Raw genomic sequence first — 230,686 nt, forward strand, 5'->3', positions numbered from 1 at the left:
CGCCCATCGCCGCTCCGTGCGCATCGCCATCGAGCGGCTGCGGCTGCTGCTCGCCCGCTATGACGGCCCGGCCGAAGCCTCCGTCGCGCCGACCCGGCGACTGCTCAAGGCGGGTGAGGCCACGTTCAACGCCTTGATCGCGCTGGAACATGGCTTCATCACCGGTCATGGCGCGGCCGACGAGCGCATCGCCGTGGCCAAGCTTTTGCGCAACACGCTGATCGCGGCGCAGATGACGGTCGCAGGCGTGCCGGACATGCAGGTGCTGCTCGCCCGGCGTCTCAAGCGGCTCGGCCGCGCGCGCGCGACGATCGACGACCCCATGCTTGCCGGCATTCTGGAGGCGGTGCGCCTGAGCCTCCTGCCGCTGACCGGCCAGGGGCAGGCCCGGCCGCTGTCGACGCTCAGCCCGCCGCCCTTGCCCGGTTTTTCCGTGGCCCTGCGCCAGGGCATCCGCCAGGCCGCCTGCGTGCTGTTCGTCTATTCCATCGCCCGCCTCTTCGGGCTCGGCTATCCCTATTGGGCGGCGATGGCGACCGTGGTCGTGCTCCAGGGCAATGCCCGCATCACCTGGACGCGCAGCATCGAGCGCGTGCTCGGCAGCCTCACCGGCGGCTTCGTGGCGCTGGCGCTCCTGGAACTGATCGATGCGCGCGCCATCCTCGTGCCGATCGCCGTGCTGCTGACCGGCTGGACCATTGCGCTGCGCACGGTCAACTACACCGTCTTCGTCGTCACGCTGACCATGCTGTTCATCTTCGTCACCGAGCTTTTGACCCCCGGCGCCGGCATCGCCTCGGCCCGCATCCTCGACAACACACTGGGCAGCCTCGCCGCCGTGCTGGCCGTGCTGCTGCTCTGGCCGGAGCGCGGCCCCGGCCTGCCCGCCCTGATCGACAAGGGACTGGCCAGCAATGGCGCCTATCTCGAGGCGGTGCGCCAGAATGTCGAACCCGAGAGCCTGGAGGAAACCCGCCGCGCCGCAGGCCTCGCCAGCATCGCGGCGGAGGTGGCGCTGCATGATCTCGGCGGGCTGACGCGCCGCTGGTATCGGCTGGACCAGCGCCATTCCGAGGCCCTGCGGAGCCTGCGCCTTCTCGCCGGCGAGGCCGCCTCCGCCTGGCACAAAAGGCTGGGTGGCGGCGATCTCAGCCGCGATGGTTGACCTCAAGCGCAAGCGCCGGCATTCAGGAGCGCGGGCCGCGGGGCGGCCTGCATCAAGGCCCGCAATAACGCATTGATCTCAATGGGAATAATGCCACTTCAGACGGCCGGCGCCTCGTCCCGGCAGGCAACTTTGCCTTGCGCGGGGGCCAGGCGGAAAAGGCCTTCACAACCCATTTTCCCAAAACCCTGAATTTTGGTCGAGCCTTCCGCGAAAATCTCCATAAATGAAAAAGCCTTCCTCGCGCCCGCCTATTTCTATTGAAACTATAGACAATATAGTTGAACCCGTAGGAGGCACGGATGCGCGAAGCGAACAAGGGCGGCTGGTTTCAGCGCCGGGACATTCTGAAATGGTCGGCGGTCGCCGGCGTGGCGGCGGCCGGCACGACGCTTCTCTCAGGCACCATGGCCTTTGCACAGGAAGGCTCGCTGAAGGGCAAGCGGATCGGCATCAGCACCGCCGGCACCGACCATTTCTTCGACCTGCAGGCCTATAATGCCCAGATCGAAGAGGTGAAGCGGCTCGGCGGCGAGCCGATCGCGGTGGATGCCGGGCGCAATGACGGCAAGCTGGTCTCGCAGCTTCAGACGCTGATCGCGCAGAAGCCGGATGCGATCGTGCAGCTGCTCGGCACGGTCTCGGTCATCGACCCCTGGCTCAAGCGGGCGCGCGATGCCGGCATTCCGGTGCTGACCATCGATGTCGGCTCCAGCCACTCGCTGAACAATTCGACTTCGGACAATTGGGGCATCGGCAAGGACCTCGCTTTGCAGCTGGTCTCCGATATCGGCGGCGAAGGCAATATCGTCGTCTTCAACGGCTTTTATGGCGTGACCCCCTGCGCCATCCGCTATGACCAGCTGGTCAATGTGGTGAAATACTATCCCAAGGTGAAGATCCTGCAGCCGGAGCTGCGCGACGTGATCCCCAACACGGTGCAGGACGCCTTCTCGCAGATCACGGCGATCCTCAACAAATATCCCGAGAAGGGCTCGATCAAGGCGATCTGGTCGGCCTGGGACGTGCCGCAGCTCGGCGCCACCCAGGCGCTGGTCGCCGCCGGCCGCACCGAGATCAAGACCTATGGCGTGGATGGCAGCCCGGAAGTGCTGCAGCTGGTGGCCGATCCCAAGTCTCCGGCCGCCGCCGACGTGGCGCAGCAGCCGGCCGAACTCGGCCGAACCGCCATCCGCAACGTCGCCCGGCTGCTCGCGGGCGAGACGCTGCCGCGCGAGACCTATGTGCCGGCGCTGATCGCCAACAAGGCCAATGTCGGCGAGGTTTCCAAGAAACTCGGCATCGGCTGATCCTCCCCGGCCCGATGTCTAAGGGGTCAGGACCACGCGTTTCTGACCCCGGCGCGCTTCCGCTTCAAAGTCGCGACAATTCCGGCGAGGTTTCTATGACAACTCCCCCATCCGACACCATCATCCGCCTCGATGGCATCGAGAAAAGCTTCGGCGGCGCCAAGGCGCTCTCGGGCGTCTCGCTGGCGATCGAGCGCGGCACGGTACACGGGCTGGTGGGCCAGAACGGCGCCGGCAAATCGACCCTGATCAAGCTGCTCGCCGGGCTGCACCAGCCGGATGCCGGCACCATTGAGATCGACGGCCAGCGGCTGACGCACATCACCCCGCATGCGGTGGAAAGCCTCGGAATTCATTTCATCCATCAGGACCGGCTGCTGGTGCCGACCTTCACCGTCGGCGAGGCGCTGTTTCTCGGGCGCGAGCCGCGCATTGCCGGCACGCCCTTCCTCGACCGGCGGCAGATGCAGCGCCGAGCGCGGGAGGTGCTGCAGCGCTATTTCGGCCTCAGCCTGCCGAATTCGGCGCTGATCGCCGATCTCTCCACCGCCGAGAAGCAGATCGTCCAGATCACCCGGGCGCTGCTCGATCAGCCAAAGGTGCTGGTGTTCGACGAGCCCACGGCCGCGCTGGTCAAGCGCGAGGCCGACCTCCTGTTCCAGCTGATCCGCCGACTGCGCGAGGATGGTATCACCGTCATCTATATCTCGCACTACCTGCAGGAGATCGAGGCGCTGTGCGACCGCGTCACGGTTCTGCGCAATGGCCGCGATGTCGCGACCAAGGCCCTCTCCGAAACCTCGGCCAGCGAGATTGCCGGGCTGATGGTCAACCGCGAGATCGGCGATCTCTTTCCCGTACGCGAAAAGGCGCCGGGCGAGCCGCTTCTGACCGTCGACCGCCTCAGCGCGCCCGGACGCTACCACGATGTCAGCCTGACGCTGCATCGTGGCGAGGTTCTGGGCCTGATCGGCCTGCTCGGCTCGGGCGCCAAGGAATTCCTGCGCACGCTCTTCGGACTGGAGACGGCCGCATCGGGCACGGTGACGGTTCAGGGTCAGGCACCGTGGCAGGCAAGCCCGGTGCAGGCGGCGCGGCGCCGGCTGGCGCTGGTGCCGGAGGATCGCCGCCGCCATGGGGTCGCCCTCGATCTCTCGGTCAAGGAGAACACCACGCTCGCCAGCCTCTCCCGCTTCACCCGGCTCGGCCTGATCGACCGCACGGCCGAAGAGAGCGAAACCGACCGGCTGATCACCCGGCTGCAGGTCAAGACCGAGGGGCGGGAAGCGCTGCTCAGAACGCTTTCGGGCGGCAACCAGCAGAAGGTGGCGATCGCCAAATGGCTCAGCCGGCAGTCCGATATCTACCTGCTCGACGAGCCGACCGTCGGCGTCGACATCGCCGCCAAGGTGGAGATCTACGCGCTGATCGCCGAACTCGCCGAGAAGGGCGCGGGCGTCATCGTGCTCTCCTCCGACCTCAACGAACTGATCGGCCTCACAGATCGCATCCTCATCTTCTTCCGCGGCGAGATCCTGCGCACGGTGACGTCGGAAACGGCGACCGTGGACGCGCTTCTTGCCGATGTCACCGGTTCCTCGGAGTTGACCCGCCATGCTGGCTGAGACCGCCTTCGTCACCCCCGCCACACCCTATCACCCGGGCGAGGAGGCCGCCGTGCCCGCCCGCTCGCAGATCGGCCTGCATGCGGCCAAGCTCGGGCTTCAGGGCGGTGCCTTCGCCGTGTTCGCGCTGGTCCTCCTGATCTTTGCCCTGTCCTCGCCGATCTTTCTCAGCCCCTTCAATCTCGGCAATATCCTGGCGCAGTCGGCGATTTCGGGCGTGCTGGCGATCGGGCTGACCGTCGTCATCATCGCCGGCGGCGGCAATGTCGTCACCGGCGGCATCGACCTGTCGCTGGCCGCCAATATGGGGCTCAGCGCCGCCGTCTATGCCAGCCTGTCGCAGGCCGGACAGCCGGATGCGGTCGCGGCCGGCGCGGCTCTGGCCACGGGGCTTGTCATCGGCGCGGTCAATGCCGTGGCCGTCACCCGCTTCGCCATCGTCCCGCTGCTGGCGACACTGGCGGTGATGAACATCGTCGGCGGGCTGGAGCTGGTGCTGACGCAGAACACGGTGATCCCCGCCGTCACGCCGCTCCTCGAAACCCTCTCCGGCGCCGGCCCGCTGGGCGTGCCCGTGCTTGCCTATGGGCTGATCGGTTTTGCGCTGGTCACAGCGCTCGCGGTGCAGGCCACCCCGCTAGGCCTCAGGATTCAGGCAGTCGGCAGCTTCCCCGAGGCCGCGCGCGCTTCAGGCCTGGCGGTAAACCGCTTCGTTGCGGGCTCCTTCCTGTTCAGCGGCCTGTCCGGCGGCCTCGCCGGCATTTTCTCGGCCGCCTATCTCTCGGGCTCCACCACGGGGGCCGGCGAACTGCTGCTGCCGGTCGTCGTCACCGCCCTGCTCGGCCCGGTCTTCTCCCGCCGGCTGGTGCCCAGCATCACCGGAACGCTGCTCTCGGCGCTGTTTGTCGGCGTGCTGATCAACGGCTTCCAGCTCTTGAACCTGTCGAGCACGCTCGTCAGCGGCATTCAGGGCCTGCTGATCCTCCTCGTCGTTTCCGCCACCACGCTGCTCAAGCGCAAGGAAGGCTGATCCGTGACCGCGCTGTCCCCATCCCTCGCCCCGCAGACGCGCCGCCGTCTGGCCCTCGGCAGCCGTCACGCGCTGCCGGTCGCGCTTGTCGCCGTCTTCCTCCTGTTCTCGGCGCTCGCACCCGGCTTCCTCAGCCTCGCCAATCTGGAGAGCGTGCTGGTCAACAACTTCACCCTGCTCTCGATCGTCGCCATCGCCATGACCTTCGCGATCGCCGCCGGCGGCATCGATCTGTCGATTGGCACGGCGGTGGATTTCGCCAGCTTCAGCTTCGTCACGCTGGTGCTGTCAGGCCAGCCCGTGCCGCTGGCGCTGGCGGCGGGCCTGGGCGGCGGCGCGCTGGTCGGGCTGTTCAATGCGGTGCTGATCGCGGGCATCGGCATTTCGCCTTTCCTCGCCACGCTCGGCACGCTGTTCATCGGCCGCAGCGTGCAGCAGCTTCTCACCAATGGCGGCAACCCCGTCTATCTGCCGCCGGCGGGCGTGCCTGAAAGCTTCCGCTTTCTCGGCCGGGGCACAGTGGCCGGCCTGCCGGTGCCGCTGCTGGTGGCGGGCGCCATCATCCTCATCGCCGGCCTCATCCTTTCGCGCAGCCGCTTCGGCCGCGTGGTGTCGGCCACGGGCACGGAAGCGGAGGTGGTGCGCTATTCCGGCCTGACGCTGAAGGCCCATCTCGCCGGAACCTATGTGCTGGTCGCCCTGATCGCCGCCGTCGCCGGCCTGGTGCTGACCTCGACCGTCACCGTCTACATCCCCTCCTCGGGCAATGCCTTCCTGCTCAATGCCATCGGCGCCGCCTTCATCGGCACGACGCTGCATCCGCATGGCCGGCCCAACATTGCCGGCACCGTGCTGGGCGTGCTGCTGCTCAGCCTGGTGGCCAACGGGCTGTTGATGAGCGGGCTCAATTTCTACTGGCAGCAGGTCGGCACCGGCCTTCTGATCTTCACCGTGTTGGCGCTCAGCTTCGCCAGCCGCAAGGCCTGACACGGATCGCTTCAAACACCATAATCCAGGGAGACCCCTCATGTCCCAATCCTCCTCTCCCCTGCGCCGGGCTCCGGATGCGCCGCATGCCGCTCGGATCACCAGCGAGGCAGAAGCGCTTCAGACCGCGCGCCAGCTGGCGAAGACATTTGCCGAAGGCGCCGCCAAGCGCGACCGCGAGCGCATCCTGCCGCATGCGGAGCTGGACGCGCTCTCGGCCTCCGGCCTGCTGGCCCTCTCCGTGCCCAAGGCCTATGGCGGGCTGGGCGCCTCCAATGCGACGCTGGCCGAGGTGATCGCCATCCTCGCCGAGGCCGACGGCTCGATCGGCCAGATCCCGCAGAACCATTTCTACATTCTCGAGGCGCTGCGCCATGACGGCAGCGAGGAGCAGAAGCGCTTCTATTTCGAGCGCGCGCTGGCGGGCGACCGCTTCGGCAATGCGCTGTCGGAGATCGGCACCAAGACGGTCGGCCAGTACAACACCCGGATCACGGCCGATGGCGAGGGCTTCCGCATCAATGGCCGCAAGGCCTATTCCACCGGCGTGCTGTTTGCCGACTGGATCGTCGTCTTCGCCAAGGACGAGAACGACCAGCTGACCATGTCCTTCCTGCCGCGCGGCACCGAGGGCGTCGAGATCATCGACGACTGGGACGGCTTCGGCCAGCGCACCACCGGCAGCGGCACCACGATCCTGACCAATGTGCCGGTGCCGGCCGGCGCCATCGTCCGCCATCACAAGGGCTTCGAGCGGCCGGGCACGATCGGCGCCGTCGGGCAGATCCTGCATGCCGGCATCGATCTCGGCATTGCCCGCGCCGCCTTCAATGAAACGGTCACCTTCGTGCGCACCCGCTCGCGCCCCTGGACCAATGCCGGCGTCGAGCGCGCCTCGGACGATCCGCTGACGGTCTCGCGCGTCGGCCAGCTGGCGATCAGGCTGGAAGCGGCGACTGCCGTCGTCGAGGTCGCCGGCCGCAAGATCGACCTGGCCCAGGCCGACCCGGCCGAGGCCAACACGGTGGCAGCCTCGCTCAGCGTGGCCGCCGCCAAGGCGCTGACCACCGAAATCGCCATCGAGGCGACCAATGCCCTGTTCGAGCTTGCCGGCACCTCGGCCACCCGCGAGGGGCTGAACCTCGACCGGCACTGGCGCAATGCCCGCACCCACACGGTGCACGACCCCGTGCGCTGGAAATATCATGTGGTCGGCAATTTCCATTTGAACGACACCGCCCCGCCGCGCAGCGGCGCCTTCTAAGAAGAGGAGGCGATCATGAGCAATTCAAAGGGCCAGCGCGAAATCCGCCTCAACGCCTTCGACATGAGCTGCGTCGGGCACCAGTCGCCCGGCCTCTGGCGCCACCCGCGCGACCGCTCGGCCGACTACAAGACGCTCGACTACTGGGTGAACCTCGCCCAGACGCTGGAACGCGGCAAGTTCGACGGTCTGTTCATCGCCGACGTGCTCGGCGTCTATGACGTGCTGAACGGCAATGCCGATGCGGCCCTGCGCCATTCCGCGCAGGTGCCGGTCAACGATCCCTTGCAGCTGATCCCGACCATGGCCTATCTCACCGAGCATCTCGGCTTCGGGCTGACGGCCTCGCTCTCCTTCGAGCATCCCTATCCCTTCGCCCGGCGCATCTCCACGCTCGATCATCTGACCAAGGGCCGCGTCGGCTGGAACATCGTCACCTCCTATCTCAACAGCGGCGCGCTCAACATCGGCCAGGCAGGCCAGCGCCAGCACGACAACCGCTACGACCTGGCCGACGAATATCTCGAGGTCTGCTACAAGCTCTGGGAGGGCAGCTGGGAGGATGGCGCGGTGGTGCGCGACCGCGAGACCGGCATCTTCACCCATCCCGAACGCGTGCATCCGATCGGCCATCACGGCCAGAACTTCACCGTGCCGGGCATTCACCTGAGCGAGCCCTCGCCCCAGCGCACGCCGCTGCTCTACCAGGCCGGCGCCTCCTCGCGCGGCAAGGATTTCGCCGGGCGGCACGCGGAGTGCATCTTCGTCGCCGCCCCCTCCAAGCCGGTGCTCAAGCGCTATGTCGCCAATGTCCGCGAGGCGGCGGAAAAGGCCGGGCGCAACCCGCGCGACATTCTCGCCTTCAACCTGCAGACCGTGATCCTGGGCGAGACCGATGCCGAGGCCAAGCGCAAGTTCGACGAATATCGCCGCTATGTCTCCTATGAGGGCGCGCTAGCCCTGATCTCCGGCTGGACCGGGCTCGATTTCGGCCAGTTCTCCCCCGACGAGGTGCTGCGCCACCGCCAGACCAATGCCGTGCAATCGGCCGTGGAAACCTTCACCACCATCGATCCCGGCCGGGAATGGACGGTGCGCGAGATGGCCGACTGGGTCGGCATCGGCGGCTTCGGCCCCGTCTTCGTCGGCTCGCCCGAGACCGTGGCCGATCTGCTGCAGGAATGGGTGGAGGACACCGATGTCGACGGCTTCAACCTCGCTTATGCCGTCACGCCGGAAACGTTCGAGGATGCGGTGAACCTCTTGGTGCCGGAGCTGCAGAAACGCGGCGTCTACAAGAAGGACTACCGCCCGGGCACGCTGCGCGAAAAGCTCTTCGGCCGCGGCGACCGCTTGGCGGCCCCGCATCCGGGCGCCGGCTACCGTGATCTGGCGCGCTGGGCGGCGCAGGCGGCGGAGTAAGGGCGTAGCAAGACGGTCGGCGGCCTTGTTCGGAATGGGCCGCCGGCATCCTCCGCGAAAAACGGTCGGATGGTAAAGGAACAGACAGAGCCGGGCACGCGTCGGCCCCTGCCGAGCGGACGAAACGAGGCCGGTTCGGCCGCTTGACGAATCGACGGAAGCCGAAGCATGCTGGCTCCGCGTGGCCTGCGCGCAACCTCTTCGGCCTTCCCCAGCATGGCCTTTGTCAGAGGCAAAGGGACTTCAGTCTCAGGTCAATTGTTTTGGTCCGGCCGTTTCGGACGTGTTGCTGGGGAACTGCGTCCGGGACGTGAAAGGCCAGTTCATGACCCGAAATGCCAAGCTCAAGCGTCGCGTTCGCTCCCGTTGCGCCAAAACCGGCGAGTCCTACACAGCAGCATTACGACATTTCCGCCACACGCACGACACGCCTGGGTTCCACTCGTTCCCGATGGCAGTGGCGCAAACACGCTTTTTCGATGATCCCAGCGATCTGCCGGCGCTTCGCGCCAGTGGCGCAGAGATGCGCGATCTCATGAATAAGGCCCGTCTGGAAGGCGCGCGGCTCCTTCATTTTCCCGAGGGCACCCTGTGCTCGCCGAACAAGCGCATCATGTCGTCGCTCGGCCGCAGAGAGATCGGACCATCAGACTGGAGCCGGTGCAACTGGGATGCTTTTCGCACGGAGATCGAGGCGATCCGAGCGCTTGCGGGGCAACTCAAACTGTGGACCGTCTTTGGAGCGGCTCATCGGCTCTCGGAACCGCATCGACCGCATAACAGCCTGTACGTGATCTCTGACCGAGGCGATCTGGTCACGCGCTACGACGAGCGGCTTCTGTCGAACACCAAAATCTCATTCATGTATTCACCGGGAAAGAGGCCCGTGACCTTCGAGGTAGACGGGTTTCGCTTTGGCTGTTCACTTGGGATGGAGTTGCACTACCCCGAGGTCTTCATCGACTATGAACAGCGCGATGTCGATTGTGTGCTCTTCTCAACCACGGGAGAATCGCCTCAGACGGCTTTCGCGGCAGAAGCACTGGGGCATGCCGCGAGCAATTCCTATTGGCTAAGCTTCTCGGCTCATACGCCGCAGAGCATCGTCATGCCCTCGGGGATCGCCGACCCGGCGGGCCAATGGGCGGCACGGTGCCCGCACAGCGAGCATGCCGTCCTGGCTATGGCGCACATTACGATTGATCCAGACTCGCCGGCCAAGCCATGGCGACGCAAGGCGCGATCTGGCCTCTACGCCGCCTTCCAGATTGACGGAGATCCGAGGAGCGACGAAACTAGCCTCTTTTGATGCCCATCGACTAAGGCCGCTCGGCATTTCGCACTGGGCAAAGGCCTCTCCAGCAGGCGGGGCCTAGCCTCGTCTATTCCGGTCGCGACCAACCAGACAGGCAGACGAATGCTGATCATTTTTGGCGGCCTGCCGGCGTCAGGCAAAAGCACGATCGCCGGCGCATTGGCGCGCTCTCTCGGTGCTTGCTATCTGCGGGTGGATACGATCGAGCAGGCCATTCTTGCCCATGCGCCTCTGGCGGAACGGGATGTCGGACCGGCCGGCTATGTCGCGCTTTATCGGCTGGCTGCCGATAATCTCCGGCTGGGCAATATGGTGATCACCGATTCCGTCAATCCCCTGGACGTGACGCGTGACGCCTTCAGGAGCGTCGCGATCGCGGCGGGCAGGCCCTTCATCGAGGTTGAAGTCGTCTGCTCGAATGCCGCGATACATCGGCATCGGGCGGAAACACGGCAAGCCTTGCCAGGCGAGAGCGTCCCAAGCTGGGCAGAGATCGAGGCGCGTCGCTTCGAAGCCTGGAGCGCCGATCTGCGGCTGGACACCTTTCAGCTGTCGGTTGAGGATTGCGTCGCGCAGATCGCGGCGCTGACCAGATCGCGGGCAGATCAAGCTTGAGAAAGAGCCGAAGCCTCCGCAGTGCCGATCCCGTCACCAGGCACGATCAACGCCCCTGGAAGATCCTGATAAGCTTCGGCGTCGGCCGGCCCTGCTTCAGGTCTACAAGGTCCGCATAGGTCATGCGGCCGGACCGCAGGGCCTCGATCAGGCGGCTGCAGACAAGGCGTGGTGCAGCCTTTTCGGACGAGTCGGTCACAATCGCCGCCGCCTTGATATCCCCCGGCCGGGCATCCTTCATGCAGCTTTCCAAGGCCAGTTGACGAGCCTTCGCACTGCCACGAACCGTTTCTTGCATGGCGAGAAATTGCTGCTGGGTCGGTGCGCAGCCGGCAACGACGGTCATGGCGCACAGCGTGGCGATGGCTGGAAGCAGCTTCATGGTAATCTCCGGTGGCTTTCCGGAGGTTGTATTTGGTTGTGTTATTTAAGGCAACAACGAGAAAGGCTGGTTTTTCAAGGCAGGTGATCTTTCCGCAGCCTATGGTAAACGACGCCGGCATGCCGGGCGCCATCCCTACGCAATATCAGATGTCGATGATGGAACCCTGTAGGGCGTACCGAAAGCGAGCGCTTCGGACCGAAATTGATCCGCTGCGCGTTTTTCGTGGTCTTCCTTCGGGGGCGGGGGGGCGCTCCGGCGGCAGGGTGGGGCAACCGGAGCATATATGGCCGTCAACGATGCCGGATCAGCTATACAGGCTCACGGGCGGAATCCGGTCGTTCAGCGCGAAGTCGCCGACCTCGCGGGCCTTGTAGAACACCGGATCGTGCAGGGTGTGGGTGCGGACATTGCGCCAGTAGCGGTCGAAGCGGTGGCGGCCGGCTGTGGCGCGGGCGCCCATCAGCTCGAAGATGCGCGAGGTGATCTCCAGCGAGACATGGGTGGCGTTGACCTTGGATTCGTAAGCCGCGATCGCCGCCTCGCCGCGTTCGCGCGCGGTCACACCGGGGCGGGCGAGCGCCGTCTCGGCCGCTTCGGCCGCGACATCGGCCAGGGCTGCGGCGGCCCTGAGGCTGGCGCGGAATTCGCCCACGCGTTCGAGGATGTGAGGATCGTCGGCCGCACGCTCGACGCCCGAGGTGATCCAGGGCCGGGTGGTGGTGCGGACATAGTCGAGCGCGGTGTCCAGAGCGCCTTCCGCCGTGCCGATGTAGAAATTGGCGAAGACCAGCTGGATCAGCGGCGTGTTGAAGCTCGCCCTGACATCAGCAGGCGCATCCGGCGCCGTGGGGGCGAAGAGGAAATCGCTCTCATAGACGGGGAAATCGCGGAACTCGACGCTGCCGGAGTCCGACAGGCGCTGGCCGATATTGTCCCAGTCATCATGGGCGATATAGCCCGCGCGATCGGTCGGCACGGCGAACTGGGCGATCCTGTCATCGAGCGTGGCGCCGACATTGATCCAGTCGGAAATCCGCGCGCCGGTTGAAAAGCTCTTGCGGCCATTGAGGCGGAAATGGTCGCCCTCTCGCGTCAGCGTCAGGCCTGGGTCCCGCGGATTGACGGCCGCGCCCCAATAGAGGCTCTTTTCCACCGTTTCCTGCGCGATGCGGCGGGCCTTGTCGGCATCGGCAACCGCCCAGAGCACATATTGGCTGTTGACATAGTGATAGCCGAGCAATTGCCCGATCGAGCTTTCGCCCCGCGCCAGGATGCGGGTCAGGCGCAGGCCATCGACCCAGCCAAGGCCACCGCCGCCGATTTCGGGATCATGCAGCGCATTGAGCAGGCCGCCAGCCTTCAGCGCGGCGATCTCGGCCGAAGGCGGCTGGCCGTCCCGGTCGAGCTCGGCGCCGCGCGCCGTCAGGTCGGCGGCCAGCGCCTCGGCGCGGGCGAAGAGCTGATCCCGCGAGGGCACGGATGCGGCATCCGATGCCGCGGGCTTGCGCAGGGCGTGAAGAGGCGACATGAGCGGGACTCCCAATAAGAGATGCAAGGAAAAACGCCGGCAAGGCCGGCAGAGACAGGCAGCGCACGCGGCGGCCTCGTGATAGGGACGGCAGCGCACGCGCCCGGCCGCTCAGGCGTCGGATGGCACGTCATCCTCGGGCCGAGCCGCGACAATCCCTGTTTTCAACTGTTCATGGCTGGGCCGACGGATGAGCGGCTCGGGCCCGATCGTCACCATGCCGCAAGTCTCGCTCTGCGTTAGCCACCATGCGTTTGCAGGCGGTGGTCTGCAGACCGATCCGGCGGGCAAGCCTCGCCGGATCATCCCGGCCGCGCGCGCCTGCGACAGATGCGGGCAGCAGGCGCGAGACGCAGACCATCGTCCTTGCCATGCGGCGATCAGTCGGCCATCAGGGCTTGTAGCCGCTATATTGGCCCTGGCGATAGAGCAGCGGCGTGCCGCCTTCACCCGAGACGGCCACGACCCGGCCGATCAGGATGGCGTGGCTATGGCGCTCGATCGCCTCTTCCAGCACGCAGTCGATGGCAAAGAGCGCATCGGCCAGCACCGGCGCGCCACTGGACAGCACGGTCCATTCGGCATCCTGATAACGCTCTGCGCCCTTCAGCCCGCCCTTGCCGGCAAAGCGATCGGCGATTGCCTGCTGGCTTTCCTGGAGAATATTGACACAGAAATGGCCATGGCGGGCGATGACGGGCCAGGAGGAGGAGGTGCGGTTGATGTTGACGATCATCGTGGCCGGCTCCACCGAAAGCGCGGTCGCCGAGGTCACCGTGGCACCGGTACGATCCTGCGTGCCGGCGGTAATCACGGAGACCGTGGCGGCCACATGGCGCATGGCCGCCTTCAGCGCATCGGCGTGATCCTCCACCGGCGGCAGCGGCTGAGCGGGGAAGAAGAGCGGGGTTACAAGCGTCATGGTCTGTCCTTCCGGCTGAAACAAGAGCCCCTGCGGGCGGCGAAGGAGAACTGAGCGATCTTGCAGGCCGCCGCGCGTTTCGGCCGGTCCGCCTGCGACGCCCGCCCTACACATCCGCGGCACCCGCCTTCCGGCCCCGGCCTCTCTGTTACCGGAAAGAATAATATCGATAAAATTTATAGACAAAGAAGATACCGGCCGAAAAATCAGAGTCTGGCGAATGCCCATTCTAAATTCGGCTGGTTCGAGAAAAGATTATTCGCGCGCGGGAAAGGTGCGGCCTGGACCGATCGCGCTCTGCAGGATCCGAAGCGCGCCGCGCCGTTTCAGAGTCGCTGTCCGCGCCTTGCGGCCGTCCTTGCGTCGCATGTCGTGCTCACAGAGTCGGTGAGCATTTTGCGCGACAGGCTCTGTTGAATGACTTTGACATTTGTTTCCGGGGGTGCCGTGAACGGGTGCAAACGTCGAAAGCACACCGCTAGCCGATCGACAGGATTTCCAGCTCCTGCCCGCCGGCGGTGGCGAGATCGCCGACCGTCTTACCCATCAGGGCCCGCGCCACCGGCGAGACATAGGAAATCGATCCGGCCTTCGGGTCAGCCTCGTCCTCGCCGACGATGCGATAGGTCTGGGTGCGCCCATCCTCGCGGCGGAAGGTGACGCGGCTGCCGAAGGCCACGGCGGCGCCGTCTTCGGGCGCGGGCATCACTTGAGCGGTGCGCACCCGCTCGGTCAGGTAGCGCAGGTCGCGCAAGGGACCGGCGGACTGGCGGCGGCGCTCATTGACATCCTCCATGGCATTGGCGACCGCATAGGCCGCGCGCGCCTCAGCCAGCTGGGCCTCCAGCACCGCCAAGCCCGCCTCCGTGACGAGATTGGGATGCGGCGAGATGGGCCGGTCCGGCAGCAGGGTTTCCGCCGCGGCTTCGGCACTCTCTTCCTTCACAAAGGCAACGCTCACAGTCACTCTCCTCGCCGCGCGGCATCGGCCGATGCGCGCTCATCTGTCGTTCTCGCTCCGGCGCCGCGCCGAGGCCTTGTCCCCTGACCGGCATAGAGCCTTTCCGGCGAAAACGGAATCGCCCTGGCCCTCGCACGGATTAAAGAAAGCCGGCGAACCATCGTCATTGTCTCGGATGAGAACCGATAAGCGCGGAAGCTGCCCTGCGGTTCCGTCGTCGCGCAGAGGTTTCTATCCGTGCGCACAGCAACTGGCGTCCGGCCGCACCGTATAACTCTGCAAACCGCGCAGAAAATTGTCGTGACCCTATAGGCTTTACGGCGAAATGCGGGCTGTGGCTTGGCCGAAGCTTAACAGAGGGTAAGCGGGCCAGGCGGCAGTTAAGGATTTGTTAACCATGAAATTCGAAAATTAACCCAATGGAAACTGATTCTCCGATGGGTGAGCCTGGTGCTAACGTCGACCATAGGCCGAATGGCCACTACCGCTTCGCTGCGCCATGCGATGATCGCCATGGTCCTTTTGTGCCTGCCGGCCTGCGGCACGCCCGGCGGCCTGAAGATGAACGCCATGCCGGCCGAGGTCCCGGTCGAGAAGGCCATGGCCTTTCCGCCGCCGGGCGGCCCCGCCATCGTCAGCGTGGTGGAGCGCAACTATTCCAACGCAGTGGCGCAGGATATCCTCCTGGAAACCAACACGCGCACGCCCGGCGAGAACTATATCAAGGTGCAGTTCTACGGCCCCGGCGCCTCGGCTTTTGAGCGTGCCGACCGCCTGTCCCTGTCCGGCTTCACGACTGATACGATGGCGCGCGACATCCGGGCGCAGTTCCCGACGATGCGCATGCGCATGGCCTCCACCTATCAGCAGAACGGCTATGGCGCCTTCGGCTATGCCTATGGATCCAGTGGCGGCGAGAGCTGCCTCTATGCCTGGCAGCAGATCACCTCGTCCGAGCATGGCCGCAACGGCGTCAACGATCTCGGCATGATCCGCACACGCCTTCGGCTGTGCGACCGGGGCTCCATCGAATCCCTGCTGGCCGTCATGTATCACTACACCCTGTCCGGCGGCTTTGAACATCCGCAGTGGAACCCCTATGGGCCGGCACCGAAGCCCGATCCGCGCATCGGGATGGTCGGCAAGCCGATCTACAGTCTCCCGCCCGCCGGCGCGAGGACACGGGCTGCAGCGCCCCGGCCGGCCACCGCGCTTGCCGCCCGCGCGCAGCCCAGCCTCGAGAATGCCGCCGCGATCCCACAGCTGCCTTCGGCCGCAACCGGCAGCGCCGCCTTCGCGCCTTCCGCACAGACGCCGGCCGTGTTCATTCCGGCGCCGAACCTGCCCGCACCGGCCGATGTCAATGCGGAAGCCCGCACGGTCGGCATCCCGCGCGCAACCGCAATGCCTGCTGCAGCTGCCGCCCCCGCCATTCCGGCGGCCCCCGTCATCCCGGCGCCGTAAGGCGCCGGGACGGGAGCAAGAACCAGACGATGCCCAGGATATTCAAGTGCATCGTCTGGCCGGACGGGATCAAAACCGGTCTGATCTTGCAACCTGTCAGCATCCGCTTCGGCAATGTTTCGTCTGCTGGCCAAGGCATCAGGCAAAACTATGCCGCACTGCAATAGATGAACGAATTATCAATGTGTTCACGCTTACATGACGTGGGCATTGCAAACGACTGTCGAGAAGACCTTCATCCGCCGGCGAATAGCGCGGCGGCTTGACATGCTTCATCGCTGCGAACAGGGAACTTCTTCACCATGGCCAAGGCGGTCAATTTTTTGATCTGGATGCTCGTGTCGCTCTTCGTGCTGACGCTTGTCACCCTGCCAATCAGCTTGCAGACGCATTTGGTGGCCGCCTTCCTTTGCATGGCCTTGCTGGCCATTCTGAAGGTCATGAAAGCGGAGGGCAACTGGCGCCTGATCGGGCTGGGCTTCGGCACGGCGATCGTGTTGCGCTATGTCTACTGGCGCACGACCAGCACCCTGCCGCCGCTCAACCAGCTGGAAAACTTCATTCCCGGCTTCCTGCTCTATCTGGTGGAGATGTATTCGGTCGCCATGCTGGCGCTCAGCCTGTTCCTGGTGTCCATGCCGCTGCCGGAAAAGAAGAAGCGCCCCGGCACGACGGCTTACCGGCCGACGGTGGACGTGTTCGTCCCCACCTATAATGAAGACGCCCAGCTTCTGGCCAACACGCTGGCTGCCGCCAAGAACATGGATTATCCCGCCGACAAGCTGACGGTCTGGCTGCTCGACGATGGCGGCACCGTGCAGAAGCGTTCGGCCACCGACATTCCCTCGGCGCGCGCTGCTGAGCGCCGCCATGCCGAGCTCAGCCGGCTGGCGGCCGATCTCGACGTGAAATATCTCACCCGCGAGCGCAACGAACATGCCAAGGCCGGCAATCTCAACAACGGGCTGAAGCAGTCCGAGGGCGAGCTGGTGGTGGTCTTTGACGCCGACCATGCGCCGGCACGCGATTTCCTGCTGGAGACCGTCGGCTATTTCGAGGAAGATCCCAAGCTCTTCCTGGTTCAGACCCCGCACTTCTTCCTCAATCCCGACCCGATCGAGCGCAATCTCAACACCTTCGGCCATATGCCGAGCGAGAACGAGATGTTCTACGGACTGATCCAGCGCGGCCTGGACAAGTGGAACGCCTCCTTCTTCTGCGGCTCCGCCGCCGTGCTGCGCCGTGAGGCGCTGCAGGACACCGATGGCTTCTCCGGCGTCAGCATCACCGAAGATTGCGAAACCGCACTGGCGCTGCACGGCCGCGGCTGGAACAGCGTCTATGTCGACAAGCCGCTGATCGCCGGCCTGCAGCCGGCCACCTTCGCCAGCTTCATCGGCCAGCGTTCGCGCTGGGCCCAGGGCATGATGCAGATCCTGATCTTCCGTCAGCCGCTGTTCAAGGGCGGCCTGACCTTCGCCCAGCGGCTCTGCTACATGTCGTCCACGCTGTTCTGGCTGTTTCCCTTCCCGCGCACGATGTTCCTCATCGCGCCCCTGTTCTACCTGTTCTTCGACCTGGAGATCTTCGTCGGCTCAGGCGGCGAGTTCCTTGCCTATACGATGACCTACATGCTCGTGAATCTGCTGATGCAGAACTACCTCTATGGCCGCTTCCGCTGGCCGTGGATTTCCGAGCTCTATGAATATGTGCAGACCGTTCATCTGCTGCCGGCCGTCATTTCGGTCATGCTCAATCCGAGCAAGCCGACCTTCAAGGTCACCGCCAAGGACGAATCCATCACGCAGAGCCGCCTTTCGGAAATCAGCGCGCCCTTCTTCATCATCTTCGCGATCCTGATCGCAGCGATGGGCATGGTGGTCTACCGCCTCTATGTCGAGCCGACCAAGGCGGACGTGACGCTGGTCGTCGGCGGCTGGAACCTTCTGAACCTGATCTTCGCCGGCTGCGCGCTGGGCGCCGTGACCGAGCGCGGCGACAAGTCCGCCGCCCGCCGCGTGACTGTGAAGCGCCGCTGCGAGTTCAAGGTGGGCGATGCCTGGTACCCTGCCGTCATCGACAACGTCTCCGTCGATGGTCTGCTGGTCCATGTCTACGACCAGAGCCTGGCGCCGCTGAAGGCCGGCAATATCGAGGCCATCCGCGTCAAGCCTTATAGCGAGGGCATTCCGGACACGATGGCGGTCAATGTCGTGCGCAGCAGCAAGGGCGAAGGCGAAGCGATCAGCGTCGGCTGCACCTTCGCGCCGCAGCGGGCGCTGGACCACCGGCTGATCGCCGATCTGATGTTCGCCAATTCCGCGCAGTGGAGCGAATTCCAGATGGGCCGCCGCCGCAATCCGGGCCTGATCCGGGGCACGCTGAGCTTCCTCGGCATCGCCGCCTACCAGACCAATCGCGGCCTCTATTACATGCTGCGCGGCCTCGGCTCGGCCAGGCCCAAGCTGCCGGTGCCGGCACCGGCGAAGGGACGGTGATCGCCATGAAACGCACGCTGCTCGCCTGCCTCCTCGCCACCGCCCTGCCGGCCATCCTGCCCACGGGCCTTGCCGCACAGACGCTGAAGCCTTTCGACATGACGCCGGAGCGCCCTGCCGATGTCCAGCCAGCCCCCGGCATACCGGCCGTGGTGACCGCGCCGGCCGCGCCCGTCATCGACCCGACAACCCTTCGCCGGCCTTTCCTGCCCTTCGAGAAGCTGACGCTCGCAGGCGAGGACGACCGCCGCAGCTTCACCGTCTCGCTGACGGCGGAACAGGCAGCGGCGGCACAGACGATCACGCTCGGCTATCAGAACGCCATCGTGATTGCGCCAGAAAGCTCGCGCCTGTCCGTCACCATCAACAATGTGACGCTGGGCGAAACGCCGATCGCCTCGTCGGACAGGGTGACCGGGCTGGCGCTGGCCATTCCCGCCGGCGTGCTGCAGCCCGGCGCCAATGTGGTCACCATTGCGGCCCATCAGCGCCACCGTACGGACTGCACCATCCAGTCGACCTTCGATCTGTGGACGGACATTCGTCCGCAGGAGAGCTTCATCACCTTCGCCGCCCCGCTCGTCGGCCGGCTGACGCAGCTGAACGATCTGGCCGCCGTGGCGCCGGACGGCAAGGGGCGCACGGCCATCACCATCGTCGCGCCGGCCATGGCCAGCTCGGGCTCCGCCGACATGCTGATGCGCCTGGCGCAGGCGCTGTCGCTGCGCGTTCACGGCGCCAACCAGACGGTGACGGTGCGGGCAGACCTGCCGCCGGTCACCCAGACCAGCGGCCTGACCGTCTTCCTGGGCACGCAGAGCGAACTTGCCGATCTCGTGCCCACTCTGCCCGCCTCGGCGGCCAGCGGCCCGGCGCTCGGCTATGTGCCCCTGCCCATGGCAACGGCCGGGAGCAGCGGCGCCGGCCCGACGGCGCTTGTCGTCAGCGGCCCGACGCCGAGGGCGGTGCAGACGGCGCTCGACCGCCTGCTTCCCCCGGCAGACGCCGCAACCGAGCGGCACAGCCTGGCCACGGCCTCTTTCCATGCCCCCGATGCACCGCTTCTGACCGGCGAAGCCAAGCTCGCCCTGTCGCGCTTCGGCCTGACGACGACCGAAACCACCGGCCGGCGGATGCGCACGGAATTCCTGGTGGGTCTGCCAGACGATTTCTATGCCAGCGCCTATGGCCAGGCGGAACTGCTGCTCGATGCCGCCTATTCGAGCGCGGTGCGGCCCGGCAGCCGCGTCAACATCTACGTCAACGGCGACATCACCACCACGGCGCCGATCGCGGCCGGCAGCGGCGGCCTGATGCAGCATCTGCCGATCCGGCTGAGCCTGCGCCATTTCGCGCCGGGCGTGAACACCGTGGCGATCGAGGCCGTGCTCGTGACCGACGAGGATGCGGTCTGCGCCACCGGAACGCCGGCGCAGACGAAGCCGCGCTTCGCGCTGTTCGACACGACCGAATTCCACATGCCGGACTTCGCCCGCATCGCCACGAGCCCCAATCTGGCGGCAACCGTCGGCATGAGCGCGCCTTATGGCGAGGACCAGCCGCGCCCGACCGCGCTCTATCTCGACCGGCCGACGGCGGAAAGCCTGTCGGCAGCCGCCACGCTGGCGGGCCGGCTGGCGATGAGCGCCGGCAAGCCGATCCCGCTGGAAACCGTGGGCTCGCCGGAAGGGCTTGACAACCGCAATGCGCTGATCGTCGGCACGCTGGCGCAGCTGCCCCCGGCCCTCGTCGCCCAGATGAAGGTGGCGACGGCCGCACAGGCGAACTGGGGCGACCTGCCGACCCATGCGATCGCCACCGCGCCCTCCGCCATCGACAGCTGGCGCGGCCAGGTGTCCGGCACGGGGCTGGTCGAAAGCGCCAGCCGGGTGAACAATTGGCTGAGGCGCAATCTCGACCTCTCGCTCGACCAGCTGCACATCCTGCCGCAAAGCGAGACCGTCTATCAGCCGCCGCGCTCGGCCGATCTGATCATGGCTCAGGCGGAAAGCCCTCAGGCGGGCGGCATCTGGACGCTGGCCACGGCGCCGACACCGAAGGATCTGGAGCGCGGCATGGCCGCACTGACGGCGCAGGCGCTCTGGAACAAGGTTTCCGGCCGCGTCGCCGCGCTCGACAGCCAGACCGCGACGGTGGCGACCCTGGCGCCGCAGGATATCCGGCTGACGCCGACGCAGCCCTTCTCGATCGGCAATTGGCGGCTGATCGCCGCGAACTGGATGTCGACCAACATCCTCTATTTCGCGCTGCTCTTCCTCGCCGCCTTCGCCATCCTCGGCGTCATCACCACGCTTCTCCTGCGCGGTCTTGGGCGGCGGCACGGATGATGCGCGACCCGTCATTGCCCTGCTCCTCACCTGTTCCGGCGGCAGCGGTGGCCATCCGCCGCCCGCTCGCCGCCGTCGGCCGACGCGCCGGCTCCATTCCTTCGGGAGACGCCCATGATTAAGTCCGGTACCCTCGTTCTGTCCTCCGCGCTGTTCGCGGTGCTCGGCTTTCATGCCGGCCAGTATCTCGGCCCGCCCGCAATGGCCACCGGCGATGACGTCCTGGTGACGGGCAGCCTGCCGCAGCTGCAGACCTCCACGGCGCTGCAACAGCCCGTCGCCTGGCGCCCGCCGCGCGAGGACATGCCCGTTCTCCTGGCCCAGGCCATGCCGCCCGCCATGCCACCCGTCTATGAAACGGATGCGCCCGCCGCCCAGCCGGCCGCAGCCGCGATGGCAGCGGCGGCCGGCCGCACCGACGACAAGCCGGCCAATGGGGTTGTCGACCTCGCTCCGGCAGCGCCCGAGGCAACCCCGGTTGTCGCCGCCGCCGCCAGCGCCATGCCGGATGTCGATGAAAGCGCCCTGCGCTTCTTTGCCCAGCGCGGCGACACCGTGCGTCTCCAGGCGGAAATCGCACGCCTGAAGGCGCTTTATCCCGACTGGCAGCCCCCGGCCGATCCGCTGGCCCCGAAGGCGACGGTGGATGCCGAGCTCGACCGCATGTGGAAGCTCTATGGCGCCGGCCAGTATGATGCCCTGCACAAGGCCATTGCCGAACGCCAGCAGAAGCAGGCCGGCTGGCAGCCGCCGTCCGAACTTGCCAGCCTGCTGCAGCTGGCCGATGCGCGCGAACGTCTGGTCGCCGCCTCCGACGGCAAGCGCTATGAGGAGGTGATCGCCGAGGGCGCGGCCCATCCGGGCCTGCTCGTCTGCGACGAGGTCGACATGCTCTGGCGCGTGGCGGAAGCCTTCGCCAAGACCAACCGCGCCCAGCGCGCCGAGGATGCCTATCGCTATGTTCTCGGCCATTGCGACGTGACGGCCGAGCGCAGCGCCACCATGCAGAAGGCCGCCTCGCTGCTGCCGCCCGAAACCGTGCGCGGCCTGCTCGCCCTGGAGCGCAAGACGCCCGCCGGCACCGGCGAGTTCGACGGCGTGCGCGACGATCTCGCGCGCCAGTTCATGGCCGCCGGCGCCAAGGATGCGACGGCCATCGTTTCGCCCGATGACGTGACCCGGATGGAGAAGCTTGCCGAAACCGAACATCGCGCCGGCGATGCCCTGCTGCTCGGCTGGTACAATGAGCGGCGCGGCAAGATGACCCAGGCCGAGGTCTGGTTCCGCAAGGCGCGCGCGGCCGACGACACGGCCGAGGCCGCCCAGGGTCTGGCGCTGGTGCTGATCGCCCGCAAGGCGCCGCAGGAGGCGGAAGACATCCTTTATCGTTGGCGCGCCGCATCCGACGACGCGCACAAGACCTATCTGGCCGCCGCCGCCAATGTGCTGGCGCTGGATCCGCCGATCGTGCTGCAGCCAGACGTGCTGGCGCGCATGGGCCGCGAGGCCAGCGAAGCGCGGGACGGTGCGCTGGCCGAACAATTCGGCTGGTACGCCCGCGCCTTCAACCAGCAGCCGCTGGCGCTGCAATGGTTCGCCACCTCGCTGACCTGGCAGCGCGACAACGAGCCGGCGGCTTACGGCCTGGCGCTGACGGCGCGCGAGCTGAAGATGGCGTCGGTCTTCGCCCGCCTGCAAAGCGACTGGGGCCCGCGCTCCGCGCGCATCGCCAATATCGGCAAGGCCGGCGCGCGCGCCGAAGCGACTGCCCACGCCATGCCGGTGGTGCTGGCCGAGTATCTGGATGGCCCCCGCGCGTCCGCGGGCGATGGTGCTCCGGCCCGCGCCATCGAAACGGTTGCGCCGATCGCCTCCGCCCAGGCGCGGGAAACCGCAGTCGCAGGCGCGCCGCTGGCCAACGCCCCGCTTGCCGGCACCCCGGCTGCCGTTGCGCCCGCTGCGCCGCTGGCTCCCGTGCGCAGTTCGGCGCAACGTGCGCCGGCGGCACAGCAGACCGCCAGCCTGGCTTACGTCTCGGATGCGGAACCCGCGGCGCAGGCCGCGCCCAGGCACCGCAAGGTTGCCGGCGCCCATGCTGCGGCGCGCAAGGGCTGCACGGGCTTTGCCGATGCCCAGACGCTGGCCCCGGCCGCCGCTCTCCAGCGCGGCTGGTGCCTGATGGAGCTGAACCGCCCCGCCGAGGCCAGCCGCTCTTTCGGCGCCGCGCTGAAGAGCAGCGACAGCCGCACCCGCGGCGATGCCGCCTATGGCCAGAGCCTTGCCTATCTGCGCATGGGCCTGACCGAAAACGCCGCCGCCGCCGCCACCAAGGGGCCAATGGACCAGCACAAGGCCAGCGAATTGCAGGTGGCGCTGCTGACGAACAAGGCCCTGGCCGCCTTCAAGGCGCGGCGCTATTCCGAAGCCCTGCTGCTTCTCGACCGCCGGGCCGAACTGACGCCGGAACGCGCTGATCTCATGGTGCTGCGCGGCTATGCCTATATGTCGATGAACCAGTACGGCAACGCCATCCAGATCTTCGAAAGCCTGGCGGCCACCGGCAATCGCGACGCGATCAAGGGCCTGGCCGAAGCCCGCGAGGCCAAGAACCCGATCCCGGGCGGCTGAGCCGGGCCGACACTGCAACAGGTCTTCGCGCGGCGAAATGTCATAATGCCAGATGCGCGGAGACCAGCCTGTCGGAAAGCGTCGAGAAGGCGGGCAAAACCGCGCTCATCGTCCAGCAAAACAGCAAAGCCCGCCGGATATGGCGGGCTTTGCTGTTTCAGCCGATCGGTTCTCGCTCTTAGAGCATCGGACCGAAAAGTGGGAACCGGTTTTCGGAAAAATCCGATGCAAAAACAAAAAATTAGAGCATCGGACTGCGTGCGATTTTCAGTCTGATGCTCTAGTAGCGCGAGATCGCCAGATCCCGCGCATCGATCTCCGGCGCCTTGCCGGAGACGAGGTCGGCGATGACGCGGGCCGAGCCGGTGCTCATGGTCCAGCCGAGTGTGCCATGGCCGGTGTTGAGGAACAGGCCGNTAGCGCGAGATCGCCAGATCCCGCGCATCGATCTCCGGCGCCTTGCCGGAGACGAGGTCGGCGATGACGCGGGCCGAGCCGGTGCTCATGGTCCAGCCGAGTGTGCCATGGCCGGTGTTGAGGAACAGGCCGGCCACCTTGGTCGGCCCGATCACCGGCGTGCCATCGGGCGTCATCGGACGCAGGCCGGACCAGAAGCTGGCCTTGGCGAGATCCCCGCCGGGGAAGAGGTCGCTGACCGAATGTTCCAGCGTGCGCCGGCGCGCGGGCGCGAGATCGTTGGTGTAGCCCGAAATTTCCGCCATGCCGCCGACGCGGATCCGGTCGCCCAGCCGGGTGATGGCGATCTTGTAGGTCTCGTCCATCACGGTGGATTCCGGCGCGCGCTCGGGCCGGGTGATCGGGATGGTCAGCGAATAGCCCTTCACCGGATAGACCGGCAGCGAAATGCCAAGCGGGGCGACAAGGAGCGGCGAATAGCTGCCGAGCGCGACGACGACAGCGTCGGCCGTCATGCGGCCGCGATCGGTGATCACGGCGCGGATCGCCCCGCCCTCGGCCTCCAGCCGCTCGATTTTGGTGTTCCACTGGAAGGTGACGCCCAGCGTCTCGGCGCGGCTCGTCAGCGCCTGGGTGAACTTGAAACAGTCGCCGGTCTCGTCGGCCGGCGTCAGCAGGCCGCCGACGATCTTCTCGCGCACATGGGCAAGCGCCGGCTCGGCGCGCACGCAGCCGGCCGGATCGAGCACCTCGTAAGGCACGCCATCGGCGGCAAGCGCCTTGACGTCCTTGGCGGAAGCCTCCAGTTGCTGCGGCGTGCGGAAGAGCTGCAGCGTGCCCTGCATCCGCTCGTCATAGGCGATGCCGGTCTCCTCGCGCAGCGCGGCCAGCGAGACGCGGCTGTAATCGGCCAGCCGCAGCATGCGGCTCTTGTTCAGCGCATAGCGCGCGCTGGTGCAGTTGGAGAGCATGCGCGCCATCCAGGAGAGCATGGCGCGATCGAGCTTCGGCCGCAGGATCAGCGGCGCGTGCTCCATAAACAGCCATTTCATGGCCTTCGCCGGAATCCCCGGCGCCGCCCAGGGCGAGCAATAGCCGAAGGAGACCTCCCCGGCATTGGCAAAGCTGGTTTCCAGCGCCGCCGCCGGCTGACGGTCGACGACGGTGACCTGATGGCCGGCGCGCGCCAGCTGATAGGCCGTGGTGACGCCGATGACGCCGGCGCCGAGAACGATGACTTTCATGGCGGATCTCGATCTAGAGGAGCCGGGCTTTGCCGCGCCGGCCTTGGGATGGAGGACATCAGGCTGGAATGTTCGATGCGCCCTCCCCCGACTGGGAAGGGACCAAAGGCAAAGATGGGCTGATGTCAGCGATGGATGCGGCGGTAGCGCTGGCCGAGCCGGGTCAGGATCTCATAGGCGATGGTGCCGGCCTGCGCGGCGATCTCTTCCAGCGTCTGGTGCGGGCCGATGAACTCGACCTGGCTGCCGAGCGTCAGCGTACCCTCAGGCAGAGCGGAGATATCGACGGTCATGCTGTCCATCGAGACGCGGCCGAGGATCGGCAGCCTCACGCCCTCGAAGAACACGGCGCCGCGATCCGACAGCGCGCGCGGAATGCCATCGGCATAGCCGGCGGCGAGCGTGGCGAGGCGTCGCGGCGCCGGCGTCACATAGGCGCCGCTATAGCCGATCCTCGCGCCGGCGGGCACGGTGCGGGTCTGCACCACGGCAAGATCGAGCCGCACCACCGGCTCCATCGGATTGGCGCGGCCCGACACCGGCGCGCCGCCATAGGTGGCGATCCCCGGACGCACCAGCGCGCCGTGAAACGCCGCACCGAGAAACACACCGCCGGAATTGGCGAAGGAAATCGGAATGTCAGGAAAGGCGTCGCGCACGCGGGCAAGTGCGGCGCGCTGCTCGCCATTCTGCACATGATCGGGCTCGTCGGCGCTGGCGAGATGCGTCATGACGAAGAGGATGTCGAGCGGCACGGCCGAGACGAGGGCGACGACCTCGCCCAGGCTGTCCAGCGGCAGGCCGAGCCGGCTCATGCCCGTATCGAACTGCAAAAGCGCCGGCAGGCGGCGGCCGGCCTCGCGCGCGGTCTCCGTCCAGCGGTCGAGCTGTTCCAGCGAATTGATAACGGGCACCACGCCCCGCGCGGCGCAGGCCGCTTCCGCTCCGGGCAGAAGACCGTTCAGCACATAGATCCGGCTGCCGGCATCGAGCACCGGCAGCAGCGCGTCCGCCTCGCCAGATTGCGCGACGAAGAAATGGCGGCAGCCCGCCGCCTGCAGCGCGCGGGTGACGGGAACAGCCCCAAGACCATAGGCATCCGCCTTGACCACAGCGGCGCAGGCCGCAGGCGCCACGCGGGCGGCGAGCGCCTGATGGTTGCGCGCCAGCGCCGCAAGATCGATCGTCAGAAGACCGGGCGCGGCCTCGTCCGCCTCAAGCTCACGGTCATGCCGCAAAAATCCGTCCATGCTCGAACCCCTTTTATTTTTACGCGATGATATTGAAAGGATCGGTGCATGTTCGCCGTTTTAGCGATTGATTTTGCGGATCTGTGGCTATTATTCAAAGGATCGTCGACAAATTGGAACAAGCTTCATGAGCGCGCTTGACGCCACGGACCGCCATCTCCTGCGCCTCCTGCGCCTGAATGCGCGCATGAGCAATGCGGCGCTGGCCGCCGAGATCGGCCTCTCGCCCTCGGCCTGTCTCCGGCGCATCCGCATTCTGGAGAATGAGGGCGTTATCAAGGGCTATACGGCGCTGATCGAGGCCGGGCAGTCCGATCAGGCCATCGCCGTGATCGTCAACATCACGCTGGAGCGGCAGACGGAAGACTATCTCAACCGGTTCGAGGCGGCGGTGCGCCGGCATCCCGAGATCCGGGAATGCTATCTGATGACTGGGGGATCGGATTATCTCTTGAAGGTGGAGGTCGAAAGCGCAGGCGCCTTCGAGCGCATCCACAAGGAGATCCTCTCGGCGCTCCCCGGCGTGCTGCGCATCCATTCCAGCTTCTCGATCCGCAACGTGCTGGCCACGCGGACCAAGGGGCGGCGGTGACGAAAGACGGCGCCGGTGCGAGAAGCGCCGGCGCCGGGATGGGTGAGGCAGGACACTCTTGAGTCTGGTCCGAAAGGGCCTGCCTTTATGATGCGCCTCACAGTCTGTTCGAGAATTGCCGCTGGCCTGCCGAAAAGGGTGATGTCGAGAACCGGAGCGCAGTGTAGTTTCTTACGCGAGCACCGGAAGCACAGAAATTGCCATTTGCAGTCGGCCAGCGGCGATTATTGGATAGACTGTCAGAAGGGCGAGTCGGGGAAGTAGTAGTTCTTGGCGTTGTCCTTGGTCACCAGCGTGGCATCCAGCGTGTAGGTGCCATGGGCGGGGATCTGGTCGTAGAGCGCGGCGGCGGTCAGCTCCATCGCGGTGCCGACCATCGACGGCGGATAGAGCACGTCGACCGGGATCATCTTGTCGCCGTCCATGACCTTCTTGATCATGTCCTTGGAGCCGGCGCCGCCCACGACATATTTGATATCCGTGCGCTTGGCCTGTTCGATCGCCTGCAACACGCCAACGGCCATGTCGTCATCCTGGCACCAGACCACGTCGATGGCGGGATATTTCGTCAGGAAGTCCTGCATGACGCGGAAGGCGTCATCGCGGTTCCAGTTGCCGAACTGGCGGTCGAGCACCTGCACCTTGGAGCCGGCAATCGCCTTGTCGAAACCGTCCTGGCGCTGCTGGTCGATCGGGATCGGCAGGCCGCGGATCACGACGACCTTGGCCTCCGGCGAGGTTTCCTTGATGTAATTGCCCGCGACTTCGCCGAGCGCCGGATTGTTGCCGGCGACGTAGAGGTCGCGCACGCTGTTGTCGTTGACCGAGGGCGCGCGGTCAACGATCGAGACGAAGGTGCCCTTGCCCTTGACTTCCTTGATGGCGTTGACGAGCGGATCCGGGTCGGTCGGCAGGATCACCAGCGCGTCGATGCCCTGAGTTTCCAGGTCCTGCACGGCATTGGCCTGGCTTGCCGGATCGGGCGAGGTCTTGACGATGACCTTCAGGCCCTCATGCTCCTTCATCAGGAGATCGGCCACGCGCTGGGCGTGGTAGACGACGCCGGAGGTCCAGCCATGGTCGGCGGCGGGGATCGAGACGCCGATGGTCTTGGCGTCGGCGGCGTAGACGCTGGTGGCGAGGCCGGCCAGCGCCGTCATGGTCGCGGCCAGCATCCTGAATTTCTTGTGCATGTCTTCCTCCCTGATGATTGTCGGATTGGCCGCGCACGGCCGGTCGATGCGCAAGGCTCCCCTCCGAAAGCCCTGCGGCGCGTCACGCCTTGCGGGCCAGCGAGCGCTGGACGAGCATGGCGATGATGATGATCGTGCCCTGGATGGCGCCGATCAGATATTCGCTGATGAAGTTGGAGAGCAGCATGATGTTGCCGACCAGCTCCAGGATGAAGGCGCCGCAGATCGTGCCCCAGACGCGGCCCGCGCCGCCCTTCAGCGCCGTGCCGCCGACGACCACGGCGGTGATCGCCTGCAGCTCCCAGAGAATGCCCGTGGTGGCCGAGGTGGAGCCGAGGCGCGGCACATAGAGCATGACGGCGATCGCCACGCAGACGCCCTGAATGACGAAGGCGGCGATGCGCACCCGATCGACGGAAATGCCGGAATAGCGCGCCACATCGCGGTTGGAGCCGACCGCCGTGACATGGCGGCCATAGCGCGTGCGGTAGAGCACGATGGCAGCAATCGCGGTGACGACGAGGACCACCAGGATCGGCACGGGCATGCCGAGCACCGAGCCGAAATAGGCCGGGCGATAGAGCGCCTGCTGTTCCGGCGAGCGCAGCGTGATGGCCCCGCCCTGGGAAAGCCAGGTGGTAAGCCCGCGATAGATGCCCATGGTGCCGAGCGTGGCGATGAAGGGCTCGATGCGGCCGACCGTGGTGATCAGCCCGTTGGCGAGGCCGCACAGCGCGCCCACCACCAGCGCCAGCAGCATGGCCGCCGCGATCATCATGCCCGGATCGGCGATCGCGCCGGAGTTCATGAACAGGATCATCAGGCTGGCGACGAAGGCGACCATGGAGCCGACCGACAGGTCGAGATCGCCCGAGGAGATGACGAAGGTGGCACCCACCGCGATCAGCGCGATGAAGGCGGCGCGTGTCGCGACATTGGCGAGGTTGGTGATGCCGATGAAGTTCGGATTGACCAGCGCGCCGATCAGGATCAGCAGCGCCAGCGCCACGAAGGGCGCGACCGCCCTGAGATCGACGTCCCGCCAGCTGCGGCGCGCCCGCACCGGGCCCGTGATGTCCGTGTCCACTGCCATGCTCCTGCCTCTCCCCCGGACGCGCGCCGCGTCCCGCCTCGATGGAATCGTTTCCTGTTGGTGCCTTATGTGCACGAAGCGGCGCTCAGGCCGCCGCCCCGCGCCGCTTCAGCCCGGCGGCGTAGCGCATGATCACCTGCTCGTTGACCTCCTCGCCCTCGAGCATGCCCACCAGCTCGCCCTCGCGCATCACCGCCACGCGGGTGCACAGCCCGATCACCTCGGGCATTTCCGAGGAGATGACGATGATCGAGCGGCCCTCGCGGGCGAGCGCGGCGATGAAGTGATAGATCTGCTGCTTGGTGCCGACATCGATGCCGCGCGTCGGCTCGTCGATGATGATGACGTCGGGCTCAGTCTCCATGATCTTGGCCAGAAGCAGCTTCTGCTGGTTGCCGCCGGACATGCGCCCCGCCTTCACCCGCTCGTCGCGCACGCGAATGTCGAAGCGCCGGCGCGCCCGCGCCAGCGCGCGCGCTTCGGAGGCCGGATCGAGATAATGATGGCGCACATGCTGGTCGATCGACTGCAGCGTCAGATTGGGCGTCATCGGCTCGTCCAGAAGCAGGCCCTTGCCCTTGCGATCCTTGGTCATATAGGCGAGCCCGCGCCCATTGGCCTCACGGAAGGCCAGGGGAGCGAGCGGCGCGCCATGCAGCATGACCTCGCCCGCGATGCGCGGCCGCAGACCGGCCACAGCCTCCATCAGCTCGCTGCGGCCGGAGCCGATCAGGCCGGAAAAGCCGAGCACCTCGCCCTTGCGCAGATCGAAGCTGACATTCTTGACATAGCCTGTCGTCAGCCCCTTCACCTGGAGGACGAGCGCCTCGTCCACATCGGGCTCATGCTTGGCGGGATAAAGGCTCGACAGCTCGCGACCGACCATCAGCTGGGCGATGGCCTCACCATCCAGGGCCGATGTCGGCGCTGTCTTCACCCATTGCCCGTCGCGCAGCACGGTCACGCGGTCGGTGATCTCCATCACCTCGTCCAGCTTGTGGGAGACGAAGACGAAGCTGACGCCCTGCGCCTTCAGCCGGCGCACCTGCTTGAACAGAAGCGCCGTTTCCTCGCGCGAGAGCACGGCGGTCGGCTCGTCCATGAAGATGATGCGCGCCTTGCGGCTGATCGCCTTGGCGATTTCCACCATCTGCTTGTCGGCGACGGCGAGCGAGGAGATCAGCGCGTTTTCGTCGATGCGTGCGCCCAGCTCGTCCAGCACGCGGCGGGCCTCAGCGCGCATGACCTTGCGGTTCAACAGGCCGAAGCGCAGCACCTCGCGGCCGAGAAACAGGCTTTCTGCAACGGTCAGGTGATCGGCGAGATTAAATTCCTGGTGGATGAGGACGATGCCCAGCGCCTCGGCCGCGCCATTCTGCGGCAGCGTCACCGGCTCGCCATCGAGCAGGATGCGCCCGGCGCTCGGCCGCTCGAAGCCGGAAAGGATCTTGACCAGCGTCGACTTGCCGGCGCCGTTTTCCCCCATCAGCGCATGGACCTCGCCGGCCCGCACGTCGAAATCGACGCTGAACAGAACCTGGACCTCGCCGAAACTCTTGGAAATACGCTCCGCCGCAAGCACGGGATGCCCCGGCCCGACCGCCCCATCGCTCATTGTCTTCCTCCCGGCGGCCTCCACCGCTTGGAGGATGGTGTAAACCTTTACATCATCCATGTAAAGGTTTACATTGTGCGATATTGCAGGGGATTATCCGGGATGGAGGTCTTTCCCCGCGCGTGACGAAAGGCTAATCTTCGCCCGCGATCGACATTCGGGCGCAGCGTGGGCAGCCCTGTCGGCGCGCCGCTCGGCTCATCGCCGTCTCTCCTTGTCCTGCCACGACCGCAGCGCCTTTTAGCGTGCCGCCGTGGCGCCTACGCGAAAGCGGGTCTCGACCCATGGCCCAGCCGCCTCCCCTGCCCTCCCCCTCCAGCGCGACGATCGAAGATGTCGCGCGGCTGGCCGAGGTGTCGATCGCCACCGTCAGCCGGGCGATCCACACGCCGGAAAAGGTGGCCACCTCGACGCGCCAGCGGGTGAACCAGGCGATCGCCATCACCGGCTACACCACCAATGCCATGGCCCGCTCGCTGCGGATGGGCCGGTCCAACATGATCCTGGTGCTGGCGCCGGATATTGGCGACCCGAATTTCTCCAGCATCCTGGTGGGGCTGGAAAACGAGGCGCGGGCGCATGGCTATGGCGTGCTGATCGGCCATACGCAGAACGATCCCGAGCGCGGGCTCGACTATCTCAAATTCCTCAATTCCAACCAGGCAGCCGGCCTTTTGCTGTTCACCGGCCATGCGCCCTTCGGCCACCAGACCATGACCGAGCGCCTGCCGCCGACGGTGGGCCTGTTCGAGCCGGTTTTCAACGGGCAGATCTCCTATGTCGGCGTGGACGACACGGCCGGCGCGCGCAAGGCGGCCGAGCATCTGCTCTCCTCAGGCCATCGCCGCATCGCCTTCATCGGCGAGTCGCGCACCCGGCTTGGCCATCAGCGCCGCCGCCGGGGCTTCGACCTGGCGCTGGACGCCGCCCGCATTCCCGCGACGGACCGGCTGGTGCTGGAAGGCGACGGCACGATTGAGAGCGGCCGGCTGGCGCTGGAGCAGATCTTCATGCGCGGCGAGGCGCCCACTGCCTTCATGTGCGTCAATGATGCGACCGCCATCGGCGTGGTCAATGGCCTGTCGGCGCGCGGCTATGAGCTGCCGCGCGATATGTCGGTGATCGGCTTCGACGACATTCCCCAGGCCACTTACGTACACCCGCCGCTGACCACCATTCGCCAGCCGCGCTCGGCCATCGGCCGCCAGGCCATGGCCCTGCTGCTGCAATCGCTCGACGGGCCGGCGCGGCCGCCGGAAGACATCCTGATCATGCCGGATCTGGTGGTGCGCGGCTCCGTCACCTTGCCGCCACGCCGATAAAAACAACCCATGATTGCTCACTGCGGCTGGCCGACGGGAACCCAGGCGCAAGGCCGACGAAACCGTACCCTTTCGCCGTTGCCAAGCCTTTTAAGGCTTGTTTCCATCTTCCGAAAACATGCATAGGCTCGGCGCGAAAACAGATCGACGGGGGTTGATGATGGGGATGGCGCAGGGGGTGCGCGGCACGGCGCGGGCGCTGGGGGCGGCGCTTGGGATCTGGTTCATGCTGGCGGCGGCAGCGCCGGCAGCTGACAGCACAATCACCGTGATCGTCAAGCCGGGCGATAGCGATGCGGCGATCGCCGAGGCCATGCGCGCCGCGGCCGCGACCGGTCTGCCCGTGCGCGTGGAACTGTCCGACGCGGATGCGAGCAAGGCCCCGACCGCCTCGCCGGCCGCAGCCGATGCCGATGCCGATGCACCCGCTTCCCAAACAACGTCGGCCACATCCCCCGCAGCAGCGCCCGCGTCCGGCAAAGCTCCGGCCGCAGCGCCTGCGCCGGAAGCAGCGGCGCCTGAGACCGCATCGGCGGCCCTTGGCACCGGTCTGGATGCCGGCGCGGCGCTGGAGTCGCTGAGCGAGAACCTCGGCACCAGTGTCGGCGCGGCCTTTGCCGGCGTCGACCGTCTCGACGATGTGGCGGGTGTCGTGGCGGCGGAGATCGCCGCCAGCGGGCATTCTCCCGGTGGCATCCTTCTGGCCTTTCTGACGACGCTTCTGGCCGCAGGCCTGCCGGCGCTGGCGCTGAAGCATGGCCTGCTCCGGCTCTTCCGGCCCAAGCTGGAGGCGCGCGATGCCCTGCAGAAGCTCCGGCGGGCCGGGGGGCGGGCGCTGATCGCGATCGCCGCGCTGATGCTGTTCACCGCGCTCGCCTATCTCGTTCTGCAGCGCCTGCTGCCGCGCGACACCGTGATGATCGCGCTGGCGCGGGCGCCGCTGGTCACGGTGGCGATCGGCCTCGGCTACGGCATTCTCGCGAGCTTCCTTTTGTCCCCCCGCCATCCGGCGCTGCGGCTGCTGCCGATCGACCGGGCGCGCTGGCATTGGTTCATGCTGGTCAGCTATGGCACCATCAGCGCGTTCCTGACCGAATGCGTGCGCTTTGCCGGCCGCTTCGGGCTGGATCGCACGGCGATCACCGGCGTCATCCTCATCGGCGGCACGGTTCTGACCCTGCATAAGCTCATCTGGTTCATCGGCGGCCGGCGCGAAATCCGCGCCGCCTTTGCCGGGCCGAATCCGGGGCCGCTGCGCCGGGCGATCGCCTTCGGCCTGCCGGAATTCTACGCGCTCAGCGCCGTGGTGCTCTGGCTCGCCGGTGTCTTGATGCTGAACGGCGATCATCGCGGCGCCTTGGGGCAGGCCTTTTCCGCAACCCAGGCCATCCTGGTGATCCTGCCGATCCTGGCTTTAGGCATGCATGCGCTCATCGGCGTGATCGGCAAGCGCCGGGCCGAGGCGCGCGCCGCGCTCGACACGGCCGTCACCACCAATGTCGCGCTTGAAGCCGCGACGATCCGCAGCCTGCAGACGGCGCTGGCGGGCGTCGTCTGGCTGGTCGGGCTGAATTTGGTCGTGGGGCTCTGGCGCCCGATCCTGTCCGGTCACGACAGGCTGGGCATGCTCGCCTTCCTGGAAACGGCGCAGCGCTTCAGCTTCGCGGTGGTGGCCTGCTGGGTCGGCTGCAGCTTCCTGTGGGGCATTTTCGAGGTCTACAGCCCCACGCCGCGCAAGGCCATGCCGGGCAGCGAGGACGAGCTGCCGCCGGTGCAGGCCAGCCGCCTTTCCACCGTGATGCCCGTCATCCGCAATCTCGCCTTCGGCGCCACGCTGGCGATTACCGTTCTGGTGGTGCTCTCCTCGCTCGGCATCGACGTGGCGCCGCTGATCGCTGGCTTCGGCGTGCTCGGCCTCGCCATCTCCTTCGGCTCGCAGACGCTGGTGAAGGATATCGTCTCCGGCATTTTCTTCATCGCCGACGATGCCTTCCGCGTCGGCGAATATGTCGATACCGGCAAGCTCAAGGGCACGGTGGAGCACATTTCGCTGCGCTCGCTGCGCCTGCGCCATCAAAACGGCTTTGTCCACACCATCCCCTTCGGCCAGTTGCAATCGGTCACCAATTTCAGCCGCGACTGGAGCACGATCAAATTCCAGCTGCGCTTCGATAAGGAGGCGGATCTCGAGCTGATCCGCAAGACGGTCAAGAAGGTGGGTCTGGCCATGCTGGAAGACCCGGAACTCGGGCCCGAATTCCTGGTGCCGCTGAAGATGCAGGGCATCCAGGACGTGACCGAGACCTCGCTGATCATCCGGCTGAAATTCACGTGCCGGCCGGGCCAGCCGACGCTGATCCAGCGCGCGGCAATGAAGCGGCTGTTGCCGGCGCTGCGCGAGGCGGGCCTGCAGCTGGCCTCCAATGCCGTTGTTGTGCGCGGCGGCGAGGCGGCAGCCGATCTCAGCGGAGCGGCCGCCGCCAGCCGCTATGGCATGCAGGAGAAGCTGCTGGCGGAAGCGGAGGCCGTGGCGGAGAAGCGGTGAGGCGCGGCGCGATCTGTGCGATTTGTCGCCCGCCCCTCGCCCTATCGCTGGCCGTCGAACTGCCGGATGAAGGACTGCGTGACGCGATCCGCCAGTTCCTTGTGAATGTCGGAGCGCGGGCGCGTCCCGCCGTCGGCGCACAGGGCATCGGGGTCGCCAAGCGACCTCAGGATTTTGGCGCCGTCCGGCTTGCACTCCGGCAGAAAGCTGAAGTGAACGGCCTGCGGGATATGGATCAGCGATCCGTACGGGGTAAGCCTGGCGAGATCGTCCGCCGCGACCGAGACAGGGACCTTGCCAGCTTCGCCCTGATTGACGAAGAGCAGGGGAATGTCGATAGCTTTCAAGCTCTGCGGATCGAAAGCCCGCGCCATGGAGGGATCGACGAGCACGGCAAAGCGCACCCGGGCATCCCGGTTTGACTGCTCGTAACGTGTCCTGTCGACCGTGCGCAGATCAAGCGGTTCAACAGTCACTTCCGCGCCGCTGACAAAGCTGCGGCGTCCGGCAAACCAGACGCAGTCGGCCATGTCGGGAAAAGCCTCGCAATAGCGCGCATAGGCTTCAAGGCTGACGCGTCCACCCACCAGATCGAGCACTGCCGCACCCCCGAGTGAAAAGCCGAGGGCGCCGACCTGATCGGAATTGATGAAGGGATGCCATTGCGGATCAGCGCTCAGCGCGGTGAGAACGCGCGAAAGATCCTCTGTCCGCTCCCATAGTTTGGGCGTATCCGCCGGTGTCGAATCCCCGCTGGTTGTGCCCGGATGATTGGGACCAGCAACGATAAAGCCAGCCTCGACCAGGGGCTTGGCAAGCCAGGCCATGGTTTCCACCCTGGCGCCCGATCCGTGAGAGAGGAGGATCAGCGGATGTCGGCCTGCGGCAGGGCTGGCACCGACAAAGGCCGGCGTTCCGGCAAATATTCTGCTGTTTCCCATCAGCGTTTCGGCGCCCCCGGCTTCGGCAGGATACCAAATGGTGACGGACAAGGCTTTGCCGCGGGCTGGCGACTGGACTTCGATTTGTCGGACACCGACCTGCTCGGCGGCCAGCACCGGCAAGGCCGAGACGAGGAGCAAGAAGGCGGCGAGACTGTGTCTCCAGGTTTTCATCAGGATTTTCCATAGGGTCGAGGGAGGGACGATGGTGAAACGATGACAGGATCATAGCGTTTGATTTGTGCGTCCTGCGTCCTGGATCAGGTTTCGAGACGTCCTCGATCGCGATCTGATCCCTGCCCAGCTCCTGGCCTTGCGCGTCCTGTTGCAATGGCTTTCGGCTGGCCCGAAAGGGCCGCGCGCCGGATCGACGGCTATGGTGGTCCAGCGCGGTGGGGATGATCACCGCGCGGCGGGCGGGGTGGCGTCCGGCGGCCGCGGGCATGCTTTGCTGAACACTGTGTTTCCCGCCCTTCCGCTCCGCCCGGCGCATCCTCATGTTATGGCCAGAGCAAGACAGGACGGCGCGGGTCGCAAGCACCGGACCGGGCGCCCGAAAGGGCGCCACGGCAAGGGCGAAGACCGGGGCGCCCGTATAAGGATATGACGCATCATGAAGAAAATCGGTTTCCTCTCCTTCGGCCACTGGTCGCCCTCGCCCCATTCCGGCACGCGCTCGGCGGGCGATGCCCTGCTGCAGTCGATCGATCTGGCAGTGGCTGCGGAAGAGCTGGGGGCGGATGGGGCCTATTTCCGCGTCCACCATTTTGCCCGGCAGCTCGCCTCGCCCTTCCCGCTGCTGGCCGCCGTGGGCGCGCGCACCCGCAAGATCGAGATCGGCACGGCCGTGATCGACATGCGCTACGAAAACCCGCTCTACATGGCCGAGGATGCCGGCGCGGCCGACCTGATTTCCGGCGGCCGGCTGCAGCTGGGCCTGAGCCGCGGTTCGCCCGAGCAGGTGATCGATGGCTGGCGCTATTTCGGCTATCAGCCCGATGAGGGCAAGAGCGACGCCGATATGGGGCGCGGCCATGCCGAGGTGCTTCTGGAGGTGCTCAAGGGCCAGGGCTTCGCCGAGCCCAATCCGCGGCCGATGTTCCCCAATCCGCCGGGCAAGCTCCGGCTGGAGCCCTATTCCGAGGGCCTGCGCGAGCGCATCTGGTGGGGCGCCGGCTCCAATGCCACCGCTGTCTGGGCCGCGCAGAAGGGCATGAACCTGCAGAGCTCCACCCTGAAGGACGATGAAACCGGCGAGCCCTTCCATGTGCAGCAGGCCGCCCAGATCCGCGCCTATCGCGAGGCCTGGAAGGCGGCGGGCCATGAACGCAGCCCGCGCGTCTCCGTCAGCCGCAGCATCTTCGCGCTGGTGGACGACCGCGACCGCGCCTATTTCGGCCAGAGCGGCAAGGATGCCGACTCGATCGGCTATCTCGATGCCAGCACCCGGGCGATCTTCGGCCGCTCCTACGCCGCCGAGCCCGAAAAGCTCGTGCGCCAGCTGGCCGAGGACGAGGCGATCGCCGAGGCCGATACGCTGCTGCTCACCGTGCCGAACCAGCTCGGCGTGGACTACAATGCTCATGTGATCGAGGCGATCCTCAAGCATGTGGCGCCGGCGCTCGGCTGGCGCTGAGGCAAGTGCATCGGACTGAAACCAGAGGCAGTCCGATGCTCCATTTTTCTCTCTTTTGCACCGGCTTCCTCCGAAAGCCGGTGCCCCTTTTGCGCGCCATGCCGTGGAGCGCTATCCGACCTGATCGAACCAGATCGGCGTGCCTCAAGCCTCTTTTTTTAAAGCACAATCTTATCGATCTTCGTTTCACTCGGATCAGATTTTGCTCTAGAGAGGGGATGAGGGAACAGCGCGGGATCGATCATGGGTAGCGTCTCCATCTGGCATTGGCTGATTGTTTTGGCGGTTATATGCCTGCCGCTGGTTTTCGCCTTCCGCCAGGCCCCGGCCGGACCCAATCGTTTCGGCCCTGCCCCCGGCCGCCCCATGGGGCTCTACGACGCCGTCGAGAGTTTCTTCCGCAACTATGTCACCTTTTCGGGCCGGGCCAGCCGTTCGGAATTCTGGTACGCCTATCTCTTCCTCTTCATCACGACGGTCGCCATCTCGCTCGCCGACCAGAACGGCATCGTCGGTAGCCTCTGGTCTCTGGGCACACTTCTGCCCGCTTTCGCAATCGCCGCACGGCGCCTGCACGACATCAATCGCAGCGGCTGGCTGCAGCTCCTGTCGTGGCTGCCGCCGATCGGCTTTATCGTCCTGCTCGTCTGGTGGTGCACGCCGCCCAGGGACGCTGCGGCGAATGAAAGCGATGCGCAGGGTGTGGCGACGCCGCCGGCCGGCCTTTCGCTGAACCAGCTCGAGCTGATCGAGCGCCTCGCGAGGCTGAAGGACAGCGGGGCGATTTCCGCCGAGGAATTCGAGGCGGAAAAGCGAAAGCTTCTCGGCGGACCTTCGGTTAGAGCATCGGACTGAAAAGCGCACGCATTCCAATGCTCTAATTTTTTGTTTTTGCATCGGATTTTTCCGAAAACCGGTGCCCACTTTTCGGTCCGATGCTCTAAGGGCTGAGCACCCTCATCGCCGGGTGACGGCAAAGAGCTTGCGCAAGGGTTCCTCGCGCAGCGCCCGGCCGATCAGCACCAGCCGGCTGCGGCGGTCCGCGCTCGGCCATCGATCCAGCGGCAGAGCGGGGCAGAGCTTTTGCCCGACCATATGGACGACCTCCGGCCGGTCCGGCGCATCGCTATAGGCGACGATGCCCTTGGCCCGCAGCAGCGCCATCTCGCCGCGCTGGCCGGTGGCGAGCACATGCAGGAAGGCGGAAAAGCCATTGCGGTCGAGCGGGCCGTCATGCGTGAGGCTGAGCGAGACGATCCCGCCATGGCGATCGCCCGGGAGAGACGGCGAAGAAGGCGCGGCGTGTGACGCGGACAGCGCGCCGCCCTCCCCGGTCGCACGTGCTTCCAGCGCCAGCCAGCCGGCGACATCCTCGGGCTTGCTCGCCGCCTGATAGGCCCCGTCGCGCAGAAGCGCCGCCAGGTCGAAATCCGCCTCCGCCGCGACATGCAGCCCTGCGGCCGGATTGAGCGCGGCGAGCTCGGCCAGCCAGGGGTCGGCCGCGGCGCGGCCACCCTTGGTCAGCACGATCTCGTCGGCAAAGGCGAGCTGCTTCCAGCATTCGAAATGGTTCTCCAGCGGCCCCGCGCCATGTTCCAGATCGAAGGCGGCGATGACGCGCGCCAGACGAAAGCGGCGGGCCACCACATGATCACGCAGGCCGAAGGCCGGAAGCGTGCCGGGGATCAGGCCGGCCACCACCGGCGCGGGATCGGCCAGCCCCGTCGTTTCCACGATCACGCGGGAAAAGGCCGCACCACTCCCCTTGGCCCGCTCTTCCTGCAAGGCGAAGAGCGCGCCGCGCAGATCGCCCTGCACGGTGCAGCAGAGGCAGCCGGAGGCGGTGATCGTCACCCGCTGCGCGCCATGGCGCACCAGATCATGATCCACCGGCACCGCGCCGAATTCATTGATGATCACTGCGCTGTCGGCAAAGCGTGGGTCCGCGAGGATCCGGTTGAGCAAAGTGGTCTTGCCGGCGCCGAGAAAGCCGGTCAGCAGGAAGAGGGGCGTGGCATCAGCTCTTTGCACCGGGCCGGAAGTCGCGTCGGCGGCGGGCGCCGCTCGGCTCGCCTGCTTCACCCCGCTCTTGCGCAGCGGCCAGATCATGCGGCGGCCTCGCCATCCAGCATGCGTTCGAGATCCGCCGTGGTGACCTCTGCGATCGGGCGCTCGATCTTGAAGGTGCGGCTGGGGCCCGATGGCGGCAGAAGACCGATCACGGTCTCCACATCGGGGCAGCCCGGCTCGGCGCAGGCCACTTCGTTGACGACGATGAGGACGTCCTCCGGCAGGGCCAGGCGCGCGCGCAGCCAGCTGCGAATGCGGCTTGTCGCTTCGGCCGCGCGCGGGCGGCGCGGCGCCAGAGGATTGACGAAAGCGCTCATGGATCAGGTCTCGTTGCGTGGGATCATCGCAGGCGCCGGCCAAGCGGCGCGCCCTCCCCTCCTGCCGATGCAGACAGGGCCGGGGAGGAAAGAAGGTATAACATTACGTTCCGCATTGACGGATGTGATAACATAACATATCTGAGGGTCAAGCCGGAACGGAAAGCGCCGCCGGCGCGATGCGTCCCCTGCCGTCCGGCAGCGGGAAACGGCCGCCGAAGACCGTGAAGGACCGGCAGCCGGGCATCGAGCCGAAGGTGACGAACAGGCAAGGATGGGCCGATGAGCCAGCACGCCAGACATTGCGACCACGCGGCGCAGACCGAAGCCCGGGACGATGCCGCCCTGCGGTTTCGCGATCTGACGCTGGGCTATGGCGACCATGCGGCCGTGCACCATCTCGACGGCACCATTGCCCGCGGCGCGCTGATGGCGATCGTCGGCGCCAATGGCTCGGGCAAATCGACCCTGCTGAAGGCAGTGGCCGGCGTTCTCAGGCCCATGTCCGGCCGGATCGAGCGCTCCTCCGGCCTTCGCGTGGCCTATCTGGCGCAGCAATCGGAAATCGACCGCAGCTTTCCTGCCCGCGTCCTCGATCTCGTCTCCCTCGGCCTCTGGCCCAAGCGCGGCCTGCTCGGGCGCTTTCGCGGCGAGGACCGCATCGCGATCGCCACGGCGCTGTCCGCCGTGGGGCTGGAAGGCTTTTCCGACCGTCCGATCGACTCGCTCTCGGGCGGGCAGTTGCAGCGCGCGCTCTTTGCCCGCGTGCTGCTGCAGGATGCCGACGTGATCCTGCTCGACGAGCCGTTCAACGCCATCGACGCCAAGACCGTGCGCGATCTCGTGAGCCTGATCCACCGCTGGCACGGCGAGCGGCGCACCGTCGTGGCGGTGATGCACGATCTGGCACTGGTGCGCGAAACCTTCCCTGAAACGCTGCTTCTGGCGCGCCGCGCGGTGGCCTGGGGCGAGACGGCCAAGAGCCTTTCGGCCGAAAACCTCCTGAAGGCCCGCAACTTCGCCGAGGCCTTCGACGACAGCGCGCCCTGGTGCGAGCCGCAGCGCGCCTGAGGTCTCCGCCATGTATGATCTCCTGATCACCCCCTTCGTCGATTACGTGTTTCTGCAGCGGGCGCTGGCGGGCTGTGTGCTTCTGTGCATCAGCTCCGGCCCGGTCGGCGTTTTCCTGATGCTCCGGCGCATGAGCCTGACGGGCGATGCGCTGGCCCATGGCATCCTGCCGGGCGCGGCGGTGGCCTTCCTGTTCTTCGGGCTGGAACTGGCGCCGATGACCATTGGCGGCCTGGCGGCGGGCCTGCTGCTCGCCATGCTGGCCGGCGCGGTCTCCCGCCTGACCCTGCAGAAGGAGGACGCGTCGCTCGCGGCCTTCTATCTGATCTCGCTTTCGGCCGGCGTGCTGATCGTCTCCATGCATGGCTCGAATGTCGATCTCATGCATATTCTCTTTGGCTCGGTGCTGGCGCTGAACGACCAGGCGCTGACGCTGATTGCCGGCATCTTCGTGGTGAGCACGGTGGGGCTGGCGCTGTTCTGGCGCGGGCTGGTGGCCGAATGCCTCGACCCGCTGTTCTTCCGCTCGGTCAGCCGGCTGGGCACGCCGATCCACTTCGCCTTCCTGTTCATGGTGGTGCTCAATCTCGTCGGCGGCTTCCAGGCGCTGGGCACGCTGCTTTCGGTGGGGCTGATGATGCTGCCGGCGGCGAGCGCCCGCTTCTGGGTCAACCGTGTCGGACCGATGTGCGCGCTGGCCATCCTGTTCGGCATCGTCTCCTCGGTGGCCGGCCTGCTTCTGTCCTATCACGCGGCGCTGCCCTCCGGGCCCGCCATCATCCTGTTCTGCGGCGGAATCTATGTCCTGTCGATCCTGGCCTCGCCGCGCGGCTTGGCTGTGACCTACGGCCGACGAACGCGTCCGCATCGCGCCACCTGAGTTTTCACCCGATCGCCCTCCTGATCCGATTGCGCCCGTGATCGGACAAGGAAGACGTGCGTCCTTACTTCCCTCCCAAGCCCTGTCATGAAAGGAGAACCTCATGCACAAACGGCTTCTCACGCTTGCGCTCGCTTCCGCCGCGCTGGCTCTTCCCCTGCATGCTGCCCAGGCCGCCGATGGCCCCTTGAAGGTCGTGGCGACCTTCTCGATCCTCGGCGATTTCGCCAAGCAGGTCGGCGGTGACCGCATCGCGCTGACCACGCTGGTCGGCCCCAATGGCGATACCCATGTCTACGAGCCGAAGCCGACCGACGCGGCCGCCATCGGCAAGGCCGATGTCGTGCTGGTCAACGGCCTGGGCCTGGAAGGCTTCATGAACCGGCTGGTCGAATCCTCCGGCACCAAAGCCGAGATCGTCACCGCCACCAAGGGCGTGAAGCCGCGCGAAATGGAGATCGACGAGGACGAAGGTCACGGCGACGAAGCGCATGCCCATGATGCCAAGGCCCATGACGCGAAGGCCGAGGCGGGCAAGAAGGAAGAGGCCCATTCAAGCCACCACCATCACGAGGGCACCGACCCGCATGCCTGGCAGAATGTCGCCAATGCCGAAATCTATGTGAAAAACATCGTCGATGGCTTCTGCAAGGCCGACAAGGCCGGCTGCGACACCTACAAGAAGAACGGCGCGGCCTATGAGGCCAAGCTGAAGGAGCTCGACGCCGAGGTCAAGAAGACCTTCGCCGCCATTCCGAAGGACCGCAAGACCGTCATCACCACCCATGACGCCTTCGGCTATTTCGCCGCCGCATATGGCCTGAAATTCCTGGCGCCGGAAGGCCTCTCCACCGATTCCGAAGCCTCGGCCAAGGACATTGCCGAGCTGGTCGAGCAGGTGCGCCACGATAAGGCCACCGCGATCTTCCTGGAAAACATCTCCGATCCCCGGCTGATGCAGCAGATCGGCCGCGAGACCGGCATCACCCCCGGCCCGGAACTCTATTCCGACGCGCTGTCCGACCCCTCGGGCCCGGCCGCGACCTATCTCGACATGGTCCGCTACAACACCAAGACCATCGCCGCGCAGATCTCGGGCAGCTGAGGTCTTGCGACAATGGGCTGATCGCTCGGCAGGCGGATGCCTGCCGGCGGTCGACAAAGCTTGACGCGCCGCGCGACGGAACTATGCCTGGCGCGCGACCTTATACCAAGTGTCGATGATAGGGACCTATAGGACCTATCATCGACACTTGGTATTACCCTTTGGCTGAAGGGCCTGTGCCGCCTCGGCAAAGCGGGCAATCGCCAGGCAGACGCCGAAGATCTGGCAGGCGGCGCCTGCCGTTTCCGCCCAGGTCGGCCGCCGCATCTCGTAGATCAGGCCATAGGCCATGCCGAACACGGTTTCCGCCACGATCAGCTGCGCCGCCAGCGCCAGGGGAAGACGGCGCGCGGCCTCCGACCAGAAGACAGTGGTGAGAAAAGACCCGGCCAGCCCCATGAGCAGCGACCAGAGCACGAGGGATCCAACCTCGGCATCGCTGAAATGGTGCCCGCCGGAAAGGCTGGTCCAGGGCAGGAGCACGAGCGCGCCAATGGCGGCACCCAGCCCCTGCAGGCATGTCCAGGCCAAGGGCTCCGGCGGGTCGCCCGCCTGCAGCACCATGGCGTTCAGCTGCGCATAGGCGATCCAGATCGCGAGCGCCAGGACGGAGAAGGCCAGCCCGGCACCCGTCATCGGCTGCATCTGCGTGCCTGTCTGTGCCGCCGTACCCAGTTGAACGAGGATGAGACCGATCAGGATGAGGCCGAGAGGCGCCAGCAGGCTGCGACGGCTGAGGGTCTGTGACCGCCTGTGCGCCAGCCAGGGCAGGATGACGGGCATCAGGCCGGTGATCAGCGGCGGCAGCACGGCACCGGCCGCGTTCACCGCCCGGGCGACCGCGAGGAAATAGCCGATATAGCCGGCGCCTCCGAGCAGCAGACCCAGAAGCCGGCGGGAGGGCGCGATGTCCAAGAGGGCGCGACGGGTTTTGCCCCGCAGCAGGAAGGCGAGCGAGGCCAGTCCGAAAACGCCATAGCGGGCGACAGCCAGATCCAGCGGCGTAAACGGCGCGACGGCGCGCGGGGCGACGAATGTCAGCCCCCAGAGCGCACAGGTGGAAAGGCCGAAGAGAAGGCCTGCGAGCATGACCGGGCTCCTTTGAAGAGAGACGATGCGGAGCAGGAACCGGGCCGGCGCATGTCACCGCCCGTCACCGCGCTCCGATCCTCGCAATCCGCACTGCGCATTTCCATGGAAAGCCAAAGGCGCAATCGCTAGTCTGCCCGCCATGACCAAGGCAAAACCACACCATGACCTTCGATCCGAAAGAGCCCCTATCGATGAGATCGATGCGCAGCTTCTTCGCGCCTTGAACGCGGATGCGCGTCAACCCTTGAGTGCCCTGGCCCGGCAGGTGGGGCTTTCGGCGCCGAGTGTTGCCGAACGCGTCCGCCGGCTTGAATCCAGCGGCATTCTCGCCGGCTTCACGGCCGAGATCGACAATCGCGCGCTCGGCTATTCCCTCTGCGCCCTGGTGCGCATCCGCCCCTTGCCGGGCAAGCTGCACATCGTCGAGCGCCGGATCCAGGACATTCCCGAAATCATCGAATGCGATCGGGTCACAGGGGACGACCCGTTTCTGGCGCGCATGGTGGTTCGCTCCATCGAGGAGATGGACACGATCCTCGACAGCCTCTCCCATGATGCCGTCACCAGCACGAGCGTGATCAAGGCGCAGTCAGTGAAACGCCGTCTGCCACCGCTGCGATAGCCGGCGTCTTCGACCCGGACAGCCAACGCCACGCCGAGGCAGCGGACATAGACAATCGGAGGAGTCCTACCCCGCCAGCATCCGCGCCAGCAGGAAGCCGGAGCCCGCGCCGGTGCCGGCGCCCGGCCAGGTGGCGGCACCGCACAGATGCAGGCCGTCGACCGGCGTCCTGTAGCGCGACCAGCCGGCCACGGGGCGGAACAGGAAGTTCTGGTCGAGCTGGTGCGAGCCGCCGAGGCTATCGCCGCCGATCAGGCAGGGGTTTTCCCGCTCCAGATCGGCGGGCGAGACCACGAGTCGTCCGCGGATCTTGGCGGAAAGGCCCGGCGCATAGGTCTCGATCAGCGCCATCACCCGGTCGGCATAGGCTTCCCTGGCTTCGGCCCAGTCGGTGGCGGCGATGATGCCCGCGGCATCGCCCTTGATGACGGCCGGCAACACCCGCACCTGCACCCAGAGAACATGCTTGCCCTCAGGCGCGCGGGAAGGATCGATCGCGGTCGGCTGCCCCACAACCAGCACCGGCTCGGCCGGCAGCAGCCCGGCGATCGCCTCGGCATAGACGCGGTTCATCATGGCGAGGTCGGGCGCCAGATGGACATAGGCATAGCGTGAAAGCTCCGGCGCGCCGCGCCAGTCAGGCAGGCCGTCGAGCGTCAGATGGATCATCATGGCGCCGGGCCCCGCGCGATAGCGCCTGATGCCTTCGCGGTAGCGCGCCGGAATCGGCGCGGCGGCCGGCAAAAGCCTGTCGAAGACGAGCCTGGGGTGGAGATTGGCGATGACGGCGCGCCGGGCGGTTAGCTGCCTGCCATCGGCCAGCCCAACGCCGGTGGCCCGTCCACCCTCCATCACGATCTCGCTGACCGGCGCGCCCAGATGCAGCATGCCGCCCTTTTCGCGCAGAAGGCCAGTCATGGCGCGGATCATGCTGTCGGCCCCGCCGGCGCCGATCACCATGCCGAAGGCCTGGGTCGCCATGGTCTCCAGATAGGGAAACAGCGCGCCGCCGGCCGTGTCGGGCGCAAAATCGAGATGCAGGCCCCAGGCCGCCATCATGCTCTTCAGCTTTTCGCTCTTAAAATGCCGGTCGAGAAAGCCGCGCGGTGAGGACAACAGCAGCTGGCCGAGATCATAAAGCCGCGCCAGACCGCCGGCACGCAAGGCCTGCCAGAGCGCACGCGCGCCGGCGAAAGAGGGCATGGGCGCGCCTAGAATGCCGAAGAGCGGCGGGGCAAAAGCGCCGAAGCCGTCGCTCATCCGATCCCAGGCCTCGGCATCGTCGGCCGAAAGCGCGGCGATTGCCGCGCGCGTCCTGGCGCGATCCGTTCCGACGCCGAGATGGCTACCGTCACGAAACAGGCTGGCGAAACTGTCGGCCGCGGGCACGAAGCCGAGGCCATGCGCGGCCAGCGCTGGTCCATAGGTCTTGTGAAAAGCGGAACCGGCGAACATCGACAGATTCATGGCGCAGAGATCGTGGCGAAAGCCCGGCTCGATCAGCTCGGCCGTCTTCACCGCGCCGCCGGCCACATCCCGCGCCTCCACGACCGCCACGCTCCAGCCGCGGCTTGCCAGATGGATCGCCGCCGCCAGTCCATTATGTCCCGCGCCGATCACCACGGCATCATAGTTCGACATGGTCTTGCCCCCTCGACCGCTGGTCCGGCCCCGGCCCGGCATTCTCTGGCCGGGTTGCCGGGGCTTTTGCTTTCCAATGCATGGACACGGCCCTTCCAATGGCGGGCGGGGAGCGGGAAACGGCCGCTGGCCCGACGCCCGTCATGGCCTTCCGTCAGCATCAAGCAGCGATGCTAGCAGAAAAAAACCGCTGCTCCAGTAAAATGATTTATGTTTAAACTATTTTCAGAGCGAGGTTTGTCGATGGATGCATTCCCATGTTTCGAGCTGGTACGCGCGCTGCCGCGCAATGCGCCGGGTAAGCCTGTCGCAAACAGAGCATTGTGGATTTGCCGACCGGAACGGCCCGGCATTTTCTGCGACTTGACCGGATTTTGCGCTGGCGCCTGCCTCAAACCGCCACTAGAGCATGATCCGACCGGAGTGAAACGGGGATCAGTACGATGATGCTTCCAAAATAGAGCTTGGGGCGCGCCGATCTCAATCATGCCGGTTGGCATGCGCTCCAGGCACGCGGTGCTGACGGCACGGTCGCAGGCTTCAGGGCACCGGACCGAAAAGACGTGCAGGCTTTTCGGATCGCCATCGGTTTACGCTGCGCCGGCCTGGGCCCTTGAAGAGGGATAGAAACAGCCCCCGTGCCTCGGCACGGTGTGGGGACCAGCAGGCATGCGCAAGGAGGACGGGATGGAAAACGGCTTTTCAGGGGAAGTTCTCGGCGAAGCGGATCGTCCGGGCACGCGCTTGCCGAGCCTTGGGGAGATCGGCCTCAACAATTTCGCCCCCTATATCATGAACCGCGTCGTCGCCCGGTGGAACGCCAATCTGGCCGAAGAGCTGAAGACGCGCGACATCAGCACGGCGAAGATGCGGGCCCTGGCGGTGCTGAGCGTGTCCCCCTCGCTGACGATCAACGAGCTTTCCGTCTTCGCCGTGATGGAGCAATCCACCATGAGTCGCACGGTGGACGCGCTGGAGGAGCAGGGCCTGATCAGCCGCACGCCGCGTGCCGGCGACATGCGCGTGCGTGACGTGGCCATTACCGAAGAGGGCCGCGCCTTGTTCGATGCCCTCTGGCCGACCATGTATGACGGGTTGAAGAAGATGTTCAACGATATCGACGACGATGAATATCGCGCCTTTCTCACAACGCTGCACAAGATCCTGCGCAACATCCGCAAGCATGACGTGTAATTTCGTATCTTGGCACATCGAAACTCTCCGCTGCAACGCAAAAGGTTTGAAAGCAGCGGGTCTATCTCGTATCCTTTTGTTAAGGCCATCTTGAAACACGAAGGACTGAATAAGGCGCTTGGTAAGGGCCTGATGATAGGACTTCGCCTTGATACGCCGGTTCGATCAAAATGAACGGCGTCAGTTTACGGCGGGAGCCGGCAGGATGCGCATTGGAAAAAAGACGCCTGGTCGACAGGCGCGCTCGGTCATCTGGGCCCTGATCATCGTTCTCGCGATCGCGTTTCTCATCGGCGCTCTGGCCACCCGCGTGGTCTCGACCATGGGCGAAGCGGCGGACGAGATCGATTCCGACCGGTCCGTCGATGCGGTCGAGGCCGCCGTGCTTTCGGTTACCGCACGGCTGGCGGAAGCCAACCGGGACAATGCCATCTGGGATACGTCCTATACGGCGCTTTCGCCCGAAGCCGTCTCATCCGGCGCGGCCGCGGACTGGATCGACCGGACATGGGGCACGGCCAGCGCCGACTATCCGCTTTATGACGGGGTGATCGTTCTCGATGGAGAGGGCCGCCAGGTTGCAGCCTTCTTCAAGGGCAAGCCCTTTGCCGCCGAACAGGCTTTAGGCTCGGACCTGCTGACCCAGTCCAGGGAGGCGATGCGGACATCCAAGAGTGCGGTCGCCAGTTTCTATCTCAAGGATGCGCAGGCCGGCTGGCAGGTCGCGCTGATCTCGACCCTGGCGATCCAGCCTGAACGGCCCGAGCGGGACAGGCCGCCGCGCTACACCTTGTCCTTCATCAAGCTGTTCGATGAGGTTTTCCTCCACGAGATCGCGCAGAGTTTCCAGGTCAAGGATCTTTCGCTCGCCGTTCAGCCGCGCCCCGGCTTTCTGTCGGTGGCGCTCAACGACTGGCAGGGCAGGCCGGTGGCCTATCTGCTCTGGCCGCCGCTCCAGCTGGGCGCGGCGCTTTACCACCGGGTCGAGCCGGTGCTTGCGGGCATTTCCGTCCTGTTCGTCCTGTTCGTGATCGTGGTGGTGGCGGCTGCGGGTCTGGAGGTGCGGCGGCTGCGCCAGCTGGCCCAGGCGGCCGACCATGACGCGACCCATGACGAGCTGACCGGCCTGCTGAACCGCAGCGGACTGATCCGCGCGCTTGCGCCGGGGCAGCGAGGCGTTCTGCATCTGATCGATCTCGACGGTTTCAAGGCTGTCAATGACAGCTGGGGCCATGCGGTGGGCGATGCGCTGCTGCGCGAGGTCGGCGCCCGGCTGACAGCGTTCGATCCCGGCAGGATCAGCCCGGCCCGGCTGGGCGGCGATGAATTCGCGCTCGTCCAGAAGGACGGCGCCGACCCGGCCCTCATCGGCAGGGAGATCGTCGCGCTGCTGGCCCGCCCCTTCCGCATCGGCGCGCGGATGATCGAGATCGGCGCCAGCATCGGCTTCGCCACTGCCGACAGCGCGCTCGCACCCCTCGAAATCATCCGCCGCGCCGACATGGCGCTTTACCGGGCCAAGGATGCGGGGCGCGCCCAGGTGGTTGCCTATGATGACGAACTGGACGCCGACCGCCAGCGGCTGGCGGGCGAGGAGGTCGCGCTGAAGCGGGCGATCGAGGGCGGCGAGATTGCCGTGGTCTACCAGTTGCTCTTTTCGGCCCAAAGCGGACGGCCCACGGGCGTGGAGGCGCTGGCGCGCTGGATGACGCCGGCCGGCATGGTCGGTCCGGATCGATTCATTCCGCTCGCCGAGCGCGTCGGCGTGATCGATGCGTTGTTTAAAAGGGTGATGCGCCAGGCGCTGGAAACGCTCGCGCCCTGGCCCGATCTCGACCTGTCCATCAATGTCTCGCCGATCCAGCTGCGCAATCCCGGTTTCAGCGCCGAGGTTCTGGCGTTGATGGCCGCGGCCGACTTCCCCGCGAGCCGTCTGATCCTCGAGATCACCGAGGGCGTGCTGCTCGACCAGCCGGAACGCGCCCGGCGCGCGATCGACAAACTGAAACAGGCCGGCGTGCGCTTCGCCATGGACGACTTCGGCACCGGCCATACCGGCATCGGCATGCTGCGCAGCTTCGGCTTCGACACGCTCAAGGTTGACCGCACACTGATCGCCAGCGGCGACGATGCGGTGTTGACGGCCACCATCAAGCTCGCCGCGGCGCTCAGCCTGCCGGTCACGGCGGAAGGCATCGAAACCGAGGCGCAGGCGCAGACGGCCCGCTCCGCCGGCTGCGAGCAATTGCAGGGCTTTCTGCTGGCCCGGCCGCTCGACCGCGCCAGCCTGGACAAGGTGCTGGCCGAAACACTGGAACCCGGCGCAGCGCCCGCCGCCAGGACCGCAGAGGCAAACCAAAGTGATATGACCGCCGCCTGACAGTCTGTTCAAGACTTGCTGTTGGTCTGACGAAAAGGGTGATTTCGAGAATCGGACCGCAGCGTATGTAAGGCACATGAGCATCGGAAGCGCAGACATTGCCGTTTGCAGGCGGCCAACGGCGATTCTCGGACAGACTGTGAGACTTCGACTGCTCGAAGGCCCGAGGCTCTGGAACATTATCCGGTGTGATTGCGTGAGATCGGCGCTCAAACGGGCGCGCACGTGGCGACGTGGCGGGCTGAACAAGCGATGGAGCATTTCCTGAGATCGTCTCCCGGGAAATGCTCCAGCAGGGTCAGGCAGCCAAGTCATAACTCTTCACGCCATCGCTCTTCAGGACGCTGCCTTTCTGAACAGCGGCCCTTCAGCGTAGGCCGTGGCGAAGGCTACCTTACTTGGTCACGGTCTCGGGCTTGGCCGGCGTGGCGGCGGCGTTCTGGTTGGCGGGCGCGCCGGCCTTGGTCTGGTGGGCGGCGACCGGAACGCCGGTGACATCGACGATATCGAAGCGCATCCGATCTTCGGTGCCCTTCAGCAGGGCGTTGGCCTCATAGAACTTGCCGCTGTCGATCATCGACGTGGCCTGCTGGATATCGCTGACGGTCTTGTCGAGCGGCAGGACGGCCATGGTGAAGTTCACATCGACACCGGCGAGCTTCAGCGTGTCGATGGCGCCCTTGCGATCGCCCTTCTGCACGCTGTCATTGGCCTTCTTGATCGCATCCGCCTTGGCCGGGGTCGAGACGAAGTCCTCGCCGAGCGTCAGCTGACCGTCGATCGGCAGCCAGGCGATCTCCTTGGCCGGATCGTCGGTCACGGTCTTTGGCGCGGGCTTGGTCTTGTCGGCGATCTGGTTCAGCTTGGCATCCAGCTTGGCCTCGGCCTTGAGATAGACCGCATCATCCTTCTGGGCCTTTTCGATGGCCGCATCGGCCTTGTGGATCAGCGTCTTGGCCTGCTGCGGATCGGCATTGAAGATCGCCAGCCGCGCGGCATGCACATCCTGGATCGCCTGCGCCCCGTCCTGCGACAGCTTGCCGACATCCTTGTCGGCCACGCGCTCGGCGGCAACGACAGGCGTGGTTTCCGGCTTGATCGCCTGATCCGCTGCATAGGCGCCGCCAACGGCGGTGGTTGCGAGAAGAACGGCGGCAAAAACATGATGGATCTTCATTGTACTTCTCCTGATCAATTAAAGCATGGAAGCGAAAAACCTGCACAGGCCTTTCTTTAATCCGATGCAAAGCAGAACATAGAGGATCGAAACAATTCCGATTTTTAGTCCGATACTCCAATGCAGCGATGTTTTTGAAATCTATTCGTCATCGTGCACAGCCATATAACACCCGGCTGCGGAAGATGTTGCGTTACAAATACGTTAAATATAAATTACCGGAAGTTCATCTTGGGGCGACGGTGGCGGCCGTTACAAGTCTGAGGGGACAAGCGACCAGAAGCCATATTTGCGGCCATGGACCTTGCGCAGCTGGGCCATGTAGGCGCGATGCGGTGGCATGCCGGTCGCCGCAAGGGCGTCCGCGTCGAGCCTGTCCTTGAGGGCATCCAGCACCGCCAGGAAGATCGCGGCCTGGTCATAGACCTGCGAGCGGCTCCTTGCCAGGATGTCGTCCACCAGCGCGCGATAGAGCACCGTCGCGGCAAGGGGATGCTCCTCGGCCAGTGCATCGGCTGCGGGTGCCAGCAGGTCGAAATTCCGTCCATCCCAGCGCCGGTCCTTGGCCAGCACCAGCTCCGCCGCCTTGTCCAGCCGCGGCCAGACCACAAGGAAGGCAAGGCCCAATTCAGGCGGTTTGACGTTGAAGGCATGGGCAAAGGCTCTGTCCAGCGCCTCGAACTCCTCGAAGTCGCCCAAGGCCGCGATGTAGTCGCGCAGGATCGCCGGATCCAGTTCGGCCTCGAAGCGCGCCCAGCGTAGCGCCTGCGCCGCCGGCTTGTCGCCGAGGGCCGTCAGGATGCGCGCCTCCAGCTGCGCGCGAACGATGCTTTCGGGATGCGGCGGAGCGGGTGCCATATCGGCCAGATCCTGCCGCCGGACGAAGCGGATGCCCGTCTCGCGCGGCTTGCGCAGCCAGTCCAGCGCCTCGGCGAAGCGGCCGGCATCGAAGAGCAGCTGCGCCATGGTGAAGCCATCCTGGCTCGCCGGCGACTTCATCGCCTCCAGCGCCACCAGCGCATCGAGGTCGCCGCGCGCCCGGGCCAGGAGCTGGCGCATCAGCAGCCGACGGTCGGACTCCCAGGCCGCCACGCCCTCACGCTTTGCCGCCGCCGGAGATTTCGGTGCAAAGCGCTGATCCCAATCCAGGAGCGCCTCTGCCGGCAATGTCGGCGCAACGGCTTTGACGATCTGCAGCAGATAGCCATAGCCATCATCCGACAGGCGCGCCATGATCCGCTCCGGCAGGCGCCGCCGGTCTTCGGCCGGCAGCTTGGCCGCAAGCTCCGCCAGCGTCTCGATCGCCTCGAGATAAATGGTGGACACCTTGTCGCTACTGTCGTTCAGGCGATCAAACACGCTTTCATGGCTGGCGATGAAGCGCAGCAGCCGATCCGCCCCTATGGTCGGTGAGAGCGGCGCCAGCTGGTCGACGATCATCACCCGGATCGTATCGAGATCCTGGGCAAAGCTGCGCGCCCGGCGCCAGCTGATGGTGCTCTGCGCCCGCTCGAGCGACGCAAGCCGGGTATCGACAAGCTTGGCCACGGCCTCGGGACCCTTGACGCCGGCGAGCGCCGCCTTGAGCAGCTTGCGGAAGCCTGGATTGCGCTCCGCCTCCCCGGCCACCAGCGCCGCCAGCTTTTCCACGCCCAGCTTGGTGATGGCGTCGATCTTGACCACCGGCTTGCCTGCCATGACATTCCTCCTGCCTTGCACCGGCCAACCTTGCCCGCCTGCATCGCCTTTCTGTTTGCCAGCAGAGGAGCGCCGGCCGCAAGCCTCGCAAGCGCATTGAGAATGGCCTTCGGACAAGCCACCTCAAAAATCCGCGCTCAGGGCAAAAACCTTTTCCCAAACCGCACGTCTCGGGAAACAAATAAACTCTATAATGATAGGTGATTATTCTAGCCTGTGTTCATGATCCCGCGGCAAGGTCGCCGCAGGCATTGGGAGACGAACGCGATGGCATGGACCCGACGAACCCTTGGTGCGGCTCTTTTCAGTTTTGGCCTGCTCATGGGCACCGGCGCGGCCGATCTTAGCCTGCTGGGTGTCAGGGCAGAAGCCGCCAGCATGAAGGAACTGCGCATCGGCTATCAGAAGACCGGCCTGCCTGTGATCGCCCGCCAGCAGCAGGTGATCGAGAAGGCGCTGGCGCCGGAAGGCGTGTCGGTGCGCTGGGTGGAGTTTTCCGCCGGGCCGCCGCTGGTGGAGGCGCTCAATGCCGGATCGATCGATCTTGGCTGGACCGGTGACGCCCCGCCGATCTTCGGCCAGGCGGCCGGTGCAGCCATCACCTATGTCGCGGCCCTGCCCTCCAATGGCGCGGGCGAGGCGGTCTTCGTCAAGCCTGACAGCGCCATCAAGAGTGTCGCCGAGCTGAAGGGCCACAAGATCGGCGTCGGCAAGGGCACCAGCGCGCACAATCTGCTGGTCGCCGCACTTGAGAAGGCCGGCGTGGACTTCAAGGACATCACCCCGGTCTATTTGAGCCCGCCCGACGCGGCAGCCGCCTTCGCCTCCGACAAGATCGAGGCCTGGGCGGTCTGGGATCCCTTCTTCGCCGTGGCCGAGACCCGCTACAAGGTGCGCGTGCTGGCGACCACGGACAAGACCCTGGATGTGAAGACCTATTTCCTCGCCAATCGCGGCTTTGCCGCCGAGCATCCGCAGGAGATCGTCACCACGCTTGGCGCGCTGAAGCAGGCGGCCGGCTGGGCGGATTCCCACCGCGACAAGGTGGCCGAGGCCCTGCATGAGGTGACCGGCGTGCCGCTGGAGGCCCAGACGCTGGCCGCCAACCGCACGCAGTTCGGCATCGAGCCGATCACGCCCGCCATCATCGAAAGCCAGCAGGCCACAGCCGACCGCTTCTTCCGGCTTGGCCTGATCCCGAAGAAGATCACGGTGTCCGAAGCGGTCTGGACACCGCCCGCCGGCAACTGAGCCGTCTGCGCGGCGAAAAGACGAAGCCGGCAGGTGCGGGGCCCCGCCCTGTCGGCCTCGCCCACCGCCCGAGACTGAACGACCCGAAGTCCCAAGCCCAAATTCCCAAGCTTGGAATTCCTCGACCCCGCATTCCTGACGATGACGAAAGGCTTTCCGCCCATGTCCCAAACGGCCACCTCCGCGACGCTGCCCTCCGCCGCGACCAGCACGGGCCCGCAGTCCTCGTCCGCAGCCCGCGCAAGGCCCGCCGCTGGCGGCGGATCGCGCCGTGCCGGCTGGGCGCTGTTCGGCAATGCCACGGGCTGGATCCTGCCGGCGCTCATCCTCATCGGCTGGGAAGCCGCATCCCGCACGGGCCTGATCTCGCCGAATGTTCTGGCCGCGCCCTCCGCCGTGGCGGAAGCCTTCTGGCGGCTGCTGCTGTCGGGCGAACTGGCGCAGAACATCTGGATCAGCAGCCTGCGCGCGCTTTCGGGCTTTGCCATCGGCGGCGCGATCGGCCTGGTGCTCGGCCTTGCCAATGGCCTGTCGGCGCTCTCGCGCAATCTGACCGACACGACCCTGCAGATGATCCGCAATATCCCCCATCTGGCGCTGATCCCGCTGGTTATCCTCTGGTTCGGCATCGACGAGGAGGCCAAGCTGTTCCTCGTGGCGCTCGGCGTGTTCTTCCCCGTCTATGTCAACACGCTGCTCGGCATCCAGAGCGTCGATCCCCAGCTGGTGGAAATGGGCCGGGCCTATGGCATGTCGCGCGCCGCTTTGTTCGTGCGCGTCATCCTGCCCGGCGCCCTGCCTTCGATCTTCGTCGGCCTGCGCTATGCGCTCGGCATCATGTGGCTGACGCTGATCGTGGCCGAAACCATCGCCGCCTCCTCCGGCCTCGGCTACATGGCCATGCAGGCGCGCGAATTCCTGCTGATCGACGTCGTGGTGCTGTCGATTCTGATCTATGCCCTGCTGGGCAAGCTGGCCGACAGCCTGGCCCGGCTCTTGGAACGCCGCTTCCTGCAATGGCACCCCGCCTTCCAGACGGCGTGATCCTTCCTCCCCGCCGCCCGTCTTCCCGGCCCTCACCCAACCGACCGGAGCCCGTCCATGACCGCCATCACCTTTACCGCCGCCCGCACGCAAAGCGGCAAGACCACCGCAAGCCGCCGTTCGGCCGGCGCAGGCCTGGCCAAGCAGGCCGCCCCCGCGCCGCTTGAGGACGCCCCGGCCCTGCGCGAGGCGCTGCCGGCACAGGAGCAGGCCACGGAGCGCAAGACCGCCCTGTCGCTGCGCGGCCTCAAGCGCCGGTTCGGCGACAAGGAGGTGCTCAAGGGCATTGACGTCGATATTCCCGAGGGCCAGTTCGTCGCCATCATCGGCAAGAGCGGCTGCGGCAAGAGCACGCTGCTCCGGCTGATCACCGGTCTAGACCAGCCAAGCGACGGCACGCTGACGGTCGGCGACGGGCAGCAGGACAAGCGCATCCGCATCATGTTCCAGGAGCCACGCCTCTTACCCTGGGCGCGCATCGTCGAAAATGTCGAGGTGGGGCTGACGGGCATTTCCAAGGGCCCGGCCGCGCGCGAAACGGCTTTGGCGCTGCTGGCGGAGGTGGGTCTGGCCGACCGCGCCGGCGAATGGCCGGCCGTTCTCTCGGGCGGGCAGCGCCAGCGCGTGGCGCTGGCCCGTGCGCTGGCCGCCAAGCCCGCGATCCTCGCTCTGGACGAGCCGCTCGGCGCGCTGGACGCGCTGACCCGCATCGACATGCAGCGACTTCTGGAGCGCATCTGGCGTCAGGAAGGCTTTGCCGCCGTGCTCGTCACCCATGACGTGACCGAAGCCGTGGCGCTTGCCGACCGCGTGATCGTCATCGACGAAGGCGCCATCGCCCTCGACCTGCCGATCCCGCTCCCCCGCCCCCGCCGCCATGGCGGCGCGGAAATGGCCGCGCTCGAAGGGCGGATCCTCGCAGCGCTGTTCGATGAGGCGTAAGACCTCATCCACCCTTGCACCCTTGTCCTGCCTCGACGGGCGCTACATTCCTGCCGACACCGTTTGAAGCCAGGAAAGCGCCCGCATGAAGCCGACCCTCATCTGCCTGATGATCACCTCGCCGGATGGCAGCCTGCATCCCAGCCGTTGGACCACCAGCCCCGATGGCACCAAGGCGGACTGGCACCGGCTTTATGAGGCGCTGCATGCCCGCCACCAGGGCAATGCCTGGCTGGTGGGCCGCACCACCATGGCCGAGATGTCCAAGGCCGGCCCGCATCCGGTGGCCGATGCACCGGCGCCTGAGCGGCCCGCGCATTTCGCCGACCGCACGGCAACAAGCTTCGCGCTGGCGATCGACCGTTCGGGAAAGCTGCATTTCAAGGAGGGAACGCTCTATGGCGACCATCTCGTCGTGCTGCTCGGCCCGGATGTGCCGGACAGCCATCTGGCCGAGCTTGCCGCCGACGGCGTCTCCTATCTCGTCTCCGAGACCTCGGATATGGATGTCGGCGCGATGCTGGAGGTGCTGAACCGGGAGCTCGGCATCGCGCGCATCCTGGTCGAAGGCGGCGCGGCCACCAATGGCGCGCTGATGGCGGCCGGGCTGGTGGATGAGCTGAGTCTCGTCGTCGCTCCCGCGCTGGAGGCACGCACCGGCAGCGACCGGGTGGTCGAGCACGGGCCGGAGGGGCTGGCCGGCAAGGCCTCGTTGTCGCTGATCGCCTGCGAAAAGCTCGACCACGGCGCCGTGCACCTGCACTACAAGGTGCTGCCGCCCGTTTAAGCCAGGGCGATTGTCAGCCGAGAGCGCGGCAATGTCGCGTCCGTTACGGGCTGTGACAGGTGTCGACAGGCCGGAATGTTCGGCCCGCTTTTGTCAAAAAATGGCGTGAGGCGAAAACCCTCAGCGGCGTTCGCCTCACGCTTTCTTTTCTGTCGCGCCGCTTATTTGCCGATCGGCGCGTAGGTGCCCTTGCTCCAGCGGTTGATGTCGTAGCTGGCGTTCTTGAGGTCGCCCTTTTCGTCGAAGACGACGCTGCCGACGACGGTCTCGACCGGCTTGCCGTCCTTCAGCGCCTTGGCCACTGCGCTCGGATCGTCCGACCCGGCGCGCTCGATCCCTTGAGCGAAGGCCTGGATGACGGCATAGGAGAAAAGGGTGAAGCCCTCCGGCTTGAAGCCGGCGGCCTTGATCTTCTCCACGGCTTCCTTCGCTTCGGGCTTGGCCTGGGGATCGGCGGGGAAGACGAACAGCGTGCCTTCGCCGGCGGGACCCGCCACCTGCCAGAACTCCGGCGAGGCGATGGAATCGGGCATGATCAGCTGGAACTTGAAGCCCTGCTCGGCCGCCTGGCGCAGGATCAGGCCCGCCTCGGGATGGTAGCCGCCGAAATAGACCACATCGACCTTGGCGTCCTTCAGCTTGGTGACGAGGGCGTTGTAATCCTTCTCGCCGGCATTGATGCCTTCGGCCATGACTTCTTTCAGGCCATTGGCGTTCATCGTCGCGCGCACGGCATTGGCGATACCCTGGCCATAGGCCGTCTTGTCATGGAGAACGGCGACATTCTTGCCGGCATATTCCTTGGCGATCCACGGGCCGATGAAGGCGCCCTGGGCGTCGTCGCGGGTGTAGAGCCGCATGATGTTGGTCCAGCCCTTGGCGGCGGCATCGTCGGTGAGCGCCGGATTGGAGGAGGCCGGCGTCATCATCAGCGTGCCGTTTTCGGCATAGACGGCCGAGGCCGGGATGCTGGACCCCGAGCAGGCATGGCCATCGACAAAGCCGATGCCGGCGGCGGCGATGCGGTTGGCGACCGAGACGGCCTGCTTGGGGTCGCACTGGTCGTCCTCGAGCTGCAGCTTCACCTGCCGGCCCATCACGCCGCCCTTGGCGTTGATGGCATCGGCGGCTGCCTGCGCGCCCTGCTTGAACTGGTCGCCGATCGTGGCCAGCGGCCCGGTGAGCGGCGCGGCCACGGCAAAGGTGATGTCATCGGCGCGTGCGGCCGTTCCCATGAGCAGGCCGAGCGCGGTGCTCAGGATCAGGATCTTCTTCATGTCTCAACTCCCTGAAGCGGCCTCGCTGACGGAGGCCTTGAAAAGGCGGGCGCGCACGCCCCGGAGCAAACCCTATCCCCGTCTTCCGGCACAGGATTCGGTTCCCATCGCGCATATATCCCAGCCATTGCGGCGATGACCAGTGCTTTGCGCGCCTTGTCATGATTGACCTTGCCGTCTTCGCCCATTTCTCATCAACGACCGCGCCGCATTCCCCGGAAACGGGCGATAGGCAGTGACGCGGCAGTCGACATCGCGGGAGCGCGCTCCCGCGCCGCTGGTATGGCGGGCCACAGACCCTATGTCTTTCACCGGACGAAGGGGAGATTCACCATGCTTGGACTGCTGGCGAGACAGGTGATCGGCATTGCCGTGGTTTCCAGCCCCGTCTGGGGCGCGGGTATCGTCTGGCTATGGCTGAGGCGCAATCGCAAGGATCTCGAAGGCAGCAAGACCGATGGCAGTGCCTCCGACCTTCTCGTCACGACGCAATTGCCGCCCTGATCCTGCCCGGTCGACCGTCCAGGAGACAGCATGGCGGCGGGGCGGCGCGCGTTGCCCTCAGCCGCGCGACGGTCCCATCACAGCGATACCGTGATCCCGCCATCGACGTACAGCACATGGCCGTTGACGAAGGAGGAGGCCGGCGAGGCGAGGAAGATGCAGGCGCCGACCAGCTCCTCGACCTGGCCCCAGCGCCCGGCCGGCGTGCGCTTCTCCAGCCAGCCGGTGAAGGCCGGATCGGCAATGAGCGCGGCGTTCAGCGGCGTTTCAAAATAACCGGGCGCGATGGCGTTGCATTGCAGGCCGTGCCTGGCCCAATCGGTCGCCATGCCCTTGGTCAGATTGGCGACCGCCCCCTTCGTCGCGGTATAAGGCGCAATGCCCGGCCGGGCCAGCGCGCTCTGGACGCTGGCAATGTTGATGATCTTGCCGGCGCCACGCTTGATCATGTGCCGCGCCACGGCCTGGCCGACATGGAAGACGCTGGATACGTTGGTGCGCATCATCAGCTCGAAGGCATCGGCCGGAAACGCGTCCAGAGGTGCGCGGTGCTGCATGCCGGCATTGTTGACGAGAATGTCGATGGCGCCCGTTTCCGCCTCGAAGCGATCGATGGCCGCATGCACAGCCGCAGGCTCAGTGGCGTCGAAAGCGAGGCTGTGGGCCGCGCCGCAGTCTTGCACTGCTGCCTCCAGCTTTTCCCTGTTGCGCCCGTTCAGGATGATCTCGGCGCCCGCAGCGGCAAGGCCGCGCGCCAATGCCAGCCCGATGCCCTGCGAAGAACCCGTGATCAGGGCACGCTTGCCGGTCAGGTCGAAGAGGGTGATGCTCATGAAATCGGGCTCTCTGGTTGCGCGGTCGATTGGCCGGGGTTGGCGGCCGGGGCTGGCGGTCGGGCTCCCGTGAACTCTGTCCCTTCCGAAAGCATTTCGGAAGCCTTCAAGGCTGGTTTCCGCGACAGGCTGTGGACGATCGCCGGCGCGCCGCGCGCCCGTTGCGGGTCCGATCCTCTCGAGCCCCTCGCCCGCAGCAAAGAGACCGGCAGCAAAAAGGGCGCGCCACGCAGGTGGCACGCCCTTTGAAAAATTCTCGCCGCGACCTTGCGGCCTCCAGGATCCGGTCAAACCATTCGGTCCCGCCGGCCCGCGCGGCCTCAGATCAGAGCTGGACGGCGGAGCGTGCGACGCTCGGAATGTCCGAACGGTTGATGCCGAGATCGTTCAGCTCGCGGGTGGTCATGCGGCCGAGTTCGGTAACGGTCTTGCGGTAGTTGCGCCAGGCAGCGAAAGAGCGAGCGAAGGTCATGATGGTCTCCTCAAGAATGGAGCCGGACGCGGCTCCCGTGCGCGAGGCCCGTCTCGCCGTTCATGCCGGCCGGCCTCTGTCCAGGCTGCCTTCGTTTTCGGCACCGCCTGTTTGATGAGCTGACTATACGGCCGCACCCCGCCCGCGAACCAGCGCTGGAATGCGGGATCACCCTTGCGAAATCTGCATGGATATTTTTCGGTTACCTTCCGCCTGCCCTGACGCCGCTTGCCATTGCTGCTGCGGACGGAAAACCTCGACTTTGCCCCCTGCCCGGAGCCTGCGGCGCAAGGGATCGAAGAAGCGGCTGCACATCTCATTCAAGGCTGAGAAACTTAGCCAGAGGAATATTGTAAAGCCATGTTTATAAAAAGTTTTCCGGTTGACGGGCACGCCCGCGCTGACTATGGCCTGCCCGCATGAAGCCGGCGCACCGGCCCCGGCCCTCACGGTGCCGGGGGCCGGGCTGAGCTCCTGCCCGATTGTCAGGACATCGGAGCGGAAAGCGAGAGCCGGTTTTCGGAAGACTCCGAGGCTCCAGCCGCCCTGAATTGTTGTTCTCCCCGACGCCCGATCTTTGAAGGCGGCGGTCTCTCACGCGAAGGAAAAGCCATGTCGCCCATCGCCATTCTCGTGCTGGCCTTCAGCATGTCCGTCGATGCCTTCGCCGTTTCGGTCGGGCGGGGGGCGGCGCTCACGCGTCCGCCGCTGAAGGAGAGCCTGCGCACCGGCGCGGTCTTCGGCCTCGTCGAGGCGATCACGCCGCTGATCGGCTGGGCGGCCGGCGTGGCGGCCAGCCAATATGTGCAGGCGGTGGATCACTGGATCGCCTTCGGCCTGCTCGCCGCCGTCGGTGCGCATATGCTGGTCAATGCCTGGAGCCAGCGCGAGGAGGCCGAGCGCGCGGCACCGAAAAGCTCGCTTGCCGTGCTGATCGTCACCGCCATCGGCACCAGCCTGGACGCCATGGCCGTCGGCGTCTCGCTTGCCTTCTTCGACGTGAACATCCTGGTCATGGCGCTCGCCATCGGGCTTGCCACCTTCGTCATGTCCTCGGGCGGCATGCTGCTCGGCCGCGTCATCGGCAAACGCTTCGGCCGCTATGCCGAGGCGCTGGCCGGCATCGCGCTCGTCGGCATCGGCCTGTCGATCCTGATCGAGCATCTGAGCGCCTGATCCCAGGCGCCCTGCAGGAGCGCGCCGCGTCCCTTTCGGATCGCGGCGCGTCAGCCTTGCCGAAATTAGGCGTCGCCGTCGCCGACGATCCCCTTGATCTCGGTGAATTCGTGCAGGCCGAACTTGCCATATTCCCGGCCATTGCCCGATTGCTTGTAGCCGCCGAAGGGCGCAGCGCCGTCCCAGGCCGAGCGGTTGAGGCGGATGGTGCCGGCGCGCAGCTGCCGCGCCACAGCCTTGGCCTCGGCCGGCGCGCCCTGAACATAGGCCGCCAGCCCATAGGGCGTGTCATTGGCGATCTCGATCGCCTGCTCCACGGTCTCATAGCCGAGGATCGACAGGACGGGGCCGAAGATCTCCTCGCGGGCGATGGTCATGTCATTGGTGACGCGGGCGAAGACGGTGGGCCGCACGTAATAGCCGGCATTCAGATGCGGCGGCCGGCCGGGCCCGCCGGCCACGAGTTCCGCGCCCTCCTCGATGCCCTTGCGGATCAATCCTTGCACCTTGTCGAACTGCGCCTGGCTGACCAGCGGCCCGATCTGCGTTTCGGGATCGGCGGGCGGGCCGACGCGGATGGCATCCGCCGCCGCGCGCGCCGCGACGATGGCGTCCTCCATCTGCTCGGCCGGCACCAGCATGCGCGTCGGCGCGTTGCAGGACTGGCCGGAATTGTCCATGATCTTGGACACACCCAGCGAGACGGCATCGGCGAGATCGGCACTGCGCAGCACGATATAGGGCGACTTGCCGCCCAGCTCCTGATGCACCCGCTTGACCGTGGGCGCAGCGGCCTGCGCGACCGCAATGCCGGCGCGGGTCGAGCCGGTGAAGGAGACCATGTCGATATCGGGATGGGCGGCCAGCACCGCGCCCACCGTCGGCCCATCGCCCTGGACGAGGTTGAACACGCCCTTGGGGACGCCCGCTTCCTCCAGGATCTCGGCGAAGAGCACGGCGCTCAGCGGCGCGATTTCGGAAGGCTTCAGCACCATGGTGCAGCCTGTCGCCAGCGCCGGGGCCACCTTGGCGGCGATCTGGTTCATCGGCCAGTTCCACGGGGTGATCATGCCGACCACGCCGACCGGCTCGTGCAGGATGCGCGTGGTGCCCTGCATATAGTCGAAGGCGAAACTTTCCATCGCCCGGATGGTTTCCTGGAAATGATAGAGGCCGATGCCGGCCTGGTCGCTGCGGGCCATGGCGAGCGGCGCGCCCATCTCGCGCGAGATGACGTCGCCCATCTCGTCATTGCGGGCCTCCAGAAGCGCGGCGATGCGCTTCATAACCGCGAGGCGCTCAGCCTTCGCGGTTGCGGCCCAGGCGCGAAAGGCCGCGCGCGCGGCGGCAATGGCGCGCTCCGCATCGGCGACCGTGCCGAGCGCGATGGTCTCGAAAGCCTGTTCGGTCGCGGGATCGATGACATCGAGCGTCGCGGTGCCGAGCGGCTCGACCCAGGCGCCATCGATGAAGAATTTGCGTGCGTTGTCCATGCTTGCGCTCTCCTTGTCGCCGCACCGGCTGATGCGGGCATGATTGTCGTTCCCCGGTGGCGAGGCAAGGGCACAGACAGCCGCATCCCCGGCAATCTCGCGCTCGCCCCGCCGGGCTTGATGCTGGTGCGGCCGGCCTTTCTCAGCCGAGCCGCTGGCGCGCCAGCCATTGCCGCGGCGTCAGGCCCAGCTCCTGGCGAAACGCGGCGCGCAGCGCCTGTGCGTCGACGAAGCCGGCGCGGGCGGCCACATCCTCCAGCCCGCGACCGCCGGCGACCAGGAGGTCCTGCGCCCGCGCCAGCCGCACCCGCTTCAGCCAGTCCCCGAGACTGCCGCCCGTCTGGGCGCGGATATGGCGCGTGAGGCTGCGCCGGCTCATGCAGGCCCGCTGGGCAAGCGTGTCCAGCGAAGGCGCTTCCAGCGGATCGGCGCGCAGGCTTTCCAGAAGCCCGGTCACGCGCCGCTCGGCGGACGTGCCGGGAACGGGCCGTTCGAGCAGTTGCGGCTGCGCGCCGCCGCGCTGCGGCGCGACCACGAGGTGGCGGGCGACGCGATGGGCCTCGCCGATGCCGGAGAGACGGGCGAGCAGATGCAGGCAGCAATCGAGCCCGGCGGCGATTCCCGCCGAGGTCAGCACCGGCCCCTCATCGATGAAGAGCGCGCCCGGATCGACGTCAATTGCGGGATAGCGGGCCGCGAACAGCTCCGCCCTCGCCCAATGCGTGGTGGCGCGGCGCCTGTCGAGCAGCCCCGCCTCCGCGAGCCCGAAGGCGCCCAGGCACAGGCCGACCACAAGCGCGCCCCGCTCGCCCGCCGCGCGAAGGACCGCCACGATGTCGGGAGACACGGGCTCCTGCGCATCGCGCCAGCCCGGCAGGATGACGACATCGGCCAGCAGGCTCGCGTCCAGCGCAGCCGGCGCCTCGATGTGCAGACCGCCTGTGGCGGAAAGGCGTGGCGTGGCCGCGCAAATCTCCAGCTGATGACCACCGGCCAGAAACGGCTCGGCAAACACCGCCAGCGGTGTCGAGAGCATGAAGGGGCTGATCCGGTCATAGGCGAGAACGGCGATGCGCATTGGCCCGATTTACCCGAAAATTGGCGATCAGGCCAGTGATAGGCCGGTCGCTTCTGCCGCAGGATCGCGCTGTTTCAACTGGCAGGCCGACTTGCAGAAAGGAGTGTCGTCATGGCGCGCGCCCTGATTGTCATCGACATTCAGAACAGCTATTTCCCCGGTGGCGAACTGCCACTCTGGCAGACGGAGGCCACGGAGGCCGCCATTATCGCGGCCATCGCCAAAGCCCGCGCGGCCGGTGACCGCGTAATCCTGGTGCGCCACGAAGCACCCGCCGGGGCGGGACTGTTTGCGGCAGGAAGCTTGGGCGCCGCGCTGCGGCCGGCGATCGTGGAGGCGGCCGGTGCCGCCCCGCAGGTGGTCAAGCATGAGGCCGACGCTTTCCAGGACACCGATCTCAGCACGCAGCTCGCCGGCATCGACAGCCTAATCCTCTGCGGCATGATGACCCAGAACTGCGTGGTCTTTACCGCGCTGTCGCGCGCGGCCGACGCCTATGACATCACGGTTGCCGGCGATCTCTGCACCGCACCGAACGAGATCGTCCACCAGATCGCCCTGCGGGCCCTCGGCTCGAAGCGGGACGTACGCCCCTCAGCCGAGCTCTGGTAGGTCGCGCCCGGCGCTGTCCTGGCGCGGGCCGTGCGGGGGGCTGAAGGGGCGGAACGCAGCGACCGGTGACGCGTTGTGCCTTTTCAACACGAAAAGGAGGAGCAGGCATGGTTCCGGCAATCCGCGCAGCCCTGACGGCCTTGATCCTGGCCGGCAGCCTGACATCCACATCGGCCATCACGCAGGCCATGGCTGCCGAGGAAGACTTCCTGCCGGCACTGGGCGGGCGCTGGACGGGCGGCGGCACCGTCATCACCCGCATCGGCAGCGCGCCGATCCGGGTCACCTGCGACTTCGACAGCAAGGCCAGCGCCCGCGCGCTGGCCATGTCCGGGCGCTGCCGCGGCCTGCTCGTGGTGCGCCGGGCAGTGTCCGCCGATATCACCCGCGCCGGCGCGCGCTATGCCGGCAGCTATACCGGCCCCTCGGGCCGGCCCGCAGCACTCTCGGGACGGCGCAGCGGCGACAGCCTGGATTTCAGCGTGCGCTGGAGCCGGGAGATAAATGGCGACCGCGAGGCGCGCATGACCATCCGCCGCATCGGCCAGAACGGGCTGCAGCTGCGCACGCTGGACCGTGACCCGAAGACCGGCAAGACAGTGGTGACCAGCGACCTGACATTGCGGCGGTAGACGCGCCTGCCTTCAGCCAGCCACCTCGATCGAGGTCAAAAGGGTCGAGCGTGCGGTTTCCAGATGCAGGCGGCTTGCGGCGCGGGCCTTGTCGATATCGCGGCTGGCCAGCCCGTCGATATAATCGAGATGTTCGTGCAACGCGACATGGTTGCGCTCGGTCTCGTCCTTCTTGTTCCACTGATAATGATAGTGGAAGATGACCGACATGACGCCATGGATATTGCCGAGAAAGCGGTTGGGCGCGACGCCGTTGACGAGGCGATGGAAGCGGTGGTCCAGCTCGGAAAAATCGCGGTAGCGGCGGGCGAAATCCGACAGTAGTGCCTCATGCTCCTCGCGGATGGCCGCCAGCGCTGCCCAGGCGGCATGATCCGCAGGCAGCGCCACGAAGCGGTCGACGGCGCGAAACTCCATCACCTCGCGCATGTCGAACAGCTCTTCAACGAAGTCGATCGTCAGGCCGAGCGCGCGCCAGCGGCCGTTGCTCTGGCGCTCCAGCAGGCCGAAATGGCTGAACTTGTTCAGACATTCGCGAATGGCCGAAGTAGAGACGCCGAACTGGCGGGCGAGATCGAGCCCGTTGATGACCGCGCCCGGGCGGCAATCCGGCCCCACCATCCAGGCCATGAACTTGCGCTCCAGCATTTCCGGCAACGGTTCCAGCCCGGCCGCGTCGAGATAGTCGCTGCGGCGCGGCGGGCGTATGAGTCGTCGCTGCCGACCCTCCGGCCCGATGATGCCGCCGGCCTCCAGCGCCGCCAGCACGGCGCGCACCGTCGTGCGGCTCACGCCCAGCAGGGCGGCCAGCGCCGGCTCCGATGGCAGCGCCACGCCCGGAGCCTGACCCGCGAGATGGTCCAGGCTGTGATTATAGGCCCTGCGATAGATCACATTGGTCTTCACACCGGTTCTTCCCCCCTAGAGCATCGGACTGAAAACAGTCCTCATTGCGATGCTCTAGATTTCTGTTTTTGCATAGGATTTTTCCGAAAACCGGTTCCCACTTTTCGGTCCGATGCTCTAGCGGCCCTGCCAAAGCCCTGCGCACGGCGTTTTTTGACCTGCGGCCGGCGCTGTTTTTTTCGGCTGCTCATTAAACTTAAAAAACAGATTGCGGCGAAGCAAGATGTCTTTTATCCAAAAAGAACAGAACGCGGGATCGAGGCGTTCGCGGGAGGACAGCATGACCAAGGATCAGGGCCGCGCCGCAGCGCCGCGCGGCTTCACGCCATTGCGCAGCCGTAACGCGCGCCGGGAGAAGGGCCTATGAGCGGCCTTCTGCTGCAATTCGGCACCAGCCGCTTCCTCCAGGCCCATGCCGATCTCTTTCTGCACGAGGCCCGCATGGCTGGACAGGACGTGCCCGATGTCGTGATCGTCCAGACTTCGGGTTCGGCTGCGCGCGCCGGGCGCCTTGCCGCCTTCTCCAAGCCTGAGGGCTTTCCGGTGCGCATTCGCGGACTGGAGGACGGACAGCCGGTCGAGCGCGAAGTCCAGGTGAAAAGCGTGACACGCGGCCTGTCGACCGCCGCCGACTGGCCGGACGTCGTCTCGCTCTTCGCCGAACAGGCCGACACCATCCTCTCCAACACCGGCGACAGCGGCTATAGCGTCGCGCCGGAAGAGGCCGCGCAGGGACTGGATGCTTCGGCCCCGCTGCCCTCCTTCCCGGGCAAGCTGGCGCAGCTTCTGCTGGCGCGCTATCGAGCGGGCGGTCGGGCGCTGACCATCCTGCCCTGCGAGCTGATCAACCGCAACGGCCCGGTTCTCAAAGCGATCGTGACCGATCTCGCGCGCGGGGCCGGCGCGGAGGAGGCCTTCCTGGCCTGGCTCGATACCAAGGTGATCTTCGCCAACACGCTGGTGGACCGGATCGTCTCCGAGCCGCTGGAGCCGGCCGGCGCGGTGGCCGAGCCCTATGCACTCTGGGCGATCGAGGAAGCACCGGGGCTCGTTCCACCCTGCACGCATCCCTCCATCGTGCTTGCGCCCGATATCGAGCCCTATGAGCGGCTGAAGCTGCATATCCTCAATCTCGGCCACACTGTTCTGGCGGACATCTGGCGGAAGGAGGGCCGGCCGACGGAAGAAACGGTGCGCGCGATCCTTTCCGATCCCGCCATCGCTGCCCGGCTCGATGCGCTCTATCGCGACGAGGTGGTGCCCGGCTTTGCCGCGCGGGGCCTTGGCGGGGAGGCGCAAGCCTATGTCGAGACCACGCTGTCGCGCTTCCGCAATCCCTTTCTCGACCACCGCCTGTCCGAGATTGCCGGCAATCACGCCGTGAAGATCGAACGGCGCATCGCCGCCTTCCTCGCCTGGGCCGGCACACCCGCGCCGACGCTTCAAAACATTGTTTCCCGATAAAGCAGGACCCCCGATGAAAGCGCTTCTCTGCGACGAACCCGGCCGCCTCACCCTGGTCGAACGCCCCAAGCCCGCCCGCGCCGCGCATGAGGTTCTGGTGCGCATTCGCCATGTCGGCATCTGCGGCACGGATTTCCACATCTATGCCGGCAAGCACCCCTTCCTCGCCTATCCCCGCGTCATGGGCCACGAGCTGTCCGGCACGGTGGAGGAAGCGCCCGAAGGCAGCGCGCTTTCGGCCGGCGATCCCGTCTATATCGTGCCCTATCTCTCCTGCGGAACCTGCCATGCCTGCCGCAAGGGCCTGACCAATGCCTGTCAGAACATCCAGGTTCTGGGCGTCCACTGCGATGGCGGCATGGCGGAATATCTGAGCGTTCCCGCCCAGAACGTCATCCCCACCGGGGCGATCCCGCTGGCGGATGCGGCGATGATCGAGTTTCTCGCCATCGGCGCCCATGGCGTCAAGCGCGGCGGCATCGGCGCTGAGGATCGCGTTCTGGTTACCGGCGCCGGGCCGATCGGCATGTCTGCCATCATCTTCGCCAAGGCGCGCGGCGCCGATGTCACCGTGATGGACACGCGCGCCGACCGGCTGGCCTTCGCCACGGACCAGCTCGGCGCAGACCGGTCGTTGATGGCCGACGACCAGGCCGAGGCCACCGTGCAGGCGATCACCGACGGCAATGGCTTCGATGTCGTGATCGACGCCACGGGCAATGCCGGGCCGATGCAGCGCGGCTTCGCCTTCCTGGCCCATGGCGCGCGCTATGTGCTGCTCTCCGTCGTGCGCTCGGACATCACCTTCTCCGATCCGGAATTTCACAAGCGCGAGGCGACGCTGTTTGCCAGCCGCAACGCCCAGCCGGACGATTTCGCCGAGGTGGTGCGGCAGATGGAGGCCGGCAAAGTGCCGACCCGCGCGCTCAACAGCCATACCGGCCGCCTCTCCGACGCCGTCTCGCTCTTTACCGAATGGTCGAAGCCGGAAGCCGGCGTGATCAAGGCAATCCTGGAGGTCTGATGATGACGGCATCGCGCACGCTGCGGCTGAGCCCCGAGGACAATGTGGTGGTGGCGCTGGCCGATCTGCCGGCCGGCAGCCCGGTGGACGGGCTTTCGCCCGGCATCCTCGCCACGGCCCGCGTGCCGCGCGGCCACAAGGTGGCGGCCGAGCCCATTTCTCAGGGCATGCCGATCCGCAAATTCGGCCAGATCATCGGCTTTGCCAGCGCCGATATCCGGCCGGGCGACTGGGTGCATGAGAAGAATGTGACCATGGGCGAGGATTTCGCCCGCGACTATGCCTTCGCACAGGAAGCAAAAGCCGCCGAAGGGCTTAAGCCCGGCGAGGTCCCGGCCTTCTTCGAGGGCTTCCGCCGCGCCGACGGGCGGGCGGGCACGCGCAACTATATCGGCATCCTCTCCTCGGTGAACTGTTCCGCCACCGTCGTCGACTACATCGCCGACGAGATCAACCGCTCGGGCATCCTCGCCGATTATCCCGGCATCGACGGCATCGTGCCGCTGCCGCATGGCCAGGGCTGCGGCATGGCCGGGCGCGGCGAGGCCTTCGACGTGCTTTCGCGCACGCAATGGGGCTATGCCAGCCATCCGAATTTCGCCGCCGTTCTGCTTGTGGGCCTCGGCTGCGAGGTGTTCCAGATCCCGCGGATGAAGGAGCGCTACGCCATTGCCGAGGGCGAGCATTTCCAGTCGCTGACGATCCAGGAGATCGGCGGCACGCGCAAGGCGGTGGAGGCCGGGGTCGCGCGGATCAGGGAAATGCTGCCCTTTGCCGGCCGCAGCCGGCGCACGGCGATCCCGGCCTCGGAGCTTACGCTGGCGCTGCAATGCGGCGGCTCGGATGGCTATTCCGGGCTGACGGCCAATCCGGCGCTCGGCGTGGCCGCCGACATGCTGGTGCGCCAGGGCGGCACGGCCATCCTCTCGGAAACCCCGGAGATCTATGGCGCCGAACATCTTCTGACCCGGCGCGCCGAAAGCGTGGAGGTGGGCCAGAAGATCGTCGATCTCATCGCCTGGTGGGACGATTACACCGCCCGTAATGGCGGCGAGATGAACAACAACCCGTCGCCCGGCAACAAGGCCGGCGGCCTGACCACCATCCTCGAAAAATCGCTCGGCGCCGTGGCCAAGGCAGGCAGCTCGACGCTGCGCGGCGTCTATCGCTATGCCGAGAGGATCGACCGCAAGGGCCTCGTCTATATGGACACGCCCGGCTACGACCCGGTGGCCGCGACCGGCCAGGTGGCCGGCGGCGCCAATATCCTCTGCTTCACCACGGGGCGCGGCTCGGCCTATGGCTGCAAGCCGGTGCCCTCGATCAAGCTCGCCACCAACAGCGAACTCTATGCCCGCATGACCGACGACATGGACATCAATTGCGGCGACATCGTCGACGGCGTCAGCCTGGAGGACAAGGGCCGCGAGATCTTCGACACCATCCTCGCCATCGCCTCGGGCAGGCCGTCGAAATCGGAAGAACTCGGCTATGGCCGCAACGAATTCGTGCCCTGGCAAATCGGCGCGGTGATGTGAGAAAGTCGAGATTGCTTGGAGTACGATGATGGCGGGCGCTGCGCAGCCGGGGCGGGAGGATCGGACAGACCTTGAAAGGCGCCGCAACATCGGCGAGATTGACGCGATGACACGTTTTCTCGACAAACTCGCCCTTGGATCGGAAGCCTCGCAATGCGATCGACCATAAATCTCGATGAGGCCCTCGTCGAAAAGGCGAAATCCCTGACGGGGACGCAAGAGACGACGGCGCTCGTTCGCCAGGCACTGGAAACTCTCGTCAGGGTGGAGTCCGGCAAGCGGCTCATCGCACTGGGGGGCACCATGCCTGACGCCGAGGCCGCGCCGCGACGGCGAACCGGCGGCGCGGAATGATCCTGGTCGATACCTCGATCTGGATCGATTTCTTTCGCCACGATCATCCAGCGCTGCGGCAGATCATGGATGAGGATCGTCTCTACTGCCACCCCGTCATCATCGGAGAGCTGGCGCTCGGCAGCCTGCGCGACCGCCAGTCCGTTCTAACGTTTCTGACGGCGCAGCGGCAGGCGCGAGCTGCCTCTCACGAGCAGGTCTTGGCCATGATCGAGCGCCATGCGATCTTCAGCATGGGCATCGGCTATTCCGATGCACAGCTCCTCGCGTCGATGCTGCTCGACACGAGGCTGATCCTATGGACAGGCGACAGACGCCTCAGGCTCGCCGCGGCAAAAACGGGTCTGTTGCTCCATGAGCCCGAGAGGAACGCGAACTGACCGCTCATGCTGCAACGGGCCAGGTGGCCGGCGGCGCCAATATTGTCTGCTTCACCACGTGGCGCGGCTCGACCTATGGCTGCAGGCTCGACCCCTCCATCAAGCTCGCCACCAACAGCAAACTCTATGGCCGCGCCGAATTCGTGCCCTGGCAGATCGGCGCGGGGATGGGAGACCCGATCACGCGGCTTGAAACGACCTGCGTCACCTGTCATATATTTGACGACAGGTGACGCAGGGGCGCGACAGATGGTTGCTGTGATGGAAAAGAAGGCGACGGCGTCAGAGGCCGGCGGCGATCTGCAGAAGGTCGCCCGCCTGCTCGGCGGCTCGCGCGTGCTGGCGCGGCGGCTGAGCAGCCCTCTGGATGCGCATGAACTGCTGCTGGCAGGCCTGCCGGCCTCGGCGCTCGATCATCTCGTCGGCCAGCTCGTCTCGATCGACAAGGCACGCTCGCTGGAGAAGGCCGTGGGCATGAGCCTGCGCACCTGGCAGCGGCGCCGGGACACGCCATCGAAACCGCTCAGCCGGGAGCAGAGCGGACGCACCTGGAAGTTCGCCGAGATCCTGTCGCGGGCGACGGATGTTTTCGGCTCTCTGGCCGAAGCCGAGCAATGGCTGGAACGCCCGGCGACAGGCCTCGACCAGCGCCGCCCGATAGATCTTCTCGCCACACCCGCCGGGGTGGAATTGGTGGAAGATCATCTGACCCGGCTCGAATTCGGCGTCTACGCCTGATGGCGCTGCCTATCGCGCTGGGCGGCACGGAGCTTCTCGCCTGGCGGCTGGACCAGACGATCCATGCGACCACATGGGACAGCGGCGAAGGCGCCTACAGGGTTGGCGGGCGCTGGAACAGCAAGGGCGTGCGCGCGGTCTATTCCTCGCTCGATCCGGCCACGGCCATTCTTGAAGTGGCCGTCCACAAGGGCTTCCGCACGCTCGACACGGTGGCCCACGCGCTAACGGCGCTGGTGATTGAAAACCCTTCCGCCATCCATATCGTCCGGCCTGCCGATGTGCCCAACCCGAACTGGCTGCGCCCCGGCATTCCCAGCAGCAGACAGCAGGCCTTCGGCGATGCGCTTCTGGCCACGCACCGCTTCGTCGCTCTTCCCAGCGCAGTCTCGACCCATAGCTGCAACCTGATCTTCCTTGCGACAGCGCGCCCCGATGGCTATCGCCTCAAATTCCAGGAGCGCTTTGCCATGGATACGCGGCTGAGCCCGCCGGGGTGAGTGTGAAGGAAGTTGCTTCAGCCTTTCCGATCACGGTCCACATCCAGTTCGATGTCCGAGAGACCGGGCATGGAGAGCCTATCGATCAGGCTTCTCGCCTTGGCGCGCAGCCGTTCAAAATGGCTATACGTCATAAAGACATAGGAGGGCTGATCTTCTTCCATGATGATCACGGGCCCCTCTGACGCCGCCTCCTTGGCGCGTTCGAGATCCCGATCGAATTCATCGTGACCTGCCACTGAATTTTCATCCGGCGGCGATTAAGTGTTTAGTCGCGGTCGGCTTTGTGGGCGGGGTCGGCCACTTCCTGCTGGTTCTCGCCCACCGCCACGCCCCGGCCAGCACGCTGGCACCACTGACCTATACCCAGCTGTGCTGGGCGATGAGCGGTGGCCTGCTGATCTTCGGGGAGATCCCGTCCCTCACCACAGCCATCGGCGCCCTCGTCATCCTTGTCGCCGGCCTTCTCGTGCTTCTTTCCAGCAAGGCGTGACGCCAACAAAAAGACGCGCCGACCGTCGGAGCGGCAGCGCGCCTGCGCCGATCAGTCGAAGCGATCAGGAGATGACGGCCGTGGTGGCGATTTCCACGAGAAATTCGGGACGCACCATGTCCAGCTTGACGCAGAAGCGGGCCGGAAGAATTTCCGGGAAGTATTCCACATAGACGGCGTTCATCTTGTGGTAGTCATCGAGGTCATTCAAAAAAATCTGATTGAAGGTCACGTCGGCCATCGTGCCGCCGGCGGTCTCTATGACTTCCTTGATGCTGTCGAGCACCCGTCGCGTCTGCACCTCGATATCGCCGACACCGATGATGCTGCCGTCATAAGGATCCGTCGAGAGGATGCCGGCGACGAAAATCTGGTTTCCCGCCTTGATCCCCCAGTTCAGATGGCGTGTTCCATTGGCCGTCTTGCCCTCGATCCAGCCCTTGGGATGAATGGGAGTGTTCATAATCTACCTCGCTCTCGGAAATGCCGCGCCGGTTGTGTGTCCACCGGCGGTAGCCTGACACTAGGAAGCACCGGGCGCGGGCGCATGGACATATGCGCACGACTTCTTGACTGGCCCTCTTCTGTTGTTCGCCCGCGTGGCGGCGGCTGTTACCAGCAGGGGCAGGAAGCCCGGCCCCAGTTTCAGCAGTCAAGAGGTGATGATGAAGTACATCTATCTCGGAAAGAGCGGCGTCAAAGTTTCCGAACTCTGCCTCGGCGGCATGATGTTCGGGGGCGCCACGGATGAGGCGACATCCCGCCGAATCATCGAGTCCGCCCGCGATGCCGGCGTCAACTTCATCGATACTGCCGACATGTACAATGGCGGCGAATCCGAGCGGGTGATCGGCCGCGGCATTGCTGCCCACCGCGACCACTGGCTTCTAGCCACCAAGATCGGCAATCCCATGGGCACCGGTCCCAATGAACGCGGCATGTCGCGCAAATGGATCCTGCAGGCGGTGGACGCCAGCCTGAAGCGGCTCGGCACGGACCGCATCGACCTGCTCTACATCCACAAGGCCGATTTCGAGGCGCCGCTTTCCGAAATGGTGCATGCCTTCGCGGATCTGATCCGCGCCGGCAAGATCGTCTATTTCGGCGTGTCCAATTTTAAATCCTGGCGTATGGCCGAGACGGTGTATCTGGCGGAAAAGGCAGGTATCCAGGGACCGGTCGCCAGCCAGCCGCTCTATAATCTCGTCAACCGGGAAGCGGAGCTCGAACATCTGCCGGCCGCCGCCCATCTCGGCCTCGGCGTCGTGCCCTATAGCCCGCTTGCCCGCGGCATCCTGACCGGCAAGTACCACCCGAATGTTGCGCCGGATGCCAGCACCCGCGCCGGGCGCGGGGATGTGCGCATGATGGAAGCGGAATGGCGACCGGAGTCGCTGCTGGTCGCCGAAAAGCTGAAGAAATATGCCGCCGACAAGAGTGTCCCGCCCGCGCATCTGGCGCAGCAATGGGTCATGCGCAACCGCCTGGTGACGTCCACCATTGTCGGCCCCCGAACCTTCGAGCAGTGGCAGGATTACCTTGATGCGCTCGACTATGCCTATGACGTTGAGGATGAGCGCTTCATCGACCTGCTCGTCTCTCCCGGAAAAACGTCGACCCTTGCCCCCTTCGATCCGCACCATCCTGTCGAGGGTCGCAGAGTTTTCTGAAAAGGGCAGCGCTATCGATTTCCATCTTCCAGGCAGTTTACATAGTAGCCCCCCTTTTTGCCGGGATCGACGCGCTTTCGAGCGCCGCCAGCAGGTCACGCCGGATCCGCGACCCATCTCTTTGAGCAACATCTCCCAGGGGATGCCCGAGCGAAGGACGAAGAGGATGCCCGTCAGGGCCGCGCGGACAGGCATCCTCGGGCGTCCGCCTTTGGGCTTGGGCCGCTCGGGTGGCAGCATCGGCTCGATGATGCGCCAGAGTTCCTCTGGGATCAAAACCTTGGCCATGACGCTGACATGGCCATCCGATGACACAGTGCCCAGGTTTTGAAAGCTGTTTCTAAAACGCAGCTATACCACGTGGCGAGACATCGTCGAATGCTTTGCGGATTGCAGGCCAACCCTGACGGTTGAGAAGCCTGCTGAGCGAGACATATTTTTTGACGACGCCAGTCTGCGTGCATTGGACTGTCATTTCTCTTTAAGATTGTTTCCACCCCTCATGGACCATTCAGGATCTCCATGAAGCCTCGTTCTGGCCACATCGATAGCACATGCAAAAATTTATGAGAAAACGTTTTCTCATTTGACTATGACACTGAGAAAAGCTTTTCTCCTTTCATCGACACGGGGGAGCAAGCGAGAATTTTGCACGGGAGAAAAGAGCGTCTGACCATTCATGATTTGGCTGCTGCCGCAGGGGTGAGCATTTCCACGGCATCAAAGGCGCTGAACGGTACGGGTCGGATGGGCATGGAAACGCGCGAGCGGGTCAAGCGCGTGGCGCATGAGCTTGGCTTTCGGCCGAATGCCTTGGCGAAAGGTCTTCTGTCGAAGCGGAGTTTTACGATCGGGCTTCTGACAAATGATACCTATGGCCGCTTTACCCTGCCCGTGATGGCTGGCGTTGCGGAAGCCCTTGTCGATCGTGGTGTCTCGGTTTTTCTCTGCGCCATCGAGGACGATCCGGCTTTGGGTCAGATTCATGTCGAGGCGATGCTGGACAAGCAGGTGGATGGCATCATCGCCACAGGCAAGCGTGTCGATCGGTCGCTGCCGATCGACCTGTCGAACCTGCCGGTGCCGGTTGTCTATGCCTTCACCGAGGGGGCGGCCGGCAGCGTGAGCTTCCGCTCGGACGATGCGCAGGGCGCGCGTCTGGCAAGCGAATGGCTGATCAGGCAGGGCCGCCATCGGCTTGCGCACATCACCGGGCCGGAAAGCTTCTTTTCGGTGCGTGAAAGAGCCGAGGCGTTCCGCCTTGTTGCCGGAGGCGAGGCCCCGGTCCTGCATGGCACATGGTCGGAAGGCTGGGGACATGAGGCGGTTGCCCATCTCTGGGACGCGGCGGTGGCGCGGGCCCAAGACGTGCCGGATGCGATTTTTTGCGGCAATGACCAGATCGCGCGCGGTGTCGTGGATGCCTTGCGCGAACGGGGCCTGAAGGTTCCGCAGGACGTTTCCATTATCGGCTTCGACAATTGGGAGATTGTCGCTGCCCAGATGCGTCCGCCGCTGACGACGGTGGACATGGAGCTGAAGGAGCTCGGGCGCCAGGCAGGGCTGACCGTCCTGGCGCTGGCCGAAGGCCAGGTGGTGGAGCCTGGCGTGAGGACGCTGCCGTGCCGGCTGGTGGTGCGGGAGTCATGTGGGGGCGGAGAGCCCCACAGTTAAACATGTCGGCGCCGGAGGAGCGCCGCACAAGGGAGGAAATGACCGTGATCAAGACGCTTCTGGCGGCAACGAGCCTTGCTGCCCTGATGCTGGCGCAGCCTGCCTCAGCAGATACCATCAATATGTGGGTGCGCACCGGCATCGGCGACTCCTTCAAGGAGGTCGTGAAGGCCTACAATGCCGGGCATGACGACAAGGTGCAGCTGACCGAGGTGCCCTACACCGAGCTGGTGCAGAAATATGCGACCGCGATCGCCGGTGGCCAGGCGCCGGATGCGCTGTCCATGGATCTGATCTATACGCCGGCCTTCGCCGCCGCCGGCCAACTGGAAGATCTGACCGACTGGGCCAAAAGCCTGCCCTATTTCAATTCCCTGTCGCCCTCGCATGTCCGTCTCGGCACCTATCAGGACAGGCTGTACGGCCTGCCGCTCTCGGTCGAGACCTCTGTTTTCGCCTGGAACAAGAACCTCTACCGCAAGGCCGGCCTCGACCCCGAGAAGGCGCCCGCGACCTGGGAAGAGATCACCGCCAATGCGCAGAAGATCCGGGCGCTGGGCGATGACACCTATGGCTTCTACTTCTCCGGCGGCGGCTGTGGCGGCTGCATGATCTTCACCTTCACGCCGCTGGTCTGGGGCGCGGGCGCGGACATTCTCTCCGCCGACGGCAAGACGGCAACGCTCGACACGCCGGAGATGCGCAAGGCGGTCGATATCTACCGTACCATGATCAAGAAGGATCTGGTGCCGGCCATTGCCGCCAGCGACAATGGCGCCAATTTCCTCTCCTTCACCAATGGCCGGATCGGCCAGCAGAGCCTGGGCGCCTTCGCCATCGGCACGCTGGTCACCCAGCATCCCGAAATCGACTTCGGCGTGACGCTGATCCCCGGCGTCAACGGCAAGCCGTCATCCTTCGCCGGCGGCGACAATCTGGTGGTCACGAAGGGCACGCCCAGGATCGAAGAGGTCAAGACCTTCATCCAGTACATCTACTCCATGGACGGCCAGAAGATCATGGCCAAATATGGCAGTCTGCCCACCCGCGGCGACATCGCAGACGAGGTGCTGAAGGGTCTGGACCCGCGCATGGCCGTCGGCCTGAAGGCGATCTCGGTCGCAAAGACGCCCTACACGCTGCAGTTCAACGATCTGATCAACTCCAACAACGGCCCCTGGGCCGCGTTCATCACAGCCGCCCTGTTCGGCGACGATGTCGACGGCGCCTTCAAGACCGCCCAGGAAGACATGCAGTCGATCATCGACAGCGGCCAGTAACTCTCCCGATGGCCGCCGGCCGGAGGCGGATCCCCGGGGTCCCCTCCGGCCTCCTCCCGCCGACGATCGCAAGCCGGCACAGGACCCGTGCCGCCGCCGTTTACCCCTGACCATCGGCCGGCTCATCTTCTTTCAACGGGAGTTCGCAATGACCTCTGTCGTTTCGTCCAGTCCGCTTCCGGCCACGCGCGCCCGCGGCCACAGCCGGCGCCGCCGGCGTGCCTCCACGGGCTGGCGCGGGCTTGCCTATATCGCTCCAGCCATGCTGCTGGTGCTCGTCTTCTTCGTCCTGCCCGTGCTGCTGACCGTCTGGATGAGCCTGCACAACTGGCCGCTGATGGGCGCGCAGAAATGGATCGGCCTGAAGAATTATACGCGTCTCTTAAGCGACGCCCGCTTTCTCCAGGCGCTGAATTTCACCGCCTTCTATACGCTCGTCGTCACCATCGCGATCTTCGCCGTGGCCTTCCCGCTGGCGCTGTTCGTGGAAAAGCAGCGCCGTTTCGTCGGCTTCTACCGCACGGTGATCTTCCTGCCCGTGGTCGTGGGGCTCGCCACCGCCTCGCTGCTCTGGGCCTGGCTCGCCAATGTCGACAGCGGCTTCTTCAGCCCTTTGCTGAGGCTGCTGGGTCTGGTGGACCGCAGCCCGAACCTCCTGGCGCGTTTCGATACCGCCTTCCTCACCATCATCGTCATGGTCGTCTGGAAGATCGCCGGCTTCACCATGATCCTGCTGCTCACCGGCCTGCAGGCCATTCCGGCCGAACTGGACGAGGCGGCCCGCATCGATGGCGCGCGGCGCTTCCAGCGCTTCCGCCACCTGACGCTGCCTCTGATGCGGCGCACGATCGCGCTTGCCCTGATCGTGTCGATCACCGGCTCGATCCTCGCCTTCGACCAGTTCTACATCATGACCAGCGGCGGGCCGCAGAACCGGATGATCTCGGTGGTCTACTATATCTTCAACCAGTCCTTCGTCTCCTTCAACCTCGGCTATGGCGCAGCGCTTTCCATCGTGCTGCTCGCAATCCTCGTGGTGATCAGCATCGCCCAGCTGAAGCTGCTGAAGATCGGGGAGGAGCGGCCATGACCATCACCGACACCTTCGCGCAGCATCCTGTGCTTTCGGCGGACCGCCCGGCGCAGATGGCGGCCGCAAAAGCGCTGAGAGCAGCGCGCGCCCGCAAGGGGGCGATCGCCTATCACACGGCCGGAGCCGCCATCGTCCTCTTCTTCGCGGCGCCCTTCGTCATTGCCGGGCTCTCCTCCTTCCGCAACGGGACGGAGGCGCAGACCGCCCCCCTCCCCCCATGGCCAACCGCCGGCTTCAGCGTCGACAGCTACCGCACGCTGGACAGCTTCGGCGCCGGCATCTGGCAGCATACGGTGAATTCGGCACTGGTGTCGCTCGCCACGGTTCTGCTCACGGTTCTGGTCAGCCTGCTCGCGGGCTACGGCTTCTCGCGCTACCGCTTTCCCTTCAAGAATGCGCTGTTCGTGCTGATCATCGCCACGCTGATGATCCCGTTCCAGTCGATCCTGACGCCGCTCTTCATCATTCTGGCCAAGCTCGGGCTCAACAATTCGCTGTTCGGCCTGACGCTCGTCTATGTGACGCTGCAGCTGCCCTTCTCCGTCTTCATGATGCGCAACGCCTTCGACGCGGTGCCTAAGGAGATCGAGGAGGCGGCACGCATCGATGGCGCGCGCGATCTGAGGCTGCTCGCCCGCGTGCTTCTGCCGCTCGTCCTTCCCGGCGTGGCGACGGTGGCGATCTTCGCCTTCCTCAATGCCTGGAACGAGTTCCTGGCCGCGCTCGTGCTGCTGTCCAGCAACGAGCACTACACGCTGCCTGTCCTGATGATGGCCGTGCGCGCCGGGAGGCTTGGCGCCATCAACTGGGGCGCCGTGCAGGCAGGCGTCGTCGTCATGACCATCCCCTGCCTCTTCGTCTTCCTGCTTCTGCAACGCTACTACATGCGCGGCCTGATGGCCGGCGCCGTGAAATGAAAGGATATCCCATGGACACGACCGCCATGCCGACGGGCCAGACACGCACCCGCACCTTCCGGCCGCTTCCGGTTCCCAGCGTCACGCTGTCGGGCCTCTTCGGCGCGCGCCAGGACGCGGTCTGCGCGACCACGGCCGAAACCCTGCTCGACCGCTGCGTCGATGCCGGCATGCTCGACGCCATCGACGTCAGTAAGCCGAGCCCGGGCATCGTCATTCCGCTGCAGCCCTGGTCCGGCTCGACACAGATGTTCTGGGACAGCGACCTCGGCAAGTCGATCGAGACGGTGGCCTATTCGCTCTATCGCAAGGCCAATCCGGCGCTTGAGGCCCGCGTCGATGCGATCATCGATCTCTATGAAAAGCTGCAGGACGCGGACGGCTATGTGAATGCCTGGTTCCAGCGCATCCAGCCGGAGAAGCGCTGGTCGAACCTGCGCGATTTCCATGAGCTTTATTGCGCCGGCCATTTGATGGAAGGCGCGGTGGCCTATTACCAGGCGACCGGCAAGCGCAAGCTGCTCGACATCATGTGCCGCTTCGCCGATTACATGATCACGGTCTTCGGCCATGGCGAGGGACAGATCCCCGGCTATTGCGGCCATGAGGAGATCGAGCTGGCCCTGGTCAAGCTTGCCCGCGTGACCGGCGAGCGCAAATATCTCGATCTCTCCAAGTTCTTCATCGACGAGCGCGGCACCGAGCCGCATTATTTCACGCGGGAAGCGGTTCGCGAGGGCCGCGATCCTGAGAATTTCATCCAGAAAACCTATGAATACAGCCAGTCGCACAAGCCTGTGCGCGAGCAGACGGAGGTGGTGGGCCACGCCGTGCGCGCCATGTATCTCTATTCCGGCATGGCCGATATCGCTGCCGAATATGGCGATGACAGCCTGACGCGGGCGCTGGAAACGCTCTGGAGCGATCTCGTCAGCCGTCAGATGTACATCACCGGCGGCATCGGCCCGGCGGCCTCCAACGAGGGCTTCACCGAGCCTTACGACCTGCCGAACGAAAGCGCCTATGCCGAGACCTGCGCATCGGTCGGCCTTGTCTTCTGGGCCAACCGCATGCTGGGGCGCGGGCCGAACCGCGCTTATGCAGACGTGATGGAGCAGGCGCTCTACAATGGCGCGCTCTCCGGCCTGTCGCTCGACGGCAAGACCTTCTTCTATGAAAATCCGCTCGAAAGCAGCGGCAAGCATCATCGCTGGGTCTGGCATCATTGCCCCTGCTGCCCGCCCAACATCGCCCGGCTCGTCGCCTCGATCGGCTCTTATATGTATGCGGTGGCCGAGGACGAGATCGCCGTGCATCTCTACGGCGAGAGCCAGGCGCGCTTCGAGATCCGGGGCACAGACGTCACGCTCGCGCAGGAAACCCGCTATCCGTGGGACGGCGCCATCGCGCTGACGCTCGGCGGCCTTGCAACGCCGCAGGCCTTCGCCATTTCGCTGCGCATTCCCGGATGGGCCAAGGCGGCACGGCTGACGGTCGGTGGGCAGGCCGTCGATCTCGATCAGGTCATGATCGATGGCTATGCCCGCATCGAGCGCCTGTGGTCCGCGGGCGATCAGATCCGGCTCGACCTGCCGCTCAATCCCCGCTTCCTCCATGCCAATCCCCTGGTGCGCCAGGATGCCGGCCGCGCCGCGCTGATGCGGGGTCCGCTGGTCTATTGTGCCGAGGAGGTCGACAATGGCGCGGGCCTGAACCGCCTGACCGTGACGGGCGACCCGGCCGCGGCGCAGGAGATCGCCGCAGAAGGCCTGGGGGATGCCGTTGCCCTGGAGCTCGATGCCGAGCGCGACCGGGCCGACTGGGGCGACACGCTTTATCGCGAGACGCCGCCGGCGACGCAGAGCACGCGCGCGCGCTTCATTCCCTATGCGCTCTGGGACAATCGCGCCCCCGGTGAAATGCTCGTCTGGATGCGAAGGCCCTCGCACGGCCAGGAGAAGACTGGGGGCGGCGCATGAACATGATCGCACGTGACATGTCCCATCCGGCCGGCAGCGAAGCGACGGCTGCGGCACCCTCGCCCAGTGTCGAACTCGTGGATGTCTGCAAGAGCTTCGGCGCGCTGCAGGTGATCCATGGGATCAACCTCACCATCCCCGAGGGCTCCTTCGCCGTCTTCGTCGGCCCGTCAGGCTGCGGAAAATCGACGCTGCTGCGCATGATCGCGGGGCTGGAAGAGGTGAGCGACGGCCTGATCGCGATCAAGGGACGCGAGGTGACCGATCTCGACCCCTCCGAGCGCGGCATCGCCATGGTCTTCCAGTCCTATGCGCTCTACCCGCATATGACCGTGCGCGACAATCTGGCCTTCGGGCTGAAGATGGCACATACGCCGGCTGAGGAGATTGCCGCGCGCGTCGCCGCGGCGGCCGCGATCCTCAAGATCGAGCCTCTGATGGACCGGCGTCCCGGCCAGCTTTCCGGCGGGCAGCGCCAGCGCGTGGCCATCGGCCGTGCGATCGTGCGCAAGCCCGACGTCTTCCTGTTCGACGAGCCGCTGTCCAATCTTGACGCGGAACTGCGGGTCTCCATGCGCATCGAGATCGCCCGGCTTCATCGCGAGCTCGGCAATACGATGATCTACGTCACCCACGACCAGACCGAGGCGATGACGCTCGCGGACCGGATCGTGGTGCTGCGCGACGGGCGGATCGAGCAGGTGGGCAGCCCGCGCGAGGTCTATCAGGATCCCGACAATCTCTTCGTCGCGGGCTTCATCGGGTCCCCGCGCATGAATATGCTCACCGCCAGCATGCAAGGGGAGGAGCGCCTTCTTCTGGCGAAGACGGTTCTACCATCCCCTGCGCGCGCAGCATCCGGCGATGTCGTCACCCTCGGCATTCGCCCGGAACATCTGCGCCTTGTCCCGGACAACGAAGAGGGCCTGTCGGCACAGGTCGATTTCTGCGAATATCTCGGAGGCACCCAGTACCTCTACTGCAGGCTTCCTGACGGTCAGGCGATCGTGGCCGAACATCGCGATCGCGCCACGGTCTTCGCCGGCGCGCCGGTGCGCCTCGGCTGGAGCACGGGCGATGCCCGGCTGTTCGACAGCCAAGGGCAAAGGCTTCGCTGAAAGCACCCGCAGGGCTCTTCGCTTTGCAAGGCCCGCTGGCGTCCATCGCATCGCAAAGCCGATGCCGATGGACGCTCTTGATGCTTTCTGTGCCTTAAAATCCGGCCGCGCTGGTTACCGGCTGACGATCCGCCCGTGCTGGCGCAAGACCAGCGCCACGGCGCCCATGACCGTGTCGTCATTGCCCAGAAAACGGGCGACGACGATGCGTGGCGGCTTGAGATCGGGAAAATCCGGCTGGGGCAGGATGCTGCGCCGGAAGCTGCGCTCCAGCGGCTCCAGAAAATTCGCGCCGATCGTCGCCATCTTGCCGGCGATGATGAAGAGCGGCGGGTTGATCATCGTGGCCGTCGTGCCCATGGCCCATCCGGCCTTGCTGGCCGCATCCTCAACCAGCCGGCGATAGCCGATCCGCCCTTCCTTCGCATGGGCGACGAATTCCTCGATGGTCTCGGATCTGCCGGTCAGTTGCTGCGCATGGCGCAGCAGATAATAGCCGCCGACATAGGTTTGCAAACAACCGCGATTGCCGCATCGGCAGTAGGATCCCTCGGGATCGAGGACCACATGGCCGAATTCCGCCGCGCTGCCGTTGACCCCGCGCAGGATCACGCCGTTCTGGACGATCGCGCCGCCGACGCCTAGGTCGAACTTGTAGAGCACGAAGTCGCTCTCGCCGACGGCGGCGCCCCAGGTCATCTCCGCCAGCGCGCCGCAATGGCTTTCGTTCTCGGCATGCAGCGGACAGTCGAGCCGGCGGGAGAAGATCCCGGCGAGGTCGACGCCCGCCCAGCCGGGCAGGATATCGCCGTTGAGCACCACGCCGCCATAGCTCAAGGGCGCCGAGATGGCGACGCCGACGCCGAGAAGATCGGCGATGGCGATGCCCAGCGCGGCGCATTGGCCCTGCAGGCTATCACGCACCTGATCGGCCGCCTCCTCCGGCGTGTAGTCCCGCCGGATCGGAATCCAGACATCGGACAGCACCGCATGGGTCATGTCGCAGATCACGATCCGGATTTCGCCGAGGCCGAGAAGAACGCCGGCGCAGCGCCCTGACGCCGGATTGAGCGACAGAAGCTGCGACGGCCGGCCCTGGCCATTGGCCTTCGCCTCGACGTCGAGCACGGCTCCGGCATCGCGCAGCTCGCTCAAGGCCGCCGAAATGGTCGAGCGCCCGAGGCCGGTGGATTTGGATAGCTGGCCCGCGGTCGCCGCGCCGAAGGCGGCCAGGCCGCGCACGACGCGTCCGGCCGGGGATTCCTGGTCAAAAAACAAATCGTTGATGTTCTTCATCGCCGGCCTCCCCCCGCCTTGTCGCGTGCGCTGGGATTTATGTCAACTTCTTTCATTTTGCGCTGCAATGTCACCAATGCAGTGCATTATAATGTCATATCAGAAAATATATCGCGGATTATCCGGCATTAATCGCCAAAATAAATTCTATATCGAAAAAATTCTTGACGCACCTGCCTGCCTTTGATTGATTGCGGCAAGCGGAAGAGGAACCGCGTCAGGGAGGCTTTGATGACAATGACCAAGGGATTGATTTCTGCCGTTTCGGCGCTTGCCGTTTCAGCCTGCCTGACGGCGGGCCCGGCAGCGGCCGGAGAGGTGAAGATCTGGACGCTCACCTTCGACAACAACTCGGCCAATCTTGCCTGGGACAAGACGATCAAGGAGTTCGAGGCGGCCAATCCGGGCATCACCGTGACGCGCGAGGGGCGCTCGGTCGACGAGCACAAGGCGGCCCTGCGCGTGGCCGCGCAGTCGAGCCAGGGGCCGGACATCTATTTCATGTGGGCGGGCCTCGGGCTTGGCGGCGAATTCGTCAAGGCCGGGCTCTCCAAGCCGCTCGATGCCTATTACCAGCAGTATGACTGGGACAAGCGCATCGTCGGCACCGCCGGCAGCTTCTCCAAGCTCTATGAAGGCGGCCGCCACGGCGTTCCCTACACCTTCCATGGCGAGGCCATCTATTACAACAAGTCGCTGTTCCAGAAGGCCGGGATCGCCGAGCTGCCGAAGAGCTATGACGAGCTGAAGGCGGTGGCGGCCAAGCTGAAGGAGGCCGGCATCATGCCGATGACCTTTGGCGGCACGGTCAACTGGCATCTGATGCGGCTGATGGACGTGATCCTGGAAGCCAAGTGCGGGGCCGAGAAGCACGACCAGCTGATGGACATGAAGCTGGACTGGGGCACGGAGGCCTGCGCCACCGCGAGCTTCAACGAGCTTGCGGACTGGTCGCAGAACTACATTCTCAAGCCCTTCATGGGCATCGACAATTCCCAGAGCTTCAATCTCTTTCTCGCCAACCGCGCGGCGATGATGGTGGAAGGCGACTGGCTGGTCGGCCAGCTTTCAGACGCCAAGAAGATCGACAATTTCGACCTCTTCCCCGTACCCACCGGCACCGACCGGCTCTATGGCTTTGCCGAATATCTCTATGTCTCCTCGAAGAGCCGCAATCCGGACGAGGCGGCCAAGTTCCTGGATTACCTGCTCTCCGACAAGGTGCAGCAGGAAAATCTCGGCGCCTTCGGCTCGATCTCCGTCAATTCCAACGTGAAATATTCCAAAATTTCCGCGCTGGATCAGAAGTGGCTGGATATCTTCGGCGAGTACACGAAGATCTATGTCAATGGCGACCAGGCCTTCCCGCTCGACGTGACCACCGAATATTGGCGCGTGATCAACGAGGTCGCCTCCGGCAACATCAAGGCCGGGGATGCGGGCAAGACCCTGCAGACCTTCATCTCCAACCGCGGATAACCGGACCGCTTGGGGGCGCCACGTTCAGGTGGCGCCCCGGCGGATCGGATCGGATCACATCATGCCCCAAGCAAGCCAGTCTGCGCGGCCCGAGCGGCAGGGCTATGTCCTGCTCGCGCCCGCCCTGATCGTCTATCTGCTTTTCGCCGTCTACCCGATGATCGACGTCGTCCGCATGTCGTTCTCCTCCTGGAACGGCCTGAGCCCTGGGGCGAATTTCGTCGGCCTTGCCAATTACCGTGCCATCTTCACCCAGGATCCGGTCTTCTGGGGCGCCTTGCGCAACACCATCTGGTGGACGGCGCTGGCCGTCACCCTGCCCAATCTCGTCAGCTTCGGTCTGGCGCTGGCGCTCAACCAGAACATTCCCGGCAAGTCGGGCCTTAGGGTGGTGTTCTACCTGCCCGTGATCATCGCCTCGATCGCGGTGGCCACGATCTGGAAGTGGATGTACGACCCCTTTTTCGGCCTCTTCAACAATCTCCTGATGCAGTTCGGCCTCGACGGCTGGATCCTCGACTGGCTCGGCGACCGCAAGGTCGCGCTCTGGTCGGTCTTCGTCGCCCATCTCTGGCAGTCGGTCGGCTTTTCCATGGTGCTGTTCCTGGCCGGGCTGCAGGGTGTCTCGGCCACGCTGGTGGAGGCCGCGCGCATCGATGGCGCCGGACGCTGGGGCGTGTTTCGCTATGTCACCCTGCCGGCGCTGAAGCCCACCTTGATGGTGGTCTTCGTCCTGTCGCTGATCAATTCGCTCAAGGCCTTCGACATCGTCTACGGCATGACCGGCGGCGGGCCGGCGCAATCGACGCAGATGCTCGCCATGTGGGCCTATACGCAGTCGATGCAGCTCGGCGTGTTCGGGCGCGGCGCGGCCGTGTCGGTGGTGCTGCTTTTGATCACGCTGGTGATCGTCCTGCCTTACATCCGCTGGATGTTCCGTCGCGAGGAGATGTCCCGATGACGCTGTTTTCCCAGGCTTTTCGCCCGGTTGGCTCGGCGAAGGTCGATCCCGTTCTGATCGCGCTGTGGGTCTCGCTGATCCTGCTTGCGCTGATCTGGATCACCCCTTTCGTCTTCATCGTCTTCACCGCGCTGAAATCCAACGCCACGGTGATGGGCGCCAGCGCCTTCATGCCGCCGACGGAACTCGCCTTCGAGAATTTCGCCGCCGCCTGGTGGCGCGGAAATTTCTCCACCACCGCCTTCAACGGCGTGGTGATCACCGTCATCAAGGTGCCGCTCGGCCTGTTCATCTCCGCCATGGCGGCCTATGCGCTGGCCAAGGTGCCGATGCGCATGAACAAGGCGCTGTTCGCCCTGTTCCTGTTCGGCACCATGCTGCCGTTTCAGGTGATGCTGGCGCCGATCTTCCGCCAGGTGAATGCCTTCGGCCTGATCAACACCTATCCCGGCATCATCCTGCCCTATCTCGCCTTCGGCATTCCCTATCAGGTCTTCATTCTCTACTGCTTCTTCTCGGCCGTGCCGAAGGAGCTGTCGGAGGCCGCGCGCATCGATGGCGCCTCGCATTTCACCATCTTCCGGCGGATCTTCCTGCCCATTTCGCTGCCGGTTCTCTCCGCGCTGCTGATCCTCGATTTCGTCGCCACCTGGAACGAATTCGCCATGGCGCTGGTGATCCTGCAGGACCCGAAGATGTGGACGCTGCCGCTCGGACTGATGAGCTTCCAGAGCCAGTTTTCCAGCGATTATGGCGAGCTTAACGCCGCGACCATCATGACCGTGCTGCCGGCCGCCATCGTCTATCTCATGTTCCAACGTTATTTCGTCGCCGGTTTGACCTCCGGGGCGGTCAAGGAATGACCATGACGCATCTCTACGACATTTTCGAACTCCGCCTGACGGCCGAGGTCCCCGGCAATCCCTATCTCGATGTCCGCCTGCATGCGCAGTTCCGCCAGGGCAACCGCAGCGTCCGCGTCACGGGCTTTCACGATGGCGGCGACAGCTTCGTCCTGCGCTTCATGCCGGACACTGCTGGCGAATGGAGCTACACGACGACCTCCAACATCGAAGCTCTGGACGGCAGGACGGGCGAGCTCACGGTGACGGCGGCGCGCCCGGGGGTCCACGGGCCCGTCCATGTGCGCAACCGCTTTCACTTCGCCCATGCCGACGGCACGCCCTATCATCCCTTCGGCACCACCTGCTACGCCTGGACGCATCAGCCGATCGCCCAGCAGGAACAGACGCTGGAGACGCTGGCAAAGACCGGCTTCAACAAGATCCGCATGGCGGTGTTTCCCAAGGACTATCCCTTCAACACCAACGAGCCGCTGCAGCCGATCTTCCTACCGGATAGCCAAGGCACGATCGATTTCGACCGGCCGAACCCGGAGGCCTTCCGCCATTTGGAGCGGCAGATCGGCCGGCTCGCCGAGCTCGGCATCGAGGCGGATATCATCCTGTTCCACCCCTATGACCGCTGGGGCTATGCCACGATGAGCGAGGCGCAGAACCTGCGCTATGTCGAATATGTCGCGGCCCGCCTGTCTGCCCATCGCAATGTCTGGTGGGCGCTGGCCAATGAATATGACTTCCTGCTCGACACCATTCCGGTCGAGACCTGGGACCGCTTCTGCCATATTCTGGAGGAAAACGATCCGGCCCAGCATCTGCGCTCGATCCACAATGGCGATCAGAACATGAATTTCGATCACCGCAAGCCGTGGATCACCCATGTCTGCATCCAGAACTGGGACGTAAAGCGCACGCCGGAATGGCGCGCGGCCTATGGCAAGCCCGTCGTCAACGACGAGCCGGAATATGAAGGCAACATCATCTACAACTGGGGCAACATAACCGCGCAGGAGCTGGTGCACCGCTTCTGGACCACGGTGATGCGCGGCGGCTATGCCGGCCATGGCGAGACCTATGCCGATCCGCAAGACCTGATCTGGTGGGCCAAGGGCGGCGTTCTCCATGGGGAAAGCTGGAAGCGGATCGGCTTCCTGCGGTCTCTGCTGACGGCAGACAATCTCCACGGGCTGGAGCCCATGGGCATGAACGACGAATGGCCCTGGAGCCGGATTTCCGGCGCGCGCGATCTCGGCGGCCGGGTCTCCTTCATCTATTTCGGCGAACACCAGCCGGACCAGTGGACGACCGGCCTGCCGACCGAGGATGGCGCCTATGCGATCGACCTGATCGACACATGGGCCATGACGATCGAGCCGGCCCGGCGGATCGAGGCCTTCGTTCCGCATCCCCAGCGCCATGGCAGCATCACCCGCGGCGGCAAGGCGGATGCCGCCTTCGGCATCGCGCTGCCCGGCCGCCCCTATCTCGCCCTTCGCATCCGCAAGCTGGATTGAGGTCTTCCCATGGCATCGGTCGATATTTCTGGCGTGAAAAAAGCCTATGGCGCCGTCGCGGTCATGCATGGGGTCGACATCCCCATCCGCGACGGGGAATTCGTGATCCTTGTCGGCCCCTCGGGCTGCGGAAAGTCCACGCTGCTGCGGATGGTGGCGGGGCTGGAGACGGTGACGGGCGGCGAAATCGCCATCGACGGCCGGCGCGTCAACGATCTGGAGCCCAAGGACCGCGACATCGCCATGGTCTTCCAGAACTATGCGCTCTATCCGCAGATGACGGTGGCGCAGAACATGGGCTTCGCCCTGGAACTGGCCGGGCGCAGCAAGGCGGAGATCAAGGCGGAGGTGGAGAAGGCGGCCGAGATCCTGTCGCTGACCGCTCTGCTCGATCGCAAGCCCGCCCAGCTTTCCGGCGGCCAGCGCCAGCGCGTGGCCATGGGCCGCGCCATCGTGCGCCATCCCAAGGTGTTCCTCTTCGACGAGCCGCTGTCCAACCTGGATGCCAAGCTGCGCGTGAAGATGCGCGCGGAGATCAAGGCGCTGCATCAACGGCTCAAATCCACCATCATCTATGTCACCCACGACCAGATCGAGGCCATGACCATGGCCGACAAGATCGTGGTGATGAAGGATGGCCGGGTCGAGCAGATCGGCACGCCGCTGGAGCTTTACGACAACCCGGCCAATCTTTTCGTCGCCACCTTCATGGGCAGCCCGGCCATGAACATCCTGCCGGCCATCGTGCAGGACGCGACTGTTCTGGTGGCGGGCGTCGCGACCCTGCCGATTGTTGCCGAGGCGGCGCCTGGCACCAAGATCGCCTATGGGATCCGTCCGGACGAGATCGCCATCGATCCGGCCAGCCCGGTCAAAGCCGAGGTGATCGTCGTGGAGCCGACGGGTTCGGAAACCCATGTGACGGCCCGTCTCGCAGAGCACGAGATCACGCTCGTCTCCAAGGCGCGCTTGACGCTTGCGCCTGGCGATGCGATCGGTCTTTCCTTCAGCCCCGACAAGCACCAGCTGTTTGACGCGGCGACGGGGAACAGGCTGGCGGCAGCGGGGTGAATCGCCTGGATCAGGCCGCACCTTTACCGCAGCAAGCTGTTCCTAAACCTCCAGACGGTTTCCGTCCGCGTGACCCGCAGGATTCCGGCCCACCTGCTGATCTGCCTTCATAGGTCAGACCAGGCCTTGGGTTGAGGAAAGTTGCGACCAGATTTTATGCCTCCGAAGAAGGCTTCGCCCTGCCGTCACGCGCGACGGCCGGGACGCAGGTCGACAGCCGATGTCTTAAGGGTTCACGTCAGAGACCATGGCGCCGCCGAGAGGCACCTCGGCCGGAATGGTGTCACCCATCCAGCCAGAGCGGGTTCGTCCAGGCATTGCGTCCACGACTGTCGCGCAGCACCAGGCGGCACCACTTGCCCTCGAACTGGTCGAGCGGCAGATCGATGGCCGACATCGAAGGCCCGAGTTTCCGGGCCGCAAGAGAGGCGGGACCGACGAGCACGGCGGCAAAGATGTCCGAGCTCTCGATATGCAGCATGTTGCCGCGTCGTTCGATATGATCGATCACCGGGCCCTGGCTCGCATAATAGTGACCGGCTTTCAGGGCGGCCAGCACGCTGTCGGGCGTGTTTTCCTCCGCCTTGACCATGACCCAGCCGCCACAGCCTTCGTCGAACCAGTCGAACCAGAAATGGCTGTCGTCCGAAGCGACGATGCCGATCCGGTTCCCCCGCGCCAGCAGCTGGTCGATCAGTTCGGAGCCGCCGCCCCGGGCGCTGTCGACGGCGCAGCCGTGATTATAGACCTCGACGGCATGCGCGCCAGCAATCGTCTCGGCATCTTCCACCGTCAGGCCATACCATTCGGGGTGCGGGATCTGGACGAAGGCACCGGCCCGAACAGCGCGGGCTGCCAGCTCGGCGCCGGTCTCGTCGGCGGCCGGCGGGGCGAAATCGAACGGCAGGCCGAGCGCGACAATGTGCCAGAGCTCGCCATTGGCCAAAGCCGGAGCGTGCAATTCCGCGCCGATCAGGGTGGTGAACCCGCCGTTCCGCAAGGGCGTCGTGTCGACAATCGGATAGCCGTATTTCTCCCGAAAATGATCGGTGATGGCGATGAAGTCATAGCCCGCGGACTGGTAGTAGGCCGCCACCTGCTCCGGTGTCTTCAGCCCGTCCGAACGGGTCGAATGGCCGTGAATATTGCCTTTGTAGAACTGTCCGCTGGCGGAAAAAGCGTCCAACATGTCACTTTGCTTTCTGAGATCTTGAAGTCTGTCATGCGCGAAACGCCGGCGCCGGGAAGGCGCCGGGGCTTGTGTCGCATGCTGAAAAGCAGGACCGGAGGCCGGTTATTTGTTGGCGGCCAGCACCTTGGCGACGTGGTCGCGAATTTCAGGCAAAGCAGCCTCGGGGGTCATCTGGTTGCGCTGGAGCTTGTCGAGCGTCAGGGCAACGCCTTTCCAGATGTCGTCGGCCGTGTTGTTCGGGTAGGAGTACCACGGAGCCGCCCAGTCCATCTCGGAGAAGACCGTCTGGAAGTTGGGGTTCTTGGCGTAGAAGTCCTTCAGGATGTCTTCAGACTTCTTGTTGGTGGGCATGTAGCCGGTGGCCTGGCTGACTTCGGCCTGAGCCTTAGGGCCGGTGAGATATTTGATGAACTCCCAGGCGGCCGCCTGCTTTTCCTTGTCCTTCGTCAGGATGACCAGGGCGTTGCCGCCTGCCGGAAGGCCGCCGTCCTTCGGGTTCAGCATCGGGAATTTCATCGTCCGCAGCGTGAAACGATCGCCGACCGACTTGGTGTAGTTGGTGAGGCTGGAGGGCGAACCGACGATCATGCCAACCTTGCCGGCGAAAAACGCCTGCGTGGTCGGCTCAGGCGTGGTGTTGACCGTCATGTTGGTCTTGACGGCCATGTCCTGGGTGGCCTTCAAGGCTGCGAGACCCTGGGCATTGTCGTAGGCGATGCCGGTATTGTCCTTGTTGAGAATGCCGGCGCCGGTGGAGAGCACCATCATCTGCCAATACCAGTCGTCGCTGAGGCCGCCGACGGAGAAGCTGAGACCGCTGGCGCCGGTGTTGAGCGCATTGATCTTCTGCGCAAGGGCAATGACGCCATCCCAGGTGGTCGGGAAATTGTTGATGTCGCCACCCGCCTTGGTCACCAGATCCTGGTTGACATAGAGCATCGGCAGGGAGGCGGTAAACGGCATCGCATACTGCTTGCCGTCGACCTGGCCGAGCTGCAGCAGCTTGGCAGAATAATTGGCGTCGACCCACTCTTTGCCTTCCGACGTCAGCAGGCCCTGGAGTTCGACATCGCGCCCGTTCTGCTTGAGCGTCTCGATCAGCGGCGCGATGGTGGAATAGGACGGCAGATAGACGTCCGGCAGGTTGTCGGTCATGATGCCGCGGATCACGGTCTGGTTGGCGGCGGAATAGCTTTCGGCCGGGACCTGAAGCTTGATTTTGATATTGGGATGGTCTTTCATGAAGTCGGCAACGATCGGCTTCAGAAATTCTGCCGTACTCGCATAGGAGTGGTAGAAGTTCAAAGTGACATCGCTTGCCTGTGCGATGCCGGGTGCGGCCATGCAGCAGGCGAGCGCCGCCGCAGTCAAGGTTCTGGTCAAGCTCATGGATCATCTCCTAAGGATGTGGAATGGGTGGTACTGCGGTTGGGTCTTGCCCATTTGAGCCCGTTCAGTTGCCGCTGGATGGGCTCAAATCACTTGACGCCGCTCATGGTCACTCCCTGAACGAACTTCTTTTGAGCGGCGATAAACACGAGGATGAGAGGTGCTGTGACGACGGTGGCGCAGGCCATCAACGGTCCGAAACTGTCCCCACCCTCCTGGCTGCGGAAAAACAGGATCCCGAGCGTGGGGGGCGCCAGATCGATGGAATGGATGACGATCATCGGCCAGTAGAGATCGTTCCAGTGGAAGGTCACCGAAAAGATCGAGAAAGCCGCGATCGCGGGCAGCATGGACGGCACGACGATGCGCGTGACGATCTCAATCTCCGTCATGCCGTCGAGGCGGGCGGCCAGCAGGATCTCCTCCGGAAATGACCGGATGAACTGGCGAAAGAGAAAGATCGCGAAGGCCGAAGTGAGGTGCGGCACCATCATGGCGAGGTAGGTGTCCAGCAGTTGCAGCTTGGCAAGGCCGAGATAGAGCGGCAGCGCCGGCGCCTGCGCTGGGATGGTGATCGCCAACAGGACCAGCGCCAGCAGGACCCGCTTGCCCCGGAACTCCAGCTTGGCCAGCGCATAGGCGCAGGTCACCGTGGTCGCGACCTGAAAGAGCAGGATGCCCCCCGTCATCAGAGCACCGTTCAGCATGAAACGCAGGACCGGCGTCTGAAACAGCGCTTGTCCATAATTGGCAAGGATCGACTCCAAGGTCGACGGCGCATTCTTCATGGCGCCGAAGACTTCGCCGCTGCTTTGCACCGAGGCCCTCCACATCCACAGGAACGGATAGACCATGATGAAGGCCCCCGACAGCAGGATCGCATGGGCGCCGATCGACGTCACAAGGGGGCGAAGGCCGCGGCGCATCAGCTCTCTCCCTTTCTGTCGGAAAGGGCAACCTGGAGGATTGAAAATCCGCCGATCAGGATGAGGTAGAGAACCGTCAGGGCGCTGCCATAGCCGATTTTCAGGCTGCCGAAGGATTGCGTGTTGATCTCGTAAAGCAGCATGTTGGTCGCGCCGCGCGGGCCGCCATTTGTCAGGACCGCCACCGTATCGAAAACCTGAAAGGCCTGAATGCAATTCAGCACGATCACCAGGACGGTCGTCGGCGCCAGCAGCGGCCAGGTCACATAGCGCAGCCGGTCGAAGAAATTGTCCATGCCATCGAGCGAGGCGGCGTCCTGCACCTCCGCCGGGATCGTCGTCAGGCCGGCCAGGAACAGCACGACATTATAACCGACCAGCCGCCATATGCCGATGATCGCAAGCCCGCTCAGGGCAAGGCTGTCATCGGAGAAAAAGTCGAGACGCGGCAGGCCCATCGACGCCATCAGATCGGCGAGCGGTCCAATCCTGCCGTTGAGAACATAGCTCCACACGATGGACATGGCCGTCAGCGTGCTGGCGACCGGCAGGAAATAGACGATTTCGTAGAAGCGCCGCGATGTCGTGCGCCCATGGATGAGCACCGCCACGAAGAGCGCCAGGAAAACCGAGAGGGGAACGACGATGGCGGTATAGACCGCGCTGTTTCTCAAGGCCTGCCAGACATAGGGCGAGGAGAACATGGTGACGTAATTGCCAAGGCCGATCCACTGAAATGTCGTTCTGCCCAGGCGGTAATCCGTCAGGCTGGCAACCAGCACGAACAGGACGGGCGCAATCACCGTCAGGCCAAGCAGCAGGACCGCCGGGCCGCAAAACCGATACGCCAACGCCTCATGGCGGCGCCTTATGACCTCCCGTGAGGAAAGGCTGGCGGCATTAGACGCTGAGGACATGACGCAGCCCGTTCGTTTCGTACCGGTTGACCAGAACCGCGGGCATTCTCTCGCCCGCAAGCGTAAAGACATGCGCTCCGTGCGCGCGCAGGCGCAGCGACACGGTGTCGCCGAGATGTCCGCCGGCGCGCAACTGCGCGAACTGCTCCACGGGCACCTGAAAGCGGATCCACTCGGTGCCGATATCCCGGCCGCTGCACCGCACGAAGACCTCGGACCCTGAATATTCCACATGCGCGACAGGCAGTTGCAGACATACGGCATCGGAAGACTGCGGGACCGGTTCCAGCGCCTCGGCACGAATGGCCAGCATATATGCGCCATCGGGAGCCCCCGCCGCGCGCAAGCCCAGAGCGAACGGGCCGGCAAACAGATCCTCATTTCGGATCGCGACGGGTATTTCATTGATGGCAACCGACCCTACGAACCGGGCCACGGACACATGGTTGGGTACCCGATAGATTTCATCGGGCGTGCCGCATTGCACCACCTGCCCGCCCTGCATCAGCGCAATCCGGTCCGACAGGGCCATTGCTTCCTTCTGGTCATGCGTGACGAAGACGAAGGTGATGCCGGTGCGGCGCTGCAGATCTGCGAGTTCCTCGCGCAGCTGATTGCGCAGCTTGGCATCGAGATTGGACAGCGGCTCATCCATCAGAAACACGGAGGGCTCGCGCACCAGGGCCCTGCCGACCGCCACACGCTGCCGCTGGCCACCGGACAGCTGGGCGGGCTTACGATCCAGCAGACTTGCCAGTCCCAGCTGCTCGCAGACCCGCTCCACATCGACGGCAATCTCCTTGCGGATCTGCCTGATCTTTCCTGACACCAGAGCGGCACCGGGAAGGCGTTGAGCAAACGAAAGGCGCTGCATTTCGAGCGGAACGGACATGTTGCGTCTCGCCGTCATGTGCGGGTAAAGCGCGTAGGACTGGAAGACCATCGCAATTTCTCGCTCCTTGGGAGCAAGACGGGTTACGTCGCGCCCACCGATCTCGATCGATCCGGATGTGGGAACGTCAAATCCGGCGATCAGGCGCAGCAGGGTCGACTTACCGCATCCCGACGGCCCGAGCAGCGTCAGGAATTCACCCTTGCGGACATGCAGATCGATGCTCTTCAGCACGTTCGTGGCGCCGAAATCTTTCCGGATGCCGGTGATTTTTATGTCCTTGCCATGCATGGCTCACGTCACTCCAGAACGTCCCCGCAAGACCGGCAGGGTCCGTTGACCCGCAGCAAGCGATGGCCTGCCTATAGACCCCCCGCTTGACAGCTTGATGACGGCTCCAATTTTTGATGAAAAAATAAATCATTGATTACAATGTTTTACATGGTATAAGTAACTGATTGGTCACATGACTGGGTTGGAGAGCGGCGATAAATGATTGATGTGAAACGGGAAGCGGCCGCATTGCCGCAACAGGACGAGCCAGACGGATTGCGCTTGGCAATCGCTGCTCCCGCCGCGTTCGGGTGAAGGCAAGGGAGCTTCCGTCATGGCGCCAGATTCCAAACCTGCCACCGGCGTGGACAGTGCAGATCCACGCAGCGCCCGTCACCCGCGTCGGCCGGACCTGTCCCGATCACGCATCCTGGACGCGGCCGTCGCGGAGTTTTCGCAGAAGGGTTTCGCCGGCGCCCGGGTCGATGAAATCGCCGCCCAGGCGCAGATCGGCAAGCGGATGCTCTACCAATATTTCGGCAACAAGGGGCAGCTGTTCCAGGCGGTGATCGAGAAGGTCTACACCGACATCTGGGAGGCGGAGGCCAGCCTGGATCTGCAAAACCTGCCGCCGCGCGACGCACTCGTCGCCCTCGTGACATTCGTCTGGCGCTACTACATCGCGCATCCCGAATTCACCAAGCTTCTGAACGAGGAAAACATGCTCGGCGCGCGGCATTTCCGCTCGTCGAAAGTGCTGCGGGAAGGTTCGGTGAAATCGCAGTTCCTGACCGAGCAAGTCCTTGCCCGCGGTGTGGCCGATGGCACGTTTCGCCCGGACATCGACCCGGTCCAGCTCTGCCTGACGAAGAATGCGATCTGTTACTATTACCTCATGAACCACGCGACCAGTTCACATGTCTACGGCCGCAAGCTGATGACCCGCGAAGCGCTCGAGGCGCGCCTGGCCTTCAATATTGAAACCATTCTCGCCATCGTTTTGGCCAAATAGATGCGCCAGGGACTGCCCCATGAACACCATTTCCATTCGCGCGGCCCGCGATGCCGATATTGCATTCATCATGGCAACGGAACGGTTGCCGGGCTACGCGGAACGCGTCGGCGCCCATGATGCGGCGGTGCATCGGCAGAAGATGGGCCTCCGCGACTATCGCTACGTGATCGGCGAGACCCCGCAGGGCGCATTCGGGTTTGCCGTCATCAAGCAGAATGACGACGGCAAGGGCATCGCCAATCTGAACCGCATTGCAGTCCGCCAGGCTGGCAATGGCATCGGCACCCGCTTCATCCTCGGCGTGACGGATCTGGTGTTTGCGGATCCGCAGATCGAGCGCTTGTGGCTCGACGTTCTGCCCGACAACGCGATCGCCCGTCACGTCTACGCCAAGATCGGTTTTGTCGAGGAAGGCCTGATGCGCAGTGCCTTGCGCTTTCCGGATGGCCGCCGTGCCGACCTGCTGCTGATGTCTCTCCTGCGCCATGAATGGCTGAATGCGCGCGGCGCCGACCGCAAAGCCACGGCTCTTCCCGTTTAACGATACGCCTCTACGGACGGACGATCGTGCCGTTTCCGCCCTCTTCCGGAGATACCGATGCAAGACGCCCTATCCACGCGACAAGACCTTTTTGCAGATTTCAAACACGTCGATTTCTGGATCTTCGACCTTGATAACACGCTCTACCCTCAGGACCTGAACCTGATGGTTCAGATGAGAACCAGGACCTACGATTATATCCGCCAGCTTCTCGACACCGATCACACCGGCGCTGCCGAACTCTACGAGCGGTTTGAGACCGTCTACGGGACGGCGTTCAACGGGCTGATCATCGAACACGGTATCGATCCGCACGTCTTTCTCGACTATGTTCACGACATCGACCATGGCCTGCTGGTGCCCGATCTGCAACTGGCCGACGCCATCCGGTCGTTGCCGGGCAAACGCGTGATCTATACAAACGGAACCGTCGGCCATGCCGAGAACGTCCTGAAACGCCTGGGAATAACCGACGCGTTCGACTGCATTTTCGATATTGTCTGGGCTGATCTCGATCCCAAACCGCACAGAGCGCCCTACGAACGCCTCTTCGCGCAGATGGGGGCGGATCCGAAAAGGGCGGCGATGTTCGAGGACGTCGCCCGCAATCTCGAAATTCCCCATGTGCTCGGCGCAAGGACCGTTCTGGTCAGCCCCGAATTCTTGTGCAGGAGCAGGCATACGGATCGGGCTGCAGCGGATGTGGCGCCTGGCTACATCGATTACATAACCCACGATCTGCGTGGCTTTCTTGCGGGCGTGTTGAACGCCTTGCCGGACAATCGTCACAACGAAGACGATCGGCCCGGGACTTTTTGATCGTTTTCCGGGATGCGGTGTCGCTGACGGCAACGCCACGTCATTGCAGGCCGGCGGCCTCGACCGTGTCCGGACGATCTGCGACCCGCGCCCGAGCGCGGTGCCGGCTGCCAAGCTCGTGCTGCCGCCGCCACTTGGTATTACGCCAGCAGCTGCTCCGCAATCCTTGCGGCTTCCGCCACATGGGCCTGACAGGCGGCTGCGGCGCCGTCGGCGTCGTTGCGGCAGATGGCTTCGTAGATTTCGCGGATGCGGGCCGGGCCGGAGACGGTGCGATTGCTGGTCGACAGCGTCATGACGCGCAGGCGCGAGATGCGGCTGTTGAGGCGGCTGACAATGTCCCAGGCGATGTTGTGGCCGCTCGTGCGAAAAATGATCTCGTAGAAATCATGGGTTGCATCGAGCACGGCCGGCGGCGAGCTGTTCTTCGAGGTGCGATCGAGCTCTTCCAGCACGGTCTTCAGCCGAAGCTTCACCGCCTCGTCGGCGCGCCGCGCGCAATCGGCGACCGCGGTGGATTCCAGCGCGGCGCGGATCTCGTAGATCTGCCGGGCATCGTCCCAGGAAAGCCGCGCGACCGTCGGCCCCTGCTTGGCGACGTTGTCCACCAATCCTTCCGATTCCAGGTGCCGGATGACCTCGCGGATGACGGAACGCGAAACGCCCAGCTGGTCGCAGAGCGTGCGCTCCACCAGCCGCTGCCCCGGCTCGAACAGGCCCGAAATGATGGCGCGGCGCAGGCGGTCGAGCGCGATTTCCCGGAGCGTTGCGGGCGGCGTTTCGATGCGGAGATCGGCGAGTGTGGGATCTTGATTGGACATGCTTCGATGTAGCCGCAATTTTCTCCATCGACAAGGCCTTGACACGTCGTATGATGGTATACCAACATGCTGACAGACGAAAAGACAGGAGGCAGCCTTGGCGCCGGTGATACGCAAAACCCTTCTTCACGTGGAAACAACGCTTATCGAAGGCGACAAGGCGGCGGCGACCCCGCTGAAGCTGATCGCGGCCATTGCCGTGGTGAAGAACCCCTGGGCCGGCCGTGGCTTTGTCGAAGACCTGAAGCCAGAGATCCATGATGCTGCGCCGGTGCTCGGCGCGCTCCTGACGAAGATGATCCTCGATGCCGCCGACTCCGGCGAGGCGGTGGAGGCCTATGGCAAGGCGGCGGTGGTCGGCCTCGACGGCGAGGTGGAGCATGCCTCGGCGCTCATCCACACGCTGCGCTTCGGCAATCACTACCGCACCGCCGTTGGGGCGAAATCCTATCTCGCCTTTTGCAACACGCGCGGTGGGGCGAACGCCCCGATCATGATCCCGCTGATGGACAAGAACGACGAGGGGCGGCGCTCGCATTACCTGACCATCCAGTGCGCCATTCCCGATGCGCCGGCTGCCGACGAGATCGTCGTGGCGCTCGGCGCCTCGATCGGCGGGCGCCCGCATCACCGCATCGGCGACCGCTACCAGGACCTGAAGGAGCTCGGCAACGATGCCAGCAACCCCGCAGCGGTCTGAGACGGCTTCCGGCACCGCCTATGCCGTTGCCGGCAGCGGCGCGCCGCTGGTGCTGATCCACGGGGTCGGCATGCGGCTCGAAGCCTGGGCGCCGCAGATCGCGGCGCTGTCGGAACGCTTCGAGGTGATCGCGCTCGACCTGCCTGGCCATGGCGAAAGCCGGCCTTTGCCGAAGGGCGCGAGGCTCCCCGATTTCGTGGCGCGCATCGCGACGTTTCTGTCGGAAATTGATCGCGGACCGGTCAGCGTCGCCGGTCATTCCATGGGCGCGCTGATTGCGGGTGGCCTTGCCGCCGAGGTGCCCGGACAGGTGGCCCGCGTCGCCTTGCTGAACGGCGTGCATCGCCGCGATCCCGCCGCGCGCCAGGCCGTGGAGGCGCGGGCTGCCGAAATCTCGACCGGTGGCTTCGATCGCGAGGCGCCGCTTGCCCGCTGGTTCGGCGCTGCCGGTGAGTATGATGCCGCACGCGTCCTTTGCCGGCAGCTGCTCGCCGAAGTCGATGCCGATGGTTATGCCACCGCCTATGGCGCCTTCGCCACGGGCGATGCCGTCTATGCCGATCGCTGGCCGGATGTTGCCTGCCCTGCCCTCTTCCTCACCGGTGAGGGTGACCTGAATTCCTCGCCCGCCATGTCGCGGGCCATGGCGGCGGCGGCGCAGAACGGGCGGGCGCTGATCATTCCCGGCCATCGCCACATGGTGAACCTGACGGCGCCCGATCAGGTCAATGCCGCCTTGATCGATTGGATGGGCTGGACGGTCTCGCAACGCAAGGAAGCCTGCCATGACGCATGATCCACGACAGCTGCGCGATGCCTTCGGCGCTTTTCTCACCGGCGTCACCGTCGTCACCACCATCAATGCCGAGGGCCAACCGATTGGCTTCACGGCCAATTCCTTCACCAGCGTCTCGCTCGATCCCCCGCTCCTCCTCTTCTGTCTCGCCAAGACCTCGCGCAATTATGCCGCCGTCACCGAAGCGGCCGGCTTTGCCGTCAACATCCTCTCCGAGGCGCAGAAGGACGTGTCGAACACCTTCGCCCGCCCCGTCGAGGATCGTTTCGCGGCCGTGGCGTGGCAGCGCGGTCCCTTCGGCTCGCCGGTCTTTGACGGCGTGGCCGCCTGGTTCGATTGCGCCACCCATTCCGTCGTCGATGCCGGCGATCATGCGATCCTGATCGGCCGGGTCGAGGCTTTCGAGAATTCCGGCCTGACCGGCCTCGGCTATGCCCGCGGCGGCTATTTCCTCCCCGCCCTCGCCGACAAGGCGCTGATCTCCGGTCAGGATATGCCGCAGGTGCTGGGCGCGGTCGCCGAGCGCGACGGTCAGCTCATGCTCACCCAAACGCCCGATGGCGGACTGGCGCTGCCGGGGCTGGAGCTTGGCTCTGGCGAGGGTGTCGATGCGCTCACCGCCCATCTTGCGGCCCTTTCCGGACTCACCGCCCAGCCGGGCCTCGTCTATTCCATCTATGAGGACACGCGGGTGCGCCGCCAGCATGTCATCTACCGCGTGACCCTTGGCGAGGGCGCGGCCACGGGCGGGGTCTTCTTCCCCGTCGAGGCGCTGCCGCTGGAGCGGATCGCCGATGCCGCGACGCGCGACGTGCTCAAGCGCTATGCGGCGGAGAAGAGCCTCGGCAATTTCGGGGTCTATGTCGGAAATCAGGAAAAAGGCCGGGTGCATGCCCAGCCGGTCAGGAGCTAGTCGATGAAGTTCTCGCTCTTCGTTCACATGGAACGGCTTAATGCCGACCAGAGCCATCAGGAGCTCTATGAGGAGTTCATCGCGCTCTGCGAGATCGCCGATCGCGGCGGCATGCACGCCATCTGGACCGGCGAACACCACGGCATGGATTTCACCATCGCGCCGAACCCATTCATCAACCTTGCCGATCTCGCCCGCCGCACCCAGAATGTGCGCCTGGGCACCGGCACGGTGATCGCGCCCTTCTGGCACCCGATCAAGCTTGCCGGCGAAGCGGCGATGACCGACATCGTCTCCGGCGGCCGGCTCGACATCGGCATTGCTCGCGGCGCCTATGGTTTCGAATATGAGCGTCTGCATCCCGGCCTCGACGCCTGGGGTGCGGGCCAGCGCATGCGTGAGCTGATCCCGGCCGTCAAAGGCCTATGGGCCGGTGACTACGCCCATGACGGCGAGTTCTGGAAATTTCCGGCGACCACCTCGGCGCCGAAGCCGGTGCAGGCGCCGCATCCGCCGATCTGGGTGGCGGCGCGCGATCCCAACAGCCATGAATTCGCGGTGGCGAACGGCTGCAACGTGCAGGTGACGCCGCTGTGGAACGGTGATGGCGAGATCGAGAGCCTGATGGGCCGCTTCAACGCCGCCTGCGAGAAGGCGCCAGAGATCGAGCGACCGAAGATCATGCTGCTGCTGCACACCTATGTCGGCTCGGACGCCGACGACGTGGAGCAGGCGGCCCGCGAGGTCAGCGTCTACTACAATTACTTCTTCGCCTGGTTCAAGAACGAGCGGCCGATCCATCAGGGTCTCATCGCCCGCCTTAGCGAGGAAGAGATTGCGGCCAACGCCAATCTCTCCCCCGCCGTCATGAAGGCGAATATGCCGATCGGCACATCGCAGGAGGTGATCGCACGGCTCAAGGCTTACGAGGCGCTGGGCTATGACGAATATTCCTTCTGGATCGACACCGGCATGACCTTCGAGCGCAAGAAGGCGTCGCTCGAACGCTTCATCGCCGAGGTGATGCCGGCCTTCCGGTAAGGAGAACGACATGCAGCGCTTCCAGCAATATATCGACGGCGCCTTCGACGACGGCAGCGCCCGTTTCGACAGCATCGATCCCGCGACCGGCGCGGTGTGGGCCGAGATGCCCGAGGCGCGCGAGGGTGATGTGGACCGGGCGGTGAAGGCTGCCGAACGCGCTTTATATGATGGCCCCTGGGCGACGATGACGGCAACGCAGCGCGGCAAGCTGCTCTTCCGTCTGGCGGACCTCGTCGCCCAGCGGGCCCCCGTCTTGGCCGAGCTCGAGACCCGCGACACCGGCAAGATCATTCGCGAGACCTCGGCGCAGATCGCCTATGTCGCGGAGTATTATCGCTACTACGCCGGCCTCGCCGACAAGATCGAGGGCAGCCATCTCTCGATCGACAAGCCGGATATGGATGTGTGGCTGCGCCGGGAGCCGGTGGGCGTCGTCGCGGCCATCGTTCCCTGGAACAGCCAGCTGTTCCTCTCCGCCGTCAAGCTCGGCCCGGCGCTTGCCGCCGGCTGTACGCTGGTGGTCAAGGCCTCCGAGGACGGACCGGCACCGCTTCTGGAGTTCGCGCGTCTCGTGCATGAGGCCGGCTTCCCGGCCGGCGTCGTCAATGTCCTCACCGGCTTCGGCCCCTCCTGCGGCGCGGCGCTGACGCGTCATCCGGGCGTCGCCCACATCGCCTTTACCGGCGGTCCGGGCACGGCGGCGGCGGTGGTGCGCAATTCCGCGGAAAACCTCGCCAGCACCTCGTTGGAGCTTGGCGGCAAATCGCCCTTCATCGTCTTTGCCGATGCCGACCTCGAAAGTGCCGCCAATGCGCAGGTCGCCGGCATCTTCGCCGCCACCGGCCAGTCCTGCGTGGCCGGCTCGCGCCTCATCGTCGAGCGCTCCGTCAAGGACCGGTTCCTCGCCATCCTGAAAAGCCGTGCAGAGGCGGTGAAGATCGGCTCGCCGCTCGACATGGCCACGGAAGTCGGCCCGCTCTGCACCGATCGCCAGCGCAAGCTGATCGAAAGCGTCGTGACCGCCTCCGTCGAAGCCGGCGCAAAGCTCGTGGCCGGCGGCAGCCGCCCGAAGGACGATGGCTATTATTACGCCCCGACCATTCTCGACTGTGATGGCGTGTCCTCACCCTCCGTCGAGACCGAGCTCTTCGGTCCCGTTCTTTCCGTCCTCTCCTTCGAGACGGAAGCGGAAGCCGTTCAGCTGGCCAATGCCACGCGTTTCGGGCTCGCGGCCGGTGTCTTCACGCAGAACCTTGCCCGCGCGCACCGCATGATCCGCAAGATCCGCTCCGGCATCGTCTGGGTGAACACCTACCGCGCCGTCTCGCCGATTGCGCCCTTCGGCGGCTTCGGCCAGTCCGGCCATGGCCGAGAGGGCGGTCTGGCGGCGGCGCTCGATTATACCCGCACCAAGACCGTCTGGGTCAGGACATCGGACGATCCGATTCCCGATCCCTTCGTCATGCGGTGATGGCCTGCCCCGACGCCAGGAGAAAAAGGGCGCGGGGCGGGCGCGGCCGACCTCGACCAGCATGCTGACGACAATGCCATGACTAAAAACGCAAAAAAGGGGAATGACATGAAGACACTGCTCATCGCCACCGCGCTCGCCGCCATTCTCGGTGCCGCCGGCTCCGCCGCTGCCGCCGACATGGTGTTCACCAGCTGGGGCGGCACGACGCAGGACGCCCAGAAGGCTGCCTGGGCCGACAGCTTCGCCGCCGCCTCCGGCATCAAGGTGGTGCAGGACGGCCCGACCGACTACGGCAAGATCAAGGCCATGGTCGAGGCCGGCAACGTCACCTGGGATGTCGTCGATGTCGAAGGCGATTATGCCGTGCAGGCCGGCAAGGCGGGCCTGTTGGAAAAGCTCGACTTCTCCACCATCGACAAGAGCAAGCTCGATCCGCGCTTCGTGACGGATTACTCCGTCGGCAGCTTCTATTATTCCTTCGTGATCGGCTGCAACAAGGATGCCGCCGGCACCTGCCCGAAGAGCTGGAAGGACCTGTTCGACACCGCCAAGTTCCCGGGCAAGCGCGCCTTCTACAAATGGTCGGCCCCGGGCGTGATCGAGGCGGCGCTTCTGGCCGACGGCGTGCCCGCCGACAAGCTCTACCCGCTCGACCTTGACCGGGCCTTCAAGAAGCTCGACACGATCAAGGCCGACATCGTCTGGTGGGATGGCGGCGCCGCCTCGCAGCAGCTTCTCGCCTCCGGCGAGGCCCCCTTCGGCTCCTTCTGGAACGGTCGCCTGACGGCACTCGCCGCCACCGGCGTGACGGTCGAGACCTCCTGGGATCAGAACATCACCGCCGCCGACGCGCTCGTCGTTCCCAAGGGCACGAAGAACAAGGAGGCTGCGATGAAGTTCATCGCCAACGCCACCGCCGCCAAGCCGCAGGCCGAATTCGCCGCCGTCACCGGCTATGCGCCGATCAACCTCGGCTCGCCGGACCTGATGGATGCCGCGATCCGCAAGACGCTGCCGGACATGCAGGCCGCAAGCCAGGTCAATGCCGACATGAGCTACTGGGCCGAGCACCGCGATGCGATCGGCAAGCGCTGGTACGCCTGGCAGGCCAAGTAAGCCGGCCGCGTTCCTTCCACCCGCCGGCCATGCGCGCCGGCGGGCTTCCATCCAATGAGAGGTTTTGACGCATGGCCATGACCGCCACGGCCGCGCCGGGAGAGCGCGTCGCGCGCCGCAGAAACGCCGCCTTCGCCTGGACGCTGCCGGCGCTGGTGCTCATTCTGCTGTTCTTCGTCACGCCCGTGCTCGGCCTCATGCTGCGCAGCGTGACGGAGCCGACGCTCGGCCTGCAGAACTATGCCGAGCTGATCGGCACCGGCACCTATGCCCGCATCTTCGCCAACACCTTCCTCGTCGCCGGCGTGGTGACGGCGCTGTCCGTGGTGATCGGCTATCCCGTCGCCTGGGCGCTCGCGGTGCTGCCGCGGCCCTGGGGGCAGCTCGTCTTCGCCATCATCATCCTCTCCATGTGGACGAACCTTCTCGCCCGCACCTATGCGTGGATGGTGCTTCTGCAGCGCACCGGCGTCATCAACAAGACGCTCATCGGTCTCGGCGTCATCGACAAGCCCTTGGCGCTCGTCAACAATCTCGTCGGTGTCACCATCGGCATGACCTATATCATGCTGCCCTTTGTCATCCTGCCGCTGGTCGGCGTCATCCGGGCCATCGATCCCGCCATTTTGCGGGCCGGGGCGCTATGCGGCGCCAACAGCTGGCAGTGCTTCACCCGGATCCTGCTGCCCCTGTCGCTGCCGGGCGTCGCGGCCGGCGCGCTCATGGTCTTCGTCATGGCGCTCGGCTACTACGTGACCCCCGCCCTTCTCGGCGGCACGGCCAATATGATGCTGGCCGAAATGGTCGCGCAATTCGTGCAGTCGCTCGTCAACTGGGGCATGGGTGGGGCCGCCGCCTTCGTGCTGCTCGTGGTCACGCTCGCGCTCTATGCCGCGCAGCTGCGCTTCTTCGGCACGCGCCGGATCGGCTGAGGAGGAACCGCCATGCTTCTCGACTTCGACCGGCTCGGGCCGTGGAAATGGGTGCTGATCACCATCACCACCCTCGTCTGCCTCTTCCTGATGCTGCCGATCGTCTTCATCGCGGCGCTGTCCTTCGGCTCGTCGCAATGGCTGATCTTCCCGCCGCCCGCCTGGACGACGCGCTGGTATGGCGAACTCTTCGCCGATCCGCGCTGGCTGCAATCGGCCTTCACCAGCCTGAAGATCGCGGCCATCGTCACCGTGCTCTCCGTCGGGATCGGCTTTCTGGCAGCGCTCGCGCTCAACCGGGGCACCTTTGCCGGTCGCGAGGTTCTGCGCGCGCTCTTCCTCACGCCGATGATCCTGCCGGTGGTGGTGCTCGCCGTCGCGCTGTACGCCTTCTTCCTGAAGATCGGCCTCAACGGCACCATGCTCGGCTTCATCATCGCCCACCTGCTGATCGCGCTGCCCTTCTCGATCATCTCGATTGGCAGCGCGCTGGACGGTTTCGACAAGTCGATCGAGGATGCGGCGATCCTGTGCGGCGCCAGCCCGTGGGAGGCGCGGATGCGCGTCACCGTGCCCGCCATCAGCCATGGGCTGTTCGGCGCCGCCGTCTTCTCCTTCCTCGCCTCCTGGGATGAGGTGGTGCTGGCGATCTTCATGGCGAGCCCGACGCTGCAGACCCTTCCGGTCAAGATCTGGGCGACGCTGCGCCAGGATCTTACCCCCGTCATCGCCGCGGCCTCCACGCTCCTCATCCTCTTCACCATGCTCCTGATGATCATCGCGGCGCTCGTCCGACGCGGCAGCAAACAAGGGACGAAACCATGACCTCCGCCTTCATCGAGATCCGCGACATCAAGAAGCACTACGGCCCGATCACGGCCGTGAAGGATGTGACGCTCGATATCCGCAAGGGCGAGTTCATGACCTTCCTCGGCCCCTCGGGCTCTGGAAAATCGACGACGCTCTACATGCTGGCCGGTTTTGAGTATCCGACGGCCGGCGACATCAAGCTCAACGGCAGGACGCTGCTCGACACGCCCTCCCACAAGCGCAACATCGGCATGGTGTTCCAGCGTTACACGCTGTTCCCGCATCTCACCGTCGGCGAAAACGTCGCCTTTCCGCTGCGCATCCGCCGCATGCCCAAGGCCGATGTCGAGCGCAAGGTGAAGGAGGCGCTGCGCCTCGTTCGGCTCGAAGGCTTCGAGGACCGCAAACCGGCTCTGATGTCCGGCGGCCAGCAGCAGCGCGTGGCGCTGGCCCGCGCGCTGGTCTACGATCCGCCGGTGCTGCTGATGGACGAGCCACTCTCGGCGCTCGACAAGAAGCTGCGCGAGGAGATCCAGTTCGAGATCCGCCGCATCCACCAGGAAACCGGCGTGACGATCCTCTACGTCACCCATGACCAGGAGGAGGCGCTGCGCCTGTCGGACCGCATCGCCGTCTTCAGCCAGGGCAAGATCGACCAGATCGGCTCCGGCCAGACGCTCTATGCCGAACCCGCCACCCGCTTCGTCGCCGGCTTCATCGGCGATTCCAACTTCATCGACACCGACGTCGTCTCCGTCGAGGGCAGCCACGCGACGCTGGCGCTGCCGGGCGGCAAACTGGTCTCCGGCGTGCCGCTCCACAGCGCCGGCCCCGGAAAGACCGCCGCCCTGCTCCTGCGCCCCGAGCGCATCGACATCAGGGCCGCAGATGGGGGCCCGGACGGCGCGCTTAAGGGCACCATCCGCGACATCACCTTCCTCGGCAACAACACCGACGTGCTCGTGGAGATCCCGGCCGGCAAGCAACTCTCCGTCCGCATCCCCTTCGGCCATCCGATGCTTGGCGGCCTCAAGCCCGCGCTGCCCGTGGCGCTGTCGTTCAACCCGGAAACGGTGCATGCGTTTCAGGGGTAAGCCGGCAAGGGACGAAGCGCAGCATCGACATGCGTTTCTTCGGGCAGGACTGCCTCTCCAACGGGGTCTTCGTGCCTCAGTTGATACGCCACCCGGGGCCGCCGGGTGTCGATTGGACGGTCAGGACGGAATGCCGCGAAAGATCCTGATCCTTCTGGGCGTCGGCGCCGCCAGCGCCAGGGCCAGCCGGTGGGCCGGCCCTTCGCGCAGGGACCAGACCTGCCAGCGCTGCGGATCGTCCTCAAGGCTCCCGCCAAAGCGGATGGAGGGCTGGCCGGATCCGTCGAAGGAGACAGCGATCTCCCTGAGCGGGATCGAAAGGCCCATGCCGCGCGCCTTCACATAGGCCTCCTTGAGGGTCCACAGCGCGGTGAAGCGCTGCGCCCGCAGCGCTTCCGGCAAGGCGGCCAGGTCTCGCTGTTCGTCCGGTGTCAGCACGAGATCGGCGATCCCGGCATAATCCACGCGCCGGTCCAGCCACTCGATATCAACCCCGGGCGAGGGATCGCGGCAGATGGCCAGCGCGATACGTCCGCGCGTGTGGCTGAGATTGAAATCGAGCCCGATCGCGAAACCGCCGTCAATGGCCGGGCGGCCATAGGCGTTGAGCGTGAAGCGCCAGTCCTGGGCGGGTGTGCCGGGGCAATAATGCGTGAGCGTCCTGCGCAGCAGGGCGCGCGTGATCAGGAACTGGTGGCGATGCTCCGGCGCATGGAAAGCGGCAGCGCGCCGGGTTTCGTCATCCGTTAGAAGCCGGGCATAGGTCTGGAGACGGGCCGGGTCGGTCACCTGCGTGTCATCCACCAGATGAAGATGCACCGCGTCCTGCGGCAGGCGATGGGGCAGGAGCCCGCTTGCGCGCCTCCTGTTCAGGCGCGGCTGCGCCCCCTCCCCCGTCTCCGCCGCCGGTTGCCGATCGGTGCGATGGCGCAGGCCCTGCTGGTTCATCGATCGGCCGCCACGGGGTGGCTCCTCAGCTGCCGCCGGTCTGCGAGCCGGTCGCGCCCGGCGCGTTTCGAGCGGCCCCGATCCTCCGTCTTCGCCTCCGCCCGGCCGGTGGCGATGCCGGCGAGATGATCGGCCATGCTTTCCAGCGTCGGAAAGCGGAAGAAGGCGGTGATATCGACCGAAAGATCAAGCCGCGCGCGCACCATCGTCTGCAGGGACATAAGCAGCAGCGAGTGGCCGCCGAGGCTAAAGAAATTATCGCTCGGGGCGACATGATCCACCTTCAGCAGCTGGCGCCAGATCTCCGCCAGGCTTGCCGCCGGCTCGTCCAGCGCCTGCGGCGCAGGCGGTGGCGATTGCGCCGGGCGAAAGGCCGGAAGGGCGCGGCGGTCCACCTTGCCGTTCGGCGTCAGCGGAAAGGCCGCAAGCGCCACATAGGCTGCGGGGATCATATGGGCCGGCAAGGCGGCGGCCAGATGATCGCGCAGCACAAGCGCGGGCTCGGCGTCCATCGCCTGGCGCCAGCGCAGATAGGCGACGAGCTGCGGTCCCGCCCCCTGCTCCTCCACCAGAACCACGGCCTGCGCCACCAGGGGATGGGCCGCCAGCCGCGCCTCGATCTCGCCGGGTTCGATGCGGTATCCGCGCAGCTTGATCTGGTTGTCGATCCGGCCGAGGAAGTCGAACAGGCCGTCGGTGCGCCGGCGCACGCGGTCGCCGGTCCGGTAGAGATGCAGGCCATCCTCGGGGCCTTGCCGGAAGGGATTGGGAACGAAGCTTTCCGCCGTCAGGCCGGGGCGGCGCCAGTAGCCGGGGCTGAGACCCGCGCCGCCGATGTGAAGCTCGCCCTCCGCCCCTTCCGGAACCGGCCGTCCCTCGGGATCGAGCACCTGCAGCACCGTTCGGTCGATCGCCCCGCCGATCGGCACCAGGGCACCGCTCAGCATCGAAGGCTCGACATCGAGCGCGGCGGACCAGATGGTGGTTTCCGTGGGACCGTAGAGGTTCCACAGCGCCCGGCCGCGCGCCATCAGGGCCGCGGCAAGGCGGCTGTCCAGCCCCTCCCCGCCGCAAAGCAGGCGCAGCTGCGGGTCGCCCGCCCAGCCGGCTTCGATCAGCATGCGCCAGCCGGCGGGCGTCGCCTGCATCACCGTGGGCCGCACTGCTACGACCAGTTCTGCCAATCGCCGTCCGTCGCGGTTGATGGCGGCATCGGCCAGGATCACGGTGCCGCCGGCCACCAGCGGCGCATAAAGCTCGAGCCCGGCAATGTCGAAGCCGATGGTGGTGAGCGCCAGCAGCCTGTCTTCGGCGTCAATGCCCGGCCGCTCCAGCATGGCCGCGATGAAATTGGCGAGCGCGGCATGGGTGATCGCCACGCCCTTGGGCCGGCCGGTGCTGCCGCTGGTGTACAGAAGATAGGCGAGATCGTCGCCCCTGAGGGCAACGGGCGAAAAGGCTGCGTCGGTCGCCGCCGCATCCTCGACGCGCAGCAGCGGCGCGTCGCATGAAACCGGGCAGGATTGCCGGTCCGTCAGGACCAGCACGGCGCCCGAATCCGCGATCATCGACCGGATGCGCTCGGCAGGATAATCGGGATCGACCGGCAGATAGACCGCGCCGGAGCGCAGCACCGCCAGCAGGGCGGCCACCAGATCGGGGCCGCGCTCCAGGCAGACCCCGACGACCGCGCCGCGTCCGATCCCGCGCGCCTGCAGGCCGCCGGCCAGGGCATCGACACGGGCGGCGAGCGCGCGATAGCTGAGCTCCTCCGCTCCCTCGCGTCCCTGAAACAGGATGGCGGTTCTATCAGGTCTTTCAGCGCGATGGGCGAAGATCCGTGCAGGGATCGGCTCGGTCGCGCCTCTCTCCGGCCCGCGCCCGGCCGCAATCAGCGCCCGATGCTCGGGCGGCGCGAGCATGTCGATCGCGCCGAGCGGCTGATGCGCATCCTGCGCAAGGCGGGACAGAAGCGTTGCATAATGATCGAGCACGCGGCGCGCGGCCGCCGGCGCGATGCGCGATGGGTCGAGCGTCAGCGCGAAGGTGACCGCCTCACCGGGAAAGACGCGCAGTGACAGCGGATAATGCGTGCGCTCGTAGCTCCCGGTTTCCGTGATCGAGAGGCCCTCGCCCGGATCCCTGACCGCCTCCAGCAGCGAGAGCGGGAGATTTTCGACGATCAGCAAGGTCTCGAACAGCGTAGTGCCGCGCTGGATCTGCGAAAGAGCCGCATGGCCGTGGCGCACGCGCTGCGGATGCTCGGCCTGCAGGGCGCGCAGCCAGTCCGCCGCCTTTTCCGCCGGGCGCAGGCGCAGCCGCACGGGAACGGTCTGCAGGAACAGGCCGACCATCCGCTCGGCATCGGCAAGCTCCGCGGGACGGCCGGAGAGCACGGCGCCGAAGATCACGTCGCGCGTGCCGCCATAGCGCGACAGAAGCAGCGCCCAGGCACCTTGCAGCACGGTGGCGAGCGTCAGCCGCTCGCGCCGCGCCATGGCGCGCAGTCGCCCCGCCACTGCCGGGTCCAGGGAGGTGCGGATCTCGACCGACGCCGGCTCTGCCGAGACCTCCGCGCTCCATGGGAAGGAGGGCGGCGGCGGATCGGCGAGCGCTGCGCGCCAATAGGCCTCGGCCGCGCCCCGGTCCTGACGCGCACGCCAGTCGAGATAGCGGCGATAGGAGGGCGGTGGTGGCGGCAGGGATTGCCCGCGATAGGTCCTCAACACCTCGTCGAGGATCAGCGCGGTGCACCAGCCGTCCATCAGCAGATGGTGGAAGCTCCAGACGAAGCGCCTGCGGGTTTCGCTGAGCCGCATAAGCGCGAAGCGCATGAGCGGCGCCCGGTCGAGGGCAAAGCCCCTGCGGCGGTCGGCCTCCAGAAACCTCTGGAAGCGCCGGGCCTGGCTGTCGCCATCGAGCGCGCGCCAATCGGCCTCCTGCCATTCCGGCTCGGCATGGGCGGGGATGACCAGCAAAGGCTCGTCACTGTCCCGCCAGCGGCAGGCGGCGCGCAGCATCTCGTGGCGCGCCATCACCCTTTGCCACGCCGCGCGGAAGGCGGCCTCGTCCAGCGGGCCATCCAGCACGCACCAGCATTGCTCGAAATAGGTGCCACTTTCGGGCGCCATCAGGCTGTGGAGCAAAAGGCCCGCCTGCATCGGCGTCATCGCCAAGGTATCTGCCGGCGGGAGCGCGTCCTGCGCCAGCGTATCAGCCTCCTCTTCGGGCGATCGCAGCCGCGGCGCGGCCGGAGGGGCCTCGGTGGCAGGCTCCGCGCTGCGCCCATCGCCGGCATTGTGCAGGCTGTCGATGCGCGTGGCGGCGGCGGCCTGGGCCGCCACGGTCTGGAGCTCGAAGATCTGCGTCGGCGCCAGCCTCAGCCCCGCCTGCTCGGCGCGGGCGACGATCTGCACGCCGATGATGGAATCGCCGCCGAGATCGAAGAAATTGTCCTCGACGCCGAAATCGTCGCGCCGGAGCGCGGCCTTCCAGATGGCGAGAAGCTTCGCCTCCCCGGCCGTGCGCGCAGGGACAGCGGCCTCGCTGATGCCGGAAACCTGCGGCACCGGCAGGCGCTTTCGGTCGATCTTGCCATTCGCATTCAGGGGAAAGGCGTCCATCAGCACGATGGCGGTCGGCACCATGTAGCGCGGCAGCTGCGCCGTCAGCGCCTGGCGCAGCCGGCGTTCGCAATCCTGCGCATCCTTGACCAGCACATAGGCGACCAGCCGCTCATGCGCCTCGTCCAGCGTGACGATCGCCTGCTCGACCATGCTCTCGCGCAGCAGCTTGTCCTCGATCTCGCCGATCTCGATGCGATAGCCGCGCAGCTTGACCTGAAAATCGGTGCGCCCGAGAAATTCGATGGCGCCGCCCTCCCCGCGCAGGGCGGCATCGCCGGTCCGGTAGAGGCGCGGCGCGCGATGATCGGGGTCGCAGAACGGATTGGGCAGGAAGCGGCTGGCGGTCAGCGCCGGACGGTTCCAATAGCCGGGGCTGAGGCAGGCGCCGCCAATATAGAGATCGCCCGCGATGCCGCGCGGCAGCGGCTCCAGATAGGCGTCGAGAACGTGAAGATGGGTGTTGTCGATCAGGCCGCCGACAGGCACCCGGCCGCTTTCGGCATCCTTAAGCGTCACGCGTCGGGCGCTGGCCCAGATGGTCGCCTCGGTCGGGCCGTAGACGTTCCACAAGGTTCCGGTGCGCGCCAGCAAGCGGCCGGCCAGCGGCGCATCCAGCGCCTCGCCGCCGCACAGGGCGGTCAGATCCGGCGATCCCTCCCAGCCGCTGTCTATCAGCATGCGCCAATAGGCCGGCGTCGCCTGCATGTGCGAGATGCGCTGCTCAGCGAGAAGGCCGGCGAGCCGCTGCGGCGCGAGCAGCAGATCCTGCCCGTGCAGAACCGTGGTCGCGCCGACGAACAGCGGCAGCAGCATTTCGAGGATGGAAATGTCGAAGGTCGGCGTGGTGATCGCCAGCATGCGGTGTCCGGGCATCAGCGCCAGGCAATCCGCCATCGCGCGCAGATGGTTGTAGAGGCTCAAATGCTCGATCGGCACGCCGTTCGGCCGGCCGGTGCTGCCGCTGGTATAGAGCAGATAGGCGATGCCGGCGGGATTGGAGGACGGAAGCACAGCGTGACCGGCATCCGGCCTGAGGCAGGCGGGATCGAGATGGGCCCGGCCGGGATAGATATGCGGCTGGTCCGTCAGCACCATCGTCACACCGGAATCGGCCAGAACGGCGGCCACGCGCTCGGCCGGGTGATCCGGATCGAGCGGCACATAGACCGCGCCCGCCTTGAGGATCGCGAGAAAGGCGATCACGGATTGTCCGCGCCCGGGCAGCGAGACGGCAACGCGATCGCCCGGCCGCACCGGATCGGGCAGCTGCACCAGGCGCTGCGCCAGCCGGTCGACGGCCTGCATCAGCGCGCCATAGGTCCACACGCCATCGACCGCGACCAGGGCCTCGGCTTCGGGATGACGGGCGGCGACCTCGGCGATCGCCTGATCGACGGTGATCTCCGGAAGCGGCCGATGCGCCGGCGTGCCCTCGGCGATCAGGGCGTCTCGCTCATCGGCCGGCAGATAGGCCAGAGCGGGAAGGAGCGTCTCCGGCGCCTGCAGGATCGAGCCTAGCAGCGTTTCGAAATGCAGTGCCATGCGCTCGATCCGCCAGGCATCGAACAAGGCGGTGCGGTACTCGATGTTGAGGAACAGGCCGGCTTCGCGCTCCATCACCGTCCAGCTGAGATCGACCTTGGCTTCGCGCAGAGGCGCCGGTTCCTGCTGCACGCTGAGGCCCGCCACGCCGAAATCCACGACCTGCGCATTCTGCTCGCGATAGAAGCCAGACTGGTGCTGGAACATGATCTGCGTCAGCGGGCTCTGGCGCGCGTCGCGCTCCATGCCCAGCGCCTCGGCCAGCAGGGGGAAGGGAAAGTCCTGGTGGTCCAGCGCGTCCGAGAAGCGCTCCTGCACCCGCTCGACCCACGCAGCGAAGGTCAGGCGCGGATCGATCTCGGCCCGGAGCACGACCGTGTTGGTAAAGAGGCCGATGAGATCCGCCTCCGACGGGCCGCGCCCCGCCACGGGGACGCAGACCGCAAGGTCGCGCTGGCCGCTATAGCGGTGGAGGAGCAGCAGGAAGCCGGCGGCGAGGATGCCAAAAGCCGTGGTGCCCAAGCGGGCAGCGAGCGCCTCCACCTGGCCCGATCGCGCCAGCGGCAGGGTGCGCGTGACGGTCGCGCCGGTCATGTCCATGCTGAGGCTGCGCGAGCGGTCGCTCGGCAGGTCCATAACCTTCAGGCCGCTCAGCCTGTCCTGCCAGAAGCGCCGCGCGCGGGCGCAGGCCGGGCTTTCGAGCCAGTGCTGTTGGGCGCGCACGTGATCGCCATAGTCGAGCGTCAGCGGCGGCAGATCGGGTGGGATACCCGCCTGCAACGCGCGGTAGCAGCGGGTGAGATCGCGCAGGAACACCCCGCGCGACCAGCCATCGGCAATGATGTGGTGGAAGGTGATCGCCAGCACATGGTCGTGGTCATCGAGGCGGAGGAGATGGGCGCGCATCAGCGGCGCGGACGTGAAGTCGAAGGGGCGGACCGCCACGGCCGCAGCCGCAGCCTCCAACGCCGCTTCCGATCCAGAAACGTCATCTCGAGCGAGCACGAGGGGTGCGGCGTCCTGAACCTGCTGCCAGGGCTCGCCCTCCTTAAGTGGAAAGGCGGTGCGCAGCGCCGCATGCCGGGCCACCACATGGTCGAGGCTCCTGGCGAGCGCCTCCACATCCAGCGGACCCTTCAGGCGCCAGCGATAGGCGACATGATAGGCCGAGCTTTCTGGATAGAGACGCTGCTGCACCCAGAAATGCCGCTGGCCGGGGGTGAGCGGCAGCCGCTTAAGGGATTCGCGCGTGTCGTCCTCCGGCGGCGCGACGCGCTCCCAGGCGATGCCCCGCGCTTCGAGTTGACGGCGGAGCGTTTCGCGCTCCGTCTTCGGGAGGCTTGCCACGCGCGCGCGCAGTCCCGCCATCGGATCGGCTATGGTCACGGGCTCAGTCCTTCTTCACACCGCTTGCGCCAGCGCGGAGGTGCCTGCATGGCGGCGGGCGAGCGCCACCACATGCGGCAGGCCCTCCATGACGAGGTCGTAATCCTGCACGAAGTCGATCAGGCAGGCGATTTCGTCGATCCCGGCCGCCGCCAGCGCCTCCACCGTGCCGCCGACGCTCTCCGGCGTGCCGATCAGCGACCGGCCCTTGATGAAACCGTCGATGCCGAAGCGGATCAGGCTGTCGAGATCGTCCTCGCTGAAATGATCCAGCGTGATGTCGAGGCCCATGCTGCGGGCAAGGCCCTCCAGCAGGTGGTAATGCGTCTTGAGATAGTGGCTGAACGGCCCCTGCACCTTGGCGCGAACCGTCTCCTCATCCTGCCCGAGGAAGGTGTGCACCATGATCGTCACCGTGCCGGAGGCGGGATCGTGCCCATGCTTTTCCAGGGACTGGCGGTAGGCGGCGATCTTCGGCGCCAGGCTCTCCAGCGTCTCGCCCAGAAGCGCGGTGAGCACGTTGATGCCGCGCCGGCCAGCCTCGACAAAAGTCTCCGTCGACTGGCAGGCAACCCAGAAGGGCACGCGCGGCTGCACGGGACGCGGCAGGGTCTTCGCCTCCACGCGGTTGCCGTCGGCATCCTCGAAACCCACGCTCTCGCCCGCCAGAAGCTGGGTCACCTGATCATAGGCGCGCCACATCGCGCTGCGGCGGCTGCCATGCGGCGTCTGCGACAGCACGAATTCGTCGCGCGTCCAGCCGGAGGCGATGGCGACGCCGGCCCTGCCCTGCGAGAGATTGTCGACCACGGCCACCTCCTCCGCCACCCGCACGGGGTGGTGCAGCGGCAGGACGATGCTGCCCGAGCGCAGCTGGATCCGCCTGGTGATCATGGACAGCGCAGCGTGCAGCGTGGACGGATTGGGATAGAGCCCGCCGAACGCATGGAAATGCCGCTCGGGCAGCCAGAGCGCCGTCAGGCCCTTGGCATCGGCGAAGCGGGCGCTGTCCATCAGAAGGCGGTAGCGCTGGCCGCTGGCGCCAAGGCCATCGCCGTCGAAGTAGAAAAGGCTGAATTTCATGATCGTCCCTCATCTGTCGTAAAGTCGGGGTCTGTCGCGAGAGCGGCGCCCGTGACCAGCTGTCGCTTCAGGCCTCTCGGCGCCGGCCACCGGCCTCGATGTCGTCAAGCAGGGCGGCGACCGCCGCCGCCTCGTCTTCCGCCTCGGCGATCCGTTCGCGAAGGATCGCGGCCAGGCCCCGGATCGTCGGGGCGTCGAACAGCAGCGCGCGCATCGGCAGCTCGGTGGAAAACTGCTTGCGCAGCCGTGTCACCACCTGCACGGCCAGCAGCGAATGGCCGCCAAGCTCGAAGAAATTGTCGTCGATGCCGATGGGGGTGATGCCCAGCAGCTCGCCCATCACTTCGGCCACTACCTGTTCCACCGGGTCGCCCGGCGCGACGAAGGCGGCCGTCACCCGCTGACGCCCGGTGCCGTTCGCCGTCGGCAGCACCGTTGCACCACGGGGCGCATCCGTGGCCGCGCGCCCGCGGCGTTCGATCCCTTCCGCCGTCACGGCGAGGCGGGGGAGATCGGGACGGGCAAGCACCGCTTGCGTCACCCGCCATACCTCATCGCTGTCGAATGCATGCGCATGAAGGCCATTGGCGCTGTCGCGGGCCTCGCCATCGGCCAGGCAGGTGTCCCAGTCGATCGCCTGCCAGAGCGGAACGGCCGACCCGCGCTGCCCCTCGGCGAAGGCGGCCAGGAAGCTGTTGGCGCCGGCATAGGCGGCAAGCCCGGCCCCGCCGACCAGCGTGGACAAAGAGGATTGCACCAGCACGAAGGCGGCCGTGCTGTCCGCCAGCACCTGCGCCAGCGCTTCGATCCCGCCGATCTTGGTGGCGAAGAGGCTGGCGGTGCGCGCCGGCTCCAGCTCGGCAAGTGGGCAATGATAGGCGTCGCCCATGCCGGATGTGTGGAACACGCCATGGATCGGCCCGAAGGAGGCCTGCGCCTGTGCGAGATCCCGGCGCAGCCACCCGGCATCGGCAAGGTCGCCCGACAGAAGCAGATAGTCCGTCCCGGGCCTGCCGATGTCGCGCAGCGCCCGGATCATGCGGCTGACGGGATGCTGCGGGCTGTGGGAGGCGAGCCAACGTTCCCAGTCCTGTTCAGGCGGAAGGCCCTTCTGTCCGGCGAAGATCACCCGCGCGCCGAGCCGCGTGACCAGCGCGCGGGCATAGACCAGCGCGAGACCATCGACGAGATCGCCCGTCACGAGATAGGTGGCGCCGGCGCGCAAGGGATGGCCTGGCGACCCCTTCTGCGCGAGCTCTCCCGGCTGAAGGGTGTCGCCCGCCTCCGTCATCGGGGCTGTCGCCTGCGTCTGCGTGAAGACGAAGCCGGCGCGCAGCGCGGAGACGGCATGGGCCGGCTGGAACGGGCGCAGCAGGCTTTCGCGCAAAGCCGGCACAGGCCCTGCCCCTGCCCCTGCCCCTGCCCCTGATGACGTAAGGTCGATGCTGCGGCAGGCCAGTCCGGCAATTTCCTGCGGCAGAACGCGCAGCGTGCCGAGCACCATGGCCGCATGCGGCTGAAGGCGCTCTGTGCCGGTGACACTATGCAGCCCCTCGGCTAGCACGGTCACCAGAGGTGCGGTCATAGGCGGCATGGGGGAAGAGGCCCCGGCCTCCGGCAACAGGGCCAAAGCCTCATTGAGCGCCTGACCGAGCGCGAGCGTGCTGGCATAGGCGACATCCGGTGCGGAACCTGGGATAAGCGCGAAACCATTGACGATCTGGTCCGGCATCAGCCCCCGCCCGGACAGGGCAGCGAAAAGCGCGCGGTAGCTCTCCCTGTCTGCCGGAGCGACCGCGTAGCCCCGCCCGGTCGCGGCAAAGGTCGCCCCGGCCTCGACCTCGATCGTGCGGATCGGCTCCGGCAGCGGACCGATCCGCTCGGCCAGCGTCGCGCCGCCCAGCAGCAGCCAGACCGCCTCCTTGGCCGGAGGTGGCGCTGTTACGGGACCGCGCGTCCAGACCGGCTGGTAGAACCATTTCTCGAACGAAGCGCGCCCCGCTTCCGACTGGCTTCCCGCCTCCCGCGCGGCCGGCGGGATGTCGAAGGCGATGCGCTGGAACGGATAGGTCGGCAGGCCCACCCGGCGATGCGGCCCTTCCGCCCGCCAGGCCGACCAGTCCAGCTCCATGCCGGCAATCCAGAGGTCGGCCGCCGCGAGGCGGAGGTGATCGGCAGGCAGTCGCGGCGATGCCGCATCGGGCAGCGTGGCGATCGCCCGCGCATCCGCGCCGGCCTGCTGGCGGGCGAGCCGGGTCAGCGTCTCCTGCGGCCCGACCTCCAGCAGCAACGCATGCGGCAGCGCCAGAGCCTTGGCGAGAGCAGGGCCGAACAGCACGGTCTGGCGCAGATGCGCGACCCAATAGGCCGGATCGGTCGCCTGTTCCGGGCGCAGCCAGTCGCCCGTGAGGTTGGAGAGAATATCGATCCCGGGCGGATGAAGCGGGACATCCGCGAGAACCTTCGCGAAATCCGCGAGCGCCGGCTCCATCATCGCACTGTGGAAGGCATGGGCTGTGCGCAAACGCTTAGACCCGATGCCGCTGCGGTCGAACCGGGCGGCAAGCGCGTCGATCGCCGCGCTTTTTCCAGAGAGCACGGTGCTGCGCGGGCCGTTCACGGCCGCGAGATCGATGTCCGGCGAGACAAAGGCGCGCGCCTCCGCCTCCGACAGCATGACCGAGAGCATGGCGCCAGGCGCGCAGGCCTGCATCAGCCGCCCGCGTGCGCACACAAGCCGGGCGGCATCCGGCAGCGAGAACACGCCGGCAAGGCAGGCGGCGACATATTCGCCGAGGCTGTGGCCCAGCATGGCCCGTGGGGTCACGCCCTTGGCCTGCCACATCCGCGCCAGCGCGTAATCGACAGCAAACAGCGCCGGCTGGGTCACCTCGGTGCGGTCGAGCCTGTCGCTTTCCTCCCCGAACAGGGCTGCAGCGAGGTCGAGCTCGGGTGGAAAGGCGGCGAGGTAATCCTCGATGGCGGCGCGAAAGGCCGGCTCCGCCTCCAGAAGCCCGCGGGCCATGCGCCGATGCTGCGCGCCCTGGCCGGGAAAGAGGAAGACGAGGCTTGGCTCGCCGCCGAGAACCTGGCCGGAACGGTAATCCGCGCCCGCGCCGGCTGCCCACTGGCGGGCGGCCTCCGCGCGGTCGCGCGCCAGCACAACGGCGCGGTGGGGCATGGGTCGGCGGCCGGCCTGGAGGGTGAAGGCGATGTCACCGAGGCACGGCGCAGGGTCTGCGCCTTTTTCCAGGGCGATGGCCAGTGCTTTGCGGGCGGCTGCCAGCGCGTCTGCAGAGCGGGCGGAAAGCGGAAGCAGCTGTGCGGCATTTGGCGTTGTGACGGTTGCCGGGGAAGCGCTCGGGCCTTCCTCGATGATCAGATGGGCATTCATGCCGCCCATGCCGAAGGCGCTGATGGCGGCACGGCGCGGCCTGTTGGCGGGAGCTGCCCAGTCCTGGGCCTTTGCGACGACGTGGAAGGGCCCGCCGGCAAAGTCGATGGCCGGATTGGCGGCGGTAAAATGGAGGCTCGCCGGCAGGCGGCGATGGCGCAGCGCCAGGATGGTCTTGATCAGGCCGCCCATGCCGGCGGCAACGTCCATATGGCCGAGATTGCCCTTGACGGAGCCGATGGCGCAGCTGCGCCCCGCCTTGGCGAAATCGGGGCCATAGACCTTGTTCAGCGCCGCGATCTCGATCGGATCGCCCATCGCCGTCGCGGTCCCATGCGCCTCGACATAGTCGATCTCGCAAGGGTCGATCCGCGCATCCGCCAGCGCCGCTTCCAGCACCTCCACCTGGCCGGAGACGCTCGGCGCCGTCAGCCCCACCTTGGCCGCGCCATCATTGCCGATGGCCGATCCGCGCAGCACGGCATGGATCGTGTCGCCATCCGCAAGAGCCGCGCTCAGCCTTTTCAGAACCACCACGCCGACGCCATTGGTGAAGACAGTGCCCCTGGCATCGGCATCGAAGGGACGGCAGAGGCCATCGGGCGAGGCGATTCCCTCGCTCCTGTAGACATAGCCTTCCGGCCGCGTCTGCCCGATGGCCACCGCCCCAGCCAGCGCCATGTCCGCCTCGCCGGCGAGAAGCGCGCGGGCGGCGAGATGCACCGCCACGAGCGAGGTGGCGCAGGTGGCCTGCACGCCGAGCGTCGGCCCCTTGAGATCGAGGTGATAGGCCGTGCGGGCGGCGACCATGCCGATGACATTGCCGAGGCCCGCCTGGAGCGGATCGGTCTCCTCCCGCAGCGTCGGATTGGCGCGCAGCTCACTGAAATGGTGGTTCAGCGCCGCGCCAGCATAGACGCCGATCCGCCCGGCCGATCCACCGCGCCCGTCATAGCCGGCATGTTCCAGCGCCGCCCAGGCGCATTCGAGAAAGACGCGCTGCTGCGGATCGAGCAGCGCCGCATCCCTCGGCGAATAGCCGAAGAAGGCGGCATCGAAGGCCGTGGGCTCGGGAAAACTGCCCCAGACCGGCACGTAATCCGCCTGCCCCGCCCGCTCCGGCGCCACCCCTGCCCTTGCCAGCTCGGCGGCATTGACCGGCCTCAAGCCGCTGCGGCCATCCTCCAGCAAGTCCCACAGGGCTTCGGCCGTGTCGGCGCCGGGAAAGCGGCCGGCAAGGCCGATGATGGCCACCCGCTCGTCGCGCTGGCCCTGCAGCGTTTCAAGCCGCGCGCGGGCCTCGCGGAGAACGGCCAGGATGGCCTCCTGATCGATGGCTTCGGGCTTCGGCGTTTCGGCATGGGTCATCAGCGGTCATCCTGCGGCAGGGGCGTCTCGGAGCCCCGCGCGCGGGCTGCGCGCCGGGCCGGATGGAGTGTGGAAATGGGGGCACGCGGCGCCCGGCTTCGGCGTCAGCCGGCCCGGCCGGAGCCGAGCAGCGCCTTCAGCGCCGCAAGCTCCGCGGCGATGGCCGACTGTGCCGGAGGCGGCACGGGGCGCGGCAAGGCCTCCTCGGCCGGCGGATCGACCTCAGCCTCGAGCAGGGCGTGGAGATGGTCCGCCAGCCGCGCGATGGTCGGATATTCAAAGATCAGGGTCGGGCGCAGCGGCAGGCCAAGCTCGCGCTCGATGGTCGCGCCAAGGGTGACGAGGGCGACGGAATCCAGCCCGAGATCGAAAAAGCCGGCCGAGGCATCCGGAAGCCGGCCCGGATCGAGCCGGGCGAGATGGGCCACATCCTCCTGAAGCAGGGTCCGCAGCATCTGCCGCCGGCGCGCGGGCTGCATCTCGGCGAGCCTTTGCTGCCAGCCCGGCCCGACCTCGCTGCGCGCCGGCGCGAACATCTGGCCCGGCTGCGCATCCCACCGCGCGACGATGCGCAGATCGCCATCGATCAGGCCTTGGCGGCAGGCGAAGCGGCGCACCTTGCCGCTGGGCGTGCGCGGCAGGCTGGAGGGGCGCAGCAGCGCAATGACGGCCGCCTTGAGATGATGATGGCGCGACACGGCCGCGCGCACGGCATCGATGACGGCAGGCGCATCGAGATCGCGCAGGCCCTCGCGCGTCAGCTCGCAGACGACGCCCACCTGCTCTTCCTCCTCGATCTCGATCGCAAAGACGCCGGCCCGCCCCTGCGCCAGCGCGGGATGGCTGGAAAAGACGCTCTGCTCGATGTCTTCGGGATGATGATTCTGGCCGCGGATGATGATGAGATCCTTCAGCCGGCCGGTAATGTAGATCTGGCCATCGAGCATGAAGCCGAGATCGCCGGTGCGCCGCCAGCCGCCAGTGCCGTCGAGCGTCTGATCGAAGCTCTCGGCATTCAGCCTTGCGCGGCCCCAATAGCCGGGCGTGACATTCGGGCCGCGGATCCAGATTTCGCCCACCTCACCTTCCGCCACGCGCGCGCCGCGCTCGGGATCGACGAAGGCGAGATCCAGCCCCTCCGCCGGCTGTCCGCAGCCGGCCAGCTCCATCGCCACCCCCTCGGCAATCCCTTCGGCAAGGCGCGCCGCAACGGCGCGGCCCTCGCCCACCAGGGCCTGACGATCGACGGCGAGGATACGCGGCGGCTCCTGCGGCGCGCCGCCGGTCTGGAACAGCGTCGCCTCCGCCTGTCCATAGCAGCAGTAGAAGGCATCCCACGAAAAGCCGTGGGGGGCGAAGGCCGCCGCGAAGCGCTTCAGCGTCTTCGGGCGGATCGGCTCGGCGCCATTATAGGCGATGCGGATCGCGGAAAGGTCGAGGCCGGGCATGGCGTCGGGCGCGGCTTTTTCGGCGCAATGTTCATAGGCGAAATTCGGCCCGCCGATCACCGTTGCGCGAACATGGCTCGCCAGCTCCAGAAAGCGCAGCGGCCGGCGCAGGAAGGCGGCCGGCGCCATCAGCGCGACCGGAAAGCCGTTGAAGACGGGCGAGAGCAGGCCGTCGATCAGCCCCATGTCGTGATAATGCGGCAGCCAGCAGGCGGAGCGATCATTGTCGCTATAGCGGAAGGCGCGGCTGATCTGCGCGAGATTGGCGATCAGATTGCCATGCGTCACCATCACGCCCTTGGGATCGCTGGTGGAGCCGGAGGTATATTGCAGGAAGGCGACCTGCCGGGGGCCGAGGGGAGCAGGGGCGAGCGGCTCCTCGCCGGCGGGGCGCGGCTGCGTCGCATCGGCCGCCGGCGGCGACAGGCAGAAGCCATGGCCGATTGCGCGCATAAGTGGTTCCAGCGGCTCGGCCAGTTCCGGCGCGCAGACAATGCCGGCAATGCCGGCATCGCGGGCGATATGCAACCAGCGGCGGATGCCGTCGGCGCGGCGCGGGGCCGGCACAGGCACCGGAACCGTGCCGGCATAGAGGCAGCCGAAGAAGGCGGCGACGAAGCCGAGACCCGGCGGATAGACGACGAGAATGCGTGCGCCAGCCGTGACGAAACCCTGCCGCCGCAGCGTCATCGCCACCGCCTGGCTGCGGTCCCGCAACTCCGCCCAGCTCCATCCGTCAAAGCGGCCATCGGCGATCGACGCGGCGTCATCGTGGAAAAAGCGCATGGTCGGCGCGCCCTCGCAGAGCGCCGCCCTCTTCTCAAGATATTGAACAATCGAGAGAAAGCCGTCCTCTTTCAGATCAGGCACCGTCGTCGTCAACCTGTTGTGCAAACTACGTCCCTCCATTCCTCAGCCGAGAAACCATGAGGCCGACAAGATATCCGCAGGACACCTGTCGGCTTGCCGCGGATGCGGATTCCCGGCGCTCGGCTGCTGGCCCAAACCAGCTTTTTGCCGTCGAATTCCCTCTTGCATATAATTCTTGAATATCATAGTCAAGATTTCAGACGGAGCGAAAGCACTGACTTTCGCTTGGAGGCAGAAGTTATCCGAGGTTGCAATGACGACCAGAAGCGCACTTTCAGAAGCGGCCGATGCCGCGTCCGATCCGGCGCGTCATGCGTGTTCTTTCGTGCGTAATTCGAGCGTGACAGGAGCGGGCGCATGAGGCCGCAGGCAAGCGTCGCCGCGCTTCTGGAGGATCTGTCGCGGCAGGAGATCCGGGTCTGGGCCGAGGGAGACCGGCTGCGCTGCGCGGGGCCCCAGGCGGCCCTGACACCCGAACTCAGCGAGCGCCTGCGCCGCCTGAAGGCCGACATCCTCACCCATCTGGCGCGGGAGACCGAAGGCACGACGATTCCCGCCCGCAACGACCCCGCCCCGCCGCTGTCCTTCGCCCAGGAGCGCCTGTGGTTCATGGAGCGGATGATGCCGGAGGCGGGCATCCATCACATGGCGCTGGCCGCCGAGGCGCTCGGCCCGCTCGATCTTGACCGTCTGGCGCAGGCGCTCGCAGCCGTGATCCGCCGCCACGCGATCCTGCGCACCCGCATCGGGCTGCAGGATGGCGCGCCGGTTCAGGTCATCGAGGCGGCAGGCCCTGCCGGATGCCTTTCCGTGTTTCAGGTGATCGACCGGCGCGACCGGCCGCTTTCGCTGCAGGAGCGTGAGAGCCTGCTGCACGCCGAGGCGCGGCGCGCCTTCGATCTCGCCCGGCAATCGCCGCTCCGCCTCAGCGTCGTCAGGCTGGCGCCGGAACGGGCGCTGATCCTGCTGACGCTGCATCACATCGCCGGCGACGGCTGGTCGCTGGAGATCCTCCTGCGCGAACTGGCCGATGCCTATCGCCATAAGGGGCAGGAGACGAAGCCGCCGCTGCCGATCCAGTATGGAGATTTCGCCGCCTGGCAGCGCGATCATCTGGCGGGGCCTGCGGCCGAGCCGGCTCTGGCCTTCTGGCAGCAGCACCTCGCCGCGCCTCTGCCTGCCACGCGGCTGGCCGGAGATTTTCCGCGACCGGCGGTGCAGGCGCATCAGGGCGCGCTGGAACCGGTGAAGATCGGCCGCGAGACCGCCGACCGGCTTCGCGCGCTGTCGAGCGCCACGGGCGCCACCCTGTTCGCCACGCTCTTCACCGCCTTTGCCGTGCTGGTCCACCGGCTGACCGGCCAGACGGACCTCGTGATCGGCACGCCGGTTGCCAATCGCCGCCACATCGAGACGGAGGGGTTGATCGGCCTGTTCGTCAATCCGCTGCCGCTGCGGCTGCGCCTGAGGCCGGCGGAGCCCTTCCGCGAAAGCCTGCGCCGCACGCAGGACACGCTCTGGCAGGTGCTGGCGCATCAGGACCTGCCGTTCGAGCGGCTGGTCGAGATCGCCAATCCCGCCCGCGATCCCAGCATGCATCCGCTGTTCCAGCTCAAATTCCAGCTGGATGCGCCCTCCCCCGACACGATCGACCTGCCAGGCGTCACGCTCACCCGGCTGGCGCGCGCGGATGGTATCGCCAAGCTGGATCTCAGCCTCAACCTTCAGGAAACAGGCGCAGGGCTGCACGGGGCGTTCGAGTTCGACACGGCGCTGTTCCGGCCGCAAACGGTCGCAGCGCTGGCGCGCGCCTTTGAAACGCTTGTCGAGGGGCTCGCCGCGCATCCCGAAACCGTTCTTGCCACGCTGCCGCTCCTGTCCGCCGACGATCATGCAAGGCAGATCCGCAGCTGGAACGCCACGCAGACGGCCTATGACCGCGCCGCCTTCTTTCCCGCCCTGTTCGAGGCGCAGGTGGAGCGCGATCCCGATGCCATCGCCCTGGTTCAGGCCGTGGATGGCCAGCGGCGGACCGAGAGCTATGGCGCGCTCAACCGCCGCGCCAACCAGATCGCCCATAGGCTGCGCGCGCAGGGCGTGGGGCCGGAGCAGGTGGTGGCCATTGCGCTGGAGCGGGGCTTCGACATGGTCGCGGCTTGGCTCGGCGTGCTCAAGGCCGGGGGCGCCTATCTGCCGCTCGACCCTGCCTATCCGCCCGGCCGCATCGCCGACATGCTGGAGGATTCCGGCGCCACCCTGGTGCTGACCACGAGCGCCATCCCCTTGCCTGACCCGCTGCCTTCAACCGCGCGGCGCATCGATCTCGACCTAGACTGGCCGCAGGACGCGTCCACCGAGGATCCCGTTTCCGTCAGCCATCAGGGCGATCTCGCCTATCTGATTTACACCTCCGGCTCCACCGGCCGGCCGAAAGGCGTGATGGTGGAGCATCGCGGCCTCGTCAATCTGGTGAAGGACAAGATCCGCGTCTGCGCCGTCGGGCCTGACGATTGCGTCTTGCAGTTCTTCTCCTTCTCCTTCGATGCCTCCATTCCGGAGATGGTGATGGCGCTCAGCGCTGGCGCGCGGCTCGTGCTGCTGGCGCCAGACGAGGTCCTGCCCGGCCCGGCGCTGGCGCGCAGGATCGAGGAAGAGCGTGTCACCCACCTCACCATGACGCCATCGGCGCTGTTCGCCCTGCCCGCCGGGGCCTATCCGGCGCTGCGGCTGGTGCTGACGGGCGGCGAGGCGCCGACGCCGGAGCTGATCGCGCGCTGGGGCGCCGGGCGCCGCTTCATCAATGCCTATGGGCCGACGGAAACGACCGTCAATGCCAGCATGGTGGCCTGCGCTGCCGGGGAGATGGCGGAAGCGGTGCTGCGGCCGGCGGCCAACAAGCAGCTCTATGTGCTGGACGCGCATCTGGAGCCGCTGCCGCCGGGCGTGCCGGGAGAGCTGCACATCGGCGGCCTCGGCATCGCGCGCGGCTATCACAAGCGCGCGGCGCTGACGGCGGAGCGCTTCGTGCCCGATCCCTTCGCCACCAAGGATGCACCCGGCCTGCTCTACCGCACCGGCGACCGCGCCTGCCAGCTTCCCGACGGGCGCATTCGCCTGCTCGGCCGGATGGACGACCAGGTGAAGATCCGCGGTTACAGGATCGAGCCGGGCGAGATCGAGGCCATGCTGCTCGCCCATCCGCAGCTGGCCGCAGCCGCCGTGACGGTGCGCGAACTGGAGGGGGAAAAGCGCGTCCTGGCCTATGCCGTGGCGCGCGACGAGGATGGGCTTGATCCCCTCGCCCTGCGCGCCTGGCTGGCGCAGCGGCTGCCGCGCTATCTCGTTCCCGATGCCGTCATCCCGCTTGAGCGCCTGCCGCTGACCGTCAACGGCAAGGTGGATCTCGCCGCCCTGCCCGTGCCCGCCACGCTCGGCGAGGGCACGGGCCGCCCGCCGCGCGGCGCGATGGAAGAGGCGATCGCCGCCTGCTTTTCCGCCGTGCTGGGCGATCGCCCGGTTGCGGCCACGGATGATTTCTTCGCCATTGGCGGCCATTCCCTGCTGGCAACGCGGCTCTGCGCGCTGGCGAAGGAGCGCTTCGGACTGGAGATCGCCATTCTCGATCTCTTCAACGCGCCGACGGTGGAGGCGCTCGCCCATCATCTGGCGGGCGGACAAGACCGCGCCATCGCCGATGCGCCGGAGCTGGAACAGGACATCCGCCTCGACCCCGCGATCCGCCCCGCCGCCACCGAGGCGGGCCTCTATCCGCCGCGCACCGTGCTGCTGACGGGCGCGACCGGTTTCGTCGGCGCCTATCTGCTGCAGGCGCTCCTGCGCGATCCCGCGCGCGAGGTGACCTGCCTCGTGCGCGGCGCGGATGGGCTGGAGCGGCTTCGCCGCGCCCTGTCGGCCTATGGCCTGTGGCAGCAGGACATGGCGGCGCGGCTGAGGGTGGTGGCAGGCGATCTGGCCTCGCCCGGGCTCGGCCTGTCGCGGCAAGAGACCGCGCGCCTTGCCGAAAGCGTGGACGCCATCCTGCACAATGGCGCCGAGGTGCATCACCTCTACCCCTATCAGCGCCTGCGCGCCGCCAATGTGCTGGGAACGGCGGAGCTTCTGCGGCTTGCCGCCGCCGGGCGCGGCCGTCCGTTTCACCTGATCTCCTCGCTGAGCGCGCTCACGAGAAAGGGGGCTGGCGGGCCGATCCGCGAAAGCGATCCCGTCACGGCCTTCCCGCCGCCTGCGGGCGGCTACAACAGGACCAAATGGGCGAGCGAACATCTGGTCGAGGCCGCGCGGGCGCGCGGTCTCGTCGCCACACTCTACCGGCCGGGCGCGATCTCGGGCGCGAGCGACAGCGGCGCCTTCAACGCGGACGACATTCTCTGCCGGATGATGCAGGGCTATCTGCACTCCGGCGCGGCGCCCGAAGGCGAGACCCTGCTGGCGATGCTGCCGGTGGACTACCTCGCCCGCGCCGTCGTCTGGCTGATGGACCGGCCGGACGCGGCCGGCCAGACCTTCCATCTCCTCCATTCCACCCCCGTCAGCTCCGCGCGCCTGTTCGAGGCGGCGGCGCAGGAGGGGCTGGACCTGAAGCGCCTGTCCCGCCCCGAATGGCGCGCCCTGCTGGCCCAGATCGCCCGCGAGGATGCAACCCATCCTCTGGCGCCGCTGATGGGCCTGCTGGAGCAGGACGTCACAGGTGAAGACGGGCCCGGCGGAAACGGCGCGCGACCGATCGACCACGCCCGAACACGGGCCGCGCTGGCGGAGGCTCCCTTTGCCGAGCCGCCGCTCGATACTGCCCTCCTGCGCCTTTATCTGCGCGCCTTCCTGCGCGCCGGCGCCCTCGACCCATCCCGCAAAGAAGAGCATCGCCATGGCTGACCACGCGAGCAGATACGACCACTGGGCCTGGCTGTATAACCAGACGCTCGGTCCGCGCTACGGCGCGCACAAGATCGGCCCGATCGAGCGGGTGGTGCTGCCGCATGTGCCGGCCGGCGGCGCGATCCTCGATCTGTGCTGCGGCACCGGACAGCTGGCGGCAGCACTTCAGGCGCGCCAGTTCCATGTCACCGGCCTCGACGGTTCGGCTGACATGCTGCGCCACGCCCGCGACAACGCGCCTTCCGCCCGCTTCGTGCTGGGCGATGCCCGGCATTTCGACCTTGGAACGCCCTTCGATGCGGTGCTGTGCACCAGCGCCTCGCTGAACCACATGGAGGGGCCGGAGGATCTGGCGGCGGTGTTTTCCAGCGTCAACCGGGCGCTGAAGGCTGGCGGCATCTTCGTCTTCGACGTCAACCACCCCGCGCAGATGGCCCGCCACTGGCATGGCCGCCCGAGCGAGGGCGAGATGCAGCCCGACTTCGCCTGGGCGATCACGCCGCAATATGACCCCGCCGCCGGACAGGGCGCCTTCACCGTGGATATTTTCCGACGGGCGAACGGGCAAAGACGGTCGCGGCTGAGGGCGCTGGCCGAACGCCTCACCCGCGCCAGGCCGTTGCGCCGCCTGCGGCTGGCGCTTCTCGCCCGACCCGGCCTGCTGCATCGGGGGTGGGAGCACAACCGCGTCGTCAACCGCGTCTGGGGCCATGATCTCGATCAGGTCTCGGCGCTGCTTGCGCAAAACGGCTTCGCGCCCGAGCTGCGCAGCACCACCGGCGGGCCCGTGGACGACGGGCACGCCGCCTATTTCTTCTGCCGCAAGATCGCGGAGACGGGGTCGGAGCCGGGCGCGCAGCCGGGGAACGTTCTGGCGGAGGTCTCCGCATGACCGTGGTGCCTCTCCATCCGTCCGCCAAGGCCGCAGCCGAGATCATTGCCGCCTTCAACCGGAAAACGCCGCGCTCCAAGGCAGCGGCAGAAGAAAGCCGGCGCGTTCTGGCCGACAAGAGCGCCATCGGCGTGCCCTTCTCCCTGCTGGCGAAGGAGGCGCTCTATCCGCTGGTCGTCCGGCGAGCGGAGGGGGCCCACCTCGTCGATCTCGACGGCAACCGCTATGTCGACATCCTCATGGGCATGGGCATCAACCTTTTCGGCCACAACCCGTCCTTCATCCGCCAGGCGATCGACGCGCAACTCGACAAGGGCTTTGCCCTGGGGCCGCAGGCCGAGCTGGCGGGCGAGACGGCGGCGCTCTTCTGCCAGCTGACGGGCCATGAGCGGGTGACCTTCACCAATACCGGCACCGAGGCTGTCATGACCGCGCTGAGGCTCGCCCGCGCCGCGACCGGCCGGGCGAAGGTGGCGATGTTTTCCGGCGCCTATCACGGCCATAGCGATCAGGTGCTTCAGCGCCCTGCCGAGGCCGGGTCGCCCCGCGCGATTCCCGCCTTTTCCGGCATTCCGGCCGCCCTGTCGCAGGACGTGCTGCTGCTGGACTATGCCGATCCGCGCGCGCTCGATCTGATCGCGGCCGAAGGAGACGGGTTGGCGGCCGTGCTGGTGGAGCCGGTGCAGAGCCGCAACATCGACCTTCAGCCCGGGGACTTCCTGCACCGGCTGCGCGCGCTGACGGAGCACACCGGCACCGCCCTGATCATGGACGAGGTGATCAGCGGCTTCCGCGTCGCGCCCGGCGGTGCCCAGGCCCATTTCGGCATCACGGCGGATATCGCCACCTATGGAAAGATCGCCGGCGGCGGCCTGCCTTTGGCGCTGATCGCCGGGCGCAACCGCTTCATGAATTATATCGACGGCGGCCCTTGGTCCTACGGCGACCAGTCCGTGCCGCCGGTGCAGCCGACTTTCTTTGCCGGCACCTATTGCCGCCATCCGCTGGCGCTCGCCACCGCCCGCGCCGCCGCGCGCCACATGCTGGAGGCCGGGCCAACCCTGCAGGCGGGGCTGAACGCCGAGACCGACCGTCTGGTCGCGCGTCTCAATGCTTCGCTGGACGCGGCGCGCCTGCCGGCCGCCTTTACCGCCTTCGGCTCGTTCTTCGCGCTGTCCGCCACGAAAAGCCGTATCCCGCCGCTCGCGCTGGGCCTGTTGTCGCTGACGCTGCTGACCGCGGGCATCCACCTGCGCGCCGGCGACAAGGGCGGCTTCCTGTCCACCGCGCACCGCCGCGAGGACATCGACGCCATTCACGACGCTTTCGTCAACGGCCTGAGCGGCCTCGCGGCGCTTGGCCTTATTCCCCTGATCGATGGAGCCACAGCATGAGCACTCAGGATCAATCCGACGACATCCTCTACCGCGTCGTGATCAGCGACGAAGAGCGCTATTCGATCTGGCCGACCTACAAGGACATTCCCCTGGGATGGCGCGACGGCGGCTTTGAGGGCCCCAAGCAGGCCTGCCTCGACCATATCGCCGAGGTGTGGACCGACATGCGGCCGCTGGCGCTGCGCCGCGCGATGGACCAGGCAGGCGAGGCCGCCCCGCAGGGGGAGACCGGCCGGTGACCCGCCATCAGCGCGCGCTGGAACCGCATGCCCCTGTGACCGCAGCGGAGCGCCGGGAGCTGGGCCAGCTCGGCGCGAGTGCGCAGAATACGGACAGGACAGAGAGCACGGCGGCGGCCGAAGAGGCCTGGCTCGACCTCCTGCTGCCGAATGCGCTGCCGGCGGAGGCGGTGCTGGAGGCCGAGCAGCGTGAGGGCCTGCACACCGTGCTCTGCGGCTTGGTGAAGGCGCTGGCATTGAACCCGCGCGACGGTCTGCCCCTGCTCAGCGAACTCCTGCAACGGCTGGATGCGCTGGGCAGTCAGGACGAGAGCGGGCCCGAACCCGTCGCCGTCGACACCACAGGCCTGCCGCTCACCGCCTTCCAGGCCAGCGATTACGACCGCTATTTCCGCGTCAACCGCGTGGCACCCGCGCTGCCGGCGACCATGATGGTGCGAAGCCTCGTGCAGGCCATCCATGCCGTGACCGACCTCTTCGCGCGCAGCGCGGATCTGCCGGAGCGTCAGGTGCGCGGGCAGATCGAGGGCTTCGTCGCCCAGGCGCATCTCCTGGCGCGCGCGCTCGGCCTGGAGCGGCTGCGATGACAAGGGCCGATCTCTCCCCGCCGCAGCCGCCCTCGCCCTTCGCCATCTGGCGTGAATTTCACTGGGCCTTCTTCCTCAATGTCCAGGGTCTCATCGTCGCGCTGCGCCGCTTCCGGCTGGCCCTGGAGCGGCAGAGGATGGCGGATGCCGAGGAGGAGCTGAACACGGCATCCGTGCTGCTGACGGCATCCGCCGCCGCCATGGAGCTGGCCGCGAGCTTCCCCAAGGAGGTCTACGAGACGACGATCCGCGTTTCCATGACCCGTCCCACGGTGGAATCGGATGATTTCAGCGGCTTGATGTCCTGGGAGCATGCGGTGCTCGTCGATCTCTGGCGGGATCTGCGCCCGGTCTTTTCCGCCCTGCCGGAGGAGCTGGCAGTGGCCCATTCCGGCTTCGTCGCCGCCTATCGCCATCTGGCCGAAAGCCATGTCGGGGTCTGCGCCCGCTTCGTCGATTCCGGCAGCCTGCGCTTCGATGATCGCAATGCGGTCGAAACCCTGCGCCGCTTCGGCCGTGGCCGTCTCGGGCTCATCGACCCCGGCGGCCAGGGATGCCCTTTCCACTCATGACGCTTCCCGGCGCGCCCGCACCGCGCGCTCAAAGCCCGTCCGGAGGATTTCCTTCCATGCACGACCTCTCTGCAGCCCTTCCTGAAGCCGACGACAACCGGCACCGCATCGCCGTGATCGGCATGAGCGCCCGCCTGCCGGGCGCGGCCGATCTCAACCAGTTCTGGCAAAACCTCGTGGACGGACGCGAGAGCGTCCGGCGCTTCACCGAGGAAGACCTGCGCGCAAGCGGTGTGGCGGACAGCCTGCGGAGCAGCGGCGATTTCGTGCCCGCCGGCGCGCCGCTGGACGGGGCAGACCGGTTCGACGCCGCCTTTTTCGGCTATAGCCCGGCGGAGGCGGAAATTCTCGATCCGCAGCAGCGCATCTTCCTCGAATGCGCCTGGGAGGCGCTGGAGACCGCCGGCTATGCGGGCGAGGCCGGCGGCGGCGCGGTCGGCGTCTTTGCCGCAGCCGGCATCAACACCTACCTCTTCAATCTGCGCGACAATGGCCGCATCCGCGAAACGGTCAGCCCCTATGAGATCTTCGTCTCCAACGACAAGGATTTCCTCGCCACCCGCACCGCCTTCAAGCTGAACCTGACGGGACCGGCGATCACGGTGCAGACTGCCTGCTCCTCCTCGCTCGTGGCCGTGCACATGGCAGCGCAGAGCCTGCTTTCCGGCGATTGCGACATGGCGCTGGCCGGCGGCGTCGCCCTTTCCTACGGCACGGGCTATCGGGCCCGCGAAGGTGGAATCCTGTCTCCCGGCGGCCATTGCCGCGCCTTCGATGCCGCCTCCGGCGGCACGGTGCCCGGCAGCGGCGTCGGCATCGTCGTGCTCAAACGGCTGGAGGATGCGCTCATCGATGGCGACACGATCGATGCCGTGCTTCTGGGCTCGGCGATCAACAATGACGGCGCGCGCAAGGCGAGCTTCACGGCGCCGCAGGTCGACAGCCAGGCGGCCGTGATCGCCGATGCGCTGGCCATGGCCGGCGTGGCGGCGGAAAGCATCGGCTATGTCGAGGCCCATGGCACCGGCACCGCGCTGGGCGACCCGATCGAGGTCGCGGCACTGACCAAGGCCTTCCGGCGCGACACGGACCGCAAGGGCTTCTGCGCGCTCGGCTCGGTCAAGACCAATATCGGCCATCTCGACACGGCGGCCGGCATTGCCGGCCTGATCAAGGCCGTGCTGGCGCTGAAACACCGGCAGATCCCGGCGAGCCTGCATTACGAAACGCCCAATCCGCAGATCGACTTTGCCCGCAGCCCCTTTTTCGTCAATGCGGCGCTGAGGCCGTGGCAGGATGCGGCCGGGCCCCGCCGCGCCGGCGTCAGCTCCTTCGGCATCGGCGGCACCAATGCCCATGTGGTGCTGGAAGAAGCGCCGCCCGCCTCGCCGCGCGCGCAAGAGGCCGGCCCGCAGCTTCTCCTCTTCTCGGCGCGAAGCCCGCGCGCGCTGGCGCGCACCGCTGCCAGACTGGCGGACCGCTTGGCCGCAGATAAGGCGCCGGCGCTCGTGGATGTCGCCTTCACGCTCCGGGCCGGCCGGCGCGGCTTCGGGCATCGCCAGTTCGTGGTGGCGGGCGACCGGCAGCAGGCCGTCGCGCGTCTGCGTGCGCTCGCGGATGGGGGCGAGGCCGATCTGGGGCAGACGGCGGCGGATGCGCCGGCAGAAGCCGTCTTCCTCTTCCCCGGCCAGGGCAGCCCCTATCCGGCCATGGGCAAGGCGCTTCATGCCGCGCTCCCTGCCTTCCGCGAGGCTTTCGATGCCTGCGCGCGTCTCCTCGACAGGGAGCTCGGGATCGACTTCAAGGCCTGGCTGTTTTCCGGGGACGAGGAAGTCCACCGCACCGATCTGGCCCAGCCGGCCCTGTTCGCCGTGGAATATGCCCTGGCGCGCCTGATGATGGCGCATGGCGTGCGGCCTGTCGCCCTGCATGGCCACAGCATCGGCGAATATGCGGCGGCCTGCATCGCCGGCATTTTCGATCTGGAAACGGCCATCCGTCTCGTCGTGGCGCGCGGCCGGCTGATGCAGTCTGCCGAGCCCGGCGCCATGCTCGCCATCATCCATCCCGGCGAAGATATCGGGCGCTTGATGTCGCCGGCGCTCTCGCTCGCCGCCGCCAATGCGCCCGGCCTCAGCGTGCTCTCCGGCGCGACGGACGCGATTATCGCACTCGAGCAGCGGCTGACGGCGGAAGGGATCGCCAGCCGCCGGCTCAAGACCAGCCATGCCTTTCACGGGCCGATGATGGCGCCAGCGGCCGCGACCTTCCGCGCGCTCCTGTCCGCCGAGCGGCTCTCGGCGCCGACCGTGCCGCTGATCTCCAACGTCACCGGCACCTGGATGACGCCGGAGCAGGCGACCGATTCGGCCTACTGGACGGGCCACCTGCTTCAGACCGTCCGCTTCGAGGAAGGTACGCGCACGCTGATGGCGCGCCCGAACGCCGTCTTCCTCGAGCTCGGTCCCGGCCGCACGCTCGGCACTTTCACCGCGCAGACCGGCGTGGATGCGCAGCGCATCGGCGCGACCATGCTGGACACCGCGCGGGAGCGCGAGGCGGAGCAGACCCTGGAGGCGATCGGCCGCTACTGGCAGCGCAATGGCAGCCTGCAGCCCGAAGCACGCCAAGGCCGCCGCGTCGCCTTGCCCACCTACCCCTTCGAGAGCACGCGCCACTGGATCGAGCCCGACGATGCGCAACTGGCCGTCGCCGCCCTCCCCGCGCCGAAGACCGGCCCGACGCTGTCGCGCATCGACTGGCGCCGCGCCATGGCAGGCAAGGCCGGGCACGCAGCACCCAGGGGCCGCATCCTTCTGTTCGATGACGGGCACATCGGCCCGGCGCTCGCCGAAGCGCTGGAGCGCGGCGGCGCCGAGCCCTACCGCGCGCAAATGGGATCCGGCTTTGCCGAGCCGGATTACCGCTGCTTCACCCTGCATCCTCAGGCGGCGGACGATTATACTGCCCTGCTCGACAGCCTCGATGCGCGCGGGGCGGCACCCCGGCACGTTGTGTTCGCCTGGCCGCTCGCCGGGCGGCCCGAACCAGAACGAGAACAGCGGCCGCAACAGCAGGACGCACCGGCGCGAGCCCTGCTTTTGCTCGTGCGGGCCTTGGCGCGGGACGGGCGCGCGGTGACTTTGACGGTCGTGACCCGCAATGCGATCGACGCAACCGGGCTGGAGCCGGCGGACACCGCCCAGGCGCTTGTCGCCGGGATGGTCAGGGTCATCGGTCAGGAATATCCGGCCCTCACCTGCCGCCATATCGACATCGACGATGCCCCGCCGGCCCGGCTGGCCCCGCGCCTTCGCGATGCTCTGGGGCAGGACGCGCCGGAAATCACCCTGCGCGGCCCCCATTGCTGGCGGCCTGAAACGCGGGAGATCGACGGGCCCGAGGGCCCCGGGCTCAAGCCCAGCGGCGTTTATGTGCTGGCCGGGACGCTGGCCGAGGGCGTGGGCAAGGCATGGGAGCAAGGCCTTGCGGCGCTCCCGGGGGCAAAGCTTGCGCTGCTTCAACCGGCGGGCGCGTCTGTCATCGACAATCCCGACGGCATGACGCTCCGGCTGGACCCTGCCGACCCCACGGCGGTGCGCGAGGCGCTCGACACGGTCGCAGCCCACTTCGGCCGGATCGACGGGGTCTTTCTCGCCATGCCGCAATCCGGCGAGACATCCGCTGCGCTCATCGCCGATCTGCAGCCTTTGCATTGGCGCGACACGCTCGACCGGCTCGCCCTGGTCGAGAGTTTCGCCGCGGCACTGGCCGGGCGCAAACTCGGCTTCTGCTGCGTGCAGTCTTCGCTGTCCACGCAGGTCGGCGGCCTCGGCCTGTCGGCCTACGCCGCTGGCCACGCCGCCATCGACCGGCTGGTCGCCGAACAGGCCAAGGCGGGAGAGACCGGCTGGCTGGCGATCGGCTATCCGCTGATCGCCGAGGGCCCCGTTCCGTCTTCCTCCGGCGGGCGGAAAAATGCCTTCGCCGTTTCGCCTGAGGCAGCCTGGGATTTCACCGCAGCGGCGATCGCGTCCGGCATCAGCGGCCGCCTCCTGCTCTCGGGCGCGGCGCTCCCGCCGGCGGACACGCCGGCAGCGGTGGAGGAGACCGCGCCGCCCGACGCCGGACGCAGCCGACCGCCGCTTGCCACCGCCTATCGCGCACCGCGCACGCCGACCGAAGCGACGATCACCGGTATTTTCGAGGAGCTTCTGGGCCTTGCCCCTGTCGGTGTGGACGATGGTTTCTACGAGCTTGGCGGCCACTCGCTGCTCGCCATCCGCGCCGTCGCCCGCCTGCGGGAGGCCTTCCCGGTCGATATCGCCATGCGCGACCTGCTGTTCGACAATCCGACGGCCGCAGCCATCGCCGCAACCATCGACACCCGCAGGATGCAACAGGCGGATCTCGCGGGAATGGCCGATCTCCTCGACGAAGTGACGCGCCTGTCCGACGCCGATGTCGACAGGCTGCTGGCTGGAGGCAGCATGCGATGAACGAGCTTTTGACGAAACTGGCCGGCCTCTCGCCGGAACGCCGCGCGCTTCTGGAGCGCAAGCTGCTGGAGCGGGGCATGGCCCTGTCGGATCGGATCCTGCCGCGCGCCGACCTTTCCGCGCCCGTGCCGCTCTCTTCCGCCCAGAAACGGCTTTGGTTCATGCAGCAGCTGGAGCCGGAGACGGTCGCATACAATATGAACCTCGCCCTCAGCCTGGCGGGTCCGCTGGACCGAGCAGCGCTCGAGCGGGCCTTCGCCGCGCTCGTCGCCCGTCACGAGCCGTTGCGCACGCGCTTCACGCAGGGCGCGGACGGACAGCCGCAGCAGATCGTGGAGGAGGCGCCCGCGCTTGCCATCGCCTATCAAGACTGCCGGGGAAAGCTGGACCCCGACGCGGCCGCCAGGCGCCATGTGGCAGCCCTCGTCGCCACGCCCTACGACCTGACGCGCCCGCCCGTGCGCGCTTGCCTCGTCGCGATCCGGCCAGACGAACATGTTCTGGTGCTCGGCCTGCACCACATCATCAGCGACCGCTGGTCGATGGGCCTTCTCGCGCGCGATCTCTCCGCCTTCTACCGCGCCGAAGTCACCGGCGCTGCAGCTTCGCTCGAAGAGCTGCCCGTGCAGTTTGCCGACTGGGCGCTGTGGGAGCGCACGCGCCTCGCCAGCCCCGAAGCCGCCCGCCAGCTGGCCGAGCAGGCGCTGAGGCTGCGGGGCGACCTGCCGGTGCTGGAGCTGCCGCTCGACCGCCCCCGCAGCCCGACCGCGCAATTTGCCGGCGCGCACCATCCCGTGCGCGTCGAGCCGGCGCTGGCGCTGGCGCTGCGGGCGCTGGCGGCGGAGCGCAATGTCAGCCTGTTCACGCTGCTCTTGACGGCCTTCAACGTGTTTCTGCACCTCTTGAGCGACAGCGACGACATCATCGTCGGCAGCGAGGTGGCCAATCGCGACCGGCCGGAGACCCAGGCGATCATGGGACCGCTGGTCAACACGCTGGTGCTGCGCAGCGATCTCTCGGGCGATCCAACCTTCAGCGCGCTTCTCGGCCGCACAGCCGAGGCCGTGCGCCAGGCGCTGGCGCAACAGGACATTCCCTTTGAGCGCTTGGTCGAGACGGTCAATCCCGAGCGCTCGCTCTCGGAGCTGAACCCGCTGTTCCAGGTGAAGTTCGACATCCAGCACTCGGTCACGCCGCCCTCGGAGCTGCATGGCCTGACACTCGCGCCCTATCCGCTGGAGGAGATCGCGACCAAATACGATCTGCGCTTCAATCTGGAGGATCGCCAGCCTGACATTGCCGGCCGGATCGAATATTCGCGTAAGCTCTTCGATCCCGAAACCATCGCGCAGATGTTCGCCGGCTTCGAGCGCGTGCTCGATCTGATCGCGGAGGCGCCAGAGCGGCCGCTGTCGCGCTTTTCCCTTCTCGACGCGGCGCGCGAAAGGGCGATCATCGCCGCCAGCGCCGGCCCGCTGCGCGATTTTCCCGAAGATGCCTGCCTGCACGATCTGATCCGCGTACAGGCGGAGGCGACCCCGGATGCCGTCGCCGTGACCGACGGCACCGTCACCTGGTCCTATGCGACACTGGCCGCGCAGTCCGCCCGCATCGCCGCCGCCCTCATGGCGGAAGGCGTGAAGCCCGGCGACCGCGTCGGGCTCTGCATGCGCCGCTCGCCCCGGATGATCGCCGTCCTCTTCGGCATTCTGGAAGCCGGGGCGGCCTATGTGCCGCTGGATGCAGACTATCCGGCCAGCCGGCTTGCCTTTATCGCCAGCGACAGCGGCATCGACCGGGTGCTCTCGGACCATCGGCCCGCCTTCCTCTCCATGGAGCTGGCAACGAAGCTGCGGCTGATCGACGTCAACGACCTGCCTGATAGCCCCTTGCCCCCGCGCGCGAAAACCCGGCCCGACGATCTCGCCTATATCATCTACACCTCCGGCTCCACCGGCGTGCCCAAGGGCGTGGCGGTCGAACATCGCTCCGTCGTCGCCTTCCTGCGCTGGGCGCAGGAGCGCTTCACCCGTGAGGATGTCGCTTTCACCTTCGTGCCGACCTCGATCAGCTTCGACCTCTCCGTCTTCGAGCTTTACGCACCGCTCGTCCGCGGCGGCGCGCTCGTGGTGGCAGACCATTTCCTGGCGCTGGCAAGCCTTGCCGACAAGGTGGAGCTGACGCTGGTCAACACCGTGCCGAGCCTGCTGCAGGCCTATCTTCAGGAGCATCGCCTGCCCGACAGCCTGCGCGTGGCCACCTTCTGCGGCGAGCCGCTCCCGGCCGCGCTGGTCGATGCGCTGAAGCGCGACTATCCGCGCCTTGCGATCCACAATCTCTATGGCCCCTCGGAGGACACCTGCTTCTCCACCGAGGTGGCATTGCATGGCGATCGCTACACGGGCGGGGTCGTGCCGATCGGCCGGCCGCTGCCCGAGACGCGCGCCTATATCCTCGACCGGTGCGGACGCCTGCGGCCACCGGGCCTTTCGGGCGAGCTCTATCTGGCAGGCGCGGGGCTCGCGCGCGGCTATTTCGGCCGGCCGGCCCAGACAGCCGAGCGCTTCCTGCCGGATCCCTTCTCCGGCCACCCCGGCGCGCGGCTCTACCGCACGGGCGACCGCGTGCGCCGCCGGCGCGATGGCCTCATGGAATTTCAGGGCCGGCTCGACCACCAGGTAAAGCTGCGCGGATTGCGGATCGAAACGGGCGAGATCGAGCACCATCTGGAGCGCCTGCCCGGCATCGAAAAGGCCGTGGTGACGGTGACGCCTGGCGCCGACCGGCAGCTCGCCGCCTTCATCGAGCCGAAGGACGGCGCCACCTTAAGGGAAGAGGATCTTCGCCGTGCGCTGTCGGCCGATCTTCCGTCTCACATGGTGCCGACGCTCTGGTGCCTCGTGGCGCATCTGCCGCAGCAGCCGAACGGCAAGATCGACCGCGCGGCCCTGCCCGCCCTGCTGCCCGCGGCCGAGCAGAGCGCCGCGCCACCCGAGACCGCGATGGAGCGCCGGGTCGCCGAGGCCTGGAGCGCGGTCTTGCCCGGCGAGGCCGAGCGCAGCCTCGGCGATCACTTCTTCCGGCTCGGCGGCCATTCGCTGCTGGCCATGCGGATGATCGCCCGCCTCGCCATCGACCTGCCGACCAGGGACGTGCTGCGCACGCTCTTCGCCTTCCCCCGGCTGAAGGAGTTTGCCGCAGCGCTGGAGGCCGCGGGCGGAACGGCACGGCAGGCGCGGATCGTGGCGCTCGAGGACGGGACGCGGCCGCCGCTATCCTACGCCCAGCAGCGCCTCTGGGCCCTGTCGGAGCTGGAGCCGGACAGCGTCGCCTATAACATTCCCGCCGCTCTGCGCCTGCGCGGCCCGCTGGACCGCGAGGCGCTTGCGCAAGCTTTCGAGGGCCTGAGCCTGCGCCACGCCGCCCTGCGCACCCGCATCCTCACCCGCGACGGCCGGCCCGAGATCGTCGTTTCCGACCGGGCGGAGCTGGACATTGCCACGATCGAGGCCCGCGAAGACGCGCTGCCGGAGCATCTTTCAGCCGAAAGCAATCGCCCCTTCGATCTGGCGCGCGGGCCGCTGTTTCGCGCCCGGATCATCGCGCTCGGTGCCGAAGACCATGTCGTGCTCGTGGTCATCCACCATATCGTTTCGGACGCGCAGTCGATCGCCATCCTGCTGCGCGAGGCGATGGCGCTCTACGAGGCGGGACCGGAAGGGGTGGCGAGGCTGCCGGCCCTGCCGCTCGGCTATGGCGATTTCGCCGCCTGGCAGCGCCGGCAGGATTTCGCGCCGTCGCTCGAAAGCTGGCGCAGACAGCTTGAGGGCGCACCGCCGCTTCTCGATCTTCCGACCGATTTCCCCCGCCCGGCGCGGCAGGATCATCGCGGCGGCAGCGTGCGCTTCGCGCTTGCGCCCGACGTGACGGCAGCGCTGTTGCAATGCGCGCGGCAGGCCGACGCCACGCCGTTCATGGCGATGCTTTCGGCCTTCGCCGGCCTGCTGTCGCGCTATTGCGGATCGCCTGACGTGGTCATCGGCACGCCGATCTCGCAGCGGCCCGACCCCGCGCTGGACAATGTCGTCGGGCTCTTCGTCAACACGCTGGCGCTTCGGCTGGTGCATGCGCCGACCATGAGCTTCCTCGACCAGATCGCCCAGGTTCGCGCCCATGTGATCGAGGCGTTCCGCCATCAGGACGTGCCGTTCGAATGCCTTGTCGATGCTCTGGCGGTGTCGCGCAGCGGCAGCCACAACCCGGTTTTCCAGGCCATGCTGAACTGGCAGAGCGCCGAAACGCCGGCGCGCCTGCCGGCCGGCCTGACAGGGGAAGCCCTGGTGCTGGCACAGGAAACGGCCAAGGTCGATCTCTCGCTCGATGTGAGGCAGGCGGGAGATGGCCTGTCCTGCAATCTGATCTACCGCAGCGACCTGTTCCGCCGCGAGACGATCGTCCATATGGCCGAGGCCTTCGAGACGCTCCTGCGCGGGCTGCTGGCTGCGCCCGCAACGCCGCAGGGCCGCATTCCCTTCCTGCCCGAAGCGCAGCGCCGCCAGATCGCGCGCTGGAACGACACAGCGAGGATCCAGGATCCCGAGATCACGCGTCTGCACAGCTTCTTCGAACGCAGCGCCTGCCGCCTGCCCGAGGCGATCGCGGTGACCGACCGGGCGCGCAGCCTGACCTATGCGGCGCTGGACCATCGCGCCGGAAAGCTTGCCGCAGCGCTCGTCGCGCGTGGCATCGGCCCGGGATCGGCGGTCGGCATCTGCCTGGGGCGCACCGTCGATCTCGTCGCGGCGATCCTGGCCGTGCTGAAGACCGGCGCGGCCTATGTGCCGCTCGATCCGAACTATCCGCGCGAACGCATCGCCTTCGTCGCGGCCGATGCCCGGCTCGCCCTTCTGCTGACGCAGGATGCGCGCGCCGATTTCCGCGCCTATGCCACGCTCGATCCGGCGGCGGTGTGGGAGGATGCCACGGGGGACCATCCGGCACCCGCGCGCGAAAGTGCAGCGTCTTGCCGCGATCTCGCCTATCTCATCTACACCTCCGGCTCGACCGGCAAGCCCAAGGGTGTCGCGATCGAGCATCGCAACGCGGTGGCCTTTGTCCACTGGGCGCTGGAGACCTTTCCGGCGGAGAGCTTCGCCGGCATGCTGGCCTCCACCTCGGTCTGCTTCGACCTGTCGATCTTCGAGATCTTCGCCACGCTGGCGGCGGGCGGCCGGATCTTCATGGTCGAGGATCTGTTCGAGCTGGCGGATGCGGCCTTCGCCGACGAGATCACCCTGATCAACACCGTGCCGACGCCGATGATGGAGCTGATGCGCTTCGGCCCGCTGCCGCCCCGGGCCCGCACGGTGTGCCTGGCGGGCGAGCCGCTGCCGGAAAGCCTGGCGGAAGCGATCCTCGCCGACGGCGCGGTCGAGGCGCTCTACAATCTCTACGGCCCCTCCGAGGATACGACCTATTCGACCGGATGCCGAGTGCAGCCAGGAGAGCCCATTCATATCGGCCGGCCGATCGCCAACACCACGGCCCATGTGCTGGACGAAGCCTTTCACGAAGTGCCGATCGGCGCGCCGGGCGAGCTCTATCTCGCCGGCGCCGGCATCGCCCGCGGCTATCATGACCGCCCAGATCTCACCGCCGAGCGTTTCCTGCCCAACCCCTTTGCGTCGTCGGGAGATCACCCGCTGCTCTACCGCACCGGCGACCGCGTGCGCCGGCGCGCCGATGGCAATCTCGACTATCTCGGCCGGGCCGACCGGCAGATGAAGATCAGCGGCTTCCGCATCGAGCCGGGCGAGGTGGAGGCCGTGCTGATGCGCCATGCCGCCGTCACGGGCGCTGCCGTGGATGCCTGGCGCGACGAAACTGGCCATGCCCGTCTTGCCGCCTGGGTGGAAACCGCCGGAGAGGTGGCGATCTCCGATCTCACGGCCTTCCTGTCGGAGCGGCTGCCGCGCCATCTCGTGCCGGTTCTGATCGCCCGCATCGACGCGCTGCCGCGCCTGCCGAACGGCAAGCTCGACCGCAAGGCCCTGCCCGATCCTTCGCGCCCCGACCCCTCGCACGCTGATCCCTCAAGCAAGGAACCAGCAACGTCCGCGCGGAAAACACCACGCCCCGGCACGGAAAGCCGTCTCGCCGCGATCTGGGAGAAGCTGCTCGGGCGCAGCGGGATCGGCCGGGAGGACAATTTCTTCGCGCTCGGCGGCGATTCCATCCTGGCGATCCAGGTGGTGGCCGAGGCGCGCAAGCAGGACCTCATCCTCTCCCCGCGCGACCTCTTCCTCCATGCGACGCTTGCGGCGCTGGCGGCTGCCACCAGCATCGGCAAAGTGGAGGCGGAGAGCGGGCCGGTCACCGGCGCGGTTGCCATCGGGCCGGCGCAGGCCTGGTTCTTCGGCCAGGCCTTTGCCGAGCCCGATCACTGGAACCAGGCGCTTCTTCTCAAGCCCCGCCAGCCGATCGACGCGAGCGAGCTGCGCCGCGCACTCGACCATCTGCACGGCGCGCATGACGCCTTGCGGGCGCGCTTTGCCCATCAAGATGGCGCATGGCAGCAGAGCTATGGCCTGGTCGAGGCCGCGCCCCGGCTTCACCATGTTCGCTGCGGGCAGGCGGATGCTGCCGAGCGTCTCGCCGAGACGATGCACAGCCTTCAGCGCGGCTTCGATCTCGAAACCGGCCCGGTCTGGGGCGCCTCCCTGATCGAGATCGAAGGTGGGGAACAAAGGCTGGCGCTGGCCGCCCATCACCTCGTCATCGACGGCGTCTCCTGGCGCATCCTGCTCGACGATCTCGCCACCGCCCTGCAGACCGGGCGGAATGCCGGCACCCGCCCGGCACTGCGCCGGACCACCTCTTTCGGCCAGTGGATACAGAGGCTCGCGCAGACGGCGTTGTTCGACGGCGAATTCGACGACTGGTCCGACATCGCCACCGCGCCCGCCGACCGCCTGCCGCGCGCCGCTGACGGCGGCAATCGCGTCGCCGATACTGCCCTAGTCGTGCGCACGCTCGATGAAGAGGCGACCGTCGATCTTCTCCACGCGGCACCCTCGGCCTATCCCATCAGGCCCGAGGAGCTGATGATCGCAGCGCTGTTCAGCGCCGTCAGGGCGTGGACCGGCGCGCGGCGCCTGCGCCTCATCCTGGAAAGCCATGGCCGCAGCGATCTTTTCCCTGAGGTCGATCTCAGCCGCACCATCGGCTGGTTCACCGCGTTCTATCCCGTGCTTCTCCAGGCGGAGACGGAAGCGCAGCCGCGCGCGCTGCTGCTCCGGGTCAAGGAGAGCCTGCGCCGAATTCCCCATGACGGTCTGGGCTATGGCGTGCTGCATCATCTTAAAGGGCGGCGCCTGCCGGTTCTGGAGGAGATCGCCGAGATCCGCTTCAACTATCTCGGCCAGACCGACAGCCTGTTTTCCGGCGATGCGCTTTTCACCCGCGCGGACGAAAGCGTCGGCGAGACGCGCGGCGCAGGCAATGGGCGCGGCGTGCTGCTCGACATCAATGCCATCGTCTCCGGCGGCCGGCTGCGCGTCTCCTTCGCCTATTCCTGCGCGCTGCACGATCGCGAGACGATCGAGGCGCTGGCCGCCCGCTTTGAAGAGGCGCTGGCGGAGCTGACCGCGCTTTGCCTGACTTCGCCGGAGCCAGGCTATACCCCCGCCGATTTTCCGCACATGGCCATCGACCAGGCCGATCTCGAAGCCATCCTCCGCCAGCTCTAGGACGTGACATGCAGGCCAATCCGCTCCAGCGGCACAACATCGCCGACATCTACCCCCTCTCGCCCATGCAGGAGGGGATCCTGTTTCACAGCATCTCGGCGCCGGGAGAAGCGTTCTACATGCCGCAGACGGCACTGCGCCTCCTTGGTGCCGTCGATGGCGCGGCGCTGAAGGCCGCCTGGCAGGCGGCGATCGACCGCCATGCCGTGCTGCGCTCCGGCTTCTACTGGGAGACGCGCGACGCCCCGTTCCAGATCGCCTTCAAGCATCTGTCCGCAAGTTTCGCCATCCGCGACCTTCCGGACGCCGACAGCGCGCAGGGGCTGGAGCGAATCTTTGCCGAAAACCGGGCCGAACCCTTCGATCTGCAGCGCCCGCCGCTCCTGCGCGTGCAATGGATCCGCACGGGGCAGGAACGCTCAATCCTCGTCGTCTGCTATCATCACATCATTCTCGACGGCTGGTCGATCCGCGCGCTGCTGGAGGAGGTGCTGGCGCTCTACCGCCACGAGACCGGCGCGGCAGGCGCGGCGCTGGCGCCGCCTCGCGCCTATGGCGACTATATCGGCTGGCTGAAGGCGCAGGACCGCGCCGCAGGTCTGCGCTTCTGGCAGGATCGGCTCGACGGCGCGCCAAAGCCCTTCCGGCTGCTCGCCCACGAGGGCTCCGGCCCCTTTGCTCGCCTCAGCCGGAACTGCCCCAAGGGTCTGCATCGTGCCATCAGGGAAGCGGGCGCCCGCGCCGGCCACACGCTCAACACCCTGCTGCAGGGGGCGCTGGCGCTGCTGCTCGCCCGCCAGTCCGGCCGCAGCGACGTGATCTTCGGCACCACCACCGCCGGCCGGCCGGCGCAGCTGGCCGAGGCGGCCAGCATGATCGGCCTCTTCATCAACACCCTGCCGGTGCGCGTGCCGATCGAGGGCCAGACCTCCGTGCGCGGCTGGCTGGATCGGCTGCAGGCGCGCCAGGCCGAAACGATCGCGCATGAGCATGTGCCGCTCGCCAGCATCCAGGGCGCGGGCGGCGCCTTGTTCGATACGCTTCTGGTGGTCGAGAATCTCAATGGACCGACCGGCGGACCGACCGGCCGCACTGACGTCCTGCCCTTCGCCGTCGAGCCGGTCGATTTTGACGAGCGCACCCATTTTCCGCTGACGCTCTGGGCGCTGCCGCGCGCCGCCGGGCTGACGCTGATGGCCGGCTACTGCCGCGATGCGCTTGACGGCGACACGGCGGCCGTGCTGCTGGACGCGCTGATGCGCAACCTTGCAAAGATCCTAGCGCAGCCGGACAGCACGCTCGACGCCCTTCTGGAGCGACTAGGGCCACCTCTGTCGGCGCCGGGGCTTTCCACGCCGGCAGACCCGTTGCCGACAGAAGCGGCGGACGCGGCACCGGTCTCGCAGCCCATCTCGCCGGCAGGCGCGCGTGCGCTCACCGCCACGGAGCAGCGGATCGCCAGGATCTGGCAGGAGGTGTTGAAGAGCGGCCCGCTGGGGCCGGACGCGCACTTCTTCGCCCTTGGCGGCCATTCGCTTCTGGGCGCGCGGGTGATCAGCCGCCTGCGACAGGAGATCGCCGTGCCGGTGCCCGTGCGCAGCCTGTTTGAAAGGCCCGTGCTTTCGGATCTCGCCGCCGAGATCGACCGCCGGGCCGCACCGGCCGAGGGCCATATCGAGATCGAGATCTGAGCATGGCCTCTTCCCGCCCGCTTCTCCTCGCCTTTCCGCCGGCCGGTGCCGGGGCCGGGCTGTTTCGCAGCTGGGTCGGCGCAGCACCGCCCGCCATGGCCGTGCATCCCGTTTCGCTGCCGGGGCGGGAGGCGCGCTTCAGCGAGCCCCTGCCCATCAGCATCGAGGCGCTGGCCGATCAGCTGGCCGGCGAGCTGCGGCCGCTGCTGACGGGCCCTTATGCGATCCTCGGCTATTCCATGGGCGCGCTTCTCGGCTATGAGACGGCCCGGCGCTTTCAGGTGCAGGGACTGGGCGCGCCCGAAGCCTTCTTCGCGCTCGGCTGCAATGCGCCGGACCGGATGGTGCTCGACCGCGATCCGTTCCATGATATGGAGCCGGCCGCCTTCCGCCAGGCGCTGATCGATCTCGGCGGCATGCCCCTGGAAATCCTCGACAATCCCGAGGCGATGGCGGTCTTCGAGCCGGTGCTGCGCAATGACTTCCGCATCTGCGAAACCTATCGGCATGATGCGTCGCGCGGCGTGCTGCGCTGTCCGGCGCATCTTCTGCTCTGCCGGGATGACGCCTTCGTGCGGGAGCCGGCCGCAATCGCTTGGTCCGACTTCGTCACCGGCGGCCTGACGCTGGACTGGATCGATGGCGGGCATATGATCGCCGGGCCGGTCTTCGATGCGCTTCCGGAACTGGTGGCCAGGCGCTGGCTGGAGCGGGCGCAGGACGCGCAGGCCGGGGCGAGAAAGGCAAGATGGCGATGACAGGAGATGAGAGCGCCAGGGCACCGGAGAGGCATGCCACGGCATCGGAGGGCGAAGCGCGGCTTCGTCAGGCTCTCGAGGCTCAGGCCGCCTATATGCCGGATGTCACCGCGGCAGTCGCCCCGCTCGAGGAGGGCTGGCGCACGGCCCGCGCCTTCTTTGCCGATGGAGAGGCCATCGAGCAGTTTCTCGCCTTCGAGCGTGCGCTGAACAAGGGCACGGACCTGAAGAGCGCCGGCGCCTTCCTGATGAGCGATTACGGCTATATTCTTGCCGGTGCCGTGGTGCCGCTGCTCGTCGGCTTCGGCCTGCTGCCGGATCTGGCGCCGGGCAAGATCGCGCTCTCCTTCTATACCGCGCAGGACGAGCATGAGGGCACGCTGCATGCGGTGCGGCGCGCCCATGTTCGCTATCTCACGGCGGATTTCGTAGAAGGCGGACTGGAGGATGCCGACCATCTCGAGCGGTTCCGCCGGCAGGCGGAGGCGCATTTCGCGCCTGTCGTGGAGGCGGTTTTCGCGCAGACGGGCCTGTCGCGCGCCGCCTTGTGGCGGCTGGCGGCGGATGCGCTGGCCGGCCGCTTCCTCGATGCCGGCCGCCATTTCGGCTGCGCGGACGCCGCCATGGCTGCGGCGATGCGGATCCTCAAGCAGCCGCGCTCGCCCTTCAACAACCGCCAGCTCCATTATTTCGAGCTGACGGTTCTGGATGCTGACCGGAAGCCCTTTTCCCATGTGTTCCGCGCACGCGGCGGCTGCTGCCGCTATTATCGCGTCGAGGAGGGCAGCCTTTGTCCGACCTGCGTGCTGAAGCCGGCCGAGGCCCGGGACGAAGACCTTCGTCAAAAGATGCGCGCCCATCTCGGACTGTCCTGAGCCAGGACACGGCAGGCCGTGTCCCGCGCCGCGCGGCCGGCGTCTTTTGCATGCGTCCTTCTTTCCCGGCGCAAATTTTTATCGAATTTTTTCCATGCGGGAGTCCTCACGCACGCCTTTCATTCGTCTTCCCCCTGAGCAGCCTTTTTGCCGCTCCCGATGCTGTCGTGGCGCGCCTTGCGGGGACGCGGTCATTTTCCGCCAGGACAGCCGGAAATGAGGTGTTCCACGGCGCCTTGAACGCCGTTTGATTGGGGGTTTTGATGCGTAAGAACATGTGCGTCTCTCGCCGGACATCTGTCTGCCGCGGGGCCGGGGCGGCCCTGCGCGCGGCTTTGATGACCAGCGCTGCCTTTGCGGCGCTGAGCCCGGCGGTGCCGATGATGGTGCGGCCGGCGGCGGCCCAGGCGAAGCAGCTGGCGGTTTCGGTGCCCGCCGGCCCCCTGACGCCGGCGCTGAACAGCCTGGCCGCGCAGACCGGCCTGCAGATCCTGTTCGATGCCAGCCTGGCGCAGGGCAAGACGAGCCGGGGCGCGCGCGGCACGCTGACGCCGGATCAGGCGCTCTCCGCCGTCCTCTCCGGCACGGGGGTGAAGGCCCGCTTTGCCGGCAGCAATCAGGTCTCTCTGTCAGCCGATACGACCACGACGGGCGCGGTCACCGACAATGGCGACACGCTTCTGGATACGATCACCATCTATGGCGCGCGCAATGCCACCACGCTTCAGGGCACCACCAGCAGCGTCGGCGTCGTCAGCGCCGAAGCCATCGAACAGGGCGAGATCCGCACCCTGCAGGACTCCTACCGCCGGCTGGCGAACGTTCTCGACAGCGCGACCGTCAATTCCGGCTTCGTCATTCGCGGCATGAGCTCCGAAGGGCTGGTCCCCTCGGGCGGTCCGGCGGGCTCGGTCTACATCGACGGCATCCTGCAGACACGCTACAATGCCCGCTTCGGCGCCCGCAACCTGTGGGACGTGGAGCAGGTGGAAGTCTATCGCGGTCCGCAATCGACCCTGTCCGGCCGCGCGGCCATGACCGGCGCCGTCTATGTCAAGTCGAAGGACCCGACCTTCGAGAAGGAGGCGGAGGTCTCCACCACCGTCGGCAGCGACCATCTGTTCGGCACGGCCATCATGGTCAACACGCCGCTCGTGGAAGACCAGATCGCGCTGCGCATCGCCGGCGCCTTCGAGCGCTCGGACGCCTATGTTCCATACGATCACTTCCGCAATTATGCCGGCTATGACGACCTGACCACTGATATCAGCCGCTCGATCCGCGCCAAGCTCCTGATTACGCCTGCGGAAATGCCGGATACGCGCGCGCTGATCACCTATCAATATTCCAAGGACCGGCCGAACGACGCGCTGGTCGGCTATGACACGCTCGCCGATGGCAGCCCCAATCCGAATGCCGGGCGGGGCGACTTCAACTTCCCCTCCTTCACGGAGTTCCGCGCGACGGCCACGCACAATCTGGGCGCGGAGATCACCCACGACTTCTCCAACGCGCTGCGCTTCACCTCGATGACCGGCTATCAATACGGCATCAACACGCGCGCCTCCGTCGATTATGGGACGCCCGGCAATGTCAACGGCTCGCATGGCGAGGATGACGACTCGATCTTCACCCAGGAGTTCCGCCTGAACTATGACGAAGGCCCTTGGAAATGGGTCGCAGGTGTCTATGGCAGCCACCAGATCTGGAACGGCACCACCGATTTCGTCGTTCTCGACCAGCTGCAGCAGAGCGACTCCCAGCACCGCAAGACCACGAACCTCGCCGTGTTCGGCGAAGCGACCTATGAATTCGTGCCCACCTGGTTCGCGACCCTCGGCGGCCGGCTCGACTATCTCAAGGACACCAACACCGAGAAGAACTATTTCGGCGCCATCACCAGCTCGCCCGTGCTGACCGGCGATCCGGCGACGTTCAACGAAGTCAACTTCGTGCCGAAGGTCGGGATTTCCAAGGAACTCGACGCCAATCAGACGCTCGGCCTGACCTATAGCCAGGGCTTCCGCTCGGGTGGTTCCTATATCGACCGCCAGGATCCGGCCAACACCAAGCTGGTGACCTACCAGCCGGAATATTCGCAAAACGTCGAGCTGTCCTACAAGGGCACGCTGCTGGACGACCGGCTGACGCTGAACGCCAATCTGTTCTACACGCATTACGAAGACCAGCAGGTGGAAATCCGCCCGTCCTCGCCGATCCCCGGCTATCGGGTGACGCAGAACGCGGCAAAGTCCCGGGCGTGGGGTTTCGAGATCGAGCCGAACTACCGCTTCACCGAGCAGTTCTCCGCCTTCGCCTCGCTCGGCTATCTCAACACAAAGTTCCTGGACTTCAGCCATGGGGCGATCGGCGACCAGTCCGGCAAATCCTTCCCGGAAGCGCCGGAATGGACGCTCGGTCTCGGCGGACGCTACGAGTTCGAGAACGGCTTCTTCCTCGGTGCGGATGCCAAATATACCTCGGACTATAATTCCCGCTTCGGCTCCAAGGGCATGTACAAGATCGACTCGCGTGTGATCGTCAATACACAGGCTGGGTACAAGAAGAACAACTGGGAAATCACCGCCTTTGCCGAGAACCTGACCGACGAGAAATACTACACGCTGATCGACCCGGATTACGCCAATTTCCTCGGCGCCTATCCTTTCGGCCAGGCCGGCAAGCCACGGACCTTCGGGCTGAACGTGCGCGCGAAGTTCTGACAGTCTATCCAACAATCGCCGTTGGCCGCCTGCAAATGGCAATTTCTGCGCTTCCGGTGCTCACGTACGAAAGTACGCTGCGCTCCGGTTCTCGAAATCACCATTTTCGTCAGACCAACAGCAATTCTTGAACAGACTGCGACGCGCTGAAAACAATACGCCGGAGCGTCGTCCCGCTGCAGTCGGGCCGGCGCTCCGGCCATGCCAATGCAAAAGGTAACCCCCATGCGTTTCTGCCTTCTCCTTCTGGCTCTTCTCCTTCCGGTCCCCCTGGCGCAGGCCGCCTGCGAGGGGCGCGAGATAAGCCAGGGGCTGCAGGAAGGTCCTGTGTGCATTCCGCAGGCGCCAAAACGCATCGTCACGCTCGACCCACTGATCACGCTCGGCTTCCTGATCGAAATGGGCGCGCCCGTCGTCGGCACGCCCTATATGGCGATCCAGGACGAGACCGTGCTGAAGACGGTCAAGGAACAGGGCATGGCGGACCTCGGCAATCCCAAGGAGCCGAGCCTGGAACGGGTGGCGGCGCTGAAGCCGGATCTGATCATCGGCTCGGCCGAGGTGCATGGCCAGATCTACGCGCAGGCATCGCGCATCGCGCCCACCCTGCTGTTCAAACATATGGACTGGAAGGCCTATCAGGCTCTGCTGGCCGAGGTGACCAATCGGCAGGAGATCGCCGGGAAACAGCGCGCCGCCTATGAGCAGCGGGCGGCCGCCATCCGCGCGCGCATGGCCGAAAAGCCGCTGACCGTCTCGGCCGTCCGCCTCGCCCCCGGCCGCTTCGTCGTCTTCGTGGACGGGCCGCAGGCCTATGCGCCCTATGCGGTGCTGCACGAGGCCGGCGTGCGGCGCACGCCTTATGAGACAGTGACCGACGACACGATCGTCAAGCGCCCAGACTGGGAGGAACTGGCCAATCTGGAGGGCGACGTTCTCCTTTATGTCGTGGCGAGCGGTTTCGACAGCGGGCCGGATGACGCCCTCGAAAAGGAGGTGACGGCCAACCCGCTCTGGCAGCTGCTGCCGGCCGTGCACAAGGGCCGCGCCCATCGTGTTGACCGCGATGCCTGGCAGAGTTTCCACGGCATCGCCTCGGCCCAGCGCATTCTCGACGATGTCGAGCGCTATGTTCTGGACGCGCGATGAGCGTGCCAATGTCGGGAAAGCCAGCCCCGGGTGGCAGGCCGCGCGCGGGGCTGATGCTCGGCCTTCTCGGCGCCCTGCTTGCCGCCTCCTGCCTGCTCTCCCTCTGTCTGGGCCCGCGCGGCATCGGCTTGGGCACCGTTTTCGACGCGCTGCTGCGGTTCGATGGCTCGCGCGAGCATCTTCTGGTGGTCACCCTCCGGCTTCCCCGCATGCTTGCCGCCGTGCTGGCGGGTAGCGCACTGGCGGTCTCCGGCGCCATCATGCAGGCGGTGACGGGCAATCCGCTGGCCTCCCCGGGCCTGCTCGGCATCAATGCCGGCGCGGCCTTTGCGGTGGTCGCGGTGATGACGCTGACAGGCGGCGCCAGCGGCGTGCCCTTCCTCTGGGCCGCCTTTGCCGGGGCGGGTGCGGCGGCCGTCACCGTCTATCTGCTGGGCGCGGTGTTTTCGAGCGTTCACGCCGCGCTCGGCCTGGTGCTGTCGGGCGCCGCCATCGCCACCTTCCTGACCTCGCTGACCAGCGCCGTGCTGATCTTCGACCAGAGCACGCTCGATGCCGTGCGCCTGTGGACGGCGGGCTCGGTCTCGGGACGAACATTGGCGGAGGCCGTTGGCACCGCGCCCTATATCGGGCTCGGCCTAAGTCTCGCTTTTCTGCTCGGCCGGCATCTGACCGTGCTGAGCTTCGGCGCCGATGCCGCCCGCGCGCTCGGCCAGAGCCCCGTTTTCTGGCGCGGCGCCGCCATTCTGATCGTCATCCTGCTGGCCGGCAGCGCCGTGGCGCTGGCAGGGCCCATCGGCTTCGTCGGCCTCATCGTGCCGCATATCGTCAGGATGCTCATCGGCGTGGATTACCGCTGGATCCTTCCCTTCTGCGCCGTCGGCGGCGCGCTTCTGGTGGTCGCGGCCGATTGCCTCGGCCGCAGCCTTCTGGCCAATCAGGGCTTTCCGGTCGGCGTGACGATCGCGCTGATCGGCGCGCCTTTCTTCATCTGGCTCGCGCATAATCGTCTCAGGAGCACCGCGTGACCCAGCCATCGGCCAGACAAGCGGCGCGAAAGGCGGGGACGCTCTTCCGGAAAAAGCCGCGGCCACGGCCGGGATCGGGCGCAGCGGATCGTTTGCGCTTTTCGATCCTGTGCCTCACCCTCGCGCTGCTGCTCGCCGCCCTTTTCGCGGCCAGTCTGGCGCTCGGCGATGTGCCGGTCTCCTGGCGCGCGCTTGCCGCCATGCTCGGGGGCGGATCGGATGTCAGTCCCGACGCGCGGATGATCGTGGTCGATCTGCGCCTGCCGCGGGTGCTTCTTGGCGCGCTCGTCGGCATGGCGCTGGCGATCGCCGGCACGATCTCGATCGCCATTATGCGCAATCCGCTGGCCGAGCCGGGCGTGCTCGGCATCAATGGCGGCGCGGCGGTCGGGGCCATGGTCGTCATCGTCGTCCTGCGTGATCCGCCGGTCTTCCTGCTGCAGGCCTCGGGCTTCTTTGGCGCGCTCGCGCTGGCCGCCGCCGTCTATCTCCTCTCCTGGCGCGGCGGAACCGCCTCGCTGCGCATCGTGCTGATCGGCGTGGGGCTGAGCGCGCTGACCGGCGCGGTCACCAGCCTGCTGGCCGCCACGGGCGATCTCGCGGCGGTTCAGCGGGCGATGATCTGGCTGGCGGGCAGCGTCTATGATGCGAGCCTGCTCAAGGTGGAGCGGCTCCTCTCCTGGTTGATCCTGCCCGCCGCGCTGACGCTTGCCCTTGCGCGCGAACTCGATCTGATCGCCTTCGGCGACGGCACGGCCAAGAGCCTTGGCCAGCCGGTGGAGCGCGTGCGCGCACTGATGATCCTGCTGTGCACGGTGATCTCGGGTGCGGCCGTGGCGGTGTCGGGGCTCATCGGCTTCGTCGGTCTTCTCGCGCCGCATATCGCGCGGCGGCTGGCTGGGCCCGTGCATCTCCGCATCCTGCCGGTGGCGGCGCTTGTCGGCGCCTGCCTCGTCACCGCCGCCGATCTTCTGGGCCGCCTCGTCATCGCCCCGGCGCAGGTGCCGGCAGGCATCGTCACCGGCCTCCTTGGAGCGCCCTTCTTCATCTATCTCCTGTGGGGGCGCCGGCATGGCAGAGGATGAGCGGAACCTGAACGACCGGCAGAGCGGGGCGACCAAGCTCGCCGGCGTGAATCTGCGTCTGGCCTATGGGCCGCACAGCGTGGTCGAAGGCCTCGACATCGCGCTCCCGGCACGACGCTTCACCGCGCTGATCGGCCCCAATGGCAGCGGGAAGTCGACCATCCTGCGCAGCCTTGCCGGGCTGATGCGCCCCGCGGGCGGCACGGTTCTGCTCGACGGGCGCGGCATCGCCACGCTCTCCACCCGGGCCCTGGCGCGCCAGATCGGCGTGCTGCTGCAGGGCCCGGTCGCGCCGGAAGGGCTGACGGTCGGCGATCTCGTCGCCCAGGGCCGCTATCCGCATCGCGGGCTTCTGTCCGGCTGGTCGGCGCAGGACCAGGCGGCCTGCGACGAGGCGCTGCGACTGACCGGCACCGGCCATCTGGCCGACCGCGCGCTCGACAGCCTCTCCGGCGGCCAGCGCCAGCGCGCCTGGATCGCCATGACGCTCGCCCAGCGCAGCGAGGTGATCCTGCTCGACGAACCCACGACCTATCTCGACCTCGAACACCAGATCGAGCTGATGAACCTCATTCGCACGCTCGTGCGCGACCATGGCAAGACGGTGGTCGCGGTGCTGCATGACATCAACCAGGCGGCGCGCTATGCCGATCACATCGTGCTGCTGAAGGCCGGCCGGCGCGTCGCCTCGGGACCGCCGGCGCAGGTCATCTCCGCCCGCGCCATCGAGGAGGTGTTTCAGGTGCGCAGCATGATCATCGAAGACCCCGTGGCGGGCACACCTCTGTGCATACCGCTCGCCCATGAGTCGGAGCGGGACAGGCGGCCGTCACAGCGAGAGACGTGATGAAAATGCAACAGGCCGCAAGTTTCCCCAACAGCGTGCAAGGGCGCCGCCGGGCCATTGGCGGATCCGCGCGAAGAAGAATCCGGCAACAAAAACAGGCATAAACATGATTGTTTTAATCATGTTTTGTCGGCAGCGCGCTTCCGGAGCGTTCGCCTGCGCTAACCTGTTGCGGTTGAAAGATTTTTTAAGAGCAGCTAGCCCTTGCTGATCGACGGACGGGCGCGGCCCTGTCCTCTCTTTCTTCGCTTGGGAAACACGTGCCGATGTCACGCTCCTCCGCCTCTCCCATCCCCGGGGACAGCCCTGACGGCCTCGATCTCTTGAACCGGGCCATCGAGCTTTATTATGCCGATATCACCCGGGCCGTCCGCCGCCGTGGCCTCGGCCTGGCGATGGCGTCGGACATTGTCCACGATCTCTATGTGAAGCTGGCGGCGCGGCCGGAGACGCTGCGCGACAAGCGCTCGCTCAAGGCCTTTCTCTGCCGGGCGGCGATGAATCTCGGCATCGACCATCTGCGACGGGAGACGATGGAGGCGCGGCTGTTCTCCGGCGACGAACAGGAGGCGCTGGCCGTCGCCAATCCCGGCCCGGCGCCGGACCACGCCCTGGAGGTGGAGGCCCGCATCGCCATTCTGCGGGATGCGATCGCCGAGCTGCCGCAGCGCCGGCGCGCCGTCTTCATCCTGCACCGTCTGCATCATCTCTCGCCTGATGAGATCGCCCTGAAACTCGGCATTTCCCGCAATATGGTCGATCGGCACCTGCGCCGGGCATTCGCCCATTGCCTCGATCGGCTTCTGTGAGAGCGTGATCCCTGCCCGCTTCACCTAACAAACAAAAGGATCTAGATCGGCAGAGTCCTTAGGTGGCGTGGTCAAACGTCTGCATCATGGACGATACGAGCTGGAGACGCCCATGCCAGGCAAGGATGCGACGGATGCGCAGCGCAAACGCAACCGCGAGGCCGCCGACTGGATCCTGCGCAATGGCGACGCTCGACGGACAGAGGCGCAGAAGCGGCGGTTCGAGGCATGGCTCGCCGCCGATCCGGAAAACTGTCGCACCTACGAGGCGGCGGAGCGGCTGATGGGCGATGCCCGGCGCGCGATCGAATCCGACCCCGACCTCAGCACGGCCCCGCTCAACGCGCGCACTCGCACCGGGCCAGTCCTCCTGTCGCTGCTGCTTCTGGCCGGCGCCGGCGCGGGTTTCGTCGCGCTCGATGGCCCCATGCGGCTGCAGGCCGATCTCATCTCGGGAACCGGCGAAATGCCCGTCGTCACGCTCGAGGATGGCTCGGTCGTCCAGCTGAACGCCTCCTCGGCGCTGGCGCTCGATTTCAGCGAAACGCGGCGCGGGGTGCGCCTGCTGCGCGGTCAGGCCTTCTTCCAGGTGGCGCATGATGCCGGCCGCCCCTTTTCCGTGGAGGCCGGGCCGACGCGCGTGACCGCGCTCGGCACCGCCTTCGACGTGCGATACGGGCAGGCCGAAACCGACGTCGCCGTGACCGAGAATGCCGTGATCATCGAGCGGGCCGACGGCCAGGGTGCGCCGCAGCGGGTCACGCAGGGCGAACAGGCGCGCATCGCGGAAGAGACCGGCAAGGCCGAGGTGACGCCGGTCGACCCGCTGGTCGCGCTGGCCTGGCGCCGTGGGCAGATCGCCCTCGACAACGTGCCGCTCTCCTTCGTGGTCGAGGAAATGAACCGCCATCGCGCCGGCCGCATCGTCATCGCCGGCTCGGCGCTCGCTGAACGCCGTGTCAGCGGCACGATCGCGGTGGCCGATACCGACGCCGCGCTCGCCTTTCTGAAGCAGGCGCTCGGCATCCGCTTCACCCGGCTCGGTCCCCTGATCGTCATCCGGTCCTGAGCACGGATAAATGGGGCCGCGGAGAAAGACCCGCTCGGCGAGACGTTGCGCGCCGTCTGCCCGGGCTTTGGCGCGCATGGACACGCGCCGCATCAAAAAGGCGTGCTGGCCCTCACGCATGCCACGCGCACTTGTGCAGCGCTGGACAGGCTTGCTGGCAAGCTCCTATAGTGTTGGGATCGATAGGTGCGATGCAGCAAACATGAACATGGTCAATCCCACTCTTGCGCCAGACAGCCTGCGCGAGGACGCAATTCATTCCAATCCGCAGCGGCTCGGCGCACGGCTCCGGCTGGCCCGGCAGACGCGCGGGCTGACGCTGAAGGCGCTGGCGCAGGCGGCCGACTGTTCGGAAAGCCTCTTGTCCAAGATCGAGAACGGCAAGGCTTCCCCCTCCCTGCCGATGCTGCACCGGCTGGTCAGGGCGCTCGATTCCAACATCGGCTGGATGTTCGAGGAGACCGACACGGATGAGGGCGTGATCTTTCGTGCCGGCCAGCGCCCGCTGATCTCGCTCGATCCCCTGCGCCGTGGCGAGGGCATCTCGCTCGAACGCATCATTCCCTATTCGCCCGGCCATCTGCTCCAGTGCAACATTCACCACATCGATGTGGGTGGAGAGGGCGCGGGGCCGATCCAGCATGTGGGCGAGGAGGTCGGTTATGTCCTGTCCGGCGAGATCGAGCTTATGATCGGCGACAAGACCTTCCGGCTGGCCAGCGGCGACAGCTTCGTCTTCAATTCCGAGCTGCCGCACTGGTACCGCAATGTCGGCAGCGAGCGGGCCTCGATCTTCTGGGTCAACACGCCGCCGACGTTCTGACCAGGCGCCCAGAAAGGCTGCCCGGCCTCCCTCTTCGCAGCGCCATTCAAGGCGCTTGACAAGAATTCAAGTTACTTGAATATTAATCCCCGTCAGATCGGCGCCGCAAAAGGCGTCTTACAAGGGGAACCAAAAAATGGGTCGGACTCGCTCACTTTTCGGCTGCGCCGCAGCTCTCGCCATGACGCTTTCCATGGGCGTCTCGCATGCCTTCGCCGAAACCTTCGCGCTGGTGACGATCAATCAGCAGGCGCTGTTCTTCAACCAGATCAATGACGGCGCCAAGGCGGCGGCAAAGGCGGCCGGCGCGGATCTCGTGATCTTCAACGCCAACAACGTTCCCTCTGCGCAGAACGACGCGATCGAGACCTACATCACGCAGAAGGTCGACGGCATCATTCTCGTCGCCATCGACGTCAACGGCGTGAAGCCGGCGATCACCGCGGCCAAGAAGGCCGGCATCCCTGTCATCGCCATTGACGCGCAGATCCCCGATGGCGACAACATCGCCTTTGTCGGCGTCGACAACACGGCGGCTGGCAAGGACATCGGCACGTTCTTCTCCGATTACGTCAAGAGCGATATGGGCGGCGCGGCCAAGGTCGGCGTCGTCGGCGCGCTGAATTCCTTCATCCAGAACCAGCGTCTCGACGGCTTCAAGGCCGCCGTGTCGGCCGGCGGCCAGAAGGTCACCTTCCTTGACACGGTCGATGGCCAGAACGTGCAGGACGTGGCGCTTTCGGCCGCCGAAAACCTGATGACCGCCAATCCCGACATGAACGCGCTCTATGCCACGGGCGAGCCCGCTCTGCTCGGCGCCGTCTCCGCCGTCCCCAGCCAGGGCCGGACCGACTCCATCAAGGTCTTCGGCTGGGATCTGACCAAGTCCGCCATCGACGGCATTGACCAGGGCTTCGTCACCGCCGTGATCCAGCAGGATCCGGCCGGCGAAGGCAAGGCCGCGGTCGAGGCGCTCATGAAGGTGAAGAAGGGCGAGACAATCGACAAGATCATCAACGTTCCCGTCACCATCGTCACCAAGGCGAATGTCGATCAGTACAAGGCCATGTTCAAGTAAGCCGGACTGCCGCCGTCTCTCCGGCCTTCGCAAGGAGGCCGGAGAGACGCATTCACAGCAAGGGCATCGAACATGACCGACACCTCCGTCAGCCGCGTCCGCATGGCCGGCATTTCCAAGCGCTATGGCGCGCTCAAATCGCTCGACAACGCATCGCTCGACCTGAAGCCCGGAGAGGTTCTCGGACTGGTGGGCGACAATGGCGCGGGCAAATCCACCATCAGCAAGGTTCTGTCTGGCGCCGTCATTCCCGACAGCGGCACCATCGAAATCGATGGCAAGGCCGTGTCCTTCGCCTCGCCGGCCGACGCCCGCGCCGCGCGCATCGAGATGGTCTATCAGGACCTCGCGCTCTGCGACACGATCGACGTTGCCGGCAATCTCTTCCTCGGCCGCGAGCCGAAGCGGCGCATCGCCGGCGTTCCCTTTCTCGACAAGACGCTGATGCATGAGCGCGCGCGCGACATGCTCTCCAATCTCGGCATCGTCATTCCCGATACGCGGATGAAGGTCGAGAACCTCTCGGGCGGCCAGCGCCAGTCGATCGCCATCGGCCGGGCCGCCTCCTTCAATCCTTCTGTTCTGATCATGGACGAGCCGACCGCCGCGCTGGCCGTGGCGGAAGTGGAAGCCGTGCTGGAGCTGATCCGCACCGTGTCGCGGCGCGGCGTCTCGGTCATTCTCATCACGCACCGCCTGCAGGATCTCTTCCTGGTCTGCGACCGCATCCAGGTCATGTATGAGGGCCGCAATGTCGCCGAGCGGCGGATCGCGGAGACCAATATCGAAGAGGTCGTCAACCTGATCGTCGGGCGCAAATTCGCCGCCCGCTCCGCAGGCCACGCCACTGAAAGGAGCGTTTCCGCATGAGCGCCGAACCCAATGCCTATGCCGGCCATGCACCGCGGATGCGCGAGGCGACCCTCCTCGACAAGATCATCGCCCATGGCGGCGTGATGTCGATCGCGCTGTTCTTCATCGTCTGCTGCCTGTTCTTCTCGCTGACGACGGGCGCCTTCCTGACGGCGCCGAACCTGCTGAATATCGTGCGCCAGTCCGCGCCGCTTCTGATCGTGGCTGCGGCCATGACCTTCGTCATCACCACGGGCGGCATCGATCTGTCGGTCGGCTCCGTGCTGGCGCTGACGGCGACGCTGTCGGCCGCAGCCCTCCAGGCCGGCATTCCCTGGCCCGTCACGATCCTCCTCATGCTGGCGCTCGGCGCCGTCGTCGGCATCATCCAGGGCTATTTCATCGCCTATGAGCGCATTCCCGCCTTCATCGTCACGCTGGCGGGGCTGTCGATCATTCGCGGTGTCGCCCTGCTGATCACCGGCGGCTATTCGATCCCGATCGAGCCGACGAGCCCCTTCGTGGCGATCGGCCGCGCCTGGGTCTTCGGCATTCCCGCCCCTGCCCTGATCGCGATTATCGTGCTTGCGGTCGCCTATCTCGCCTTCAACGAGACGCCGTTCGGCCGCTACGTCACGGGCGTGGGCGCCAACAACGAGGCCACGCGCCGCGCCGGCGTCGATACCCGCCGCGTCGTGCTCTGGGTCTATGTGCTCTCGGGCATGGCCGCTGCTAGCGCCGGCATCATCCTTGCCGCCCGTCTCGGCTCCGGCTCCTCCAATGCCGGCCAGGGCTTCGAGCTGGACGTGATCGCGGCCGTGGTGCTCGGCGGCACCAGCCTGTTCGGCGGGCGCGGCTCGCTCGTCGGCACCATTCTGGGCGCCCTTACCGTCGCGGTTCTGGCCAATGGCCTGATCCTGTCGCACCTCTCGCCCTTCTTCACGCCGATCGTCACCGGCTTCATCATCCTCGTGGCCATCTGGCTCAACTTCCGCCTGTTCAAGGGCGGGGCCAGGAGGCGCTGAGATGCTGGATCATCTGTTTGCCGAGGGGCCGCGGGAGCGCCACCCCATCGGCGTGGCGACGGGATGCGCGATGACGGTGACCGGACCGGTGCCGGTCGACGATCTCGGCATCACGCTGATGCATGAGCACATCTTCCTCGATGGCGCGCGCAGCTGGATCTGCCCCTGCCACCCGGACGAGAAGGCGATCGCCGAGCAGAAGGTCTCCATGGAAATCATCGGCGAACTCCGGATGAACCCCTACATGAACCGCGACAACGTCTCGCTGGACGATGGCGATCTCGCGCTCAGCGAGTTGAAGCGGTTCCAGGCGCTCGGCGGCTGCACGGTGGTGGAAACGACCAATTTCGGCATCGGCCGCGATGCGGAGGGGCTGGCGCGCATCGCCCGCATGTCGGGACTCAGGATCGTCATGGGCACCGGCTTCTATCTCGAGCACACCCATCCCGACTGGCTGAAGGCCATGGATGTGGAGGCGGTCACGGACTTCATCGTGCAGGATGTCGGCGGCGGGGAGACCCAGCCGGAGATCATGGCCGGCATCATCGGCGAGGTCGGCGTCAGCCGCAATTTCACCGCAGAAGAGGAAAAGTCGCTCCGGGCCTCGGCGCGCGCCTCGCGCATCACCGGCCTGCCGCTATCAATCCATCTGCCGGGCTGGGAGCGGCTGGCCCATCGCGTGCTCGATGTGATCGAGGAGGAAGGGGCGGATCTGCGCCACACCGTGCTCTGCCACATGAATCCGAGTCATGACGATCTCGATTACCAGATGGCGCTCGCCCGGCGCGGCGCCTTCCTGGAATACGACATGATCGGCATGGACTATTACTATGCCGATCAGGACGCCCAGTCGCCCTCCGACGAGCAGAATGCCCGCGCCATCGCCACGCTGGCCGACCGGGGCTTTGCCGACCGGCTGCTGCTGTCGCAGGACGTGTTCCTGAAGATCATGCTGACCCGCTATGGCGGCTTCGGCTACGGCTACATCCTCAAGCACTTCCTGCCGCGCCTGAAACGCCACGGCGTCGACCAGGCGACCATCGACCGCATGCTGGTCGAAAATCCGAAAACCGTCTTTTCCTCCGGGCGCTAGGCGCCTGATGTCTTTCACGGAGTTTCCATGACCAAGAAGAAAATATTGCTCGCAGGCGAATCCTGGGTGTCCACGGCGACCCATATCAAGGGCTTCGACCAGTTTCCGACCGTCACCTATCACACCGGAGCCGACGAGCTCCTGAAGGCGCTGAAGGACAGCCCCTTCGACGTGACCTTCATGCCGGCCCATGAGGCGCAGCGCGATTTTCCGACGACGCTCGGAGGGCTTGAGGCCTATGATGCGATCGTGCTTTCCGACATCGGCGCCAACACGCTGCTGCTCCATCCCGACACCTGGATTCATTCCAGGCGCACGCCGAACCGGCTGAAGCTTATCAGGGACTACGTCGCCAAGGGCGGCGCGCTGCTGATGTTCGGCGGTTACTACTCCTTCCAGGGCATCAATGGCGGCGCCCGCTTCCGCAACACGGCGGTGGAAGAGGTTCTGCCGGTTTCCTGCCTTGCCTTCGACGACCGCGTCGAGGTTCCCGAGGGCTTCACGCCGGTCGTGTCAGGCGATGCCAGCCATCCGATCCTCAAGGGCATCACGGGGGAGCTCCCCTATCTGCTCGGCTTCAACGAGGTGACGCTGAAGGACGGCGCCGAGCAGCTGATGACGGTGTCTTCCGAATATGGCTCCCTGCCGCTGCTCGTCACCGGCACCTATGGCGAGGGACGCTCGCTCGTCTGGACCTCCGATGTCGGGCCGCACTGGCTGCCGCCGGAATTCATCGCCTGGCCGGACTACAAGACCCTGTTCGAGCAGATGCTCGCCTGGGCGACCGGTTTGGCGACGGACTGAGCCTTTCCCATGGCCATACACGTCGTCGGCAATGTCTGCGTCGATATGAGCTTTCGCCTCAAGCGGCTTCCGCGCGCGGGGGAGACGCTGAACGCGCAGAGCGCCGGCGAAGGGCTCGGCGGCAAGGGCGCCAATCAGGCGGTGGCGGCTGCACGCACCGGCGCGGCCGTGACGCTCTGGGCGCCCGTCGGCAACGACCCAGTCGGCCTCTGGATGGGCGAGCGGCTGGCCGCCGAGATCACAACGCTGCGCCTGTCGCGCCTCGACCTGCCGAGCGACCGGTCCGTGGTGCTGGTGGATGGCAGGGGCGAAAACCTGATCGTCACGGCGGCGGCCTGTGCCGAGGCCTTCGATCCCACGGCCGAGGGCGCGCTGGCCGCCGCATGGCGGTCGGGCGATGTGCTGCTGATGCAGGGCAATCTCCCGATTGCCGCAACCGTCGCCTGTCTGCGACAGGCGCGCGCAAGCGGGCTCTTCACAGTGCTCAATCCCAGCCCCCTGCCGGAGGACGTGCGGGATCTTGCCATGGTCTCGCTTCTGATCGCCAATCGCCCGGAGGCCGAGAGACTGACGGGCGAGGCCGACCCGCAGCTCGCCGCCCGGAGGCTGCGCGCGCTTGGGGCGGAGGCGGTGGTGATCACGCTCGGCGGCGAAGGCGCCCTCGTGCAGGACGGATCTTCCAACCTGCACATTCCGGCCCGCCAGGCCGAGGTGATCGACACGAGCGGCGCCGGCGATTGCTTTGCCGGAACGCTCACCGGGCTTCTCCATCGCGGCATGCCGCTGGCGAAAGCCGCTGAGGTGGCGAGCGCAGCCGCCGCGCTTTGCGTCGGCCGCCCCGGAACCATGGCGGCCTTTCCGACACGGGCGGAGCTTTTCGCCCTCGTCCCTTCCCTGAAAACGGACATTGCGTGATCGCCCGCGCAACCCCCCGCACAACCCAATGTGAGCAAGCCCACTATGAGCAAACCCATCGGACGCCAGGACCAGACGGTGCTGAAAACCCTCTTCGGCCGGGACAAGCCCATCATCGGCGTCGTGCACCTGATGCCCCTTCCCGGCGCCCCGCGCTATGACGACAAAGGCGTCGAGGCGATTTATGAACGCGGGCTTTCGGATGCGCGCGCCTATCTCGCCGGCGGCTGCGATGCCGTCATCGTCGAGAACCATGGCGACGTGCCCTTCTCCAAGCCCGACGACATCGGCCACGAAACCTCGGCCCATATGGCCGTCGTTGCCGACCGCATCCGCCGCGAGCTCGGACGTCCGATCGGCATCAATGTGCTGGCCAACGCCGCCATTCCCGCGCTGGCCATCGCCTCGGCCTCCTCGGCCGCCTTCATCCGCGTCAACCAATGGGCCAATGCCTATGTGGCGAACGAGGGCATCGTGGAGGGCGAAGCCGCCCGCGCCATGCGCTACCGCGCCCAGCTGCGCGCGCGCGGCATCCGCATTTTCGCCGATGCCCATGTCAAGCATGGCGCGCATGCGATCGTCGGCGACCGGCCGGTGGAGGAGCAGGTCAAGGATCTGGTCTTCTTCGATGCCGATGTCATCATCGCGACCGGCCAGCGCACCGGGCACGCCGCCGACCTCTCCTATATCGACATGATCAAACAGGCCGCCGCGCTGCCCACCCTGGTCGGCAGCGGCGTGACCCATGACAATGCCAACGACATCCTCTCCGTCGCCGATGGCGTGATCATCGCCAGCGCGCTGAAATATGACGGCGTCTGGTGGAATGCCGTGGATCCGGACCGCGTCATCCGCTTCATCGCAGGCCTCGATCGATGAGCATTCAGGCAAGGGTGAATGGCGGGCGTCTCATCCAGGCGCTCGCCGATTTCGCCGCCATCGGCGCAACGCCATCAGGCGGCGTCAACCGTCAGGCACTGAGCCCGGAAGATCGGGCCGCCCGGCGCCTTCTGGCCGAGCGGGCGCTGGCGCGGGGATTTTCCGTCCATCAGGACAATGCCGCCAACCTCTTCATCCGCCGCGACGGCACGGACCATGCGCTGCCGGCGCTGATGATCGGCAGCCATCTGGACAGCCAGCCGACCGGCGGGCGTTTCGATGGCGCGCTCGGCACGCTCAGTGCTTTCGAGGTGCTGGAGGCGCTGGCGGACGCCGAAATTCCAACGGCCCGCGCCATCGAAGTGGTCAGCTTCACCAATGAGGAGGGCAGCCGCTTCACGCCGGGCTGCATGGGCTCCATGGCCTTTGCCGGGGTGCAGGCGGTGGGCGACTGGCAGGGCGCGACGGCAACGGATGGGGCACGGTTCGAGGACGAGCTTGCCGCGACGCTGGCCGCGCTGCCGGAGGCGCGGATGCGGCAGCAGCGCGCCGAGATCTTCGCCTTCGTGGAGCTGCATATCGAGCAGGGGCCGGTTCTGGAGCGCGCCGAAGTGCCGATCGGTGTCGTGACGGGTGTCCAAGGCACGCGCTGGATCGAGGTTACCTTCACCGGCGAGGCCGCCCATGCCGGCACCACGCCGCGCGAATTCCGCAAGGACGCGATGGCCGCCGCCGCCCGGGCCATTGCCGAGCTTCAGGCCGAGATCATGCCCTGCGATCCGCAGGCGCGCCTGACCGTGGGGCGCTTTTCCCTTGAGCCCGGCTCGATCAACGTCATCCCGCGCCAGGTCTCCTTCACCGTCGATCTCCGCCACCCCGACGGCGCGGCGCTCACCGAGATCGAGCAGCGGCTTGGCGACACCTGCGCGCGCGCCGGAGCGCAAGCGGGCTGCACGCTGGCGATCGAGCGTCGCCTCGACATGCCGCCCGCCCGCTTCGCGCCGGCGCTCGCCGCGGCCACCGAGGCGGCCTGCCGCAGGCTCGGCATCGCCTCCAGGCCTATGACCTCAGGTGCCTTTCACGACGCGCTCTTTGTCAACCGCGTCGCGCCAAGCGCGATGATCTTCGTTCCCTGCCGCGACGGCGTCAGCCACAACGAAGCGGAATTCGTCGCGGACGACCATATCCTTCATGGCGCGGAGACGCTTCTGGAACTCGCGCTCGATCTCGCCAATCGCCGGGAAGCTCTGTAACACCCGGCCTCACCTGCATGCGGCCGGGGCTCCGTCCCTGAAGGACAATGCGCAGGCGAGGCGCCCGTCCCCCCCGGAGCCGTGGTCGGCGAAGCGGCCTCAGACGATGCCGCCACCGCCGCCCTGCACCTTTGGCCGCTCGGCCGCCATGCGGGCGCGGTAGCCGGAGGCGCGATAGCTGGCGAGCGGGTCGATGGCGCCGCCGGCGCGGCGGCGCGCTTCGGCCAGGATCGGCTCGACATCGGTGCGATAGGCGCGCTTCAACGTTTCCGAGGCCATCAGCGCGTCATTCTCCTCCTGAAAGCCGGAAAGCGCGGCGCGGTCGACCAGAAGCGCCTGGGCATAGGCCCGGCGGATCTCGTTGGCACTTGCCATCAGGCTTTCGATCGGGTCGGTGACATTGTGCGACTGGTCGATCATATGGGCGGGATGGAAGGCCTCGACACCGCGATGCTCGGCATCGACCAGCTCGTTGAAGACCAGGAACAGACGGTAGGGCTCGATGGCGCCGGCATCGAGATCGTCATCGCCATATTTGGAATCGTTGAAGTGGAAGCCGCCGAGCTTGCCGAACTGGATCAGCCGGGCAACGATCATCTCGATATTGGTGTTGGGCGCGTGATGGCCGAGGTCGACGAGGCAGAAGGCCTTTTCGCCCAGCGTGTTGGCGATCAGATAGTTGGTGCCCCAATCCTGAACGACGGTCGAATAGAAGGCCGGCTCATACATCTTGTGTTCGGAGAACAGCCGCCAGTCCTCCGGCAGCGCCTTGTAGATCTCGGCCATGGCGGCGAGATAGCGCTCGAAACTCCTGGTGAAATGGCTCTGGCCGGGAAAGTTGGAGCCATCGCCGATCCAGACCGTCAGCGCCTTCGAGCCGATCGCCTTGCCGAGCGCGATGCATTCGAGATTGTGTTCCACCGCCTGGGCGCGCACGGCGGCCTGGGTATGGCTGAGCGAGCCGAACTTGTAGGAATGCGCCTGGTCCGCCGCATCCGAGAAGGTGTTGGAGTTCATGGCGTCGAAGGTCAGGCCGAGGCTCTCGGCCTTTTCGATGAGGAGCTTCGGATCGGCCTTGTCCCAGGGGATATGCAGCGAGACGGCAGGTGTCGCCCGCGTCAGCTCCTGAATGACCGCGCAATCGTCGAGCTTGTCGAAGATCCCGCGCGGCTCGCCTTCTCCTGGAAACCGGGCAAAGCGCGTGCCGCCAGTGCCCACACCCCAGGAGGGAACGGCCACGAAAAACGCCGCAACCTTTGCCGTGACGCTCTCGATATCGATCCCGGAACGGGCGAGCTTCTCGCCGAGCGCCTGATAATCCGTCTTGAGCGCGGCGCCGCGGCGCTCATGGTCGGCGGCAATGATATCCGCGCCGATGCGTGTACTGGTCATGTCGATCCTCCCGCATGTCTCTTGGCTGGCCCTCCCAGGCCAGCATGGTGTCCTTGACCGTCGGCCAGCAGTCCTCCGCCCATGTCAGACGGATGCGAAGGCCGCTTCTCCAGTCCGCCGGCTTGCGCACAAATGTGACCTGCTGCTTCGATGGCTGGGCGGTCGCCATCGAGCCTCACAGAGTTGCAAAGGCGCAATTGGCCTAGCGCGTGAAGCTCTGCGCGTTGCCGGCGTCGACATTCAGGATGTTGCCGGTGGATTTTGCCGAGGCGTCGCTGGCCAGGAAATAGATGGCTTCGGCGATGTCTTCCGGCAGCACGTTGAGCTTCAGCATCGAGCGCTTGCGGTAATGCTCCTCCAGATCCGTCACCTCGATCTTCGATGAGGCCGCGCGCTGTTCGCGCCATTCGCCGCTCCAGATCTTCGAGCCGCGCAGGACCGCGTCGGGATTGACCGTATTGACGCGGATGCCGGCTTCCGCCCCTTCCAGCGCCAGGCAGCGGGCGAGGTGGATTTCAGCGGCCTTGGCGGTGCAATAGGCAGAGGCGTTCGGCGAGGAAGCAAGACCGTTCTTGGAAGCGACGAAGACGACATTGCCGCCCAGCGCCTGACGGCGGAACAGGCGGAAGGCTTCGCGCGAGACCAGGAAATAGCCGGTCGCCAGGATGTCGATGTTCTTCTGCCACATGGCGAGCGAGGTGTCCTCCACAGGGGCGGAGGAGGCGATGCCGGCATTGGAGACGAGAATATCGACACCACCGAATTCGACGCAGGCGCGGGCGAAGGCGTCGGTCACGGCTTCCTCGCGCGTCACGTCAAGGGTCACGCTGCGCACGGCATCGGCCGAATGGCGCGCGGCGAAGGCCTTGTGGGTCTCGTCGAGCGCTTGCGTATCGATATCGGCCAGCACCACGCAGGCGCCCTCGGCCGCCAGCCGCGCCGCCGTGGCCCGGCCGATGCCGCCGGCGCCGCCGGTGATGAAGGCCACCCGGCCCGCCAGCGATTTCGGCTTGGGCATGCGCTGCAGCTTGGCTTCTTCGAGCAGCCAGTATTCGATGTCGAAGGCCTCCTGCTCCGGCAGGCCCTGATACTGCGAGACGGTGGAGGCGCCGCGCATCACATTGATGGCGTTGACGTAGAATTCGCCGGCGATGCGGGCCGTCGCCTTGTCCTTGGCAAAGGAGAACATGCCGACGCCGGGCATCAGGAAGATCACCGGATTGGGGTCGCGCATGGCGGGCGAATTGTCGTGGCGGCAGGCCTCGTAATAGCGAGCATAGTCGGCGCGATAGGCCTCGAGCGCCGCATCGAGACCGGCGACGATCGCATCGAGATCACCGTTGGCCGGATTAAAATCGAGGATCAGCGGGCGGATCTTGGTGCGCAGGAAATGATCGGGGCAGGAGGTGCCGAGCGCGCCGAGCGGCTGCAGGTCGCGCGAATTGACGAATTCCAGCACGGCCGGCTGGTCGTCAAAATGGCCGAGCTTGCGCTCCTGCCGGCCGATGCGGCCGCGGATTTCCGGCATCAGCCGGGCGGCCATGGCCCGGCGCGTCTCCGCGTCGAGGCTCGTGGCCACCGCGCCGCCGAAGATCGTCTTGCCCTCGGTCTTTGCGGCAAACCAGGCGATCGCCTTGTTGATGATCTCGAGCGTCAGCGCGTAGCAATCCTTCGCATCGTCGGCCCAGGTGAACAGGCCGTGGCTTTCCAGCACCACGCCCTTGGCCTGCGGATGGGCACGGACAAAGGCTTCGAGATCCAGGCCGAGCTGGAAGCCGGGGCGGCGCCAGGGCAGCCAGCCGATCTCCTCGCCGAAGATCTCGCGCGTCAGCTCCTTCGAGTTCTTCGAGGCGGCAATGGCGATGATCGCGTCGGGATGCATGTGATCGACATGGCGGAAGGGCACGAAGCCGTGGAGCGGCGTATCGATCGAGGCGGCGCGGGCATTGAGGTTGAAGGTGCAATGCGGCAGGAAGCCGACCATGCGGTCCTCGTCCTCGACCCCGCGATAAAGACCCTTGAGCGCCTGCAGCTTGTCCATATAGAGCGTGGCGAAGCCGTCGAGCTTGATCGTGCCGACATCGCCGCCCGATCCCTTGACCCAGAGCACTTCGACTGTCTGGCCGCTCAGCGGATCGGTCTCGGCCACCTTGGCCGAGGTGTTGCCTCCGCCATAATTGGTGATGCGCTTGTCGGCACCGAGCAGGTTGGAGCGGTAGAGAAGCTTGCCGGGCTCGTCGAGCGTCGCGGCATAAGCATCGTCCCAGCAATTCTCGAGAAGCCGGACTTCTGCCGTCATGTCATCCTCCCAATCTATGACGTCTTTGACGGTCGCGCCCCTGGGGGATAGCGACGTTGACGTGATATGAACCGGGCCTCGTCAACTTGTCAATCGGTTTCGATCAAATTCGATAATGTTGCAGCGCATCATGAAATTTTATGATCGAAACTGATTGACAGCCGATCATGGTTCCGAAATAGTTGCGGTCAGGAGAAAGCCCATGCACGAACGCGAACGCCATCGCATCATCCTCAGCGCGGTCCAGGAGAAATCCGTGGTGACCATTCAGGATATTTCCGACCTGACGGAGGCGTCCGAGGCGACGATCCGGCGCGACATCGCGTCCCTGCATGTTCAGGGCAAGATCCGGCGCGTGCGCGGCGGGGCCGAGGCCGTGCATCCGCCGCAGCTCGGCAATCTTGCAGGGCGTCCGTTTAAAGTTTCAGAATCGGTCAATATCGACAAGAAGCGCGCAATCGCGCGCGCCGCTGTCGATCTCTGCGATGCGGGCGATGCCATCATCATCAATGGCGGCACCACCACGTTCCAGATGGTGCATTACATGCTCGGCCACCGCATGCAGGTGATGACCAATTCCTTCGCGATCGCCGAACATCTGATCAAGCATTCCAAGAACGCGGTCACCCTGCCGGGCGGCGCGGTCTATCGCGAGCAGAGCCTCATCCTCTCGCCTTTCGAGAATGATGCGATCCGCAATTTCTACGCCCGGCGCTTCTTCATCGGGGCGCAGGGCATCGGTCCGCTCGGCATCATGGAAGCCGATGCGCTGATCATCCAGAGCGAGCAGAAGCTGATGCAGCAGGCCGACGAGCTGGTGGTGCTGGCCGATTCCAGCAAGTTCCGCCGCCGCTCCAGCCTGATCCTGTGCCCGCTGGAGCGGGTGACGACGCTGATCACCGACGACCAGATGCCAGACGACGCGGCCGCTATGGTGGAAGCGCGCGGCGTGAAGCTGATCGTTGCAAGTCCCGCGGCCCAGAGCGCTGCGGGCAATGAAGAGGACAGTTCCGTGGCGTGAAGCGGTTGCGCGACGGAGCGGAGGAGGAACCGCGATGTTGTTTGAAATGGGAGGAAAGACCATGAAACTCAAGACAGCTCTCGCCGCCGGCGTGGCGCTGGCCGTGGCCCTGATGGCGGGCGCCGCCTCGGCGGCCGACATGAAGATCGGCCTCGTCGTCAAGTCGCTCGGCAACGGCTTCTTCGAAGCCGCCAACAAGGGCGCGCAGGAAGCGGCCAAGGAACTCGGCGGCGTCGAGATCATCTATACCGGCCCGACCACCACGACGGCCGAAGGGCAGATCGAGGTGATCAACGCGCTGATCGCGCAGGGCGTCAATGCCATCGCCATTTCCGCCAATGACCCGGATGCCGTGGTTCCGGCGCTGAAGAAGGCGGCCCAGCGCGGCATCAAGGTGATCTCCTGGGATTCCGGCGTGGCGCCGGCCGGCCGCATCCTGCAGCTCAACCCCTCGTCCAACGAGCTGATCGGCAAGATGTGCCTGCAGCTGGCCGCCGACCATCTCGAAGGCGGCAAGGGCGATTTCGCCATTCTTTCGGCCACCACCACCTCGACCAACCAGAATATCTGGATCGGCGAGATGAAGAAACAGCTGAAGGACTTCCCCGGCCTGAAGCTGGTGACGACGGTCTATGGCGACGACCTCTCAGACAAGAGCTATCGCGAGGCCCAGGGCCTGCTGACCGCGCATCCCGACGTCAAGGTCATCGTGGCGCCCACCACGGTCGGCGTGCTCGCGGCCTCCCAGGCGGTGAAGGATGCCGGCAAGATCGGCCAGGTCTATGTCACCGGCCTCGGCCTTCCCTCGGAAATGGCGGGCGCGATCAAGTCCGGCGCGACCAAGGAATTCGCCATCTGGAACCCGATCGACCTCGGCTACACCGCCACCCAGATCAGCTATCATCTGGTCAAGGGCGATACGGACGGCAAGCCGGGCTCGGAAATCGAAGCCGGCCGCATGGGCAAGATCAAGGTCGGCGCCAATGGCGAGGCGGCCATGGGTGACCCCTTCGTCTACAATGCCGGCAATATCGATCAGTTCTCGAAGGTCTTCTGAGATCGATTCGCCCACCGCATAGCGGACGATCGCCAAGGCCCCCTCACCCTGCCCTCTCCCCGATGGGGAGAGGAGACACCTGCCCCAAGCCGATGCCTTACCAGCAACGAGCGGCGGCTGGATGGCCTCTCCAGCGGGGATCCGCAGAACAGGACGAGCCACACGGCTCGTCCCCGGTCGGGTGCCAGCAGCCGGATGAGAGGGATTCGGAGGCTGAAACCGCTCGATCATGCTGTGAACATTGCGTGCGCTTGATCATGATCGATCATGACCGGAGGCGATCGTTCGACTTCCTCAAAGCCCTTTCGGCGTCGAAGGGCGCTCGATTTTCAGTCCGACGCTCCGGCGGTCGATCAACCGGATCTATCCCATGCAAGCCCGTGTCCCACAGGTCTCATCATGAACGCAACCATCCCGAAGCCTCTGGCCGCGCCGGCGACGCAGGCCGCGCCGATCCTGGAAATGCGCGGCATCTCCCAGGTCTTTCCCGGTGTGCGCGCGCTGGACGGTGTGGCGGTCGCGCTCTATCCGGGCCAGGTCACCGCGCTGATCGGCGAAAACGGGGCCGGCAAATCCACGCTGGTCAAGATCCTGACCGGCATCTACCGGCCGAGCGAGGGCGAGATCCTGATCGACGGCCAGCCGGTGCGCTTTGCCAATGCGCAGGCGGCGCTTAACGCCGGCATCACCGCCATCCATCAGGAAACCGTGTTGTTCGATGAACTGACGGTGGCTGAAAACATCTTTCTCGGCCATGCGCCCCGAGGCCGGTTCGGACGGATCGACTGGGGGCGGATGATGGCGGAAGCCGCGAGGCTGCTGGTCGCACTGGAGGCGCCGATCGATCCCGGCCTGCGGCTGAAGGAGCTGTCGATCGCCCAGCGGCACCTGGTGGCAATTGCCCGCGCGCTGTCGACTGAAGCCCGCATCGTCATCATGGACGAGCCGACGGCGGCCCTGTCGCGCAAGGAGATCGACGATCTTTTCCGCATTGTGCAGACGCTCAAGGATGCGGGCAAGGCCGTGCTGTTCATCAGCCACAAATTCGACGAGCTCTACGAGATCGCCGAGAATTTCGTCGTCTTTCGCGATGGCCGCTCGGTCGGCGCCGGCCGGCTGAAGGAGACGCCGCAGGATGCCATCATCCGCCTTATGGTCGGCCGCGACGTCAAGAACGCCTTTCCGAAACTGCCGGTGACGCTCGGCGGGCCGGTGCTGGAGGTCAAGGCCTATACCCATCCCACCGAGTTTCGCGACATCTCCTTCACCCTGCGCAAGGGCGAGATCCTCGGCGTTTACGGGCTGATCGGCGCCGGCCGTTCGGAGCTGGCCCATGCGCTGTTCGGCATCACCCGCCCCTCGTCCGGCGCGCTGGCGCTGGAGGGCCGGCCGCTGACGGTCGCAACGCCGCGCGACGCCATTGCCGCCGGCATCGTCTATGTGCCGGAAGAGCGCGGCCGCCATGGCCTGGCCCTGCCGATGCCGATCTACCAGAACATGACGCTGCCCTCGCTGGCGCGCACTTCGCGCAGGGGTTTCCTGCGGGCGGCGGAGGAATTCGCGCTGGCGCGCAGCTATGCCGAGCGGCTGGACCTGCGCGCCGCCGCCCTCTCCGTGCCCGTCGGCACGCTGTCGGGCGGCAACCAGCAGAAGGTGGTGATCGGAAAATGGCTGGCGACCAAGCCGAAGGTCATCATTCTCGATGAGCCGACCAAAGGCATCGACATCGGCTCGAAGGCGGCCGTTCACGGCTTCATCTCCGAACTCGCCGCCGAGGGCCTGTCGATCATCATGATCTCCTCCGAGCTGCCCGAGGTTCTGGGCATGTCCGACCGGGTGATGGTGATGAAGGAAGGGCTGATCTCGGGGATGTTCGACCGCGAGAGCCTCAGCCCGGAAACCCTGGTGCGCGCCGCCACCGGCAATGCCTAGAGCATCGGACTGGAAACAGCACTCAGTGCGATGCTCTAGATTTTTGTTTTCGCATCGGATTTCCCGAAAACCGGTGCCCACTTTTCGGTCCGATGCTCCAGAGGACAAGACCATGGCCCGCTTTCTCAAACGGCGCGAGACGCTGCTCTTCCTGATCATCGCCGCGATGGTCGCCGCCTTCTCCACCCGCGCTGCCGGCTTTGCCAGCCCTGACAATCTCGGCCGGATCTTCAACGACACCGCGATCCTGATCATCCTGGCGCTGGCGCAGATGATGGTGATCCTGACCAAGGCCATCGATCTCTCCGTTGCCGCCAATCTGGCGCTGACCGGCATGGCGATCGCCATGATCAACGCGGCCTTTCCCGCCGTGCCCCTGCCCTTTCTCATTCTTGCGGCCATCGCGCTGGGCGCCGCGCTGGGCGCCGTCAACGGCTTCCTCGTCTGGCGGCTGGAAATTCCGCCCATCGTCGTCACGCTCGGCACGCTCACCATCTATCGCGGCATGGCCTTCGTGCTGTCAGGCGGCGCTTGGGTCAACGCGCATCAGATGACGCCCACCTTCCTCGACGTGCCGCGCGCCGTGGTGCTCGGCCTGCCGGTGCTGTCCTGGTGCGCCATCGCCGTGGTGGTCTTCATCGCCGCGCTGTTGCGCTACAGCCCCTTCGGCCGCGCGGCCTATGCGGCGGGCGGCAATCCGGTCGCCGCCGTCTATGCCGGCATCGATGTCGGACGCACGCGCTATCGCGCCTTCGTGCTCTCGGGCGCGCTGGCCGGGCTTTCGAGCTATCTCTGGGTGTCGCGCTATGCGGTCGCTTATGTCGATATCGCCAATGGCTTCGAGCTGGACAGCGTCGCCGCCTGCGTCATCGGCGGCGTGGCGATCGCTGGCGGCGTCGGCACGGTGATCGGCACCGTTCTCGGCGCGCTGTTCCTCGGCGTCATCAAGAATGCGCTGCCCGTCATCGGCATCTCGCCCTTCACCCAGATGGCGATCTCGGGCTCCGTCATCATCCTCGCCGTTCTCTTCAATGCCCGGCGCGAGCGCGCCCGCGGCCGCATCATCCTGCGCGACCGCGCCGCAGCACCCCGTGCACAGGAGGTTTCCGCATGACCACGCAGACGCCCGAAACCCGAAATCCGGCTCCGGCCGAAGGCTCTGCCCCGCGCCGCGCGATCCCCGACCGACTGGGCACGCCCTTTGCCCGCATCCTGCGCCGCTGGGAGGTGCTGCTGTTCGGCGTCGCTGTCGCGATCTTCATCGCCAACGCGTTGGCCTCTCCTTATTTCCTCAACATCTGGAACCTGTCGGACGCCACCTTCAACTTCACCGAAAAGGCGCTGATCGCTTTTGCCATGGCGCTTCTCGTCATCTCCGGCGAGATCGACCTCTCGGTCGCCGCCATCATCGCGCTTGCCTCTACGGCCATGGGGGCCGCGGCGCAGGCGGGCATCGGCACAGCAGGCCTGGTGGCGATCGGCCTTGGCGTCGGCCTTGGCTGCGGGCTGGTCAACGGCTTCCTGGTTTCGGTCATGCGTCTACCCTCGATCGTCGTCACCATCGGCACGATGAGCCTCTATCGCGGCATCTCCTATATCGTGCTCGGCGATCAGGCCTATGGCGGCTATCCCGAAAGCTTCGCCTTCTTCGGCCAGGGCTATGTGCTCGGCCCTATCTCCTTCGAATTCGCGCTGTTCGCCGTCGCCGCCATCCTCTTCTCGGTGCTGCTGCATGCCACCAATTTCGGCCGGCAGGTCTTCGTCATCGGCAACAATGATTTCGCCGCCCGCTTCTCCGGCATCCCGGTGGAGCGCGTGAAATTCATCCTGTTCCTGTTGACCGGGCTGATGAGCGGCATCGCCGCCATCTGCCTCACATCCCGCCTCGGCTCCACGCGGCCGTCGATCGCGCAGGGCTGGGAGCTGGAAGTGGTGACCATGGTGGTGCTCGGCGGCGTCTCCATTCTCGGCGGCGCCGGCACCATTGGCGGCGTGGTCATCGCCGCCTTCGTCATGGGCCTCGTCACCTTCGGCCTCGGGCTGCTCAACGTGCCCGGGATCGTCATGTCGATCTTCATCGGCCTTCTGCTGATCGTCACCATCGCGCTGCCGATCATCGCCGGCCGCATCAAAGCCATGGGCAAGTCATGAACACCGAGCTGCACGCCTTCACCATGAAACTGCATCCCGGCATGGAGGACGAGTATCGCCGCCGCCATGATGCGCTCTGGCCGGAGCTGGCCGCGCTTCTGCACGAGGCTGGCGTGCGCGACTATTCGATCCATCTCGACCGGGCGACCAACACGCTGTTCGGCGTGCTGACCCGGCCGAAGGATCACGGCATGGCCGCCTTGCCCGATCATCCCGTCATGAAACGCTGGTGGGCGCATATGGCCGATATCATGGAGACCAACCCCGACAACTCGCCCCTGCAGGGCGAACTCGTCACCCTGTTCCACCTGCCGTGACGCGCCTTGCCATGACCAAACCGGAGATGATCAAGCCGGACAGGACCCAGCCTGAAAGGACTACCCTCTTCTCCCGCATCGCCGTCATCGACATCGGCAAGACCAATGCCAAGCTGGTGGTTGTGGAGCGCGGCAGCGGCGCCGAGATCGCCGCCCGGCGCATGCCGAACCGGGTGCTGACGGACGGCCCCTATCCGCATTACGATACGGACGCGCTGTGGCGCTTCATTCTCGACGCGCTCGGGGCGCTCTTCCGCGAAACCGGCTTCGAGGCGATTTCCGTCACCACCCATGGGGCGGCGGCTGCCCTTCTCGATGCCGAGGGCGCGCTCGCTTTGCCCGTCCTCGATTACGAGCATGCTTATCCCCAGGAAATCCGGGCCGATTATGACCGTCTCAGGCCCGACTTTGCCGAGACCTTCTCGCCGCGCCTGCCGGGCGGGCTCAATCTCGGCGCGCAGCTGCATTATCAGAAGCGGAGCTTCCCGGACGACTTCGCTCGTGTCGAGCGCATCGTCACCTATGCGCAATATTGGGCGGGCCGGCTCACCGGCGTCTTCGCCACGGAGGTGACGTCGCTCGGCTGCCATACCGATCTCTGGCGCCCGCGCGAGGGCGGCTTTTCCAGCCTTGTCGACCGGCTGGCGCTTGGGGACCTCATCGCCGCGCCGCGCCCGGCCTTCGATGTGCTCGGGCCGGTCCTACCGGACATCGCGGCCGGGCTCGGCCTGCCCGGCTCCCTGCCCGTCTTCTGCGGCCTGCATGACAGCAACGCCTCGCTGCTGCCGCATCTTATGACGCGGGAGGGCGCCTTGTCGGTGGTGTCCACAGGCACCTGGGTGGTCAGCTTTGCCGTTGGCGGCGATCTCGACCATCTCGATCCCGCGCGCGACACGCTTGCCAATGTCGATGCGCTCGGCCGCGCCGTGCCCTCCGCCCGTTTCATGGGCGGGCGCGAATATGAGCGGCTGACGGCGGATCTTCCGCCCGTGTCCGCGCCCGAGATTGCCGCCGCCGTGCCGGGCCTGCTCGCGCGCGGGATCATGTACCTGCCCAATGCCGTGCCGGGCTCCGGCCCTTTCCCGAGGCGGCAAGGCGGCTGGCGCAGTGAGACGGGGGTGAGCGATGCCGAGCGGCATGCGGCCATTGCCCTCTATCTCGCGCTGATGACCGCCAGCGGCCTGGCGCTGCTCGGCCGGCGCGGGCCGATCCTGGTCGAAGGGCCGTTCTCGGCCAACGAGACCTATCTCGCCGCCCTCTCCGGCGTCACGGGGGCAGAGGTGCTGGCGCTGGGAAGTTCCACCGGCACCTCGGCAGGCGCGGCCTGCCTGGCGGGCGGCCCGGCCGTGCCGGCACAGGCCCGCGCGGTCGCCCCGCTGCCGATGGATGCCTATGCCGCAGCCTGGCGGGCCGCGACGCTTGTTTGAATGTGCGGATGTGGCCTGAACGGGCGGATCTGGCCTGAGCGGGCGGATTTTCCCGAAAAGCCGGTTCCGACCTTTCGCGCCGGTGCGTCATGTCTCGTCGCGCGCCTTGCGCGAAGGGGATGCGCGGAAGACGGCGGGCTGGATGTTCAGCCGCTGGAGCCGGGCATAAAGGCTGCGCCGTGGCAGCTTGAGCGCTTGCGCCACCGCATTGGCATCGCCCCCATGGTTTTGAAGCGCCTGGGTCAGCACGCTGGCCTCGAAGGCGTCCATCTGCTCCGCCAGGCCCAGCCGGCTCGAAAGCGCGGGCCGTTTGGCGGCAAGGCCGAGCGCGACCTGGGTGGCGTAATTGCGCAATTCGCGCACATTGCCGGGCCATTCGCCGGTCAAGAGGCAGGTCTCGATCGCCGCATCCATGGGCACGCTGGCCAGGCCGTAACGGCGCGCTGCATCCTCGAGGAAAACGTTGAACAGAAGCGCGATGTCACCGCGCCGCGCGCGCAGCGGCGGCACACTGACGCGGACCGTTTCGAGGTGATAGAGCAGATCCTCGCGAAAGCCGGTCGTCCCCTCGCCACCGGCAAGGGGCTTCTTGGTCGCGGCGATGATCCTGACATCGACGGGAACCATGCCGCCCGCCGGGCTCGGCATTTCGCGGTTTTCGGCAATGGCCAGCATCCGCCCCTGCATCAGCGGCGACATGGCCTCCGCCCCGTCCAGAAACAGCGTGCCGCGCTGCGCCTCGGCAATCTGGCCACGGCGCAGGCGGGTCCCGAACAGGGTGTCGTCGACCATCGCCTCGGTCACCGCGGCGCAATCGACGCGGATGAAAGGGCGTCCGCGCCGCGGACTTCCCTGATGCAGCAGCCTGGCGATCAGCTCCTTGCCCGTGCCGGTCTCGCCCTCGATCAGCACGTTGACGTCGGTATGGGCGATCCGCTGGATCATGTCGCGCAGCTGGACCATGGCCGGCGTCTGGCCCAGCAGCGGCGAGGCCTGCTCCGCCTCCAGCGCCGCCTGGCGCAGACGCCGATTTTCGACGACGAGACGCCGCGTTTCCAGCGCGCGTCTGACGGAGGCGATCAGATGGTCGGTCATGAAGGGCTTGGCCAGAAAATCGAAGGCGCCGCGCTTCAGCGCCGCCACCGCCATGGCAATATCGCCATGGCCCGTCATGAGGATCACGGGCAATTCCCGGTCGCGCGCAAGAATGGCCTCGAACAGATCATTGCCGTCGAGGCGGGGCATGCGAAGATCGGTGACGACGACGCCAGGCAGCGTGCCGGAGAGGCTGGCGAGCGCGGATTGCCCGTCCTCATGCAGCTCGACCTCCAGGCCGGCAATGGCGAAGGAATCGGCGAGCGCGGCGCGAAAGGCCGGGTTGTCGTCGACCAGCAGGATGCGATCCGGTGCGTTCTGCGTCATGCCGTCCTCATGGTCACGGTAAAGGCCGCGCCGCCAAGGGGCGAGGCGGTGATCTCCAGCGCGCCGCCGACATCGCGCATGATGTCCTCGGCGATGCCGAGACCCAGCCCGAGCCCATTGGGCTTGCCGGTGACGAAGGGCTGAAACACGTCCTTGCCCAGCGCAGGGTCGATGCCCGGCCCGTTATCGGCCACCATCAGGCGGATCGTCTCGTCGCGGCGCTCGACCGTCATCGCGATCCGCGCATCGGGCACGGCCTCGAGCGCATCCATGGCATTTTGCAGCAGATTGACCAGAACCTGCTCGAGCGCCACGCGCTTGCCGAGCACGCTCGGCTGGCCCGATGGCGGCCGGTCCAGACGGATGCCGGCCTTAGCGATCCGGTCCTCCATCAGCAGCATGGCGCCGGAGATGATGGCGTCGAGCGACTGGGGGCCGATCTTCTCCTCGCCCCGGCGGGCAAAGCCGCGCATCTCCTGCGTCAGCGTGCCGATGCGTTCCGTCATCGCGATCATGGTGCCGAGACTGTCGCGCACGCGCTCGCTGCGGCTGGCGGCGAGATGGTGCAGGGCATTTTCCGACAGCGTGCGGATGGTGGCCACGGGCTGGTTGATCTCATGCATCAGGCCGGCGGCGATGGAGCCGACCGAGGCCAGCCGGTTGGCCTGCGCCAGCTCCTCGCGCGCCTCGCGGTAGCGCTGATCGGCAAGCGCGCGATATCCCATTTCCTTGCGCAGCTGCCCCGTGCGCTCGGCCACGGCCTCCTCGAGCGCGCGCCGCTCGGCCGCCCGCCGGGCGGCGCGGTCAGCGCGCCACCAGAGCGCGAAACTGGCAAGCAGCAGAAGCGGCAGGATGGCAAGAGTGGCAAGCGCCGCGCGCCGATCGGCCGCCGCGCGCGCCGGGCCGCTGTCGAGGAGATGCAGCAGGCGCAGATCCGTGCCGGCAATGGGCAGCGAGGCATAGACCATGCGCGCGCCCTCGGCCGTGACGATGCGGTCCGGCCCCGCGAAACGATATTTGCCCTGCTCCAGCGCCGCATCGCCATATTGGCCGATCCGGTCGATCTGCTGGCGCACCGCGGCCGGCAGAGGCGCAAGGGTCGTCAGGATCTGATCCTCGTCCGGCGCGGCGAGAATAATGCCGTTGGCATCGACCACCAGCGTGCGGCCGGGATCGCTCGCCCAGCTCGCCGAGAGCGCGCCGAACTCATATTTGACGACGACGACGCCGGAGGCCGCCTCGCTCTCGCCGACGCGCCGCGCCAGGAACAGGCCGGCCCGGCGGGTGAGCAGGCCGGCGCCATAATATTCGGCCGCGCCGTCGCGCATCGCCTCGTTGAAATAGGGCCGAAAGCCGAAATCCTGGCCGACGAAGCTGGTTGGCTCGCGCAGATTGGAAGCGGACACGGCCACGCCATCGCGATTGATCAGATAGATATAGGAGGCGCCGGTCTCCCGCACGAGAAAGCCGAGCTTGTCGCTGAGGCGCGTCGCCGTCTCGCGGTCACGGTTCGACAGGGCATCGACCAGATCGCCATATTCGCCAAGCACGATCGGCATCAGGCGAAAGCGGGCGAGCTCGCTGTCGATCAGCCGGCCATGCTGGCGCGCCAGCGTCTCCGCCTCCCGCGCCAGACGCTCCGCCGCCTCACGGCGCGACCAGAGCGATGCCCCGCTCCAGACGAGCGCGGCAACAGCCAGGACAGGCAGCACGAGCAGCCAGATCTTCAAGCGGGACTTCGACAACATCTGTGCAGGATATTGCACAACGCGCCGCAACGCCATGCAGAAATCAGCACGACTTTTTGGCTCCATTGGCGTGAAACCTTAACAAAACCTTTGCTCGGCAATGACTTAGGCAAAATGTGGCAAAAGGTTCACAATTGACTCTCCGCTGCCGCACACTGCGGCCAATAGCACGCGCCGTCGGGAGGATGGCTCCAACAGCTTTCAGACTTCGGCCAGACGCCGGTCAGCAGCCATGGCCCCGGGGCAAGAGGCTGGCTGCCCGGGCGACGCCACGTCGATCCTGAGCCGCGCACACGCTATTGGTCCTGCCGGCAGAGGCTCGCAGGGCGCATCTGTGCAACCTGACCAGGGAGGGTCTGAGTGTGTCGATCGAGACTGTGAATACTGCATTCGATAGAGCCGCGATGAAGAAGGCTGATGCGCACGCGCCGGACCGCGGCAAGCGGTTGAAATCGATCATCGGCGGTTCGACTGGCAATCTCGTCGAATGGTTCGACTGGTATGTCTATGCCGCCTTTGCCCTGTATTTCGCACCGCATTTCTTTCCCGCCGGTGATCAGACCGCCCAGCTTCTGAACTCCGCCGCCGTCTTCGCCGTCGGCTTCGTCATGCGGCCCGTCGGCGCCTGGATCATGGGTCTTTATGCCGACCGTCATGGCCGCAAGTCCGGCCTGGCGCTGTCGGTGACGCTGATGTGCGCAGGCTCGCTGATCATCGCGCTGACGCCGGACTATCAGACGATCGGCGTGGCCGCGCCGGTGCTTCTCGTCATTGCCCGCCTGATGCAGGGCCTCTCGGTTGGCGGGGAATATGGCGCCTCCGCCACCTATCTCTCGGAAATGGCCGGCAAGGATCGCCGCGGCTTCTTCTCCTCCTTCCAATATGTCACGCTGATCTCAGGCCAGCTTCTGGCCATCGCCGTGCTGCTCATCCTCCAGAACGTGATGACCACCGAGGCGCTGAACGCCTGGGGATGGCGCATCCCCTTCTTCGTCGGCGCCGGCCTGGCTGTCGTGGTCTTCTGGCTGCGCCGTGGCCTTGCGGAAACCGAAAGCTTCAAGAACGTCAAGGCCGGCGACAAGCCGAAGTCGGGTTTCTGGCAGCTCCTGACCAAGCATCCGAAGGAGACCGCCATCGTCATGCTGCTGACCGCAGGCGGCACGCTGGCCTTCTATGCCTACTCGATCTACATGCAGAAATTCCTGGTCAACACTTCGGGCTTCTCGCGCGAGACCGCCAGCGAAATCAACGCCGTGACGCTGTTCGTCTTCATGCTGCTTCAGCCGATCGCCGGCGGGCTCTCGGACAGGATCGGCCGCAAGCCGCTGATGATCACCTTCGGCGTGCTGGGCGTGCTCTTCACCTATCCGATCTTCTCGGCCCTGGAACACACCAAGGATCCGCTGACCGCCGGTCTGCTGGTGATGGCAGCGTTGGTCATCGTCACGGGCTACACCTCGATCAACGCCGTGGTCAAAGCCGAGCTGTTTCCCGCCCATATCCGTGCTCTCGGCGTCGCGCTTCCCTATGCGCTGGCCAACACGCTGTTCGGCGGCACGGCCGAATTCGTCGCGCTGCAGTTCAAGAGCAGCGGCTGGGAGCAGGGCTTTTACTGGTATGTGACAGCGATGATCGCGATCTCGCTCGTGGTATACTTGTTCATGCGGGACACGAGCAAACAGAGCGAAATCCTCGAAGACTAGCGCATCGCCCCTGCGGCAGGCACCGGCCCTTCGGTTCAAGGGCCGGTGCCTGCCGTGTTCTGTTGCAGCACACCAGATCACCCGAGCGAAAAGAAGCCGGTTCCGCGCTTTCGACCTCCGCTGCATTTTCCCTGATGCCGGACGCTGCTGCCACCGCGTCGTTTCGATGAAACAGGTGGTATTATATGATTTATTGTCGGACAGACTCGGTTGCGGCCGACAGATTCTTCCGTTGAGCGAGCGCGCGATCTCACTGTCGGAGCCGAGCGGCCGGCAATCCTCGCGAGCGGCCGGCGCGCGACACATCCTTTCCCCCGTGAACACATCCGCTGCCTGAAGCCACGATGTGGGATGTCGCCCTGTCTGATGGCCCACGCCTCGTAGCCCTGGCCTGGCCGATCCGCGATCCTTCACGGCCTGCCCGACATAACGAGTTCTGCAGATTGACGCGTGTATTAATTTCAGAAACTGCAAGCATCATGAGCAAAAATAATAGTAGGGATACATCATAAATAAAGGTTCGCGCTCTATTACAATATCTTAATTCTCAATGCGGATAGTGTAGACAGTCCGTGCACAGCCGAGGGGGCTTGTCGAGTGCGAAACCTGAAAATTTCCCAGCAGCTGCTGATCCTGGTCGCAGGCCTGATTCTGGCCTTCGGCGTGGCGATGGGCCTGCAGCTGAAGACCTCGTCCGACTCGCTCTACAAGGAGCGCTATGAGATGCTGCGCACCGAGGTGGAAAGCGCCCTGTCCATTCTCCAGGTCTATTACAAGCGTCAGCAGGCCGGCGAGTTGAGCGAGGCGGACGCCAAGGCTCAGGCCTTCGCGATGTTGAACAGCATGAAATACAGCCCGGACGGCTATTTCTTCGGCTACGACTACGATGTGCGAATGATGTTCCACTTTGATCCCGCCAAGGTCGGCCAGGATCTGCGCAACAAGCCGGACCCGACAGGCAAGCTCTACCGGGAGGAACTGATCAAACTGGCGCGCGCGGGCGGCGGACGCACGGATTTCTATGGGCCGAAGCCTGGCGCCGACCCGAGCCAGCTCTTCCGCAAGAGCGCCTATGCCCAGGCCTTCGAGCCCTGGAAGGTGGTGGTGGTGACAGGTCTGTATCTCGACGACCTCGAAGCGCAGATGCACGAAATCACGATGAAGATGCTGGCGGCGGGCTTCGGCATCCTGCTCCTGGCCATGGCCGCCGCCCTCTATGTCATCCGCGGCATCACCAAGCCCCTGCAGGCGATCCATGATGCGCTGGGCGACGTGGCCGACGAGGACGTGAACCGCCCGATTCCGCATTCCGAAATGCGCAACGAGGTAGGACTGATGGCCAAGGCGACGCTGTCGCTGCAAAACAAGATCAAGGAGCGCAATGCGCTGGCCGCCAGCGAGGCGGAACATCGCGAGGTCGCCAACCAGGAGCGGCAGCGCAATCAGGACCAGCAGCGCGCCGATGCGGCCCTGCAGGCCCGCGTGGTCGCCACCATCGGCGAGACACTGGAAGGCTTGTCGCGCGGCGATCTCACCGTGCGCTGCGGCGATCTCGGCGAGCGCTATCAGGCGCTGCGCGAGAATTTCAACGGCGCGCTCGGCAAGCTCGAAAGCGCCATGATCCATGTCAGCGGGCGCGGCCGTGATATCGGCATCAGCAAGGAGGAGATCCGCAACGCCTCCAACGATCTGGCCCAGCGCACCGAGCGCCAGGCCGCAAGCCTGGAGGAAACCTCCGCCGCACTCGACGAGCTGAGCGTTACCGTGCGCCACACGGCGGAAGGCGCAGACGAAGCCGCCCGCAAGGTCAAGGCCGTCAGCGAGGAAGCCCGCCGCAGCGACACCATCGTCGCCCGTGCAATTGCGGCCATGTCCAGCATCGAAGGCTCGTCCGTCGAAATCGGCAAGATCATCGGCGTGATCGACGAGATCGCCTTCCAGACCAATCTTCTCGCCCTGAATGCCGGTGTCGAGGCGGCGCGGGCCGGCGAGAGCGGCAAGGGCTTCGCGGTGGTGGCGCAGGAGGTTCGCGAACTCGCACAGCGTTCGGCCGCCGCCGCCAAGGATATCAAGGTACAGATCGCCCGCTCGACCGGCGAAGTGGACGAAGGCGTGCGCCTGGTCGGCGAAGCCGGCGACGCCCTGAAGCGCATCGCCGGGCAGATCGACGACACGCGCAGCATCGTCCAGGCGATCGCCGACAGCGCCGGCGAGCAGAACACGACCCTGCGCGCCATCAGCGAAACGCTGAACCAGCTCGACACCGCCACCCAGCAAAACGCGGCCATGGCCGAGGAAACCACGGCCTCCGTTCAGGTTCTGGCCAATGACACGGAAGAACTGCTGCAGCTGATCGCCGCCTTCCGCGTCAACCGGCAGCTGGCGCCGGAAAGACAGCGAGACGACTGGCGCACTCCCTCCGCAAGAGGGACCAGAGCCGCCGCCTGAGAAGCCCGCGAGGGTGCCAGGGCGACACGCAGTCCCGGCATGACGTTTAAAAGCTTTGGGCCGAAAGGGAGAGCACCTCTCGGCCCGCTGATCTCCTGGCGCGTCAGAGCATCTGACTGAAAACAGTCTTCAATACGATGTTCTATCCCGCGCGCTTGCGATCAAGCACGCCGGCTTCGTCTGCGCCGGCCGCCTCCCATGCCTGATCGCCGACATAGCGCCAGGCCATCTGCCCCCGCTCGTTGAGCGCGAAGAGGTGCAGCCAGCCATTGTCGAACAGGGCGCGAACCTGCGGATGCTGCCGCAGGACATTGCCGATCGCCTCCTTCGGCGCCTCGATGGCGACGGTGAGCCGCAGCGGCTCATGCACGAAGCCGACCCCGTCATGCACCGACTGCCAGGGAAGGCCGGCGCGCAGATTGCCGCCATTGCCTTCGACCACGCCGATGCCGCCGACGACATTGTGCAGGAGCTTGTTGCCCGCGCCGAAGAGCGAGGGTGCCACCGTCGAGCCAAAATATTGCAGGCTGATCCAGCTGGCGACCACGACGGGCGCCGTCAGGATCAGTTCGAGCACCTTGAAGCCCTCGTCCTTGCGCCAGACATAATCATGCAGGAAGGCCTGGCCCTCCAGCGACCGGCCGGCCGTGCGCCCGCGCGGCGCGGCGATGAAGGCGCGGCAGCCGGCAAGCCCCAACTCGGGGCGCACCTGCGACCAGTCCCGGCTGCGCCCGGCGACATCGTCGCCGGAGGCAAGCGGCAGGCGCAGCGCCCTTTCCGCCCGCGCCAGCCGGCCGGCATTGTCCAGCCATTGCCGGATACGCGCGCGTTCGTCGGCGGCAAGGCCCTGCTCCAGATCCTCCTCGAACAGGGTGACCCCGTCGGTCGTGGTATCGTGCAGGCCGCCGAGGAAGACGGTCCCGGCCGGAATGTCGATGCCCTTCGCCCGCAGATGTTCGCGCACCGCCCGGTCGTTCAGCATGCCGGCGATCAGCCGCGCATTGACATCGCCGGCATGGCCCCCGCAGGCGCCGCAATGCAGCGCGCTGGCATAGGGGTTGTTCACCACATTGGCGCCATGGCCGGCGATCAGCACGATGCGGGCAAAGCCTTCGGTCAGCGACATGGCCCGCAGGATCCGCTCGGCCATCGCCGCCTGCGTTTCGATGTCGATGTCAGCCGCAAGGCGCGGCCGCGCCGCGTCCACCCCCTTCGCCTTTGCGGAACCCTTCCACAATCCCGCACCAAGGCCCAGGCCATCGCGCAGGATCTTGGCGGCATAGACCGGCCCGGCGGCCTCGACGAAGGCGAAGGAGGAGACGGCGGCGAGCTTGAACCGGCCCCAGGCCCGTGACGCCCGGGCGTTGAACCGCGCCTTGAGATCGGCATCGGCCTTGCCCTCCACGGCGCTGCAGCTGAAGACGGAGGGCTTCAGGAGAACCGGCAAGCGGTGTTCGGCCACGAAGGAGGCGAAGCCCTTATGGCTGGTGCCGAGGCCGAAGAAGCCGGCAAAGCCCAGCGTGCGGATGCCGGAATCGCTGCTTTCGAGCGCGCGCCGGAAAACCTCCGAGCGCACATCGATGCAGAAGGCCGCCTGCAGCAGCGGCTGGCGCGCCGCCTTCCCTTCCGCGACCGGAGTGGCCACCGCTGCGGCGGCCACCGGGGCGGCCAGCGTGGCGGCGAGCTGGCGCTGCGCCGCATGTTCGGCCGCCAGTTGCAGCACACTTGCGATCAGGATGTCCCGATCGGCCTGGACCGGCTCGGCATGCACCCGCCGCACCTTTTGCCAGGCGCTCTCGATGGCTACCTTGTGGCCGGCATAGAGCGCCTCCTCGAACACGAGGCGGATGGCGAGCAGGTCGAGCGCGGTGCTGTCCGTGCGCCCGTCCATCTCCGCCTTGAACTGCAGGTGGCGGGCGAACTGCGCCCAGCCGCCGAGCGACAGCAGCAGCTGATGGAAATAGGTGCCGGGCTCGGCCCCAAGACCAAGCGAGACGGCGGCGCGCGCAATCGCCGCGTCAGCGGTTTCGGGCGCTTCGGCCACGGTGATGCCGAAACCCTTGAGGCCGTGGATTTCCGGCGTCAGGTCATGGGTGGCGAAGGCACGCCAGGCCGCATAGAGCCCATTGTGCCGCGACGCGGCCCAGAGCGCCTGTCCTTCATCGAAGAAGCCGGCGGCAAAGCTGCCGATCCGCTCGCGCACCAGGCCCGGCCAGTCCTGTCCCGTCGCGCGGGCCGCGAGTTCGGCAATGGTCGGCAAGGCTTCGGCCGGCTGCGGCTCCTCGGCCAGCGCCGCCTTCAGCGCCGCCAGATCCATGCCGCCCGGGAGCGGGCTTGCCCGCAGGGCCGCCAGCAGGTCCTCGTCACGGATCTTGCCCTTTTCGACCCTCTCGGCATAGTGCCGCCGCGGCAGCGCCAGCCGAACGCCACTGATGCGGGCGAGCCGGGCGGCGGTGCGGTCCAGGCTCTCGTTCACCTGGCCGAGAAAGGGATTGACGGCAACGGTCGCCGTCAGCGGCCAGGCCGGCGGGATGGCGCGCACCGCCTGATCCGCGGCCTTTGCCAGCGTTTCTCCATGAAGCATATCGACAGCCATTCTCTCGGTCATGGGTCAGTCCTTTGCGGTATCAGCGGTTACGGCGGCGGTGCGCGGCAGCGTCCAGCCACCGAGCAGGCGATCGAAGAGGGCATTGACGTAAAGGCCATTGGCCAGATGCACCCGGAGCCCGGCGGCGGCCGGATGATGGCCCCAGAGCGGGAGGAGCGACTGCGCGATAGCGACCGCGCCGAAGCTGAGGATGGCCGTGAGCATCAGCGTCCATTCCAGCGGGCCGGGCTCGGGCGTTGGCGGAAGCGTGCCGATCATCAGCGCATCGGCAATGCGCTGCAGGGCGAAATAGGTGGTGGCGGCCGTGATCGCATAGAGCGCGGTGCGCCAGGTGAGCGCCCAGGGGGCGGCATCGGCAAGGCCCTGCGCAATCAGATAGGCCACGCCGAAGATCAGGATCGCCCCCAGCGCCAGCGCCTGCGGCGGCTTGTCGGCAAAGCCGAAGAGGAGGCCGATCACCGCATAAATGGCGAGCGCCAGCAGGAAGGCGCGCCCGACCGCCCGGGCATTCGGAATGGCGATCGGGCCCGGGCGCTTGATTGCGGCAATGGTTTCGATCGCCGTGCCGGAAGCCAGGAAGGCATGGGCCTTGTAGAGCGAATGGGCGACGATGTGCAGCAGCGCGATCGGGAAGAGCGCCAGGCCGCATTGCAGGATCATGAAGCCCATCTGCGCGACGGTGGACCAGGCAAGCGAGGTCTTGACCGCCGGCTGGGTGAGCATGACCAGGCTGGCGAACAGCGCGGTGAAGCCGCCGACCATCACCAGAACCGCCAGCACCACCGGCGCCTGCAGCATGACATCGGCAAAGCGGATCAGCAGGAAGCCGCCCGCATTGACCACGCCCGCATGCAGCAGGGCCGACACCGGCGTCGGCGTTTCCATCACTTCGGTCAGCCAGCCATGGGTCGGAAACTGGGCGGACTTCAACAGCGCCACGAGGGCGAGCAGCGCCGCGGCAACCGTTACGGCCGGCAGACCCTCACCGGCGCGCGCCGCCGCGAGGATGGTGGCGATATCGCCGGTGCCGTACACCTTGGCGAGCAGGAGGACGGCGCCGATCAGGGCGACATCGCCGATCCGCGACACGATTCGCTTCTTGCGCGCGGCCCGCTGCGCGGCGATCCGCTCGGGATAGAACAGCAGCAGCTGGTGCAAAAGCCGGCTCGTCAGCAGCCAGCCGATGACGAATTGCAACAGCGTGCCGGACTGGACCAGCAGCAGCACGGCTGCGAGCGTCGCCGTCATCCAGCCGGTAAAGGGCCCCTGCCTCTGCTCGCCATCCAGGAAGGTGCCGGCATAGCGCAACACCGCCCAGCCGATGAAGGACACGAGCAGCAGCATGACCAGGCTGACGGCATCGAGCCGGGAGGAAAGCGCGAGCATGCCGAAGCCGATCGGGACGCTCGTTCCCGGCCCGTGCAGCGCCAGCACCAGGCCGGACAGCAGGGCGACGAGAAATGCGGCGAGAGCGGCGCCTTCGGCCACTTGAATGGCACGGCGCGGGCGAAGCCCGGGCCCGCGGAAGGCGAAGAGTGAGGCGCCGGCAAGCAGCAGCGGCGCGAGAAGCGGCAGGGAGTAGAGCACGGGACGTCTCCGGTCTGGGCGGCTGCGCGGGAGGCGCGCAGTCTGCCGGGTCAGCGGGATGGAAGCGGTGTCACAGACCTGTTACCAGCCGCCGGAGAATGATAAAAATTCATTGTTTTGCGAAATACGTTCTATAAAATAGAAGAATGACCGAGCTGAACTATCACCATCTGCGCTATTTTCGCGCCGTCGCCCATGATGGAAACCTGACGCGCACGGCCGAGCGGCTGAACCTGTCCCAGTCGGCTTTGTCCATTCAGATCAAACAGTTGGAGGAGCGGCTTGGCCATGCGCTGTTCGAGCGCCGCGGTCGCAAGCTCTATCTGACCGAGGCCGGCCGGATCGCGCTCGACCGGGCCGATACGATCTTTTCCGCCGGCGAGGAACTGGTGGAGACGCTGAAGGAAACCGGCAAGGCGCGGCGCGCCATCCGCATCGGCGCGCTCGCCACGCTCTCGCGCAATTTCCAGATCGAATTCCTGCGCCCGCTTCTCGGGCGCGCCGATGTCGACATGATCCTGCGCTCCGGCAGCACGGCGGAGTTGCTGCGCGCGCTGGAAACGCTGAACCTCGACATCGTGCTTTTGAACCAGGCGCCGATGGCCGATTCGGTGACGCCGCTGATCACCCAGCCCGTCTACCAGCAGCGCGTGAGCCTGATCGGCAGGCCGGATTATGGCCGCCCGGGCGCCGGGCTCGCCGAGCTTCTGGCCGAACACCCCGTCATCCTGCCGACGCTCGAAAGCGGCGTACGCGCCCAGTTCGAGGCCCTCGTCGCCAGGCTCGGACTGACGCCGCAGATCGCCGCGGAGGTGGACGACATGGCGATGATGCGTCTCCTCACGCGCGAGGGCGCGGGCCTCGCGGTGCTGCCGCCAATCGTGGTGAAGGGCGAGCTGGAGGCCGGCACGCTGGTGGAGTTCGACGCCCTACCGGGCATGATGGAATTCTTCCATGCGGTCACCATCAAGCGCCGCTTCCCCAACCCGCTAATCGCACCGCTTCTGCGGCAATGGGGATAAGGCATCGGGCTGTCTTAGCGTGTTAGTGTAAGACGCGAAGCTTGGTCAAGCCTTTGAGCCAGCACCTGTTTGCCCTTGCTGATGGGAAAGGCAGGGTGTGGAGAGAAACAGGCGCTCGGCCAGGAAATCCACCAGAACGCGGACCTTTGGCGACAGATGCCGGCTCGACGGCCAGATCAGGTTGAACTGGCTGGGCGCGTCGAGATGATCGAGGAGCACGGGCACGAGGTCGCCGGCCAGAACGGGCGCCTCCGCCAGAAAATCCGGCATGCAGCCGATGCCGAGATCGCGCAGCACCGCGCCGCGCAGCGCCTCCATGTTGTTGCAGGTGAGCACATAGCGCAGGCGCGGCTCCGGCTCGCCTTCGGGTCGGCGCAGCGGCCAGGTCTGGATCTTGCCGCTGTTGGGATAGCGAAATCCGATGCTGCAATGGTTCGCCAGGTCGCGCGGGCAGCGCGGCGTGCCGTGGCGGGCGAGATAGGCGGGCGTGGCCATGAGCAGCAGGCGGAAGGGCCTGAGCGTGCGCACCATCAGCCGGCTATCCGGCAATTGCCCGCTGCGAATCGCGACATCCACCCCCTCCTCGATCAGGTCGACAATGCGGTCGGTAAAGTCGAGATCGAGCGTGATCTCCGGATAGCGCTCCATGAAAGCCGGCAAGATCGGCAGCAAGAGGTAATAGGCGATGATCGGGCAGGAGAGACGGAGCGGCCCGCGCGGCGCTTCGCGGGTGCGCAGCAGGCTCTCCTGCGCATCGTCGAGATCGTCGAGGATGCGCCGGCAGCGCTCGTGAAAATCGCGCCCCTCCTCCGTCAGGCGCAGGCTGCGGGTCGTTCTCTGGATCAACTGCACGGACAGCTGGCTTTCAAGCCGGCTCACCGCCTTGCCAACCGCCGAGGGCGACAGCCCCAGCACGCGCCCCGCAGCGGCGAAGCTGCCGAGTTCGGCCGTGCGGACGAAAGCGGAAAGGCCGGTCAGACGATCCATAGCGACGTCCCATTCAAGCGTTTTATTCCGGATTGATCGGATAGATGCCGATCTTATCGCTTATTCAAGCGCTAATATAGTGCTGGGGCAACGGCTTGGTCCGTTATTGCATCATCCTCGCTCCTGCGGAGGGCATTTCATGCCAGCAAAACCCCCTGTGCGCGCCACCCGCGCGCATCCCTATCTTGCCCTGCTTTCCGTCTGCCTCGCGGCGGCGGCCATGCCGCTCACCTTCACCGGCACGGCCGTCGCCCTGCCCTCGATCGCCGGAACGCTTGGGGCCGGTCCCGTCGCCACGGCCTGGGTCACCAATGCTTTCATGCTCACCTTCGGCTCAGCGCTGATGGCCTCGGGCGCGCTCGCCGACAGCCTCGGCCGCCGCCGCGTCTTCCTGTTCGGCGCCGGAAGCTTCGCGCTCTTTTCCCTCGCTCTGACGGTGGCGCCCGACATTCTCCTTTTCGACCTCCTGCGCGGTGGCCAGGGTCTCGCGGCGGCCGCGGCCTATGCCGGCGGGGCTGCGGCGCTTGCGCAGGAATTCGACGGACCGGCGCGCCTGCGCGCTTTCAGCGTCGTCGGAACGAGCTTCGGCGTCGGGCTGTCGCTGGGGCCGGTCGCCTCCGGCGCGATGATCGAAAGCTTCGGCTGGCGCAGCATCTTCCTCGCCGTCGTGTTCCTGACCACGCTCGCTTTCCTGATCGGCCGGCTGGTCCTGAAGGAGAGCCGCGATCCGGCCGCGCGGGGACTGGACTGGCCGGGGGCTGCGGCCTTCACCGCCATGCTGGCGCTGTTCACCTATGGCATGCTGCTGGTGCCCGAGCGGAGCTGGGGCGATGGTCTGGTTCTCGGCCTGCTGCTGGCTGCGGCCCTGTGCTTTGCCCTGTTCATCGGCATCGAGCGGACGGTGGCGCGGCCGATGCTCGATCTCTCGCTGTTTCGCTATCGCCGCTTCGTCGGCGTGCAGTTGCTGGCCGCCGCGCCGGCCTATGGCTTCGTGGTTCTGCTGATCCTGCTGCCGCTGCGGTTCGTCGGCATCGAAGGCATGAGCGCCGTGGCGGGCGGCGGGCTGATGATCGCGCTCTCGGCGCCGCTCCTCGTGCTGCCGATCGTCGCGGGCTGGCTTGCGCGGTGGCTGCGTCCGGCAACGCTGTGCGGCGGCGGACTGATTGTCACCGCTGCAGGCCTTGTCTGGCTTGCCGCCCTGCCGCCCGGCACACCGCCAGCCGTGCTTGCCCTGCCCATGCTCGTGATCGGCACGGGCATCAGCCTGCCCTGGGGCCTGATGGATGGTCTTGCCATCGGCGTGGTGCCGAAGGAACGCGCCGGCATGGCCATGGGCATTTTCTCCACCGTGCGCGTCGCGGGCGAAGGCGTGGCGCTTGCCGTGGTCGGCGCCATCCTGTCGCTGCTGATCACCGGCCGCATCCAGGCTGCCGGACTGCCCGGACAGCCGCAGGTGGCCGGCCAGAGCCTCGCCATCGGCGACCTGAAGGGCGCAATGGCCGCCCTGCCCGGCGCAGATCCGGCCGAGATCCTCACGCTCTATGGCGCGGCCTTCTCCTGGCTGCTGCTGCTGCTGGCCGCCATCACCACGCTGACCGCTCTCGTCGTCTTCCTGTCGCTGGGCGAGGCGGCGGAGAGGGAGGAAAGCGTCGCCTCCGGCGCCGGCCATTGACCATCGCCGTCACCGGGCCAGCCGGCGAGGCCAAAGGCAGCACGACACGCGCCGCCCGGGCATTTCCTGTCCCGGCGGCGCGGCCTGCTGCGCGGCAAGGCGCGCTCAGAGATCCTTCGCCAGCCGCAGGGCGTCGTAGATCGCGGCATGGGTGTTGCGGGCGGCCACGGCGTCGCCGATGCGGAAGAGCTGGTAGCGTCCCTCGGGATTGCGCGCCACCGTCTGCGGCGCGCCTGCGATCAGCGCGTCATAGGAGACTTCGCCCAGATTGCGCGAGGCCGGCTTCAGCTCGAAATAGAGCTCGTCCAGCGGGATCGTGCCGTGATTGACGACGATCTGGTCGACGAGGCGCTGCTTGGACACGCCGCCATAATCGCTGCCGACATGAGCGACGATCTGGTTGCCGCTCTTCTCGGCCGCTTCCAGCCGGTAAGTCACGGTAAAGGTGGTGTCGAGCTTCTGCAGCGCGCGCATATAGGGCACGAGGTTCATCGCCATCACCTCCGGCGCGAAGGCGCGGTCAGGCGTCATGATCTCCACCTTGCCGCCGGCCTTGGCGATCACTTCGGCCGCCTGCAACCCGGCATGGTCGCCGGCATCGTCATAGACGAGCACATTGGTGCCCGGCTTCACATCGCCGGAGAGAATGTCCCAGGACGAGATGACGAGATCGTTGCCCGCGCTGAGCACCTCTGTATGCGGCAGGCCGCCCGTGGCGATGATGACGACATCGGGCGCTTCCGCCAGGATCGTCCCGGCTTCGGCCCAGCTGTTGAAATGGAAGGTGACGCCCAGCTTTTCGCACTGGCTCATGCGCCAGTCGATAATGCCGATCATCTCGCGCCGGCGCTCGCTCTGGGCGGTGAGGCGGATCTGGCCGCCGGGGTCGCTCGCCGCCTCGAACACGACGACTTCATGCCCGCGCTCGGCACTGACGCGCGCGGCCTCAAGTCCCGCCGGGCCGGCCCCGACGATCACCACCTTCCTGCGCACGTCGGCCTTGGGGATAGCGTGCGGCATCGTTTCCTCGCGGCCCGTCGCGGCATTGTGGATGCAGAAGGCAAGGCCTCCCTGGTAGATGCGGTCCAGACAGTAATTGGCGCCGACGCAGGGGCGGATGTCGTCCTCGCGCTTTTCCATGATCTTGCGCACGATATGCGGGTCGGTCATGTGCGCGCGCGTCATGCCGATCATGTCCACCTTGCCGGCGGCGATCGCATGGCGGGCGGTGGCGACGTCCTGGATCTTGGCGGCATGGAAGATGGGGAAGCGGGTGGCGGCGCGGATCTCGCCGGCGAAATCCAGATGCGGCGCGCTGGCCATGCCCTGGATCGGGATCACGTCGGTCAAGCCGGGATCGGTGTCGATATGGCCGCGAATGACGTTGAGATAGTCGATCAGCCCGCTTTCCTTCAGGCGGCGGGAGATTTCCAGGCCATCGGCCTTGTCCGTCCCGCCGGGAAGACATTCATCCGCCGTGTAGCGCACGCCGAGGATGAAGTCGTCGCCCACCCGTGCGCGCATCGCCTTGAACACGTCGAAACAGAAGCGCAGGCGATTGTCGAGCGAGCCGCCATAGGGGCCGTCCAGCTCGTTGGTCAGCGGCGAGGCGAATTGATCGATCAGATGGCCATAGGCCTCCAGCTCGACGCCATCCATGCCGCCCGCCTTCATGCGCTCGGCCGCATCGGCGAAGTCCTTGATGATGCGCTCGATGTCCCAGTCTTCCAGCTTCTTGGGAAAGGCGCGATGGGCGGCTTCGCGGTGATGCGACGGCGCCAGCACGGGCAGCCAGTCGCCCTTGTCCCAGCGCGTGCGGCGGCCGAGATGGGTGAGCTGGATCATGATCGCCGAACCCGCCTCGTGGACGGCATCGGTCATCTCGCGGATCCACGGAACGATCTCGTCCTTGTAGGCCAGCAGGTTGTTGAACACAGGCGGGCTGTCCTTCGACACGGCGGCGGAGCCGGCCGTCATCGTCAGTGCAACGCCACCGCGCGCGCGCTCCACCGTATAGGCCCGATAGCGCCCCTTCGGCATGCCGTCTTCCGGGTAGGCCGGCTCGTGCGAGGTGACGATGATGCGGTTGCGCAGCGTCAGATGCTTGAGCTGAAAGGGCTGAAGCAGGGGATCGTTCGACATGACCAGGGCTCCGGTGCGGGGATGTCGGCCGAGGCTAGGGAGAATGTACATAAGTGTCAACATCGAAGACATCCGTGTCTCTGTTGACGACAGGGATGAACATTTCTGCTTGTCAGCCCCCCCAATGCCGGTTACGCATGGAGACATGGAGCAGGCTGCAGCGGACACCGGATGGCGCGGATCTCAGGAGGGCTGGCTCGACGCCGCCTATGAGGCGCTTCTCGAGTCCGGCATCGACGCGGTGAAGATCCTGCCGCTCGCCAAGCGGCTGAAGCTGTCGCGCACCAGCTTCTACTGGTTCTTCAAGAACCGGGAGGAGCTTCTGGACGCGCTGCTGGCGCGCTGGCGGGACAAGAACACCGGCAATCTGGTGAAGCAGACCGAGGCCTATGCCGAAACCGTGGTCGAGGCGATGCTCAACCTGTTCGATTGCTGGCTCGACAGGGCGCTGTTCGACTCGCCCTTCGAGTTTGCGGTGCGCAGCTGGGCATTGCAGTCGCCACCGATTCTCGCCGAAGTCCAGGCGGCCGATCAGAGTCGCATGGAGGCCATTGCGCGCATGCTGATGCGCTTCGGTTTCGATGAAAGTGCCGCAGACGTGCGTGCGCGGACGACTTATCTCGTGCAAATCGGATATATTTCGATGCAGTCACAAGAAAATGTCGCTTTGAGAATGAGGCGCATCCCCGAATATATTGCAATTTACACTGGCCAGATACCGCAGAGGCGGGAGCTCGATCGCTTTTACGCACGCCATGGATATCAACCGGAGTGAGCATCAATTGCGGCAGAAGGACGATCTGAAGATTGGGGTGATCGGCGGCGCCGGCTGGCTCGGCGCAGCCATTGCGGCAGCCCTGATCGAGGCTGAGGTCGTCACGCCCGATCGTCTGACCCTTTCCTATCGCAGCACCCGCTCAGACGCAGTCCCCGGCGCTTTCTGGACGACGGACAACCAGGAACTGGCCGATCGCTCAGATATTCTCCTGCTGTGCGTGCGCCCTGCCGACTGGGCCGGTCTTCACGTGGACGCCAGCGGCAAGCTGGTGCTCTCCGTCATGGCGGGCATCGGGCTCGCGGCGCTCGCCCAACGGCACGGCACCGCGCGCGTGGTGCGCACCCTGCCCAATGCCGCCGTCACGGTGCGCAAATCCTACACACCCTGGCTGGCCGCGCCCGCCGTCGGCGAGGCGGACCGCGCCATCATCCGGCGCATTTTCGATGCCTGCGGCACCCAGGACGAGGTGCGCAGCGAAGCCGAGATCGATTATCTGACCGGACTGACCGGCTCCGGACCGGCCTTTCCCGCCCTGCTGGCCGAAGCCATGATGCTGGATGCCATCGACAGGGGCTTTGATCGCGACGTCGCCCGCCGCGCGGTGAATGCCGTTCTGATCGGCACCGGCCGACTCCTGGAGCGCCAGGACGACTGTCCTTCCGACACGGTCCGCACCTTCCTCGACTATCGCGGCACCACCGCCGCCGCGATCGAGGCGATGACGTCATCCGGCCTGCGCGCCGCCGTCGCAAACGGCCTGGCTGCAGCCCATGAAAAATCGGTCCGCTTGGGAGAACCGTCCTAGCGCCCGCCACAGGCGGGATCAGCGGCGCCCCGCCCGGACCAGGCCAAGCTTGGTCAGACTGCCGCAAAAACAGAGGGAACGACAATGAAGAGACTGCTCGCATCGACCTGCCTTCTTCTTGGGACCATCGCAGGCTCGGCCATCGCCAATGCCGCCGAATGTGGCCATGTCACGATTGCCAGCATGAACTGGCAGAGCGCGGAGGTCCTCTCCAATCTCGACAAGTTCATTCTCAACGAAGGCTATGGCTGCGACGCCGAAATCACCATCGGCGATACTGTTCCCACCATCACCTCCATGGCTGAAAAGGGCCAGCCCGACATCGCGCCGGAAGCCTGGGTCGATCTCCTGCCTGACGTCGTCAAGAAGGGCACCGACGAGGGCCGGATCGTCAAGGCCGGCTCGCCGCTTCCCGATGGCGGCGTCCAGGGCTGGTGGATCCCGAAATATCTCGCCGACGCTCATCCAGACATCAAGACCATCCCGGACCTCTTGAAGCATCCCGACCTGATCAAGGACCCGGAAGATCCGAGCAAGGGCGCCGTCTATAACGGCCCGCAGGGCTGGGGCGGCACGGTGGTGACCACGCAGCTCTTCAAGGCCTTCGGCGCGGAAAAGGCCGGCTGGACGCTGGTCGACACCGGTTCCGCCGCCGGCCTCGACGGCTCGATCGCCAAGGCCTATGAGCGCAAGGCCGGCTGGGTCGGCTATTACTGGGCCCCGACGGCGCTGCTCGGCAAGTATGAGATGGTGCAGCTCCAGGCCGGCGTTCCCTATGACGCCGCGGAATGGAAGCGCTGCATCACCGTGGCCTCCTGCACCGATCCCAAGCCGAGCGCTTGGCCGGTCGACACGATCGCCACACTGGTCGCAAAGCCCTTCTCCGAGAAGGTCGCCCCCGAGGTCATGACCTACCTCAACAAGCGCGCCTGGAGCAACCAGACCGTCGGCAAACTGATGGCCTGGATGACCGACAACCAAGCGAGCGGCGAAGACAGCGCCAAGCACTTCCTGAAGGAAAACAAGGACATCTGGAAGGCCTGGGTTTCGCCTGAGGCCGCCGCCAAGATCGAGGCCGCACTCTAACAGTCTGTCCCATAATCGCCGTTGGCCGGCTGCAAGTCTTGAACAGACTGTCAGGCCTTGCGCAATCCCGTGCCCGTCCTTGCGGGCACGGGCGACCCGAATGCTCCTGGCCCTCTGCATCCCTCGCTCTTCGATCGACTGTCGAGCCAGGCCGGGATGAAAGGGGGTGCTGCAAGGCTGCGGGCAACAAATCGGGGGATCAGGCAACGCGGGCGGCAGGGGCCTGCCTGCTCACGCTGCCACCCGACAAGGCCACAGGCCAAGGCGGTGCGCCAATGGCGCATCGCATCTCCCGCCGAAACGACAAGAAAAAGACATGTGGTCGGCTCTTTTCAAAAGGGGAACCGAATGGACTGGTTTTACACATTCCCGCACATGAACGATGACATGCTGCGCGACCTCAAGAAGACGATCGACGAGGGCTTTCGCGGCTTTACCCGCAGCTACGGCGACGTGATCGAAAGTCTCTTCACACCGCTGCAGCATTTTCTCATCAGCGCCGAGCGCTTCATGCTGAAGACGCCCTGGCCGATCATCACGCTGCTCATCCTGGCGATCGCCTATGCCGCGACGCGCAGCCTGCGCATCGTCGCCGGCTGTCTCGTGACCCTGCTGCTGATCGGCTATTTCGACATGTGGGAAGACACGATGCGGACGGTCTCGATGATCTTCGTCTGCACCGTCCTGTCCATCGTCATCGGCCTGCCGATCGGCATCCTCATGGCCCGGTCGAACCGCATGCAGCGCATCGTCAATCCGATCCTCGACGTGATGCAGACCATGCCGAGCTTCGTCTATCTGATCCCCGTGGTCATGCTGCTCGGCATCGGCAAGGTGCCCGGCCTGATCGCCGTCGTCATCTACGCCATTCCGCCGATGATCCGCCTGACCGATCTCGGCATCCGCCTGGTGGACAAGGACGTGCTGGAAGCCGCCGACGCCTTCGGCGCCGACAACCGGCAGAAGCTGTTCAAGGTGCAATTGCCGCTGGCTTTGCCCACCATCATGGCCGGCATCAACCAGACGATCATGATGGCGCTCGCCATGGTGGTCATCGCCTCGATGATCGGTGTGCAGGGCCTCGGCCAGCCGGTGCTCAAAGCCATCGCCAACCAGTATTTCACCTTGGGCATCTTCAACGGCATGGCCATCGTCGGCATCGCCATCATGTTCGACCGCGTCAGCCAGGCCTATGGCAAGCGTCTGCAGAAGCACAGGGAGATCGCGCATGGCTGATCATGCTTTCGGCGGCATCCGCATCCGCAACCTCTACAAGATCTTCGGCTCCAATCCCGGCGCCTATGTCGAGGCCGTGCGCAACGGCCTGACCAAGACCGAGCTGAACGTCAAATATGGCCACGTGCTCGGCCTGCGCGACATCAATATCGACATGCCCTCCGGCTCCATTCAGGTCATCATGGGCCTGTCGGGCTCGGGTAAATCCACGCTGATCCGCCATATCAACCGGCTGATCGACCCCACGGCCGGGGAGGTGCTGGTGGACGGCACCGATGTGGTGAAAATGTCGGAGACGGAACTGCGCACCTTCCGCCGTCAGGAGACGGCCATGGTGTTCCAGAAATTCGCGCTGCTGCCGCACCGCACGGTGCTGGACAACACCGTCTTCGGCCTGGAACTGCAGGGCGTGGGGCGTGCGCAGCGGATCGATACGGCCATGCGCTGGCTCGAACGCGTCGGCCTCAAGGGCTTCGAGCAGAAATATCCCAACCAGCTCTCCGGCGGCATGCAGCAGCGCGTCGGCCTGGCCCGGGCGCTGGCCAATGACGCGCCGGTGCTTTTGATGGACGAGGCCTATTCGGCGCTCGATCCGCTGATCCGCACCGACATGCAGACCGTTCTGCTCGATCTGCAGAAGGAAATCCGCAAGACCATCGTCTTCATCACCCACGATCTTGACGAGGCGCTGCGGCTCGGCGACCAGATCGCCATCCTGCGCGATGGCGAGGTGATCCAGCAGGGCACCAGCCAGGACATCGTGCTGCGGCCGGCCGACGATTATGTCGCCAACTTCGTCAAGGAAGTGAACCGCGGCCGCGTCGTCCATGTCGAGGCGGTGATGACGCCGCTCGCGCCAGGCAATGGCGCACCGCATGGCCCGACCATCGCGGCCGGCGTCACCATCGAGGAGGCCGTGCGCCTGCTGGCCTCGGCGCCGGAAGGTGACATCACCGTCGTCGATGCCACTGGCAAGCCGCTCGGCCGCGTGACCTTCCGCCAGTTGGCCGGCGCCATGGTCAATGCCCAGGAAACCGGCCACCGCGCCGTGGCCTGACGAAAGCGGCCGGGCCAGAAGGTCCGGCCGGTAGTTGCCTGCAGCGGGAGCCCCGCTTGCAGGTCCGCGCGAAAACCCCTGCTTCGCCCAGGTCGCGAGGTCATCCCTCTGCCGGCACGAACCGGCCTCTCCCTACCCACCAAAGCCGATTTTTTGGTCAGCGAGGCAGCGGCCTGCGCAAGTTGCAGGCAGGTGCCTCACAGGCCTCCCCAAGATCCTCAGAACCATCCGCCCGAGACAGGCTCTCCGGCGCACAGAGGAATTGCGCGCAAAAACAGGCATCTGCGACTGCGAACCCGATAGGCGCCTCGGCACGCCGCGCTCGGCTTCGTTTCTGGCACACCGCTTGCTTCCTATCTTGCAGAGTTTGGCCGCTAGGGTTCCGATGCGCTTTGAGCGCGTGACTGGTCCGAGAGCAGCCACTGGATGGAGGAGACATTCCATCCAGATGCACGGCGGGACAAAAGCCCGGGAGACCTCGTTAGCCAGGGATTGGCGGCGTTGGTCTTCGCCACTCCCTTTTTGAAAAGTGCAAAAGGGGAATACGCATGACGAAATTCAACACCATCCTGTCGACACTGGCTGCCGCGACGCTCGCCGTCGCCGGCTTCTGTGGCTCTGCGCAAGCCGCGCCGAAGAAGGATTTCAAGGTCGCCTGGTCGATCTATGTCGGCTGGATGCCCTGGGGCTATGCCGCCGATCACGGCATCGTCAAGAAATGGGCCGACAAGTACGGCATCACCATCGATGTCACCCAGTTCAACGACTATGTCGAGTCGATGAACCAGTACACGGCCGGCGCCTTCGACGCGGTAACGCTGGCCAATATCGACGGCATTTCCATTCCTGCGGCCGGCGGCGTCGACACCACGGCCGTGATCGTCGGCGACTTTTCCAACGGCAATGACGCCGTGATCCTGAAGAGCAAGGACAAGCTCGAGGACATCAAGGGCCAGAACGTCAATCTGGTCGAATATTCCGTGTCGCACTACCTGCTCGCCCGCGCGCTCGAAACCATCGGCGCGACCGAGCGCGACGTGAAGGTGGTCAACACCTCGGATGCCGACATGGTCGCCGCCTATCAGACGCCGGAGGTGACCGCCGTCGTCACCTGGAACCCGCTGGTCTCCACCATTCTCCAGGATCCGAGCGCCAAGAAGGTCTATGACAGCGCCAAGATCCCCGGCGAAATCATCGACCTGCTGGTCGCCAACACCGGAACGCTCAAGGACAATCCGGATTTCGGCAAGGCGCTGGCCGGCATCTGGTACGACACGATGAAGATCATGGCCGCCGACAGCGACGAGGGCAAGGCGGCGCGCGAGGCCATGGGCAAGGCCTCCGGCACGGATCTGGCCGGCTTCGAGAGCCAGCTGGCCGTGACCCGCCTGTTCGACAAGCCGGCGGATGCCGTCAGCTTCACCGCGTCTCCCGAGCTGCCCAAGACCATGGACCGCGTGCGCAACTTCCTGTTTGAGAAGGGCCTGCTCGGCAATGGCGCTGCCTCGGCGGATGTGATCGGCATCGAATATCCCGATGGCTCGGTCCAGGGCGACAAGGGCAATGTGAAGTTCCGCTTCACCACGACCTATATGGACGCCGCGGCCAAGGGCGCGCTCTGAGCCTCGAATCGGGCAGCTTCCCGGCACATAACGCGAAGAATTCGTTGGCGTCGCCCCCCTCATCCGCCTGCCGGCACCTTCTCCCCGGTGGGGAGAAGAGACCAAGACGAGTGCGCCAAGCCTAAATCTGACACCGGGTGGAAAGCGAGCGATCACTTTCTGTGGTGAGGAGAAAGAGGCGCGGAACAGTGCTGCAAGTCTCTTCTCCCCACCGGGGAGAAGGTGCCGGCAGGCGGATGAGGGGGCGCGCAATGACGAATGTTTGCGTGGCAACCGTGAAGTCCGCGCCCGTTGGAGCGTCGTCGGGCCGATTCCGGGGGCCTGTCCCCTGCCGGATCCGGCCAGAGCTTTCCTCACATGGCCCCGCCGCCGGGCGCTGATGCGCCCGGCCTGTGACAAAGCAATCCCAGGAGCTTCCCATGCGCTGGATCAACAGGCGGCCCTCACCCGGCGCGCGCCTTGCTCTCGCCTCCCTGCCCTTCGCCGCCGTGCTCATCGCCTATACGGTTGGGTCTCTCTCCCGTCTGGCTGCCAATGCCAATGACAAGCTGCTGCCGGGCCTTGCCGGTTTTGCCGATGCGCTGAACCGGATGGCCGTCATCCCCGATGCCCGCACCGGCGACATCCTGCTGTGGGCCGATACGCTGGCGAGCCTGATCCGCCTGTTTTCCGGGCTCGGCATTGCCACGGCCATCGCCCTGGTTCTCGGCATGCTGATCGGCATGCTGCCCTCTGTGCGCGCGCTGCTTTCGCCCTTCGTGGCCGCGCTCTCCATGGTGCCGCCGCTGGCGCTGCTGCCGATCCTGTTCATCGCCATGGGGCTGGGCGAGGTGTCGAAGATCGCGCTCATCGTCATCGGCGTCACGCCGGTCATGATCCGCGATCTGGCTTTCAAGGCCAGCGAACTGCCACGCGAGCAGATCATCAAGGCCGAGACGCTCGGCGGCAATTCCTGGCAGATCGCTCTCAGGGTGATGCTGCCGCAGGTCCTGCCGCGCCTCATCACCTGTCTCCGCCTGCAGCTTGGCCCCGCCTGGCTGTTCCTGATCGCGGCGGAAGCGATCTCGTCGGATTCCGGCCTCGGCTACCGCATCTTTCTGGTGCGCCGCTATCTCGCGATGGATGTGATCTTCCCCTATGTGGTCTGGATCACCCTCATCGCGGTCGCCACCGACTGGGCGCTCGAGCGCCTGCGGCTTGCCGTCTTCCCCTGGTCGGCTGCGGAGGGCAAGGCATGAGCCAGCTCAAGATCGACCGCGTCTGGAAGGAATATGGCGACCAGATCGTGCTGGAAGACGTCTCGATCACCATCGAGTCGCGCGCCTTCGTCGCCCTTGTCGGCCCCTCCGGCTGCGGCAAGACCACCTTCCTGCGCATGATCCTCGGCCAGGAAAAGCCGACACGCGGCACCATCCTGCTCGACGGGGCGCCGCTGCCGCCGGAGCCCGGCCCCGATCGCGGGGTGGTCTACCAGAAATATTCAGTATTTCCGCATCTCACCGTGCTCGGCAACGTGCTTGTCGGCAAGGAACTGTCTGCGGCGCCGATTACCGGCCGGCTGTTCGGCGCGGCCCGGCGGGCGGCGGTGGAGGAAGCGCGCGCCATGATCGCCGATGTCGGTCTGGCCGGCTCGGAGGACAAATATCCGGCCCAACTCTCCGGCGGCATGCAGCAGCGCCTGGCGCTGGCCCAGGCGCTCTTGATGCGGCCGAAGGTGCTGCTTCTCGACGAGCCCTTCGGCGCGCTCGACCCAGGCATCCGCAAGGAGATCCACCAGTTGATGAAGCGGCTGTGGAACGAGACGCCGATGACCGTGGTGATGGTGACCCACGACATGCGCGAGGCCTTCACACTCGCCACCCGCGTCGTCGCCTTCGAGCGCCCGCGCGACCGCCCGGAAGAAAAGGAGCGCTACGGCGCGACGATCACCCGCGACATCGAGATCTGGCCGCCGCGCCGCCCCGGCACGACCCCCGCCTGACATCCTTCACGTTCCCCGCCGGGACGACCCGGCCTCAAGGGGGTTGAACTGCACCGGGACGACCCGAACCTGACAGATTGGAGCACCCCATGCACATCAGACGCTCGCCCGAGGAAATCGCCGCCAACCGCGCGCGCTATGAGGAACACCAGAGGAAGGGGCTGGACTTCGCGCCCAAGGCCCTGCCCGGCTTCAGCCCGCTGCCCGCACCCGCCATCGACGCGGCCAGCATCATCCATCGCGAGGTCATTCCCGGCGGCTGGTATGATGCGATGAAGGTCAAGGCCGGCGAGAGCCTGCGCATCAGCCTCGAACATGGCTTTTCCTCGCTGGCGCTGATCGCCTGGAGCGCGGCCGACCCGTCCGAGCGGCTGAACCTGCCCGACACCGTCAAGATGCAATGGACCACGGGCCTCTCCAAGGGCCGGGTGATCTTCTCCGACATGGGCCGGGTGATGTTCTCGATCACGGAGGATTCCTCCGGCGCGCATGATTGCCTGGTCGGCGGATCGAGCGCGGCAAGCAATGCGTGTTATGGCGACCCGATGCTGCGCGACACCCGCGACAACTTCGTCAAGCTGGCCCTGAAGATCGGCCTGAACCGGCGCGACATCCCCGCCATGCTGACGCTGTTCGCCCCCGTGCGCGTCGATGCCGAGGGCCGCTTCTTCTGGAACCCGGCGCTCTTGAACGGCGCCGACTATATCGATCTGCGCGCCGAGATGGATATGACCGTTGGCTTCTCCAACTGCCCCCACCCGCTCGACCCCAACCCGGCCTATGCGCCGAACCCGGTGACAATCACGCGCTTTAACGCCGGCCCCGTGGCCGCCGACGATCTGTGCCGCACCGCGACCGCCGAAGCCGTGCGCGGCTTTGAAAACAATGCGCTGGCAAGCCTCTGAGCCGGGAGAGACGATCATGACCGCCTTCATCCAGACCGCCCCTTCCCGCACGCTCGAAAATGCCGTGGAAGATCATGTCATCCCGGCCGAAAAGCCCTTCTCCACTGTCATCCGCAAGGGCCAGACGGTGCGCATCGAGGACAGCTATGGCCAGCAGGCCATCGACACGCTGTTCTATCGTGCTGATGATTATAGCGAACGCTATTCCAGCCAGGAAACGATGCGGGCGCAGAATGGCGCCTATCTCTCGGCCGGCACCAAGATCCAGTCGAGCGAAGGCCGCACCATGCTGACGATCACGGCTGACAGCTGCGGCCGGCACGACACCGCCGCCGGCGCCTGCTCCTGCGAGAGCAACACGGTGCGCTTCGGCCATGGCACCAAATATCTCCATGCCTGCCGCGACAACTTCGTGGCCGAAGTGGCGAAATACGGCATGGGCAAGCGCGACATCGTGCCGAACATCAACTTCTTCATGAATGTGCCGATCTCCCCCAATGGCGGCATGACCATCGTCGACGGCATTTCCGCGCCCGGCGACTATGTGGAGCTGAAGGCGGAGATGGACGTGCTCATGGTCATCTCCAACTGCCCGCAGATCAACAATCCCTGCAACGGCTTCGACCCCACGCCGATCCGCGTCCTCCTGTGGAACGAGGAGGCTTGAGCGCCATGTTCAGGAAAGTTCTCATCGCCAATCGCGGCGAAATCGCCGTGCGCGTCATCAAGACGCTGCGCCGGATGGGCATTGCCTCCGTCGCGGTCTATTCCGACGCCGACCGCTTCGCCATGGCCACGCGCCTGGCGGACGAAGCCGTGCGGCTCGGCCCGGCGCCGGCCAGTGAAAGCTATCTGAATATTGACGCCGTGATCGCCGCCTGCAAGGCGACCGGGGCCGAGGCCGTCCATCCCGGCTATGGCTTCCTCTCCGAAAATATCGGCTTTGCCGAGCGGCTGAAGGCCGAGGGCATCGCCTTCATCGGGCCGAAGCCGGAAAACATTGCCGATTTCGGGCTGAAGCACACGGCGCGCGAACTGGCAAAGGCCAGCGGCGTGCCGCTTCTGCCCGGCTCCGACCTGCTGGCCTCGGTGGAAGAGGCGCTGGCGGCGGCCGAAACGGTCGGCTATCCGGTCATGCTGAAATCCACCGCCGGCGGCGGCGGCATCGGCATGCAGCTCTGCGCCGATGCGACAGCGCTCAAAGCCGCCTTCGAGAGCGTGCAGCGCACGGCGCGCGCGAGCTTCGGCGATGCCCGCGTCTATCTCGAGCGCTTCGTGGCCAAGGCGCGCCATGTCGAAGTGCAGATCTTCGGCGATGGCGCGGGCCGGGTGATCGCGCTTGGCGAGCGCGACTGCTCGCTGCAGCGCCGCAACCAGAAGGTGATCGAGGAAACGCCGGCGCCCGGCCTGACGGACAGGGTGCGCCGCGAATTACACGCCGCCGCCGTCTCTCTCGGCAGCAAGGTGCATTATGCCTCCGCCGGCACGGTGGAATTCATCTACGATCCTGCCCGCGAGGCCTTCTATTTCCTTGAGGTCAACACCCGTCTGCAGGTGGAGCATCCGGTGACGGAAGCCGTGTTCGGCATCGATCTGGTGGAATGGATGATCCGCCAGGCAGCCGGCGAGGACGTGCTGACCGGCAAGGAAAACCTGACCCCGAAGGGCGCTGCCATCGAGGCGCGCCTCTATGCGGAAATGCCGCATGCCGATTTCCGCCCGAGCGCCGGCCTGCTGACCGAGGTGACCTTTCCCGACGATGCCCGCATCGATGGCTGGATCGAGACCGGCACGGAGGTGACACCCTTCTACGATCCCATGCTCGCCAAGATCATCGTTGCGGACGAGAACCGGGATGCCGCCATCGCCAGGCTGAAGGCGGCGCTGGCCGAGACCTCCATCTTCGGCATCGAGACCAATCTCGATTATCTCAGGGCGATTGCGGCCTCCGATCTGTTCGGCAGCGGCGATGTGGCGACGACGGCGCTGAAGGATTTCGCCTTCGTGCCCGAGGTGGTGGAGGTGATCGCCCCCGGTGCGCAGTCGAGCCTGCAGGAACTGCCCGGCCGTCTCGGCCTGTGGCATGTCGGCGTGCCGCCGAGCGGGCCGATGGACGAACGCTCCTTCCGCCATGCCAACCGCCTGGTCGGCAATCACGACCACACGGCCGCGCTGGAACTGACCGTCTCCGGGCCGATGCTGAAGGTGTTTTCGGATGTGACGGTGGCGCTGGCCGGCGCCGAGATGCCGATGACACTTGATGGTGCGCCCGTGCCGCATGGGACGCCTGTTGCGGTGAAGGCTGGACAGGTGCTGGCGATCGGCGCCATCCAGGGCGCCGGACAGCGCGCCTATCTGGCGGTGGCCGGCGGTTTCGATGCGCCCGTCGTGCTCGGTTCGCGCGCCACCTTCGGGCTGGGGCAGTTCGGCGGAAACGCCACCGGCACGCTGCGCGCCGGCCATGTGCTGCGCCTCGCCCGCGCGCCACAGCAGGAGGTGCAGCCCGCCGACGCACCGGCCGCGATCGCGCGCGAATGGTCCGTCGGCGTGCTCTATGGCCCGCATGGCGCCCCGGATTTCTTCCTCGACGAGGACATCGAAACGCTGTTTTCGACCGAGTACGAGGTGCATTTCAACTCGGCCCGCACCGGCGTGCGCCTGATCGGCCCTGCCCCGAAATGGGCGCGCACCGATGGCGGCGAGGCGGGGCTGCACCCCTCCAACCTGCATGACAACGCCTATGCCATCGGCGCGATCGACTTTACCGGCGACATGCCGATCATCCTCGGCCCCGACGGCCCCTCGCTCGGCGGCTTCGTCTGCCCGGCGGTGATCGCTCAGGACGAGCAGTGGAAGATGGGCCAGTTCAAGCCGGGCGACAGGATTCGCTTCCATCCTGTCGCGCGCGCCGCGGACCCGGTGGCGGGGCCTGCCGTGCACGGCATCGGCGAGACGGCCGGCTCGCCTGTGATCGGCAAGCGCGAGGACGGCGCGGTTCCGGTGGTCTATCGCCGCCAGGGCGACGACAATCTTCTGGTCGAATACGGGTCGATGCAGCTCGATGTCGGGCTTCGGTTGCGCGCGCATCTGCTGATGCAGGCGGTGAAGGCGGCCAAGCTGCCCGGCCTGATCGACCTCACCCCCGGCATCCGCTCGCTGCAGATCCATTATGACGGCTCCAGCCTCGCCCGCACCCGGCTGCTTGGCCTTCTGAAGGAGATCGAGGACGCGATGCCATCGGTGGACCAGGTGAAGGTGCCGAGCCGCACGGTCTGGCTGCCGCTGTCCTGGAACGATCCGGATGCGGCGCTGGCCATGCGCAAATATCAGGAGCTGGTGCGCGCCAATGCGCCCTGGTGCCCCGACAATATCGAGTTCATCCGCCGTATCAACGGCTTGGCCGACGAACAGGCCGTGCGGCAGACGATCTTCGATGCCTCATATCTGGTCATGGGCCTCGGCGATGTCTATCTCGGCGCGCCGGTGGCGACCCCGCTCGATCCGCGTCACCGGCTGGTGACGACCAAGTACAATCCGGCCCGCACCTGGACGCCGGAAAACGCGGTGGGCATCGGCGGCGCCTATATGTGCGTCTACGGCATGGAGGGGCCGGGCGGCTATCAGCTCTTCGGCCGCACCATCCAGATGTGGAACACTTGGCGGCAGACGCCCGAATTCGGCAGAGACAAGCCCTGGCTGCTCGATTTCTTCGACCAGATCCGCTTCTTCCCGGTCGATCACCAGGAGCTGACCGAGGCGCGCGCCGCCTTCCCGCATGGCGGCTATCCCATCCGCATCGAGGAGGGAGAATTCTCCTATCAGGCCTATCAGGCGGAGCTTGTCTGCCATGCGGACAGCATCGGCCTGTTCAAGGCGCAGCAGCAGGCCGCCTTTGAGGCCGAGCGCCGACGCTGGAAGGAACAGGGGCTCGACAGCTTCGTGGTGGACGAAGGCGGCGGCATGGGGCTCGGTGGCGATCTGCCCGAGGGCTGCTTCGGCGTGGAAAGCGCCGTGCCTGGCAATGTCTGGAAAGTGCTGGTCGAGGAAGGCCAGAAGGTGGAGGCCGGGCAGACGCTGGCCATCATCGAATCCATGAAAATGGAAATCACCGTCAACGCCCATGCGCCCGGCCGCGTTCGCGACCTGCGCGCCGGGCCGGGGCGCACCGTCAAGGCCGGCGACGTGCTGGTCGTTCTGGAGGATCTCTGATGTTTCCCGCCTTTCTCGATCTCGCTTCGCTGAAGGCCGCCTATGCCGGCGGCCTGACGCCGCTCGACCTGGTGGAGGAGGTGCTCGCGCGCATCGCCGCCGCCGCCGACCCGGCGATCTTCATCACGCCGACCCCGGCGGACGAGCTGCGTGCTGCGGCCCACGATCTTCTCGCCCGCGCGCCGGAGGCGAACAGCCTGCCGCTCTGGGGCGTGCCCTTCGCGGTCAAGGACAATATCGACGTGTCTGGCCTGCCGACCACGGCCGCCTGCCCGGCCTTCCTCTATCACCCGACAGAGGATGCGACGGTGATCGCCCGGCTGAAGGCGGCCGGCGCGCTCGTCATCGGCAAGACCAATCTCGACCAGTTCGCCACCGGTCTCAACGGCACGCGCTCGCCCTATGGCGCGCCGCGCTCGGTGTTCGACAGCGCCTATGTCTCCGGCGGCTCCTCCTCCGGCTCGGCCGTCGCCGTCGCTTCGGGGCTGGCGAGCTTCGCGCTGGGAACGGACACGGCCGGTTCGGGCCGCGTGCCGGCGGCCTTCAACAATCTCGTCGGCATCAAGCCGACGCCGGGGCTGGTGCCGAATGTCGGCGTGGTGCCGGCCTGCCGCTCGGTCGATGTCGTCACCGTCTTTGCCGGGACGGTGGGCGACGGCGTGGCGGTGCGCAAGGTGATGGATGGCTACGACGCCGCAGATCCCTTCTCCAGACCGGCAAAACCCGCCACCCTGCCTGCCTCCGGCCTCAGGATCGGCGTTCTCGCGGGCGCCGAGCGCGAGTTCTACGGCAACGCCGCCTATGAGGCGCTCTACGATGCCGCCATCGAAAAGGCGAAGGCGCTGGGCGCCGAGATCGTGCCGTTCGACTATGCCCCGTTCCGGCAGGCGGCTGAGCTGCTCTATAACGGCCCCTGGGTGGCCGAGCGTCTTGCGGCGGTCAAGGATTTCCTCGTCTCCAACGCGGATGATTTCGACCCGACGGTGCGCACGATCATATCAGGCGCCACGCACTATGATGCCGTCGCGGCTTTCGAGGGGCTCTACCGGCTGGAGGCCCTGCGCCAGAAGACGCGCGCCGAATGGGCAGGGCTCGACATGCTGATGCTGCCGACCGCGCCCACCACCTACACGGTGGAAGCCATGCTGGCCGATCCGATCGCCAGGAACGGCCATTTCGGCCGCTACACCAACTTCGCCAATCTGTTCGGCTATGCGGCGATCGCCATTCCCGCCGGCTTCGACGCCGAGGATCACCTGCCGGCCGGCGTGACGCTGTTCGGCCCAGCCTTCAGCGATGATGCGCTCGCTCCCTTTGCCGACACCCTGCACCGCGCGCTCGCCGTCGGCATGGGCCGCGAAAAGACCGTGGCACTGCCCGAAGCCTCCAAAGTGGCGGAGCCGGAGGATGGGCTGGTTCCGATCGTCGTGGTCGGCGCGCATCTGACCGGCATGCCGCTGAACCACGAGCTGACCGGCCCGGGCGGACAGCTGGTGAAGACCTGCCGCACGGCGGCCGACTACCGCCTGTTCGTTCTGCCGAACACCACGCCGCCAAAACCCGGCCTGATCCGCACCCCGGGTTTCGCAGGGCCGGGACTTGCCGTCGAAGTCTGGAAGGTGACGCCCGGGGCCTTCGGCCGTTTCGTCCAGAACATCCCCGCACCCCTCGGCATCGGCAAGGTCACCCTCGACGACAACACCCAGGTCTCCGGCTTCCTCTGCGAAGCGCATGCCGTGGACGGCGCGCGCGAGATAACGGAGCTGGGCGGCTGGCGCGCCTATATCGACACGCTGAAGAAGCAGGGCTGAGTGGAAGGCCGGAAGGCGCCGCAACCGAGCGCCTTCCGGCCTCGTCCCCGACCCTTGTCGCGCGGCATCGCCTCGCTCGCCGGGAATGTGTTGTCTTACGACCCGGGATGATTAGCGGCAGCCTCCAGCGATGACGAAGACAGCGCCTGTTCCAGGGCATAGCAGCCGCGATCCAGAGCCTGTCGCACGTTTCAAGAGTTGCTTGCCGTGCTTCAAGTCATTGTTTTGCTGCATGGCGTCACCGTCACCATATTCAGGCTCAGCAAGCGTGTGAACAGCCGTTCCTTTATTCGCCTCCCCTTTCCCAAGAATCTCTACTAAAGCCTCTTGTCAAGAGATCACAATTTAACGTAGCATTAATCGAATTATTCACGTTCCATCTGAAGTAGCAGACGCAGAGCAGGGCGCGTCACTGTGTCTTGCACTGCCCGATACCTGTGTCGCCCTTTCAGACATGACCCGGCCGAGGATATCCTCGAACCGTCGCCCGTGCGCTTTCTTCATCATGGGGAGTCCTCTGCTGGCATGACCCTTCCAGATCTGAAAACATCGATCGCAAGCTATGAAGCGTCATTGGCCAAGCAATTTGGCCCGGCGCTGAACCGTGACGATCTGAAACTGAAGCATAAGAAGATGCGCAAGAGCGCCTTCAAGTTTTTGCGCGGCACCTGCTGGCGCTGGGCAGAAGCAGCGCCATCGCTCTGCCCCGATCTGGTCGATGCACCGCGTGCCGGCTCGGTCGGTGATGCTCATGCCGGCAATTTCGGCCTGTGGCGGGATGCGCAGTTCCGGCTGGTCTGGGGCGTGAATGATTACGACGAAGCGGCGCGCCTGCCCTATCCCCTTGACCTCGTTCGCCTCGGCGCCAGCCTGATAATGGACGACGATGGCATCAGCGATGATGGTGATGCCGCGAGCGTGGCTGACAATCTTCTTTCCGCCTATCAAGAGGGACTTGCGATGCCGGCGCCTTTCGTGCTCGAGGACCGGCACCTTTGGCTGCGCGATCTGTTCGAGAACGGCAGCGAGGAGCGCGCGCAGTTCTGGGAGAAGCTTGAGGCGCTCGATGATCACGAGGCCATTCCGCCGGAGTTCGAGGCATCCCTTCTGGCGGCGCTGCCGGGCGGGACCACTCACCCGCGGTTCCGTCACCGTCAGGCCGGCGTCGGCAGCCTCGGACGCCCGCGCTTCGTCGCCTTCAGCACCTATCGCGGGGGTGCGCTCGCCGTCGAGATCAAGGGTGCAATGCCATCCTGCTGGCAAGGGAGAGAACAGCCAGGTCTCGCGAAACACCTTGCCACCGGCCGCTTTCGTTCGCCCGATCCGACGCTGCGCTATGAGGATGCCTTCGTCCTGCGCCGCCTGGCGCCCAACAACCGCAAACTCACCTTCAGCGAGATCAAACCGAAGCTGAAAGTCAAACTGATCGCGGCCATGGCCAGGGAGCTCGCCGCGATCCATGCCGCCGACGGTGAGGTGAAGGCGATCAGCGACGATCTGCGGGGCCGACCCGAGGGCTGGCTCGCAGACACCATTCACCGCGTCGCAAAATGGACGGTGAAAGAGTGGGATACATTCAAAGATGGCGATTGATCCCGATGGCCGCAGCCTGGCGAAAGACACGCTCCCTTTGCGTTTCGGCGTCCTTCTGGTCGCCGTGATCGCGCTTGCCGCCACCGTGCCGGCTAAGGCGGAGACTGTTCTTGAGCGAGCGGTGCGCGAGGCTGAACCCTGCAAGGCCTTGAAGGTCAATATCGGCTTTACCCCGATCGGGATCGACAACGTCGAGGAAGTCCGGATCGATACGTTTCAACTGTCCGCAGACGGCCATAAGGGCCACGCAAAGCTGATCGGATTGCTGGCCTGCAAGACCTCTGAGCAAGCCTTCCTGCACAGCGATGCCAGTGCCAAGATTCACGTCGAGGCCGCCTTTGATCTGCAAAGCTGCGAGATCGCGCAATTGGAAGCCCATATCCTGGAAACGGGGGGCAGCTTCAAGAGCGCGGTGGATCTGCTTGCAAGGTCCATCGAAAAGTCTCTGCAAGACGGAATGAGCTCGCAGATTGCGAAGCTGTGCCGCTGAGGCCGCAAAGGGGAGCATGTGATGACAACAAGTGTTGCTCAAACGCCAGAGAAAGCGAAAGATCCGATCTTTCGTTCGGCCGCCATCGGCGTGGCACTGCTGCTGATCGCCTGTGTCGCGTCCCGCGCACCGACGCAGTTTGACGGAAAGCTTCCATTCGTCGGGCAATTCGTACCGTTTCAGCTAAATGCCGTCTATCTTATCGTTTTCGGCCCCATCGCCGCCACCCTTCTGGCGGCCTACTTCTGGTATCAGACAACAGCAAGGCCGATCCAAAGCGCCGAGCGGCCGTCTCGAGAAATCGTCCGTCTTGGCGGTCTCTTTCTGGGGATCACAATCCTGACCTTCTTCCTCTCGGCCCAATACTTCATCGAACTCGCGCCGGAGGCTTTATGCGCGACGCGACCGCATTATGATTTCCTTTGGACAAGTACGCCCGGCGTAAACCAGATCTTCCACTGCATGAGCGGAACCCAAGCACTAAACAAAGGTTCGCCTTATTATATAGAACCTCAGATCGTACAGTCCTGGGGTCATGTTTTCTGGCCAGTTTTGACCGGCTATTTTCTCTACCGGGCCTGGCGGCGCTGGCGCCCCATAAGCTAGGCCTTATCGTTGATCACCGCGATCGCATCGATCTCGACCAGATAGCCGTAATGCAGCTCCGGCACGGGAACGACGGTGCGCGCCGGCCGTGCCTCCTTCAGGCGCTCGGCATAGATCCTGTTGAAGCGCGGCCAGTTGCCGACTCCGACGATATAGGCCGTGACGCGGACGAGATCGGCCGGCGTCCCGCCAGCGGCCTCAAGGATCGCCAGCATATTGTCGATCGCCTGACCGGCCTGCGTCTCGAAACCTCCGTCAGCGAGCGGCGTGCCATCTGCGCGGATGGGGAGCTGGCCGGAAATATAGACATGGCCGCCGGCGATCCTGGCCTGAACATAATGTCCGGCGGGCGCCGGGGCTTTGGTGGTCTCGATATCGGTCTTCATCGACATTACCAGCCTCCAAACCGCGACCAGCGCGCTTCCACCTGATGCGAGGATCCGCGCACGACGTGATAGGCCTCGTGCTGCGCGCCGGTGGCGCAGGCATGGTTCGGCAGGATGCGCACGCGGTCGCCGACGGCGAGATCGGGCAGCATGGCGCCGGAGCCCGGGCGCACGGCGAGAATGCCGTGCTCCTGATTGGCGTCGGCGACGATGATGTCGGGATAAAGCGCGCCGTCGAGATCGCAGACCAGGCCATAGCCCTGGTCCACCGCCTGTTTCGCGGTGCCGCGGTCGCGCGAGAGCGACATCCAGCCGCCATCGGTGATGATCCAGCCCTTTTCGCGCTGGTGCCCGATGACGGTGGCCATGACGCTCAAGGCAATGTCGTCGACCTGGCAGATGCCGATGCCGGCCATGACCAGATCGAAGAAGACGAAGACGCCGGCGCGCACTTCCGTCACGCCCGTGAGGTCGGCCGCATGATGCGCGGTGGGCGTCGAGCCGACGCTGACGATGGGGCAGGACAGGCCGGCCTTGCGCAGAAGCGTCGCCGCTTCCACCACGGCGGCCCGCTCGGCCTCGGCATAAAGCTGCTGCGCGGCGTCGCCGCCGCCCTTGTAGCTGTCGCCGGCATGGGTCATCACCCCGCGCAGCGCGCCGCCTGCCGAGAGCGCCTCGCCGATCTCCACAAGCCGCGCGGCATTACCCGGCGCGACGCCCGAGCGGTGACCGTCGCAATCGATCTCGATCATGGCCGGGATCGGATGTCCAGACGCCAGCGAGGCGGCCGCGACCATGCGGGCCTGCTCGACAGTGTCGAGGATGACGACGAGATCGACGCCCTGCGCCCGCAGCGCCTGAACGCGCCCGAGCTTGGAGGGCGTGATGCCGACGGCGTAAACAATGTCGCGCACGCCTGCCGCGGCGAACTGCTCGGCTTCCTTGAGCGTCGAGACGGTGGCCGGGCCCTGCGGGGTGGTCATGACGCGGCGCGCCACCTCGACCGACTTGGCCGTCTTGAGATGCGGGCGCAGCGACACGCCGAGCCCGTCCAGCCGGTGCCGCAGCCGGGCAATGTTGCGCTCCATCTTGTCGGCATCCAGAACAAGGCAGGGCGTTTGCAGGGTTTCGAGGCGCGTTGCCGTTTCGGCAGCCGTTTCCATCATGGCGTGGTCCATCAAACCGATCTCCGTTCGACACAGATCTTGCCGCCAAAGCGCAAAGATGAAAATTAACGATCCTTGAATGCTTCAGTGAGGCCAGGCTTAATGATCACGTCGGACGATCTCGCCTTCTTTGCCGTGCTCGCGCAATCGAGGTCGCTGGCCGAGAGCGCGCGCAAGCTCAATGTAACGCCACCGGCGGTGACGCAGCGCCTGCGCGCGCTGGAGGAAAAGGTGGGCGTGCGGCTGATCGACCGCTCCGGGCGGCGGCTGGTGCTGACGGAGGAAGGCTCGCTGGTGGCCTCGCAAGGGGCCATCGTCAGCGCCGCGATCGAGGTGCTGGGCGAGGCGCTGGCCGACCGCCGCGGCGCGGTGCGCGGCCATTTGCGGGTCGCGGCACCCCATGGTTTCGGCCGGCTTTATGTCGCGCCGGTGGTGGAGGCCTTCGCGCGGGCGCATCCGGGCGCCACGGCCAGCCTGCAGCTCTCCGACCATCCGGCGGCGCTTCTGATCGAAAGCTATGATGTGGTCGTCCATATCGGCGCGCCAGGGCCGATGGACCAGCTGGTGACCACGCTTGCGCCGAACCACCGGCTGCTCTGCGCCAGCCCCGGCTATCTCGCGCGTGCGGCGCCCATCCTCTCCCCGGCCGATCTGGCGCGCCATCGGTGCCTCGCCATTCGCGAGAACGAGGAGGATGTCACGCTCTGGCGTTTCACCGGGCCGGACGGGGAGAACGCGACGGTGCGCGTGACCCCGACCATGGCGAGCAATGACGGTGCCGTCATCCGGGAATGGGCGCTGGCCGATCAGGGCATCATGATCCGCTCCGAATGGAACGTGGTGGAGGATCTCGCGGCCGGCCGGCTGCGGCAAGTGCTTCCCGGCTGGCGGCTGCCCTCAGCCGATATCGTCGCCCTGCTCGGCGCGCGCCATGGCCGCAGCGCGCGCACCACGGCCTTTCTCTCCCTGCTGCGCCAGTCGCTCAAGCCCCTGCCCTGGCAGAGCATGGGCTGAGTTCGTCCCGGCCCATGCGCGATGCCATCAATAGCCGAGAATGGATTTGGTCTCGAGATATTCCTCGAAGCCATAGACCCCATATTCGCGGCCATTGCCGGATTGCTTGTAGCCGCCAAAGGCTGCCGTTCCGTCCCAGGCGGGATAGTTGATGTGGACCTGGCCGGAGCGGATGCGCGCGGCGACCTTGCGCGCCCGCTCCCGGCTCGCCGACTGGACATGAGCGCCGAGGCCATAGACCGTATCATTGGCGATGGCGACCGCTTCCTCCTCGTCGCGATAGGGCATGATGCAGAGCACGGGCCCGAAGATTTCCTCGCGCGCGATGCGCATGGTGGGCGTCACCTCGGAGAAGATCGTCGGCTGCGTGAAAAAGCCGCCATTCAGCCCGTTCGGCCGGCCAAGGCCGCCGCAGAGAAGCTTGGCGCCATCATCGAGGCCAGCCTGGATCATGGTCTGCACCCGATCGAACTGGGCGCGGTTGGCGATCGGCCCCATGGTCGTCTGCGGATCGCGCGGATCGCCGACGATGAAGGCGCGTGCGGTGTTCGCCGCCAGCTCTTCCGCCTCAGCCAGCCGGTGCGCGGGAACCAGCAGCCGGGTCGGCGCGCTGCAGGACTGGCCGACATTGCGCATACCCGCCAGCACGCCCTTCGGCACGGCCTCCTCGAAATGCGCATCGTCCAGGAAGACGTTCGGCGACTTGCCGCCAAGTTCCTGCACCACGCGCTTGACCGTCGGCGCGGCGGCCTGCGCCACCAGAACGCCGGCGCGGGTGGAACCGGTGATCGAGATCATATCGACCTCCGGATGGCTGGACAGCGCGGCGCCCACGCTCTCGCCGGTGCCGTTGACCAGATTGAACACGCCGGCCGGCGCGCCCGCATCCTCCATCAGCTGCGCGAACAGCAGCGCGCTATAGGGCGAAAGCTCGCTGGGCTTCAGCACGATGGTGCAGCCTGCCGCGATTGCCGGCGCCACCTTGGCGGTGATCTGGTAGAGCGGCCAGTTCCAGGGGGTGATGAGCGCTGCGACCCCGATCGCCTCCCTGGCCGTCGCCTTGGTTCCCTCTACGATGACAAAGCGATAGGTTTCGAGCAGCTCCTTCTGGATGCGGATATGCTCGGCGGCGAAGGGGACCTGCGCGGCGCGGGCAAAGCCGATCGCCACGCCCATCTCCAGCACCAGCGCCTCCGCGAATTGCTCGGCGCGCTCCAGAAGCAGGCGATGCATCCGGTCGAGCAGCGCCATGCGGTCTTTCACCGGCATCCCGGCAAAGGCAGGGAAAGCCTTGCGTGCGGCCATGACCGCGAGGTCCACATGGCGGGCATTGCCGCCGGCAATGTGGCCCGTGACCAGTTCCGACGCCGGATTGACGACGGGCAGACGGGTGACATCAGCAAAATCGGTCCATGCGCCGTCGATATAGAAGCTGCTTTCTCGGTCCATCATGGCATGTGTCCTTGCGCTGGAACTGCCGGCTCTGTCCTGCCTCGCCAACGATCGGGCGAGAGAAGAACGGGCCGGCAAAGGGCTGTGGTGAAACAGATCGTTAAGATTGAACTTAGCCTCGAAGGCTTTTGGTATTAAGCGTCACAGACGGACCGGCCGTGAGCAGCCATCCCCGGCGCTGCGGCGTCGCGGCGGCCAATGGCGATGGTGTTGATGTCGGTGTTGGCGAAAAGGCTAGCCGAGCGTCTGGCTCACCAGCGAATAGGTGACGGGGGCATCGGGTTCGGGCAAGGCGAAATCGGCGAGCGACCGGCCGAGCGACATGGTCAGCACTGTATCGAAAACGGCAAGGCCGCTGCGCACCGCGAACAGCGCGAAATCGCCCGTCTCGAAATGCGTGTCGAGGCGCAGGAACTGGCCCTGATGATCGCGGATATGCGGCGCAAGCACGGCCATGGCATCGCCATCGCCGCAGGCGACCAGCGGCCCGACCACATGGCCGCGGCCGAACCGGCGGCAGAGCGAGAAGGCCTTGAGAGCCCGATCGCGAAAAAGCCCATAGCCGCGCGACTGGGCGGACAGCCGCTCCAGCAGCGCCGCGCGGGGCACGCCGAAGGCTCTGGCATCGAGCGCCGTCACGGCGGCGAGATCCTCCGGCGTCAGCGCGCGAAGCTCGCCCGGGACCGGCGGCTGCTCCGGCGCGAGCGCCGCCGTGCCCTGACATTGGTAGACCGTCTTGTCCGGCCGGAAGCCGAGCGAGAGATAGAGGCGCTGGGCGGCGCGCGTCGCGTTGAGGCGCAGATCGACGCCGGAAAGATCCTTGAGCGCATATTCCATCAGCCAGAGGCCCGTGCCCTGCGTCTGCAGGCGCGGCGAGGTGATGACCATGCCGATGGTGGCCAGTTCGGCCGACTGGCGGAACCACATGGCCGATCCCATGATCCGGCCGATCTCGTCGGTCGCCACCACGCCCTTGCCCACGGCGCGCAGAAACTGCCAGTCCTCGGCGCGATGCGGCCAGCCGACGGAGATCGACAGCGCATGCAGCTGCCCGAGATCGGCATCGGCGACATCGCCGATCTCCATGGCGAAGGCATCAATCTGGAGCTTCTCGCTCGGCCTCAACGTCTCAGCCACCGATCCATCCTCGAACTGTTCCCGACCAGACCATGATCTGTTTTAGCCCATCGCGTCACCGCAAAACCGGTGGCCCGTAAGGCGCGATACGCACCAGCTGCCGCAAGGATGCGGGACAGCAAGGGGATCATACAAGCCGGCCCGCCGCAGAATTTGCTCGAAACGCCCACGGCCACGCAACATTTGATCGAAACCAACGCAGCTTCGGCACGCAATCCCGCCAAAAACCGCCATTGTGAAGCACCGCCTGTTCGCATCACGGGCGGCCAGAACACAAGGCCCGAAAAGGGCTGCCGTTTCCCGGGAAAGTCATGAACGCGACCGAAATTCTTGAAAAGCTGGTGTCCTTTCCCAGCGTCGTCGGCACACCGAACGCGGAGATCGTCGCGTGGATCCGCGCCTATCTCGCGGCGCAGGGCGTGGCCGTCACCGTTCTGCCCGGACCGGAGGGTGACCGCAGCAATCTCTTCGCCACGATCGGGCCTGTGGATGTGCCGGGCTATATCCTTTCCGGCCATATGGATGTCGTGCCCGCAGAGCCGAGCGAGTGGAGCTGCGCGCCCTTCCAGCTGAAGCGCGATGGCGAAAGGCTGACCGGGCGCGGCACCACGGACATGAAGGGCTATCTCGCGACCGTTCTGGCCGCCGTGCCCCAGCTTGTGGCGGCGCGGCTCCAGCAGCCGATCCACATCGCCTTTTCCTATGACGAGGAGGCCGGCTGCCGAGGCGTGCCGCATCTGCTCGCCCGGCTTCCCGATCTCTGCGCGCCGCCGCTCGGCGCCATCATCGGCGAGCCCAGCAATATGCGCGCCGTGCTCGCGCACAAGGGCAAGGCCGCGGCGCGGGTCAGCCTGCGCGGCCGCGCCGGCCATTCCTCGCGGCCGGATCTCGGGCTGAACGCCATCCACGCCATGGCCGATGTGCTGAACGCGGCAGTGGAGCAGGCCGCAGCGCTGGCCCAAGGCCCGTTCGACGCCGCTTTCGAGCCGCGCTATTCCTCGCTGCAGGCGGGCGTGGTCGCCGGTGGCAAGGCGCTGAACATCATTCCCGATCTCTGCACGCTGGAGCTGGAAGCGCGCGCCATTGCCGGCATCGATCCCGCCGGCCTGCTGGCGCCGGTCCGTGCGCGGGCCGAGGCGCTGCAGGCCCAGGGCTTCCAGGTGGAATGGACCGTGATGAGCGCCTATCCGGCACTGGCGCTCGGCCCCGACCGGCCGCTTGCCGGGCTCGTTGCAGCGCTGAGCGGCCAGACACCGCTTGGCGCGGTGAGCTACGGAACCGAGGCCGGCCTCTATCAGGCGGCAGGCGTCGATGCCGTGATCTGCGGCCCCGGCGATATCGGCCGCGCCCACAAGCCCGACGAATTCATTCTCGAAAGCGAGCTTGCCGCCTGCCAGCGCTTCATCGAGGCGCTCGGCGCCCGCTGTGCGGCCTGACGCTTTAGAGCATCGGACTGAAAAGTGGGAGCCGGTTTTCGGAAAAATCTGATGCAAAAACAAAAATCTAGAGCATCGCGTTGAGTACTGTTCTCAGTCCGATGCTCTAGGCCGACGGCACCGATCCCAAAGGTCCTGACCCTAGCAATCCCGATCACCAAGAGGTTTTCCCATGTCCCCCTTCGACATGCCCGTCTCCAAGGCGTCCCTTCTCAAGACGCTCGACCCCAATCCGAGCTTCGTCCCGCGCGAATCCGGCCCGCTGCCGGAACGGTTGATCGCCGGCCTGCCCGCCTTCAAGACCTGGGCCATGGACGAGGCCAAGGACGGCCTGGTGCTCTCGGGCGTCTGGGAAGCGACCCCCGGCGAGACCAAATCGATCAAGGGGGAGGTCTTCGAATTCTGCCACATCCTCTCGGGCGTCGTCGAGATCACCCCCGATGGCGGCGAGCCGGTGATCTACAAGGCGGGCGACAGCTTCGTGATGAAGCCCGGCTTCACCGGCGTGTGGAAGACGATCGAGACCGTGCGCAAGATCTACGTCGTCGTCAACTGAGCGGGATCGCCTGCTAGAGCATCGGAGTGAAAATAGTACTCAGTGCGATGCTCTATCTTTTTGTTTTTGCATCGGATTTTTCCGAAAACCGGTTCCCACTTTTCGGTCCGATGCTCTAACATCCGTCCCGAGGCTTGCCGCGTCAGCTCCGCCCGGCGCGGCATCCTTGCCTGCCCCGTTCCCGTTTCCGCCATTCCAGCCGCCTGCCAGGGCCCACGATCCGGCGCCACCAGAGGACATCGTCTCATGAAGACCCATAGAATAGCCCTGATCCCCGGCGACGGTATCGGCACCGACGTCATCGATGCCGCCTGGTCGGTGCTGCAGCGTGCGGCCGGCCTTTCCGGCTTTGCCCTTGAGGGCACGACCTTCCCCTGGTCCTGCGCCTTCTACAAGGAAACCGGCCGGATGATGCCGGCAGACGGCATCGAGATCCTGCGCGGCTTCGACGCCATCCTCCTCGGCGCGGTCGGCTGGCCTGCCGAGGTGCCCGATTCCGTTTCGCTGCACGGCCTGCTGCTGCCGATCCGCAAGGCCTTCGTGCAATATGCCAATATCCGCCCGCATCGGCTGCTGCCGGGTGTCGAAGGTCCGCTGAAGGCGGAGGGCTTCGACATTCTCTGCATCCGCGAGAACACCGAGGGCGAATATTCCGGCGCCGGCGGGCGCGTGCATCAGGGCACGGCAAACGAGGTGGCGGTGGAAACCGCGATCTTCACGCGGGCGGGCGTCGAGCGCATCCTGCGCTTCGGCTTCGAGCAGGCCCGCGCCCGGCGCTGCAAGCTCGCCTCCGTCACCAAGTCGAATGCGCAGAAGCATTCCATGGTGTTCTGGGACGAGATCACGGCGCTTCTGGCCGCCGATTATCCCGATGTCACCGTCACGAGCTATCATGTGGATGCCCTGGCGGCGCGCATGGTCATGGCGCCGGAAAGCCTCGATGTGATCGTCGCCTCCAACCTCTTCGGCGATATTCTCACCGATCTCGGCGCCGCCATCCAGGGCGGTCTCGGTTTTGCCGCGTCCGCCAATATCAATCCCGACCGCTCCGCCCCCTCCATGTTCGAGCCGGTGCATGGCTCCGCCCCCGATATTGCCGGCAAGGGCATCGCCAATCCGATGGCGACCATCTGGTCTGGCGCGATGATGCTTGAGCATCTGGGCGAGAGCCAGGCCGCCGCGCGGGTGATGCAGGCGCTGTCCGCCACCACGGCACGCGGCATCGGCATCCGGCCGGGCAAGGATTCGACCGAGGCGATCACCGCCGCCATTCTCGGCGAAGTGAACTCTAAGAAAGGATAAGCGATGCCGACCCTCAAGGACCTCCTGACGGACCCGACCCTCCTGCGCCAGTCCGGCCTCATCAATGGCGAATGGATCGCGGCCGGCAGCGGCAAGACGGTCGATGTCATCGATCCGGCCACGCAAAAGGCGATCGGCACCGTTCCCGACATGGATGGCGAGGAGACCCGCGCGGCGATCGCTGCCGCGCAGGCCGCCTTCAAGACGTGGAAGCGCAAGACGAATGCGGAGCGCGCGGCGCTGATCGAGACCTGGTTCGATCTGATGATCGAGAACCTGGAGGATCTCGCGCTGATCCTCACCTGCGAACAGGGCAAGCCGCTGGACGAGGCGCGCGGCGAGATCCGCTATGGCGCCTCCTTCGTCAAATGGTTCGCCGAGGAAGCCCGCCGCATCAACGGCCACACCATTCCCGCGCCCGCCAGCGACCGGCGCATCCTGGTTCTGAAGGAGCCGGTCGGCGTCTGCGGCATCATCACGCCCTGGAACTTCCCCAATGCGATGATTACCCGCAAGGTGGCGCCAGCGCTGGCCGCCGGCTGCACCGTGGTCATCAAGCCCTCCGAGTTCACGCCCTATTCGGCGCTGGCGCTCGGCGTGCTCGCCGGCCGCGCGGGCATTCCCGCAGGCGTCATCAACATCGTTACCGGCATGCCCACGGAGATCGGCAACGAACTCATGGCGAACGAGACGGTGCGCAAGATCTCGTTCACCGGCTCCACCCGCGTCGGCTCGCTCCTGATGCGCGGCGCGGCCGACAGCGTGAAGCGACTGAGCCTCGAGCTCGGCGGCAATGCGCCCTTCATCGTCTTCGACGATGCCGATCTCGATCTCGCGGTGGAAGGCGCGCTGGCCTCGAAATTCCGCAATGGCGGGCAGACCTGCGTCTGCGCCAACCGCATCCTGGTGCAGTCAGGCGTCTACGAAGCCTTCGCTGCCAAGCTGAAGGCGCGCGTGGAGGCGATGAAGGTCGGGCCGGGCACGCAGGAAGGGGTGAGCATTGGGCCGATGATCAACGCCGCCGCCATCGACAAGATCGACCGCCACGTCGCGGACGCGCTGGCCAAGGGTGCCGAAATCATCACGAAGACGCAGCCGCTGCCGGCCGGCGGGCAATATACCGCACCGATCGTGCTGACCGGCGCGACGACCGACATGCTGCTGGCCTCGGAAGAAACCTTCGGTCCCGTCGCGCCCCTCTTCCGCTTCGAGACCGAGGAAGAGGCGATCGCGATTGCCAATGGCACGCCCTTCGGGCTGGCCTCCTATTTCTATACCGAGAACCTGAAACGCGCCTGGCGCGTGGGCGAGGCGCTCGAATTCGGCATGGTCGGCCTCAACACCGGCCTGATCTCCACCGAGGTCGCCCCCTTTGGCGGCATCAAGCAGTCCGGCCTCGGCCGCGAGGGCGCGCAGATGGGGATCGAGGAATATCTGGAGAGCAAGAGCTTCCATATGGGCGGGCTTGGCTGACAGTCTGTTCAAGACTTGCTGTTGGTCTGACGAAAATGGTGATTTCGAGAACCCGAGCGCAGCGTACGTAAGGTCCGTGAGCACCGGAAGCGCAGAAATCGCCATTTGCAGGCGGCCAACGGCGATGATTGGACAGACTGTGAGGCGTCCCGGACATCGGGGCGGAAGGTGGAAACCCCTTTTCGGCCCGATGCCTGGAGTGCTGCACACTGTCAGCTCTCTGGCGCGAAATCCACCAGCCCGTCGAGCGACTCGCATTCCAGCTCGACGATCCAGCAATCGGAATCGAAGCGCCGTTCGCGCGCGAGCAACGCGTCGGCCGCCTCGGCCTCGGCCTCCACCAGCCGCAGCTCGAACAGGCGGCCGAGAGTGTCTTCCTCGCCGAACAGGCTCTGGGGCGCCGGGCCGGCCACGGTTTCCCGCCCATCGCGGCGGCGCTGGCGCAGAAAGATCGCGCCCGCCTCGGGCGTCCCCTTGTGCAGCACGGCGGCATAGCCGCCTTGGGAAAAGACCCGGCGGACCAGAGCGGAAACGAAGAGATCGGAGCGCAGACGCATGCGGGCGATGTAGCAGCTCGGACTGACAAGCGGAAGGCTTGGCGCGTCGCGCCGGAGCGGCGGGCCGAAAAGTGAGAACGGGTTTTCGGAAAAATGCGATCCGGAAACAAAAAAAGAGTGTGCCTCGGACTGCGTATGATCACGGGATACGACGCGAGCGGTCTATCTGCGGCATACGCCGGATCATCAGGCCGGGCGACACACTTCCGCGTAGTGCTTTTTTTGAGGCGGAGCCTTTCCTTTTCGTCATCCTCGGGCTTGTCCCGAGGATCTGCCGACATCAACAAAATCACAGCGTTGCAGATAACAGGGACAAACCCGCGCATGACGACGGAGCGGTTTTCGCCCGTGATCAAACGCTTCCGCAACCTTCGCTTCAAAAGGCGAAAGAGACGTACCGAAGCCGCAAATCAGATGCGTCCTGTCCTGTGGCGTATGATTTCAGTCCGATGCGCTAGACCGCGCCGATCGCTTTCATCTTCTTCAGAACGGCCTGGCTCGGCTCCCCGGTTTCCGGCAGGCGGTAATGTTTCTCGAAATGGCGGATCGCCGCGCGGGTCTGATCGCCGGCAACGCCATCGGCCGTGACATCGCCATAGGCGAGATTGATCAGCCCGCGCTGGATCTGCATCACCAGGCCCGGATCGGGCGGCAGGTCGGCCTTGGAGGCGGAGGCGGCAATTTTGGCCGGGGCTGGAGGATTGTTTTCCGCCGCGCGGATGGCGGCCGCCACGGGGTCGATGCCGCCGGTCTTCAGGTCGGGGCTCTGCATCGGCCGCTCGCGCGGGGTCACCACGGGACCTGCCGGCGCCGGAGCGCTGGCGGCGAGGCTGACGAGCAGATCCTCGCTCGGCGCGCCGGTTTCGGGCAGCCTGGCCTGGCGCTCGAAGCTGCGGATGGCGGCCTCCGTGCGCGGGCCGCGCCGCCCATCCACCGGACCGCTATAGAACCCCGCCGTCTTCAGCGCCTGCTGCACGCGCTGCACCAGGTCCCGATCATCTGCCGTTGCGGGCGTCGCCGGGCCTGCGGCGCTCTGGTCGGGCGCGACGGTCTCGTAGGACACAGCCTCCTGAACGGCCGTCTGCGGGCCAGAAGCGGGCGCGGCCGGGCGGGCCGGCTTCAGGGCGCTGTTCTTCGCGTCGTCGGAATGACCGTCCTCGCGCTCAATCAGGAAGGTGGTGACATTGTCGGGCGTCGCCTGCGTCGATGCCAGACGCTCGGGCTGGGGATGGGTGAAAGGCAGGCGCGTGCGCAGCCAGGGCGCGGGATGCTGTCCCGGCTGATACCAGAGCGCATTGGCGGCGACGAAGGCGAAGACGATGGCAAACAGCGCCGAGCCGCCAAAGGCGCCGGGGCGGCGCCCGGCCAGCCAGACGATGCCCTGGAGCAGGCGGAGGAACAGGCCGGGACGGTCCGCCCTGCCCTTCTGCCGGCCGGCCGGCTTCTGCGAACGAGCGCCGGCCGCTTTCACGGCCGGGACTTTCGACGCGGACGGGGGAGCGTCAGGCGCTTTTGGCTTGCGGGCCATGGGCGGTGCCTCCTTGTCGCAAGGCCACCTCGCCCGGCGCGGCCTGTCGGCCACCGTCGACGCGGGTCGTCAGACGAGGAGGGAATTCGACGGGCGCCGGCGGCACCGGCTGGGCCTCCGGCTGCGGAACGATACCGGAACCATCCACCGGCAGCGTCACGGTCATCACGGTGCCTTCGCCCGGACGGCTTTCCACGGTCAGCCGGCCGCCATGCAGGGCGACCAGGCCCTTGACCAGCGCCAGGCCGAGGCCGGTGCCTTCGTAGCTGCGGGAATAGGCATTGTCGATCTGCATGAAGGGCTGGCCGATCAGGGCGATCTTGTCGGCGGCCATGCCGATGCCGGTATCGGAGACGACGAGCCGGATCTGGTCGCCATCGGCCTCGGCATCGACGGTCACGAGACCGCCGCGATCGGTGAACTTGATGGCGTTGCAGACGAGATTGATCAGGATCTGCTGCACGGCGCGGCGGTCGGCATTGAGCTCGCCGACCGAGCGGGCGATGCGGCTGGTCAGCTGGACGCCCTTGTTCTCAGCCTGAAGCTTGAGCATGGCCTCGCAGGCCTTGACCACGCCGCGCACCTCGAAAGGCTCGGCGATCAGCTCGTAGCGCCCGGCCTCGATCCGGCTCATGTCGAGCATGGTGTTGACCACCGACAGAAGATGGCTGCCAGACTGATGGATCAGCGAGACATATTCGCGCTGGCGGTCATTCTCCAGCCGGCCGAAATATTCCCCGGCCAGCACGTCGGAAAAGCCCATGATGGCATTGAGCGGCGTGCGCAGCTCATGGCTGACGGCGGCGAGGAAGCGGCGCTTGGCCTCGTTGGCGCTCTCGGCCTGGGCGGCCTTTTCCGCCGCTTCCTGGCGCAGCAGCACCTCGGCCGACATGTCGCGCGTCTGCACGACCACCGTCATCGCGTCGTCAGGGCCGCAGAGCGCGGTCATGTCGCAGCGCATATGCACGAACTGCGTCTGCTCGCCGGAAAGCGTCGCCCGCTCGAAGCGCAGCTCCACCGACTGGCTGCCCGCACCCTGGCGCAAGCTGTCGAGCGCGCGCAGGAACAGGATCCGGTCGGAAACATGGATGTGATCGAGGAAGCCGCGGCCGGCGAGCGGGCGCATCCACTGGGTATAGGCGGCCTGATCGCGGCCGCGCACGGCCAGAACATGGCCGGCCCTGTCATGCACCGTCACCAGGCCGACGAAGCGGTCATAGATGGCAAGATCATCCGCGGGGTCGCGCACAGGCGCCAGCTCGGTCAGGTCCGGGCGATCGCCGGCGATGCGGCGCACCAGCGCGATTCCGGCGACGCCGGAGAACAGGGCGCCTGCAAGAGCAAGCGCGGAGCCGGCCGGCAGGGCGATGGAGGCCGGAACGAGGGTGGCGAGCGCTGCGGGAAAGAGCGGCAGGGCGACGACGGCGCCGAGGCCGACGCGGCGGACAACCATGAGTTCGGCGGGTGTGACATCGTCCTTGGCGGTCGGCCGCGAGAGCCACTTGCGCGCGACGGCATCGACGCGCTCCGCAACCCGCTCACACATGCTCCGCAATACGCTCAACGCCGGACCCTGTCGTCATTCTTGCGCCGGTCTAGCCGGACTTATGCGGGGCGGAACCGGTGGCCGACCCTCATGGTCGCGCTCCTTCTGCCCATGGCGAATCTCGCATTCCGGCCTTAACGAAAGGATAAATCATGCCATTGTGCCGCGCGAAATGGCGCATCCGGCAGGTGGTTCCGGCGCTCTCCCACGGCATTGCTGACAACATGGTTAACGGCGCGTAAGCCCTGATTTCACGGGGTTTTCGCCTTGCGGTTAAGCTTTGCGGCGGCGCGAAAGCGCGTCGGGCCCGGCGCTGCAGGCTTGCCAGCCGGTTCGCGCGCCATAATGCTTAACACCGGTCATTCAAATGCCGCGAAAATTCGATTCAAAAGCCGAAAGGCGGCATTTGACGAAAATTCGTGGAAAAGGCCGGCGAATCCTGAAAACGGCTTTTGTCGACTCGGCCCCTAGGTTTTGCCTGTCGCCCGGAACAGACCGGCGGCAGGAGACTTTGAGTGTGGTCGCGGTGGAGGCGGAGAGATGTGGTTTTTGATCAAGGGCGGCTTCTGGTTCGCGCTCGTGCTCGTGCTCCTGCCCTTTCTCGTGCCCGGCGAGAACAAGGCCGGCCACGACCTGGCCCAGGTGGACATGGGCGCCACGGTCTCGGCCGCCACGGAGGCGCTGAGCTATATCGGCGCGCTGTGCGTGCAGAAGCCCGATGTCTGCGAAAAGGGATCGGAAACGGTGACCGTGCTCGGGCAGCGGGCCCGTGATGGCGCACGCATCGCCTATGAGTTCCTCGACAAGCAGTTTGCGGGCGGAGAGGCCACGGTGACCACGGGGACGGTACCGGCAGGCCCGGCGATAAAGCCCCACACTGCCGCCCCGCATGGCGCAGCGGCCCAGGATGCAGCCACCCGTGAAGCCCATGGCGAGCCTGCCCGCACGGCCGAGGCCGATGGCGGCGCCGAGGTGGAGCCGGCCAATATTCCCGTGCCGTCGCGGCGGATCGCGCCGGAGGGCGCGCTTTAGGCGATCCACGCTTGGTCATATCCATGCGCGCCCGGATCCGCCCGTAGCCTGATCCACCCATGCCGGCACCATAGGCGGTTCTCAAGCCGCACCGGCTTGGCTATAAGGGCGCCATGACCCAGCCCGCTTCCGTTCCGCCGCTTGCCGACATTCTCGAAAACTGCGCCTTTCTCGACGATTGGCAGGATCGCATGAGCTATGTGATCGAGCTCGGCCGGGGGCTTCCGCCTCTGCCGGAGGCCGACCGCACCGCCGAGAACAAGGTTCAGGGCTGCGCCAGCCAGGTCTGGCTCGTCAGCCGGGCCGAGCCTTCGGGCGATGCGGGCGATCCCGTGCTCCATTTCAAGGGCGAGTCGGATGCGCATATCGTGCGCGGCCTCGTCGCCATCGTGCTGGCCATCTATTCCGGCAAGCGCGCCTCCGAGATCCTGGCAACCGATGCGCTGGCGCTGTTTTCGCAAATGGGGCTGATCGAGTTCCTCACCGCCCAGCGCGCCAATGGCCTGCGTTCGATGGTCAACCGCATCAAGGCGGAAGCCGCCGCCGCCCAGGCCGCCTGAGCCGGCTTCGTCCGACGCATGGGATTTCCTGAGAGCCGACCCGTCGTTTCGGTCCGATGCCCTAGGGTCAGGACGCTAGTCCTGCGCCCCCGCCTGCCAGCGATGTGCGCCGCGTCGGCGCGGCGGCGGCTGGTAGTGGCGCGCAAGCGCCAGCAAGGCGGCGCGCAGGAGAAGCTTGGCCGAGCGGGCCGGCCATTGGCGCTCACGCTCCACCGTCTCCAGCCCCTTCTCGAAGCAGCAGACATCGAGCGCGACACCGGACAGTTCCGGGCCGATCGCCTCGATCGCCGCCGCCACGCGCAGGCGCGCGGCCATGGCCGAATCGCTGATCTCGGGCGCCGCCGCGCCGGCCCCGCCCGGGCGGCTTTCCATGCGCGGGCTGTAATCCATGGTCAGGCGCGGTTGCAGGCCGCCGCGGGTGAAATCGGCATGCAGCCGCGTGGCGGCAGCGCAAGCCTCCTCGGGCAGGAAAGGTCCGCCGCTCTTCTCCTTCAGCCGGGACAGGAGCGCGAGCGGCGACTCTGCCCGGTTCACGGTCACTGTCGCGCGGCCATCCTCGGTGGCGATCTCCAGGCGCTCGCGGGCGCCATGCTGGGCGGCAAAGGCCTCCTCCTGCGGGGCCAGTTGCCGGCGCAGATGCGCCGCCGCTTCAGGCCGCACGAGGATCTGCCCGCCCCGGCGCGTCAGCAGGCCGCAGGAGATGGCGCGGGCGAGAAGCGCGCGCGCCACGGCATGCTTGCCCTTCGCATCCGACAGGGTCTCGCGCCCCTGCGCATCCGGCGGCCCCAGGGTAAAGGGCCCTCCCCGCGACACGAAGCGCAGCAGCGCGGTCCAGGCCATGCGTTCCCGACGGTCAAGCATCGATGGCGCCCCCTTGGGCAGCGCGCGGAAACACGGCCTGCACCACCCGCTCCAGCGTGGACAGGAAGGCATCGTAAACCGGGTCGTCACGCAGATCCTCGACCACATTGCAGGCATGGCCGGCGGTGGTGCGGTCGCGGCCGAAGCCCGCGCCGATATCGGTCAGCGACATCTGCAAGACCACATGGCACAGATACATGGCGATCTGGCGCACATGGCAGCGCGAGCGCCGGCGGCTGCGCCGCATGGCCACGCGCTCGGAGGCAAGGGCCGCCATTTCCTGCACCAGGGTCTGCACCGCGCTGCAGCGTTCGCTTAAGGCCGCCGCCGTTCCCTTCACGCCCGGCACCGGGCGAAGAGGGGGCTGGTGTGGCGCCGGCGCGCTCATCCGGCCGGTGACGGCGGCCACCGGCAGCGGGCGCGCCGGAGCCTCGGATGGAAAAATGGATGCAGCCCGATGCTCCGGGTTTTTGTTTTCGCGCCGGACTTTTTTGAAAGCCGGTTCCCAAATCTCGGTCGGGCGCTCCAGGCCGCCCGCCGGAACAGGCAGGACCGCGTGATCGGTTCGATGATGCAGCATGAGCGACTCCTTTCGATATAGGAAATTGTTCCTATTCTATGCCGCGCTAATTCGAACAAATCAAGAACATTTCTAGGGATTTTTGCGCCATGCGCAAGCGGAGCGGGAATCGTCGCATGCGCTATCCCCGGCTTTTGGCCGGCCCTCGGATGCCATCAAAGCTTTCTTCACGCTGAGGGCGCCACAACGCAAAGCCTCCGCTTTCCCGCTTGAACCGGAGGGCGTGGCTTAGTAAATATTTACTCGGATTCGGGCGCATCCCGATTGCGGTCGGGGGCGGACAGGCAGGCATGGTCACCATCAAGGAAATCGCCAAGGCGGTCGGGGTCTCCTCGGCAACGGTGTCGCGGGTTCTCAATTACGATCCGGCCCTGTCGATCTCGCCGGCCAAGCGCCAGGCCGTGATCGAAACGGCAGAGGCTCTGAACTATGCCACGCCGCGCAGCCGCAAGGGACAGGTCGGCGCGCCAGTGGCCGGCCCGGCGCAGGCGCGGCTGGCGATCGTGCATTTCCTGCAATCGACGGAGGAACTGGCCGATCCCTATTATATCGGCGTGCGGCTCGGCGTCGAGGCGCGCTGCCGCGAGATCAAGGCCGAGATCGTCCAGATCTTCCATGCCGACATGGAGGCCGACCCGCAGGTGCTGCAGTCGGTGGCGGGCACGATCGTCATCGGCAAACAATCCGACGACCGGATCGACTGGCTGGCCGAACAGGGCCGCCCGCTGGTCTTTGCCGATTTCCTGCCGCCGCGCGAGCGCTTCGACGCGGTGCACTGCGATCTCGATACCGCCACCCGCCGGATGCTGGACGCGCTGAAACAGGCCGGCTACCGGCGCATCGCCTTCATCGGCAGCCACGAACATCTCAATGGCGAGACGCAGCGCTTCGGCGAGCGGCGCTGTCGCGCCTATATCGACTGGATGACGGCGGAAGGCCTGTTCGACCCGGCTCTGCTGGTGCTGGGCGACTTCTGCAATTCCGGCCAGAACCTGCGCCTGGAAGCCGGCTACGCCCTGGCGCAAGCGGTGCTGACCGTCACGCCAAGGCCGGAAATTCTGATGACGGCCAATGACAATATGGCCATCGGCGCCTACAGGGCCATCCGCGAGGCGGGCCTGTCCATCGCGGGCGATATCTCTGTGGTCTCCTTCAACGACATTCCCGTGGCGCAATTCCTCTCCCCGCCACTCTCCAGCCTGCGCATCCAGGGCGAACATATCGGCGAGACGGCCGTGGACCTTTTGGCCGAGCGGCTGGCGGGGCGCGGCTACGTGAAGACGGTGACGATTCCCGCTGCCATGCAATGGCGCGAAAGCTGCCGCCCGCCGGCGTGAGCGCAGGCTTTTTCGCCACGCGGCAAAGACGCGGACAGCGCGGGCCTAGCAGGCCTTCGCCTGCCCCTGCTTTCGCAGCCGGGAGGGCCATGGGCATCCGGAATGGTGCCGAAAAAACGCTGTTTTTCAAAGACCTTCGGCAGCCGTCATGAGGCGGTGGTCTCACCGACAGCACCCGGTCCGCACCTTCGCAGGCGCAATAAATATTTACTAAATTTCTCTTGCGCAGCATGGTTTTTTAGGAAATAGTCTGCGCCAGGACGGGGTTGGAGCCGTCCGTTACGATCGACATCTGGGAGGACGTCCATGGGTAAATCGAGCCTGAAGGCGCGCTGCGCCGCCCTGTTGCTGGCGGGCGCCAGCGTGCTGGCCACATCCGCCGCCTTTGCCGGCGAGATCAAGGTCTGGTGCTGGGATCCGAATTTCAACGTCGCGATCATGAAGGAAGCCGCCGCGCGCTATGCCAAGGACCATCCCGACACCAAGGTGACGGTGGTGGACTTCGCCAAGGCCGACGTGGAGCAGAAGCTGCAGACGGCGCTTTCCTCGGGAACGACCGACGGGCTGCCCGATATCGTGCTGATCGAGGATTACGGCGCGCAGAAATATCTGCAGTCCTTCCCCGGCGCCTTCGCCCCCATGTCGGGCAAGGTCGATTATGCCGGCTTCGCGCCCTATAAGGTGCAGCTGATGACGGTCGAAGGCCAAGTCTATGGCATGCCCTTCGATTCCGGCGTCACCGGGCTCTATTACCGCAGCGACTATCTGGAACAGGCCGGCTTCAAGCCTGCCGACCTCGAAAACATCACCTGGGATCGATTCATCGAGATCGGCAAGACGGTGACGGAGAAGACCGGCAAGAAGATGATCGGCATCGACGTCAATGATGCCGGCTTCACCCGCATCCTGATGCAGTCGGCCGGCCGCTGGTATTTCGACAAGGACGGCAATCTCGACATCACCAAGAACCCGGCGCTCAAGGCCGCGCTCGACGTGCAGCAGAAGATCTTTCGCGCCGGCATCCATCGCCCGGCCTCCGGCTGGACTGACTGGGTCAGCGGCTTCACATCAGGCGATGTCGCCTCGATCACCACGGGCGTCTGGATCACCGGCACCGTCAAGGCGCAGGCCGAGCAGTCCGGCAAATGGCGCGTGGCGCCGATCCCCTCGCTCGGCATCGACGGCGCGACCCATGCCTCCAATCTCGGCGGCTCCAGCTGGTATGTGACGGAAAGCTCCAAGACCAAGGACGAGGCGATCGACTTCCTCAACACGGTCTTCGCCAAGGATGTCGACTTCTACCAGAAGATCCTCACCGAGCGCGGCGCGGTCGGCTCGCTGATGGCGGCCCGCAAGGGCGAGGCCTATAATCTGGCCGATCCGTTCTTCGGCGGCGAGAAGGTCTGGCAGCACTTCTCCGACTGGCTCGCCAAGGTGCCCCCGGTCAATTACGGCGTCTTCACCAATGAGGTCGACACCGCCGTCAACGCCCATCTGCCGGAGCTCGCCAAGGATGGCGTCTCGGTCGACAAGGTGCTGTCGGAGATCGAATCCCAGGCGCAGGGCCAGATCCAGTAGGCTCTAAAGCGCGAGCGAGCAGGTCGGGCGCGGGTGCTTCGGCTTGCTTGCCGCCGTGACGGGCGGCGGAATCGGTGGTTCGCTTGGGTCGTCATCCCCCGGCCTTGTGCCGAGGATCTGCCGCGCTCGATGCATCACGGCTTTGCAGATGCTCGGGCCAAGCCCGAACATGACAGCCCCTTTG

The 230,686-nt window shown here is 66.2% G+C and carries 179 protein-coding genes, 3 pseudogenes and 1 riboswitch (1 of these 183 running past the window's edge); of the genes and pseudogenes, 127 read left to right on the forward strand and 55 right to left on the reverse strand.

The features are described 5' to 3' along the window. From BJF92_RS21310 to BJF92_RS21350, 9 genes are all read left to right on the forward strand, one after another. Positions 1-1,165: the 3' portion of an FUSC family protein gene (locus BJF92_RS21310; protein ID WP_158032258.1), read on the forward strand. The gene continues 746 nt to the left of window position 1, outside the view; only the last 1,165 of its 1,911 coding nucleotides appear in the window; its start codon lies off the left edge, out of view; it ends in the stop codon at positions 1,163-1,165. Positions 1,166-1,467: 302 nt separating this feature from the next. Beyond that, a complete protein-coding gene (locus tag BJF92_RS21315; protein WP_075636762.1) occupies positions 1,468-2,475 on the forward strand; it encodes a sugar ABC transporter substrate-binding protein in 1,008 nt (335 codons plus the stop codon). 95 nt (positions 2,476-2,570) lie between these two features. Beyond that, positions 2,571-4,100, forward strand: a complete 1,530-nt coding sequence (locus BJF92_RS21320) for a sugar ABC transporter ATP-binding protein (RefSeq protein WP_075636763.1) — start codon at positions 2,571-2,573, stop codon at positions 4,098-4,100. After that, positions 4,090-5,130: an ABC transporter permease gene (locus tag BJF92_RS21325; RefSeq protein WP_075636764.1), complete on the forward strand. Its 1,041-nt coding sequence runs from the start codon at positions 4,090-4,092 to the stop codon at positions 5,128-5,130. Before BJF92_RS21320 ends, BJF92_RS21325 begins: the two co-directional genes overlap by 11 nt. Positions 5,131-5,142: 12 nt before the next feature. Further along, positions 5,143-6,117, forward strand: a complete 975-nt coding sequence (locus BJF92_RS21330; RefSeq protein ID WP_143524157.1) for an ABC transporter permease — start codon at positions 5,143-5,145, stop codon at positions 6,115-6,117. Positions 6,118-6,157: 40 nt separating this feature from the next. Next, entirely contained in the window at positions 6,158-7,381 is a 1,224-nt protein-coding gene (locus tag BJF92_RS21335) for an SfnB family sulfur acquisition oxidoreductase (protein WP_075636766.1), read from the forward strand. Between the two features lie 15 nt (positions 7,382-7,396). After that, positions 7,397-8,803: an LLM class flavin-dependent oxidoreductase gene (locus tag BJF92_RS21340; RefSeq protein ID WP_075636767.1), complete on the forward strand. Its 1,407-nt coding sequence runs from the start codon at positions 7,397-7,399 to the stop codon at positions 8,801-8,803. 325 nt (positions 8,804-9,128) lie between these two features. Further along, positions 9,129-10,112, forward strand: a complete 984-nt coding sequence (locus BJF92_RS21345; protein ID WP_075636768.1) for a carbon-nitrogen hydrolase family protein — start codon at positions 9,129-9,131, stop codon at positions 10,110-10,112. A gap of 108 nt (positions 10,113-10,220) precedes the next feature. Further along, the gene (locus BJF92_RS21350) at positions 10,221-10,733 is read left to right on the forward strand and encodes a P-loop nucleotide/nucleoside kinase family protein (RefSeq protein ID WP_075636769.1); all 513 of its coding nucleotides are present in this window, start codon (positions 10,221-10,223) and stop codon (positions 10,731-10,733) included. Positions 10,734-10,779: 46 nt separating this feature from the next. Here the strand turns inward: BJF92_RS21350 and BJF92_RS21355 are convergent, their stop codons facing one another. From BJF92_RS21355 to greA, 4 genes are all read right to left on the reverse strand, one after another. Further along, complete coding sequence (locus BJF92_RS21355) at positions 10,780-11,115, reverse strand: hypothetical protein (RefSeq protein ID WP_075636770.1); 336 nt, start codon at positions 11,113-11,115, stop codon at positions 10,780-10,782. 307 nt (positions 11,116-11,422) lie between these two features. Continuing rightward, a complete protein-coding gene (locus tag BJF92_RS21360) occupies positions 11,423-12,646 on the reverse strand; it encodes an acyl-CoA dehydrogenase family protein (RefSeq protein WP_075636771.1) in 1,224 nt (407 codons plus the stop codon). Between the two features lie 391 nt (positions 12,647-13,037). After that, positions 13,038-13,568, reverse strand: a complete 531-nt coding sequence (locus tag BJF92_RS21365) for a flavin reductase family protein (protein WP_075636772.1) — start codon at positions 13,566-13,568, stop codon at positions 13,038-13,040. Between the two features lie 478 nt (positions 13,569-14,046). After that, positions 14,047-14,529 carry a transcription elongation factor GreA gene (gene greA, locus BJF92_RS21370; RefSeq protein WP_075636773.1) on the reverse strand — a complete coding sequence of 161 codons (483 nt, stop codon included), beginning with the start codon at positions 14,527-14,529 and terminating at the stop codon, positions 14,047-14,049. 474 nt (positions 14,530-15,003) lie between these two features. Here greA and bcsN point away from each other — a divergent pair, with 474 nt between their 5' ends. From bcsN to BJF92_RS21390, 4 genes are all read left to right on the forward strand, one after another. Beyond that, on the forward strand, positions 15,004-15,993 hold the full coding sequence (gene bcsN / locus BJF92_RS21375) for a cellulose biosynthesis protein BcsN (RefSeq protein WP_075636774.1): 990 nt from the start codon (positions 15,004-15,006) through the stop codon (positions 15,991-15,993). 302 nt (positions 15,994-16,295) lie between these two features. Then, a complete protein-coding gene (bcsA, locus tag BJF92_RS21380) occupies positions 16,296-18,491 on the forward strand; it encodes a UDP-forming cellulose synthase catalytic subunit (RefSeq protein ID WP_075636775.1) in 2,196 nt (731 codons plus the stop codon). Between the two features lie 5 nt (positions 18,492-18,496). Next, positions 18,497-20,839 (forward strand): cellulose biosynthesis cyclic di-GMP-binding regulatory protein BcsB, encoded by a 2,343-nt coding sequence (locus BJF92_RS21385; protein ID WP_075637011.1) that lies wholly within the window; start codon positions 18,497-18,499, stop codon positions 20,837-20,839. A gap of 114 nt (positions 20,840-20,953) precedes the next feature. Further along, positions 20,954-23,467 (forward strand): tetratricopeptide repeat protein, encoded by a 2,514-nt coding sequence (locus BJF92_RS21390; protein ID WP_143524144.1) that lies wholly within the window; start codon positions 20,954-20,956, stop codon positions 23,465-23,467. Positions 23,468-23,886: 419 nt separating this feature from the next. Here BJF92_RS21390 and BJF92_RS21395 read toward each other — a convergent pair. Together BJF92_RS21395 and alr are read right to left on the reverse strand one after the other, a co-directional pair. Next, positions 23,887-25,128: pseudogene (locus tag BJF92_RS21395) on the reverse strand (D-amino acid dehydrogenase); the annotation flags it as partial. Positions 25,129-25,253: 125 nt separating this feature from the next. Beyond that, complete coding sequence (alr, locus tag BJF92_RS21400; protein ID WP_075636776.1) at positions 25,254-26,378, reverse strand: alanine racemase; 1,125 nt, start codon at positions 26,376-26,378, stop codon at positions 25,254-25,256. Positions 26,379-26,505: 127 nt separating this feature from the next. On the opposite strand from alr, the gene BJF92_RS21405 reads away from it, so the two are divergent. Further along, positions 26,506-26,970, forward strand: a complete 465-nt coding sequence (locus tag BJF92_RS21405; protein WP_075636777.1) for an Lrp/AsnC family transcriptional regulator — start codon at positions 26,506-26,508, stop codon at positions 26,968-26,970. A 239-nt stretch (positions 26,971-27,209) separates the two neighbouring features. Here BJF92_RS21405 and BJF92_RS21410 read toward each other — a convergent pair whose 3' ends face one another. From BJF92_RS21410 to BJF92_RS21420, 3 genes are all read right to left on the reverse strand, one after another. Then, positions 27,210-28,130: a substrate-binding domain-containing protein gene (locus BJF92_RS21410; protein ID WP_245294868.1), complete on the reverse strand. Its 921-nt coding sequence runs from the start codon at positions 28,128-28,130 to the stop codon at positions 27,210-27,212. Positions 28,131-28,245: 115 nt separating this feature from the next. Beyond that, positions 28,246-29,256 carry an ABC transporter permease gene (locus BJF92_RS21415; protein ID WP_075636779.1) on the reverse strand — a complete coding sequence of 337 codons (1,011 nt, stop codon included), beginning with the start codon at positions 29,254-29,256 and terminating at the stop codon, positions 28,246-28,248. 85 nt (positions 29,257-29,341) lie between these two features. Further along, complete coding sequence (locus BJF92_RS21420) at positions 29,342-30,871, reverse strand: sugar ABC transporter ATP-binding protein (RefSeq protein ID WP_075636780.1); 1,530 nt, start codon at positions 30,869-30,871, stop codon at positions 29,342-29,344. Between the two features lie 284 nt (positions 30,872-31,155). On the opposite strand from BJF92_RS21420, the gene BJF92_RS21425 reads away from it, so the two are divergent. Together BJF92_RS21425 and BJF92_RS21430 are read left to right on the forward strand one after the other, a co-directional pair. Continuing rightward, entirely contained in the window at positions 31,156-32,193 is a 1,038-nt protein-coding gene (locus tag BJF92_RS21425) for a LacI family DNA-binding transcriptional regulator (RefSeq protein ID WP_425356385.1), read from the forward strand. A 160-nt stretch (positions 32,194-32,353) separates the two neighbouring features. Continuing rightward, on the forward strand, positions 32,354-34,738 hold the full coding sequence (locus tag BJF92_RS21430; protein WP_143524145.1) for a mechanosensitive ion channel family protein: 2,385 nt from the start codon (positions 32,354-32,356) through the stop codon (positions 34,736-34,738). 41 nt (positions 34,739-34,779) lie between these two features. Here BJF92_RS21430 and BJF92_RS21435 read toward each other — a convergent pair whose 3' ends face one another. After that, entirely contained in the window at positions 34,780-35,796 is a 1,017-nt protein-coding gene (locus BJF92_RS21435; RefSeq protein ID WP_342585807.1) for an alpha/beta hydrolase family protein, read from the reverse strand. Positions 35,797-36,292: 496 nt separating this feature from the next. Between BJF92_RS21435 and BJF92_RS21440 the strand changes: the two genes are divergently transcribed. Beyond that, positions 36,293-37,315: an LLM class flavin-dependent oxidoreductase gene (locus BJF92_RS21440; RefSeq protein ID WP_075636783.1), complete on the forward strand. Its 1,023-nt coding sequence runs from the start codon at positions 36,293-36,295 to the stop codon at positions 37,313-37,315. A gap of 243 nt (positions 37,316-37,558) precedes the next feature. Continuing rightward, on the forward strand, positions 37,559-38,170 hold the full coding sequence (locus tag BJF92_RS21445) for a DUF805 domain-containing protein (RefSeq protein WP_075636784.1): 612 nt from the start codon (positions 37,559-37,561) through the stop codon (positions 38,168-38,170). A 102-nt stretch (positions 38,171-38,272) separates the two neighbouring features. Here BJF92_RS21445 and BJF92_RS21450 read toward each other — a convergent pair whose 3' ends face one another. Both BJF92_RS21450 and BJF92_RS21455 read right to left on the reverse strand, forming a co-directional pair. Beyond that, positions 38,273-39,424, reverse strand: coding sequence for a CobW family GTP-binding protein (locus BJF92_RS21450; RefSeq protein WP_245294853.1), 1,152 nt, complete (start codon positions 39,422-39,424; stop codon positions 38,273-38,275). Continuing rightward, positions 39,421-39,702 (reverse strand): hypothetical protein, encoded by a 282-nt coding sequence (locus tag BJF92_RS21455; RefSeq protein WP_075636785.1) that lies wholly within the window; start codon positions 39,700-39,702, stop codon positions 39,421-39,423. The genes BJF92_RS21450 and BJF92_RS21455 overlap by 4 nt, the downstream gene beginning before the upstream one ends. A 282-nt stretch (positions 39,703-39,984) precedes the next feature. Here BJF92_RS21455 and aztA point away from each other — a divergent pair, with 282 nt between their 5' ends. From aztA to BJF92_RS21470, 3 genes are all read left to right on the forward strand, one after another. Then, positions 39,985-40,773, forward strand: coding sequence for a zinc ABC transporter ATP-binding protein AztA (gene aztA, locus BJF92_RS21460; RefSeq protein ID WP_075636786.1), 789 nt, complete (start codon positions 39,985-39,987; stop codon positions 40,771-40,773). 10 nt (positions 40,774-40,783) lie between these two features. After that, entirely contained in the window at positions 40,784-41,653 is an 870-nt protein-coding gene (aztB, locus tag BJF92_RS21465; RefSeq protein ID WP_075636787.1) for a zinc ABC transporter permease AztB, read from the forward strand. Between the two features lie 103 nt (positions 41,654-41,756). Continuing rightward, on the forward strand, positions 41,757-42,758 hold the full coding sequence (locus BJF92_RS21470; RefSeq protein WP_075636788.1) for a metal ABC transporter substrate-binding protein: 1,002 nt from the start codon (positions 41,757-41,759) through the stop codon (positions 42,756-42,758). Positions 42,759-42,896: 138 nt separating this feature from the next. On the opposite strand, the gene BJF92_RS21475 is transcribed toward BJF92_RS21470, so the two are convergent. After that, a complete protein-coding gene (locus BJF92_RS21475; RefSeq protein WP_075636789.1) occupies positions 42,897-43,847 on the reverse strand; it encodes a DMT family transporter in 951 nt (316 codons plus the stop codon). A gap of 142 nt (positions 43,848-43,989) precedes the next feature. On the opposite strand from BJF92_RS21475, the gene BJF92_RS21480 reads away from it, so the two are divergent. Continuing rightward, the gene (locus BJF92_RS21480) at positions 43,990-44,472 is read left to right on the forward strand and encodes an Lrp/AsnC family transcriptional regulator (protein ID WP_075636790.1); all 483 of its coding nucleotides are present in this window, start codon (positions 43,990-43,992) and stop codon (positions 44,470-44,472) included. Between the two features lie 66 nt (positions 44,473-44,538). Here BJF92_RS21480 and BJF92_RS21485 read toward each other — a convergent pair whose 3' ends face one another. After that, positions 44,539-46,113, reverse strand: coding sequence for a phytoene desaturase family protein (locus tag BJF92_RS21485; RefSeq protein ID WP_075636791.1), 1,575 nt, complete (start codon positions 46,111-46,113; stop codon positions 44,539-44,541). Positions 46,114-46,800: 687 nt separating this feature from the next. Between BJF92_RS21485 and BJF92_RS21490 the strand changes: the two genes are divergently transcribed. Together BJF92_RS21490 and BJF92_RS21495 are read left to right on the forward strand one after the other, a co-directional pair. Next, positions 46,801-47,307, forward strand: a complete 507-nt coding sequence (locus BJF92_RS21490) for a MarR family winged helix-turn-helix transcriptional regulator (protein WP_075636792.1) — start codon at positions 46,801-46,803, stop codon at positions 47,305-47,307. 205 nt (positions 47,308-47,512) lie between these two features. After that, positions 47,513-49,687 (forward strand): putative bifunctional diguanylate cyclase/phosphodiesterase, encoded by a 2,175-nt coding sequence (locus tag BJF92_RS21495; RefSeq protein WP_075636793.1) that lies wholly within the window; start codon positions 47,513-47,515, stop codon positions 49,685-49,687. Between the two features lie 394 nt (positions 49,688-50,081). Here BJF92_RS21495 and BJF92_RS21500 read toward each other — a convergent pair whose 3' ends face one another. Together BJF92_RS21500 and BJF92_RS21505 are read right to left on the reverse strand one after the other, a co-directional pair. After that, on the reverse strand, positions 50,082-50,864 hold the full coding sequence (locus tag BJF92_RS21500) for a YfdX family protein (RefSeq protein WP_075636794.1): 783 nt from the start codon (positions 50,862-50,864) through the stop codon (positions 50,082-50,084). A 252-nt stretch (positions 50,865-51,116) separates the two neighbouring features. Continuing rightward, positions 51,117-52,562 (reverse strand): DUF6880 family protein, encoded by a 1,446-nt coding sequence (locus BJF92_RS21505; RefSeq protein WP_075636795.1) that lies wholly within the window; start codon positions 52,560-52,562, stop codon positions 51,117-51,119. Positions 52,563-52,829: 267 nt separating this feature from the next. Between BJF92_RS21505 and BJF92_RS21510 the strand changes: the two genes are divergently transcribed. The 4 genes from BJF92_RS21510 (at position 52,830) to BJF92_RS21525 (ending at position 56,586) form a co-directional block, all read left to right on the forward strand. Further along, positions 52,830-53,813, forward strand: coding sequence for a sulfonate ABC transporter substrate-binding protein (locus tag BJF92_RS21510; protein ID WP_075636796.1), 984 nt, complete (start codon positions 52,830-52,832; stop codon positions 53,811-53,813). A 162-nt stretch (positions 53,814-53,975) separates the two neighbouring features. Beyond that, positions 53,976-54,857, forward strand: coding sequence for an ABC transporter permease subunit (locus BJF92_RS21515; RefSeq protein ID WP_078058332.1), 882 nt, complete (start codon positions 53,976-53,978; stop codon positions 54,855-54,857). Between the two features lie 57 nt (positions 54,858-54,914). Further along, complete coding sequence (locus BJF92_RS21520) at positions 54,915-55,799, forward strand: ATP-binding cassette domain-containing protein (RefSeq protein ID WP_078058313.1); 885 nt, start codon at positions 54,915-54,917, stop codon at positions 55,797-55,799. Positions 55,800-55,884: 85 nt separating this feature from the next. Beyond that, complete coding sequence (locus BJF92_RS21525) at positions 55,885-56,586, forward strand: RibD family protein (protein WP_075636797.1); 702 nt, start codon at positions 55,885-55,887, stop codon at positions 56,584-56,586. A 161-nt stretch (positions 56,587-56,747) separates the two neighbouring features. On the opposite strand, the gene BJF92_RS21530 is transcribed toward BJF92_RS21525, so the two are convergent. Beyond that, complete coding sequence (locus BJF92_RS21530) at positions 56,748-57,863, reverse strand: ABC transporter substrate-binding protein (RefSeq protein ID WP_075636798.1); 1,116 nt, start codon at positions 57,861-57,863, stop codon at positions 56,748-56,750. A gap of 333 nt (positions 57,864-58,196) precedes the next feature. Between BJF92_RS21530 and BJF92_RS25665 the strand changes: the two genes are divergently transcribed. Then, complete coding sequence (locus BJF92_RS25665) at positions 58,197-58,367, forward strand: hypothetical protein (RefSeq protein WP_158032259.1); 171 nt, start codon at positions 58,197-58,199, stop codon at positions 58,365-58,367. 77 nt (positions 58,368-58,444) lie between these two features. On the opposite strand, the gene BJF92_RS21535 is transcribed toward BJF92_RS25665, so the two are convergent. Together BJF92_RS21535 and BJF92_RS21540 are read right to left on the reverse strand one after the other, a co-directional pair. After that, the gene (locus tag BJF92_RS21535) at positions 58,445-59,200 is read right to left on the reverse strand and encodes an SDR family oxidoreductase (protein ID WP_075636799.1); all 756 of its coding nucleotides are present in this window, start codon (positions 59,198-59,200) and stop codon (positions 58,445-58,447) included. Between the two features lie 325 nt (positions 59,201-59,525). Continuing rightward, positions 59,526-59,672 carry a DUF1127 domain-containing protein gene (locus BJF92_RS21540; protein WP_075636800.1) on the reverse strand — a complete coding sequence of 49 codons (147 nt, stop codon included), beginning with the start codon at positions 59,670-59,672 and terminating at the stop codon, positions 59,526-59,528. Positions 59,673-60,284: 612 nt separating this feature from the next. Between BJF92_RS21540 and BJF92_RS21545 the strand changes: the two genes are divergently transcribed. Then, the gene (locus BJF92_RS21545; RefSeq protein WP_075636801.1) at positions 60,285-60,848 is read left to right on the forward strand and encodes a manganese efflux pump MntP; all 564 of its coding nucleotides are present in this window, start codon (positions 60,285-60,287) and stop codon (positions 60,846-60,848) included. A gap of 65 nt (positions 60,849-60,913) precedes the next feature. Here the strand turns inward: BJF92_RS21545 and BJF92_RS21550 are convergent, their stop codons facing one another. Then, positions 60,914-62,341 (reverse strand): aldehyde dehydrogenase family protein, encoded by a 1,428-nt coding sequence (locus BJF92_RS21550; RefSeq protein ID WP_075636802.1) that lies wholly within the window; start codon positions 62,339-62,341, stop codon positions 60,914-60,916. Positions 62,342-62,483: 142 nt separating this feature from the next. After that, a complete protein-coding gene (locus tag BJF92_RS21555) occupies positions 62,484-63,419 on the reverse strand; it encodes a GlxA family transcriptional regulator (protein ID WP_075636803.1) in 936 nt (311 codons plus the stop codon). 111 nt (positions 63,420-63,530) lie between these two features. Here BJF92_RS21555 and BJF92_RS21560 point away from each other — a divergent pair, with 111 nt between their 5' ends. Beyond that, the gene (locus tag BJF92_RS21560; RefSeq protein ID WP_075636804.1) at positions 63,531-64,031 is read left to right on the forward strand and encodes a cysteine hydrolase family protein; all 501 of its coding nucleotides are present in this window, start codon (positions 63,531-63,533) and stop codon (positions 64,029-64,031) included. A gap of 107 nt (positions 64,032-64,138) precedes the next feature. Beyond that, positions 64,139-64,663 carry a hypothetical protein gene (locus BJF92_RS21565; RefSeq protein ID WP_425356484.1) on the forward strand — a complete coding sequence of 175 codons (525 nt, stop codon included), beginning with the start codon at positions 64,139-64,141 and terminating at the stop codon, positions 64,661-64,663. Positions 64,664-64,675: 12 nt separating this feature from the next. Here the strand turns inward: BJF92_RS21565 and BJF92_RS21570 are convergent, their stop codons facing one another. Then, entirely contained in the window at positions 64,676-65,569 is an 894-nt protein-coding gene (locus BJF92_RS21570; protein ID WP_075636805.1) for a GntR family transcriptional regulator, read from the reverse strand. Positions 65,570-65,932: 363 nt separating this feature from the next. Here BJF92_RS21570 and BJF92_RS21575 point away from each other — a divergent pair, with 363 nt between their 5' ends. From BJF92_RS21575 to BJF92_RS21610, 8 genes and pseudogenes are all read left to right on the forward strand, one after another. Then, positions 65,933-67,033: a mannitol dehydrogenase family protein gene (locus BJF92_RS21575; protein WP_075636806.1), complete on the forward strand. Its 1,101-nt coding sequence runs from the start codon at positions 65,933-65,935 to the stop codon at positions 67,031-67,033. A gap of 13 nt (positions 67,034-67,046) precedes the next feature. After that, positions 67,047-68,057: a zinc-binding alcohol dehydrogenase family protein gene (locus BJF92_RS21580; protein WP_075636807.1), complete on the forward strand. Its 1,011-nt coding sequence runs from the start codon at positions 67,047-67,049 to the stop codon at positions 68,055-68,057. A 2-nt stretch (positions 68,058-68,059) separates the two neighbouring features. Then, positions 68,060-69,595, forward strand: coding sequence for a UxaA family hydrolase (locus BJF92_RS21585; protein ID WP_075637018.1), 1,536 nt, complete (start codon positions 68,060-68,062; stop codon positions 69,593-69,595). A 153-nt stretch (positions 69,596-69,748) separates the two neighbouring features. Then, entirely contained in the window at positions 69,749-69,949 is a 201-nt protein-coding gene (locus BJF92_RS21590) for a type II toxin-antitoxin system VapB family antitoxin (protein ID WP_075636808.1), read from the forward strand. Continuing rightward, positions 69,946-70,329 (forward strand): type II toxin-antitoxin system VapC family toxin, encoded by a 384-nt coding sequence (locus tag BJF92_RS21595; RefSeq protein WP_075636809.1) that lies wholly within the window; start codon positions 69,946-69,948, stop codon positions 70,327-70,329. Before BJF92_RS21590 ends, BJF92_RS21595 begins: the two co-directional genes overlap by 4 nt. 8 nt (positions 70,330-70,337) lie before the next feature. Further along, positions 70,338-70,562: pseudogene (locus BJF92_RS21600) on the forward strand (hypothetical protein); the annotation flags it as partial. Between the two features lie 16 nt (positions 70,563-70,578). Continuing rightward, the gene (gene parS / locus BJF92_RS21605) at positions 70,579-71,067 is read left to right on the forward strand and encodes a type II RES/Xre toxin-antitoxin system antitoxin (RefSeq protein WP_075636811.1); all 489 of its coding nucleotides are present in this window, start codon (positions 70,579-70,581) and stop codon (positions 71,065-71,067) included. Beyond that, positions 71,064-71,567, forward strand: a complete 504-nt coding sequence (locus BJF92_RS21610) for an RES family NAD+ phosphorylase (protein ID WP_143524160.1) — start codon at positions 71,064-71,066, stop codon at positions 71,565-71,567. Before parS ends, BJF92_RS21610 begins: the two co-directional genes overlap by 4 nt. Positions 71,568-71,584: 17 nt before the next feature. Here the strand turns inward: BJF92_RS21610 and BJF92_RS21615 are convergent, their stop codons facing one another. Next, the gene (locus BJF92_RS21615) at positions 71,585-71,806 is read right to left on the reverse strand and encodes a PX domain-containing protein (RefSeq protein WP_075636813.1); all 222 of its coding nucleotides are present in this window, start codon (positions 71,804-71,806) and stop codon (positions 71,585-71,587) included. A gap of 20 nt (positions 71,807-71,826) precedes the next feature. Between BJF92_RS21615 and BJF92_RS21620 the strand changes: the two genes are divergently transcribed. Further along, positions 71,827-72,060 carry an EamA family transporter gene (locus BJF92_RS21620; RefSeq protein WP_483444623.1) on the forward strand — a complete coding sequence of 78 codons (234 nt, stop codon included), beginning with the start codon at positions 71,827-71,829 and terminating at the stop codon, positions 72,058-72,060. Between the two features lie 64 nt (positions 72,061-72,124). Here BJF92_RS21620 and BJF92_RS21625 read toward each other — a convergent pair whose 3' ends face one another. Then, positions 72,125-72,523, reverse strand: a complete 399-nt coding sequence (locus BJF92_RS21625) for a Rid family hydrolase (RefSeq protein WP_075636815.1) — start codon at positions 72,521-72,523, stop codon at positions 72,125-72,127. 202 nt (positions 72,524-72,725) lie between these two features. On the opposite strand from BJF92_RS21625, the gene BJF92_RS21630 reads away from it, so the two are divergent. Further along, complete coding sequence (locus BJF92_RS21630; RefSeq protein WP_075637019.1) at positions 72,726-73,730, forward strand: aldo/keto reductase; 1,005 nt, start codon at positions 72,726-72,728, stop codon at positions 73,728-73,730. An 81-nt stretch (positions 73,731-73,811) separates the two neighbouring features. Here the strand turns inward: BJF92_RS21630 and BJF92_RS21635 are convergent. Next, a pseudogene (locus tag BJF92_RS21635) lies at positions 73,812-74,018 on the reverse strand (transposase); the annotation flags it as partial. A 357-nt stretch (positions 74,019-74,375) separates the two neighbouring features. Between BJF92_RS21635 and BJF92_RS21640 the strand changes: the two are divergent. From BJF92_RS21640 to BJF92_RS21665, 6 genes are all read left to right on the forward strand, one after another. Then, complete coding sequence (locus tag BJF92_RS21640; RefSeq protein ID WP_075636816.1) at positions 74,376-75,404, forward strand: LacI family DNA-binding transcriptional regulator; 1,029 nt, start codon at positions 74,376-74,378, stop codon at positions 75,402-75,404. Positions 75,405-75,448: 44 nt separating this feature from the next. Next, positions 75,449-76,684: an ABC transporter substrate-binding protein gene (locus tag BJF92_RS21645; protein WP_075637020.1), complete on the forward strand. Its 1,236-nt coding sequence runs from the start codon at positions 75,449-75,451 to the stop codon at positions 76,682-76,684. A gap of 148 nt (positions 76,685-76,832) precedes the next feature. Continuing rightward, a complete protein-coding gene (locus BJF92_RS21650; RefSeq protein ID WP_075636817.1) occupies positions 76,833-77,774 on the forward strand; it encodes a carbohydrate ABC transporter permease in 942 nt (313 codons plus the stop codon). A gap of 56 nt (positions 77,775-77,830) precedes the next feature. Beyond that, complete coding sequence (locus BJF92_RS21655) at positions 77,831-78,694, forward strand: carbohydrate ABC transporter permease (protein WP_075637021.1); 864 nt, start codon at positions 77,831-77,833, stop codon at positions 78,692-78,694. A gap of 11 nt (positions 78,695-78,705) precedes the next feature. Then, the gene (locus BJF92_RS21660; RefSeq protein WP_078058316.1) at positions 78,706-80,673 is read left to right on the forward strand and encodes a glycoside hydrolase family 127 protein; all 1,968 of its coding nucleotides are present in this window, start codon (positions 78,706-78,708) and stop codon (positions 80,671-80,673) included. Positions 80,674-80,690: 17 nt separating this feature from the next. Next, positions 80,691-81,791: an ABC transporter ATP-binding protein gene (locus tag BJF92_RS21665; RefSeq protein ID WP_075637023.1), complete on the forward strand. Its 1,101-nt coding sequence runs from the start codon at positions 80,691-80,693 to the stop codon at positions 81,789-81,791. 114 nt (positions 81,792-81,905) lie between these two features. Here the strand turns inward: BJF92_RS21665 and BJF92_RS21670 are convergent, their stop codons facing one another. Next, entirely contained in the window at positions 81,906-83,087 is a 1,182-nt protein-coding gene (locus tag BJF92_RS21670; protein WP_075636818.1) for an ROK family transcriptional regulator, read from the reverse strand. A 228-nt stretch (positions 83,088-83,315) separates the two neighbouring features. On the opposite strand from BJF92_RS21670, the gene BJF92_RS21675 reads away from it, so the two are divergent. The 5 genes from BJF92_RS21675 (at position 83,316) to BJF92_RS21695 (ending at position 88,972) form a co-directional block, all read left to right on the forward strand. Next, the gene (locus BJF92_RS21675) at positions 83,316-84,566 is read left to right on the forward strand and encodes an ABC transporter substrate-binding protein (protein WP_198931577.1); all 1,251 of its coding nucleotides are present in this window, start codon (positions 83,316-83,318) and stop codon (positions 84,564-84,566) included. A gap of 61 nt (positions 84,567-84,627) precedes the next feature. Further along, a complete protein-coding gene (locus BJF92_RS21680) occupies positions 84,628-85,527 on the forward strand; it encodes a carbohydrate ABC transporter permease (protein WP_075637024.1) in 900 nt (299 codons plus the stop codon). After that, positions 85,524-86,390 carry a carbohydrate ABC transporter permease gene (locus tag BJF92_RS21685; protein WP_075636820.1) on the forward strand — a complete coding sequence of 289 codons (867 nt, stop codon included), beginning with the start codon at positions 85,524-85,526 and terminating at the stop codon, positions 86,388-86,390. Before BJF92_RS21680 ends, BJF92_RS21685 begins: the two co-directional genes overlap by 4 nt. Next, a complete protein-coding gene (locus BJF92_RS21690; protein WP_075636821.1) occupies positions 86,387-87,901 on the forward strand; it encodes an apiosidase-like domain-containing protein in 1,515 nt (504 codons plus the stop codon). Before BJF92_RS21685 ends, BJF92_RS21690 begins: the two co-directional genes overlap by 4 nt. A 9-nt stretch (positions 87,902-87,910) precedes the next feature. Beyond that, positions 87,911-88,972: an ABC transporter ATP-binding protein gene (locus BJF92_RS21695; protein WP_075636822.1), complete on the forward strand. Its 1,062-nt coding sequence runs from the start codon at positions 87,911-87,913 to the stop codon at positions 88,970-88,972. Positions 88,973-89,255: 283 nt separating this feature from the next. Here the strand turns inward: BJF92_RS21695 and BJF92_RS21700 are convergent, their stop codons facing one another. The 5 genes from BJF92_RS21700 to BJF92_RS21720 all read right to left on the reverse strand — a co-directional run bounded on the left by BJF92_RS21700 (position 89,256) and on the right by BJF92_RS21720 (position 94,579). Continuing rightward, complete coding sequence (locus tag BJF92_RS21700; protein ID WP_075636823.1) at positions 89,256-90,161, reverse strand: CehA/McbA family metallohydrolase; 906 nt, start codon at positions 90,159-90,161, stop codon at positions 89,256-89,258. Between the two features lie 105 nt (positions 90,162-90,266). Further along, a complete protein-coding gene (locus tag BJF92_RS21705) occupies positions 90,267-91,553 on the reverse strand; it encodes an ABC transporter substrate-binding protein (RefSeq protein ID WP_075636824.1) in 1,287 nt (428 codons plus the stop codon). 89 nt (positions 91,554-91,642) lie between these two features. Beyond that, positions 91,643-92,479, reverse strand: a complete 837-nt coding sequence (locus BJF92_RS21710; RefSeq protein ID WP_075636825.1) for a carbohydrate ABC transporter permease — start codon at positions 92,477-92,479, stop codon at positions 91,643-91,645. Further along, positions 92,479-93,330 carry a carbohydrate ABC transporter permease gene (locus tag BJF92_RS21715; protein WP_245294855.1) on the reverse strand — a complete coding sequence of 284 codons (852 nt, stop codon included), beginning with the start codon at positions 93,328-93,330 and terminating at the stop codon, positions 92,479-92,481. Before BJF92_RS21715 ends, BJF92_RS21710 begins: the two co-directional genes overlap by 1 nt. Before the next feature lie 49 nt (positions 93,331-93,379). Next, positions 93,380-94,579: an ABC transporter ATP-binding protein gene (locus BJF92_RS21720; protein WP_075636827.1), complete on the reverse strand. Its 1,200-nt coding sequence runs from the start codon at positions 94,577-94,579 to the stop codon at positions 93,380-93,382. Between the two features lie 316 nt (positions 94,580-94,895). Here BJF92_RS21720 and BJF92_RS21725 point away from each other — a divergent pair, with 316 nt between their 5' ends. Genes BJF92_RS21725 through BJF92_RS21735 form a run of 3 tightly spaced genes read left to right on the forward strand, consistent with a single transcriptional unit; the run spans position 94,896 to position 96,936 of the window. Next, positions 94,896-95,573, forward strand: coding sequence for a TetR/AcrR family transcriptional regulator (locus tag BJF92_RS21725; RefSeq protein WP_078058317.1), 678 nt, complete (start codon positions 94,896-94,898; stop codon positions 95,571-95,573). Then, positions 95,539-96,117 carry a GNAT family N-acetyltransferase gene (locus BJF92_RS21730; protein WP_245294856.1) on the forward strand — a complete coding sequence of 193 codons (579 nt, stop codon included), beginning with the start codon at positions 95,539-95,541 and terminating at the stop codon, positions 96,115-96,117. Before BJF92_RS21725 ends, BJF92_RS21730 begins: the two co-directional genes overlap by 35 nt. Before the next feature lie 57 nt (positions 96,118-96,174). Next, positions 96,175-96,936 (forward strand): pyrimidine 5'-nucleotidase, encoded by a 762-nt coding sequence (locus BJF92_RS21735; protein WP_075636829.1) that lies wholly within the window; start codon positions 96,175-96,177, stop codon positions 96,934-96,936. Between the two features lie 140 nt (positions 96,937-97,076). Here BJF92_RS21735 and BJF92_RS21740 read toward each other — a convergent pair whose 3' ends face one another. Beyond that, complete coding sequence (locus BJF92_RS21740; RefSeq protein WP_075636830.1) at positions 97,077-97,757, reverse strand: GntR family transcriptional regulator; 681 nt, start codon at positions 97,755-97,757, stop codon at positions 97,077-97,079. Positions 97,758-97,854: 97 nt separating this feature from the next. Between BJF92_RS21740 and BJF92_RS21745 the strand changes: the two genes are divergently transcribed. The 9 genes from BJF92_RS21745 to BJF92_RS21785 all read left to right on the forward strand — a co-directional run bounded on the left by BJF92_RS21745 (position 97,855) and on the right by BJF92_RS21785 (position 106,636). Next, the gene (locus BJF92_RS21745; RefSeq protein ID WP_075636831.1) at positions 97,855-98,457 is read left to right on the forward strand and encodes an amino acid synthesis family protein; all 603 of its coding nucleotides are present in this window, start codon (positions 97,855-97,857) and stop codon (positions 98,455-98,457) included. Beyond that, a complete protein-coding gene (locus BJF92_RS21750) occupies positions 98,432-99,253 on the forward strand; it encodes an alpha/beta fold hydrolase (protein WP_075636832.1) in 822 nt (273 codons plus the stop codon). The genes BJF92_RS21745 and BJF92_RS21750 overlap by 26 nt, the downstream gene beginning before the upstream one ends. Beyond that, entirely contained in the window at positions 99,243-100,166 is a 924-nt protein-coding gene (locus BJF92_RS21755; RefSeq protein ID WP_075636833.1) for a flavin reductase family protein, read from the forward strand. The genes BJF92_RS21750 and BJF92_RS21755 overlap by 11 nt, the downstream gene beginning before the upstream one ends. A 3-nt stretch (positions 100,167-100,169) precedes the next feature. Then, positions 100,170-101,207 (forward strand): LLM class flavin-dependent oxidoreductase, encoded by a 1,038-nt coding sequence (locus BJF92_RS21760; RefSeq protein WP_075636834.1) that lies wholly within the window; start codon positions 100,170-100,172, stop codon positions 101,205-101,207. 10 nt (positions 101,208-101,217) lie between these two features. Further along, the gene (locus tag BJF92_RS21765) at positions 101,218-102,681 is read left to right on the forward strand and encodes an aldehyde dehydrogenase (protein WP_075636835.1); all 1,464 of its coding nucleotides are present in this window, start codon (positions 101,218-101,220) and stop codon (positions 102,679-102,681) included. Between the two features lie 108 nt (positions 102,682-102,789). Beyond that, positions 102,790-103,800 (forward strand): ABC transporter substrate-binding protein, encoded by a 1,011-nt coding sequence (locus BJF92_RS21770; protein ID WP_075636836.1) that lies wholly within the window; start codon positions 102,790-102,792, stop codon positions 103,798-103,800. A 71-nt stretch (positions 103,801-103,871) separates the two neighbouring features. Continuing rightward, the gene (locus BJF92_RS21775) at positions 103,872-104,732 is read left to right on the forward strand and encodes an ABC transporter permease (RefSeq protein WP_075636837.1); all 861 of its coding nucleotides are present in this window, start codon (positions 103,872-103,874) and stop codon (positions 104,730-104,732) included. 12 nt (positions 104,733-104,744) lie between these two features. Beyond that, positions 104,745-105,557: an ABC transporter permease gene (locus BJF92_RS21780; RefSeq protein ID WP_075636838.1), complete on the forward strand. Its 813-nt coding sequence runs from the start codon at positions 104,745-104,747 to the stop codon at positions 105,555-105,557. Then, complete coding sequence (locus tag BJF92_RS21785; RefSeq protein WP_075636839.1) at positions 105,554-106,636, forward strand: ABC transporter ATP-binding protein; 1,083 nt, start codon at positions 105,554-105,556, stop codon at positions 106,634-106,636. Before BJF92_RS21780 ends, BJF92_RS21785 begins: the two co-directional genes overlap by 4 nt. Before the next feature lie 120 nt (positions 106,637-106,756). On the opposite strand, the gene BJF92_RS21790 is transcribed toward BJF92_RS21785, so the two are convergent. The 5 genes from BJF92_RS21790 to BJF92_RS21810 all read right to left on the reverse strand — a co-directional run bounded on the left by BJF92_RS21790 (position 106,757) and on the right by BJF92_RS21810 (position 122,325). After that, positions 106,757-107,584, reverse strand: coding sequence for a 4'-phosphopantetheinyl transferase family protein (locus BJF92_RS21790; RefSeq protein WP_075636840.1), 828 nt, complete (start codon positions 107,582-107,584; stop codon positions 106,757-106,759). Beyond that, the gene (locus tag BJF92_RS21795) at positions 107,581-114,138 is read right to left on the reverse strand and encodes a non-ribosomal peptide synthetase (protein ID WP_245294857.1); all 6,558 of its coding nucleotides are present in this window, start codon (positions 114,136-114,138) and stop codon (positions 107,581-107,583) included. Before BJF92_RS21795 ends, BJF92_RS21790 begins: the two co-directional genes overlap by 4 nt. A gap of 15 nt (positions 114,139-114,153) precedes the next feature. Then, positions 114,154-115,221 (reverse strand): LLM class flavin-dependent oxidoreductase, encoded by a 1,068-nt coding sequence (locus BJF92_RS21800; protein WP_075636842.1) that lies wholly within the window; start codon positions 115,219-115,221, stop codon positions 114,154-114,156. A gap of 67 nt (positions 115,222-115,288) precedes the next feature. Beyond that, complete coding sequence (locus BJF92_RS21805) at positions 115,289-119,983, reverse strand: type I polyketide synthase (RefSeq protein ID WP_075636843.1); 4,695 nt, start codon at positions 119,981-119,983, stop codon at positions 115,289-115,291. Between the two features lie 104 nt (positions 119,984-120,087). Continuing rightward, positions 120,088-122,325 carry an AMP-binding protein gene (locus BJF92_RS21810; protein WP_075636844.1) on the reverse strand — a complete coding sequence of 746 codons (2,238 nt, stop codon included), beginning with the start codon at positions 122,323-122,325 and terminating at the stop codon, positions 120,088-120,090. Between the two features lie 333 nt (positions 122,326-122,658). Here BJF92_RS21810 and BJF92_RS21815 point away from each other — a divergent pair, with 333 nt between their 5' ends. From BJF92_RS21815 to BJF92_RS21890, 16 genes are all read left to right on the forward strand, one after another. Then, entirely contained in the window at positions 122,659-127,194 is a 4,536-nt protein-coding gene (locus tag BJF92_RS21815; RefSeq protein WP_075636845.1) for a non-ribosomal peptide synthetase, read from the forward strand. Then, positions 127,187-128,089: a class I SAM-dependent methyltransferase gene (locus tag BJF92_RS21820; RefSeq protein ID WP_075636846.1), complete on the forward strand. Its 903-nt coding sequence runs from the start codon at positions 127,187-127,189 to the stop codon at positions 128,087-128,089. The genes BJF92_RS21815 and BJF92_RS21820 overlap by 8 nt, the downstream gene beginning before the upstream one ends. Continuing rightward, on the forward strand, positions 128,086-129,483 hold the full coding sequence (locus BJF92_RS21825) for an aspartate aminotransferase family protein (protein WP_075636847.1): 1,398 nt from the start codon (positions 128,086-128,088) through the stop codon (positions 129,481-129,483). Before BJF92_RS21820 ends, BJF92_RS21825 begins: the two co-directional genes overlap by 4 nt. Then, positions 129,480-129,725, forward strand: a complete 246-nt coding sequence (locus tag BJF92_RS21830) for an MbtH family protein (protein WP_075636848.1) — start codon at positions 129,480-129,482, stop codon at positions 129,723-129,725. The genes BJF92_RS21825 and BJF92_RS21830 overlap by 4 nt, the downstream gene beginning before the upstream one ends. Beyond that, positions 129,722-130,312, forward strand: a complete 591-nt coding sequence (locus BJF92_RS21835; protein WP_075636849.1) for a hypothetical protein — start codon at positions 129,722-129,724, stop codon at positions 130,310-130,312. Before BJF92_RS21830 ends, BJF92_RS21835 begins: the two co-directional genes overlap by 4 nt. Further along, positions 130,309-130,884: a siderophore biosynthesis protein gene (locus BJF92_RS21840; RefSeq protein WP_075636850.1), complete on the forward strand. Its 576-nt coding sequence runs from the start codon at positions 130,309-130,311 to the stop codon at positions 130,882-130,884. The genes BJF92_RS21835 and BJF92_RS21840 overlap by 4 nt, the downstream gene beginning before the upstream one ends. 56 nt (positions 130,885-130,940) lie before the next feature. Continuing rightward, the gene (locus BJF92_RS21845; RefSeq protein ID WP_075636851.1) at positions 130,941-135,383 is read left to right on the forward strand and encodes a type I polyketide synthase; all 4,443 of its coding nucleotides are present in this window, start codon (positions 130,941-130,943) and stop codon (positions 135,381-135,383) included. Further along, on the forward strand, positions 135,380-143,131 hold the full coding sequence (locus tag BJF92_RS21850) for a non-ribosomal peptide synthetase (protein ID WP_075636852.1): 7,752 nt from the start codon (positions 135,380-135,382) through the stop codon (positions 143,129-143,131). Before BJF92_RS21845 ends, BJF92_RS21850 begins: the two co-directional genes overlap by 4 nt. A gap of 8 nt (positions 143,132-143,139) precedes the next feature. Then, complete coding sequence (locus BJF92_RS21855; RefSeq protein ID WP_075636853.1) at positions 143,140-144,822, forward strand: condensation domain-containing protein; 1,683 nt, start codon at positions 143,140-143,142, stop codon at positions 144,820-144,822. Positions 144,823-144,824: 2 nt separating this feature from the next. Beyond that, complete coding sequence (locus BJF92_RS21860) at positions 144,825-145,580, forward strand: thioesterase II family protein (protein WP_075636854.1); 756 nt, start codon at positions 144,825-144,827, stop codon at positions 145,578-145,580. Then, positions 145,577-146,455, forward strand: coding sequence for a (2Fe-2S)-binding protein (locus tag BJF92_RS21865; protein ID WP_075637026.1), 879 nt, complete (start codon positions 145,577-145,579; stop codon positions 146,453-146,455). The genes BJF92_RS21860 and BJF92_RS21865 overlap by 4 nt, the downstream gene beginning before the upstream one ends. Before the next feature lie 338 nt (positions 146,456-146,793). Beyond that, on the forward strand, positions 146,794-149,178 hold the full coding sequence (locus tag BJF92_RS21870) for a TonB-dependent receptor (protein WP_245294858.1): 2,385 nt from the start codon (positions 146,794-146,796) through the stop codon (positions 149,176-149,178). Between the two features lie 225 nt (positions 149,179-149,403). Beyond that, positions 149,404-150,327, forward strand: coding sequence for an iron-siderophore ABC transporter substrate-binding protein (locus tag BJF92_RS21875; RefSeq protein ID WP_075636856.1), 924 nt, complete (start codon positions 149,404-149,406; stop codon positions 150,325-150,327). Positions 150,328-150,335: 8 nt separating this feature from the next. Next, positions 150,336-151,355, forward strand: coding sequence for a FecCD family ABC transporter permease (locus tag BJF92_RS21880; protein ID WP_143524148.1), 1,020 nt, complete (start codon positions 150,336-150,338; stop codon positions 151,353-151,355). A 92-nt stretch (positions 151,356-151,447) separates the two neighbouring features. Continuing rightward, positions 151,448-152,440: a FecCD family ABC transporter permease gene (locus BJF92_RS21885; protein WP_075636858.1), complete on the forward strand. Its 993-nt coding sequence runs from the start codon at positions 151,448-151,450 to the stop codon at positions 152,438-152,440. Continuing rightward, positions 152,427-153,287 carry an ABC transporter ATP-binding protein gene (locus BJF92_RS21890; protein WP_075636859.1) on the forward strand — a complete coding sequence of 287 codons (861 nt, stop codon included), beginning with the start codon at positions 152,427-152,429 and terminating at the stop codon, positions 153,285-153,287. Before BJF92_RS21885 ends, BJF92_RS21890 begins: the two co-directional genes overlap by 14 nt. Here the strand turns inward: BJF92_RS21890 and BJF92_RS25375 are convergent. Then, positions 153,270-153,560 (reverse strand): hypothetical protein, encoded by a 291-nt coding sequence (locus tag BJF92_RS25375; protein WP_143524149.1) that lies wholly within the window; start codon positions 153,558-153,560, stop codon positions 153,270-153,272. The two genes, BJF92_RS21890 and BJF92_RS25375, sit on opposite strands and share 18 nt — an antisense overlap. Between BJF92_RS25375 and BJF92_RS21895 the strand changes: the two genes are divergently transcribed. The 11 genes from BJF92_RS21895 to BJF92_RS21945 all read left to right on the forward strand — a co-directional run bounded on the left by BJF92_RS21895 (position 153,554) and on the right by BJF92_RS21945 (position 163,887). Continuing rightward, positions 153,554-154,096, forward strand: coding sequence for an RNA polymerase sigma factor (locus tag BJF92_RS21895; protein WP_075636860.1), 543 nt, complete (start codon positions 153,554-153,556; stop codon positions 154,094-154,096). The two genes, BJF92_RS25375 and BJF92_RS21895, sit on opposite strands and share 7 nt — an antisense overlap. A 112-nt stretch (positions 154,097-154,208) precedes the next feature. Further along, positions 154,209-155,165: a FecR family protein gene (locus BJF92_RS21900; RefSeq protein ID WP_075637027.1), complete on the forward strand. Its 957-nt coding sequence runs from the start codon at positions 154,209-154,211 to the stop codon at positions 155,163-155,165. Positions 155,166-155,373: 208 nt separating this feature from the next. Beyond that, positions 155,374-155,988, forward strand: coding sequence for a cupin domain-containing protein (locus BJF92_RS21905; protein ID WP_143524162.1), 615 nt, complete (start codon positions 155,374-155,376; stop codon positions 155,986-155,988). Between the two features lie 136 nt (positions 155,989-156,124). Beyond that, positions 156,125-157,066, forward strand: coding sequence for an ABC transporter substrate-binding protein (locus BJF92_RS21910; protein ID WP_075636862.1), 942 nt, complete (start codon positions 156,125-156,127; stop codon positions 157,064-157,066). A gap of 72 nt (positions 157,067-157,138) precedes the next feature. Continuing rightward, positions 157,139-157,936, forward strand: coding sequence for an ATP-binding cassette domain-containing protein (locus BJF92_RS21915; RefSeq protein ID WP_075636863.1), 798 nt, complete (start codon positions 157,139-157,141; stop codon positions 157,934-157,936). A 38-nt stretch (positions 157,937-157,974) separates the two neighbouring features. Then, positions 157,975-158,943, forward strand: a complete 969-nt coding sequence (locus BJF92_RS21920; protein ID WP_075637028.1) for an ABC transporter permease — start codon at positions 157,975-157,977, stop codon at positions 158,941-158,943. 1 nt (position 158,944) lies between these two features. After that, positions 158,945-160,036, forward strand: coding sequence for a phosphotriesterase family protein (locus BJF92_RS21925; protein WP_075636864.1), 1,092 nt, complete (start codon positions 158,945-158,947; stop codon positions 160,034-160,036). 27 nt (positions 160,037-160,063) lie between these two features. Continuing rightward, entirely contained in the window at positions 160,064-160,840 is a 777-nt protein-coding gene (locus BJF92_RS21930) for a glutamine amidotransferase (protein WP_075636865.1), read from the forward strand. Between the two features lie 9 nt (positions 160,841-160,849). Continuing rightward, a complete protein-coding gene (locus tag BJF92_RS21935) occupies positions 160,850-161,755 on the forward strand; it encodes a PfkB family carbohydrate kinase (protein WP_075636866.1) in 906 nt (301 codons plus the stop codon). 45 nt (positions 161,756-161,800) lie between these two features. After that, on the forward strand, positions 161,801-162,634 hold the full coding sequence (locus BJF92_RS21940; RefSeq protein WP_075636867.1) for a BtpA/SgcQ family protein: 834 nt from the start codon (positions 161,801-161,803) through the stop codon (positions 162,632-162,634). Next, positions 162,631-163,887 carry a Zn-dependent hydrolase gene (locus tag BJF92_RS21945; RefSeq protein WP_075636868.1) on the forward strand — a complete coding sequence of 419 codons (1,257 nt, stop codon included), beginning with the start codon at positions 162,631-162,633 and terminating at the stop codon, positions 163,885-163,887. Before BJF92_RS21940 ends, BJF92_RS21945 begins: the two co-directional genes overlap by 4 nt. A 99-nt stretch (positions 163,888-163,986) precedes the next feature. On the opposite strand, the gene rhaI is transcribed toward BJF92_RS21945, so the two are convergent. Both rhaI and BJF92_RS21955 read right to left on the reverse strand, forming a co-directional pair. Continuing rightward, positions 163,987-165,279, reverse strand: coding sequence for an L-rhamnose catabolism isomerase (gene rhaI, locus BJF92_RS21950; protein WP_075636869.1), 1,293 nt, complete (start codon positions 165,277-165,279; stop codon positions 163,987-163,989). Positions 165,280-165,481: 202 nt separating this feature from the next. Beyond that, a complete protein-coding gene (locus tag BJF92_RS21955; protein ID WP_075636870.1) occupies positions 165,482-167,578 on the reverse strand; it encodes a bifunctional rhamnulose-1-phosphate aldolase/short-chain dehydrogenase in 2,097 nt (698 codons plus the stop codon). Positions 167,579-167,780: 202 nt separating this feature from the next. Here BJF92_RS21955 and BJF92_RS21960 point away from each other — a divergent pair, with 202 nt between their 5' ends. The 7 genes from BJF92_RS21960 (at position 167,781) to BJF92_RS21990 (ending at position 175,483) form a co-directional block, all read left to right on the forward strand. Continuing rightward, entirely contained in the window at positions 167,781-168,599 is an 819-nt protein-coding gene (locus BJF92_RS21960) for a DeoR/GlpR family DNA-binding transcription regulator (protein WP_075636871.1), read from the forward strand. A gap of 61 nt (positions 168,600-168,660) precedes the next feature. Continuing rightward, positions 168,661-169,656 carry a rhamnose ABC transporter substrate-binding protein gene (gene rhaS, locus BJF92_RS21965; protein ID WP_075636872.1) on the forward strand — a complete coding sequence of 332 codons (996 nt, stop codon included), beginning with the start codon at positions 168,661-168,663 and terminating at the stop codon, positions 169,654-169,656. A 399-nt stretch (positions 169,657-170,055) separates the two neighbouring features. Next, positions 170,056-171,588 carry a sugar ABC transporter ATP-binding protein gene (locus BJF92_RS21970; RefSeq protein WP_075636873.1) on the forward strand — a complete coding sequence of 511 codons (1,533 nt, stop codon included), beginning with the start codon at positions 170,056-170,058 and terminating at the stop codon, positions 171,586-171,588. Positions 171,589-171,700: 112 nt separating this feature from the next. Then, positions 171,701-172,702: an ABC transporter permease gene (locus BJF92_RS21975; RefSeq protein ID WP_075636874.1), complete on the forward strand. Its 1,002-nt coding sequence runs from the start codon at positions 171,701-171,703 to the stop codon at positions 172,700-172,702. Further along, positions 172,699-173,739, forward strand: a complete 1,041-nt coding sequence (locus tag BJF92_RS21980; RefSeq protein ID WP_075636875.1) for an ABC transporter permease — start codon at positions 172,699-172,701, stop codon at positions 173,737-173,739. The genes BJF92_RS21975 and BJF92_RS21980 overlap by 4 nt, the downstream gene beginning before the upstream one ends. After that, positions 173,736-174,056, forward strand: coding sequence for an L-rhamnose mutarotase (gene rhaM / locus BJF92_RS21985; RefSeq protein WP_075636876.1), 321 nt, complete (start codon positions 173,736-173,738; stop codon positions 174,054-174,056). Before BJF92_RS21980 ends, rhaM begins: the two co-directional genes overlap by 4 nt. An 11-nt stretch (positions 174,057-174,067) precedes the next feature. Next, entirely contained in the window at positions 174,068-175,483 is a 1,416-nt protein-coding gene (locus BJF92_RS21990) for an FGGY-family carbohydrate kinase (RefSeq protein ID WP_245294859.1), read from the forward strand. 87 nt (positions 175,484-175,570) lie between these two features. Here BJF92_RS21990 and BJF92_RS21995 read toward each other — a convergent pair whose 3' ends face one another. Beyond that, positions 175,571-176,905 carry a sigma-54-dependent transcriptional regulator gene (locus BJF92_RS21995; protein ID WP_075636877.1) on the reverse strand — a complete coding sequence of 445 codons (1,335 nt, stop codon included), beginning with the start codon at positions 176,903-176,905 and terminating at the stop codon, positions 175,571-175,573. Next, a complete protein-coding gene (locus BJF92_RS22000) occupies positions 176,902-178,635 on the reverse strand; it encodes a sensor histidine kinase (protein WP_245294860.1) in 1,734 nt (577 codons plus the stop codon). The genes BJF92_RS21995 and BJF92_RS22000 overlap by 4 nt, the downstream gene beginning before the upstream one ends. A gap of 422 nt (positions 178,636-179,057) precedes the next feature. Between BJF92_RS22000 and BJF92_RS22005 the strand changes: the two genes are divergently transcribed. Continuing rightward, positions 179,058-180,356, forward strand: a complete 1,299-nt coding sequence (locus BJF92_RS22005) for an MFS transporter (RefSeq protein WP_075636878.1) — start codon at positions 179,058-179,060, stop codon at positions 180,354-180,356. Between the two features lie 597 nt (positions 180,357-180,953). Continuing rightward, positions 180,954-182,804, forward strand: a complete 1,851-nt coding sequence (locus tag BJF92_RS22010; RefSeq protein WP_075636879.1) for a methyl-accepting chemotaxis protein — start codon at positions 180,954-180,956, stop codon at positions 182,802-182,804. Between the two features lie 142 nt (positions 182,805-182,946). Here BJF92_RS22010 and BJF92_RS22015 read toward each other — a convergent pair whose 3' ends face one another. Together BJF92_RS22015 and BJF92_RS22020 are read right to left on the reverse strand one after the other, a co-directional pair. Then, positions 182,947-185,412: a YbcC family protein gene (locus BJF92_RS22015; protein WP_075636880.1), complete on the reverse strand. Its 2,466-nt coding sequence runs from the start codon at positions 185,410-185,412 to the stop codon at positions 182,947-182,949. A gap of 3 nt (positions 185,413-185,415) precedes the next feature. Next, entirely contained in the window at positions 185,416-186,999 is a 1,584-nt protein-coding gene (locus BJF92_RS22020; protein ID WP_075636881.1) for a proton-conducting transporter transmembrane domain-containing protein, read from the reverse strand. Between the two features lie 146 nt (positions 187,000-187,145). On the opposite strand from BJF92_RS22020, the gene BJF92_RS22025 reads away from it, so the two are divergent. Next, the gene (locus BJF92_RS22025) at positions 187,146-188,021 is read left to right on the forward strand and encodes a LysR family transcriptional regulator (protein WP_075636882.1); all 876 of its coding nucleotides are present in this window, start codon (positions 187,146-187,148) and stop codon (positions 188,019-188,021) included. Positions 188,022-188,066: 45 nt separating this feature from the next. Here BJF92_RS22025 and BJF92_RS22030 read toward each other — a convergent pair whose 3' ends face one another. Continuing rightward, on the reverse strand, positions 188,067-189,008 hold the full coding sequence (locus BJF92_RS22030; RefSeq protein ID WP_075636883.1) for a LysR family transcriptional regulator: 942 nt from the start codon (positions 189,006-189,008) through the stop codon (positions 188,067-188,069). A gap of 139 nt (positions 189,009-189,147) precedes the next feature. On the opposite strand from BJF92_RS22030, the gene BJF92_RS22035 reads away from it, so the two are divergent. Continuing rightward, entirely contained in the window at positions 189,148-190,680 is a 1,533-nt protein-coding gene (locus tag BJF92_RS22035; protein WP_075636884.1) for an MFS transporter, read from the forward strand. A 105-nt stretch (positions 190,681-190,785) separates the two neighbouring features. On the opposite strand, the gene BJF92_RS22040 is transcribed toward BJF92_RS22035, so the two are convergent. After that, positions 190,786-192,822: an NADH:flavin oxidoreductase gene (locus tag BJF92_RS22040; RefSeq protein WP_075636885.1), complete on the reverse strand. Its 2,037-nt coding sequence runs from the start codon at positions 192,820-192,822 to the stop codon at positions 190,786-190,788. Positions 192,823-192,967: 145 nt separating this feature from the next. Between BJF92_RS22040 and BJF92_RS22045 the strand changes: the two genes are divergently transcribed. The 15 genes from BJF92_RS22045 (at position 192,968) to BJF92_RS22115 (ending at position 211,001) form a co-directional block, all read left to right on the forward strand. Continuing rightward, complete coding sequence (locus BJF92_RS22045; RefSeq protein ID WP_075636886.1) at positions 192,968-193,597, forward strand: TetR/AcrR family transcriptional regulator; 630 nt, start codon at positions 192,968-192,970, stop codon at positions 193,595-193,597. Continuing rightward, positions 193,578-194,405: a pyrroline-5-carboxylate reductase family protein gene (locus tag BJF92_RS22050; RefSeq protein WP_075636887.1), complete on the forward strand. Its 828-nt coding sequence runs from the start codon at positions 193,578-193,580 to the stop codon at positions 194,403-194,405. The genes BJF92_RS22045 and BJF92_RS22050 overlap by 20 nt, the downstream gene beginning before the upstream one ends. An 84-nt stretch (positions 194,406-194,489) precedes the next feature. Then, positions 194,490-195,491 carry an ABC transporter substrate-binding protein gene (locus BJF92_RS22055; RefSeq protein ID WP_075636888.1) on the forward strand — a complete coding sequence of 334 codons (1,002 nt, stop codon included), beginning with the start codon at positions 194,490-194,492 and terminating at the stop codon, positions 195,489-195,491. A gap of 348 nt (positions 195,492-195,839) precedes the next feature. Beyond that, entirely contained in the window at positions 195,840-196,727 is an 888-nt protein-coding gene (locus BJF92_RS22060) for an ABC transporter permease (protein ID WP_075636889.1), read from the forward strand. Next, a complete protein-coding gene (locus BJF92_RS22065; RefSeq protein WP_075636890.1) occupies positions 196,720-197,784 on the forward strand; it encodes a quaternary amine ABC transporter ATP-binding protein in 1,065 nt (354 codons plus the stop codon). Before BJF92_RS22060 ends, BJF92_RS22065 begins: the two co-directional genes overlap by 8 nt. A gap of 363 nt (positions 197,785-198,147) precedes the next feature. After that, positions 198,148-198,261: riboswitch (guanidine-I (ykkC/yxkD leader) on the forward strand. Positions 198,262-198,332: 71 nt separating this feature from the next. Then, entirely contained in the window at positions 198,333-199,406 is a 1,074-nt protein-coding gene (locus BJF92_RS22070) for a putative urea ABC transporter substrate-binding protein (RefSeq protein ID WP_075636891.1), read from the forward strand. A 419-nt stretch (positions 199,407-199,825) separates the two neighbouring features. Further along, positions 199,826-200,644 carry an ABC transporter permease gene (locus tag BJF92_RS22075; RefSeq protein ID WP_075636892.1) on the forward strand — a complete coding sequence of 273 codons (819 nt, stop codon included), beginning with the start codon at positions 199,826-199,828 and terminating at the stop codon, positions 200,642-200,644. After that, positions 200,641-201,387 (forward strand): ABC transporter ATP-binding protein, encoded by a 747-nt coding sequence (locus BJF92_RS22080; RefSeq protein ID WP_075636893.1) that lies wholly within the window; start codon positions 200,641-200,643, stop codon positions 201,385-201,387. The genes BJF92_RS22075 and BJF92_RS22080 overlap by 4 nt, the downstream gene beginning before the upstream one ends. A gap of 89 nt (positions 201,388-201,476) precedes the next feature. Then, positions 201,477-202,292, forward strand: coding sequence for an urea amidolyase associated protein UAAP1 (locus BJF92_RS22085; protein ID WP_075636894.1), 816 nt, complete (start codon positions 201,477-201,479; stop codon positions 202,290-202,292). Positions 202,293-202,308: 16 nt separating this feature from the next. Next, the gene (locus tag BJF92_RS22090) at positions 202,309-202,959 is read left to right on the forward strand and encodes an urea amidolyase associated protein UAAP2 (RefSeq protein ID WP_075636895.1); all 651 of its coding nucleotides are present in this window, start codon (positions 202,309-202,311) and stop codon (positions 202,957-202,959) included. A gap of 5 nt (positions 202,960-202,964) precedes the next feature. Further along, the gene (uca, locus tag BJF92_RS22095; protein WP_075636896.1) at positions 202,965-206,501 is read left to right on the forward strand and encodes an urea carboxylase; all 3,537 of its coding nucleotides are present in this window, start codon (positions 202,965-202,967) and stop codon (positions 206,499-206,501) included. Continuing rightward, on the forward strand, positions 206,501-208,312 hold the full coding sequence (gene atzF, locus BJF92_RS22100; protein ID WP_075636897.1) for an allophanate hydrolase: 1,812 nt from the start codon (positions 206,501-206,503) through the stop codon (positions 208,310-208,312). The genes uca and atzF overlap by 1 nt, the downstream gene beginning before the upstream one ends. A gap of 525 nt (positions 208,313-208,837) precedes the next feature. Next, on the forward strand, positions 208,838-209,905 hold the full coding sequence (locus BJF92_RS22105; protein WP_075636898.1) for a DUF2252 family protein: 1,068 nt from the start codon (positions 208,838-208,840) through the stop codon (positions 209,903-209,905). Then, entirely contained in the window at positions 209,895-210,395 is a 501-nt protein-coding gene (locus tag BJF92_RS22110; protein ID WP_075636899.1) for a hypothetical protein, read from the forward strand. The genes BJF92_RS22105 and BJF92_RS22110 overlap by 11 nt, the downstream gene beginning before the upstream one ends. A 21-nt stretch (positions 210,396-210,416) precedes the next feature. Then, positions 210,417-211,001: a hypothetical protein gene (locus BJF92_RS22115; RefSeq protein ID WP_075636900.1), complete on the forward strand. Its 585-nt coding sequence runs from the start codon at positions 210,417-210,419 to the stop codon at positions 210,999-211,001. Here the strand turns inward: BJF92_RS22115 and BJF92_RS22120 are convergent. Together BJF92_RS22120 and BJF92_RS22125 are read right to left on the reverse strand one after the other, a co-directional pair. Continuing rightward, a complete protein-coding gene (locus tag BJF92_RS22120) occupies positions 210,998-211,393 on the reverse strand; it encodes a RidA family protein (protein ID WP_075636901.1) in 396 nt (131 codons plus the stop codon). The two genes, BJF92_RS22115 and BJF92_RS22120, sit on opposite strands and share 4 nt — an antisense overlap. Continuing rightward, complete coding sequence (locus tag BJF92_RS22125; RefSeq protein WP_075636902.1) at positions 211,393-212,565, reverse strand: alanine racemase; 1,173 nt, start codon at positions 212,563-212,565, stop codon at positions 211,393-211,395. The genes BJF92_RS22120 and BJF92_RS22125 overlap by 1 nt, the downstream gene beginning before the upstream one ends. A gap of 90 nt (positions 212,566-212,655) precedes the next feature. Between BJF92_RS22125 and BJF92_RS22130 the strand changes: the two genes are divergently transcribed. Continuing rightward, positions 212,656-213,567: a LysR family transcriptional regulator gene (locus BJF92_RS22130; RefSeq protein WP_075636903.1), complete on the forward strand. Its 912-nt coding sequence runs from the start codon at positions 212,656-212,658 to the stop codon at positions 213,565-213,567. A 27-nt stretch (positions 213,568-213,594) separates the two neighbouring features. Here the strand turns inward: BJF92_RS22130 and BJF92_RS22135 are convergent, their stop codons facing one another. Together BJF92_RS22135 and BJF92_RS22140 are read right to left on the reverse strand one after the other, a co-directional pair. Further along, positions 213,595-215,019, reverse strand: a complete 1,425-nt coding sequence (locus BJF92_RS22135; RefSeq protein ID WP_075636904.1) for an aldehyde dehydrogenase family protein — start codon at positions 215,017-215,019, stop codon at positions 213,595-213,597. Between the two features lie 234 nt (positions 215,020-215,253). After that, complete coding sequence (locus BJF92_RS22140) at positions 215,254-216,105, reverse strand: GNAT family N-acetyltransferase (protein ID WP_075637031.1); 852 nt, start codon at positions 216,103-216,105, stop codon at positions 215,254-215,256. Positions 216,106-216,467: 362 nt separating this feature from the next. On the opposite strand from BJF92_RS22140, the gene argE reads away from it, so the two are divergent. The 4 genes from argE (at position 216,468) to BJF92_RS22160 (ending at position 220,923) form a co-directional block, all read left to right on the forward strand. Continuing rightward, on the forward strand, positions 216,468-217,592 hold the full coding sequence (argE, locus tag BJF92_RS22145; protein ID WP_075636905.1) for an acetylornithine deacetylase: 1,125 nt from the start codon (positions 216,468-216,470) through the stop codon (positions 217,590-217,592). Between the two features lie 172 nt (positions 217,593-217,764). After that, entirely contained in the window at positions 217,765-218,148 is a 384-nt protein-coding gene (locus BJF92_RS22150; RefSeq protein ID WP_245294861.1) for a cupin domain-containing protein, read from the forward strand. 246 nt (positions 218,149-218,394) lie between these two features. After that, positions 218,395-219,450 carry a tartrate dehydrogenase gene (locus tag BJF92_RS22155; RefSeq protein ID WP_075636906.1) on the forward strand — a complete coding sequence of 352 codons (1,056 nt, stop codon included), beginning with the start codon at positions 218,395-218,397 and terminating at the stop codon, positions 219,448-219,450. Positions 219,451-219,453: 3 nt separating this feature from the next. Then, positions 219,454-220,923: an NAD-dependent succinate-semialdehyde dehydrogenase gene (locus BJF92_RS22160; protein WP_075636907.1), complete on the forward strand. Its 1,470-nt coding sequence runs from the start codon at positions 219,454-219,456 to the stop codon at positions 220,921-220,923. A 212-nt stretch (positions 220,924-221,135) separates the two neighbouring features. Here BJF92_RS22160 and BJF92_RS22165 read toward each other — a convergent pair whose 3' ends face one another. From BJF92_RS22165 to BJF92_RS22175, 3 genes are all read right to left on the reverse strand, one after another. Next, positions 221,136-221,480 (reverse strand): DUF1491 family protein, encoded by a 345-nt coding sequence (locus tag BJF92_RS22165; protein WP_075636908.1) that lies wholly within the window; start codon positions 221,478-221,480, stop codon positions 221,136-221,138. A gap of 454 nt (positions 221,481-221,934) precedes the next feature. Then, positions 221,935-223,008: a peptidoglycan-binding domain-containing protein gene (locus BJF92_RS22170; RefSeq protein ID WP_078058322.1), complete on the reverse strand. Its 1,074-nt coding sequence runs from the start codon at positions 223,006-223,008 to the stop codon at positions 221,935-221,937. After that, a complete protein-coding gene (locus BJF92_RS22175; protein WP_078058323.1) occupies positions 222,983-224,554 on the reverse strand; it encodes a sensor histidine kinase in 1,572 nt (523 codons plus the stop codon). Before BJF92_RS22175 ends, BJF92_RS22170 begins: the two co-directional genes overlap by 26 nt. A gap of 540 nt (positions 224,555-225,094) precedes the next feature. On the opposite strand from BJF92_RS22175, the gene BJF92_RS22180 reads away from it, so the two are divergent. Then, on the forward strand, positions 225,095-225,586 hold the full coding sequence (locus tag BJF92_RS22180; RefSeq protein WP_075636911.1) for a DUF5330 domain-containing protein: 492 nt from the start codon (positions 225,095-225,097) through the stop codon (positions 225,584-225,586). Between the two features lie 113 nt (positions 225,587-225,699). Then, the gene (locus BJF92_RS22185; protein WP_075636912.1) at positions 225,700-226,146 is read left to right on the forward strand and encodes a SufE family protein; all 447 of its coding nucleotides are present in this window, start codon (positions 225,700-225,702) and stop codon (positions 226,144-226,146) included. 75 nt (positions 226,147-226,221) lie between these two features. Here BJF92_RS22185 and BJF92_RS22190 read toward each other — a convergent pair whose 3' ends face one another. After that, positions 226,222-227,007, reverse strand: a complete 786-nt coding sequence (locus BJF92_RS22190) for a DUF6456 domain-containing protein (RefSeq protein ID WP_075636913.1) — start codon at positions 227,005-227,007, stop codon at positions 226,222-226,224. Further along, on the reverse strand, positions 227,000-227,416 hold the full coding sequence (locus tag BJF92_RS22195; protein WP_280938396.1) for a helix-turn-helix domain-containing protein: 417 nt from the start codon (positions 227,414-227,416) through the stop codon (positions 227,000-227,002). Before BJF92_RS22195 ends, BJF92_RS22190 begins: the two co-directional genes overlap by 8 nt. A gap of 461 nt (positions 227,417-227,877) precedes the next feature. Here BJF92_RS22195 and BJF92_RS22200 point away from each other — a divergent pair, with 461 nt between their 5' ends. After that, a complete protein-coding gene (locus BJF92_RS22200) occupies positions 227,878-228,924 on the forward strand; it encodes a LacI family DNA-binding transcriptional regulator (protein ID WP_075636914.1) in 1,047 nt (348 codons plus the stop codon). Between the two features lie 306 nt (positions 228,925-229,230). After that, on the forward strand, positions 229,231-230,502 hold the full coding sequence (locus BJF92_RS22205) for an ABC transporter substrate-binding protein (RefSeq protein ID WP_075636915.1): 1,272 nt from the start codon (positions 229,231-229,233) through the stop codon (positions 230,500-230,502). The last annotated feature ends 184 nt before the right edge of the window (positions 230,503-230,686 follow it).

The sequence above is a fragment of the Xaviernesmea rhizosphaerae genome, from assembly GCF_001938945.1.
GTDB lineage: Bacteria > Pseudomonadota > Alphaproteobacteria > Rhizobiales > Rhizobiaceae > Xaviernesmea > Xaviernesmea rhizosphaerae.

Coding starts and splice junctions, on each gene's coding strand:
- BJF92_RS21445 (WP_075636784.1), top strand. CDS start 37,559: ATGGGTAGCGTCTCCATCTGGCATTGGCTGATTGTTTTGGCGGTTATA.
- BJF92_RS21655 (WP_075637021.1), top strand. CDS start 77,831: ATGGCGGCCGCAAAAGCGCTGAGAGCAGCGCGCGCCCGCAAGGGGGCG.
- BJF92_RS22005 (WP_075636878.1), top strand. CDS start 179,058: ATGAAGAAGGCTGATGCGCACGCGCCGGACCGCGGCAAGCGGTTGAAA.
- BJF92_RS21970 (WP_075636873.1), top strand. CDS start 170,056: ATGAACGCAACCATCCCGAAGCCTCTGGCCGCGCCGGCGACGCAGGCC.
- BJF92_RS21665 (WP_075637023.1), top strand. CDS start 80,691: ATGTCCCATCCGGCCGGCAGCGAAGCGACGGCTGCGGCACCCTCGCCC.
- BJF92_RS22130 (WP_075636903.1), top strand. CDS start 212,656: ATGATCACGTCGGACGATCTCGCCTTCTTTGCCGTGCTCGCGCAATCG.
- BJF92_RS22120 (WP_075636901.1), bottom strand. CDS start 211,393: ATGTCGATGAAGACCGATATCGAGACCACCAAAGCCCCGGCGCCCGCC.
- BJF92_RS21725 (WP_078058317.1), top strand. CDS start 94,896: ATGGCGCCAGATTCCAAACCTGCCACCGGCGTGGACAGTGCAGATCCA.
- BJF92_RS22075 (WP_075636892.1), top strand. CDS start 199,826: ATGCGCTGGATCAACAGGCGGCCCTCACCCGGCGCGCGCCTTGCTCTC.
- BJF92_RS21590 (WP_075636808.1), top strand. CDS start 69,749: ATGCGATCGACCATAAATCTCGATGAGGCCCTCGTCGAAAAGGCGAAA.
- BJF92_RS21505 (WP_075636795.1), bottom strand. CDS start 52,562: ATGGCAGGCAAGCCGGTGGTCAAGATCGACGCCATCACCAAGCTGGGC.
- BJF92_RS21740 (WP_075636830.1), bottom strand. CDS start 97,757: ATGTCCAATCAAGATCCCACACTCGCCGATCTCCGCATCGAAACGCCG.
- BJF92_RS21355 (WP_075636770.1), bottom strand. CDS start 11,115: ATGAAGCTGCTTCCAGCCATCGCCACGCTGTGCGCCATGACCGTCGTT.
- BJF92_RS21540 (WP_075636800.1), bottom strand. CDS start 59,672: ATGACCTTCGCTCGCTCTTTCGCTGCCTGGCGCAACTACCGCAAGACC.
- BJF92_RS21875 (WP_075636856.1), top strand. CDS start 149,404: ATGCGTTTCTGCCTTCTCCTTCTGGCTCTTCTCCTTCCGGTCCCCCTG.
- BJF92_RS21830 (WP_075636848.1), top strand. CDS start 129,480: ATGAGCACTCAGGATCAATCCGACGACATCCTCTACCGCGTCGTGATC.
- BJF92_RS21425 (WP_425356385.1), top strand. CDS start 31,156: ATGGCCCAGCCGCCTCCCCTGCCCTCCCCCTCCAGCGCGACGATCGAA.
- BJF92_RS21420 (WP_075636780.1), bottom strand. CDS start 30,871: ATGAGCGATGGGGCGGTCGGGCCGGGGCATCCCGTGCTTGCGGCGGAG.
- BJF92_RS21710 (WP_075636825.1), bottom strand. CDS start 92,479: ATGCGCCGCGGCCTTCGCCCCCTTGTGACGTCGATCGGCGCCCATGCG.
- bcsN (WP_075636774.1), top strand. CDS start 15,004: ATGGCCACTACCGCTTCGCTGCGCCATGCGATGATCGCCATGGTCCTT.
- BJF92_RS21750 (WP_075636832.1), top strand. CDS start 98,432: ATGCCAGCAACCCCGCAGCGGTCTGAGACGGCTTCCGGCACCGCCTAT.
- BJF92_RS21865 (WP_075637026.1), top strand. CDS start 145,577: ATGACAGGAGATGAGAGCGCCAGGGCACCGGAGAGGCATGCCACGGCA.
- BJF92_RS21485 (WP_075636791.1), bottom strand. CDS start 46,113: ATGTCGAACTATGATGCCGTGGTGATCGGCGCGGGACATAATGGACTG.
- BJF92_RS21595 (WP_075636809.1), top strand. CDS start 69,946: ATGATCCTGGTCGATACCTCGATCTGGATCGATTTCTTTCGCCACGAT.
- BJF92_RS21790 (WP_075636840.1), bottom strand. CDS start 107,584: ATGAACCAGCAGGGCCTGCGCCATCGCACCGATCGGCAACCGGCGGCG.
- BJF92_RS21440 (WP_075636783.1), top strand. CDS start 36,293: ATGAAGAAAATCGGTTTCCTCTCCTTCGGCCACTGGTCGCCCTCGCCC.
- BJF92_RS21650 (WP_075636817.1), top strand. CDS start 76,833: ATGACCTCTGTCGTTTCGTCCAGTCCGCTTCCGGCCACGCGCGCCCGC.
- BJF92_RS22030 (WP_075636883.1), bottom strand. CDS start 189,008: ATGGATCGTCTGACCGGCCTTTCCGCTTTCGTCCGCACGGCCGAACTC.
- BJF92_RS22110 (WP_075636899.1), top strand. CDS start 209,895: ATGGCGATTGATCCCGATGGCCGCAGCCTGGCGAAAGACACGCTCCCT.
- BJF92_RS22070 (WP_075636891.1), top strand. CDS start 198,333: ATGACGAAATTCAACACCATCCTGTCGACACTGGCTGCCGCGACGCTC.
- parS (WP_075636811.1), top strand. CDS start 70,579: ATGGTTGCTGTGATGGAAAAGAAGGCGACGGCGTCAGAGGCCGGCGGC.
- BJF92_RS21780 (WP_075636838.1), top strand. CDS start 104,745: ATGCTTCTCGACTTCGACCGGCTCGGGCCGTGGAAATGGGTGCTGATC.
- BJF92_RS21490 (WP_075636792.1), top strand. CDS start 46,801: ATGGAAAACGGCTTTTCAGGGGAAGTTCTCGGCGAAGCGGATCGTCCG.
- BJF92_RS21940 (WP_075636867.1), top strand. CDS start 161,801: ATGAGCAAACCCATCGGACGCCAGGACCAGACGGTGCTGAAAACCCTC.
- BJF92_RS22050 (WP_075636887.1), top strand. CDS start 193,578: ATGGATATCAACCGGAGTGAGCATCAATTGCGGCAGAAGGACGATCTG.
- BJF92_RS21735 (WP_075636829.1), top strand. CDS start 96,175: ATGCAAGACGCCCTATCCACGCGACAAGACCTTTTTGCAGATTTCAAA.
- BJF92_RS21630 (WP_075637019.1), top strand. CDS start 72,726: ATGAAGTACATCTATCTCGGAAAGAGCGGCGTCAAAGTTTCCGAACTC.
- BJF92_RS22140 (WP_075637031.1), bottom strand. CDS start 216,105: ATGGAGATCGGCGATGTCGCCGATGCCGATCTCGGGCAGCTGCATGCG.
- BJF92_RS21345 (WP_075636768.1), top strand. CDS start 9,129: ATGACCCGAAATGCCAAGCTCAAGCGTCGCGTTCGCTCCCGTTGCGCC.
- BJF92_RS21860 (WP_075636854.1), top strand. CDS start 144,825: ATGGCCTCTTCCCGCCCGCTTCTCCTCGCCTTTCCGCCGGCCGGTGCC.
- BJF92_RS21850 (WP_075636852.1), top strand. CDS start 135,380: ATGAACGAGCTTTTGACGAAACTGGCCGGCCTCTCGCCGGAACGCCGC.
- BJF92_RS21990 (WP_245294859.1), top strand. CDS start 174,068: ATGACCAAACCGGAGATGATCAAGCCGGACAGGACCCAGCCTGAAAGG.
- BJF92_RS21530 (WP_075636798.1), bottom strand. CDS start 57,863: ATGAAGAAGATCCTGATCCTGAGCACCGCGCTCGGCCTGCTCATGGGA.
- BJF92_RS21805 (WP_075636843.1), bottom strand. CDS start 119,983: ATGACCCATGCCGAAACGCCGAAGCCCGAAGCCATCGATCAGGAGGCC.
- BJF92_RS21455 (WP_075636785.1), bottom strand. CDS start 39,702: ATGAGCGCTTTCGTCAATCCTCTGGCGCCGCGCCGCCCGCGCGCGGCC.
- BJF92_RS21880 (WP_143524148.1), top strand. CDS start 150,336: ATGTCGGGAAAGCCAGCCCCGGGTGGCAGGCCGCGCGCGGGGCTGATG.
- BJF92_RS22135 (WP_075636904.1), bottom strand. CDS start 215,019: ATGATGGACCGAGAAAGCAGCTTCTATATCGACGGCGCATGGACCGAT.
- BJF92_RS21770 (WP_075636836.1), top strand. CDS start 102,790: ATGAAGACACTGCTCATCGCCACCGCGCTCGCCGCCATTCTCGGTGCC.
- aztB (WP_075636787.1), top strand. CDS start 40,784: ATGTATGATCTCCTGATCACCCCCTTCGTCGATTACGTGTTTCTGCAG.
- BJF92_RS21815 (WP_075636845.1), top strand. CDS start 122,659: ATGAGGCCGCAGGCAAGCGTCGCCGCGCTTCTGGAGGATCTGTCGCGG.
- BJF92_RS22060 (WP_075636889.1), top strand. CDS start 195,840: ATGGACTGGTTTTACACATTCCCGCACATGAACGATGACATGCTGCGC.
- BJF92_RS21930 (WP_075636865.1), top strand. CDS start 160,064: ATGACCAAGAAGAAAATATTGCTCGCAGGCGAATCCTGGGTGTCCACG.
- BJF92_RS21335 (WP_075636766.1), top strand. CDS start 6,158: ATGTCCCAATCCTCCTCTCCCCTGCGCCGGGCTCCGGATGCGCCGCAT.
- BJF92_RS21315 (WP_075636762.1), top strand. CDS start 1,468: ATGCGCGAAGCGAACAAGGGCGGCTGGTTTCAGCGCCGGGACATTCTG.
- aztA (WP_075636786.1), top strand. CDS start 39,985: ATGAGCCAGCACGCCAGACATTGCGACCACGCGGCGCAGACCGAAGCC.
- BJF92_RS21410 (WP_245294868.1), bottom strand. CDS start 28,130: ATGACGGCGCTGGCCGGCCTCGCCACCAGCGTCTACGCCGCCGACGCC.
- BJF92_RS21910 (WP_075636862.1), top strand. CDS start 156,125: ATGGGTCGGACTCGCTCACTTTTCGGCTGCGCCGCAGCTCTCGCCATG.
- BJF92_RS22015 (WP_075636880.1), bottom strand. CDS start 185,412: ATGACCGAGAGAATGGCTGTCGATATGCTTCATGGAGAAACGCTGGCA.
- rhaM (WP_075636876.1), top strand. CDS start 173,736: ATGAACACCGAGCTGCACGCCTTCACCATGAAACTGCATCCCGGCATG.
- BJF92_RS22065 (WP_075636890.1), top strand. CDS start 196,720: ATGGCTGATCATGCTTTCGGCGGCATCCGCATCCGCAACCTCTACAAG.
- argE (WP_075636905.1), top strand. CDS start 216,468: ATGAACGCGACCGAAATTCTTGAAAAGCTGGTGTCCTTTCCCAGCGTC.
- BJF92_RS21415 (WP_075636779.1), bottom strand. CDS start 29,256: ATGGCAGTGGACACGGACATCACGGGCCCGGTGCGGGCGCGCCGCAGC.
- BJF92_RS21925 (WP_075636864.1), top strand. CDS start 158,945: ATGCTGGATCATCTGTTTGCCGAGGGGCCGCGGGAGCGCCACCCCATC.
- BJF92_RS21945 (WP_075636868.1), top strand. CDS start 162,631: ATGAGCATTCAGGCAAGGGTGAATGGCGGGCGTCTCATCCAGGCGCTC.
- BJF92_RS21855 (WP_075636853.1), top strand. CDS start 143,140: ATGCAGGCCAATCCGCTCCAGCGGCACAACATCGCCGACATCTACCCC.
- BJF92_RS21905 (WP_143524162.1), top strand. CDS start 155,374: ATGGTCAATCCCACTCTTGCGCCAGACAGCCTGCGCGAGGACGCAATT.
- BJF92_RS21700 (WP_075636823.1), bottom strand. CDS start 90,161: ATGTTGGACGCTTTTTCCGCCAGCGGACAGTTCTACAAAGGCAATATT.
- BJF92_RS22040 (WP_075636885.1), bottom strand. CDS start 192,822: ATGTCGAACGATCCCCTGCTTCAGCCCTTTCAGCTCAAGCATCTGACG.
- BJF92_RS21935 (WP_075636866.1), top strand. CDS start 160,850: ATGGCCATACACGTCGTCGGCAATGTCTGCGTCGATATGAGCTTTCGC.
- BJF92_RS21560 (WP_075636804.1), top strand. CDS start 63,531: ATGGCGCGCGCCCTGATTGTCATCGACATTCAGAACAGCTATTTCCCC.
- BJF92_RS21660 (WP_078058316.1), top strand. CDS start 78,706: ATGGACACGACCGCCATGCCGACGGGCCAGACACGCACCCGCACCTTC.
- BJF92_RS21405 (WP_075636777.1), top strand. CDS start 26,506: ATGAGCGCGCTTGACGCCACGGACCGCCATCTCCTGCGCCTCCTGCGC.
- BJF92_RS22205 (WP_075636915.1), top strand. CDS start 229,231: ATGGGTAAATCGAGCCTGAAGGCGCGCTGCGCCGCCCTGTTGCTGGCG.
- BJF92_RS21320 (WP_075636763.1), top strand. CDS start 2,571: ATGACAACTCCCCCATCCGACACCATCATCCGCCTCGATGGCATCGAG.
- BJF92_RS21575 (WP_075636806.1), top strand. CDS start 65,933: ATGAGCGGCCTTCTGCTGCAATTCGGCACCAGCCGCTTCCTCCAGGCC.
- BJF92_RS22150 (WP_245294861.1), top strand. CDS start 217,765: ATGTCCCCCTTCGACATGCCCGTCTCCAAGGCGTCCCTTCTCAAGACG.
- BJF92_RS21525 (WP_075636797.1), top strand. CDS start 55,885: ATGAAGCCGACCCTCATCTGCCTGATGATCACCTCGCCGGATGGCAGC.
- BJF92_RS21975 (WP_075636874.1), top strand. CDS start 171,701: ATGGCCCGCTTTCTCAAACGGCGCGAGACGCTGCTCTTCCTGATCATC.
- BJF92_RS21995 (WP_075636877.1), bottom strand. CDS start 176,905: ATGACGCAGAACGCACCGGATCGCATCCTGCTGGTCGACGACAACCCG.
- BJF92_RS21340 (WP_075636767.1), top strand. CDS start 7,397: ATGAGCAATTCAAAGGGCCAGCGCGAAATCCGCCTCAACGCCTTCGAC.
- BJF92_RS22080 (WP_075636893.1), top strand. CDS start 200,641: ATGAGCCAGCTCAAGATCGACCGCGTCTGGAAGGAATATGGCGACCAG.
- BJF92_RS21800 (WP_075636842.1), bottom strand. CDS start 115,221: ATGAAATTCAGCCTTTTCTACTTCGACGGCGATGGCCTTGGCGCCAGC.
- BJF92_RS25665 (WP_158032259.1), top strand. CDS start 58,197: ATGCTTGGACTGCTGGCGAGACAGGTGATCGGCATTGCCGTGGTTTCC.
- BJF92_RS21890 (WP_075636859.1), top strand. CDS start 152,427: ATGGCAGAGGATGAGCGGAACCTGAACGACCGGCAGAGCGGGGCGACC.
- BJF92_RS21955 (WP_075636870.1), bottom strand. CDS start 167,578: ATGACGGCAGAAGTCCGGCTTCTCGAGAATTGCTGGGACGATGCTTAT.
- BJF92_RS21760 (WP_075636834.1), top strand. CDS start 100,170: ATGAAGTTCTCGCTCTTCGTTCACATGGAACGGCTTAATGCCGACCAG.
- BJF92_RS21765 (WP_075636835.1), top strand. CDS start 101,218: ATGCAGCGCTTCCAGCAATATATCGACGGCGCCTTCGACGACGGCAGC.
- BJF92_RS21625 (WP_075636815.1), bottom strand. CDS start 72,523: ATGAACACTCCCATTCATCCCAAGGGCTGGATCGAGGGCAAGACGGCC.
- BJF92_RS22055 (WP_075636888.1), top strand. CDS start 194,490: ATGAAGAGACTGCTCGCATCGACCTGCCTTCTTCTTGGGACCATCGCA.
- BJF92_RS21915 (WP_075636863.1), top strand. CDS start 157,139: ATGACCGACACCTCCGTCAGCCGCGTCCGCATGGCCGGCATTTCCAAG.
- BJF92_RS22105 (WP_075636898.1), top strand. CDS start 208,838: ATGACCCTTCCAGATCTGAAAACATCGATCGCAAGCTATGAAGCGTCA.
- BJF92_RS21870 (WP_245294858.1), top strand. CDS start 146,794: ATGACCAGCGCTGCCTTTGCGGCGCTGAGCCCGGCGGTGCCGATGATG.
- BJF92_RS21705 (WP_075636824.1), bottom strand. CDS start 91,553: ATGAGCTTGACCAGAACCTTGACTGCGGCGGCGCTCGCCTGCTGCATG.
- BJF92_RS21475 (WP_075636789.1), bottom strand. CDS start 43,847: ATGCTCGCAGGCCTTCTCTTCGGCCTTTCCACCTGTGCGCTCTGGGGG.
- BJF92_RS21670 (WP_075636818.1), bottom strand. CDS start 83,087: ATGAAGAACATCAACGATTTGTTTTTTGACCAGGAATCCCCGGCCGGA.
- BJF92_RS21480 (WP_075636790.1), top strand. CDS start 43,990: ATGACCAAGGCAAAACCACACCATGACCTTCGATCCGAAAGAGCCCCT.
- BJF92_RS21390 (WP_143524144.1), top strand. CDS start 20,954: ATGATTAAGTCCGGTACCCTCGTTCTGTCCTCCGCGCTGTTCGCGGTG.
- BJF92_RS21695 (WP_075636822.1), top strand. CDS start 87,911: ATGGCATCGGTCGATATTTCTGGCGTGAAAAAAGCCTATGGCGCCGTC.
- BJF92_RS21545 (WP_075636801.1), top strand. CDS start 60,285: ATGTCGCCCATCGCCATTCTCGTGCTGGCCTTCAGCATGTCCGTCGAT.
- BJF92_RS21495 (WP_075636793.1), top strand. CDS start 47,513: ATGCGCATTGGAAAAAAGACGCCTGGTCGACAGGCGCGCTCGGTCATC.
- BJF92_RS21360 (WP_075636771.1), bottom strand. CDS start 12,646: ATGTCGCCTCTTCACGCCCTGCGCAAGCCCGCGGCATCGGATGCCGCA.
- BJF92_RS22165 (WP_075636908.1), bottom strand. CDS start 221,480: ATGCGTCTGCGCTCCGATCTCTTCGTTTCCGCTCTGGTCCGCCGGGTC.
- bcsA (WP_075636775.1), top strand. CDS start 16,296: ATGGCCAAGGCGGTCAATTTTTTGATCTGGATGCTCGTGTCGCTCTTC.
- rhaI (WP_075636869.1), bottom strand. CDS start 165,279: ATGACCAGTACACGCATCGGCGCGGATATCATTGCCGCCGACCATGAG.
- BJF92_RS22170 (WP_078058322.1), bottom strand. CDS start 223,008: ATGGCCCGCAAGCCAAAAGCGCCTGACGCTCCCCCGTCCGCGTCGAAA.
- BJF92_RS21840 (WP_075636850.1), top strand. CDS start 130,309: ATGACAAGGGCCGATCTCTCCCCGCCGCAGCCGCCCTCGCCCTTCGCC.
- BJF92_RS21450 (WP_245294853.1), bottom strand. CDS start 39,424: ATGATCTGGCCGCTGCGCAAGAGCGGGGTGAAGCAGGCGAGCCGAGCG.
- BJF92_RS21385 (WP_075637011.1), top strand. CDS start 18,497: ATGAAACGCACGCTGCTCGCCTGCCTCCTCGCCACCGCCCTGCCGGCC.
- BJF92_RS21500 (WP_075636794.1), bottom strand. CDS start 50,864: ATGAAGATCCATCATGTTTTTGCCGCCGTTCTTCTCGCAACCACCGCC.
- BJF92_RS22090 (WP_075636895.1), top strand. CDS start 202,309: ATGACCGCCTTCATCCAGACCGCCCCTTCCCGCACGCTCGAAAATGCC.
- BJF92_RS21585 (WP_075637018.1), top strand. CDS start 68,060: ATGACGGCATCGCGCACGCTGCGGCTGAGCCCCGAGGACAATGTGGTG.
- BJF92_RS22200 (WP_075636914.1), top strand. CDS start 227,878: ATGGTCACCATCAAGGAAATCGCCAAGGCGGTCGGGGTCTCCTCGGCA.
- BJF92_RS22125 (WP_075636902.1), bottom strand. CDS start 212,565: ATGGACCACGCCATGATGGAAACGGCTGCCGAAACGGCAACGCGCCTC.
- BJF92_RS21350 (WP_075636769.1), top strand. CDS start 10,221: ATGCTGATCATTTTTGGCGGCCTGCCGGCGTCAGGCAAAAGCACGATC.
- BJF92_RS22180 (WP_075636911.1), top strand. CDS start 225,095: ATGTGGTTTTTGATCAAGGGCGGCTTCTGGTTCGCGCTCGTGCTCGTG.
- BJF92_RS22160 (WP_075636907.1), top strand. CDS start 219,454: ATGCCGACCCTCAAGGACCTCCTGACGGACCCGACCCTCCTGCGCCAG.
- BJF92_RS21690 (WP_075636821.1), top strand. CDS start 86,387: ATGACCATGACGCATCTCTACGACATTTTCGAACTCCGCCTGACGGCC.
- BJF92_RS21720 (WP_075636827.1), bottom strand. CDS start 94,579: ATGCATGGCAAGGACATAAAAATCACCGGCATCCGGAAAGATTTCGGC.
- BJF92_RS21960 (WP_075636871.1), top strand. CDS start 167,781: ATGCACGAACGCGAACGCCATCGCATCATCCTCAGCGCGGTCCAGGAG.
- BJF92_RS22025 (WP_075636882.1), top strand. CDS start 187,146: ATGACCGAGCTGAACTATCACCATCTGCGCTATTTTCGCGCCGTCGCC.
- rhaS (WP_075636872.1), top strand. CDS start 168,661: ATGAAACTCAAGACAGCTCTCGCCGCCGGCGTGGCGCTGGCCGTGGCC.
- BJF92_RS21825 (WP_075636847.1), top strand. CDS start 128,086: ATGACCGTGGTGCCTCTCCATCCGTCCGCCAAGGCCGCAGCCGAGATC.
- BJF92_RS21365 (WP_075636772.1), bottom strand. CDS start 13,568: ATGACGCTTGTAACCCCGCTCTTCTTCCCCGCTCAGCCGCTGCCGCCG.
- BJF92_RS21895 (WP_075636860.1), top strand. CDS start 153,554: ATGTCACGCTCCTCCGCCTCTCCCATCCCCGGGGACAGCCCTGACGGC.
- BJF92_RS21470 (WP_075636788.1), top strand. CDS start 41,757: ATGCACAAACGGCTTCTCACGCTTGCGCTCGCTTCCGCCGCGCTGGCT.
- BJF92_RS21775 (WP_075636837.1), top strand. CDS start 103,872: ATGGCCATGACCGCCACGGCCGCGCCGGGAGAGCGCGTCGCGCGCCGC.
- BJF92_RS21555 (WP_075636803.1), bottom strand. CDS start 63,419: ATGCGCATCGCCGTTCTCGCCTATGACCGGATCAGCCCCTTCATGCTC.
- BJF92_RS21325 (WP_075636764.1), top strand. CDS start 4,090: ATGCTGGCTGAGACCGCCTTCGTCACCCCCGCCACACCCTATCACCCG.
- BJF92_RS22155 (WP_075636906.1), top strand. CDS start 218,395: ATGAAGACCCATAGAATAGCCCTGATCCCCGGCGACGGTATCGGCACC.
- atzF (WP_075636897.1), top strand. CDS start 206,501: ATGTTTCCCGCCTTTCTCGATCTCGCTTCGCTGAAGGCCGCCTATGCC.
- BJF92_RS21550 (WP_075636802.1), bottom strand. CDS start 62,341: ATGGACAACGCACGCAAATTCTTCATCGATGGCGCCTGGGTCGAGCCG.
- BJF92_RS21535 (WP_075636799.1), bottom strand. CDS start 59,200: ATGAGCATCACCCTCTTCGACCTGACCGGCAAGCGTGCCCTGATCACG.
- BJF92_RS21580 (WP_075636807.1), top strand. CDS start 67,047: ATGAAAGCGCTTCTCTGCGACGAACCCGGCCGCCTCACCCTGGTCGAA.
- BJF92_RS22115 (WP_075636900.1), top strand. CDS start 210,417: ATGACAACAAGTGTTGCTCAAACGCCAGAGAAAGCGAAAGATCCGATC.
- BJF92_RS21520 (WP_078058313.1), top strand. CDS start 54,915: ATGACCGCCATCACCTTTACCGCCGCCCGCACGCAAAGCGGCAAGACC.
- alr (WP_075636776.1), bottom strand. CDS start 26,378: ATGGACGGATTTTTGCGGCATGACCGTGAGCTTGAGGCGGACGAGGCC.
- BJF92_RS22045 (WP_075636886.1), top strand. CDS start 192,968: ATGGAGCAGGCTGCAGCGGACACCGGATGGCGCGGATCTCAGGAGGGC.
- BJF92_RS21565 (WP_425356484.1), top strand. CDS start 64,139: ATGGTTCCGGCAATCCGCGCAGCCCTGACGGCCTTGATCCTGGCCGGC.
- BJF92_RS21510 (WP_075636796.1), top strand. CDS start 52,830: ATGGCATGGACCCGACGAACCCTTGGTGCGGCTCTTTTCAGTTTTGGC.
- BJF92_RS21680 (WP_075637024.1), top strand. CDS start 84,628: ATGCCCCAAGCAAGCCAGTCTGCGCGGCCCGAGCGGCAGGGCTATGTC.
- BJF92_RS21820 (WP_075636846.1), top strand. CDS start 127,187: ATGGCTGACCACGCGAGCAGATACGACCACTGGGCCTGGCTGTATAAC.
- BJF92_RS21785 (WP_075636839.1), top strand. CDS start 105,554: ATGACCTCCGCCTTCATCGAGATCCGCGACATCAAGAAGCACTACGGC.
- BJF92_RS21430 (WP_143524145.1), top strand. CDS start 32,354: ATGGGGATGGCGCAGGGGGTGCGCGGCACGGCGCGGGCGCTGGGGGCG.
- BJF92_RS21755 (WP_075636833.1), top strand. CDS start 99,243: ATGACGCATGATCCACGACAGCTGCGCGATGCCTTCGGCGCTTTTCTC.
- BJF92_RS21980 (WP_075636875.1), top strand. CDS start 172,699: ATGACCACGCAGACGCCCGAAACCCGAAATCCGGCTCCGGCCGAAGGC.
- BJF92_RS22085 (WP_075636894.1), top strand. CDS start 201,477: ATGCACATCAGACGCTCGCCCGAGGAAATCGCCGCCAACCGCGCGCGC.
- BJF92_RS21920 (WP_075637028.1), top strand. CDS start 157,975: ATGCGCGAGGCGACCCTCCTCGACAAGATCATCGCCCATGGCGGCGTG.
- BJF92_RS22175 (WP_078058323.1), bottom strand. CDS start 224,554: ATGTGTGAGCGGGTTGCGGAGCGCGTCGATGCCGTCGCGCGCAAGTGG.
- BJF92_RS22035 (WP_075636884.1), top strand. CDS start 189,148: ATGCCAGCAAAACCCCCTGTGCGCGCCACCCGCGCGCATCCCTATCTT.
- BJF92_RS21845 (WP_075636851.1), top strand. CDS start 130,941: ATGCACGACCTCTCTGCAGCCCTTCCTGAAGCCGACGACAACCGGCAC.
- BJF92_RS21900 (WP_075637027.1), top strand. CDS start 154,209: ATGCCAGGCAAGGATGCGACGGATGCGCAGCGCAAACGCAACCGCGAG.
- BJF92_RS21515 (WP_078058332.1), top strand. CDS start 53,976: ATGTCCCAAACGGCCACCTCCGCGACGCTGCCCTCCGCCGCGACCAGC.
- BJF92_RS22190 (WP_075636913.1), bottom strand. CDS start 227,007: ATGCTTGACCGTCGGGAACGCATGGCCTGGACCGCGCTGCTGCGCTTC.
- BJF92_RS21685 (WP_075636820.1), top strand. CDS start 85,524: ATGACGCTGTTTTCCCAGGCTTTTCGCCCGGTTGGCTCGGCGAAGGTC.
- uca (WP_075636896.1), top strand. CDS start 202,965: ATGTTCAGGAAAGTTCTCATCGCCAATCGCGGCGAAATCGCCGTGCGC.
- BJF92_RS22185 (WP_075636912.1), top strand. CDS start 225,700: ATGACCCAGCCCGCTTCCGTTCCGCCGCTTGCCGACATTCTCGAAAAC.